Genomic DNA, 183,135 nt, shown 5'->3' on the forward strand with positions numbered 1-183,135 from the left:
CGTCGTAGAGCGGGCGCAGGTACGGGTCGATCTTCTGGGCCAGGTCGCCGGGCAGGAAGCCGAGTTTTTCACCGGCCTCCACCGCTGGGCGCACCAGCAGGATACGGCGTACTTGCTCGCGCTCGAGGGCGTCGACCGCACAGGCCACGGCCAGGTAGGTCTTGCCGGTACCGGCGGGGCCGATGCCGAAGTTGATGTCGTTGCCGAGGATTTCCTTGACGTAGCGCTGCTGATTCAAGCCGCGAGGGCGAATCATGCCTTTTTTGGTACGCAAGGCAACGCTGGCTTCGGCCACCGGGTTGTTGGCCAGGTCTTCCACGGCGGACTCCTGCAGGTACAGGTGCACCGTTTCCGGCGACAGTTCACTGCCCTTGGTCTCGCGATAGAGGCGACGCAGCAGGTTTTCTGCAGACGTGGTGTGTTGGGGGTCGCCAATAAGCTCGAACTGATTGCCGCGATTGCGGATCTCGATGCTCAGGCGTTGTTCGATCAGGCGCAGGTGCTCGTCGAACTGTCCGCACAGGTTGGCGAAACGGCGAGCCTCAAAGGGCTCGAGGAGAAAACGATGGGGTTCTGCTATGGGTGCGTTCAAGGTTGCTTTTAGCCGCCCTTTGGCTGTTTAAGTGAAAGAGAGGATAACGCCAGTGACGCGGGTACGAAAGCACTTACGTCATTGGAATGTTGCACGGTTCCAATGTGGGAGGGGGCTTGCCCCCGATAGCGGTGTGCCGGCAATCAATGAGTGCTCTGATTCGCCGCCATCGAGGGCAAGCCCCCTCCCACGCTTATTGCACCAGCGACCCACGCAACGAGTGCGGTTGCGCCGCATCGATGTGCACATCGGCAAATTGGCCGATCAGGGTTGGATTATCGCAACGGAAGTTGACGATTCGATTGTTCTCGGTGCGGCCCTGCAATTCGCCAGGGTCTTTTTTCGAGTAGTCGGTGACCAGGATGCGCTGGATCGAACCGACCATTTGTCGGCTGATCTCGAAACCCTGCTGGTTAAGGCGATGTTGCAGCGCGTTCAAGCGCTCTTTTTTCAGCGCTTCCGGCGTTTCGTCCAACAGGTCCGCCGCCGGGGTGCCTGGGCGCTGGCTGTAGACGAACGAGTAGGAGAAGTCGAAACCGACGTCTTCGATCAGCTTCATGGTCTGCTGGAAGTCTTTCTCGGTTTCGCCGGGGAAGCCGACGATAAAGTCTGAGCTGATGCAGATGCCTGGCACCGCTGCGCGCAATTTGCGCAGTTTGGATTTGTATTCCAGGGCGGTGTGGTTGCGCTTCATCGCCGAGAGGATGCGGTCCGAGCCCGACTGCACCGGCAAGTGCAGGTGCTTGACCAGTTCCGGCACTTCGGCATGGGCCTGGATCAGGCTGTCGGAGAATTCCAGCGGGTGCGAGGTGGTGTAGCGAATGCGTTCGATGCCATCCACCGCAGCGACCACGCGGATCAACTCCGCCAGGTCAGCCAGGCGCCCGTCGTGGGTCAGGCCGCGATAGCCGTTGACGTTCTGGCCCAGCAGGGTCACTTCGCGTACGCCGTTTTCGGCCAGGTGGATGATTTCTGCGAGCACGTCGTCAAACGGCCGGCTGACTTCTTCACCACGGGTGTAGGGCACTACACAGAAGGTGCAGTACTTGCTGCAGCCTTCCATCACCGACACGTAGGCGCTCGGCCCGTCGATGCGCGGCTCGGGCAGGTGGTCGAATTTTTCGATTTCCGGGAACGAGACGTCGACCTGGGGCAGCTTGGTGATGCGTGCGGCGTCGATCATTTCCGGCAGGCGGTGCAGGGTCTGTGGGCCGAAGACCACGTCGACATACGGCGCACGGTCGCGGATCGCGGCGCCTTCCTGGCTGGCCACGCAACCGCCGACGGCGATCACCATGTCGGGGTTGGCCAGTTTCAATTCGCGCCAGCGGCCCAGCTGCGAGTACACACGGTCCTGGGCTCGCTCACGGATCGAGCAGGTATTGAGCAGGATCACGTCGGCATCTTCGGCGCGGGCGGTGACTTCCAGGGCCTGGTGTTCACCCAGCAGGTCGACCATGCGCGAGCTGTCGTACTCGTTCATCTGGCAACCGTGGGTTTCGATATAAAGCTTCTTGGCCATGGGAATCGTCAACTGGTGGTAAAGAACCGCGCATTATAGGGGTCATGCCCATCGGTTCCTAGCGCTGTGCATCGGGTGCCATGCTATAGTTCGCGCCCTCTTTTATATCCCCCATGTGTTCCTCACCCACCATGACCAAACGTGAAGCTCCAATCTATAAGGTGATTTTCCTCAACCAGGGCCAGGTGTTCGAAATGTACGCCAAGCAGATCTATCAAAGTGATCTGTGGGGCTTCCTGGAAGTGGAAGAGTTCGTCTTTGGCGAGCGCACGCAGCTGGTCGTCGATCCGGGCGAGGAAAAACTCAAGGCCCAGTTCGAAGGTGTGGTGCGCAGTTTTGTGCCGATGCATTCGATTGTGCGCATCGACGAAGTCGAGCGCCTGGGCACGCCGAAAATCAGCGAAGCCCGGGGCGTGAGCAATGTCATGCCGTTTCCGATGCCGATGCCTGAAAAGTGAATTTCAACTATTTTGTAGGGCGTTTCTGATTTTGCTCTCTCGTGCATAGACATTTTGTTTGAAAAATAGCAGATTTTGTTTATGCAGAGAGGGCGTCATGAATATACCAATAATAAAGTGCCTCGACGTTTCCCCTGTTTCAGTGGCGTTTTAGTTTCGCTTGTTAATTAATGAGCCGTCAAAAAAGTTTGATTTTGAAGCGCGTGGGCATTAGCGCACTGTTGCACTGTTACGCCACGCTATTAGTTAACGCCGAGTTTCTTTTCACGCAGTCATCAACGGACTTATCTGTTCGGGAGTAGCCTTGTGCGCGATCCTCGTTATGACATTCTGTTTGAACCGGTACAAATAGGCCCGGTTCGCACCCGCAACCGTTTTTATCAAGTTCCCCACTGTAATGGCATGGGCCATGTGCATCCGTCGGCCATGGCCCGTATGCGCGGCGTAAAAGCCGAGGGAGGGTGGGGCGTGGTCTGTACCGAAGAATGTGAGATCAGCCCGCTGAGCGAGTTCTCTCCCTATATAGAGGCGCGTTTGTGGGATGAACGCGACATTCCGGCACTCGCTCGGATGTGTGAGGCGGTCCACGAGCACGGTTCACTGGCCGGCGTCGAGTTGGCGTTCAATGGTTACTCCGCGCCCAACCGCTACAGCCGTGAAATCCCCTGGGCGCCCTCCAATACGCCAGTGCGTGGTTATGACCCCGTGCAGGCGCGGGCCATGAGTCGTGCCGATATCCAGCAGTTACGCGCCATGCACCGCGCAGCCGCCCTGCGGGCGCGGGACGCGGGTTTTGACATCATTTATGTCTATGCCGGGCATGACCTGAGCGTGCCATTCCATTTCCTCACGCCGCGTAATAACCGGCGCACCGATGAGTACGGCGGCCTACTGGAAAACCGCGTGCGCCTGTTGCGCGAATTGATTGAAGACACCCGCGATGCGGTCGGTGATCGGTGCGCCGTGGCGGTGCGCCTGGCGGTGGATGAGCAGATGGCCGGCGGTCTGTGTCGCGAGGGCGAAGGTACTGAAATTTTCTCGATGCTGGCGAACTTGCCGGACCTGTGGGATGTAAATGTCGCCGATTGGGCCAACGACAGCGTCACCGCGCGCTTTGCCTCGGAAGGTTATCAAGAGGCCTTCCTGCTGGGGCTCAAGGCGTTGACTTGCAAGCCGGTAGTCGGCGTCGGGCGGTTCACCTCGCCGGACACTATGGTCTCCATGGTCCGCCGTGGCGTTCTCGACCTCATTGGCGCGGCCCGCCCTTCGATTGCCGATCCTTTCCTGCCAAAAAAGATTGAAGAGGGGCGCGCTGAAGAGATCCGTGAATGCATTGGCTGCAATGTGTGTGTCAGTGGCGATCACACCAGCACGCCTTTGCGTTGTACTCAGAATCCAACCATGGGCGAGGAGTGGCGGCGCGGCTGGCACCCCGAGTCGGTGAAGCGTACGTATGAGCCTGGGCGCGCCCTGGTGGTCGGCGCCGGCCCTGCAGGGCTTGAGTGCGCGCGGATACTGGGCGCGCGAGGGATGGACGTTGCGCTTGTAGACAGCCAGCGCACGCTGGGCGGACGCGTAGCCTTGGAGGCCCGGCTTCCGGGGCTGGCGAGTTGGGCGCGAGTCATCGACTATCGACAGGATGCCTTGAGCCGCCTGGCATCGGTCGAGATATATCGGGAAAGCCCATTGCAGGCCCAGGACATCCTCGACTTTGCTGCCGAACATGTGTTTATCGCCACCGGCTCTCGCTGGCGGCGGGACGGGCTGGGGCGCGCCCTGCGGTGCACCTTACCGGGTCTGGAGTGCCTGCCCGTGCTGACGCCGGACGATCTGATGGCGGGTGTACTGCCGCCTTCACCGGTGCTGCTGTTCGACGACGATCACTATTACATGGGCAGTGTATTGGCCGAGCACTTGGTGGCGCGGGGCGTGGACGTGGTATTCGTCACCCCGGCGGCGGATGCGGCGACGTGGACCCACAACACCCTGGAGCAGCATCGCATCCAGCGTCGGCTGCTGGAGTTGAATGTCACGATCATCCCGTCCCACACACTGGTCAGCGGTATGCCGGAAGGTGTGCTGGCCGGGTGTGTCTATACCGAGCGAACTCGCTTTATTCCAGCAGCGTCCCTGTTGTTGGTCACGTCCCGCGAACCCGAGCAGACGCTGTTTCACGCGTTGAATAACGCGCCCGAGCACCTGCGTGCGGCCGGCATCAGCACGCTGTCGTTGATCGGCGACTGCATGGCACCCGGCACGATAGCCGCTGCGGTCTATTCGGGGCATCGAATGGCACGAGAGTTCGATGCGCCTGCTGATTCTTTATTTGTACGTCGAGAAATTCCGTTGATTGAGGTGTAGCGGTTACTGCTGTTTCATTAATAACGAGGAATACAATAATGAAAAGAATAATCCTGATGTTATTTGCCCTGTTCTTTATAAACGCGCCACTCGTTGCCGACGAATATACGGTAATTCGTTTCGGTGTCGATCCCAACTATGCTCCGTTTGCCTATAAGGACCGGACGGGAACTTTGACTGGTTTCGAAGTTGATATAGGCAATGCTGTTTGCGCACATTTGAATATTCGCTGCCAGTGGGTCGAGAGCGACTTCGACGGAATGGTCCCGAGCCTGAACGCCGGCAAGATCGACGCGATCCTGGCTTCAATGACGGTCACCGAAGCACGGCAAAAGGTGATCGATTTTTCCTCAGAGGTGTTTTCCAGCCCTACTGCCATGGTATTCCGCCCCGGCACTGAGCTGGCCAAGGGTACGGCCGTGGGCTATTTGCAGGGCAGTACTCAAGAAACTTACGCCCGCCAAGTGCTCGTTAAACAGGGCATGAAGGTCGTGGCCTACGCCGATCAGGAGCAGGTCTACGCCGATCTGGTAGCGGGACGTTTGCAGGCTTCGCTGCAGGATGCCCAGCAGGCGCAAAGCGGATTTTTGCGCCTGCCCCAAGGCGCGGGGTTCGTGCTGGGGCCGTTGATTGAAAGCGAACTGATGCCCTCCCAAAGTGCTATCGGTATCGCCAAGGGCAACCACGTGTTGAAAGCCTTGCTAGACAACGGGTTGGCCGCCCTGCACGTCGATGGCACCTATGCCCGGCTGCAAGAACAGTACTTTCCGGGTGTGGATATGTTCAGCGGTCAATGATCGGCGAGGACCCAACCATGCTACCGACCTTCACGCAATTCGCTGCAACCTTGGACGATTTCGCGCCGCTGTTGTTGCACGGTGTCTGGATCACACTGCAACTGGCGTTGTTATCACTGCTGTTGGGGCTGGTATTCGGCCTGGTGGGTGCAGGCGCCAAGCTGTCCGGGTGCAGGGCTTGGCGCTTCTGCGCACAGCTCTACACCACCCTGATCCGTGGGGTGCCGGACCTGCTTTTGATGTTGTTGATTTTCTACGGGGCACAAACCGGCTTGAGTCGTCTGACGCAGGAACTGGGCTGGGCCTACATCGAAATCGACCCTTTCAGCGCAGGAGTGCTCACCTTGGGGTTTATCTACGGCGCCTATTTCACCGAAACCTTTCGCGGCGCCTTGCTGGCCGTGCCTCGCGGTCAGTTCCAAGCCGCCAAGGCCTTGGGCATGACTTTCAGCCAAGCTTTCGTGCACGTGATATTCCCGCAAATGATGCGGTTCGCCCTGCCAGGGCTGGGCAATAACTGGATGGTTTTGCTCAAGGCCACTGCGCTGGTATCGATCATCGGCCTGGCGGATTTGATCAAGGTGGCCCAGGTAGCGGGCAAGAGCAGCCAACAGGTGTTGGCCTTTTTGCTGATGGCGGCATCGGTCTACCTGTTGCTCAGCAGCGTTTCAAGCCTCGCGTTGCGCTGGTTGGCGCGTCGCTACTGCGGCGGTGTGCAGGAGTCATCACGATGATCGAGTTGATCCAGGAGTACTGGCGGCCGTTGCTCTATTCCGACGGTCAACAACTGACAGGCCTGGCCATGACCCTGTGGCTGACCAGTGCCTCGCTGTGTTTCGGCCTGCTGCTTGCACTGCCACTGTCCATTGCCAGGGCGTCCTCCCGGCGCCGGTGGCGTTGGCCGGTGCAAAGCTTCACCTATCTGTTTCGCGGCACGCCGCTGTATATCCAGTTGCTCATCTTCTACACCGGTATCTACAGCATTGCTGCGGTTCGTGAGCAACCACTGCTGGATGGGTTTTTCCGCGAGGCACTGAACTGCACGCTGTTGGCGTTCGCCCTGAATACCGCGGCCTACACCACGGAAATACTGGCGGGTGAGATTCGAGCGATGCCGCGCGGTGAAATCGAGGCTGCGCGGTCCTTGGGGTTCGATGGTTGGAAGCTGTATGTCCACTTGATCATGCCTTCGGCCCTGCGCCGCGCATTGCCCTACTACAGCAATGAAGTGATTTTCATGCTGCATTCCACCACGTTGGCGTTTACGGCCACCGTGCCGGACATCCTCAAAGTGGCCCGGGATGCCAACGCTGCCACCTTCCTGACCTTCCAATCCTTCGGCCTCGCCGCAGTCCTTTACCTGTGCATCACCTTTGCCTTGGTCGGTCTGTTTCGCCTGGCAGAACGGCGTTGGCTGCGCTTTCTTGATCCAGGCCGATAGGAGGCCGATATGCAGGCTCACATACACGAGTTACTGGCGGCTGTGCCGGGTACGGCACGACAGATCCATAGCTTTCATTACGGTCCAGACAATGCGCCTGGCAAGGTCTACCTCCAGGCCTCGCTGCATGCCGATGAGTTGCCGGGGATGCTGGTCCTATGGCATCTGAAGCAACGGTTGGCGCAGCTGGAGGCGGCCGGATTGTTGCGTTGGTCGGTTGTGCTGGTGCCGTTGGCCAATCCGCTGGGGTTGGAACAGGTGCTGATGGACGTGCCTCAGGGGCGCTTCGATAACGATAGCCGGGAGAACTTCAACCGTTTCTTCCTTGATGTGAGCCAGCAGGTCGGTGATTGCGTGCAAGACCTGTTGACCGATGATCCTGCCAACAATCTGCAACTGATCCGTTCCAGCCTGCGGCAAACGCTTGCCTGCCAAGTACCGGCGACGCAGTTGCAATCGATGCGCTTGGTCCTGCAAAGGCTGGCCTGTGACGCTGATATCGTACTGGACCTGCATTGTGATTTCGAAGCCGTGCAGCACTTGTACCTGTCACCGGATTTCTGGTCACAGGTGGAGCCCTTGGCTCGCTACCTGGGCGCCAGGGCATGCTTTCTCACCAAGGAGGCAGGAGGGCAGTCGTTCGATGAGTGCTTTACGTTGTTCTGGGCGCAGATGCAGGCGCGGTTTACCGGGCGCTTTACAGCGCCGGGGTTCGCGGTGACGGTGGAATTGCGAGGTGTTGCCGATGTGGACCACGGGCTGGCGCGGCAGGATTGCCAGGCACTGATTAACTACCTGATTCAGCGCGGAGCCATTGATGGCCATGCGCCGCCCCCGCCGCCATTACTCCACGCGCCGACGCCGTTGGCCGGGGTAGAGCCCGTGATCAGTCCGGTGGGAGGTTTGATTGTGTTTTGCGCGCAGGTGGGCGATTCCCTGGAGGCGGGGCAAGTCCTGGCCGAAATCATTGATCCGATCACCGACCACGTAACTCCGGTCATTTGTACGCGCGGGGGGCTTTTGTATGTTCGGTCACTACGGCGAATGGCTACCGCTGGTATGACGATTGCTCATGTCGCAGGCCCGAAGGCATATCGACAGGGTTATCTGTTATCGCCTTGATCAGGGCAGGGGTGAGAAGGGCGAGCGCCCATCGGCACTCTGCAGCTCCAGCAGGTAGTTGCGGAAAATCTGCCCCAGGACCTGGGTGGCCACTTCCAATTCATCGCGTTGCATGTGCTCGGCGACTTCGTCGGCGGTGTCCAGCGCGTCTTCGGCGCCGTTGACCGCGGCCATTTTCAGCACGATATAGGCCTGGACGTTATTGGCCGGCACGCCTTCGCCTTTGAAGAACATGGTACCCAATTGGAATTGCGCCTGGGCGTGGCCTTGCAACGAGGCTTTCTCGAAGTAGCTCAAGGCTTTGTTGAGGTCACGGGCCGGGTTTTTGCTGTCGTGGTAGTACTCGCCCAACTCGTATTGCGCCTGCGCATCCCCGCCGTCGGCCTGTTTCTGACACGCGCTCAGGGCTTCGGCCTGGCTGTCTGGCTGGGTATTGAGGGTGCAACGACCCATCGCTGGAATTAACAACGAGTTGCCGCCTGCCTGGGCATGTGCCAGCAGCGGCTGAAGGAGCAACAGGCAGCCCAGTACCAGGGCGCGGCCGGTGCGTTTCATGGGAATCGACTTACCTCTGACGGGGCGCGCGGATCCTCTCGGGATCCAATAAGCGCGCATTATGAAATAAGCAGGCCTCTGCTTACAAAGTCTTTACTCGTTTTTCTGCTGCTTGGGCAAGTTATCTGCCGGATTGCAGGTAAATTCTCGGAAAAATAAGGAAATGCCTGTCAGCAAAGTAGCAAACCTGACGCCGCCTACAGCAACGCCAGATTTTTTCAGCGGCTATTTCAGTGCGGCAAACGCGCGCTCGGCGGCATCCAGGGTCAGTTTCAGCTCGGCATCGCCATGGGCGATCGAGGTAAAACCGGCTTCGAAGGCACTCGGCGCCAGGTACACGCCGCCCTCCAGCATCAGGTGGAAGAAGCGCTTGAACAGGTCGGCATCGCTGCCCATCACATCATCAAAGGTGACGATGTCATCGGCGCCGCTGAAGTACAGGCCAAACATGCCGCCCGCTTGCGTGGTCACGAACGGGATACCGGCGGCATCGGCGCGCTGTTGCAGGCCGTCCAGCAGGCGGGTGGTGTAGTCGGTCAGCTCGGCGTGGAAGCCCGGGCGGCTGATCAGGCGCAGGGTGGTCAGGCCGGCCGCCATGGCCAGCGGGTTACCCGAGAGTGTGCCGGCCTGGTACACCGGGCCCAGCGGCGCGATGTGCTGCATGATTTCGCGTTTGCCGCCGAAGCAGCCCACGGGCATGCCGCCACCGATGATCTTGCCGAACGTGCTCAGGTCCGGTGTGACGCCGTAGTGCGCCTGGGCACCGCCGAGGGCAACGCGGAAGCCGGTCATCACTTCGTCGAAAATCAGCACCACGCCGTGCTTGTCGCACTGTTCGCGCAGGCCTTGCAGAAAGCCAGGGGCGGGCGGCACGCAGTTCATGTTGCCGGCCACCGGCTCGACGATGATGCACGCCACGTCCTGGCCGACTTCACTGAGCATCTGCTCGACGGCACCGATGTCGTTGAACGGCAGGGTCAGGGTGTGTTTGGCGAACGCTGCCGGTACGCCGGCCGAGCTGGGTACGCCTTGGGTCAGCGCGCCGGAACCGGCTTTGACCAGCAGGCTGTCGGAATGGCCGTGGTAGCAGCCTTCGAACTTGATGATGCTGTCGCGGCCGGTGAAACCACGGGCCAGGCGGATCGCGCTCATGGTGGCTTCGGTGCCGGAGCTGACCATGCGCACCATCTCCATCGACGGCACGATGCTGCAGACCAGATCGGCCATCTCGGTTTCCATGGCGGTCGGCGCGCCGTAGGACAAGCCGTGTTCCAGTTGCTTGCGCACGGCGTCCAGCACGTCCGGGTGGCTATGGCCGAGGATCATCGGCCCCCAGGAACCGACGTAATCCACGTAGCGCTTGTCATCTTCGTCGGTGACGTAGGCGCCTTCGGCATGCTTGAAAAACAACGGCGTGCCGCCCACGCTCTTGAACGCACGCACGGGGGAGTTCACACCGCCGGGGATGTGTTTCTGGGCATTGGCAAACAGGGTTTCGGAACGAGACATGGTGAGGGCTCTCTGAATTCAGGATTTGATGAGTTCGTTGAAGGCGCGGGCGCGGCGCGTGACTTCCTGGGTGCTTTCGGCACCGAACAGGCCGTGGACCACGGCCAGCAGGTCGGCACCATGAGCCACCAGCGGTCCGGCGTTCTCCAGGGTGATGCCGCCGATCACGCAGATCGGCACATGCAGGCGCTTGCGGGCCTCGGCGAGCATTTCAACGGTGGCGGCCGGAGCGCCCGGCTTGGTGTTGGAATTGAAGAAGCGGCCGAAGGCGACATAACTGGCGCCTTCTTTTGCCGCCTGTTCGGCCAGTTCGATCTGGCCGTGGCAGGTGGCGCCGATGATCGCCTTGGAACCGAGCAGCGCACGGGCCGGCGTCAGTGGGCCGTCGGTCTGGCCCAGGTGCACGCCGACGCCCAGGCGCGCTGCCAAGTCAAAGTCATCATTGATAATAAGCTGGGTCTTGTAGCGCGAGCACAGCTCCCGCAGTTTTTCGGCTTCGCGCAGGCGCCGGGCTTCGTCGCTGCTTTTGTCGCGGTACTGCAGCAGGGTCACGCCACCGTCCAATGCCGCTTCGACGTAGGCGAGGAACTTGCCGGCCAACAGTTGGCTGTCGGTAATGGCGTAAAGGCCACGTAGTTTCATCGGGCAGGCCTCTTGCTTTTAAGAGCAGAAAGTTACGAACAGAAATCCAGCGGCAGACGGCGCGGTACAAACTGGCCCTGGCCGAGTTGTTCAGCGTCACGCAGGGTGCGCCAAGTGTAGTTAAGTGCCGACTGCACCGCACTCACCAGCCCTTCGCCTTGGGCGATCCGTCCGGCCAGGGCGCTGGCCAGGGTGCAGCCCGAACCGTGATAGCTGCCGGGCAGGCGCTGGCAGGTAAAGGTCTGGCGCGTGCCATCACGGCTGTAGAGGCGGTTGTGCACTTCGTGCTCATCGCCATGGCCGCCGGTGATCAACAGATGCTTGATAAACGGCAACAGCTTCTCGGCACATTCGTCGGCGGTGCCCTCGGGCAGCTCGGCGAGGATACGGGCTTCAGGCAGGTTCGGCGTGGCGATCAGCGACAGCGGCAGCAGCCGCTCGCGCATGGCGTAGCCGACTTCGTCCTTGCCCAGGCTGCCGCCGCCGCCGGCACGCAGCACCGGGTCGCACACGACCGGCAGGTGCGGGTGCGCCTGCAGCAGTTCGACCACGGTGTCGACCATTGCGGTAGAGCCGAGCATGCCCAGCTTGACCGCCGCCACTTCGGAGTCGTCGAGTACGGCATTGGCCTGGGCCAGTACCCACTCACGGTCGAGCACGCGGAAATCGCTGACATTGACGGTGTTCTGCACAGTCAGGGCAGTGACGGCCGGAGCCGCGTGGCAGCCTTGGGCGAGCAGGGCTTCGATATCTGCCTGCAAGCCGGCGCCACCACTGGGATCATGGCCGGAGAGACAGAGGACAACGGGGCGAGAGCTGTAGATATTCATGGTGCGCGAGCTTACCACCAAACGCTTTTGGCGGGGCCTTCGGGCGATGGTTGAATTTTGTCCAAAGAATGACGATTTTTTGGCGCTTTTCTTCTCGCAAAAAGCGCTGAAAGCCTTGTTCTAGAGCGTTAAGGAAAATTATTTCAATGGTGTCCAATGGCCTTTGGTGGCTATGCTAAAGTGGATCCAAACAACTTACTGTACCGCCGGTGTACGTCTTCTCAAAAGGATGGGGGGCTTTTGACATAACCGGACAGGCCACGCTGGGGCTCTATGCGCTATTTGCTGATCTTATTGTTGTGCGGGCTGCCGATGCTCGCCAGCGCCATCGAGTTCAATCAGGACACCCGAAGCCTGCCGCTGGGCCGAGCCATGCAAGTGCTCGAAGACCCGACCGATGCCCTCACCATCGCCGAAGTAAGCTCTCCCGCCTACGCTGCTCAATTCAAGCACCATGACAAAGCCACCCTCAACGCCGGCTATTCGCGCTCGGTGTTCTGGCTCAAGGTCGACCTGCATTACATGGCCAAGGACCCCCGTGCCCCCCGCACCTGGTTCCTGGAGTTGGCTTATCCACCGCTCAATCATCTGGACCTGTACCAGAACGATGGCACCGGCAATTATCGGCTGGCCAGCCGCACCGGCAGTGCGCTGCCTTTTTCCAGTCGTGACGTCAGCCAGAGCAACTATCTGTTCAAGCTCAACTTTGTGCCCAACCAGCAACAGACGCTCTACCTGCGCCTGCAAAGTGAAGGCTCGATCCAGGCGCCGCTGACGCTCTGGTCCGGCACCGCTTACCTGGAGCAACAACCGCTGCGCCTGTCTGTGCTTGGCGTGATCTACGGCGTATTGCTGGGGATGCTGGTCTACAACCTGTTCATCTACCTGAGCGTGCGCGACACCAGCTACCTGTATTACATCCTCTATATCGCCTCGTTTGGCCTGTACCAACTGTCGGTCAATGGCGTGGCCGTGCAGTACTTTTGGCCGAACAACCCGTGGTGGGCGAATGCAGCGGTACCGTTGCTGATCGGTTCGGCGGCGCTGTTCGGCAGCCTGTTCGCCCGTAGCTTCCTGCATACCGCGCAGCACAGCCGCTGGCTCAACCGGGTCTTGCTGACACTGGCGGTATGCGGCGGCGTAGTGATGGCGCTGGCGCTGCTGACCAGCTACGCCCTGGCCTTGCGCCTGGCGACCGGTTTGGCGCTGGTATTCACCGTCACCATCTTCGTCGCCGCCATCAAGGCCTGGTACTGCGGCCAGCGGGTGGCGCGGTATTTCATCATCGCCTGGTCGGCGTTCCTGTTGGGTGGGGTGGTGAATACGCTGATGGTGCTGGGCTACTTGCCCAATGTGTTCCTCACCATGTACGCCAGCCAGATCGGCTCAGCGATTGAAGTGGCGCTGTTATCCCTGGCCCTCGCCGACCGCATCAACGCCATGCGTGAACAACAGGCGCAGATCCTGTTCGATGCCAGCCAGAAGCTCGAAGTGCTCAACCAGCAACTGGCCCGCAGCAACCGTCTTAAGGATGAATTCCTCGCAACCCTGACCCATGAACTGCGCACGCCCATGAACGGTGTGATCGGCTCCCTTGAGCTGATGCAAACGGTACCGTTGGACGACGACCTGACGCAGTACCAGCAAACTGCCGCCGGTTCGGCACGGGACATGATGCGCATGGTCGATGGCATCCTCACACTTACCGAATTGCAGGCCGGCCGCCTGAGTTCCCAGCCTCGGGTGTTCAGCCTGCGCGGCGTGCTCGACACCCTGCGCCAGCAATTCAACGCCAGCGCCCAAGGCAAAGGCCTGGCATTTTCCATCGATGTGGCCGAGGAGCTGCCGGACCGCGTGGTGGGTGACGTCGACAAACTGATCCAGTGCCTGGATTGCTTGCTGGACAACGCTTTCAAGTTCACCCGCGAAGGCTCCGTGCGCCTGCGAGTGGTGGGTGTACCTCACAGTGATGGCGGCGTACGCCTGAGCTTTATTGTTACCGACACCGGTATTGGCTTCGCCTTCCTCGACGAGGCGACCTTGTACCAGCGCTTTTTCCAGCTCGATGGCTCCATGACCCGCGAATACGGCGGCCTGGGTATCGGCCTGGCCATCTGCCGGCAATTGATCGAGCTGTTGGGCGGACGCCTTACCCATCATTCCGAGCCGCACAAGGGCAGCCGCTTCCAGCTGGACGTGAAAGTCAGCCCGGTGCCGCCCGAGGCAAAACCGGCGTCCGACCGGCAACGCGCGCCCCAGGATTGCGCGGTATTGCTGGTGGATGACCACAGCGTCGGCCAGTTGGTGGTGCGCGGCATGTTGCTTAAGTTGGGCTACCGGGTGAAAACCGTGGAGAGCGGTCCGGCGGCGTTGGCGGCCTTGCAGGGGCAAAACTTCGACGCCGTCTTGTTGGATATACCTGAAGGCGGTTTCTCGTTGTGCTGTCAGATTCGTGCACTGCCGGGCTGTGGTGAATTGCCGGTGATCGCCTTGAGTACGTCGCTGAATACGTCTGAGCGCGAGCGCTGCCATGGCATCGGCATCACCGACCGCCTGGCCAAGCCGGTGCGCTTCGAGGCGTTGCAGGCGGTACTGGAACGCCACTTGTTGAGCGCGCTAGAGGGCGAAGGCGCCGGGCATTCGGCGCGTATGCCACTTTTTTAACCCGGATGACGGTGCTTAACTGAAAAAACCGGCCTCAATCGATCTGCGCCTTCATGGGTAGGTGTGCATTCGACAGGGCCTTTTTCCAGGAGGCCCGTCATGAACCTGCATCAGTTCGCCGAAACCCACGACGTCACCAACCAGCCGCCCTCCCTGGACGGCACCAACCTGTACCGCATCGACGTGCCCCTGCAAGACTGGTCGCGGCGCTTTGGCGCCGGCTGGGCGCAGGCGCGCATCGATGCATACGGAGCGTTGGCCGGCGGGCCGCTGATGACGGCCGGGTTCCTGGCCAACCAGAACAAACCGCTGTTCAGCAGCCATGACCGGTATGGGCATCGTATCGATCTGGTGGAGTTTCACCCGGCCTACCATGAGCTGATGCGCACGGCAGTCGAGCATGGCCTGCCGTCGCTGCCGTGGGCCCATCCACAGTCTGGCGCCCATGTGGCGCGCGCAGCCATGACCTACCTGCACAGCCAGGCGGAGGCCGGCACCGGCTGCCCACTGACCATGACCTTCGCCTGTGTCCCGGCCCTGCGCTTGCAACCCGACCTGGCGCAGACCTGGCTGCCGAAAATCCTCAGCACCCAATACGACCCGCGCAATGTCGGCATTGCCCACAAGGCCGGTGTAACCATCGGCATGGCGATGACCGAGAAACAGGGCGGCACCGACGTGCGCGCCAACACCACCCGCGCCTATCCAGTGGGCGCGGGCGGGCCCGGGCAAGCCTATGAGCTGGTGGGCCACAAGTGGTTCTGCTCGGCGCCGATGTGCGATGCCTTCCTGACCCTGGCCCAGACCGACAAAGGCCTGACCTGTTTCCTGCTACCCCGGCACCGCCCGGATGACACCCGCAACGAGTTCTACATCCAGCGCCTGAAAAACAAATTGGGTAACTGCTCCAACGCCTCCAGTGAAGTGGAGTTTCGCGGCGCCCTGGCCTGGATGATCGGCGAAGAGGGGCGTGGCGTGCCGACCATCATCGAGATGGTTGCCATGACGCGTTTCGATTGCATGGTCGGCTCCAGCGCCTTGATGCGCCAGGCGCTGACCCAGGCCAGTCATCATTGCGCCCATCGTCTGGTCGGTGGCCGCGTACTCAGCGAGCAACCTTTGATGCAAAACGTGCTGGCCGACCTGGCCCTGGAAAGCGAAGCCGCGCTGGCCTTGAGCATGCGCATGGGCTGCGCCCTGGACAATCTGGGCGATGAGCGCGAAGCCAAGTTCGCTCGGCTGGTGACGGCGGTGGGCAAGTATTGGATCTGCAAGCGCGCCCCGGCGATGATCAACGAAGCCGCCGAATGCATGGGCGGCGCGGGCTACGTGGAGGACAGCATCCTGCCGCGCTTGTACCGTGAGGCACCGGTGAATTCGACGTGGGAAGGTTCCGGCAATGTGCAATGCCTGGATGTGCTGCGCGCACTGTCCAAGGAGCCCGGCGTGCTGGAAGCGCTGTTTGTCGAACTCGGTGACGGGCATGGTGATAAGCAACTGGCGCGGCATATCGAACACCTGAAGTCGGCGTTCATGGACACCCAGGACATCCAGTACCGCGCTCGGCAGTTGACCGAGGACATCGCCGTGGCGCTGCAGGCCAAGTTGCTGCTGGAAGCCGGTGATGGGGCGGTCAGCGATGGTTTTATTGCCAGCCGTTTGGGCCAGTCGTCTGGCCGCGTCTACGGCACCTTGCCGCGTGGCGTCGATGTCGGGGCCATCGTCGCGCGCTCAAGCCCCAATGTATCTGAATAAACACGGTCCAAATGTGGGAGGGGGCTTGCTCCCGATGGCTGAGTGTCAGTCAGCCTATCTATAAACTGACCCACCGCTATCGGGAGCAAGCCCCCTCCCACAGGGATTGCAGCCATCTTGCGAGGGCACTCCAATTCAAGGTTTGCGTCTGACAGGGATACAGGCAAGATAAAGGCCTGCAAGTCAGAACACAGGATGCTTACCGTGACCGAAGCTTTTGTTGTCGTTCAAACCGCCGAAGAAGCCGTGGATCGGCTGGCGGCCCTGCATGAGCGGGCTACCGGCGCGCTCAATCAAGCCCTCAAGCAGTACCTCAAGGACCGCGTCGAACCCGACGCCGAACAACGCGCGCTGTTTCGCTATCCGGAACTGCGCCTGACTTACCACTGCCACGGTGAAGTCCCACAGACTACCCGGGCGTATGCCAAGGTCCAGTTACCGGGGACCTACAGCGTTACCGTTACTCATCCGGCGGCGTTTCGTAAGTATTTGCTGGAACAACTGGTGCCGCTGATGCACGACTTTACCGTGACGGTGGAAGTGGGCGTCAGCCAGCAGAACATTCCGTACCCGTACGTGGTGGAGCAGGGCGACGAACTGGCCGGCTCCGGTGTGACCGCCGCGACCTTGGCGCGCGTGTTCCCCAGCACCGACCTGTCGGCCGCCACCGACGGCATCGCCGATGGCCTGTACGACTGGGAAAACACCGATCCGCTGCCCCTGGCGCTATTCGATGCAGCGCGCGTGGACTTTTCCCTGCGTCGGCTGGTGCATTACACCGGCAGCGACTGGCGCCATGTGCAGCCGTGGATCCTGCTGACCAACTATCACCGCTATGTCGACCAGTTCATCCTGCATGGCCTGGAACAATTGCGCAGCGACCCGCGTTTTATCCGCATGGTGCTGCCGGGCAATGTGATCATCGACAAGAGCATGGACCACGGTGAAGCGTCGGCGATTGCCGCGGGCGTGGTGTGGCACCGCTACCAAATGCCGGCCTATCACCTGCAGGCCAGCGATGGCCACGGTGTGACCCTGGTGAACATCGGTGTCGGCCCGTCCAACGCCAAGAACATCACCGATCACCTGGCGGTGCTGCGTCCACACTGCTGGCTGATGATTGGCCACTGTGGCGGCCTGCGCCAATCCCAGACCATCGGCGACTACGTACTGGCCCACGCCTATATGCGCCGCGACGGGATTCTCGACCGCGTGGTACCGCCGAACATCCCGATCCCGGCCCTGGCTGAAGTGCAGATGGCCTTGCAGCAGGCGGCGGCGAATGTCACCGGTGAGAAAGGCGAAGAGCTGAAAAAACGCCTGCGTACCGGCACCGTGCTGACCTACGACGACCGCAACTGGGAGCTGCGCTGGGCCCAGGAACGGCCGTTGATCAACCTGTCCCGCGCCGTGGCGGTGGACATGGAAAGCGGCACCATCGCCGCCCAGGGCTATCGCTTGCGCGTACCGTACGGCACGTTGTTGTGTGTGTCGGACAAGCCGCTGCACAGCGAGATCAAGCTGCCGGGGTCGGCCAACGCGTTCTACGAACGTGCGGTCAGCCAGCACTTGAAGATCGGCATCGAGGCGGTCGACCTGTTGCGCACCGAACTCAACTCGTTGCACTCGCGCAAGCTGCGCAGCTTCGACGAGCCGCCGTTCCGCTAAGCGGTTGGGATGGTCATTTAGCGGTCAGGCCACTAGCATTGTCGGTCCTGACCGTTAGATGTTCCTTTGCCATGTCCCGTCCCACCCGTCCCGATTCGCGCCGCCCCGGTGTGAAACCTCCGTATTCTGCTGCGCGCCGTGTTGCCAAGGCGCCGCCGGCCGAGCCGAAGTTGATCCTGTTCAATAAACCTTTCGATGTGCTGACCCAGTTCAGCGACGAGGGCGGGCGGGCGACGCTCAAGGACTTTATCGACATCCCCGGCATTTACCCGGCCGGTCGCCTGGACCGTGACAGCGAAGGCCTGTTGCTGCTGACCAACGATGGCCAGTTGCAGGCGCGTATTGCCGACCCCAAGCACAAGCTGGCGAAAACCTACTGGGTGCAGGTGGAAGGCGAACCCACCGAAGCATTGCTGCAACGCCTGCGCGATGGGGTAGAACTCAACGATGGCAAAACCTTGCCCGCCGAGGCCCGGCGTTTGGATGAGCCCGAGTTATGGCCGCGCAACCCGCCGGTGCGCTTTCGCAAAAACCTACCGACGTACTGGCTTGAACTGGTGATTCGAGAGGGACGTAACCGCCAGGTGCGGCGCATGACCGCCGCCGTGGGCCTGCCGACCTTGCGTCTGGTGCGGGTGCGCATTGGCGATTGGACAATCGACGGCCTGGACCAAGGCCAATGGAAGGAAGTACCCGCGCGTTTATAAAGCGCCGGACTCGATGAGGCCGATCACCACGCTCTTGATGATGAACGCGGCCACGCCCAGGCCCAGCACGAAAAACAGGATGAACGAACCAAAGCGCCCGGCCTTGGATTTCTTCGCCAGGTCCCAGACGATAAAGCCCATGAAAATGATCAGGATAGTGACCAGGCCGGTCATCATCCATTCTTCGAACAGGGCGGGGTCGATGTTGTTCATGGGCTCTTCCAACGGGGCAGGCGGCAAGTATACGGCAGCGTCACAGGTGCAACATTGACCTGGATCGAAGTGCGTTCCAAATGTGGGAGGGGGCTTGCTCCCGATGGCGGTGTGTCAGTCAGCTAATCTGTGGCTGACACACCGTCATCGGGAGCAAGCCCCCTCCCACAGTTGACCTTCACCGATCTTAAGTGCGCAGGTGGGTCAGTGGCAGCTCGGTGCTGTTCAATACCTGGTTCAGCACAAAGCTCGAGCGCACGCTGGTCACGCCTTCGATCCGAGTGAGGTGGCCCAGCAGCAGTTTCTGATAGTGGTCCATGTCCGGCACCACCACTTTCAACTGATAGTCCGCATCCATCCCGGTGACCAGGCTGCATTCCAGCACCTGGGGCAGGGTGCGGATGGCCGCTTCGAAGTTCTCGAAACGCTCGGGGGTGTGGCGGTCCATGCCGATCAGCACATAGGCGGTGAGGCTCAGGCCGAGCATCTTGCGGTCGAGCAGGGCGACCTGGCGCGAGATGTAGCCGTCGTCTTCCAACTGCTTGACCCGGCGCGAGCAGGGCGAAGGCGACAGGCCGATGCGCTCGGCCAACTCCTGGTTGGAGATCCTCGCGTCGCGCTGCAATTCCGCCAAAATACTCAGGTCGTATCGGTCAAGCTTGCTCATCGGGTTGGCCTTTGTCGTAACTATTGCGGTGAATTATCCATGAAGGGTTAAAAATTGCGCAAGCACTGTTTATTGACGCAATCTTCGCAATCATCTGTCGGGCGCGGGCCTGTATCTTTATCAACAGAATCACCGCCTGGACAATAGTCCACAGCAGCTCGCCCAATCAGGCGCGCTGCGGCCGCCACCCCAGCAGGGTTGAGCCGGCCTCCAGGCTGCACACTGTCCACAAGGCGGCGTGAGGTGAGCCAACGTCAAAAGCGTTGAGCATGGACGAAGTTCTCAAGGGGTGGCCGACGGGTCACCCCTTTTCTTTTGCCTTAAGAAAATTGTTCTTGTGACTGATAACCTGTCTCAGAACCGGGCGAGGCTTTTCCAGTCTCATCTATGAGGCCGGACCTTCCAGGCCCTATCCGCAGTGAGGAATAGCATGAAGCGCATCTGGCGTATGGCAGGTGTAGGTTTGCTGATGGTCACCGTCGGCACGCAAGTGATGGCCGAAGACCCACGCCCTGAAGGGGGCGGCCAGCATGAAAGAGGGCCGGAGGGCGGTCGGCAAGGTCAAGGTAACGAACAACCGCGCCCGCAAAATAACCAACCGCGCCCGCAGCCCCAGAACAATCAACCACGGCCGGAAAACAATCAGCCGCGTCCACAGAACCCGCATTTTGATCGCGCCGAGCAACAACACGGTGGCGGTCAGTGGCAAGGTCGCCCGCAAGGTGCCGAACAGCCTCGGCCAGCCCCGCAGCCTGCGAATAACCTGCCGATCCAGGGTCGCCCCGATACCGTGCGTCAGACCCAGGAACCGCGTCAGGGTTACTACCGTGACATTCCTCGACGCAACGACGACAACCGGAATTGGGAGGCCGGTGGCCCAGGTTCGCGGCCGGGCTACAACGGGCATCCCAACGACAACCGCTGGCCAGGTCGCCCCGATGGGCATGGCAACGGCTGGGGCCCCGGCCCGCAGTATCGGCCCGGTTATACCGTCGACCGCTTCCCCGACCGCAATTACCGCGTGCCGTACCGTGGCCAGGATTACTTCTTCTCCGGCGGCTACTGGTACCGCCCCCAAGGCCCGCGCTATGTGGTCGTGGCGCCGCCGTATGGTATCCGCGTGCATTACCTGCCCGACTATGCGCGCGAAGTGTGGGTAGGTGGCTCGCTGTTGTTCCTGGCCGCCGGCGCCTACTACGCCTACGAACAAAGCACCCAGCAATACGTGGTGGTGCAACCGCCGACGCAAGTGCCGGCGCCGCAGCCAGCACCGCAAGGCAATGGCTATGACGTGGTGGCCTATCCCACCAACGGGCAGTCACCGGCGCAAGTGCAGCAGGACGGTTACGACTGTTATCGCTGGGCGGTGCAACAAAGCGGCTTCGACCCGCAGGCGGTCACCTACGCCCCTGACCCGGCGGTGGTGCAAACCTACCGCCAGGCCCAGGGCAACTGCCTGAGCAGTCGCGGGTATCAGGTGCAGTACTAGGCCTTGGCGCCCGTGACCACTTCTCGCGGGTCGGCGTGCACCAGCACTTCGGCGCGCGGGTAGGCTGCGTGAATGGCATCGGCGGCCTGGTCGCTGATGCCGTGGGCCACTGACAACGTCAACTCCCCCGGCAACTCCAGGTGCAACTGCACAAACCAGTGGTTGCCCGAGATGCGCGTGCGCAAGTCATGGGCACCCAGCACCCCCGGCACGCCTCGCGCCAGTTCCAGCATGTGCTGGCTGACGTCCGGCGGCAGTTCCTCGTCCATCAACACCGCAAAGCTTTCCTTGGCGATGTGGATCGCGCTCCACAAAATGTAGGCAGCGATGCCCAGGCCGAACCAGGCGTCGACCTGATGAAAGCCCATGCCCGCCAGCACCAGCGCCACCAGGATGCTGCCGTTGAGCAGCAAGTCTGAGCGATAGTGCAACGAGTCCGCCCGCACGGCATTGGAGCCGGTTTCGCGCACAACCCGGTGTTGCAGCATCAGCAGCGCCACGGTCAGCACCAGGGAAAACACGATCACCCCAATGCTCAGCCACGGCGCGCCGACCGGTTCCGGATGCTGCATACGCTCGTACGCCTGTAAGGCGATCAACACCGCGCTGCCACCAATGAACAACGCCTGGGCCATGCCCGCCAGCGACTCTGCCTTGCCATGGCCGTAACGGTGATCGTCATCGGCCGGGCGCAGGGCGTAATGCACTGCCAGCAGGTTCAGCAGCGAGGTCACGCCATCGAGCAGTGAGTCGGTCAACCCGGCGAGCATGCTCACCGAGCCGCTGAGCCACCAGGCGATGGCCTTTGTAACGATCAGCGCACAGGCCACGCCCACCGAGGCGCGGGTGGCCAGGCGTAACAGGCGGGCGTGTTCGGGACTGCTGGTCATAAACGTTCCTTAGCCGGCGGGTTGCAGGCCCAGGGACGCCAGTTGTTGCACGCTGCCCTTGAACTGGATCATGCGCGGGTCGTCCAGCGGCAGGGTGCGGCCGGTTTCCTTCTGGATGATGCTTTGCAGCTTGGCGTTGTCGACCTTGCCGTCGGCGCCGATGGCTTCGTGGAGTTTTTCCGGGGCGACCTGGGCAGTCTTGCCGGGTTCGAAATAGATCGCGCCCGTGGCGAAGTCGACGCCGAACGCGATCAAGCCAGGGATCACGTAGAACAACAGGCCTACGGCATCGAGCACGGCAATGGTCGGGTCGATCTTGCCGTCGATCTGGCCACGGCGGTCCGGGTAGAAAATCGAACCGCAGGCCGTCAGTTGGCTCAGCAGGGTGATGGCGAGGACACCGCCGATGACACGGGAAGCGATACGCATGGAGACTCTCCTGAACACGGTTGATACGGGACTATATAGCACTGCCATTGAGACCAGCGTCGGCATCCGGCAGTTCGCCGTTATACTCGCCGCTCTGCTTTGGAGCCAGTATGAATTCGTTGCCGATCGATGATGTTTTACCCGCCCTGCGTGACGCCTTGGCGAATCGCCATGAAGCCGTGCTGGAAGCGCCGCCCGGCGCCGGTAAAACCACCCGCGTACCCTTGGCCTTGTTGAATGAGCCTTGGCTGGCCGGGCAGACCATCCTGATGCTCGAACCCCGGCGTTTGGCCGCTCGCGCCGCCGCGGAACGCTTGGCCAGCGAACTGGGGGAGAAAGTCGGTGAGACCGTCGGCTATCGCATCCGCCTCGACAGCAAAGTCGGGCCCACTACGCGTATCGAAGTGGTCACCGAAGGCATCCTCACCCGCCGCCTGCAGGACGACCCGGCACTGGACGGTGTGGGCCTGCTGATCTTCGACGAATTCCACGAGCGCAGCCTCGACGCCGACCTGGCACTGGCCCTGAGCCTGAACGGCCGCGATGTGTTTCGCGACGAGCAACCGCTGAAAATCCTGCTGATGTCCGCCACCCTCGAAGGCGAGCGCCTGGCCCGCCTATTGGACGACGCGCCGATCCTGCGCAGCGAGGGGCGCATGTTCCCGGTGCAGATGCGCTGGGGGCGGCCGTACCAGCCGGGTGAATTCATCGAGCCGCGCGTGGTGCAAACCATTCTGGAAGCCCTGCACGATGAAACCGGCAGCGTGCTGGTGTTCCTGCCGGGCCAGGCGGAAATTCGCCGGGTCAACCAGCAACTGGCCGACGCCCTGGGGAATAGCCCTGACGTGTTGCTCTGCCCGCTGCATGGCGAACTGGACCTCAACGCCCAGCGCGCAGCCATCGATCCTGCCCCTGCCGGTAAACGCAAAGTGGTGCTCGCCACCAACATTGCCGAGACCAGCCTGACCATCAACGGCGTGCGCGTGGTAATCGATGCCGGGTTGGCGCGGGTGCCGCGTTTCGACCCCGGCAGCGGCATGACCCGCCTCGACACCCAGCGCATCTCCCGCGCCAGCGCCACCCAGCGCGCGGGCCGGGCCGGGCGATTGGAGCCGGGGGTGTGTTACCGGTTGTGGTCCGAAGACCAGCATGAAGGGCTGGCCGCGTATGGCAGTGCGGAAATCCTTGCGGCCGACCTGGCAGGGTTGGCCTTGCAGCTGGCGCGCTGGGGCGTCACGCCCACGCAGCTCGTGTGGCTCGACGTACCACCGACCGCTGCGTATGCCCAGGCCCAGGACTTGCTGGTGCGCCTCGGGGCTTTGAATGAAGAAAGACTCACGGCTCATGGCCAGAAGATGGCCGAGTTGCCGGCCCATCCACGCATCGCCCATTTACTGCTGCGCGGCCAGGACCTGGGGCTTGCGGCCACCGCCTGTGATGTCGCTGCACTGTTGGGCGAGCGCGATATTTTGCGCGGTGGCGGCGCGGATCTGCACAGCCGCCTGGCGCTGATGTCCGGCGAAGAGCGTGCGCGCGGTACTCAAGGTGGCGTGCAGCGCGCCAAGCAACTGGCGCGGCAATACCGTGGCTATTTGAGAGGCCAGGCGACCCGGCCGGTAGCCGACCCCGACCACCCGCGCTGGCTCGGTGCGTTGCTGGCGCTGGCCTACCCGGACCGTGTCGCCCAGCAACGCCGCCCCGGTGGTGCCGAATACCGTTTGGCCAACGGCCGCGCCGCGCTGTTCGCCGAGGCCGACAGCCTGATGAAACAACCTTGGCTGGTGATCGCCGACCTCGGCAGCCGCCAGGGCCAGCGCGAAGAACGCATCTACCTCGCGGCAGATTTTGACCCGACGCTGTTCGACACGGTCCTCGCCGAGCAAGTGCGCAACGTCGACCAACTGGACTGGGACGAGCGCGAAGGCGTGCTGCGCGCCGAACGCCAGCGCAAAGTCGGCGAACTGGTGCTCAGCCGCGAACCGCTCACTGGTCTCGACGAATCCGCACGCAGCCAGGCGCTGGTCAACCTGGTGCGGCGCAAAGGTCTGGAGCTGCTGCCCTGGACCCCTGAACTGCGCCAATGGCAATCCCGCGTCCTGCTGCTGCGCCAGTTGGACGCCGGCAAAAGCAGCGAATGGCCCGATGTCAGCGACAGCGCCTTGCTCGCCGGCCTGGAGCACTGGCTGATGCCCTACCTGGGCAAAGTCTCGCGCCTGAGCCATTTCGCCAACCTGGATATTTCCAGCTACCTGCACAACCTGTTGCCCTGGCCGCTGCCCCAACGCCTGGACGAGCTGGCGCCGCAGCATGTGAAAGTGCCGTCTGGCTCATCGGTGCGTTTGGACTACAGCGAACATCCGCCGATCCTGGCGGTGCGCTTGCAGGAACTGTTCGGCCTGGCCGACACCCCGCGCATTGCCGGCGGGCGCCAGGTGGTGAAGTTGCACCTATTGTCGCCGGCGCGGCGGCCGGTGCAGGTGACGCAGGATCTGGCGAACTTCTGGCGCAGTACCTATGCCGAAGTGAAGAAGGATCTGAAGGGCAGGTATCCCAAGCATTACTGGCCGGATGATCCGCTGATAGCCGAGCCGACCGCGCGGATCAAACCCCGAAAGTCGTAACGCTAAGGATCCAAATGTGGGAGGGAGCAAGTCGAATCGTCGCACCGCCCCTCCCACATTAATCTTGTTGTGTGGGTTATTGCGCGGCGGGCAGCAGGAACCGTGCAATCACCGGCAAATGGTTGGAAATACGCAACGTATCCTCCTGCCTAACCTTGGCCTCCACCCGCTTGATTCGCGGGCTGTAGAACAGGTAATCCAGGGTGCGATCCGGGCCATCGATGCTCGGATCGTTGGGGAAATGCGTCAGCCATTTCTCACGATCAATCCCGCTGGATTGGCTGTTGCTCGGGATCATCGGGTACTTGTCCCACAGTAAGTGCAGCTCACTGTCCGGCGAATACTGCCCACGCTTACCCGCATCCAAACGCAGGAATTGCCCCAGTGGCAGCAGGTTGAAATCACCGCCGATCAGCCAGGGCGTGCCACGGCCTTCGAATTTATCCAGCAGCTTCACTGTCGTTTGCACCTGCTCCTGCACCGCACTGCGCCCAGGTGCATCACCGTCCAGGCGGGTGTTGAGCACGGCCAGTTGGCCGCCATCGCTCAGTGGCAGGTAGGTCAGCAGCAAGGCCGGCTTGGGTTGGAACTGGCGGCTGATGATATTGGCCTCGGGCGCCGGCAATTGCAGGCGCTCGGCGTGTTCGATCTGATAGCGGCTCAGGGTCGCCAGCTTGCGGCCCACGCTGCCGAAGATATGCCGGTCGGGTACGAAGTCGGCTTTCCAGTCGAACGCCTGGGCGCTGCACGGGTAGAGGTCGACCAGGCGCTCCTGCAAAAGCGCTAGCTGGTCCTGGTAGTGGGAAGGCTTGGCGTTTTCGTCGAGTTCCTGCAACAGCAGGATGTCGGGCTGTTCGTCACGAATCACCCGCGCCACTTCGTCGAGGCTGACGGCCATGTCTTCGACGGTAGGTCGTTCGTCCGGGCCGCTGCCGTCGGCGGTGTCGTACCAGAACACGTAGTTCTTGCCCGCCAGGTATTGCACGTTCCAGGTCATGACCTTGAGTGCCTGCCCTGGCAACAGGGTCGGCGCACGGGGCGCGACGCAACTGACGGGCAGGGTTTCCTTGGCGGCGGGGCGCCAGGTGAGGCTGTAGATCAGGGCCGTCAGCAGGCCCGCAACGATCAGCAGGCCCAGCAGGGTGATGCGCAATAAACGGGTCATCGGCTCGGCTTATAGCGTTTCAGGAGTGGCGTGGAGCATATCACCGCGCGTCGGCATCGCCACCGATCAGCATGAATAAACGGAACAGGACTACGCTGGTAAACAGTTGCAGGAAGCTGTGGGCGCTGTCCATCAGCAGCCCCAGCAACGGCGCGGGGTTGGGATAGGCCGCGACGCTGGCGCCTTTGAGCAACCACAGCGGTGTCATCACACACAACAGGCACACCAGGATTCGCCAGAAATGCCCACGGGTCAGGCGCAGACTTTCCTTCATCGCCTCCAGCGCCGACATGCCGCGCAGCACCAACAGGTACTCGGCGAACGCCAGCACCACCATCAGCCACAGGCCCGGCAGGAAATACAGCGACAGGCCCAGCAAAATCAGCAAGGTACTCATGGCGGTCAGCAGGGCGAAGCGCGGCCACAGGGTCAGGGCCATGGCCCAGATGTCCTTGGTGCGCGGCGATTCGCCACGGGTGCGGGCGTCGAGAAACAGGATCAAGGCACCGGTGTACAGCGGGTACACCAGCAAGCCCACCACCACGCTGTAGCCGGGGAACGCATCCGCGCCGAGCGTGTGGTCGAGCAGCTGTTGCAGCAGGGCCTCGAGGATCACCAATGGCAGGCACAGCTGGACGATTGCGCCCAGGTTGCCTCGGGTAAAACGGAAGGAGTCGCGCAATACGTCTAACGGATTCATCGGGGTCATCGCAGGCCTGAAAGCAAGGGCAACACTTTAACCGATCATGGCCAGCGGTAAGCAAACGTAAACCTTGAGTAAAGACCATTGAAACAACTCGTAACACCCCCATAACTAGAACGCACCTGGCCTGATCACAGGCAGGACCACGATTTTTACCGGCAATCTAACGAGGTCGCCATGAACAGCGAAGAGCAAACCCTGATCGATGGACTGTTTTCACGGTTGCAACAAGCCGAAACGGACTCAGCCCCCCGCGACGCCCAGGCAGAAGCGCGGATCAAGGAGCACATGACTCGCCAACCGGCCGCCGGGTACTACATGACCCAGTCGATCCTGGTGCAGGAACACGCGCTCAAGAGTCTCGACGCGCAGAACAAGCAACAGGCGCAGCAGATCCAGCAATTGCAGGATGAGTTGCAGCGGGCCAAGTCCGCACAAGCGGCCCCGGCGAGCAGCGGTGGTTTCCTGTCGAGCATCTTTGGCGGCGGTTCCCGTGACCCGCAACCGGCCCAGAGCGCTCCGGCCTCGTCGGGCGGTGGCTGGCGTGAACCGGCGCGGCCGTCCTTTGGCCAGCCAGCGCCGCAACAGAACTATCAACAGCCACAACAACCTGCCGCCGCCCCCATTGGCAGCGGGTTCCTCGGTGGCGCGATGAAAACCGCCGCGGGCGTGGCCGGTGGTGTGTTGCTGGCCGAAGGCATCAGCAGCCTGTTCAGCCACAACTCGCAACAGCCGCAGGTTGTGGAAGAAATCATCCGTGAAGAGCCGGCGCCCGCCAGTGACAACGGCAACTGGGGCAACGATGACCAGAAGTTCGCCGGCAATGACAGCTGGGGCAGCGACAACGCCTCGGACAGCTTTGCCGATAGCGACTATTCCGACGATTCTTCCTCCTTCGGCGACGACGATTCCTTCGTCTGACACTCCCGGTCCGGGGCGCTGAGCCGCCCCGGTCTGATTTTTCCCGGAAACGTTCTCGCGGCTGGCATACTGGCACCCTTTCCGGGCCCTGGCGCCTGGCTGTCATGAGGAAGTGCGGTGAAGAAAATTGCAGTGTTCGCCGATGTACAAAACCTCTACTACACCGTCCGCCAGGCCTATGGCTGCCATTTCAACTATGCCGCCCTGTGGGCTGATATCAGTTCGCGTGGGCAGATCGTCGAGGCCTATGCGTATGCCATCGACCGCGGTGACAGCAAGCAGCAGCAGTTCCAGCAGATCCTGCGCAACCTTGGGTTCACGGTAAAGCTCAAGCCGTATATCCAGCGCAGCGACGGCTCGGCCAAGGGCGACTGGGACGTGGGCATCACCATCGACATCATGGACGCCGCCGACCACGTCGACGAAATTGTGCTGGCCTCGGGTGACGGCGACTTCGACATGCTGCTCGACCGCATCATCCACAAGCACGGCGTCGAAGCCGTTGCCTACGGCGTACCGGGGCTGACGGCCAACTCACTGATACGTGCCGCCAGCCGCTACGTGCCGATCGAAGGCGCGTTGCTGCTCAAATAAGCACGGCGGCTTAATAAATAAAGGGTTAGACGGAGTTGGAACAGGTTTGGAACGTATAGCGGTCATCGACTTTGAAACCACCGGCATCACCCCGAGCAGCCATTGCCGGGCCACGGAAATCGCGGTGGTTATCCTCGAACGCGGCCAGATCGTGGACCGCTACCAGAGCCTGATGAACGCAGGCGTGCGCGTGCCGGGCTTTATCGAGCAACTCACCGGCATCAGCAACGCCATGCTGCGCAGCGCCCCGCCGGCCGAGCGGGTGATGAACGAAGTCAATGAATTCGTCGGCACCACGCCGCTGATGGCGCACAACGCCGCGTTCGACCAGAAATTCTGGGATTTCGAACTCGGCCTGATCCGCCGCACCCGCCTGCAAAAATTCGCCTGCTCCCTGCTGCTGGCCCGCCGCCTGATGCCGGCTGCGCCCAACCACAAGCTCGGCACCCTCAACACCTACGCCCAACTGCCCCACACCGGCCAGGCTCACCGAGCGCTGGCGGATGCGGAAATGGCCGCCAACCTCACGGCGCACCTGGCCCAGGAACTGCGGCGTACCCATGGCTTGCGCGAACTGTCCCACGACCTGCTGTGCACCCTGCAGAAGGTGCCGGCGGCGAAGATCAATGAGCATCTGAAGAAACATCGCGGGTTCTGATAGAACAACGCCGTTCAGAAAAATGTGGGAGGGGGCTTGCTCCCGATTGCAGTGTGTCAGCCAGTACATCTGGTGACTGACACTCAGCTATCGGGAGCAAGTCGAATCGTCGCACCGCCCCTCCCACATTGGTTATCTGTCGTTCATCGAGGCTGCACACACTCCAACGCCCGATCCATCACCCTCTGCTGCACATCCATCCCCTCACCCGACGTGTGCGCAGTGCCCACCGCGCAGCTCAGCAAATCCGCCGCATTTGCTGGCGATTAAAAACCGCCCTCTGGTATCTGTTCAGTTATTCGGGGCGAAGAAAAGGACGCTGACTAAATGAGAGCCGAGATCAGCGAAAAGGTGATTCAGCTATTCGTCGATATCATCGGTTTCATCGACCGAAGCCAGGTCACGGAGCAAACGGACTTCATCCATGACTTCAAGCAGATAGTCGATTTGATCGTTGAACGCTCAAGTTTGCAGTGCGGCCACTGACGCCATCGGGAGCAAGCCCCCTCCCACAGTTTGATGTGTGAATACATTCAAAATGTGGGAGGGGGCTTGCTCCCGATGGCGGTAGATCAGCCACCATTTTTGCCATTGGTTTCCAACTGCCCCAACGGCACCCGCCGCTCTATCGCGCTCGACAAAATAATCGAGGTCTTGCTGAACCCGAACTTCGCCAGCCGATTGATCAGACTCTCCAACTCCGGCATCGAGCCCACCGCCGCTTGCATGATCACGCACGGATCGCCCGTGACCCGGTGGCATTCGGTCAGTTCGGGGATTTCGGCCAAGGCGTCATAGACCTTCTGGCTGCCGTGGTTGGTCAGCCGCAGTTCAATCACGCACTGAATCGGCAAGCCCACCTTCGAAAAATCCACCTTGGCCTGGTACCCGGTGATCACCCCGCTGGCTTCCAGCTTGGCCACGCGTTCGGCCACGGCGGGGGCGGAGAGGTTTACCGTGCGGGCCAGTTGCGCGTAGGAGGCGCGGCCGTCTTCGAGCAGGGCGCTGAGGAGCATGCGGTCGTATTTGTCCATATAAGGCTCCAGTTGCGCGTGGCTTTCGAAAGCACGGGTTATAGCCCTGATAACCATGCTTTGAAAAGTGTATGGGCGGTTTAAACAGGTTTTGTAACTTATGTTTAACAACCTGCCTTTTTAGAATAAGCCTCTCTTATATCTGCCTTAGAGCTGCCCAATGCCTGGCCCACGTCGCTTTCCTTTACCGTTGATCGCCGCCTTTTTTGCGCTGTATGTCATCTGGGGGTCTACCTACCTGGTGATTCGCATCGGCGTTGAATACTGGCCGCCGCTGATGCTGGGCGGGATTCGTTTTTTGCTGGCCGGTGCGGCGATGTATGGCTTTTTGCGTTGGCGCGGGGCGCCGGCGCCGACCTGGGAGCAGTGGAAGGCCGCTGCCAAGATCGGCATTTTGCTGCTGACCTTCGGTAATGGCGCAGTGAGTGTGGCCGAGCACACCGGGGTGTCGTCCGGCGTGGCGGCGCTGGCGGTGGCGACCGTGCCGTTGTTCACCTTGCTGTGTGGTTATTTCTGGGGCGCGCGCAATACCCGGCTGGAATGGGCCGGGGTGATTCTGGGCATGATCGGTATCGCCATGCTCAACATGGGCAGCACATTGCAGTCGAGCCCCATGGGCGCGGCCTTATTGCTGTTTGCGGCGGCGTCGTGGGCATTTGGTTCGGTGTGGAGTCGGCGCCTGCCGTTGCCGCCGGGCGCCATGGCCAGTGCTGCAGAAATGCTGGTGGCCGGGGTGACGCTGTTGATCGCCAGCGTGCTCACCGGTGAACACCTGAAGGCCGTGCCGCCGTTGGAAGGCTGGCTGGCTTTGGCATACCTGGCTGTGTTCGGCTCTATCATCGCCTTCAACGCCTATATGTACCTGCTCAAGCACGTACGCCCGGCGGCCGCGACCAGCTATGCCTACGTCAACCCAGCTGTTGCAGTGTTACTGGGGATTGTGTTCATCGGCGAGACCATCGGTTTGGAAGAGGCCCTGGCCATGCTGGTGATTATCAGCGCCGTGCTGTTGATCAGCCTGCCCCAGTGGCGAAAGCCCAAGCCGGAAATAAGGTAAACTGCGGCGCAATTGCGACTTGCGCTGAATTTTTCCTACGGTAAACACATGACTTTCGCCACACTTGGCCTGATCGAACCCTTGCTGCGCGCCCTTGAGACGCTTGGCTACCAGACCCCGACGCCGGTGCAGGCGCAAGCCATTCCGGCGGTGCTGGCCGGTCGCGACCTGATGGCCGCGGCTCAGACCGGTACCGGTAAAACCGCCGGTTTTGCCGTGCCATTGTTGCAACTGCTGACCATGGAAGGGCCGAAAGTCGCCGCCAACTCGGCGCGCGCGCTGATCTTGTGCCCGACCCGCGAGCTGGCCGAGCAGGTTCACGCCAGCGTTGCCGAATACGCCCAAAACCTGCCGCTCACCACCTACGCGGTGTACGGCGGCGTGAGCATCAACCCGCAGATGATGAAGCTGCGCAAGGGTGTCGACATACTGGTCGCTACGCCGGGCCGCCTGATCGACCTGTTCCGCCAGAACGCGCTGAAACTCAACCAGCTGCAAACCCTGGTGCTGGATGAAGCCGACCGCATGCTCGACCTGGGCTTCTCCGAAGAACTGGCGAACATCTACCGCATGCTGCCGAAAAAGCGCCAGACCCTGCTGTTCTCCGCGACCTTCTCCGATGACATCCGCCAGCTGGCCGGGCAGATGCTCAACGACCCGCTGACCATCGAAGTCAGCCCGCGCAACGTCGCCGCCAACACCGTCAAGCAATGGGTGGTGCCGGTGGACAAGAAGCGCAAGGCGGAGCTGTTTGTGCACCTGATGCGCAAAGGCCGCTGGAAGCAGGTGCTGGTGTTCGCCAAGACCCGTAACGGCGTGGATGCGCTGGTGGATAAGTTGCAGGGCCTGGGCATCAATGCCGATGGCATTCATGGCGACAAACCGCAAGCCACGCGCCAACGTGCGCTGGACCGTTTCAAATCGAGCGAAGTGCAGATCCTGGTCGCCACCGACGTCGCTGCCCGCGGCCTGGACATTGAAGACTTGCCGCTGGTGGTCAACTTCGACCTGCCGATCGTGGCCGAGGACTACATCCACCGCATCGGCCGGACCGGTCGCGCGGGCAACACCGGTGAGGCGATTTCCCTGGTGTGCGCCGATGAAGTCAACATGCTCTCGGCCATCGAGATGCTGACCCGCCAGACCTTGACCCGCAAGATGGAACAGGACTTCGAGCCGGAGCACCGCGTGCCGGATACCGATGCCAGCGGTCAGGTGGTGAAGAAGCCGAAAAAACCGAAGAAGCCTAAGGCGTCCGGTGGCGGCGGTGGTAAGCGCAACCTCGGCAAGTGGGTGGACAGTGGTGACGTGGCGCCGTCGGAGCCTTCGATCAAGCCGGTGCGTAAGGTGCCTGTTTTTAATACTGGGCCGCGTAAGAAGAAGTAAGTTTTGAGGTGCTGCTAAGGGCCTCATCGGGGGCAAGTCGAATCGTCGCACCGCCCCTCCCACAGTTTGAATGTATTCACAGATCAAAAATGTGGGAGGGGCGGTGCGACGATTCGACTTGCCCCCGATGGCGGCTTTGAATTCACCGCAGATCTCAGCGGTTGAGCCACTCCAACATCCCCCGCCCAGCCGCTCTGCCACTGGCAAAACACCCCGTCAGCAAATACCCGCCGGTCGGCGCTTCCCAATCCAGCATCTCCCCCGCACAAAACACCCCAGGCAATTGCTTGAGCATCAAGCGCTCATCCAACGCTTCAAACGGCACGCCGCCTGCGGTGCTGATGGCTTCATCCATCGGACGTGTCTTCACCAACGTCAACGGAAGCGCCTTGATATCCACTGCCAATTTCGCCGGATCGATGAAGTGTTCGGCGGGCGCCAACTCGCGCAACAGCGCCGCCTTGACCCCATCGAGGCCCAATTGACTGTGCAAATGTTTGCTCATCGAGCGTGAGCCACGCGGCTTGGCCAGTGCCACCTGAACCTTGTCCAACGGTTTGCTGGGCAGCAAGTCGATATGCACCGTGGCCGAACCGTCGCGATTGATGGCCTCACGAATCGGCGCCGACAGCGCGTAGATCAAACTGCCCTCGATACCGGTGGCGGTGATCACGCATTCGCCGAGTCGCGGCTTGTCATTCCCCAGGCCGATGGCGACGTTTTTCAGCGGCGCGCCGGCGAATTTGCTGACCATCAATTCGCTCCAGGCCGACACCTCGAAGCCGCAGTTGCTGGGTTGCAATGCAACGTAAGGCACGCCTTTATCCTCCAGCAGCTTGAGCCACGCGCCGTCGGAGCCCAGCCGCGACCAACTGCCACCGCCGAGGGCCAGGAGGAGCGCATCGCTACGGACGGTTTTCTCGCCTTCAGGGCTGTGGATAAGTAGATCACCGTCGGCGCTCCACCCCAACCAACGGTGTCGGGTGTGGATAACCACACCCTGATCGCGCAGGCGCTTGAGCCAGGCGCGCAGCAGCGGGGCGGCTTTCATATCCGTAGGAAACACGCGGCCGGAGGTGCCGATAAAGGTCTGGATACCCAGGCCATGAATCCACTCGCACAACGCCTCGGCACCAAACCCCCGCAGCAACGGTGCGATGTTCGGTGCGCGCTCGGCGTAGCGCGACAGGAACGCCGGGTACGTTTCGGAGTGGGTGATGTTCATGCCGCCCACGCCAGCCAGCAGGAATTTGCGCCCCACCGATGGCATGCCGTCGTACAAGTCAACCTGCACCCCGGCCAGGCTCAAGACTTCGGCGGCCATCAGCCCGGCTGGGCCGCCGCCGATGATGGTGACGTGTCGTGAGGAAATGTCGGGCATGGGCAGGGCTACGATCGCGGAAAATAAGCCGAGCATTCTACCCGAGGAGCGCGGCGCTGCCTGATCAAAAAACGTACAGCTTCCTACAGGCTTTACGGATACAGGCTCTCAGACGCTTACGCTCAAGTTATCCACAGGCCGTTCCACAGGCATTGTGGGTAACGCCCACCTTTCAATGACAACCTGATGACGTCCACACCCGCTGGGCGCTGTGGTGCAGGATGCCGTGGCGGCGTGCCAGGGCGGGGCGATCCTTGCTGTAGCCGCCGCCAATCACGCCCATCACCGGAATGTCGCGGCCCAGGCAATGGCGCATCACGCTTTCATCGCGAGCGGCTACGCCTGCGTCTGTCAGCTTGAGGTAACCGAGGGCGTCATCCTTGTGTACATCGACGCCGGCGTCGTACAGCACCAGGTCCGGCTGGTAGAGCGGCAGCAGGTAGTTGAGGGCATCGTCCACCACCTGGAGGTAGTCGGCATCGCCCATGCCCATGGGCAGCGGGATGTCCCAATCGCTCTGGGCCTTGCGGGCGGGGAAGTTCTTTTCGCAGTGCAGGGACACGGTGATTGCATCCGGCGTGTCGTGGAGGATGCGCGCGGTGCCATCGCCCTGGTGCACGTCGCAGTCGAAGATCAGCACGCGGTTGACCCGGCCGCTATCCAGCAGGTAACGGCTGATCACTGCCAGGTCATTGAAGATGCAAAAGCCCGCTGGGTAGTCGTAGTGGGCGTGGTGGGTGCCGCCCGCGAGGTGGCAGGCCAGGCCGTGTTCCAGGGCTTGCTCCGCCGCCAGGATCGAGCCACCGACCGCACGCACGGTACGCCGGGCCAGGGCTTCGCTCCAGGGCAGGCCAAGGCGCCGTTGGTCTTCGCGGGACAACTCGCCGCTCATGTAGCGTTCGATATACCCAGGTTCATGGGCGAGGGCCAGAATCTCCGGCGGGCACAACGGCGGGCGCAGCAATTGGCTGTCTTCGGTCAGGCCGCTGGCTACCAGGTGGTCACGCAGCAGGCGGAACTTGTCCATGGGGAACCGGTGGTCTGCCGGGAACTCGGGGCTGTAGTCATCGTGGTAGATCAATGGCAAAGGCATGGGATTTTCTGACGGGGATCTGCGAAGGATCTTAACAGCGCTGTACACTCACGCACATGGCAAGGGGAGGGGACCCATGGAGGCGATATTGCAATTGGAAAGCGCGCGCCTGGTTATGCGCCAGTGGCGCGATGCCGACCTGACGGAATTTGCGCGCATGTGCGCCGACCCGCAGGTGATGCGCTATTTCCCGGCCAAATTGAGCCACCTGGAAAGTGCTGCCTTGATAGGCCGGATTCGCGGCCACTTCGCCGAATACGGTTTTGGCCTGTGGGCCTTGCAACGCAAGGACACCGGTGAGTTTATCGGCCTGACCGGGTTGCAGAACGTCAGCTTCGAAGCGGGCTTTACCCCGGCGGTGGAAATCGGCTGGCGCCTGGCCCGTGAGCATTGGGGCCTGGGTTATGCCAGTGAGGCGGCCTGGACCGCGCTGCGCTGTGGTTTCGACCGTTTGCAGTTGGACGAAATTGTCGCCTTCACCACTCAAGCCAATCTGCCATCACAAAAAGTCATGCAGGCCATCGGTATGCATTACGATCCCCAGGCAGATTTTGAACACCCCAAGGTTGCAGCCGATGACCCGCTGCGGCCCCACGTTTTGTACCGCATCACCCGCGCCCAATGGTTGGACACGCTGCACGGATAAGCAGCCCGGAATGCCCTATCGATTGTTGTAGGAGTTGCTCTATGAGCCAAGTATTGGAAGATCTGGTGGACTTGCTGACCCTGGAACCGATCGAGGAAAACCTCTTTCGCGGCCGCAGCCAGGACCTGGGTTTTCGCCAACTGTTCGGTGGCCAGGTGCTCGGCCAGTCGCTGTCGGCCGCGAGCCAGACCGTCGAAGAAGCGCGCCACGTGCATTCCCTGCACGGTTATTTCCTGCGCCCCGGCGATGCGAAGTTGCCGGTGGTGTATTCGGTCGACCGCGTACGCGATGGCGGCAGTTTCAGCACGCGCCGCGTGACGGCGATCCAGAAGGGCCACCCGATTTTCACCTGCAGCGCGTCGTTCCAGTACGACGAGGCCGGCTTCGAGCACCAGACCACCATGCCTGTGGTGGTCGGCCCGGAAAACCTGCCGTCGGAGCTGGAACTGACCCAGCAGCGCGCGCACCTGATCCCCGAGCATATGCGCGACAAGCTGCTGTGCCCCAAGCCGATCGAAGTACGCCCGGTCACCGAAAAAGACCCGTTCAACCCGCAGCCGTCCGACCCGGTCAAATACGTGTGGTTTCGGGCCGATGGTGCCCTGGCGGATACGCCGGCACTGCACAAATACCTGCTGGCCTACGCCTCCGACTTCGGCCTGCTGACCACCTCGTTGCTGCCCCACGGCAAGACCGTGTGGCAGAAAGACATGCAGGTCGCCAGCCTCGACCACGCGCTGTGGTTCCACGCCGACCTGCGTGCCGATGACTGGTTGCTGTATGCCATGGACAGCCCATGGGCCGGCAATTCCCGTGGGTTCTCCCGCGGTAGCGTGTACAACCGCGCCGGGCAACTGGTGGCGTCGGTGACCCAGGAAGGCTTGATTCGCCATCGCAAGGATTGGGCATGAGCCTGACGGACGTTAGGCACTGGGTGTTCGACATGGACGGCACCCTGACGGTAGCGGTGCATGACTTTGCGGCGATTCGCGTGGCCCTGGATATTCCCCCCGAGGACGACATCCTCACCCACCTCGCCGCCTTGCCGGCGGACATCGCAGCGGCCAAGCACGCCTGGCTGCTCGAACATGAGCGCGAGCTGGCGCTGGGTTCGGTCGCGGCGGACGGTGCGGTGGAGCTGGTGCGCGAGCTGGCCGGGCGCGGTTATCGCCTGGGTATCCTGACCCGCAACGCGCGGGAGTTGGCGCATATCACCCTGGAGGCGATTGGCCTGGCGGACTGCTTTGCCGTGGACGATGTGCTGGGTCGCGACGATGCGCCGCCTAAGCCCGATCCGGGTGGGTTGTTGAAATTGGCGGCAGCGTGGGATGTATCGCCGAGCGAGATGGTGATGGTCGGCGATTACCGTTTTGACCTGGACTGCGGCCGGGCGGCGGGGACCAGGACGGTGTTGGTCAATTTGCCGGAGAACCCGTGGCCGGAGCTGGCGGATTGGCATGCTGCAGATTGTGCTGCATTGCGCCGGATGATCTAACCCAAGCAATAGAGATCAAATGTGGGAGGAAGCTTGCCCCCTCCCACATGTTGAGACTGTTTCTTCAGGTATTACTGAGTGAACAGTACCTTCTGCCCTTCGGGCGAAGTAAACATCCCATCCCCGTCATGCCCCACCCCCGGCACTTCCACCAGCGTCTGGCTCAACTGCGGATGGCGCTGCTTGAGGTAGTCAAAGTAGTTGTGCCCGCGAATCAGCCGATACGCGCCCTGGGTCTCGGCTTCGCAGCTTTTATCCAGTGCCGGGTGGTTCGGGTCGGTGTCCTGCTGGCCCAGCAGGTAAGTGATGGGGCGTGATACGTAGGCTTGCTCCAGCTGCTCGGCGTTTTGGCCCTTGGCGTAGGCCGGTAGGTGCTGCATGCCGTACTTCCAGTCGTTGAAGCCTGGGCAGCTGGCGGTCTCGAACCTTACCGGCCGCTGTGGGCTGAAGTAGGCATAGGACGAGGGGTTGGCCACCACATAACGCAGGCGGATGCCCTCGGTTTGCAGGGTAGGGTGGGCGTGGCCGGTGAGGGCGAAGCGCTGCACCACCTGGCCACCGCCGGAGTGACCGGCGACCACGATTTCCTTGAGCTCCGGGAACAGCGTGCGGTTGCCCAGGTGCTTGATGAGCTGGTCGAGGGCGCCAAAAGAGCTGATCTGGCCCGGGCCGGTCGAGGTTTCGCCGGCCATCCAGTCATTGCCCTTCCAGCGCAGCACTTGGCTGTCCAGATGGTTGCGCTGCATGTCGGACCCGTTCAGAAACTGCGGCGCGATCACCAGGGTGGTGGCGGCAACCCCGGCGTGTTCGGCGGCATCGATTCCGCTTTTCAGATAGGTCTGCGCATTACGCAGGCGCCCGTGCACGATGATCAAGGCGCGGGTGACGTTGGGCAGTGGCTGGCGCCAGTCCTGGCTCACGCCGAGGCTGAGGTCACCAGCGTCGAGGTGAAAACGATCGGGACTGACCACCTTGACGCCATGCTCGGCGGCCCAGGCGGATGATGAGATGAGCAACAGGCCCAACAGCAGTCCCAATCGTTGATTCATTTATAGGCTCTTGGCAGCGAACGTGTCGCATTGAGTGATCTGGCCCTGGGCGAAGCCGGTCTTGAACCAGCGCACCCGCTGTGCCGAGGTGCCGTGGGTAAACGAGTCCGGCACCACGCGCCCCTGGCCCTGTTGCTGCAAGCGGTCATCGCCGATGGCGTTGGCCGCATTCAGCGCTTCTTCAATATCGCCAGGCTCCAGCCAGTTCAGGCGCTTTTGCGCACGGTTGGCCCACACACCGGCGAAGCAGTCGGCTTGCAGCTCCTGGCGCACCAGCAGGCCACCGTCGCCTTGCATCTGCCGGCCTTGCTGGCGTGCGGCCTGGATCTTCGACGAAATGCCCAGCAATGTTTGGACGTGGTGCCCGACTTCGTGGGCGATCACGTAGGCCTGGGCGAAATCGCCAGCCGCCTGGAAGCGTTGCGACATTTCCCGGAAGAAATCCAGGTCCAGATAAACCTGCTGATCCGCCGGGCAATAGAACGGGCCGCTGGCCGAGGTGGCGCCACCACAGGCGGAATTGACCCGGCCACGGAACAGAATCAGTTTGGGGTTCTTGTAGGCCAGGCCGTTTTCCTGGAACACCTGGCCCCAGGTGTCTTCGGTATCGCCCAGCACAGCTCGTACGAAGTCGGCTTGCTCATCGTTGGCCGGCGGCGCCTGGCGAGACTGCGTGCTCACCGAGGGCGCCTGCTCCATCTGGCCGGTCAACTGGCCGAGGATCTGCAACGGGTCCTGGCCGGTCAGCCAGCCGATGCCGACGATCAGCACAATTGCGGTCAGGCTCAGGCCCTTGCCGCCACCAAAACGCATCCCGCCACCGCCGCCGCCACTGTCATCGCGGGCATCCACCACGTTGTCGCTGCGTCGGCCTTTTTTCCATAGCATGGGGCAATCCTCTGTGTGCTAACCGTGATTGAGTATGGTCGGTATTAACGGCAATAGCCTTCGCCGGTGGCGACGATCAGGCAGTCTTTTTTATCCGCCAGCCATTTCAGCCCGGTCGCTTCGCCATCGCCGGCGCGCAGCAATTGCGGGCCGTCCGGGCGGGTGAAGGCGATGCCGTCTTCGGCCGCTTCACCCTTGAAAGTGCCCGAGTCGTCGGCGTCGAGGCCGTATTGCATGGTGAGGACGTAGTGGCCACGGCCGATGCTGTCGTCCTTGGCGATGGTCAGATGCAGGCCTTCGACGCCGATCCATTTGCCGACCCATTTATCGGTGGGCGGGGTTTCGGGTACCAGGGTGGCCTGCACGGAAGGCGGTGCGGGTTTGGGCGCTTGCTTGGCCTCCTGGTCGCAGGCGGTCAGCAGGGCAAGGGCAGAAAGAACAAAGAGGATTTTTTTCATAGCGGCGAGGCCTTGGTTAAAAAGTATGCAATGCGGGGGCTAAGGTGCTGCGTTGGACTCGAATGCGGTGATTTAGTGCGCTGTTCGCCCGGTGTTTGGTTATGCTCTTGGGGCAGACTCCAGCCCGGCTGCTAGATTACCGGGTTGAGCGCTACTTCGTTCAGTGCTCAGCGTTTCGCTCGCCACGCAAGAGAATTCCATGACTGTCAGCACCCCCCTTTCCGGCGTCAACCATCCCTTCAAAGGCATTTTGCTGATTGTGTTGGCGACATTCCTGTTCTCCAGCCACGATGCCTTGTCCAAATACCTGGCCGGGTTCTACCCGATCGTGATGGTGGTGTGGGTGCGCTACGTGGTGCACACCTTGCTGATGGCCGGGATTTTCCTGCCGCAATCGGGGCTACGCGTGCTGCGCAGTAAACGCCCGGGAATGCAGGTGGTGCGGGCCTTGTGCCTGTTGGGCACCAGCCTGTTTTTCACCACGGCGTTGCATTACATCCCGTTGGCGGAAGCCACGGCGGTGAACTTCCTCGCCCCGATCCTGGTGACGGCACTGTCGGTGCCGCTGCTTGGCGAGCACGTGACACGCGGCCAATGGCTGGCGGTGATCTGCGGCTTTGTCGGCGTGCTGGTGATCATTCACCCAGGCGGTGAGTTGTTTACGCCTGCGGTGTTACTGCCGCTGTGCTCGGCGCTGTTCTTCTGCTTCTACCAACTGCTCACGCGCATCCTCAGCCAATACGACACGCCCACCACCAGCAACTTCTTCGCCGGGCTGTGCAATACCTTGGTGATGAGTGCGATGGTGCCGTTCTTCTGGCAGGTTCCCACGCTGTGGCATGGCGTGTTGATGCTGGCGCTGGGCACCTGTGGGATGACCGCACACTTGATGCTGACCCAGGCGTTCCGCTTCGCGGCACCGGCCTTGCTGGCGCCGTTCGGCTATTGCCAGATCGTCTTCGCGGGGTTGTTGGGTTGGCTGGTGTTCAGTCATACCCCCGATATGACCACGGTGGTCGGTATCGGGGTGATCTGCATGAGCGGGTTGGCCGCTGCCTGGCAGCAGCGGCGTCGGTAAATCAGGCGTCGACGGTAGGAATCTTGCGCGGCGCCATGAAGTACATCCAGGTCAGCGCAATGAAGTACATCGCCGGGATCAGGGTGAACAACACGGTGTAGTTGTTGTTGGTGACGGTAAGGATGTGGCCGACGATCTGGGTCATAAACATGCCGCCGATGGCTGCGCACATGCCGCCGAAACCGAACACCGTGCTCATCATGTGCTTGGGTGTGTAGTCCATCACCAGGCTCCAGATGTTGGCGGTCCAGGCCTGGTGCGCGCCGATGGCCAGGGAGATGGCAAATACCGCGACCCACAGTTGGCTGGAGCCGGCCGCCATGATCACGCCGACGATGCAGCAGGCAAACAGCAGCATCGACAGCAACCGCGCCTTGATTGAGTTCATCCCACGGCCGATCAGGAACGACGACAGAATCCCCCCACCCACACTGCCGAAGTCGGCGGTCAGATAGATGATGATCAGCGGGATACCCATCTGCGTCACGTTGATGCCCAGGTTGTACTGCTGGTTCAGGAACGGCGGCAGCCAATACAGGTAGAACCAGAACACTGGTGCGGTGAGTGCATAGGCGATGGCAAAGGCCCAGGTGCCGCGCATGCGCAGGATGCGGCTGAACGGTACGCCAGGTTGTTCCGGCTCGACTTCCCGCTGCACGTAGTCCAGTTCGGATTGTTTGACGCTCGGGTGGTCTTCCGGGTTGTAGTACTTCAAACCCCAGAACACCAGCCAGATCGCGCCCAGCGACGCCATGCACAGGAACGCAGCCTGCCAGCCCCACACATGCAGGATCAGCGGCAGCAGCATCGGCGTCATCATTGCGCCGACGTTGGTACCGGCGTTGAAGATACCGGTGGCCACCGCACGCTCGCCAGCGGGGAACCACAGGCGCGTGGTCTTCACGCAGGCCGGGTAGTTGGCGGCTTCGGTCAGCCCGAGGATAAAGCGGCAGACCATAAAGCCGACGGCCGAAGTGGCCAGGCCATGGGCACCGGTGGCCAGGCTCCACAGCAGTACCGCGCAGAAGAACACGCGTTTGACGCCCACGCGGTCGATCAGCCGGCCTTGCAGCACAAAACCGATGGCGTAGCCGACCTGGAACCAGAAGTTGATGTTGGCGTAGTCCATCGCCGTCCAGCTCATTTCCTTGGCCAGGATCGGTTGCATCACGCCCAGTGCGGCGCGGTCGATGTAGTTGAGGGTGGTGGCAAAGAACACCAGGGCCAGCATGCCCCAGCGGGTTTTACCCACGGCAAGGGCGCCGCGGATCTTGTCGCCGATGCCGGCGTGCGGGGTGCCCGGGCGCGCGGCCAGGGCGGAGTTTTGCGAAGGCATGTGGTTGTACCCGTTTTTTGAAATTTTTATGAGGTGTTGTGGGTCTTCTTTTGGGTGTCGCTGCGTGATTGATGGTGCGCAGTGGCTAAAAAATCGTCAATTCGCCAAAGAGGCTTAGTGTTCGATAATCGCACCAAAAACTAACCGGTTCGTACATTTTAATTGCTGCGGGTAGTCTGGGGGCGAATAATTTGCCACAAACAACAATTGCCGGGAGTCTTCCATGCAACGTTCCATCGCCACCGTGTCCTTGAGCGGTACCCTGCCGGAAAAGCTCGAAGCCATTGCCGCCGCCGGGTTCGATGGGGTCGAGATCTTCGAAAACGACTTGTTGTATTACGACGGCAGCCCCCGGGAAGTCAGGCAGATGTGTGCTGACCTGGGCATCGCCATCACCTTGTTCCAACCCTTTCGCGACTTTGAAGGCTGCCGCCGCGATCGTCTTGCGCGCAACCTGGAGCGCGCCGAGCGCAAGTTCGACCTGATGCAGGAACTGGGCACCGACCTGGTGCTGGTGTGCAGTAACGCCTCGGCCGATTGCGTCGGGGATGAACGCATCCTGCTGGACGACCTCAGCCTGTTGGCCGAACACGCGGGCCGTCGCGGCCTGCGCATTGGCTATGAAGCGTTGGCCTGGGGCAAGCATGTGAACACCTGGCAGCAGGTGTGGAACCTGGTGCGCCAGGTCGATCACCCGAGCCTTGGGGTGTTGCTCGACAGCTTCCACACGCTTTCGCTCAAGGGCGACCCGAGTGCCATCGCGCAGATCCCCGGCGACAAGATCTTCTTTGTGCAAATGGCCGACGCGCCGATCCTGGCCATGGATGTGCTGGAGTGGAGCCGGCATTTTCGCTGCTTCCCCGGCCAAGGCGAATTCGACCTGGCGGGGTTCCTCGCGCCGATCATCAAGAGCGGCTACACCGGGCCGTTGTCCCTGGAAATTTTCAACGATGGCTTCCGCGCCGCGCCGACCCGCGCGAATGCGGCAGATGGCCTGCGTTCCTTGCTGTACCTGGAAGAGAAAACCCGCGAGCGCTTGCAACAGGAGGCGCCCGCGCAACCTGTCGAGATTCTGTTTGATACTCCCGCAGCCAGCGAGTACGACGGTATCGAGTTCCTCGAATTCGCCGTGGATGAAAACCTCGGCGCCAAGCTTACCCATTGGCTGGAGCGCCTCGGTTTCGTCAAGGCCGGCCAGCACCGCTCCAAGAGCGTGAGCCTGTTGCGCCAGGGCGATATCAACCTGATCCTCAACTGCGAACCCTATTCCTTCGCGCATAACTTTTTCGAGGCCCATGGGCCGTCGTTGTGCGCCACGGCGATTCGGGTCAAGGACAGCGCCAAGGCGCTGGAACGGGCGGTGGCCTACAAGGGCCAGCCCTATCGCGGCCTGGTCGGGCCCAACGAGCTGGAACTGGCGGCGGTGCGCGCGCCGGACGGCAGCCTGATTTACCTGGTGGATCAGAGTGAGGGGGGGATCTACGACACCGATTTCAATCTGCAGCCGGCCAATGCTGCGGGCGGTGGTTTGCTGCGCATCGACCATATGGCCATGGCCTTGCCGGCCGACAGCCTCGACAGTTGGGTGCTGTTCTACAAGAGCCTGCTGGATTTCGAAGCCGATGACGAAGTGGTGCTGCCCGACCCCTACGGCCTGGTGAAAAGCCGTGCGCTGCGCAGCCGTTGCAGCTCGATTCGCTTGCCGCTGAATATTTCGGAGAACCGCAACACCGCGATTTCCCACGCGTTGTCGAGCTATCGCGGCTCGGGTGTGCATCACATTGCCTTCGATTGCGCGGATATTTTTGCCGAAGTACGTCGCGCCAAGGAGGCCGGGGTGCCGCTGCTGGATATCCCGCTCAACTACTACGATGACCTGGCAGCACGCTTTGATTTCGATGACGAGTTCCTCAGCGAACTGGCGTACTACAACGTGTTGTACGACCGTGACGCCCAGGGCGGTGAGTTGTTTCATGTGTACACCGAGCCCTTCGAAGGACGGTTTTTCTTCGAGATCATCCAACGCAAAAACGGCTACGCCGGCTACGGCGCGGCCAACGTGGCGGTGCGCCTGGCGGCGATGGCCAAATCCCGCAGCGGCGCGGTGCGCCAGGCGCGTTTATAACGGTGGGCCAAGTGCTTCCTTCGTAGGACGCCTCGGCCCATAATCGCGGCCTGCACAATAAAAATGGCCGTGAGCGCACCATGACCTCAAGTCCCGAACTCCCCGCGGTGTCAGACGCACCGCGCAAGAGTCGTAAGAACAACCCGGAAAAGACCCGGGAGAACATTCTCCAGGAAGCCATCGTCGAGTTTGTTCAGCAGGGCCTGTCCGGCGCTCGCGTGGATGCCATCGCCGAGCGCATCCACACCTCCAAACGCATGATCTATTACTACTTCGGCAGCAAGGAGCAGTTGTACGTCGAGGTGCTGGAGAAGCTCTACGGCGATATTCGCAACACCGAAACGCGCATGAACCTCACTGCCCTGGAACCGCGTGAGGCGATCCGGCGGCTGGTGGAGTTCACCTTCGACCACCATGATCAGAACGTTGATTTCGTGCGTATCGTCAGCATCGAAAATATCCACAATGCCGAGTACGTGAAACGCACCGAAACGATCAAGGCGATGAACAGCAAAATCCTCGAGGGGCTGGGAGTGACGTTGCGCCGGGGCGCCGAGATGGGGCTGTTCCGCGAAGGGCTGGAACCGTTGGACGTGCACTTGCTGATCAACTCATTCAGCTTTTACCGGGTGTCCAACCGCCATACGTTCAGTGAGATCTTTCAGATCGACCTGTCGGATGAGGCGGTTAAACAGCGGCATCGCGAGATGATTTGCGAATCGGTGTTGCGCTACCTGCAGGCCTGAATACACCGCCTAACCCAATGTGGGAGGAGGCAAGCCCCCTCGCACATTTCAGGTATTCATGCTCTTGAAGTGCGCGAGCATTCGCTGCGCATCCGGCACTTCACCACTGAACAATTCAAACGCCTTCACCGCCTGGAACACCGCCATGTTGCCGCCATCCAGGGTGCGGCAGCCCAAGGCGCGGGCATCGCGCAGCAGTTCGGTTTCCAGTGGGAAATACACAATTTCAGCCACCCACAGTTCGGCTCTCAGCAGGGCTGCTGGCACCGGTGTGCCGGGCAGTTTGGCCATGCCCATCGGCGTGGTGTTGACCAGGCCATCGGCCTCGGCCATGGCGTTTTCAAGGTGGGTGCCGACTTGGGCGCGGCCGGCGCCGAAACGCTGGGCGAGGTTATCCACAAGGTCGCGGGCGCGGCTGGCGTCCACGTCGAAAATACTCAAGTGTTCGACACCTTCGGCCAATAGCGCATGCGCCACTGCGGCACCGGCGCCACCCGCGCCCATCTGCACCACGCGTTGGCGCGGCACATCGTTGAGGTTGCGGCGAAAACCCTCGGCAAACCCCAGGCAGTCGGTGTTATGGCCGATACGCTTGCCGTCCTTGAAGACCACGGTGTTGACCGCTCCGATGCCTCGGGCCTCGTCGGACAAATCATCGAGCAGCGGCAGGATTGCCTGCTTGCACGGGTAGGTAATGTTCAATCCGGTGAAGTGCATCAACTCGGCAGCGTCCAGCAGGTCGGGCAGGGCGTTGATGTCCAGGTGCAGGGGCTCAAGGTCAATGAGGCGATACAGGTAACGCAAGCCTTGGGCGTCTCCTTCCTGCTCATGCAGGGCAGGGGTGCGGGAAGCCTGGATGCCGGCGCCGATCAGCCCGGCGAGGATGCGCGGTTTCATCGGGCCGACCCCTTCAACAACTGGCTGAAATGTTCCAGGGCCAGGTGGTAGCCATGGCTGCCAAAACCCGCGAGCACGGCCTTAGCGATGGGCGACACAAACGAGTGATGCCGAAACGCCTCGCGCGCATGCACATTGGATAAGTGCACCTCGATCACCGGCACTTCACTGGCTACCAAGGCGTCGCGAATCGCCACCGAGGTGTGCGTCCAGGCGGCCGGGTTAATCACGATACCGGCGCAGCGGGCGCGGGCGCCGTGGATCCAGTCCAGCAGCTCGCCTTCGTGGTTGGTCTGGCGGAATTCGATTTTCAGCCCCAGTTGTTCGGCGCTGCGGCCGCACAGGGCGGCGACGTCGGCCAGGGTTTCATGGCCGTAGGTCGCGGGTTCGCGGGTGCCGAGCAGGTTGAGGTTGGGGCCGTTGAGCACCAGCACGATGGGCGGCATAAAGGGTCTCTCCACAGTTCTTGTTCGTTGTGGGGATAAAATGTACTGGTTGGTTAATTTGGTCAATTGATGGCAACGGATGTGTTCGATTATCGAACTCTTAATCGCACAGTGTTCAGGTACGAATCAGATTACATATCAATTGAAAATCATTCTCGACAACGCTTAAGATGCCCGCCTGTTTCCTTTACATTCCAGGGAGTCGGTTTGTCGGACGTGGATCTCAAAGGCCTGTTTCTGAAGCATGCCGATACCCTGCGTGGGTATCTGGCGCGCAAGGTACGGGACCCGCAGTTGGCCGCCGACCTGGTACAGGAGAGCTTCCTGCGCCTGGCGGAAAAACCGGCCGGCGAGCGTATCGACAACTCCCAGGGCTATCTCTATCGAACGGCGAGCAATCTGCTGATCGACCATATTCGCCAGGAAGCGCGGCGCAAGACCGATTCCGTGCCCCATGAGGCGCTGGCCGAGATTGAAGATGAAGTGGCCGGGTTGGAGGCTCAGGCAATGGCGCAGCAACAGCGACAGGCATTGAAGCAGGCGTTGGCGGAGCTGCCGGAACGCACCCAGCAGATCTTCCGTCTGAACCGTATAGAGGGCATGACCCACGCCCAGGTTGCCCGGCATTTGGACATTTCCGACAGTTCCGTGCAAAAGCACCTGGCCAAGGCGCTGGCGTATGTGATGCAGCGCTTGCAGGATGGCGAGGTGGGGCCATCCGACGAATGAATTACGGAAAAACCTCAGGTCAGACGTCACAGCGTCATATAACGAAAAATTCGAGATTCACACGTGAATAGCCAGGGTCAGCAACAGCACAGCATTACCGAGGAGGCCGCCGAGTGGGCGGTGCGCCTGCACGCCGGTGCCCTGACCGACCAGGAGCAGGCCGAGCTGTGCCAGTGGATCGCCTGCGACAGCCGCCACGAAGCGGCGCTGCGCTTTGCCGAACAGACCTGGGCGGCGTTGGGCGAGGTGCACAAGGACGAGAGCGTTCACCGCCAGCGCCCCGCGACTGCAGCGCTGCCCATGCGCCGCTCCCCGCGGCGCAGGCCCTGGCAACGTGCGGCGGCGGTCGCGTTGGTCGTGGTGGTGGCCGGCGTCGGCTGGCTGCGTGGGCCGGACGCCTGGCTGCACATGCAGGCCGACTATGTCACCCAAAAAGGCGAGGTGCGCACCGTGCACTTGGCCGATGGCAGCACGGTGGAGCTGGATTCCGCCAGTGCCATCCGCCTGGATTACGACGGCGTGCAGCGGCGTATCAGCCTGATCCAGGGCTCGGCGATTTTTGATGTGGCGCCGATGGTGGGTCAGGAGACCCGTCCGTTCGTGGTGCAGAGCGCCGGCGGGCAGACGCGGGCGTTGGGCACGCGGTTTGTGGTGGCGCGCGAGGCCGAACGCCGGGCATGGGTGGGCGTGTTGCAGCACAGCGTTGAAGTTTCTTTGCACGCCTCGCCGAAAAAAGGCCCGAGCGATCGGGTGCTCCAAGAGGGCCAGGCTGCACGTTACAACGCCCAGGAGGGTGTGGTGCCCCTGGATCAGTTCGATGTAGACCGTGCCACCAGCTGGCGACGTGGCGTGCTGATCTTTGATCGCCAGCCCCTGGCCAAGGTCATTGAGCAGCTCAATCGCTACCGCCCGGGGCGGGTGGTGTTGACCCATGCCGACCTGGGCGAGCGCGAAGTCAGCGGCGTCTTCCGTCTCGATATGCTCGACAGCGCCCTCGGTACTCTCACCCAGGAACTTCAAGTGCAACGCTTGGACCTGGCAGGCCTCAGCCTGATCTATTGATGATCCGGTGGGAGGCCCGCTCCCACCCGCTTAACTCCCCCCAGCGCAAAAACTTTTTAAAAAGTCTTACTGACTTCCTGCGCCTCGTACGTCTTGCTAGGTGAGAAGCATTCGCATAAACAAAAATACGATCAGCGCAGGGAAACCAGAAATGTCAGTACTCACCAAGGGGCGTATCACCGGTAGCCGGTTAGCCCTGGCCATCCACTTGGGCCTGTTCGCCGCAGCCGCTCCCGTGTATGCAGCGCAGCCTCAGGTGGGCGCTGCCCAGCCGGCGGTGCTGGCGTTCGATGTGCCGGCGCAATCCTTGGGCAGTGCCGTATTGGCCTTTGCCGATCAGGCCGGTTTGCAGGTGCTGTTCGACAGCCCACGCCTGCAAGGCTTGAGCAGCACGGCGCTCAAAGGCAGCTTCAGCGTGCAGGAAGGGCTTGGCCGTTTGCTCGGTGCCACGCCGGTGGAATATCGCTTTACCGGCGAGCGCCAGGTCACCCTCAACCGTGTCAGCGACGACCACGACGGCGCCATGACCGTGGGCACCACCACCATCACCGGCAACACCAACGGCCAGGCCAGTGACTGGGTGTACCAGACCCCAAAGTCCGTGGCGGTGATCAGCCGGGACATGATCGATAAACGTCCGCCCCGTCACGCCGCCGACATGCTCGAAGAAACCGCCGGCGTCTACACCGCCGTCAACCAGCGCGACCCTGGCCTGTCGGTGAATATTCGCGGTGTGCAGGACTATGGCCGCGTGAACATGAACATCGACGGCATGCGCCAGAACTTCAACGTCAACGGCCACCAGCAGCGCAACGGCACGATGCTGATCGACCCGGAGTTCATCTCCAGCATCGAGATCGACAAAGGCAGCCAGTCGGGGCAGGGCGGAGCGGCCGTGCTGGGTGGCATTGCGTCGTTCAAGACCCTGGATGCCAGTGAGTTCCTCAAGGACGGCAAGGACTACGGCGGCCGCCTTCGCGCCGGCAGCGGCATCGGTGAGCTGGGTAACGGCACCGACTTCAACGGCAGCGGCGTGTTCGCCTTTGGTGATGAGCGCGGCGATGTATTGCTGGGCTACAGCGAGCGGCATTTCGGTAACTACCGCGCCGGCAGGCACAACGACGACAACCTGGGCACCAACCTGCGCGCCAGATCATCTGCCCCTGCGGCCTTCGACGACTGGTTGAACAGCGAAGTCGGCGACACCGGCAGCGTGACCCGCTCACAGATCGTCAAGTTCGGCCTGAACCTGCCCAACGACCAACGCGTGCAGTTGAGCTACCTGGAAACCGACACCGACAGTAACGATGCCTGGGGCTATATCTCCGACGACCTTCAGAGCACCTACTACGTACGCACCAGCAAAAACAATCTCAACGCCAAAAACGTCGCGCTGGACTACAGCTACAGCCCGGACAACCCGCTGATCGATCTCAAGGCCAAGCTCTATTACGTCACCACCCAGATGGATCGCGGCAACGCCCCCAACCTGTCGTCGCCAGGTACCGGTAACTACGTCGGCGCCTACACCGATCACTTCCAGACCGACACCTGGGGCCTGCAGGGTGACAACACCTCGCGGTTTGATTTCGGCGAACGGGGGCATGTCACTTGGAACTACGGGGTGGAGTTGTATCAGGACGAGTTCAAGCCCCGGACCAACAAAGTTGAAGCCACCAACAACCTGGGCTTGTTGCCTTACGCAGAGGGCAGTACGCCAGGGGGCAAACGCACCATCGCCAGCCTGTTCAATAACGCGCAGTACGAATATGGCGGCTGGCTAACCCTGGATGCGGGCTTGCGTTATGACCGCTATCGGCTTGAAGGCGAAACCGGCATGACCCTGTACCGGCGTGATCGTTTCTACAGCAGCCTCGTCGGCGCCAGGCGTGTCTCGGAAGTGATCGAGGTCGACCGTGAAGAGGGCCAGTTTTCCCCCACCTTCGGTCTTGCGGTAAAACCGGGCGTGGACTGGCTGCAACTCTATACCCGTTGGGGCAAGGGCTGGCGGCCACCGGCGGTGACCGAAACCTTCATGACCGGCCGCCCCCACGGTGGTGGTTCGGGAGAGCGCGTGTTTCCCAACCCGTACCTCAAGCCTGAAGAATCACGGGATTGGGAAGTGGGCATGAATGTCTTCAAGGAGGGGTTGTTCTTCAGTGATGACCGCCTCGGCATGAAGGTGGCTTACTTCGATACCCGGATTGAAAACTTCTCTTTCCTCAACACCAGCGTCAGCTTGCCGGAAACCCAGGTGGGTGGATTTCTCGGGACCATGGCTTACGTCAATAACACCAACCCGACGCGTTTTCGCGGGGTCGAATACCAGCTCAATTACGACATGGGGCGCGCGTACGCCAACCTCAGCTACACCCACATGATCGGCAGCAATGAGTTCTGCTCGAAGAACTATTACATGGGCGGCGCCAAGACCACCGGGCCAAGGACCACTCGCCTGGAGCGTTTCACCCTGCCGGATGGGCGCATCAGCATACGGCCGGTCACCACCTATGAAGTATTGGATGACGACGTCGCCAACAACAAGGAAAGCTGCGGGCGAATCATGGGTAACGCCACGTATATGCCTGCCGATCGCGGCTCGCTGACCCTGGGCACGCGCTTCCTGGAAAAACGCCTGGATACGGGTGTGCGTGTGCGCTACAGCTCGGGCAACGGCGAAAACCTCGATCAGCAGGGCTACGAGCTGATGGATCAGGCGATGTGGCCCAAGTACACGCTCTATGACCTGTACGCCAGTTACTGGATGACCGATCAACTGAACATTGCACTGGCGTTGGAAAACGCCACCGATGAAGCCTATTTCGTCGCCATGGGCGACGCCAACAACCTCAGCCTGGCGCGCGGGCGAACCCTGAGCGGCATGCTGGAATACAAATTCTGATCAGTGTGCCCAGGCAGCTGATCAACGGTTTTGCCCATGGGTGGGCAAAAAAGGCGCGCCGCACCGGCGTGCTCATCAACAACGTTGTTTAACGAGGTTTAGCGATGACTATTTCTGTTAGCTACGATTCGGGCCTGGGTTCTCTGTCGGTATCGGACTACCTGAGTTCCTGGGCAGTGGGGTTCAACACGGCAGGTCACGGCACCAGTAACACGGGCGGCTTCAGCAACGGCACCCTCAGCGGCGACCAGTATTCGACCCACGGCGCCAACAACTCCGAGTACGCGTTCATCGCCGACAGCGACACCAGCAATGGCCTGCACTATGTGTTCAACCCATCGTTGCCCGCCAGCAGCAACCTGAACCACTACCTGTGGGGCGACCTGGATAATGTGCAACTGGGCACTGGCCTGGGCGGCGGCAATGGCAGCGACTTCAGCCTGAGCGACTTCAAGGTCGCGTTCAACGGCCTCGACCTGAGCGCCGCCGAGGGTGCCGGCCGGGCTGGCAACGAAGTACAGAGCGTGATCTACGGTTTGATGCAGGGCAATACCGCCGCGCTGGAAACCGTGCTCAACAACCTGCTCGACGACTTTGGTCTGTCCACTGCCAGCACGTTCGACGAAGTGTCGGCGGGCCTGGCGGCACACGCCAGCGCAGTGTCCACCGACGTTGCTCTGGTGGGCGTGCAGGACGTGGCACAGGACTGGGCACTCGCTGCCTGAACCTGCTGCGGCATGAAAAAAGCGAATGGAAGATCGCTCTCCCATTCGCTGCATTACACCGCCTTCGCCCAAGCCTTCTAACTCTTCCGGCGACGGCGGTGCCGAATTCTGCGCAGCGTCGTATCGCCTGTCAACGCGGCGACGCTGCACGCTCAACCCCACGAGAATTCCCAGATGCGCCACGCCGGTAACGAAACCCTGGCCGCCCTCACGGCCTATAAAGGTGGCTTCTTCAACATCGGCCTGTTCTCGGCGGTGATCAACCTGCTGATGCTGGCCCCGGCGTTGTACATGCTGCAGGTGTACGACCGCGTGCTGGCCTCGGGTAATCAGATGACCCTGCTCATGCTGACGTTGATGATCCTCGGGCTGTTCGGCCTGATGGGCGCGTTGGAGTGGGTGCGCAGCCAGGTGGTCATCCGCCTCGGCACACAGATGGACATGCGCCTCAACCAGCGGGTCTACGACGCCGCATTCGAAGCGCAACTCAAGGGCGGCACCCAGGCGGCGGGCCAGGCGTTGCATGACCTGACCACCTTGCGCCAGTTCGCCACCGGCCAGGCGCTGTTCGCGTTTTTCGATGCGCCGTGGTTTCCGGTGTACCTGCTGGTGATCTTCCTGTTCCACCCCTGGCTTGGCCTGCTGGCGCTGGGCGGCGCAGTGATGCTGATCGCGTTGGCGTGGATCAACCACCACGTCAGCCAGGCGCCGATGGCCCAGGCCAGCCAACTGTCCATCCACGCCAGCCAGCAGGCCACGGCCAACCTGCGCAATGCCGACAGCATCGAAGCGATGGGCATGCTCGCCACCTTGCGCGGGCGTTGGTTCAACCAGCACCAGGCGTTCCTCGCCGAGCAAAACCTGGCCAGTGAAAAGACTGCCGCCGTCACCGCTTGGTCCAAGGGCGTGCGCCTGGCATTGCAATCGCTGGTACTCGGCCTGGGCGCGTTGCTGGCGGTGCAGGGCGATATCACGCCGGGGATGATGATTGCCGGCTCGATCCTGATGGGGCGGGTGCTGAGCCCCATCGACCAACTGATCGGCGTCTGGAAACAATGGGGCTCGGCGCGCCTGGCGTACGAGCGCTTGTCGCAGTTGCTGGCGGCCAACCCGGCGCGACCGCCGCGCATGAGCCTGCCGGTGCCCAAGGGCCAGTTGAGCGTCGAGCAAATCAGCGCCTGCGCCCCCGGCAGCCGGCGGCCGGCGCTGGTGAACCTGGCGTTCAACCTGCCAGCGGGTGAAGTGCTCGGCGTGATCGGCCCGTCAGGTTGCGGCAAATCCACCCTGGCGCGGGTGCTGGTGGGTGCCTGGGCACCGCTGGCCGGCAAGGTGCGGCTGGACGGCGCCGACCAGGCCCAGTGGGACAAACAGCAACTCGGCCCGCACATCGGCTACCTGCCTCAGGACATTCAACTGTTCGCCGGCAGCATCGCCGACAACATCGCGCGGTTTGCCGAGCTGGAGGCCGACAAAGTCCTCGCTGCCGCGCAAATGGCCGGCGTGCATGAACTGATTCTGCAACTGCCCCAAGGCTACGACACGCAATTGGGGGAGGGCGGTGCGGGGTTGTCCGGCGGGCAAAAGCAACGCGTCGCCCTGGCCCGTGCGCTGTACGGCCTGCCGGCGTTGATCGTGCTGGACGAGCCCAACGCCAACCTCGACGAAGTGGGTGAGCAGGCCCTGCTTCAGGCCATCACCCAGCTTAAGCAGCAGCGCCGCACGGTGATCCTGATTACCCACAAAGCCAATGTGCTGAGCCTGACCGACCAGTTGCTGATCCTCAAGGACGGCCAGTTGCAGGCCTTTGGTCCTACGGCTCGGGTGTTGGAAGCACGGCAGAAAGCCGCAGCGCCCAAGCCGGTGTCGACCCTGAGCATGAGCTACCGCCTCGGTGAAGGAAAACAGGCATGAGCATGAGTAAACCGGTGCTGGTCAGCGACCGCCCTCACACGGTGTTGGCGCTGGATGACAAACAATATTCGCGCTTGGGCTGGTGGCTGGTGCTCGGTGGCTTTGCCGGATTTATCGGCTGGGCCGCGTTGGCGCCGCTGGACAAAGGCGTGGCGGTGTCGGGCAAGGTCATGGTCTCTGGCCATCGCAAGACCGTGCAGCATCCTGCCGGTGGCATCGTCGAGCGCATCGAGGTGCGTGACGGTGATGTGGTCAACGCTGGCCAGGTGCTGCTGCGCTTGAAGGAAACGCCCTTGCGCGGGCAGATGCAGTCGCTGCGCAGCCAGTACCTGGCGTCTCTCGCCAGTGAGGCGCGCTTGAGTGCGGAAAGCGAAGGTTTGCCCGCCATTGCATTCGGCCCTGAATTGCTGAATGAACCTGAGGCAGCCAACACCCTGAATCTGCAACGGCAACTGTTCACCAGCCGCGCCCAGGCGCTGGCCACCGAGCAACAAGGCCTGCGCGAAACCATCGCCGGGGCCGAGGCGCAGTTGCGTGGCACGCGGGATTCCCAAGCGAGCAAGGTGCAGCAACGCGCGGCGTTGAATGAGCAACTGCAAGGCCTGCGCGAGTTGGCGCGCGACGGCTATATCCCGCGCAATCGCCTGCTCGACAGCGAGCGCCTGTACGCCCAGGTCGACGGCGCGATTGCCGAAGACTACGGGCGCATCGGCCAGTTGCAGCGCCAGGTTTTGGAGCTGCGCCTGCGCATCCGCCAGCTCGGCGAAGACTTCCAGAAAGACCTACGCGGCCAGTTGGCCGAAACCCGCACCCGCAGCGACGACCTGCGCAACCGGCTGGCGTCGGCCGAGTTCGAACTGGCCAACAGCCTGGTGCGTGCGCCGGCTTCGGGGGTGGTGGTGGGGTTGGACGTGTACACCGAAGGCGGGGTGATCAAGCCCGGCCAGGCGCTGATGGACATCGTGCCCCAGGGCGAACCGCTGTGGGTGGAAGCACGGGTGCCGGTGCAAATGATCGACAAGGTGCACCCAGGTTTGCCGGTAGAACTGCTGTTCTCGGCCTTCAACCAGGCCACCACCCCACGGGTGGCCGGTGAGGTGACGCTGGTCTCCGCCGACCGCCAGGTCGATGAGCGCACCGACGAACCTTATTACACCGTGCGCGCCCAGGTCAGTGCGGCGGGCATGCAACAACTGGACGGCATGCAGATTCGCCCCGGCATGCCGGTGGAAACCTTCGTCAAGACCGGTGAACGTTCGATGCTCAACTACCTGTTCAAACCCTTGCTGGATCGCACCCACATGGCCCTGGTGGAAGAATGAAGGCGCTGTTTTTTACCCTGTGCCTGAGCGTTACACCGGCGGCGCATGCCTTGGGTTTGCTCGACGCCTACGACCTTGCCCTACGCAATGACCCGACCTTTCAGGCAGCCATCCAGGAACGTGAAGCCGGCGAAGAGAACCGCGTGATCGGCCATGCAGCGTTATTGCCGAACCTGTCCTGGAGCTATAACAACTCGCGCAACGCATCCGAAGTTACCCAAAGCACCGCCGTCGGCAATGTCACCAGCGACCGTGACTACCGCAGCTATGCCTCGACCCTGACCTTGCAGCAACCGTTGCTGGATTACGAAGCCTACGCGCGCTTTCGCCAAGGCACCGCCCAGGCGCTGATGGCCGATGAACGTTTTCGCAGCAAGAGCCAGGAGTTGGCCGTGCGCGTGCTCAGCGCCTACAGCCAGGCGCTGCTGGCCCAGGAGCGCATCGAGTTGAGCCGCGCGCAGAAGCGTGCGTTTGCCGAACGCCTGCAACTCAATGATCGTTTGCTCAAAGGCGGCGAAGGCACACGCACCGATGTGCTGGAAACCCAGGCGCGCTTGAGCCTGGCCCAGGCGGAGGAAATCGAGGCGGTGGACGCCCAGGACAGCGCCTTGCGCGAGCTGGAAGCGATTGTCGGCCAACCGTTGCAGGTCGAAGAGCTGGCACCCCTGGCCCGCCAATTTGACATCCCACCCCTGGAGCCCAACCGCTTCGAGACGTGGCGTGAATTGGCCATGGCCAACAACCCCGAACTCAAGTCCCAGCACCACGCGCTGGACGTGGCCTCTTACGAAGTGGAGCGCAAACGCGCCGGGCACATGCCCAAGGTCAGCCTGTACGCCAGCAGCCGTCAGACCAGCTCCGATTCGGAAAGCAGCTACAACCAGAAGTACGACACCAACAGCGTCGGTATCCAGGTCAGCCTGCCGTTGTTTGCCGGCGGCTCGGTGTCGGCCTCCACGCGCCAGGCGGCCAATCAACTGTCCCAGGCCCAATACGAGCTGGACGCACACACCTCGGCGATGCTGGTGGAGCTGCGCAAGCAGTTCAACCTCAACACCAGTGGTGCGGCGAAAGTGCGTGCCTACGAGATGGCCGTCAGCTCCGCCACCGCGCTGGTCACTGCGACCAAAAAAAGCGTCAGCGGCGGTGAGCGGGTCAACCTCGACGTGCTCGACGCTGAGCAACAACTGTTCACCGCCCGCCGCGACCTGGCGAATGCGCGGCATGCGTATCTGCTGGCCAGGATTCAGTTGAAGTATTACGCGGGGTTGCTGAGTGAGCAGGACTTGCGGGCGTTGGCGGGGTATTTCCAGCCGTCGGCATGAGTGGTTACAACCCGGCATTCGCCGGGTTTTTTGTCGTTACTAATCTGTGAAACAGCTTCGAGACCATGGAGCCGGTTGTCGGGTGGCAGGGGGAAATTGTTACCTGGCGGAAAATAACCTAACGGATGGGTTACGATGAGAGTAGGTGCTTACAAGGGGTATGTCATCTCGGTGTTTATCAGGGACGAGCATTGCCCGCCTCATGTACATGTCAGGGGCAAGGGGTGGGATGCGCGGTTTCGTTTCAGTTTTTTGGATGGGGACGTTGAGTTGTGGGATGTAGAGCCTGAACGGAGGCGGCCACCCACTGCGGTTCTGAAGGAAATACGCGAGGTAATCATGCAGCGACATTATCTGGCACGGGCGCGCAGGATTTGGTGGGAAAAACTGCAAACGGTTTGCCTGGAGAACCATTCATGGAACTGGGACACCAGTGAATTGGTTCCAGGGTTAGTCATTCGACGTGGTGTCTACGTCATCGCAAGCGCCTGGCACGACGCTGTAGCGCAACGGACTATTTTGAATCTGGTAAGAGCGCCAGATTGCGTGGGATTAATTTATGAAAATCGTAAAAGCCAAAGTCATACCTTATGTACCTCTCACTGACGCCGACGTCGACAAGGCAATCGCCCGTGGCCGCAGGCTAAAGCGCCTGTACGCCAACGCCAGCAATGTGCGTTACGAAAACGATTGCATCTCCATCGGCTTCAGCGACGGCAGCCGCGTCATGTTGCCGGTGGCCGGCCTGCCGGAGTTCGAAGGGTTTTCAGAGGAAGATTTCCAGCAGTTGGAAGTCAGTTTCGGTGGCAAGGCCATTAGTTGTGAGGCTCAGGACTTGGATGTTTCGATCACGGGCCTGATCGCCACAAGCCAGCCGCTGATGGACCTGGCCACCAGCCTGGTAGCCTCACGCAACGGTCGCAAGAGCAGCGCCGCCAAATCCGCCGCCGCCCGCGCCAATGGCAAGAAGGGCGGCCGGCCACGCAAGAAGGAATCTGAGGACGTTGAATTACCGCCGGGTCAATAACACCCCGGATTCCATATGGTGCGTCCACGGGAACTGGTCAAACATCGCACACTGGGTAATGCGGTGGGTGTCATGCAGTTGCGCAATGTTCGCCGCCAGCGTCTCCGGGTTGCAGGAGATGTACAGGATGTTGTCGAAGCGCCGGGTCAGTTCGCAGGTGTCCGGGTCCATGCCGGCGCGGGGCGGGTCGACGAACACGCTACCGAATTCGTAGCTCTTCAGGTCGATGCCGTGCAGGCGGCGGAACGGGCGCACTTCATTCAGCGCTTCGGTGAGCTCTTCGGCGGAGAGGCGCACCAGGGTGACGTTATCCACCGCGTTTTCATCGAGGTTGCTCAGGGCCGCATTCACCGAGGTCTTGCTGATCTCGGTAGCCAGCACTTTACGCACACGGGTGGCCAGCGGCAGGGTGAAGTTGCCGTTGCCGCAATACAGCTCCAGCAAGTCATCCGGGCGATCGCCCAAGGCTTCGTATGCCCAGTTGAGCATCTTCTGGTTCACCGTGCCGTTGGGCTGGGTGAACGCGCCTTCGGGTTGGCGGTAGCTGAAGGTGCGGCCGCCGACGTCGAGTTTTTCCACCACGTAATCGTGGCCGATCACATCACGCTTGCCCTTGGAGCGGCCGATGATGCTGACATTCAAATCAGCCGCCAGCTTATTCGCCGCGGTGTGCCAGTGTTCGTCCAGCGGGCGGTGATAACACAGGGTGATCATCGCGTCGCCGGCCAGGGTGGTGAGGAACTCCACCTGGAACAGCTTGTGGCTCAGGGCGGCGCTGGCTTGCCAGGCGGCCTTGAGCTGGGGCATCAACTGGTTGATGCGAGTGCTGGCGATGGGGAATTCTTCGATCAGGATCGGCGTGCGCTTGTCGTCCTGGGAAAACATCGCGTAGTGGCGTTCACCGTCTTCGCGCCACAGGCGGAACTCCGCCCGCAGGCGGAAGTTCTGCAGCGGCGACTCGAAAACCTGCGGCTCGGGTGCGTCGAACGGTGCCAGCAGGTCACGCAAGCGCGTGACCTTGTCTTGCAGTTGAGCGGTGTAGCGTGCGGCGTCAAAAGTCATGCGTTGAACCAGCCCAGCTTGATCACAAACAGAATCGACAGAATCACCAGTGCCGGATTGAGCTCACGGTAGCGGCCCGAAAGCAGCTTGATGGCGGTCCAGGCGATGAAACCGAAGGCAATGCCGTTGGCGATGGAGTATGTGAAGGGCATCGCCAGGGCGGTGATCACCACTGGCGCTGCAACGGTAATGTCATCCCAGTCGATTTCGGCCAGGCCTGAGGTCATCAATACAGCGACGAACAGCAGCGCCGGCGCGGTAGCAAAGGCCGGTACGCTGGCGGCCAGCGGCGAGAAGAACAGCGCCAGCAGGAACAGGATTGCGACCACGATGGCGGTCAAGCCGGTACGGCCACCGGCGCTCACGCCCGCAGCGGATTCGATGTAGCTGGTGGTGGTCGACGTACCCAGCAGCGAACCGGCCATGGCGGCGGTACTGTCGGCGATCAGCGCACGGCCCATTTTCGGCATGTGGCCGTCCTTGCCCATCAGCCCGGCGCGCTTGGCCACGCCGATCAGGGTGCCGGAGTTGTCGAACAGGTCAACGAACAGGAAGGCGAAGATCACGCTGACCAGGCCGATGTCCAGCGCGCCCTTGATATCCAGCTGCAGGAAGGTAGGGGCCAGGGACGGTGGCATCGACATCACGCCACCGAACTCGGTGACACCCAGCAGGATGGAGACGATGGTCACCGCCAGGATGCCGATCAGCACCGCACCACGTACGGCCAGGGCTTCCAGCGCAACGATCAGCATGAAACCGAGGATGGCCAGGATAGGCGCTGGTTTGGTCAGGTCGCCCATGCCCACCAGGGTGTTCGGGTTGCCGACCACGATCCCGGCGTTATGCAGGGCGATCAGCGCCAGGAACAGGCCGATACCGGCGGCAATCGCCGAACGCAGGGGCAGGGGAATGCTGTTGATGATCCACTCACGGATACGGAAGATCGACAGCAGGAAGAACAGCACCGCCGAAATGAACACCGCCCCCAGCGCAACCTGCCAGGTGTGGCCCATGTGCAGAACCACGGTGTAGGTAAAGAAGGCGTTGAGGCCCATGCCCGGCGCCAGTGCGATCGGGTAGTTGGCGATCAGGCCCATTACGGTCGAACCGATGGCCGCCGCCAGGCAGGTCGCGACAAACACTGCGCCTTTGTCCATGCCGGTCTCGCCGAGGATGCTCGGGTTCACGAACAGGATGTAGGCCATGGCCAGGAATGTCGTGATGCCCGCGAGGATTTCGGTGCGCACGTTGGTGTTGTGTGCCTTGAGTTGAAACAGCTTTTCCAGCATGCCTGCTCCCTGTGACGCTATGTTGCGTCGTTATTTGTTGACCTCTAAGTCAAAGCACAAACTGCGCCAAGCGCCTGTGGTTCCAGAGAGGATCGGAAAAAGCGGCGCATCATACCAGCAGCCGAGGCTGTGTGGCGCATGGCCTTGAGGCATACTGCTGTGACGTTCAGTACCGGGTCTTCGACAGCATGAAAAAAGCCAACGCGTGGAGTCTAGCCTTGATCCCTTGTCTCGGCCTGTGGTTGGGCGCGGCACCGGTGTGGGGCGCGACTGCACCGCCCTTGAGCGAGGTGCGCGTGTTCAAGGTCGAATCGGCGCGCTGCACGGAAACCATCCCGGAACGCGCGCAAAGCACCCAGATGTGCACGCACCGTGGGCCCACCAAAGTGTCGGTGATGGAAGTCGGCCTGGGCAACAACCCGATGGGCCGCTTCAATGGTGCCGAACTGAACGGGCAGCGTACGCCCGTGTGCCAGGTCGGTAGCATCAGCGAGGCCTGCAGCGGGGCGGGCACGCTGATGGGCTACATCTATGTATTTGACCTGAATGTCGAAGCCCAGGGCTGGTTCGAATACAGCAACTCGTCGATCAACGGCCCGCGAAACACCTTGAAGACGCTGCTCAATATCCGCTGATCAATCAGCTTGAACGCTCAAAATTCCGGGAAGTCGTACCCCTGAGACGGCGATTTTCCTGAACGCCGCGGATGTACACCAACCCGTGAGGTGTTTATGAGCGCGACCCCTAATGGCGCGGCGGCCCAGCCGTTCGTCGCCCACTCCATACGCTTGACCCTCAATGGTCAGGACCGCCAACTGGATGTATTGCCCTGGACCACGTTGCTGGACCTGCTGCGCGAGCAACTGGACCTGGTCGGCAGCAAAAAAGGTTGCGACCACGGCCAATGCGGTGCGTGCACGGTATTGCGCGACGGCAAACGCATCAACGCCTGCCTGACCCTGGCGGTGATGTGCGACGGCGCCGAATTGACCACCATCGAAGGCCTGGCCGGCGGCGACCAACTGCACCCGATGCAGCAAGCCTTCATCAAGCACGACGCCTTCCAGTGCGGCTACTGCACGCCCGGGCAGATTTGCTCCGCCGTCGGCCTGGCCAATGAAGGCCGCGCCCACGATACCGCGCAGATCCAGGAACTGATGAGCGGCAACCTGTGCCGCTGCGGTGCCTACAGCAACATCCGCGATGCCATCGAAGAGGCCTTGCCTGCCTGCCGTACTCAAGGAGGCGAGCAATGAATCCCTTCCAGTACAGCAAACCGGCGGATGTCCACGAAGCCGTGCACCTGAGCAGCGCCGCGTCGCGCTTTATTGCCGGCGGCACCAACCTGCTGGATTTGATGAAAGAAAACATCAGCCGCCCCGAGCACCTGATCGACATCACCGGCCTGCCGCTGAATGAGATTGAACAAACCGCCGAGGGCGGCCTGCGGATCGGCGCGCTGGTGAGCAATGCCGACCTGGCCTGGCACCCGCTGATCGAACAGCGTTACCCGTTGCTGTCCCAGGCGATCCTTGCCGGTGCTTCGCCGCAACTGCGCAATATGGCCAGTACGGGTGGCAACCTGTTGCAGCGCACCCGTTGCTACTACTTCTATGACGCCACCGTGCCCTGCAACAAGCGTGAGCCCGGCAGCGGCTGCCCGGCGCGCACCGGCTTGAACCGCATCCACGCAATCCTCGGCGCCAGCGAGCAATGCGTGGCCACTCACCCGTCGGACATGTGCGTGGCCCTGGCGGCGCTGGAGGCGCGGGTGCATGTGGAGGGGCGTGGCGGTGCGCGGGTTATCGAGTTTGCCGACTTCCACCGCTTGCCCGGTGATGCGCCGCAACGCGACAACCAACTGGCCGACGATGAGCTGATCACCGCCATCGAATTACCCGCCGACCACCTGGCGCGTCACAGCCACTACCTGAAAATCCGCGACCGTGCGTCTTACGCGTTTGCGTTGGTGTCTGTCGCCGCCGCTCTCGAATTGGAGGGCGACCGAATCGTCGACGCGCGCCTGGCCCTTGGCGGCGTGGCCCATAAACCCTGGCGTGACCGCGCGGTGGAAGCCTCGCTGATCGGCCAGGTGGTCAGCCGCGAGACCTTCAGCAACGCCGCCGACGCCCTGTTGCAAGACGCCGAGCCGCTGAAGCACAACGGCTTCAAGATCAAGCTGGCGCGCCGCGCAATTATCCGCGCCCTGAGCGACGCCGCCGTCGCAGGAGAACGCCCATGACCGCTATTGGCAAACCCCTGGACCGTGTCGACGGTCTGCTCAAGGTCACCGGCCAGGCGCGTTATGCCGGTGAATTCCCCGAGGACGGCCTGCTCCACGGCAGTGTGGTGTCCAGCACCATCGCCAAGGGCCGTGTGCTGGCTATCGACGCGGCCAGGGCACTGGCTCTGCCGGGCGTGGTGGCGGTTATCCATCACCTCAACCGGCCGAAAATCGCCAGTTACGACGATGCCTTCCAGGATGATGATGCGGCGGACGGTTCGCCGTTTCGCCCGTTGTATAACGACCGTGTGCTGTACAGCGGGCAGCCCCTGGCCCTGGTGATCGCGGATAACCTGGAGCTGGCGCGACATGCGGGCTCGCTGGTAGAAATCGAATACGCGCGTGAAGACTTCGAGACTGACCTGCTCGCCCAACAGGAACAGGCCCATGCCTCACCGCAGACGCCACCCGCGCCGCGCGGCAACTTCCAGGCCGAGTGGGCCGCTGCCGCTGTCAGTCTCGACCTGCACTACAGCACGCCCATCGAACACCACAACCCCATGGAACCCCACGCCAGCACCGTGCTGTATCAGCCGGACGGCACCCTGCATATTCATGACAAGACCCAAGGCCCGCAGAACTGCCAGGCGTATGTGCAAAAAGTCTTCGGACTGGATAAAAGCCAGGTGCGGATTTTTGCTGCATTCGTCGGCGGTGCCTTCGGCTCAGGTTTGCGTCCGCAGTATCAATTGCCCTTGGCAGTGATGGCGTCCCTGGCGCTCAAGCGCTCGGTGCGCGTCACCCTGACCCGCCAGCAGATGTTCACCTTCGGCTACCGCCCGCGCACGTTGCAGCGTTTGCAGATGGGCGCCGCCGCCAATGGTCGCCTGCTGGCGTTGGGGCATACGGCGATTGGCCAGACCTCGCGCTTCGAAGATTTCAGTGAGCACGTGGTGGAGTGGAGCGGCATGCTCTATCACTGCGACAACGTGCAACTGACTTACAAACTGGTGCCGCTGGATGTGTTCACGCCCCTGGACATGCGCGCGCCCGGCGCTGCGTTGGGTGTGATCGGCCTGGAGTGCGCCATGGATGAACTGGCCAGCGCCTTGGGGATGGACCCGGTACAGCTGCGGCTGGTCAACTACGCCGAGCGCAACCAGAACGAAGACAAACCCTGGTCGAGCAAGGCTCTGCGCGAGTGTTACAGCGAAGGTGCCGAGCGCTTCGGCTGGAACCAGCGCAACCCGGAACCGCGCAGCATGCGCGACGGCCGCCAGTTGATCGGCTGGGGCATGGCCGGTGGCGTGTGGGAAGCCATGCAGATGAAGGCCAGCGCCAAGGCGCGCATCGACGCTGAGGGCAAGCTGACCGTCAGCAGCGCCACCACCGACATCGGCACCGGCACCTACACGGTGATGACCCAGATCGCGGCGCAGGCCAGTGGCGTGGCGGTGGAGGACGTGGTGTTTCTGCTCGGCGACTCTTCACTGCCCACCGCGCCGCTGCAAGGCGGCTCGTTCACCGTGTCGTCCGTCGGCACCGCCGTGCAGCAAGCCTGCGAAGCGTTGAGCGCCAAGCTGCTGACCATCGCCCGGCAAACTTACCCGGTGTTCAAGGAGGCCGAGTCCGTGCGCTTTGAAGACGGCCAACTGCACACCGGTGACGTGAGTGTGTCATTGGCTCAACTGGTCAAGGACAGCGGCGAAGAGACCTTGGAAGTCCAGGTCGACAGCGAACCGGACAAGAAACGCGAGGGGTACGCCACCGCCACCCATTCGGCGGTGTTCGTCGAAGTGCGGGTTGATGAAGACCTGGGCACGATCAAGGTCAGCCGGGTGGTCAGTGCCATCGCGGCGGGGCGGGTGGTCAACCCGAAGATGGCGCGCAGCCAGATCCTCGGCGGGGTGGTGTGGGGTATCGGCATGGCGCTGCACGAAGAGACTCAGATCGACCATCAATTGGGACGCTACATGAACCACAGCCTGGCTGAATACCACATCCCGGTAAATGCCGATATCGGTGAGATAGACGTGGTGTTTGTCGAAGAACACGACGAGATCGTTAACGCCCTTGGGTCCAAAGGCGTGGGGGAAATCGGGATTGTCGGGGTGGCGGCGGCGGTGGCGAATGCGATTTACCATGCCACCGGCAAGCGGGTGCGGGAGTTTCCGATCACCCTTGATAAGGTGCTCTGACGCGGTCCAGCAAACACTGAAAATCCAAATGTGGGAGGGGGCTTGCTCCCGATGGCGGAGTTTCAGTCCAAGCATAAGTTGGCTGATCCACCGCTATCGGGAGCAAGCCCCCTCCCACATTGACCTTATTGCCACATTGAATCATGCAGCGGGCTTGATGCTTTCTTCCATCGGCACATGCATACGATCCCGATTCGCCAGGGTCGGGAACAGTTTGATCCACACCCCGGTCACCACCAGCGTGCCGATCCCGCCCATCACCACGGCTGGCACTGTGCCAAACCAATGGGCCGTGATGCCCGACTCGAACTCGCCCAATTGGTTGGACGCGCCGATAAACAGGCCATTGACCGCACTCACCCGGCCGCGCATTTCATCCGGGGTTTCCAACTGCACAAAGGATGCGCGGATGACCATGCTGATCATGTCCGCCGCGCCCAGTACCACCAGCACCGCCAGGGAAAACCAGAACGAGGTGGACAGGCCGAAGGCAATGGTCGCCACGCCGAATACGCCGACGGCGGTGAACATCACCCGGCCGACCTTCCGATCTACCGAAAAACGCGCCAGCCACAGTGACATCAACAACGCACCCACCGCCGGTGCCGAACGCAACAGGCCCAGGCCCCAGGCGCCGGTCAGCAGGATGTCCTTGGCGAACACCGGCAGCAACGCGGTGGCGCCGCCCAGCAGCACGGCGAACAGGTCGAGGGAAATCGCCCCGAGGATGTCCGGGCGGCTGCGGATAAAACGAATCCCCGCCAGCAGCGAATCCAGGGTGGCCTTGCCTTTATTGAGCGGGGTGTGGCGGGCGGGCAGGTTGAGGGTCAGCACGCAGGCGATGAGGTACAGCGCTACTGTGGGGCCATACACCCAGACGCTGCCGAAGGCGTAAAGCAAACCGCCCAGCGCCGGGGCAACGATGGTCGCCAGTTGCTGGGCCGACTGCGACGAGGCCACGGCCCGCGGAAACAGCGCGCTGGGTACGATGCTCGGCAACAGGGCCTGGGTGGTGGGCATTTCAAACGAGCGCGCCGCGCCGAGCAGGAACGCCAGGATAAAGATCATCTCGCGGGTCACGTTGCCGGTCAGACCGCCGATGGCCAGGGAGAGGGCAATCAGCGCCTGCACGGTCTGGCAGATGGCCGCGACTTTGCGTCGCTCATAGCGGTCGGCCACATGCCCGGTGTGCAGCATGAACAGCACGCGCGGCACGAACTCCACCAAGCCGACCAACCCCAAGTCCAGCACGTTGCCAGTGAGCTGGTAAAGGTTCCAGCCGATGGCCACGGTAAGCATCTGGAAGCCGCTGGCGGTGAAAATCCGTGCCAGCCAGAACGCGATGAAAGGGCGGTGGTGACGTAACAGCAACGCGGGTTCACTGGGCATCGGGAATTCTGGTCAAGGCCGGAGGAAGGGCCGAGATTATCATCAAGTTGTAACAGATGGTTGCAAGAACTGCGCTGAGGCAGTCTGTCACGCGGCAAAAGACCACACGGACCAACCGCGAAAATGGGACTACTCTTTTGACTGTGATTGATCCAGATCAAAGTCATTTCAGAATTTGTTCTGGTGGCCGCAAGGCCCGATTCCCTACGTGGTTGGTTAAAAAAAGAAACGAATTGAAATTCGCCAGACTCCATATCCGTGGGGGCAGTGGGTGCAGGCTCCCGCCAGCAGCCGGTATTACCTGACAGAGGAAGACTTATGTTCGGTTTGGAGGCGCTAGATCTCGCCCGAATTCAGTTCGCGTTCACCATCTCATTCCACATCCTGTTCCCGGCGATCACCATCGGCCTGGCCAGTTACCTCGCGGTGCTGGAAGGCTTGTGGCTCAAGACCCATAACGACACCTACCGTGACCTCTACCATTTCTGGTCGAAGATCTTTGCCGTCAACTTCGGCATGGGCGTGGTCTCCGGTCTGGTCATGGCCTACCAGTTCGGTACCAACTGGAGCCGCTTCTCGGACTTCGCCGGCGCCGTCACCGGGCCTCTTCTGACCTACGAAGTGCTCACGGCCTTCTTCCTCGAAGCCGGTTTCCTCGGTGTGATGCTGTTCGGTTGGAACAAGGTGGGGCGCAAGCTGCACTTCTTCTCCACCGTGATGGTGGCCGTCGGTACGTTGATCTCGACCTTCTGGATCCTGGCGTCCAACAGCTGGATGCAGACACCGCAGGGCTTTGAAATCATCGACGGCCGCGTGATTCCTACCGACTGGCTGGCGGTGATCTTCAACCCGTCGTTCCCCTACCGGCTGGCGCATATGGCTACGGCGGCGTTCGTGGCGACCGCGTTCTTCGTCGGTTCCTCGGCGGCCTGGCACTTGCTGCGCGGCAAGGACAACCCGGCGATCCGCAAGATGTTGTCGATGGCGATGTGGATGGCCCTGATCGTGGCGCCTATCCAGGCAGTGATCGGTGACTTCCATGGCCTCAACACCCTCAAGCACCAGCCGGCAAAAATCGCCGCCATCGAAGGCCACTGGGAAAACAAAGGCAATGAGCCTACCCCGCTGATCCTGTTTGGCTGGCCGGACATGAAAGCCGAAAAAACCAAATACGCGGTGGAGATTCCGTACCTGGGCAGCCTGATCCTGACCCACTCCCTGGATAAACAGGTGCCGGCGCTCAAGGAGTTCCCACCGGAAGACCGGCCGAATTCGACCATCGTGTTCTGGTCGTTCCGGGTCATGGTCGGCTTGGGTTTCCTGATGATCTTCACCGGTCTGTTCAGCCTCTGGCTGCGCCGGGGCGACAAGATGTACACGTCCAAACCGTTCCTGTACCTGGCGCTGTGGATGGGGCCGTCTGGCCTGATCGCGATTCTTGCCGGTTGGTTCACCACCGAAATCGGCCGCCAGCCGTGGGTGGTCTACGGGTTGATGCGCACGGCGGATGCTTCTTCCGGGCATAGCCTGGCGCAGATGACGATCACCCTGGTGTTGTTCGTGGTGGTGTACTTCGCGCTGTTTGGTGCGGGCCTGGGCTACATGATGCGCCTGGTGCGCAAAGGCCCGGTGACCCACGAAAGCACGGAGCCGACCCACGGTGGCCCTGGCCAGAAACGCACACCGGCCCGTCCTTTGTCCGCCGCCGATGATGGCAGCGATGACGACCACGCCCACATCCAGCACAAGGGGAATTGAGATGGGTATTGATCTTCCGCTGATCTGGGCCGTGATCATCATCTTCGGCATCATGATGTACGTGGTCATGGACGGCTTCGACCTCGGCATCGGCATTCTCTTCCCGTTTATCCCGGGCAAGACCGACCGTGACGTGATGATGAACACCGTGGCCCCGGTCTGGGACGGTAACGAAACCTGGCTGGTACTCGGTGGCGCGGCGTTGTTCGGCGCGTTCCCGCTGGCCTATTCGGTGGTGCTCTCTGCGTTGTACCTGCCGTTGATTTTGATGCTGATCGGGCTGATTTTTCGCGGCGTGGCTTTCGAGTTCCGCTTCAAGGCCAAGGACCACAAGCGTCACCTGTGGGACAAGGCGTTTATCGGCGGCTCGCTGGCGGCCACGTTCTTCCAGGGTGTAGCGCTGGGCGCGTTTATCGACGGGATCCCGGTGGTCAATCGCCAGTTTGCCGGCGGCTCGCTGGACTGGCTCACACCGTTCACGATGTTCTGCGGCGTGGCGCTGATCGTGGCCTATGCGTTGCTGGGCTGCACCTGGCTGATCATGAAAACCGAAGGCCCGTTGCAGGAGAAGATGCACAACCTGGCGCGGCCGTTGGCTTTCGTGGTGTTGGCCGTGATCGGCATCGTGAGTATCTGGACCCCGCTGTCGCACCCGGAAATCGCCTCGCGCTGGTTCACCCTGCCGAATCTGTTCTGGTTCCTGCCGGTACCGATCCTGGTGCTGGTGACCATGTACGGGTTGATCCGCGCCGTGGCGCGTAATGCCCACTACACGCCGTTCCTGCTGACGCTGGTGCTGATCTTCCTCGGCTACAGCGGCCTGGGGATCAGCCTGTGGCCGAACATCATCCCGCCATCCGTGTCGATCTGGGATGCCGCTGCGCCGCCCCAGAGCCAAGGCTTCATGCTGGTGGGCACCTTGTTCATCATCCCGTTCATCCTGGGCTACACCTTCTGGAGCTACTACGTGTTCCGCGGCAAGGTCACCCACGAAGACGGCTATCACTAGGAGGGTCGTTGCATGTCCGGCAAACCTACGTTGCACGAGATTGAACAGGCCGAGAAACAGCCGTTGTGGCGGCGCCTGGGGTGGCTGGCGATGATCTGGACCGGCAGTGTGCTGGCCCTGTTCGTCGTGGCCAGCCTGATGCGCATGTTCATGAATGCGGCCGGCCTGACCACCCACTGACATCCCGATCCGGGCTTCGCGCTCGGTTTTCAGCCCTGCTCTTCTTTTGGAAGGGCAGGGCTTTTTTTATTTGCGCGCTTTGAGAATCACAAACTTTGGCGTGGCGGCCACTTGCTCTACGCCACGGAACAAGCGCGCCAACTTGCTGTGATAACCCAGGTGACGGTTGCCGACGATATACAGGGCGCCGCCGACCACCAACGCCTCCCGCGCCTGCTGGAACATACGCCAGGCGAGGAAGTCGCCGACCACCTGCTGCTGGTGGAACGGCGGGTTGCACAGCACAACGTCGAGGGAGTCTGGTTCCTGACCGGCCAGGCCATCGCCAGCGCGTACGGTGACGGCGCGGTCACCGAGGGCGGCTTGCCAGTTCTCCAGCGCCGATTGCACGGCCATATAGGACTCGTCCACCAGAGTGTATTGCGCCTCGGGGTTTTGCAGGGCGCTGGCAATCGCCAGTACACCGTTGCCACAACCCAGGTCCGCCACGCGGGCACTGCCCAGGTTGTTGGGCAGGTGCGGCAGGAAGGCGCGGGTGCCGATGTCCAGGCCTTCACGGCAGAACACGTTGGCATGGTTGAGCAGTTCGATAGCCGGCGCGTCCAGGGTGTAGCGCGTCGGGTAGGGCGAGACAGCGATGGGCCGGTCGGCCTGGGTGGCGATCAGCAACCGGGCTTTCTTGACGGCCAGGGAGGCGTGCATCGGCCCGATATAGCGCTCAAGCATTTCCCCGGCCGCCCTTGGCAGGTGCTTGATCATCGCCCCTGCGATCACCTCGGCACCCGGCGCCAGTTGGCCTTGCAGGCGGATCAGTTGTTCTTCCAGCAATGCCAGGGTTTTGGGTACACGGATCAGCACCCGGTCGAACGGCCCTGTGGGCACTTGGCTGGCGGGGATGAACGGCACGGCGTCAAAGGCCTTGCCATTGCGCACCAGGTTTTTATCCAGGCCCAGGGCGGCCAGGAACGAGTCGCCGCTGGAGGTCACCTGCGCCCGGCCTTCGAGACTGGCAGCCAGGGCGCCGAAGCTGTCATTGAGCACCAGCACGCGAGTCGCAGCGCTCGGTTGCTGTTCAGCCAGATAGCTGAGCAGGTACTCGTCGGCGGCGTCGAAGGCTTGCAGCGGATCGTTATGCTGCTCTGGCTGGCGGATCAGATCGAGCTGGGCGAAGGGGCTGTCGAGCAGGGGCATGGCGAGGGAGGCTCTGGGTCATCGATGGGTGTTCGGCAGTCGGCTGCAGAACCGTCTGAGTGAACAGCGGGCGGCGCCCCGTGGGGACAGCCCAGCACTCAGAATGGGTCGTAAATGTTACTTTTTTTCCTGAGGGATTACATGCGGTGTTTCAACGCGGCTTAAAACAACCCCGCTTTCGAGGCGCAGAGCACAGCGGCGATCTTGTTGTTGACCCCCAGCTTTTTGAAGCAACTGCAGATATGAAAGCCCACCGTACGTTCGGACAGGCACAGAATGGTGGCTATGTCCGCAGCGGTCTTGCCCATGGCTGACCACTTGAGGATTTCGGTTTCGCGCGGGGTTAATTTGCTGGCAGGGTTAATGCTGGGCTTGCGTGCGTAAGTCTGCGCCACTACCGCGTGCATCGCATGGCACAGCCACAGGACCTGGCCGGCTTTTTCGTACAGCTCCTGCGGGGTCACTTCACCCGTGCTACGGCCAAGGGTCAGCATGCTGAACACACCCTGGAAATCATGCACAGCTTGGGTCCATCCCAAATGCACACCAAAGGATTTGGCTAAAGACCACAAGTTTGGTGAGTCTTTAAAGGTTTTTTCCTCCCAGACAAGGGGGAGTACACAACGTTTGCAATGTTCCACCACGGGATCAACTTCAAAGAAGTGGGCCTGGTTATACAGTTTGTTCCACTCATCGGGATAGTTGTTGAGGTGAATAGGTTTCGTTTGGTTGTTAGGCAGTTGAGAACTCATCGTAAAAGAACAGTATTGGAAGCCAAGTGCGTAGGTGTGGTTCACAGCCGTCTCGAAAAGAGTAGTTGCCTCGCTCTCGCCCTCCAGCTTGGGAAGTCGGGTGTTGCGCCAGTTGACCATTGGTAACTCTCCATGGGTTTCCGCATGACATGGGATACGTCCCGAACTCCCACTGCACGCAAACCAGTGTAGGACATGAGCTACATCGCGAGATGAAATTTTCGCTCTTGCAGGGCGGCGTTTAAGAAGTTTTCTCTACGGTCGCGGCGGGCTTTGCTAAGGGGCTTAGTTGTTTTTTTCGATTTTTTAGTCAGTTGAAGCACTTGTGGCAGACACAACTTAGCGTGTGCTTGTGGTGCTGATAGGGGCGCTAATAGCAAATTTATTAGTGCTGATATTAAGTTGCTACTATTTTGTGCCTGCACCATGCCATTACCCGGCATGGGTGTTTCCGGGCGCGACTTTGAGGGACACTAGGGCACCTGTAGAACGGAGTCCCCCATGACGGCCAGTGCTGAGAAATTTACCCGCCAGACCTTGCTCGATGTGCAATCCCTGACCCCCAGCCTGTTTACGCTGCGAACCACCCGTGACCCAGGGTTCCGTTTCACCGCCGGGCAATTCGTGCGCCTGGGGGTCACCAAGGCGGATGGCAGCACGGTGTGGCGTGCCTATTCCGTGGTGTCCTCGCCATTTGATGAATACTTGGACTTCTTCTCGATTGTTGTCCCAGGCGGCGAATTCACCAGTGAACTCAGCCGACTGCGGGTAGGCGATACCTTAATGGTGGAGCGCCAGGCTACCGGGTACCTGACCCTGAATCGTTTCGTCGATGGTCGTGACTTGTGGATGTTGGGTACGGGGACCGGGGTGGCGCCGTTTTTGTCGATCCTGCAGGACTTTGAAGTCTGGGAGAAATTCGAGCGCATCATCCTGGTATACAGCGCGCGGGAAGCCCAGGAGTTGGCCTATCAGTCGCTGATCAAAGAGCTGGGTGAACGAGAGTACCTGGCCGAATACGCGCATAAATTCACCTACATCCCGCTCGTCACCCGTGAACAGCACCTAGGTGCGCTGAATGGGCGCATTACCACGCTGATCGAGAATGGCGAATTGGAGCGTGCTGCCGGCGTCGAGCTGACTCCGGAACATTCCCGTGTGCTGATTTGCGGTAACCCGCAGATGGTGGATGACACTCGCCAGTTGCTCAAGCAGCGCGACATGCAACTGAGCCTTAGCCGCCGGCCGGGGCAGGTGGCGGTGGAAAACTACTGGTAATAAAAAGGCGCCTCAAGCAGGCGCCTTTTTTCCAAGCCGGTACAGGTTAAAGCGGCTTGTCGTTCTGTGCCTTGAGCAGGTCGCGAATCTCACCCAGCAGCACTTCTTCCTTGCTCGGTGTCGGTGGCAGGCTAGGTGCAACGGCTTCTTCGCGCTTGAGGCGGTTGATGGCCTTGACGCCCATGAAGATCGCAAACGCGACGATCACAAAGTCGATCACGCTCTGGATGAACTTGCCGTACGCCAGGACGACGGCGGGCACATCGCCTTGGGCCGCCTTGAGCGTTATCGCCAGGTCACCAAAGTCCACGCCACCGATCAACAGACCAATGGGCGGCATCACTACGTCGCCTACAAACGAAGAAACAATTTTGCCGAAGGCGGCGCCGATGATGATACCGACGGCCATGTCGACCACATTACCTTTGACCGCGAAGGCCTTGAACTCACTGATCACGCCCATAGGTTATTCCTTGTTACAAATGAGAAGGGTGCCGCTTAGTGTAAGTCAGCGGTAGCGGGCTTGCCCGACACAACCGTTAACACTGTTAGTTTTTATCGACACATTAAAACGCAAATAGTTTGCAAAGTGCCACCAATCGCGCGCGAAATACCCGCTGTTTCAGTGGCTTACCACATTATTTTCTTTATCGCCCTGGTGGGGTTTTTCTATTTATCTTCTGACTCGTGGGTCACTAGCCTCTGGCAAGCACAACTGAATGTGCACTAAAAAACCAGAGGAAACCTTGATGAAGAATCCAATCAATCGCGGCCCGGTATTGGCGCGTCATGTGCTGGTACTGGCGACCGCCAGCCTGCTTTCCCTCTCCGTGCAAGCCGCCAACCTGACCCGTGATAACGGCGCCGCGGTGGGCGATAACCAGAACTCGCAAACCGCTGGCGCCAACGGCCCGGTGCTGCTGCAGGACGTGCAACTGATCCAGAAGCTGCAGCGCTTCGACCGTGAACGCATCCCCGAGCGCGTCGTGCATGCCCGTGGCACCGGCGCCCATGGCACCTTCACCGTCACCGATAACCTCAGCGACCTGACCAAGGCCAAGGTCTTCGCTGCTGGCGAAACGACCCCGGTGTTCGTGCGCTTCTCGGCCGTGGTGCACGGTAACCACTCCCCGGAAACCCTGCGTGACCCGCGCGGCTTCGCCACCAAGTTCTATACCGCCGATGGCAACTGGGACCTGGTGGGCAATAACTTCCCGACGTTCTTTATCCGCGATGCCATCAAGTTCCCCGACATGGTCCACGCCTTCAAGCCGGACCCGCGCACTAACCTGGACGATGACTCCCGTCGCTTCGACTTCTTCTCCCATGTTCCCGAGGCCACTCGCACACTCACCGAGTTGTATTCCGACTCCGGTACTCCGGCCAGTTATCGGGAAATGGACGGCAATGGTGTACATGCCTACAAGTTGATCAACGCCAAGGGTGAAGTGCACTACGTCAAGTTCCACTGGAAGAGCCTGCAAGGCATCAAGAATCTCGACCCCAAGCAAGTTACCGAAGTGCAGGGGCGTGACTACAGCCATATGACTAACGACCTGGTCACCCATATCAACAAGGGCGACTTCCCCAAGTGGGACCTGTATGTGCAGGTACTCAAGCCGGAAGACCTGGCCAAGTTTGATTTCGACCCGCTGGACGCCACCAAGATCTGGCCGAATGTGCCCGAGCGTAAAGTCGGGCAGATGGTGCTGAACCGCAACCCGGCGAATGTCTTCCAGGAAACCGAGCAAGTGGCCATGGCCCCGGCCAACCTGGTGCCGGGCATCGAACCGTCGGAAGACCGCCTGCTGCAAGGGCGGGTGTTCTCGTATGCCGACACGCAGATGTATCGACTGGGCGCCAATGCCCTGCAGTTGCCGATCAACGCCCCACGGGTCACCGTCAACAACGGTAACCAGGACGGCGCGCTGAACTTCGGCAAGACCACCAGCGGCGTGAACTACCAGCCAAGCCGCCTGGAAAACCGTGAAGAGCCGCAAACTGCGCGCTACAGCCAGACGGCGCTGTCGGGCAGCACCCAGCAGGCGAAGATCCAGCGTGAGCAGAACTTCAAGCAGGCCGGCGATCTGTATCGCTCCTACAGCAAGAAAGAGCGTCAGGACTTGATCGACAACTTCGGCGGCTCCCTGGCCACTACCGATGACGAGAGCAAGCACATCATCCTGTCGTTCCTCTACAAGGCCGATCCGGAATACGGCACCGGCGTGGCCAAGGTCGCCAAGGGTGACCTGGCGCGCGTGAAGGCGCTGGCCGAAAAACTCACTGACTGACGTTGGTTTCGGTCGACGCCCACGCGGGCGTCGACCTCTGGCAGGAGAGAACCCATGCGTATTTCGATCGGCCTACTGATGGCTATGCTGGCCTTTGTCGCCCATGCCGAGTCGCCCGACCCGGTCGCGCTCAAGGCGCAGCTCCAGGATTATTACTTCGACGCCGCCCGCCGTGGTGACCTCGACATGCTCAACACCTTTATCGACGCCGGCTTCCCCCTCAACACCCAGGACGACAAGGGCTACACGGCGTTGATTCTCGCCGCCTACCATGGTGAAAGCGCCTACGTGGAGCGTTTGCTCGCCGCCGGTGCCGACGCCTGTGTGCAGGACAAGCGCGGTAACACCGCGTTGATGGGCGCGATCTTCAAGGGAGAACTGAAAATTGCCCAGCGCCTGCTGGCGACCGACTGCAACCCCGACCAACGTAACGGTGCCGGTCAGACGGCGGCCATGTACGCCGGCCTGTTCAAGCGCATCGAGTTGCTCGACGAACTCAAGGCCAAGGGCGCCGATCTCAACGCCGAAGACCCGGTCGGCAACAGTGCTTCACGACTGGCCAGCGGTGAAATCCGGACCCCGGCGTCGCGCTGAGCTATCATCGCGGTTTTTCCGTTGGAGGTTTTCAAATGGCAAAGGCCAAGCGCATGTACGGCTGCACGGAGTGCGGCGCGACCTTTCCCAAGTGGGCCGGCCAATGCACCGAGTGTGGTGCGTGGAATACCCTGACTGAAACCATGATCGAAAGCGGCGGCGCCTCGGCCCCCACCGGCCGCGCCGGCTGGACCGGGCAACAGGCGCAAATCAAGACCCTGGCCGAGGTCAGCGTTGAAGAGATCCCGCGTTTCTCGACGGCTTCCGGTGAGCTGGATCGGGTTCTGGGTGGCGGCCTGGTGGATGGTTCGGTGGTGTTGATCGGCGGCGACCCCGGCATCGGCAAATCGACGATCCTGCTGCAAACCCTGTGCAGCATCGCCAGCCGCATGCCGGCGCTGTACGTCACCGGCGAAGAATCCCAGCAACAGGTGGCCATGCGTGCCCGCCGCCTCGGTTTGCCCCAGGATCAACTGCGGGTCATGACTGAAACCTGCATCGAAAGCATCATCGCCACGGCCCGGATCGAAAAACCCAAGGTCATGGTGATCGACTCGATCCAGACGATTTTCACCGAGCAACTGCAATCGGCGCCGGGCGGCGTGTCCCAGGTGCGCGAGAGTGCGGCGTTGCTGGTGCGCTACGCCAAGCAGAGCGGCACGGCGATCTTCCTGGTCGGCCACGTCACCAAAGAGGGCGCGCTGGCCGGGCCACGGGTGTTGGAGCATATGGTCGACACCGTGCTGTATTTCGAAGGCGAGTCCGATGGCCGTTTGCGCTTGCTGCGGGCGGTGAAGAACCGCTTCGGCGCGGTGAACGAACTGGGTGTGTTCGCCATGACTGACCGGGGGCTGAAAGAAGTCTCTAACCCCTCGGCGATTTTCCTGACCCGTGCCCAGGAAGAAGTCCCAGGCAGCGTGGTTATGGCAACGTGGGAAGGCACCCGGCCGATGCTGGTGGAAGTCCAGGCGCTGGTGGATGACAGCCATCTGGCCAACCCTCGTCGCGTCACGTTGGGCCTGGATCAAAACCGCCTGGCGATGCTGTTGGCGGTGTTGCACCGTCACGGTGGCATCCCCACCCACGACCAGGACGTGTTCCTCAACGTGGTCGGCGGGGTCAAGGTGCTGGAAACCGCGTCCGACCTGGCGTTGATGGCGGCGGTGATGTCCAGCTTGCGTAACCGGCCATTGCCCCACGACCTGCTGGTGTTCGGTGAGGTGGGCCTGTCCGGCGAAGTGCGCCCGGTGCCGAGCGGTCAGGAACGCTTGAAGGAAGCGGCCAAACACGGCTTCAAACGCGCGATTGTGCCCAAGGGCAATGCGCCGAAGGAAATGCCGCCAGGATTGCAGGTGATTGGGGTCACGCGCCTGGAACAGGCATTGGATGCCTTGTTCGAGTAATCACCAACGCCGCAAAACCAATGTGGGTGGTTAGATCTCCAACAGCGCCGACAACTCCCGGTGCAGTTCTTCTTCATCTCCAAGGTTCAGTTCGATAAGCCGCCTTAGGTGGCTGATCGAGTCCAGGTCGATGTCTGTGCACACAAACCCCAGTTGACCATCTGCTTCGTGGGTCAGCCGTGCTTGCATCTTTATATGCGCCTTGGGATCCAGGCGTATGTCGACCGCGAACGGCAGCGCCTTATTTCCCTTCCAGTCTTCAGGCCGTTGCGCCAACAGGCCCTTGAGCGACAAATCCACCAATTGCACTGGCCATTCGTTGCCGTTTTGCCGAAGTTCGGTCTTGGCATCAAAGGCGATCCGGCGAAAACGGCGGCGATCAGACGCTTGCTCGGTCATGGTGAAACCCTCTGTGGATAAAAGGATTGTAGCCCTGCGCCATCATTGGGCGGTTTTTTCTGTTTTTTTTCCGCTGCAAGGCTCTAGACCAACGTAGGGGGGTGGCCTTTAAGGCCAGTAGCGCTAAACTCCGGATGGCTGTCCTTTCTGTCCACCCTGGCTGGAATATAAAAATGAAAAATAATAATAGCCTGCTACGCCACTTACCCTGGCTGGTGCTGGCAATCGTAGGAGCGTGCGCCCTGGGCGTAGTGGCCTTGCGCCGAGGCGAGGCGATCAACGCCTTGTGGATTGTGGTCGCTGCCGTGGCCATCTATCTGGTCGCTTATCGCTACTACAGCCTGTTCATCGCTAATAATGTGATGCAACTCGATCCACGACGGGCCACCCCCGCAGTGGTCAACAATGACGGTCTGGACTATGTGCCGACCAACAAACACATCCTTTTCGGTCACCACTTTGCGGCAATTGCCGGTGCAGGCCCCTTGGTCGGCCCGGTACTGGCGGCGCAAATGGGCTACCTGCCCGGCACACTCTGGCTGATTGCCGGCGTGGTACTGGCCGGTGCGGTGCAGGATTTCATGGTCCTGTTCCTGTCCACGCGTCGTAATGGCCGTTCCCTGGGGGACATGGTTCGCGAAGAGATGGGTCGTATCCCAGGGACCATCGCGCTGTTCGGCTGCTTCCTGATCATGATCATCATCCTTGCGGTGCTGGCGCTGATCGTGGTCAAGGCCCTGGCCGAGAGCCCATGGGGCATCTTCACGGTGATGGCGACCATCCCGATCGCGATGTTCATGGGCATCTACATGCGCTACATCCGCCCGGGCCGCATTGGTGAAATTTCGATCATCGGCGTGCTGTTGCTGCTCGGTTCGATCTGGCTGGGCGGGCAGATTGCCGCTGATCCGGTCTGGGCCAAGGCCTTCACGTTCACCGGGATCCAGATCACCTGGATGCTGATCGGCTACGGTTTCGTGGCCGCGGTACTGCCGGTGTGGCTGATCCTCGCGCCACGTGACTACCTCTCTACCTTCTTGAAAATCGGCACCATCATCGCCCTGGCGATTGGCATCCTGGTCACCATGCCTGACCTGAAAATGCCGGCGTTGACCCAGTTCATCGATGGTACCGGTCCGGTATGGAAGGGCGGCCTGTTCCCGTTCCTGTTCATCACCATTGCCTGTGGCGCGGTCTCTGGCTTCCACGCGCTGATTTCCTCGGGCACCACGCCCAAGCTGCTGGCCAGTGAAAGCCACGCCCGTTACATCGGTTACGGCGGCATGCTGATGGAGTCCTTCGTGGCGATCATGGCGATGGTTGCCGCTTCGGTGATCGAGCCAGGCGTGTACTTCGCCATGAACAGCCCGGCGGCAATCGTCGGCACCGACGTGGTGACCGTGGCACAAACCGTCAGCAGCTGGGGTTTTGCAATTACCCCCGAGGCGCTGTCGGCCGTGGCCCATGACATCGGTGAAACCACCATCCTCGCGCGTGCCGGTGGTGCGCCGACGTTGGCGGTGGGTATCGCGCAGATCCTGCACAGTGTGCTGCCGGGTGAAAACACCATGGCGTTCTGGTACCACTTTGCGATCCTGTTCGAAGCGCTGTTTATCCTGACTGCCGTCGACGCGGGCACCCGTGCCGGTCGCTTCATGCTTCAGGATTTGCTGGGCTCCTTCGTACCGGCGCTCAAGCGCACCGAGTCCTGGACCGCCAACCTGATCGCGACCGCCGGTTGCGTCGCCATGTGGGGTTACCTGCTGTACCAGGGCGTGATCGACCCGCTGGGCGGCATCAACACCTTGTGGCCGCTGTTCGGTATCTCCAACCAGATGCTGGCCGGTATCGCGCTGATGCTCGCCACCGTTGTGCTGATCAAAATGAAACGCCAACGCTACATCTGGGTGACCATGCTGCCGGCGGTATGGCTGCTGATCTGCACCACCACCGCAGGCTTCATCAAGCTGTTCGACGCCAACCCGGCGATCGGCTTCCTGTCGCTGGCGAAGAAGTACAGTGATGCCCTGGCGAACGGCCAGATCCTGGCCCCGGCCAAGAGCGTGGACCAGATGCAGCACGTGATCTGGAACGCTTACACCAACGCAACGCTGACTGTGCTGTTCCTGTTCGTGGTGTTCAGCATCCTGTTCTATGCGCTCAAGGTTGGCGTCGCCGCCTGGGGCAACAAAGAGCGTACGGATAAAGAAGCCCCGTTCCAGGCAGTACCGGACGCATAACCGAGGATTGCAAGCATGTTCAATGACATCAGTCGCCTCGGTAAATACCTCGGTCAGGCCGCGCGCCTGATGGTCGGCATGCCCGACTACGACACGTACGTCGAGCATATGCAAACCAAGCACCCGGACAAGCCGATGATGGACTACAAGGCGTTCTTCCGGGAACGCCAGGAAGCCCGTTACGGCGGCAAGGGTGGGCCCAAGTGCTGCTGACCCGTTAGTTCGGGCTGGCGGTGATCCACTGTGGGAGGGGGCTTGCCCCCGATAGCGGTGTCTCAGTGACACATAAGTGCCTGACACACTGCTATCGGGGGCAAGCCCCCTCCCACATTTGTTTTGTGTTTCTTCAGTTAATAAGGAGAACTGTTTTTGTCCTCTCCCATTCCCGTCACCGTCCTCAGTGGCTTCCTCGGCGCCGGCAAGACCACCTTGCTGCGCCACCTGCTCAAAGCCGAGCACGGCCTTAAAATCGCCGTGATCGAAAACGAATTCAGCGATGCCGGTATCGACACCCAGTTGTTGGGCGAAGAACCGGTGCAAGTCATGACCCTGTCCAACGGCTGCGTGTGCTGCACCATCCACACCGACCTGACCAAGGCCCTCTATCTGCTGCTCGAGCGCCTGGACAGCGGCGAGATCGCCTTCGACCGCCTGGTGATCGAGTGCACCGGCCTGGCCGACCCGGCGCCGGTGGCCCAGACCTTTTTCATCGATGAAGAACTGCGCGAGCGCTACATCCTCGACGGCATCATTACCCTGGTGGACGCGGCCCACGCCGAGCACCACCTGACCCAGACCATCGCCCAGGCGCAGATCGGTTTTGCCGACCGGCTGCTGGTGAGCAAGCGTGACCTGGTGGACGACGCGACCTTCGACGCCCTCAGCGAACGCCTCACACGCATCAACCGCCGCGCGCCGATTCGTGTGGTCGAGCACGGCAAGATTGATTTGGCCGAACTGCTCGATGTGCGTGGTTTCAACCTTAATGCCGGCATGAGCTTGCGCCCGGTGAGCAAGGCGCCGTCCATCGACCGTATATCCAGCCTGGTGTTGCGCACCGACCAGCCGCTGGATATCGACCGCCTCAGTGAGTTCATGAACGAACTGCTGGAGGATCATGGCAAGCAACTGCTGCGCTACAAAGGCGTGCTCAACATCGCCGGCGAAGACCGCCGCATGGTGTTCCAGGGCGTGCTCAAGCTCTATGGTTTCGACTGGGATACTGAGTGGGCCGAGGGTGAAGCGCGGGAGAGTGTGATCGTGTTTATTGCCGATGAGTTGCCGGAGGACAAAATCCGCGAAGGCTTTGCCAAAGTCTACCAACCCTGACGTGTGATGCAGTCAACTGTGGGAGGCGGCTTGCTCCCGATGGCGGTGGGTCAGTAAACCTATATGTGACTGACACAGTGCTATCGGGGGCAAGCTCCTCCCACACTTGGGCGCATTTCAAACTGGACAATTGGCATAAAAAAGCCCGGCTCAAGAGCCGGGCTTCTTAGTCAAGCAACTGCAATCAAGCGCCGTATACCGGCAGTTTTTTGCAGATGGCCTTGACCTTCTCACGTACCGCGTCGATCACGGCTTCGTTGTTCAGGTCTGCCAGGATGTCGCAGATCCAGCCGGCCAGTTCCTTGCACTCTTCTTCCTTGAAGCCACGAGTGGTCACAGCCGGGGTGCCGAAGCGCAGGCCCGAGGTGACGAACGGCGAACGTGGGTCGTTCGGCACGGAGTTTTTGTTCACGGTGATGAACGCTTTGCCCAGGGCAGCGTCAGCATCTTTACCGGAAATGTCCTGCTTGATCAGCGACAGCAGGAACAGGTGGTTTTCAGTACCGCCGGACACCACGTCGAAGCCGCGTTCGATGAACACGCTGGCCATGGTCTGGGCGTTTTTCACCACTTGTTGCTGGTAGGTCTTGAACTCAGGTTGCAGGGCTTCCTTGAAGCAGATCGCTTTAGCGGCGATCACGTGCTCCAGTGGGCCACCCTGGGCGCCCGGGAATACGGCGGAGTTCAGCTTTTTCTCGATCTCGGCGTTAGCGCGCGCCAGGATCAGGCCGCCACGTGGACCGCGCAGGGTCTTGTGGGTGGTGGTGGTGACCACGTCGGCGAAAGGTACCGGGTTCGGGTAGACGCCAGCGGCGACCAGACCGGCTACGTGAGCCATGTCGACGAACAGGTAGGCGCCAACCTTGTCGGCGATGGCGCGAAAGCGTGGGAAGTCCAGGATCTGCGAGTAGGCAGAGAAACCGGCCACGATCATTTTTGGCTTGTGCTCGATCGCCAGGCGCTCGACTTCGTCGTAGTCGATCAGGCCGTTGGCATCGATGCCGTATTGAACGGCGTTGTACAGCTTGCCGGAGGAGGAAACGCTGGCGCCGTGAGTCAGGTGACCGCCATGGGCCAGGCTCATGCCCAGGATGGTGTCGCCGCCTTGCAGCAGGGCCAGGTACACGGCGCTGTTGGCTTGGGAGCCGGCGTGTGGCTGGACGTTGGCGTAATCGGCGCCGAACAGTTCTTTTGCACGGTCGATGGCCAGTTGCTCAACCACGTCGACGTACTCGCAGCCACCGTAGTAGCGCTTGCCTGGGTAGCCTTCGGCGTACTTGTTGGTCAGAACCGAACCTTGAGCCTCCATCACCGCAGGGCTGGTGTAGTTTTCCGAAGCGATCAGCTCAATGTGCTCTTCCTGGCGCACGGCTTCTTGCTCCATGGCGGCGAAGAGATCGGCGTCGTACTTGGCAATAGTCAAATCACGGCTGAACATGGCGGTCCTCAAGGATCGGGGGCAGAAAAGGAGGGCATTCTAACCCAATGGGTTTTAGATGGCATATGAAAGGACATCATGTCGCGGACAAGTGGGGCTCATCTCGGGATGGGTGGTGACTGTGCCGGCCTCATCGGGGGCAAGCCCCCGATGAGGCCAGTGGCTTCACCACAAAATCTCAGTCGAACATGAAGAGGGCATCATTGCTGAACTGCGCCTCGAACCGATGTGCCGGCATCGGCCGTCCAAACAGATAACCCTGCACTTCATCGCAACCATGCTCGCGCAGGAAGTCCAGCTGCTCATGGGTTTCCACACCTTCGGCGATCACCGCCAGGTTGAGGCTGTGGGCCATGGCGATAATGGCGCGGGCGATTTGCGCATCCTGCTCGCCGGATGGCAGGCCATCGACGAAGGTGCGGTCGATTTTCAGCACGTCGATGGGGAATTGCTTGAGGTAGTTGAGTGACGAATAACCCGTGCCGAAGTCGTCCACCGCAATGCTCAGGCCCAGGTTTTTCAGGCTGTCGAGGATATGCATGGCTTCGTTGACTTCGCGCATCAGGATACTTTCGGTCAGCTCCAGCTCCAGGCACGCCGGTGGCAGGCCAGTGTCCTTGAGGATGGTGGCGATGCGCGTGCCCAGCTGGCCGTCGGAGAACTGCCGCGCGGAGATGTTCACCGAGACTTTCGGCACCCGCACCTTGTTATGGTGCCAGGTCTTGAGCTGGCGACAGGCTTCGCTGATCACCCAGTCGCCTACGTCCACCACCAGGCCCAACTCTTCGAGCACCGGAATAAAGTCCCCCGGCGGCACCAGTCCACGGCGTGGATGGCGCCAGCGCAGCAGCGCTTCGGCGCCGGTCAGGCGTTTGCCGTCGCCGCTGAACTGCGGCTGGTAATAAAGCACGAATTCGTCCTGCTCCAGCGCGTGGCGCAGGTCGCTTTCCAGCTCCAGGCGTTCCAGGGCGCTGGCGTTCATGTCGGCCTGGTAGAACTGGAAGTTGTTCTTGCCACGTTCCTTGGCGTGATACATCGCCGTGTCGGCGTTCTTCATCAGCTGGCTCAGCTCGTTGCCGTCCTGCGGGCTGAGAGCAATGCCGATACTGGCGGTCACAAAGAACTCGCGGCCCTCCAGCACAAACGGCTTCACCAGGCTGGCCAAAATCTGTTCGGCCACATGTATCGCGCGGTTCAGCGCCATTTCGCGGCTGACCCGCGGTTGCAGCAGCAAGGTGAACTCGTCGCCGCCCATGCGCGCCACGGTATCGTCTTCGGCGACGCAACCGAGCAGGCGGGTGGCCATTTCCTTGAGCATGCGGTCGCCGGCGGCGTGGCCCAGGGAGTCGTTGATCGGCTTGAAACGGTCGAGGTCGAGGAACATCAGCACCACCCACGACTTCTGCCGTTCGGCCGACTGCAACGCGGTGTGCAGGCGGTCCTGGAACAAGGTGCGGTTGGGCAGGTGGGTCAGGGCGTCGTAATAGGCCAGGCGGTGGATGCGCTGTTCGCTGGCCTTGCGTTCGCTGATATCGCTGAAGAAGCACACATAACTGGCCAGGTCGCCTTCATCGTCGAACACCGCCGTAATGCCGACCCAGGCCGGGTAATGCTCGCCGTTACGGCGCTTGAGCCACACTTCGCCTTCCCAGGTGCTGTGCTGGTGCAGTTGCTTGAGCACGTAGCGCAGGTGGGCTTCCTGTTGTTCGTCGACGGTGAGCATGTTCGGCAACTGGTCGAGTACATCACTCACCGCATAACCGCTGACCCGGCTGAACGCCTCGTTGGCCTGCACGATATAGCCGGCGGGGTCGGTGATCAGGATTGCCGACGTGGAGTGCTCGAATACGGTGGCGGCCATGCGCAGGTCTTTTTCGGCACGGCGTTGCTGGCTGATGTCGCGGCCCACGCCAAGGATGCCCTCGAAGGCGCCGTGCTCATCCCACACCAGCACCAGGCGCAGCTCGATCGGCACCTTGCGGCCATCGGCGCGCAGGCAGTCGAACAGGAACAATTGGGTCTGCACTTGATCGCGCAGCCTATTCAGCGCCTCGGGATCGCCCAGTGCGCGGCTGACCTGTTCCACCAGGCTATAGATGCCGGTCAGTTGCTGCGGGTTGGCGATGATCGACTGCCAGCCGTTCTTGAATACCCAGTCCACGTCGTAACCCAGCACGGCGTTGACCGACGGGCTGACGTAGTTCAGGGCCAGTTGGCTGTCGGTGGAGCAGATCACGTCGCTGATGCTTTCGGCCAGCATGCGGTAGCGCTGTTCGCTGTCGCGCAGGGACTCGCTGGCTTCGATCTGGTCGGTGATGTCCTTGGCCACACCGATGATGCGCGTGACTTGCGCCGTCTTGTCCCGCGCCAGGGCCTGCTCGCGAATATCAAAGCGCCGCCATTGGTTATTGCGATGGCGAAAGCGCAACTGGCAGTGCAGCTGCGTCGTGTATCCGACCTGGCGTTGCTGTTGGCGCAGATCGTGGTAATGCTCGGCGTCTTCGGGGTGCAGCAGGATTTCCCAGAAATACTCGCCCATTTGATGAAGTTCGGCCTTGGTATAGCCGAGGGTGTGGCCCAGATGGTGGTTGCTGAAGATCATGCGCTGGCTGATCACATCCTGCACATACAGGTGGTCGGGCACGGTACGGACCACGTCCGACCAGAAGCTTTCACGTTCCACCAGCGACAGTTCGATCAGCTTGCGGCTGGTGATGTCGCTGATGCTGAGGATCACCGCCTTGAAGTCGTCCTGCTGTTCCGGCAGGCGCATCACCATCCAAAGGTACTGTTCGTTGCCGGCCACATCCTTGAGCTGGATTTCCAACTCAAGCTGACTCTGTTGGGTCAGGACCGCTTCGAGTATCTGATGACCGATGGACGTGGTGTTGCGCGGGCAATCATCGATCAGCCGCTCCCACGCTTCCTCGCAGGAGCACACTCTGAGCAGGCTCACCGCCACCTGGTTGATCTCGGTGATGCGCAGTTCGGTGAGCAACTGCCGGCATTCCTCGGGGGAAGTTTGCAGCCAGGCGTGCAGTTGCTCGCGGGTCTGCAAGTGCACCTTGCCAAAGAATGCATTCAGGCCCGACAAGTCAAGTACGCACAGCGCGACGCCGGTGCCTTCGAAAATATCCTGATACCGCCGCCGGCCTTCATGCACCTGGCGCTGGCGGCGACGCATATTCAGCAGCACGATCACGGGGATCAACGAGAAGGCCAGGCCCAGCAGGCATTTACCGATAAACGCCGGCAGCAATTGTTCCAGCACGGCTGCACGGTCGAACATCCCGCGCAACTGCCAGTCGCTTTTGCTCAAGGGCGTGACCAGCACGCTTTTATTCAGGTCATCCGGGGTCAGGGCGTCGCCCCATTGCGCCGGCATGCCACTGTCACGGCTGACCACACGGTGGTTCAGGCGGTTCTCGATGGCCCACATGGGGCGCTGGCCCTGGCTGTCCTGGCGGGTCAGGTTGACCAGGTAGTTGGGTGCCAGGCGCAGCGCCCAGTACATCTTTGAGCCACCGCTGGGCTGGTGCAGCAGCAGATAGATGAGGGTGCCGTCGTCGTTATTGCTCAGGTAGTAGGGTTGGCCGTGGCTGCGCTGCACCAGCTCTTCCAGCCAGGCGCTGTCCTGGCTGTCATTGGCGCTGTCGCTGATCATCGCGCCGCTGGGCGCGAGCAGGGCGATACTGCGCAGTTCCGGCAGCGAGCGCTGCAACGTGCGCGTCAGGGCCTGTTGCTGTTCGATGTCGCGCGGCGGTTCGACCATCGGTAGCAGGTTCAGGGCAATTTTTGCGCTCAGGGCCATGTTCAGGCTGATCTGTTCAGCCAGGTCGGCGCTGTAGTCGATGGTGTATTGCTGCTGGTTTTTCTGGTTTTGCTGCAGTTGGTCCAGCAGTTGCCAGAACAATAACGCGAGCAGCAGGAGGACAAGCGTCGCCAATGCGCCTTTGAGGGTGCCGTGCAGGGGCATTCCCGGCGCTACATGAGCGGCGCGCAAGGGAGTTGGCGGCGTGACTTTGGACAAGCTGTGATCCTGCGGTTTGGCTGGACTGGCGCGCGACGTGCACTATAAGCCGGACGCCCGAAGGGCGGCTAGCATGCCTTGACTTGTGGCAAAGTGCCAGCCCTGCTTGGCTGGACTGACCAAGCGCATTGAGGTAGCTTTGCCGGTTACGCGGTGGCGTTCCAGCCCCAGATCTTCAGGCTTTTCCGCTCGCTGGCATTGATGATAGTCAACTGCCCGCGCGGCGCATGGCCTGGCACGGGCTTCGCCCGCTTAATTCATCAGTCACAGACGCTAGGTTCACCATGGCTCAATACGTCTTCACCATGCATCGGCTGGGAAAAGTTGTTCCGCCGAAGCGGGAAATCCTGAAAAATATTTCGCTGTCCTTTTTCCCCGGCGCCAAGATCGGCGTGCTCGGCCTCAACGGCTCTGGTAAGTCCACACTGCTGAAAATCATGGCTGGCGTCGATACCGAGTTCGAAGGCGAAGCCCGCCCGATGCCGGAACTGAACATCGGCTACCTGCCACAGGAGCCGATCCTGGACCCGACCAAGACCGTGCGTGAAGTGGTTGAGGAAGCCGTCAGCGTGATCAAGGACGCCCAGGCCCGCCTGGACGAGGTCTACGCCGCCTACGCCGAGCCGGATGCCGACTTCGACAAGCTGGCCGCCGAACAGGCCAAGCTTGAAGCGATCCTGCAGGCCGGCGACGGTCACAACCTGGAGCGCCAGCTGGAAGTCGCCGCCGATGCGCTGCGCCTGCCGGCCTGGGACGCCAAGGTCGAATTCCTCTCCGGTGGTGAAAAACGTCGTGTGGCCCTGTGCCGCCTGCTGTTGTCGGCTCCCGACATGCTGCTGCTCGACGAACCGACCAACCACTTGGACGCCGACTCCGTCGCCTGGCTGGAGCACTTCCTGCACGATTTCCCGGGCACCGTGGTTGCGATCACGCACGACCGCTACTTCCTGGACAACGTTGCCGGCTGGATCCTCGAGCTCGACCGCGGCGCCGGTATCCCTTACGAGGGCAACTACTCCGGTTGGCTGGAAGCCAAGTCCGACCGTCTGGCCGCCGAATCCAAGCAGCAATCGGCCCACGAAAAAGCCATGAAGGAAGAACTGGAGTGGGTGCGCAAAGGCGCCAAGGCCCGCCAGTCCAAATCCAAGGCACGTCTGCAACGCTTCGAAGAAATGCAGTCGCAGGAATTCCAGAAGCGCAGCGAAACCAACGAGATCTACATCCCGGCCGGTCCGCGCCTGGGTGACAAGGTCATCGAGTTTAAGAACGTTTCCAAGGGCTATGGCGACCGTGTGCTGATCGACAACCTGTCGTTCTCCATGCCAAAAGGCGCGATCGTCGGCGTTATCGGCGGTAACGGTGCGGGTAAATCCACCCTGTTCCGCATGCTGATGGGCAAGGAAACCCCGGACTCGGGCACCATCGAAGTCGGCGAAACCGTGCAGTTGGCCTGCGTGGACCAGAGCCGTGAAGACCTGGATGGCAGCAAGACGGTATTCCAGCAGATCTCCGACGGTTCCGACCAGATCCGCATCGGCAACTATGAAATCCCGTCGCGCACCTACGTCGGTCGTTTCAATTTCAAGGGCGGCGACCAGCAGAAGTTCGTCAAGGACCTGTCCGGTGGTGAGCGCGGTCGCTTGCACCTGGCCCTGACCCTGAAAGAGGGCGGCAACGTCCTGCTGCTCGACGAACCGTCCAACGACCTCGACGTTGAAACCCTGCGTTCCCTGGAAGAAGCCCTGCTGGACTTCCCGGGCGCCGCCATTGTGATCTCTCACGATCGGTGGTTCCTTGACCGCGTCGCGACCCACATCCTGGCGTACGAAGACGACTCCCAAGCCGTGTTCTTCGAAGGCAACTACACCGAGTACGAAGCCGACCGTAAAAAGCGTTTGGGCGAAGCTGCTGCTCAGCCGCACCGTGTACGGCACAAAAAACTGGCCTGATCCGGCTGGTTTGAAAAAAGCGGGGCCCTCGGGCTCCGCTTTTTTTTGCGCATTTTTCCCAACCCACACCGATCAAATGTGGGAGGGGGCTTGCTCCCGATGGCTATTTCCTTGCTGGTGCATCACCTGCCTTGGCAATCCCCTTTTAAGTGCGATAAATCCCTGTTTCTTGGGTTTATTTATATCTAATGCACCATTTAAATTCACAAAAGCGACATTTTGCCCTGTCGCGGTGCGACATGAATTGATAAAGTCCGGCTCAATCTCATTTAAAAACAATCAATTTGCCGAGACTTTTCATGATCGAATCCGTCGAATCCTTCCTCGCCCGCCTGAAAAAACGCGACCCTGACCAGCCGGAATTCCACCAGGCCGTAGAAGAAGTCCTGCGCAGCCTGTGGCCGTTTCTTGAAGCCAATCCCCACTACCTGACATCGGGCATCCTGGAGCGCATCTGCGAGCCGGAGCGGGCGATTACCTTTCGGGTGTCGTGGGTGGATGATCATGGCAAGGTCCAGGTCAACCGTGGCTTCCGTATCCAGATGAACAGCGCCATCGGCCCTTACAAGGGCGGTCTGCGTTTTCACCCGTCGGTAAACCTGGGGGTGCTGAAGTTTCTTGCCTTCGAGCAGACCTTCAAGAATTCCCTGACCTCGCTGCCCATGGGCGGCGGTAAAGGCGGCTCGGACTTTGATCCAAAAGGTAAGAGTGACGCCGAAGTCATGCGCTTCTGCCAGGCGTTCATGAGCGAACTGTACCGCCATATCGGCGCAGACGTGGACGTACCGGCCGGCGACATCGGCGTGGGCGCCCGCGAGATTGGCTTCCTGTTCGGCCAGTACAAGCGCCTGAGTAACCAATTCACCTCGGTGTTGACCGGCAAGGGCATGACCTACGGCGGCAGCCTGATCCGCCCGGAAGCCACCGGATTCGGGTGTGTGTACTTCGCCGAAGAGATGCTAAAGCGCGACGGTCAACGGGTAGAAGGCAAGCGCGTGGCGGTCTCTGGCTCCGGCAACGTGGCCCAATACGCGGCGCGCAAGGTCATGGACCTGGGCGGCAAGGTGATCTCCTTGTCCGATTCCGAAGGCACGCTGTACGCCGAAAGCGGCTTGACCGAGGAGCAATGGTCGGCGCTGCTGGAATTGAAAAACGTGCAGCGTGGGCGCATCAGCGAACTGGCCGCGCGTTACGGCCTGGAGTTCCGCGCCGGTAAAACCCCTTGGGAACTGGCCTGCGATATTGCCCTGCCATGCGCTACCCAGAACGAACTCGACGCCGAAGCCGCCCGCACGCTGCTGCGCAACGGCTGCATCTGTGTGGCCGAAGGCGCCAACATGCCGACGACGCTTGAGGCTGTGGATATTTTTATCGAGGCGGGCATTCTGTTCGCGCCGGGCAAGGCATCGAATGCCGGCGGCGTCGCCGTGAGCGGCCTGGAGATGTCGCAGAACGCCATGCGCCTGTTGTGGACCGCCGGTGAAGTGGACAGCAAGCTGCACAACATCATGCAGTCGATCCACCATGCCTGCGTGCACTACGGCGAAGAGAACGGTCGGATCAACTACGTGAAGGGCGCGAACATTGCGGGCTTCGTGAAAGTTGCCGACGCGATGCTGGCGCAAGGCATCGTCTAAGCCTCGGCTTCGATGCGCAGCACTTCGATCAACTGATCGCCGACGGGGCGCTTCCACAGCACCTCGTCACCCACCTGGGCTCCCAGCAAGGCACGGCCCAGGGGCGAACCCCAGTTGATCAGGCCGGCGCCGGCATCGGCCTGGTCTTCGCCGACCAATTGGATGCGCTGCTGCTCGTCATGCTCATTGGCGAAGGTCACCCAACTGCCGATCTGCACCTTGTCGGTGGACGTAGCGGGCGCAACCACCTGGGCGCTCTGCACGCGCTGGTTGAAGTAGCGCAAATCCCGCTCGAGGTCGGCCTGGCGCTGTTTGTCGGCCTGTTCGCCCTTGGCGGATTCGGCGCTGTGCTCGGCCTGTAGTTGCGTAACCTTGGCCTGCAATTGCGCCAACCCCTGCGCGGTCAGGCGATTGGGCTGCTCACTGACCTGACGCTCCACCGGTTGATCGGCCTGGGCGGCGGCGTTGTCCTCATTTACAAAAGCTCGGCTCATGACGTTCTCCCTCTATGGAGCTTGGGCCATGTTCGCCGCGCTTTAGTTTCGATGGATGTCTGAAAGCGACCTATTGCGAGCGATAGGCCCGCGCAGCATCTCGGTTCTTCTCCTGCTGCCAGGCGCGCTCGCGGTCGTCCCAGTGGTCGTTCTTGTAGTCGCGCAACTCCTCGTTCTCGCGCATGGCCTTGCACTGGCGAAAACCATCCTCCCAGCCTGCGGCGTATTCCCGGTCTTTCAGGTAGCGGGGAACGTTCTTGCGAAACTCCCCAGTGATCACGCCAGCGGCCTGGCGACCGCTGCTGCAGCCATCATCAAAGCCATCGGCAAAGGCCGGTGGATAGCCCTTGGCCAACAAATCCTGGTGGGTTGATTGGCAACCCGCCAGCCACGCCACCGCACACAGCATTACTGCATACCGCCACATTGCTTGCTCCCTCGCCGTTTCACGGCTGATGGGGGAAGTCTAGATAGGGATTTGTCGGGGAGGCGTGAAAGGCGTGTGAGAAAGGTGTGGAGCGCGAGGAGATCGAGCGGTGGGCGCCGAAACCGTTGGCGCCCTCACCACAAGGGCCTATGTTGCCTGGTTGGTCGTCAGAGCCGCATGTTCCGCCAATTCCTGCTGGATAAACGCCGCAATCATCGCGCGATAGACCTGCTCGGTCACCTCGAGGTTGGCGCCTACGGCTTCCGATAAACCCCGCACCTTGGCAATCACCTGCTCAACCCGCTGTGGGGCCTTGACGCCATCGGTGTCTTTTTTGAAGCGTGCCGCCTGGGAGACGTAGCGGCCGCGTTCGGCCAGCAGGGTGACGATTTGCTGGTCGAGGCGGTCGATGTTGTTTCGAACTTCTTCAAGGGTGGTGCAGGTAACGGCCATGTCGAATGAACTCCTGATTGTGCGGGCAATGCTGACAAAAGGTGTTAGTCAGTAGTGATACCACTTCACCTCAAGCATCACTTCATTCACCGGCGTCGACAAGTGGCTGTACTCGCGCTGTGCACTCAGGCGCAGGCCCAGGTTGCGGGACAGTTCCCACTGCTGGTTCAGGCTGAGGCTGCGCCGCACTTCACCATTGGTGAAGAAATCCCCTTTTGCTTCCAGGCTCAAATTGCCCAGCGGGTTTTTCCACAACACGCCGGTATTGAACCCGGCAGCGGGGGAGATGGCTTCGTTGAAGTCATTGTTGTGTTCCACGCGCACGGTGCCGAGGGCGAAGCCGAGCATGTCGTCGCTCAGTTGCCAGGTGCCGCCGGCGCCGCCGTTGACATGGGCGACCAAGGTTTCGTCGTCGTGTTTACCGGGTACGCGCTCCAGGCCGCCGGTGACTTGCCAGGACCACGGCTGCAGCAAGGCGTTGCGCGGGGTCAGGGAGCGGATGGTGGCCAGGTCCAGTTGCTGCAGTTGCCAGTGGTTACCTTCGTACTGGCGCAGTTTCATCTGCAGGATTTCGATCTGCGCGCCGAGGGGGAAGCCTTCGGCGTTGTCGTTGAGGTCGTGGTAGGCCATGCGCAGGCCATATTCGCCGAAAGCCTTGTCGCCGCGTGTGCCGATGCCGGCTTGCCAGGTACGTGACTCATGGCCGTTTTCGGGCAGACCGGGGGGCGTGATCTTCAGGTCGGGCGCGGGGTTCTGGTTGATCGCGCGCAGCAGCTCGAAGCTGCGTTGGGAGCGTGCGGTGTCGCGTTCCAGGCCGTTGGCGCGGTAGCGACCCAGGCGGTAGGCGGCGTCGATGATCAGGGCCTGGCGGTCGCGAGGCAACGCCTTGAAGGCAGGCGCCTGCAATTGCTGCTGGTCGTCGCTGACCTTCAGCACCCACTGTTGCTCATCGCTGTCCAGCGGCTTGGCGCGCTCCAGCAGCTCGCGCTCACGGGAAGGCCGGTAGTCGATCTTCTCGACCAGACCGGCCTCTTTCACTGCCTTGACCGTGTCGGTGGGGATGGCGGTAAGCGGGAATTGTTCGGTCAGGCGCAGGCCGGGGCGGGCCACTTGCAACAGTTCCAACAGGCGATAGGAGCAGTTTTCATCGAAGAAGAAGTAGTCGAACTGGATCTGCTTGAGCTCCCACACGTGCTCGACCATGCGCTCGGTCTCGACCTGGGTGAGGTTGAGGCGGTATTCCCACAGGTCACGGTTTTCGAGGCTGCGGTATTCCGAGAGTTTTTCCTGGTAGGGCACCAGGGCGAACAGGCCGGGGTAGCCGCCCATCAGGCCTTTCCAGGCATACAGGATGCTGTTGTCCGAGCCTTCGATATAGGCGCCGAAGTTGATCGCGTAGCTGAGCAGCGCGGTCTTGTTGCTCTGCACGTCGGCCTGGTCGATACGCAGCAGGGTATGGCCGAACATCGAGGACGGGCTGTTGAGGTAGGCCGCCGGGAAGATCATGACCGCGCTATGGGGCGCGACGTCCTTGAACCACTGCTTGAATTCCTTGCAGTCCACAGCGGGCAGGTCAGTAAGGTGCAACTGATCCTTGAGCCAGCGGGTACGTGCGGGATAAACGCATTGGGCGTGTTTTTCACCCAGGCTGGCCGGAGCGTAAAGCGCGTCGACGGTGGCCTTGAGTTCTGCATCCGGGTGGTGGGCGCCATCGGCTGCGAGGAAGAATTTCTTTTCACTGACATAACTGCGCCAGCCACTGATTTTGCCGGCTTCGTAATGGCCTAAAGAGAGCCAGAACGGATCATTGGCCAATTGCTGCAAACGTTGATCATCAAGGTGCGGTGCCGCGTACAGCGGGGCGCAGGCGAGGAGTGCCATCCAGGCAAAGCGTTTGAGCATAGGGGCAACTTAAGTCGGAAATTAGAGAGACCCAAAGGGAGGCGGGTCCAAAAATAAAACCCGCGCCTGGGGAGGCGCGGGCAGGTCGAGCTTAAGCCTGGGTAGCGTATTTCGCCAGACGGGCATCGCCTTTCAGTACAGCCAGGGTGTTGTTGTGCACGTCTTCAGCGGTCACATCGGCCTTGCTGAAGATTTGCTGGAAGTGCTCGTGAGCCACAGCCGCGAAGTGCTCGCGATCTTCCGGAGCAACGCCCAGTACCACGGCGTAGGTGGTCAGTGCTTCACCATTGCCCTTGGCCATGTCTTCGGACAGCTCGTTCATCATGCCATTCATGGCAATCCAGGACTTGCCGCCGTAGGTCAGCGCGCTGTTGGTGCTGCAGCCGTTGGTGCCCGAGGTCATGCCGAAGGTGGCGTTACCCGAGGTACCGTTGGTGGTGGAAGCCAGGAAGTGCGCCGGAGTACCGCGCTGGCCTTCGAACAACATGTTGCCCCAACCGCAGTTCGGGCCGCCTGGTGCTTCAGCCATTGCATTGAGGGAGACGACGGTGAAGAGAGTACCGAGAAGGATCCGTTTCATAGCTTTGTTCTCTTTGTGTGCAAACCAATGGACAAGGGTTCAGGCACTTCATAGCGCCCCTGGGATCGGTTATTAGTCCAACCCGCGCAGTTTGGAGTTTAGGCACGTTCCAAGGGTTCCGTGTGTTTTTATAAAACAATCAGCAATGTCGCGTTTTTTTGTAGGGTATGTTCCGTGTCTATGCTTTCCCTACGGCTCGCCTTGCCAGAGCGCGCAACGGAGAGCCAGAATGCCGTCATCTGCCCCGCCTGATGTAAGGAAGCCCGATGCCTGATCCTGTTGCTGCCAGCTTGCGTCTAGCGCCCGAAGCGCTGACTCGCCCTTTCTCCGCTGAACAGTTCAGCTTCTCGACCACCAATGATCTGGAGCCCTTTCGCGGTGTGCTTGGCCAGGAACGCGCGGTTGAAGCGTTGCAGTTCGGTGTGGCCATGCCACGCCCCGGTTACAACGTATTTGTCATGGGCGAGCCGGGCACCGGCCGCTTTTCGTTCGTCAAACGCTACCTGAAAGCCGAGGGCAAGCGCCTGCAGACCCCGGCGGACTGGGTTTATGTGAACAATTTTGACGAGCCTCGCGAACCCCGCGCCCTGGAATTGCCAGGCGGCGGTGCGGCGGCGTTCATTGCCGATATCAATGGCCTGGTCGACAACCTCGTCGCGACCTTCCCGGCGGTGTTCGAACACCCGACGTATCAACAGCGCAAAAGTGCCATCGACCGCGCCTTCAACCAGCGCTATGACAAGGCCCTGGACGTGATCGAACGCCTGGCCCTGGAAAAGGACGTGGCGCTGTACCGCGACAGCTCAAATATCGCCTTCACCCCGATGCTCGACGGCAAGGCCCTGGATGAGGCCGAGTTCTCGCAGCTGCCGGAAGTGGATCGCGAGCGTTTCCACACGGATATTTCCGAGCTGGAAGAACGCCTCAACGAGGAGTTGGCCAGCCTCCCTCAGTGGAAGCGCGAGTCCAACAACCAACTGCGTCAGTTCAACGAAGAAACCATCACCCTGGCCCTGCAACCTTTGCTCGCACCGCTGTCGGAAAAGTACGCGGAAAACGCCGGTGTCTGCGGTTACCTGCAGGCCATGCAGGTGTACCTGCTGAAAACCGTGGTGGAGCAACTGGTGGACGACGCCAAGACCGACGCCCAGGCCCGCAAGCTGCTCGAAGAGCAATACTGCCCGAGCCTGGTGGTGGGCCATGCGGTCAACGGTGGCGCGCCGGTGGTGTTTGAACCGCACCCAACCTACGACAACCTGTTCGGCCGTATCGAATACAGCACCGACCAGGGCGCGCTGTACACCACCTATCGCCAGTTACGCCCGGGGGCGTTGCACCGTGCCAACGGCGGCTTTTTGATTCTTGAAGCCGAGAAGATGCTCAGCGAGCCGTTTGTATGGGACGCCCTCAAGCGTTCCCTGCAGTCACGCAAGCTGAAGATGGAATCGCCCCTGGGCGAACTGGGCCGCCTGGCCACCGTGACCCTTAACCCGCAGATGATCCCGCTGCAGGTCAAGGTCATCATCATCGGTTCGCGCCAGTTGTATTACGCGCTGCAGGACGCCGATCCGGACTTCCAGGAGATGTTCCGGGTGCTGGTGGATTTCGACGAAGACATCCCGATGGTGGACGAGAGCCTGGAGCAGTTCGCCCAGTTGCTCAAAACCCGCACTTCGGAAGAAGGCATGGCGCCGCTGACCTCTGACGCGGTGGCGCGCCTGGCCACCTACAGCGCACGGCTGGCAGAGCACCAGGGCCGTTTGTCGGCGCGTATCGGGGATTTGTTCCAGCTGGTGAGTGAGGCGGATTTTATCCGTCACCTGGCAGGCGATGAAATGACCGATGCTGGCCATATCGAGCGTGCACTGAAGGCCAAGGCCACGCGTACCGGGCGTGTGTCGGCGCGGATTCTCGACGACATGCTCGCCGGGGTAATCCTGATCGACACCGCCGGCGCGGCGGTCGGCAAGTGCAACGGGCTGACGGTGCTGGAGGTCGGTGATTCGGCGTTCGGTGTGCCGGCACGGATTTCCGCCACGGTGTACCCGGGCGGCAGCGGCATTGTCGACATCGAGCGTGAAGTTAACCTCGGGCAGCCGATTCACTCCAAGGGCGTGATGATCCTCACCGGTTACCTGGGCAGCCGCTATGCCCAGGAGTTCCCGCTGGCGATCTCGGCGAGTATCGCGCTGGAACAGTCCTACGGTTACGTGGACGGTGACAGCGCGTCCCTGGGCGAGGCGTGCACCTTGATCTCGGCCTTATCGAAGACGCCACTCAAGCAGTGTTTTGCCATCACCGGTTCGATCAACCAGTTTGGTGAAGTGCAGGCCGTGGGCGGGGTCAACGAGAAGATCGAAGGTTTCTTCCGCCTGTGCGAAGCCCGCGGTTTGACCGGTGAGCAAGGGGCGATCATTCCCCAGGCCAACGTTGCCACATTGATGCTGGATGAGAAGGTGTTGCAGGCCGTGCGCGCCGGGCAATTCCATATCTATGCGGTGCGTCAGGCGGATGAGGCGTTGAGCCTGCTGGTGGGCGAGGATGCCGGTGAGCCGGACGCCGAGGGCCAGTTCCCGGAGGGCACCGTCAATGCCCGCGTGGTCGAGCGCTTGCGCGCGATTGCCGAGATGATCAGCGAGGAAGACCTGAAGGAAGCGGAGAAGGAGCTGGCGCAGCAGGCGCTGGCCGAAGCCAAGCCCACCTGAGTTCTGAGGCCAGCCGGATCAAACATGTGGGAGGGGGCTTGCTCCCGATTGCGATAGGACAGTCATGTAGATGTCGACTGACACACTGCATCGGGAGCAAGCCCCCTCCCACATTTGGATCTGGTTGCGTCACTAAATTGACTTCCTTCTGGGGGACTAATGTCCGTTGGTCCCTACAGCCTTGGTTTGTCGTGTTTTTCTTCTATTCTGAGCGTAGGGATATCCACAGGAGTCGCTGGATAGAAACAGCCTCGCCATAGGTTGAGGTTGAACACCGATCTACCGAGGGTCGCCGCCATGCCGCGCAACCTTTGCCTTACCCGCCAGTGCTTCGGCCTGGTTACCCGAATCGAATGTTCCGTTCGCCCTCTCGCGGGGGATAACGGGATGTGGACCTTGTTGTTTGCCGCTGGAATGACCGGCGAACAACCTTCCACGATCAAATCCCAGGGTCCGTTTCATGGGCCCTTCGTGGCAGAAACCATGCTGCAATCGATCGTCGAAAGCCTGACCCTGCACGGCTATGAGCTGGCGGGTGACCCGCAGATCTGGTGCCTGCACATGCAGGCCCATCTCCGCCAGCTCAATGGCAGCCATGAGCAACTGGCGCTGTAGGCGCGTTTATTTGCTCTCGGGCTTGTCCAATTTGACCTCAAAGCCGTATTGCACGGTACTGAGGTCGGTGCGCTGGTAGCTTTCCAGTGCCGTCGGCTGGCCGTAGAAATAATGCACGTCAAACAAGGCCGTGCCGTATTCCTCGGCGCGGTGGCTGACGCCGAGGATTTCCTTGAGGTAGTTGCCGCTGGCGTCCTTGGCGTAGAAGCGCCAGCTGTCGGCAGGGAATTCCTTTTGGTCGACGATCAGTGCGTTGTCCTTGAGCGACAACCCCTTAGGCAGCTTGGCCGCATCGATGTCGCCTTTCTCGATAGTCGCCAGGAACAACGGGATCGAACCCACGACAAACGCCGGGTTTTCCGGGAACAGGTTGAGGTCGTAGGTGAGAGTGCCGCGGGCCGGGTTCAATTCATACGCCTCGGTCGGCAGTTCAATAGGCTCGCCGCGTTCACCTTTCTCGTCGGCAGTGAAGAACGTCACCGGTGATTCGCTGCTGTTGCGCTCGCTGCCCACCAGGTCGTCATTGAAGGTGAATGGGTGGTCGAACACGATATGGGCGGCGCTGGCATCTTCGACGGACTGGCTGATGGTGACGCTGTTCTTCAGTTGTTCCTCGCTCAACGATGCATCCTTGAGCCAGCTGGCGGCGCCGTCGTCATACACGGTGACCGGCATGGGCAAGGCTTGTACGGTCTTTTCCAGGCTGTTCTTGTCGAAGCGCAGGACCGGCAGGTCGAGGTCCTTGCGGGTGACCGTGGCCGTGGAGAAATCCAGCACGTTGATCTGCAGGGTGTCGATCAGGCCATTGAAATAGACCTTGGCGTAATGGCTGCTCTGCTTGTGTTCGAAGGCTTTCTGCTCATCGACCAGTTGCTTTTCAAATGCGTCGGACCAGGCCTTCTGTTTTTGCATCTCGGCCAATTGCTTCTGGTAGAACTCGACTTGCGCGCTGCTTTCGTTGATCGAACCCGAGCGTGTGAGGAATTGCCCGGTGCTGTCCCGCGCCTGTACCAGCAAGGGGTTAGGCGATTGGTCACCCACCTCGGGTGCCAGCGGTTGGCTGTTGGTCAGTTCGATTTCGGCGTAGTTCTTTTCCAGGAGCAGCAGGTTGACGGTGATATTGCCTTCGGTGCGTTTGTGGCCCACGTCCTTTTTCGACAAATCGAAAGTCAGCGCTTTGCCCGGTGCGATCACTTCTACCGTGCCCTTGAGGCGGACGGGTTGCGGCTGGCTTTTGTTTTCCGTCTCGATGCCATCGATGAACGGATAGGTGACCGTCAGGTCATCCGGGTTGGTCAGGTTGGAGCTGCTGGGGCTCAACTGGATGCCGGGATCAGTTTCCGACCATTCCGGCTGGAACGGCACGACCTTGTTGTTGCTCAAGGTGACGGATTGCCATTCCAGGCCGTGGGGGAAGGGGAACTGGTCTGGCACATTGAAGTTGAACGGGAAGACCGGCTGCAGGTCGGTCAGGTAGTCCGAATGTGAGGCTTTGCGCAGTACGAACAAGCCATTGATGTAGGTGTCCACCAGCCCTTGCGGCGTGGGGTAGTGCTTGAGCAGGGCGAGGGTGTCTTCGCCGTATTCGGCTTCTATGGGCTTGGTGGCCAGCTTGACCCGCGCCCGTTCCAGCAGCAGCAGCGAGCCGCCGAGGTCGGCAATGGCGTCGCGCAGTTTCGGATCCTGGATGCTGTCGAGGGACTGTTCGAACTTTGCGGTTTTCTCTTCGAGGGTGGCCTGTTTCTGCTCATCGCTTGGGGAACAGCCGCCGGCCAGTAACAATGCGGCGCATAGGCCAACGCTGGCCAAAGGGGATCGCACATCCATCATCTGAGTTTTTTCCTGTCCGACGTCATCGAGCCGAGTTATTGGGCTCGACACTAGCAGAAAAATTCTCTTACAGATGCCGCCCAGGTCAGTTTTCTCGTGGTTACAGGTGTCTTATAGCGGCTGGTATACTCGCCGCCATTTCTAGCCATGCTGTGTGAGATCCAATGGAACGCTTTATCGAAAATGCTATGTACGCCTCGCGCTGGCTGCTGGCGCCGATCTATTTCGGCCTGTCCCTCGGGTTGCTGGCGCTGGCGCTGAAATTCTTCCAGGAAGTGATTCACCTGCTGCCGAGCGTGTTCTCGATGGCCGAGTCCGAGTTGATCCTGGTGCTGCTGTCGTTGATCGACATGGCCCTGGTCGGCGGCTTGCTGGTGATGGTGATGATTTCCGGCTACGAGAACTTCGTCTCGCAGCTGGATATCGATGAAAACAAGGAAAAGCTCAACTGGCTGGGCACCATGGACTCTTCGTCGCTGAAGATGAAAGTGGCGGCCTCCATCGTGGCGATTTCCTCCATCCACTTGCTGCGCATCTTCATGGACGCCAAGAACGTCGATCCGCAACACCTGATGTGGTACGTGATCATTCACATGACCTTCGTGATCTCGGCGTTCGCCATGGGTTACCTGGACAAGGTCACCAAACACTGATGCCCGCGCCGGCCTTACTGCTCGATGAAGTAGTAGGGCTGGCGGTTGATTGCCATCTCCTTGATCACCGTGACCTTGGCGGTCAAGTCGTTGGTATGGTCCAGCAGCGCAACGTTGCCGGGCTTGGCCGCGAGGTAGCGGTGCAGGTCGGGTTCCGTCTGCAGGATCTTCAGGTACCCCTTCATGTAGAACACGCCGGCCCCCGCGATCCGCTCGTTGGGCTGGAACAGCGCGACTTCCTTGCCTTGCGCCTGCAGCGCCTGGACCTGACTGATCACCGGTACGAATGACTGGCGCGCATCAGCTTTTGGCGCGAACCAGAATGCGGTCACCAGATAGCAGGCGATCAGCAGGCTGAAGACACCGCCGATCACGTGCCGGTGGTAGCGGTACAACGCCGGCTTGTGATCCTTGAGCCATTCCAGCAACACCCGGGCATATTCTGCGGCCAGTACGGCGGCGGCCGGTGTCAGGGTCATCAGATAAACCGTGCGCTTGCTTGAGGCCAGCGTCAGCAGGGTGAATTGCGCCACCAGCCATACGCTGAAAAACAGGCGATAGCGGTTGCGCACCAGGCTTCTACGGAAATGCCACAGGCCCAGGTACACCAGGATGTTCCACGGCAGGAAGGCCTCGGGCAGCTTGGCGATGTAGTAGTAGAACGGTTCGTAGTGCCCGGCCTCCACAAACGAGCCGCTGAAGCGCCCGACGCTGTTGGTCCACAGCACTTCGCCCACGGCCTGCATTCCGCCGCGTTGGAACAGGAAGCCCAGCCAGATCATCAGCGGCACCAATGCCAGCAGGGTGAACAGCGCCGGCTTGAGCCAGTCGGCGATGCGCAGGCGCTTGTCCATCAGGCTGGTGCTGGCCAGGTACACAAATATCACGATGCCCGGCATCGCCAGGCCCAGTACGCCTTTGCTCAAGGTGGCGATCGCCATCCCGGCGGTAAACAGCGCCCAGGCCCAGGTCGTGGAGCCTTGGCGCTCGGACTCAGGCCGCATCGCCTGGTAGAACGCCAGCAGCGCGGTGGTCACGCCGAGGCTCAGCAGTGAGTCTTCCCCCACGCCGCGCACATTGCTCCAGTAGCTGGCCATGGTCGCCAGGATCAGCGCCGCGCTGAAGGCCAATGTTTTCGGGCGCCCGAACCGGCGCAGCATTCCATAGAACAGCATCACGCTGAACAGACCGGCAAATGCCGAGGCCAGGCGTACCGCCCCAGGCGTGCCACCGAACAGGCGAATCGCTCCGGCGTCCAGCCACAGGCTCAGGGGCGGTTTTTCCAGGAAGGGTTCACGAAACAGTTGCGGCACGACCCAATCATTGTCCAGGTGCATGGCCATGGCGATCCCCGCGACGCGGGCTTCGGTGGAGCCTTGCAGTTCGTGGTTTCCCAGGGCAAAGAAGAACAGCAGACCAGCAAGCAGGAGCAGCAGGGGAGCGGGGCGCGTCATGAGTTGTGGCTACCGGGGCAGGGGACCGCTCGGGGGAACGGCCCGCAATCGGCGAGTATAGGGAGGCGATTCTTAATATTTGATGAACGAAGAGTGGATTTAAGGGGCTGGGCCAGGGGTAACGTCCCCTGGCTTCGCGTGAGGCATTACGAGGCTTTGACTTTGAACCGGCTCAGGCCCTGTTGCATGGAGTTGGCCCGTTCCGACAGGTTCTTGGCCGCCTCCGCGCATTGCTGGGAGTTGACCTGATTCTGCTGGGTGACTTCGTCGATCTGCTCCAGGCCGATACTCGCCTGTTGCAGGCCGGAAGCCTGCTCACTGGAGGCTTGGTAGATCAACGACACCAGGCTGGACACCGTGCTGGTGCCGGTGACGATATTTCGCAACGAGTCGGCTGTGCGGCCGGCGATGATCATGCCGCGCTGGGTCTTGGTCGAAGAGTCGGCAATCAGCGCGGCAGTTTGCTGGGCGGCTTCGGCGCTACGGGCGGCGAGGCTCCTGACTTCATCGGCGACCACCGCAAAACCGCGACCCAGTTCGCCGGCGCGTGCCGCCTCGATGGCCGCGTTCAACGCCAGCAGGTTGGTTTGAGCGGCGATGTTGTCGATGGTGGTAATAATGGCAGTGATGTCTTTGCCCGAGTTGTCGATCTCCGCCATGGCCGCGATCAATTCGCTCATCAGCTTGTCGCTTTCTCCCGCATCGGCGCGCGAAGCCTGGGATTGCTCGTCGGCTTTTTTCGCATTGGCGGCGTTGTCGGTGGTCTGCGCCGCCATCTGGGTCATCACCGCACTGATTTCGGTGATGGACGAAGCGGAATTGGACGCGCCGTCGGACAGCGACTGGCTTAACTCGGTGACCTGTGCGGAACTGCCGGTGATTTGCGTGGCGCTGGCCTGTACCTGGGAAATTAAGTTGTTCAGGTTGCCGACCATTTTTTCCAGCGACTTGCCCAGGGTGTCATTGGGCGAGGACAGGCGTACTTCCAGATCCAAGTCCCCCTCGGAAATACGCTCGGCCACGCGCACCTGGCGTTGCAGGCTTTCCGACATATCGTTCAAGGCAAAGGACAATTGGCCCACTTCATCTTCAGATTTTTGCACCAGCCGGCGCGAGAAATCACCCAGGCTGATGTTGGCGGCCAGGGCGGCGGCTTCACGAATCGGGCCGACGATTTTCGCCGTGGCAAACCACAGCGCCAGCAATGCCAGCAGGGAGATGCCCACGCCGACCGAGACCTGCCAGATGCTGCTCTTGACGCCGCGTGACTGCAGTTCCTGCTCCAGGGCCAGGGCCTGGCTCATGACCACCGCCTTGGGCAGGTGGATCACGATCGCCCAGGGCTTGCCGGTGCGCCCCAGGTTGATCGGCATCTGCACTTCGATTTCCTGGGAGTCCGGGTTGAACCGGCTGTCTCCCTTACCCTTCTGTACATTGCTCAACACGTTCTCCCAAGAGCCGGGCAACAACGCTTTCAGTGACTGGCCAATGAGTTCCGGGCGTTTACTGTCGGCCACCACCAACCCCTGATGGCTCAGGATCGCCACGGAGCCTTTGCCGCCATACAGGTCGGCGGACATTTGCTCGCTGAGCTTCTGGATAAACGAGATGTCGAAGTCAGCACCGACCACGCCGTAGAACTTGCCATTGGCGGTGATAGGTACCGATAGCGTGGTCAGCCACACATTTTTGCCTTGCACCACATAGGGAAGCGGGTCGAGGACGCTTTCTTTCTGGGTGTCCCGAGGGCCGGAGTACCAGCCGCCCTTCAACACGCCATTGGGGTGGCGGGCATCGGAGTCATACTCAACCAGCGGTTGCACGGCGATATTGCCATCCGAGCTGCGTGTCCAGTAGGGGGTGAAGCGGCCCGTCAACGGGTTGTTACCGCCCTCATTGATACGAAAGGCTTGATCCTGGCCGTCCAGCGCATCCGGCTCCCAGCATGAATATGTGCCGTTGAAGTCGGGGTTGTCCTTGAGCACGCTGAGCAGCATCGTATTGATCTGCTCACGGCCCAGGGTCAGCGGGCTCTGGGCACTTTTACTCGCTCCCAGCGTGTTGGCCATTGTGCGTGCCGAATCCAAGGCGTTCTGAAGTTTTGCCTGGATGGCATTGGCACGCGACTCGGCCAGGTTTTGCACTTCGCGGATGGTGGCACTTTCAATCAGGGTTGAAACTTCCGTGCCGACATAGGCTTGATTGGCGGTTGAGGAATAAAGGCCATATAAGACCAGGCTCGCACACGAGATAAACAGGCAGAGCCCGGCGGTGAAGCAAATTCGAGTCTGCAATGAGTTGAATTTCATGATGTTTCCTGCCCATGCTAAATAGTCGCCAACATCATCGAATGTCGACATTTCGGTACTTTCTTTGCGCAAGGCATAGTGTTTTATCATTGGCTGCTTAGGCATAGACATGCGGTACAGCGCTGGGGATTGCTTAATGCTCTTTGGGCATCTCTTCATCGAGCCATAAACGTTCGGTGTTTTTAAAGCCGTAACGCTGGGTCGGTACTCGCGCGACAATCCGGTCGGGTTGTGCGGGATCACTCAGGTCTATTATTTTCTGTGTGACATAGAGATTTAGAACGGGCAGGAAGAACACTTTTATTTTTGGCGTCAATAAAGAGTCGGGATGTTGTTCTATCACGACGCCGATACTGCCACTTTTCAATTGAACGATAGAGCCGACCGGGTAAATACCCACGGACTTTAAAAACGCGCTGAATACCTCGTCATCAAAATGCCCGTCCCATGTGGACATTTTCTGGATGGCGATGGCCGGGTCCCAGCCCTGGTTGTAGGAGCGGTCCGAGGTGATTGCGTCGTAGACATCGCACACCGCCGCCATCCGGGCCACCAGGCTGATCTGGTCCCCCGCCAACTGATGGGGGTAGCCGGTGCCGTCGACTTTTTCGTGGTGATGCAGGCACACATCCACGACCATTTCGCACATCTGCGAGGCCGCCAGCAGGGTTTTTTCACCTTCCAATGGATGGGTGCGCACCAGCTGCAATTCGTCACTGCTCAGCCGGCCGGGCTTGTTGAGGATGGCGCCCGGTATGGCCATTTTGCCGATGTCGTGCAGCAGCCCGGCCATCCCGACGCGCCGAATCACTGCGGTGGACAGCCCCAATTGATTACCCAAGGCAATCATCAACGCACACACGGCGACCGAATGCATGTAGGTGTAGTCGTCGATGCTTTTCAGGCGTGCCAGGCTGATAAAGGCATCGGGATGGCGGGCGATCGAGCTCGAAATGTCGTCCACCAGTGCACTGATGTGTTCAAGCTCCAGGGCCCGGCCCATGCGGACATGGCCGAACATTTCGACAACGGCGGTCTTGGCGCGGCTACAGATTTCCTGTGCGGCGACCAACTCGTCTTGCATGGATGTTTGGATGACTGGGTTAGCTGGCGCAGCCGCCGTGGCAGGCGCGGCCGGCTGAGCACCGCAGCCCAAGGCGCACGGCGCCTCAGACTTTGCGCCGCCCCGCCAAAATGGCTTTTCCTCGCCGTCAGGCGCCTCAAGGTTGAGCTCATTGCACTTCAACATGGTATGCCCTCTGTTGATGTTTTTGTTATGTGTTTCCCATCAGCCTCCTTGGCTTGAATCTTGTTGTTTTGCGCTTCAGATAGGGCTCGCAGCCTTGATACGCGCGACTACGCGGCCTGCCAGGTCATCCGGGCGAAACTTCGCCAGGAAGTCATCGGCCCCGACTTTCTTGACCATGGCCTGGTTGAAACCGCCCGACAGGGAGGTGTGCAGCACGATATGCAACTTGGCCATGCGCGGGTCGCTGCGGATTTCGGCGGTCAGGGTATAACCGTCCATTTCCGGCATTTCGATGTCTGAAATCATCATCAGGAACTCCTCGTCCGGGTTGCGCCCCTCGTCGAGCATGGCCCGAAGGTAATCCAGCGCCTGGCGGCCATCGTTCAAGGCGACCACCTCGACGCCTACCGTCTCCAGGCAGCGGGTCACCTGTTTACGCGCCACCATCGAGTCATCCACGGTCAGCACACGCAGGTGCCTGGCCTGCTGGGTGACCGCGTCATCCACCACGCCAATGGATATTTCTTCGGATGATGGCGAGATTTCCGTCAGCACCTTTTCCACGTCGATGATTTCGACCAGACGATCATCGGCACGTGTAACGGCCGTCAGGTAATTGTTGTCACCGCTGCCCTTGGGGGGCGGATGAATGTCTTCCCAGTTCAAATTGACGATGTGCTCAACCGCATAGACCAAGAAACCCTGAACGCGGTTGTTGTACTCCGTAAGTATAATAAAGGCGCTTTCTTTATCCGTGATGCCGGGCAGTCCTGTTGCCATCGCGAGGTCTAGAATAGGGATGCAAGCGCCGCGGATATTGGCAACGCCACAAATGTTGTTATTAGACTTTGGTAGTAGAGATAACTTAGGGCAGCGGATAACTTCCCTGACTTTAAAGACGTTGATGCCATACAGCTGGTGGTCATTGAACCGGAATAGCAATAACTCGAGCCTGTTCTGGCCTACCAGTTGTGTACGGCTGTTAACGGATGCCATTACACCTGCCATACACACCCCTTGATTTTGGTTGGAATAGCGTTGATGTCGTAATGACATTAGCATATGTAGGGGAATGTAAAATATATGTGAAATAAAAATAATCGAGAGGTTTATCGTTAAAGCAATAGCGACGCGGATGATTAGCTATTCAGGCGGATGTTTGAAATTAGTTAGTTGGCTAACTTGCTGGTTTGAGTGTTGATAATGATTAAGATTGGAAACCCGTTTGCGGGGGCTTGAAGCACTCGACACGATCGGCCTCGCTGAACGTCAACGACCTGCTCGACAAGAAATACTTCGATGCCATCAAAAGGCCGAGACGCGGAATGCGCCTCGGCCTTTTTGGTTACTGGAATGTTTGCGCGTCTTGGGTGAGTACCAGCACTCGCTCGACCAACAGTTCACCCAGCACGATCAATTGTTGGGCGCCCAGTAACTTGTGACGGTTGGCGCCTTCGAGTTCGAAGGCCAGGTCGGTGGTCATGGCGTTGAGTGAGGCGAGGGTTTCGCTGGCCTGGATCAGCAGGGTTTCGGGGGAGATGTCCTGGGCAAGGGTGAAGAGGGTAGCAGAAGGGGGGTTGGGGGTGATTTTTGTCATGGCTGAAACTCCTTGATTGATGGAGTCGCCAGACATCGCTGCTAAACGAAAAGGGTGGCGACTGAGCGCGGGTTAGCAGACCAGGAATCAAGGAACCCGGCGCACCCGAAAGTGCCCCACGCACAGCCGCCATAACGCGAACCAGCCGACGCGAGAAGCATCGTTGGAACGGAGGGTGGCTTTGCCGGCCTTGATATTAACCGAGCTGCTAAACCCGGTCGCTGATTTTGCAGCGACTGGGGGAGGCTATCCGCGTCAGTCACAGCGCGCCAGTTCATCAAGCGCGCGACATCTTGCGGGAAAATTCCGAAGGCCCGTCCTGCGGTGCCGCCAGCCCCGAGTTGAAAGTGACGACTTCCGAGTTCGCCTAACTTGAGTGCTGTCTTTCTACTGCAACGCCGGTTGTCATGCAGCGCACGTCGTAACTGATAAGGCGGGCGTGCATTGAAGTTCACATGCCCTGGGGTTTTGTGACCCGGCATAATGATTGGAAGACGAACCTGATTGGAGTGCGTCCCTCACTGGAGATAAACCCGGCTTTGGCTTGAGAAGCACAGGCAAGCAGGCGGTTTGGCGACGCTCGCGAACGCTGTCGCCAGTCGGTTAACCTTCAACGTATCTGGACGATGTTTCGGCCTTCGGCTCGCCGAGTATGATGTGTCCGTGGATATCTAACGTAGAAGGTGTCGAACCCACCCGCGCAGCGCCGGCAACGCGAGTGGCTTCACCATGACTCAGCAGTGAACAGGGATGGACATTATCGATGGTCAGCTCAGCCTTGCGGATAGGGTGTGCAGTCAGTGTGCTGTGTATGGCCTCGTTCACGATGGTGACGTCCGAGTTCGCCCCCATTGGTTTGTTGTCGCAGATATCATCCGACCTGGGTCAACCCCCGTCTACCGTCGGGCTGACGGTGACGTTGTACGCATGGATCGGCGCTGCCAGCGGCTTGTTATCCAACTGGCTGAACCGCTGGATTCCGCGCAAGACGCTGCTGATCGCGTTGATGCTGATACTGGCCGTATCCAACGGCCTGGCGGCGTTATCCCCCGAATTTTCGACGTTGCTCGGCGCCCGCGCCGTCGGCGCATTGGCCCATGGTGTGTTCTGGGCAATCGTGGCTGCCACTGCCGCGCATATTGTGCCGCTGCATCGCATGGGGCTAGCCACCTCGATCGTGTTGGGCGGCATAACGATCGCCACGGTCATGGGCGTTCCGTTGATCAATCTGGTGGGCCAATACGATGGCTGGCGCACGGCCTTTGTGTGCCTGGCCTTGATGTGTGTTGCCAGCGCCGGTGCGATAGCACTGGTGCTTCCCAGCATGCAGATTCATTCGCTTGCCAGGGGTGTCGGGTTCGCAGCGGTGCTGCGGCGTAAGGATCTGTTGATCACTTACGTCATTACCGGCCTGACAGCGGCTGCGCATTTTGGTGCCTACACTTTCGTCGAACCGTTTATTGGCCAGGTACCTGGGATTACGGCGTACTTGATTGCTGTCTTGCTGTTCGCCTTCGGGGCCGCAGGTTTCCTCGGCAATCTGCTTAGTGCGCTCTTTATTGATCGCTACTTGAGCGCTTTCATTCTGATAGCGTTGATTGCGATGGCATTGGCCTTCGTGACCCTGGGCATTTACGGTCCTCTTCTGGGCATCGCGCCGGTGGTTATCTTGCTGGTGATCTGGGGGGTGGCCATTTCCGCTTTGTTTACTGGCCTGCAGACCTGGGTGTTGAGGATTGCCGGTGATCACACGGTACCGGCCACGGCAATCCATACCGCTGTACTGAATAGCGCGATCGGGCTGGGTGTGATTATCGGTGGAGGTGCGTTGAATGTGGCCGGATTCAAGGGGGCGATGCTATCGGCCAGCGTGGTTATTGTGCCCGCCATCGTCCTGATGGTTGCCGCAGGCGTTCGCGCTCGGACAGAACCAGTCTTCTCGTGAAGCAGGAGGGGGGGGGATTTCGTTGGCTAATATCTGCATTGATAAGGCTTAGGCGGGCAGATTGCATCATCAAAACGGCCACCAGCCTGCAAGTGGCCACCGGCGTGTGGTTAGGGATCATCCGGGCTATTAAGACCCTGACTGGAATATCACTGGGAGTACCAAATCGCCTGGAACACTAAAAGCCTCGAAAGCCCTCAATGGCCCCGAAACCCTTGTATTTACTGAATTTCAGGCACAAAAAAAGACGTCCGTGGACGTCTTTAGATGTAAAGTTGGTGGAGCCGGGGGGATTTGAACCCCCGTCCGCCAGTACTCCGCTGTCGGTACTACATGCGTAGCCGTTTCTATTAAGTTAACCCTCAGCGACCCGAAGGGCAGGGTGCTTTGGGCGAGTTGTGTAAGTTTTAGCCGCTTCGTCCACAACGTACTGCACGGCGATTCTGTTCTATATGACAATCACTTTGGGTTTACAGACATCCCCTGGTGATTGCTGGACCCGAAGGTACCAGAAGCTCAGGTCTAAGGCTGCTTACGCAGCGATAGCGAATTCCTGGCCGTAGTTTTCGTCATTGGCAACTATAAGTAGTTGCAACAGTGGATTTACGAGTTCTGTTACCAACTCGGCATGCACCTAAAGTTTCGCGACCGGCGTCGAATCCTAAACGGCCCCGTGCTTGTAACTCGTTGTTTCATAGTGAGTGACAAGCCTGTGCAGTGTACGCCAAACGGTCACGGAAGGCCAACCCGAAGGTTGGCCCTATCGTTTATTGGCTGCCTTTGTCGATGTTCTGCAGGTCTTGCAAGGCCTTTGAGGTGATCTCGATGCACTTCTTGTCGTCACCGGCGGCGTGGGCGGCCTTGGCCTGGGAGACGGCTGTGTCTATTTCACCGCTTTTGCCACTGGTGTCGGTGGCGAGCAGCGCTTTACCGTTGTTGATTTTGTCCAGGTTGATCTTGCACAGATCGGGCTCGCCCGCTGCGAAAACAGGGGAGGCCAGCATCGCAGCGGTAATGAACAAGCCAGCAAGAGCGGAACGCTTCATAGGGTATCTCCTTGCGCAAAAGGGCTCGACGCTGCTGGCGTTCAAGGGCTGCCAGCGACATCACTGATGGGCCTCGTTCGTCGAGGCCTATGCAGATGACTACGCCAGCGCGCAGGGGTTCTGTTTTTTTGCGGGGTTAATGGGCGCGGGCCTGGGTCACGCGATCCACGAGGTACACCAATCCGTGATAATCGATGCCGCCATGCTGGCTTAGGCCTATTTCGCAGGTGCGGCTGGTGGAGATGCCCTCGCTGCAATATTGCACCGCATCCTTGAGGGAGCGCAGCGAGTGGGCGTTGAGTTCCGGCGTGGTGAAACCTTTGTCGCCGGCAAATCCGCAGCAGTGAATGCCTTCCGGGATCACCACGGTTTTGGCACAGCGGCGGGCCAGGTCGATCAGGGCCTGGCTTTCTCCCAGGTGTTGGGTGCTGCAGGTGACGTGTACGGCGATCGGCGCTTCTTGCGGTGTGAAATCGAGACGGTCCATCAGGTGCGTGCGGATGAAACGTACTGGGTCGTAGAGGTCCAGGCGCGTTTCGCCAAGGTCTTGCACCAGGCGCAGGGTGCAGGGGCTGGTGTCGCAATAAATCGGGTCCAGGCCGCCGCGGCTGGCATGGAGCAGGGCACCGATCAATTCCTGGCGTTTGTGTTCTGCCTGTTCGGCGTAGCCTTTGGAAGCGAAGGGCTGGCCGCAGCACAGGTTGTCCTGATTGTCGGGAAACACGACCTGGTAACCGGCTTTTTCCAGCAGTGTCTGGGTTTTTTCGTACAGCGACATCTGCTCTTTATCACCGGCCGCCGGGCCCATGGCGCGTGAGACGCAGGCCGCCAGGTAGACCACCCGTGGCCGCTCATCCGTCACTACCGGGCTGAAGCGAATGGCTTTTTCCGGTTGTGGCATGGCGTTGCTCCACTGCGGGATCTGCCCCTTGGAGAGCTTGGTCACGGTGGCCGACAGCTTCGCCAGGCGAGGTGCCCCCAGCAGCATGCGTGCGCCATTGGCTACATGCAGGGTAAAGCGCGCACCTTGCAGTGCCGTGGCGAAATGGGTGGCCAGCCATTCGGCGGTTTTCGTACGGTCGGCGTCACGGCTTCGCAGTTTTTTCACCAAGTCGCCGGTATTGATTCCTACTGGGCAGCGCTGGGCGCATAGGCCGGTAGCGGCACACGTGTCGATGCCCTGATAGTGGTAGGCCGCTTCCAATTCGGAGGTGTCGACGCCGGCGCGTTTTTTCGCCTGTATATCTCGCCAGATTACGATGCGCTGGCGAGGGCTCAACGTCAGGCCTTTCGATGGGCATACCGGTTCACAGAAGCCGCACTCAATGCACTTATCCACAAGCTCGTCGGCTGCAGGCAGCGGCTTGAGGTGCTTGAGGTGAATCTGCGGGTCTTCGCTGAGCACCACGTCCGGGTTGAGAATGCCGTTGGGATCGAGCAGGCGTTTGAGTTGCCACATCAGTTGATAGGCGTCGCTGCCCCATTCCAGCTCGACGAAGGGTGCCATATTGCGGCCGGTGCCGTGCTCGGCCTTCAGCGAGCCGCCGAACTCCACGGCCACCAATTGCGCGACGTCATCCATGAACGCTTGATAGCGTGTGACTTCTTCCGCGCTGTTGAAGCCTTGGGTGAACACAAAGTGCAGATTACCTTCCAGGGCATGTCCGAACAGGATGGCTTCGTCGTAGTGATGTTTGTCGAACAGTTCGATCAAGCGGTTCACGCCAATGGCCAGTTGCTCGACCGGGAAGGTGACGTCTTCGATGATCACCGTGGTGCCGGTTTTGCGTACAGCACCAACGGCGGGGAAGGTGTCCTTGCGGATTGCCCACAGGCGGGCGTTTTCCACCGGGTCTTCGGTGAAGTCGACCTGTTTCTCCACCGGGAAACCGGTCAGCGACGCCATGATCAGCGCCAATTGTTCATGCAGCAATGACGAAGATGCGGCGCGGGATTCAATCAGCAGGGCGCAGGCATTTTCTGATAAGTGCTGTACGAATGCGGGCATGCCCGGTTTGTCCTGCACCGAGCGCATGCTGCGTCGGTCCAGCAGCTCTACGGCCGACACCGGTTGGGTTTTCAGTACGGTGACTGCGTTGCAGCAGGTCTCCACATCCGGAAACACAATCAGCGCCGACGCCTTGTTTGGGTGGTCGATCACGGTGTCGTAGGTGACTGCGCTGATAAACCCGAGGGTACCCTCGGAGCCCACCAATAGATGGCTGAGGATATCCAGCGGATCATCAAAATCCACCAAGGCGTTGAGTGACAGGCCGGTGGTATTTTTCAGACGATATTTGTGGCGTATTTTTGCTGCCAATTCGGCGTTTGCCCGCGTCTCACGACCCAGTGTCGCCAGGCGCTCAAGCAGTGCGCCGTGCTGTTCACGAAACGCCGTAACGCTGGTCGAGTCTTCTGTATCGAGGCGACTGCCATCGGCCAGGACCAGACGAATCCCGGCCAGGGTGTGGTAGGTGTTCTGTGCCGTACCGCAGCACATGCCACTGGCGTTGTTGGCTACGATACCGCCGATTTTGCAGGCGTTGATCGACGCCGGGTCTGGGCCGATCTTGCGCCCGAATGGCGCCAGCCAGGTGTTAGCCTGTGCGCCGATTACGCCGGGTTGCAGGCGGATCTGAGTGCCTTGCCCGCGAATCTCGCGGCCGTTCCAATTGTCCCCCAGCACGATCAGCACCGAGTCGCTTATCGCTTGTCCGGACAGGCTGGTGCCGGCCGCGCGGAAGGTCACCGGCACGCGGTCGCGTTGGGCCGTTTTCAGCAGCGCCACCACTTCGTCTTCTGACTCCACGCGGATCACCAGCTGTGGAACCAGTCGGTAAAAGCTGGCATCGGTGCCGAATGCGAGGGTGGACAGTGGATCGTCGAAACGCCGATCTTTTGGGATCAACTGTGCGACGTCAGCAAGGAAAGCGGCAGGCAGACTCATTGGTCCTCCAGGATCAGCACCCCCCTGGGCGCCGTATTGACACGATTGCGCAAAGCCGACGCCGAGGTTACAACCCGGCGTCGGTTATGACCCTATTGCTACGGCTTTAGTGCACCAGCATGCCGGTAAACCAGTAGGCCTGGGCCAGGGTGATCAGCCCGACTATCGTGGCGAAGAACAGGCTGTGCTTGAGGGTGAAGCGGAACAGGTCGGATTCTTTGCCCACCAGTCCGGTAGCGGCGCAGGCCACGGCGATCGATTGCGGCGAGATCATTTTGCCGGTCACGCCACCGCTGGTGTTTGCAGCGACCAGAAGCGTGTCGTTGACGCCGATCTGGTGCGCTGTGGTGGCTTGCAACGAACTGAACAGGGCGTTGGAGGATGTGTCGGAGCCTGTCAGGAAAACCCCCAGCCAGCCGAGGAAAGGCGAGAAGAATGGGAAGGCTGCGCCGGTGCCGGCCAATACCAGCGCCATGGTCGAAGACATGCCGGAGTAATTGGTGACAAAGGCGAATGCCAGCACCATGCCGATAGACAGGATCGGCCAACGCAACTCGTAGAACGTCTCTTTTAAGGTGGTAAGACCAATCTTGGCGTTGATTTTCAGTACCAGCATCGAGATCAGTGCGGAGAAGAAAATCGCGGTACCAGTCGCTGAGATCGGGTCCAGCTTGAATATCGCCGGAATCGCAGTCGGGTTGGTCACGATGGGTGCAACCTTGATCACCATTTGATCCAGGTGGGGGATCGCGAAGTTGAATACCCAGCTGTACATCGAGCCGCCTGCGGCGAACATCGCCTTGAACGGTTTGAGGGTCCAGATGGTGACCAGTACGGTGAGGATCAGGAACGGTGACCAGGCCTTGAAAATCTGCCCCAGGCTGTAAGGTGAGGCGACGGTGCTGCGCGGCAGGCCGAAGCCGCCGGCGCTGGCGGTAATCGCTACGTCGGAAGTGGCGCCGGCAATCTGCGCGCCCGCGGTGCGTTTGGGTTGCCAGATTTTCAGGAACAGAGTCAGAGAGATCAGGCTGGCCAGGGCCGAGGTGATGTCCGGCAGTTCCGGGCCGATGAAGTTGGACGTGAAGTACTGCGTAATGGCAAAGCTCAGGCCCGCGACCAGCGCCGCCGGCCAGGTTTCGCGAACACCACGCAGGCCATCCATCATGAATACCAGCCAGAACGGCACGAACAGCGAGAGCAGCGGCAGCTGGCGACCGGTCATGGCGCCGATCTTGAAAGCATCGATTCCGGTCACTTGCCCTGCCACGATGATTGGAATTCCCAGGGCCCCGAAGGCGACGGGCGCGGTATTGGCAATCAGGCACAGGCCGGCTGCGTACAATGGGTTGAAGCCCAGGCCTACCAGTAGTGCGGCGGTAATTGCCACGGGCGCGCCGAAACCGGCGGCACCTTCCAGGAATGCGCCGAAGCAGAAACCGATCAACAGCACCTGCAGGCGCTGGTCATCGGTGATCGACAGGACAGAGCTGCGGATGATCTCGAACTGGCCGCTCTTGACGGTGAGTTTGTAGAGAAACACCGCCGCGACAATGATCCAGGCAATAGGCCACAGGCCATAGGCAAAACCGTAACCGGCAGCGGCCAGCGCCATGTCCACTGGCATCTGGAAGGCAAAGATCGCCACCAGTATCGATAACGCCAGGGTGATGCTGCCGGCCACGTGGCCTTTGAGGCGAAACACGGCCAGCGCCAGGAAGAAGAACACGATCGGAATAACGGCGGCCAATGCGGACAGGCCGAGGCTGCCGAGCGGGCTGTAGAGCTGTTGCCAGGTTTGCATATGGGGTGGCCCCTAATTGTTGTTGGTCAGGCACTTCATAGTCGATTTGGATAATTGGTAATACCAATTTACAATCGCTGATGGCTAGGTTAAAAGCCTTCTGAAGATGTGTCAATTTGCCGCTCGCGAAACTTTGGTCGTAGGTCGGTGGGCGAGATGATCTGGCTGGGTGAGTCGAAGCGGTTCTGATAGGTGCTGGAAGGGCGGCGATAGGCCAGAATAGAGGGCCCGGCGAGTGGTCGGGATGATGGAGAGCGAGTTATGGGGTTTGATCAGGTGCGTCAGCGCCGTTTGTCTGACGATATTGTCGAGCAGCTTGAGGGGATGATCCTTGAGGGCACGCTGAAGTCGGGTGAACGCTTGCCGGCCGAGCGCGCTTTGGCTGAGCAGTTTGGTGTGTCGCGTCCTTCATTGCGGGAGGCGATTCAGAAACTCGCGGCCAAGGGCTTGTTGGTGAGCCGTCAGGGTGGGGGCAATTATGTTGCCGAGTCACTGGGCTCGACGTTCAGCGACCCGCTGTTGCACCTGTTGGAAAACAATCCCGAGGCCCAGCGTGACCTGCTGGAGTTTCGTCAGACCCTTGAAGCGTCCTGTGCTTATTACGCAGCATTGCGAGCTACTGAGGTCGACCGTGAGCGGCTGACCGCTGCATTCGACGCGCTACAGGATTGCTATACCCGCGTAGATGAAGTGAGTCGAGTCGAGGAGGGTGCTGCGGATGCGAGGTTCCATCTGGCTATTGCGGAGGCCAGTCATAACGCGGTGTTGTTGCACACCATTCGCGGTTTGTTCGACCTGCTCAAGCGTAACGTGGTGACCAACATTGGTGGCATGTATCAGCAGCGTACAGAGACCCGTGACATGCTGATCAGCCAGCACCGGGAACTGTACCTGGCGATTATTGAGGGGCGGGCCGAGCAGGCGAGAGACGTCTCGACACGTCACCTGGAGTACGTGCAGGAAGTGTTGGAGGAAGTGCGTCAGGAGGTTCAGCGCGTGGCGCGTGCGGAACGGCGCAAGGGGATGTAGCCGGGGGGAAGTCCCGAGGCTACATAGTTACAAGGATTATTCTTCCTTGCCCTTGTTGCGCACGGCGCGGTGCAGTTCGCGGTTGGAATCGCGTTCGCGCTCTGTATCACGCTTATCGTATTCCTTCTTGCCCTTGCCCAGTGCGATCTCGCACTTGACCAGATGCTTGCTCCAATACCAGGACAGGCAGATACAGGCGTAGCCTTTCTGTTGTACGGCTGCGGCGAGCTTTTCCAGTTCGCGGGCATTGAGCAATAGTTTGCGCGTGCGCACCGGGTCGGCAATCACGTGGGTGCTCGCGGTTGTCAACGGGGTGATATGACTGCCGAGCAGCCATGCCTCGCCATCCTTGAGCAATACGTAGCTGTCGACCAGTTGCAACTTGCTGGCACGCAGACTCTTTACTTCCCAGCCGGCCAGGACCAGACCAGCCTCGAACCGATGTTCGATGAAGTAATCGTGTCGCGCTTTTTTATTTTGCGCGATGGTCCCTGTGGGGTGTTTCTTTTGTTTAGCCATAGGGGCGGCATTATAGGGAGTTGCGAGCGTGTCGGCTACGGTCAACCTGCGTGCTTGAGCGTGTTGGTCGAATCCCGGACAATACGGGCAGTTCTTTGGTTTTTTTCTTTCGCGGATCCGACTGTTCTTTCGCGATGTTTGCCGCTCAGCTGTGGAAATCACGCACACATGACGACGCATATTCAACGTTCGGCCCTGCTGCCCTATCCGGCGCAGGCGCTCTATGATCTGGTCAACGACGTGGCGCGTTACCCGGAATTCCTGCCTTGGTGTTCAACTGCCGAGGTGCTGGAAAGCAGTGATGAGCATATGGTTGCCAGTGTCGGGGTGGCGAAAGGCGGACTCAGTCAGCACTTCGTTACGCGTAATGTACTGGTGCCGGGCAAGTCCATTGAGATGAATCTGCAGGAAGGGCCGTTTACCCAGCTGCATGGTGTGTGGGTGTTCAAGGCGCTTACCGACAAGGCGTGCAAGATCAGCCTGGACCTGTCGTTTGATTACGCTGGGCCGATTGTGCGGGCGACATTGGGGCCGTTGTTCAATCAGGCGGCCAATACCCTGGTGGATGCATTCTGCCAGCGAGCCAAGCAGCTGCATGGTTGAGATTGAGGTGGTATATGCCGCCGAGGATCGCCAGGTTTTGCTGGCGTTGACGGTGGCTTCGGGAACCAGTTTGCGCGCGGCAGTGCAGTTGTCAGGGATGGCTGTGCAGTTTCCTGAGCTGGATCTGGCTGATTGCCCTTTGGGGGTATTCGGTAGGGTCGTCACGGATGCTGAGGTGCGTCCCGTACAATCGGGCGATCGCATTGAAATCTATCGGCCCTTGCTTGTGGATCCTAAAGAAGTGCGCAGACTGCGTGCGGCCAAGGCGGCGTTGGCAAAGCGGCAGAATCCATAGGCTGGCTGAACGACAGGACAGGTAACAAAAAGCCCGGCATGCCGGGCTTTTTATATGCGCCACAATGTTACTGCGGGCTGGTGTCCAGAGGCTGGGGCGTCGGGACAGGGACCGTTTCGACCCCGTCGACGTCTTTCTGGATCTTGTCGAGCAAGGAGCCTGGCTTGGCTGGTACTTCGGACTTCGGCTTCTCGCTTTCCTGCACAGGTGCAGTCACATTCGCGCCGTTATCGTTGCCGAGCAGTGCTTGATCGCGGCTTACGCCTGGCATGAAATCACCCGACAGGCTGACAAGCTGGTCATTGCCATTGAAAATGACGCTGACGCGCTCCTGTTGGCGTTCACCGCCACCAGGTTGCAGGCTATAGAGATAATCCCAGCGATCGGCGTGAAAAGTGTCGGTCAGCAGGGGATTGCCCATAATAAACCGTACTTGCCGTCGGGTCATTCCCGGGCGTAACTGGTCTATCATGTCCTGCGTGACGACATTGCCCTGCTGGATGTCGATTTTGTAAACCCCGGGGAATGAACAACCGGCGAGTGCGAGCAGTCCCACAAGGGTGAAACTGGTTAGCAAGAGCTTGGTGTTTTGCATCGGTGGGCGACTTCCACTATCTTGGCTGGGACAACGTAAACGCCGATCATACCCGTATTAAGAGAAGCTGCGAAGCAGCATCCGCGAGAAAGCTAACCATGGTTGAAAATAGCGAACTACGCAAAGCCGGTCTTAAAGTGACTCTGCCACGAGTCAAGATTCTACAAATGCTCGATTCTGCTGAGCAGCGCCACATGAGTGCCGAGGATGTTTACAAGGCGCTGATGGAGTCTAACGAGGACGTCGGCCTGGCCACGGTTTACCGTGTACTGACCCAGTTTGAAGCCGCAGGGCTGGTGGTTCGTCATAATTTCGACGGCGGTCATGCAGTGTTCGAATTGGCTGACGGTGGTCATCACGATCACATGGTTGACCTGGATACCAATGAGGTTATCGAGTTCACCAGCCCTGCAATCGAAAAGCTCCAGCACGAAATTGCTGAGGAGCATGGATTCGATTTGGTCGACCACAATCTCGTGTTGTACATCCGTAAGAAAAAGTAAAAACGACGCAGAATTGCTCTGCGAAACGATCGAAGGCGACCCTAGGGTCGCCTTCGTGCTTTCTATAATAGGGAAAAGTTCGGCTCAAGCCTTAGCGGCTACGACCATTTTCTTCGCGTGTGCCAAAGACTCTTTGGTCAAGTCGATCCCTCCGAGCATCCGTGCCACTTCTTCTACGCGCTCCGACTTGTTCAGTTTGGATACCGCAGTGTGTGTCGCATCGCTGTTTCTCACCTTGTGCACAAACAAGTGTTGATGCCCTTGAGCCGCCACTTGTGGCAAGTGAGTGACGGTCAGCACCTGGCCGCGATCCCCCAGGCGGCGCAGTAACTGACCAACAATTTCCGCAGTGGGGCCACCGATACCTACGTCTACTTCATCGAACACCAGTGTCGGTACCCGTGAGGTTTGCGCGGTAATCACTTGGATCGCCAGGCTGATTCGCGATAGCTCACCACCAGACGCCACTTTTGCCAGAGCCTTGAGCGGTTGCCCAGGGTTGGCGCTGACCAGTAGCTCTACCTGCTCCAGGCCGTAGGGTTGCAGCTCATTGCTGGCGTTGGTGCGCAACTCGATGCTAAAGCGCCCGCCCGGCATGCCCAGGCGCTGAATTTCCTGCTCGACGGCGCCAGCCAGGCTGGTGGCGGCCTGTTGGCGCAGATCGCTCAGTTCGCGGGCCTTCTCCTGATAGTGGCGGGCAAAAGAGCTGAACTCTTCGCCCAGTCGCTCAATGGATTCGTCATTTGCGTTCAGGGTCTCGATTTCATCCAGCAGTTTTTGCTGCATGGTTGCCACTTCGGTGGGCTGGATTCGATGTTTGCGCGCCAGGGTATAGATGGTGTCCAGGCGCTCTTCTATCTCCTGAAGGCGCGCCGGGTCGGCGTCGAAATGATCAAGAAAGCGATTGAGTTCGCCTACGGCTTCCTCTACCTGGATTTGCGCACTGGTCAGTAGGGTGGTGGCTTCACTCAGTGGGCCTGAGGCGCTGTTAACACTGGATAGTCGGTTGAGGCTGGCCGTGAGCGCATTGAGCACATTGCCGGAATCGCTCTCGCTGCATTGCTCCACCACCTGGCGGCAGATACCCAGTAGGGTTTCGGCGTTGGTGAGGTTCTTGTGTTCCTGTTCCAGTTGTTCCAGCTCGGTTTCGCCAAGACCCAGGCTTTCCAGCTCTTCAAGCTGATAGCTGAGCAATTGGTGGCGGGCGCGTTGCTCGTCGCCGGAATTGGACAGTCGCTCCAGCTCCTGCCGGGTCTGGCGCCAGCGCTGGGCAGCCAGTTGTACCTGCCGGGCAAGGTCAGTGGCGCCAGCGTATTCGTCGAGCAGGCGGCGATGGGTGTCGGTTTTGAGCAGGGACTGGTGTTCATGCTGGCTATGGATATCAATCAGCAACTCACCCAGGGCTTTCAGGTCGCCAAGGGGGCAGGGCGTTCCATTGATATAGCCGCGTGAGCGCCCTTCGGCGGTGATGACTCGGCGCAGGATGCACGGGCCGTCATTATTAAGGTCGCGCTCGGCTAGCCAGGCCTCGGCTTCGGGGATGTCTGCGAGGTCGAAGGTGGCCAGAATGTCGGCCTTGTCTGCGCCGGGGCGCACCACGCCACTGTCGGCACGGTCGCCCAGGGTCAGGCCCAGGGCGTCGAGCATGATCGACTTGCCGGCGCCGGTTTCGCCTGTGATTACGCTCATCCCGCGATCCAGTTCGAGATCCAGATGTTCAACGATGGCGTAGTTGTGTACAGACAGGTGCACGAGCATGACGGCCGCTCCCAGGCTTTAGGTCTGGTTATTTATACAGTGTTTTGTTCTGGGCTGACAATCCTGATGCTTAGCTCAATTTGCTCGGTTACTCAGGTTTTTTAGTGCAAAGGAGAATGTTCGGGCCAGAAGTTGATCTGGGGCACGCCAAAGGCTTTTGGTAGCGCCTGCGCCCTTGAACCTGGAAATTGTGGCCCCATATACCGGAACAGAAGCGCGAGTTGAGTTCGCGCATGATTTTGAAAGGAGAAATCTATGGCTGACGAACAGACGCAGGATACGCAAACTCCAGACGCCAATTCGGCTGTCGGTGATGAACTGGCAACTCGTGTGCAAGTGCTCGAAGAGCAGTTGGCCGCTGCGCAGGATCAGTCTTTGCGTGTTGCCGCCGATCTGCAGAACGTCCGCCGCCGTGCCGAGCAGGACGTAGAAAAAGCTCACAAGTTCGGGCTGGAAAAGTTCGCGGGCGACCTGCTGCCAATTATTGACAGTTTGGAGCGTGGCCTTGAGTTGTCCAACCCGGATGACGAAAACATCCGCCCGATGCGCGAAGGGATCGAACTGACCCTGAAAATGTTTCAGGACACCCTGAAGCGTTATCAGCTCGAAGCCATTGATCCGCAAGGCGGCGAACCGTTCAGCGCTGAGCATCACCAGGCCATGGCCATGCAAGAAAGCCACGACCTCGAACCCAACAGTGTGTTGAAAGTGTTCCAGAAGGGCTATCAGCTCAACGGCCGCCTGTTGCGCCCGGCAATGGTGGTAGTGAGCAAGGCTCCTGCACCCGTTGCACCTTCTATTGATGAGCAGGCTTGAAATCCGCCGCAAGGCCCCCATTTATAAGTCAAGCGTTTAAGTGCTACCGCAGTTAGCCACCACTGCTGCGGCAACCAAATTCAAGTTTCGGGAGAGTAAATCATGGGCAAAATTATCGGTATTGACCTGGGGACCACCAACTCCTGCGTCTCCGTTCTGGAAAACGGCGTTGCAAAAGTAATCGAAAACGCCGAGGGCGCGCGTACTACGCCGTCGATCATCGCTTACGCCAACGATGGTGAAATCCTCGTTGGTCAGTCGGCCAAGCGCCAGGCTGTGACCAACCCACATAACACTCTGTACGCGGTGAAGCGCCTGATCGGCCGCAAGTTCGACGAAGAAGTCGTACAGAAAGACATCAAGATGGTCCCTTACAAGATCGCCAAGGCTGACAACGGTGACGCCTGGGTTGAAGTAAATGGCCAGAAAATGTCGCCACCGCAAATCTCGGCTGAAATCTTGAAGAAGATGAAGAAGACTGCCGAAGATTACCTGGGTGAGACAGTGACTGAGGCGGTGATCACCGTTCCGGCCTACTTCAACGACAGCCAGCGCCAGGCGACCAAAGACGCCGGCCGCATCGCGGGCCTGGACGTAAAACGTATCATCAACGAACCGACTGCAGCTGCTCTGGCTTACGGTATGGACAAGGCTAAAGGCGATCACACCGTGATCGTTTATGACCTGGGTGGCGGTACGTTCGACGTTTCCGTGATCGAGATCGCCGAAGTGGACGGCGAGCATCAGTTCGAAGTGTTGGCCACCAACGGCGACACCTTCCTGGGTGGCGAGGACTTTGACATTCGTCTGATCGACTACCTCGTTGACGAATTCAAGAAAGAAAGCGGCATGAACCTCAAGGGTGACCCGCTGGCGATGCAGCGCCTGAAAGAAGCTGCTGAAAAAGCCAAGATCGAGCTGTCTTCCGCTCAGTCGACCGACGTTAACCTGCCGTACATCACTGCAGACGCTACCGGTCCTAAGCACTTGAACGTGAAGATCTCTCGCGCCAAGTTGGAAGCGCTGGTTGAAGATCTGGTTCAACGCACTATTGAGCCATGCCGTATTGCGCTGAAAGACTCCGGTATCGACGTTGGTGCGATCAACGACGTGATCCTGGTGGGCGGTCAGACCCGTATGCCGCTGGTTCAGAAGTTGGTTACCGAGTTCTTCGGCAAAGAAGCACGTAAAGACGTGAACCCGGACGAAGCTGTTGCCATGGGTGCTGCCATCCAGGGCGCGGTATTGGCCGGTGACGTGAAAGACGTGTTGCTGCTGGACGTAAGCCCGCTGACCCTGGGTATCGAAACCATGGGTGGCGTGATGACTGCGCTGATCGAGAAAAACACCACGATTCCTACCAAGAAATCCCAGGTGTTCTCGACTGCTGATGACAATCAGGGCGCTGTGACCATTCACGTGCTGCAAGGTGAGCGTAAGCAGGCTGCTCAGAACAAGTCCCTGGGCAAGTTCGACCTGGCTGAGATTCCACCAGCACCACGTGGCGTGCCACAAATCGAAGTGACCTTCGACATCGACGCCAACGGCATTCTGCACGTAGGCGCGAAAGACAAGGCTACCGGCAAAGAGCAGAAGATCACCATCAAGGCCAACTCCGGTCTTTCTGATGAAGAAATTCAACAGATGATCCGTGATGCTGAAACCAATGCTGAAGCTGACAAGAAGTTCGAAGAGTTGGCAGGTGCCCGTAACCAGGGTGACGCACTGGTTCACTCGACGCGCAAAATGATCGCTGATGCTGGCGAGAAAGTGACCGCTGAAGAGAAGGCTGCCATCGAAGCTGCTGTGGTTGCCCTGGAAGCCGCTGTTAAAGGCGACGACAAGGCTGATATTGAAGCCAAGGTTGAAGAATTGTCGAAAGTTTCCGCGCCAGTGGCTCAGAAAATGTATGCCGAACAGGCTCAGCCTGCCGATGGCGCTGCGCAGAAAGCAGAGCCTGAAGCTAAAGACGATGTTGTCGATGCCGAGTTCGAAGAAGTTACAGACAAGAAGTAAGTTGGTCGCCCGGTTGACCGCTATCAAGCGGTGACTGGTAGGATGTCGCCGCGCGGGAGCTTGCTCCCGCGTTGGCGTGTCTGGGGTATGCGAATTTTTACAGCATGCGACAGCGTTCGGATGTTGGCGGTGTGATCGGGGATGCTCCTGCTTTCCGAGCAATAAATACCGCGTTTTTGGCCGGATCCCTGGCTAAAAAGTAGTAATGACCAGGATCGTTGAATTGACGTGAGTTGGGTCCGGGCCTGTATTGGGGCTCAACGAGTTTAGCCAGGCTCAGGAGGGTCTGGCTGAACGTCCTTAAGAGTGCAAAGACTTATGGCAAAGCGTGACTATTACGAAGTGTTGGGTGTGGAGCGCGGCTCCAGCGAGGCGGATCTGAAAAAGGCTTACCGTCGCCTGGCAATGAAGCACCACCCGGACCGTAATCCGGATAGCAAAGAATCCGAGGACATGTTCAAAGAGGCCAATGAGGCCTACGAATGCCTGTCTGATCCCAACAAGCGTGCGGCCTACGATCAGTATGGCCACGCCGGTGTCGACCCTAGCATGGGTGGCGGCGGTGCCGGTTTTGGCGGTCAGAACTTCTCCGATATTTTCGGTGATGTATTCAGTGACTTCTTTGGTGGTGGCCGGGGTGGTCAGCGCGGTGGTGCCCAGCGTGGCAGCGACTTGCGTTACACCCTGGAGCTGAACCTGGAAGAAGCTGTACGCGGCACCAGCGTCAATATTCGCGTGCCGACGCTGGTTAACTGTAAGCCGTGTGATGGTTCGGGTGCCAAGAAAGGTTCCTCGCCGATTACCTGCCCGACATGCGGCGGTATCGGCCAGGTCCGTATGCAGCAGGGTTTCTTCTCTGTGCAGCAGACCTGCCCGCGTTGCCATGGGCAGGGCAAGATCATTTCCGATCCGTGCGACTCTTGCCACGGCGAAGGCCGCGTCGAAGAGTACAAGACCCTGGCGGTGAAGGTGCCGGCGGGCGTGGACACCGGAGACCGTATTCGTCTGTCGGGTGAGGGTGAGGCCGGTGCTCAGGGTGGTCCGACGGGCGACCTTTACGTGGTGATCAATGTGCGCGAACACTCGATCTTCCAGCGCGACGGCAAGCACCTGTTCTGTGAAGTGCCGATCAGTTTTGTCGATGCAGCCCTGGGTGGCGAATTGGAGATTCCGACCCTGGACGGTCGGGTCAAGCTCAAGATTCCTGAAGGTACGCAGACCGGTAAGCAGTTCCGTATCCGTGGCAAGGGCGTAGCTCCGGTGCGCGGTGGCGGTGCTGGCGACTTGATGTGTCGTGTGGCCGTGGAGACTCCAGTCAATCTGGGTCGCCGTCAGCGTGAGTTGCTTGAGGAATTCCGCAGTTCGCTGGAGGGCGATGACACGCATTCGCCGAAAACCACTGGCTTTTTCGAAGGCGTGAAGCGCTTCTTCGGCGACCTGTAAGGAAGTGAGTATGCGACGTATAGCCGTAATGGGCGCTGCCGGGCGCATGGGCAAGACGTTGGTCGAGGCGGTGCAGCAGCGCTCCCCGGCCTCTGGGCTGACCGCGGCGATTGTTCGTCCCGGTAGCACGTTGATCGGTGCGGATGCGGGTGAGTTGGCTTCGCTGGGGCGTATCGGTGTCTCATTGTCAGGTAGCCTGGAGCAGGTGGCTGACGAATTCGATGTGCTGATCGACTTCACCCTGCCGGAGGTGATGCTGAAAAACCTCGCGTTCTGCCGCAAGGCGGGTAAGGCGATGGTGATCGGTACCACGGGTTTGACTGCTCAGCAGAAGCAGTTGTTGGATGAGGCGGGTAAGGATATCCCCGTCGTCTTCGCCGCCAACTTCAGTGTCGGCGTGAACCTGTCGCTCAAGTTGCTGGACATGGCGGCGCGGGTGTTGGGGGATGAGGCGGATATCGAGATTATCGAGACGCATCACCGTCACAAGATCGATGCGCCGTCGGGTACTGCGCTGCGCATGGGGGAGGCTATTGCCGATGCGCTGGGGCGGGACCTGTCCAAGGTGGCGGTTTACGGTCGCGAAGGGCATACCGGAGCGCGTGCGCGTGAAACCATTGGTTTTGCGACCGTCCGCGGTGGTGATGTTGTAGGCGACCACACGGTATTGTTTGCTACCGAGGGTGAGCGCCTGGAAATCACTCACAAGGCTTCCAGTCGCATGACATTCGCCAAGGGCGCGGTGCGCGCTGCGCTTTGGTTGGAAGGTCGCGAGCCCGGTCTGTACGACATGCGCGATGTGTTGGATCTGCACTAATCAGTAGCTAAAACGGGGCCCCAGGATTATCCTAAGGCCCCGTTTTTACCCGCTAAGCGACGTCCTGTCGCATTCTCCTGCCTTTAAGGCTCATTAGCGGTGGACCAAAAAAGCCTTTTTCTGTAAGCTACAGCTTTAGTGTGTCCACTAAAAGCGCGCAGAATAATTCAGTGAAGAAGCGGGGTGACGTGTCCATACGTCACTCCGCTTTTTTACAACCTGCGATCGCCCTTTCAGGCTTTATTTACGGGAGGTCTTCTTGACTAAGCCAGCCATACTCGCCCTTGCTGATGGCAGCATTTTTCGCGGCGAAGCCATTGGAGCCGACGGTCAAACCGTTGGAGAGGTGGTGTTTAACACCGCCATGACAGGCTATCAGGAAATCCTTACCGATCCTTCCTACGCCCAACAGATCGTTACCCTGACCTATCCGCATATCGGCAACACCGGTACTACGCCGGAAGACGTTGAGTCTGATCGTGTCTGGTCGGCGGGTCTGGTCATTCGTGATCTACCACTGGTTGCGAGCAACTGGCGTAACACGATGTCGCTGTCCGATTACCTGAAAGCCAACAACGTTGTGGCGATCGCCGGTATCGATACGCGCCGCCTGACTCGCATCCTGCGTGAAAAGGGCTCGCAGAACGGCTGCATCATGGTCGGTGACAATATTTCCGAAGCAGCAGCGATTGCAGCAGCGCAAGGCTTCCCTGGCCTGAAAGGCATGGACCTGGCGAAAGTCGTCAGCACCAAGGAACAGTACGAGTGGCGCTCCACCGTCTGGGACTTGAAGACCGACAGCCACGAAACTATCGAAGTGGCTGACCTGCCGTATCACGTGGTCGCATACGACTACGGCGTCAAGTACAACATCCTGCGTATGCTGGTCGAGCGTGGGTGCCGCGTGACCGTGGTGCCGGCGCAAACCCCAGCCAGCGACGTGCTTGCCCTGCAACCGGACGGTGTATTCCTTTCCAACGGCCCGGGTGACCCGGAGCCTTGCGACTACGCCATCCAGGCCATCAAGGAAGTGCTGGAGACCGAGATTCCGGTGTTCGGTATTTGCCTTGGTCACCAGTTGCTGGCGCTGGCCTCCGGCGCCAAGACCCTGAAAATGGGTCATGGCCATCACGGCGCCAACCACCCTGTGCAAGACCTGGACACTGGCGTTGTGATGATCACCAGCCAGAACCACGGTTTTGCGGTGGATGAAGCGACCTTGCCGAGCAATGTCCGCGCGATTCACAAGTCGTTGTTCGACGGTTCCCTGCAGGGCATCGAGCGCACTGACAAGAGCGCGTTCAGCTTCCAGGGCCATCCTGAAGCAAGCCCGGGCCCGAACGACGTAGCGCCGCTGTTCGACCGTTTCATCAATGAGATGGCCAAGCGACGCTGACTGAGCTGCCTGCGGGCGGCCCCTACCTTGGCGGCCCCCGCAGGCTCTTCGAAGATTGTTCAAGACGGCTTGCCGACTGACCTGCGGATTTGAGTGACAAACCCATGCCAAAACGTACAGACATAAAAAGCATCCTGATTCTCGGCGCTGGCCCGATCGTGATCGGCCAGGCCTGCGAATTCGACTACTCCGGCGCCCAGGCCTGTAAAGCCCTGCGCGAAGAGGGTTACCGCGTCATCCTGGTGAACTCCAACCCGGCTACCATCATGACCGATCCGGACATGGCCGACGCCACCTACATCGAGCCGATCAAGTGGCAGACTGTTGCCAAGATCATCGAGAAAGAGCGTCCAGACGCACTGCTGCCGACCATGGGCGGCCAGACTGCGCTGAACTGCGCCTTGGACCTGGAGCGCGAAGGCGTCCTGGAAAAGTTCGGTGTAGAGATGATCGGCGCCAACGCTGACACCATCGACAAGGCTGAAGACCGTTCGCGCTTCGACAAGGCGATGAAGTCCATCGGCCTTGACTGCCCGCGCTCGGGTATCGCCCACAGTATGGAGGAGGCCAACGCAGTTCTCGAAAAGCTGGGCTTCCCGTGCATTATCCGTCCGTCCTTCACCATGGGCGGCACCGGTGGTGGCATTGCTTACAACCGTGAAGAGTTCGAAGAAATCTGCGCGCGTGGCCTGGATCTGTCGCCGACCAAAGAGCTGCTGATCGACGAATCCCTGATCGGCTGGAAAGAGTATGAGATGGAGGTTGTCCGCGACAAAAAGGACAACTGCATCATCGTCTGCTCCATCGAAAACTTCGACCCGATGGGCGTGCACACCGGCGACTCGATCACCGTTGCTCCGGCGCAGACCCTGACGGACAAGGAATACCAGATCATGCGTAACGCCTCGTTGGCGGTATTGCGTGAGATCGGCGTTGAAACCGGTGGTTCCAACGTTCAGTTCGGCATCTGCCCGGACACAGGCCGCATGGTCGTGATCGAGATGAACCCGCGTGTATCGCGTTCTTCGGCGCTGGCATCGAAAGCTACCGGCTTCCCGATTGCGCGTATCGCTGCCAAGCTGGCTATCGGCTACACCTTGGACGAACTGCAAAACGAAATCACGGGCGGCGCGACGCCGGCGTCTTTCGAGCCGTCTATCGACTACGTTGTCACCAAGCTGCCGCGTTTTGCTTTCGAGAAATTCCCGAAAGCCGACGCGCGTCTGACCACTCAGATGAAGTCCGTGGGTGAGGTCATGGCCATTGGCCGGACTTTCCAGGAGTCCCTGCAGAAAGCCCTGCGTGGCCTGGAAGTGGGGGTTTGCGGCCTGGACGAGAAGCTTGACCTGAGCAATCCGGAAAGCATGAGCATCCTCAAGCGAGAGCTGACCGTGCCGGGCGCCGAGCGCATCTGGTACGTGGCCGATGCTTTCCGTGCCGGCATGACCGTCGAAGACATCTTCGGCATGAACATGATCGATCCGTGGTTCCTGGTGCAGATCGAAGATCTGATCAAGGAAGAAGAGAAGGTCAAGACCCTCGGTCTGTCGTCTATCGACCGCGACCTGATGTTCCGCCTCAAGCGTAAAGGCTTCTCCGACCAGCGTCTGGCCAAGCTGCTGGGTGTGACCGAGAAGAACCTGCGCACGCATCGTCACAAACTGGATATTTTCCCGGTCTACAAGCGCGTTGACACCTGTGCTGCCGAGTTCGCCACCGACACTGCGTACCTGTACTCCACCTACGAGGAAGAGTGCGAAGCTGCGCCGTCGGGCCGCGACAAGATTATCATCCTGGGCGGTGGTCCGAACCGTATCGGCCAGGGCATCGAATTCGACTATTGCTGCGTACACGCCGCCCTTGCGCTTCGCGAAGACGGGTACGAGACCATCATGGTCAACTGCAACCCGGAAACTGTTTCCACTGACTACGACACTTCCGACCGTCTGTACTTCGAGCCGGTAACGCTGGAAGACGTGCTGGAAATCTGCCGCGTCGAGAAGCCAAAAGGCGTGATCGTCCAGTATGGCGGCCAAACCCCGCTGAAACTGGCGCGTGCCCTGGAAGCCGCTGGCGTACCAATTATCGGCACCAGCCCTGACGCCATCGACCGTGCCGAAGACCGTGAGCGTTTCCAGCAAATGGTTGAACGCCTGAACCTGCGTCAGCCGCCAAACGCTACCGTGCGCAGCGAAGACGAAGCCATCCGCGCCGCCAGCAAGATCGGCTACCCGCTGGTGGTGCGTCCGTCCTACGTGCTGGGCGGCCGGGCGATGGAAATCGTCTACGAAGAAGAAGAGCTCAAGCGTTACCTGCGTGATGCAGTAAAAGTGTCCAACGACAGCCCGGTGCTGCTGGACCACTTCCTCAACTGCGCCATCGAAATGGATGTGGATGCGGTTTGCGACGGTACCGACGTGGTCATCGGCGCGATCATGCAGCACATCGAACAGGCGGGCGTTCACTCCGGTGACTCCGCATGCTCGCTGCCGCCTTACTCGTTGCCTGCACATATCCAGGACGAGATGCGCGAACAGGTCAAGAAAATGGCCTTGGAGTTGGGTGTTGTCGGCCTGATGAACGTGCAGTTGGCGCTGCAAGGCGAAGACATCTACGTCATTGAAGTCAACCCACGTGCTTCGCGTACCGTGCCGTTCGTTTCCAAGTGCATCGGCGTGTCCCTGGCCATGATCGCTGCGCGTGTGATGGCGGGTAAGACTCTGAAGGAAATTGGCTTCACCAAGGAAATCATTCCGAACTTCTACAGTGTGAAAGAGGCAGTGTTCCCATTTGCCAAATTCCCTGGTGTGGACCCGATCCTGGGCCCAGAGATGAAGTCCACCGGTGAAGTGATGGGCGTGGGCGATACCTTCGGTGAAGCCTTCGCCAAGGCCCAGATGGGCGCCAGCGAAGTGCTGCCGACCGGCGGTACTGCGTTTATCAGCGTGCGTGATGATGATAAGCCGCTGGTTGCAGGCGTGGCCCGTGATCTGATCAACTTGGGCTTTGAAATCGTGGCAACTGCCGGGACCGCCAAGCTGATCGAAGCGGCCGGCTTGAAAGTGCGCCGCGTGAACAAGGTGACGGAAGGCCGTCCGCATGTGGTCGACATGATCAAGAATGACGAAGTCACGCTGATTATCAACACCACCGAAGGTCGCCAGTCGATCGCGGATTCCTACTCCATTCGCCGTAATGCCTTGCAGCACAAGATCTACTGCACCACCACTATTGCTGCTGGCGAAGCTATCTGCGAAGCGCTCAAGTTCGGTCCGGAAAAGACCGTGCGTCGCTTGCAGGATCTACACGCAGGATTGAAGGCATGATCAAATACCCAATGACCGTCCAAGGCGCCAAGGCCCTGGAAGAGGAGCACGCCCATCTGACCAAGGTCGTACGTCCAAAGCTGAGCCAGGACATCGGTACGGCCCGCGAGCTGGGTGACTTGAAGGAAAACGCCGAATACCACGCTGCTCGTGAGCAGCAGGGTATGGTCGAGGCGCGGATCCGTGATATCGAAGGCCGTATGCAGAATGCGGTGATCATCGACGTCACGACTATTCCGCACACTGGCAAGGTGATTTTCGGTACCACCGTGGAGATCGCCAACGTTGAGACTGACGAGAGCGTGGTCTACCACATCGTGGGAGAGGACGAGGCTGACTTCAAACTCGGCAAAATCTCCGTCGGCTCACCACTGGCCCGTGCCTTGATCGCCAAGGAGGAGGGTGATGTGGTGTCTGTCAAAACGCCCGGCGGTGTGATCGAGTACGAGATTGTTGAAGTTCGTCACGTCTGAAAGGCGGCGCCCGCTTCGTGCGGGCGCCATGCTTTGGCAGCTTGCCCAGATGCTTTGGGTGGGTGGTGTGTGGCTATTGCATATTGGTGTATTGCCGGCGCTGGGCCTGATTGGCCTGGCCCCGTTGCTGATCGATGAGATCGATGGATTATTGAGTGCGCTGCTGGTGGGATTCGCGGCGGCGTGCGTAGCGCTTCAGGCGTTGGTGCTGGTCAAGGCTGAAGGCTTGGAGAGTTTGTGGCGGGATATTCGCGGCCAACTGCTGTTGATGGCGCTGTATGCATGTGCAATGTATTGCATTGTGCATGTCTGGCTGCCGGAAGCGTTGCGCTGGCAGCTATTCAGCTATCTTGTGCTAGGGTTCTCCGGCCTGGTGCTGGTTATACAGCCTGCTCCAGGATGGAGTGGCGGGGCGCGCGAAGCACGCCCGTGACCCTTTGTGTTACTTGAAGCGGTGTACGTTCGACAGTTGCTTGTTGACGCTGAAGTTCTTGCGATACAGCAGTGCCATCTTGCCGATGACCTGAACCAGGTCTGCTTTGCCAACCTTGCACAGTTCTGCAATGGCGGCCAGGCGCGCTTCGCGGTCAAGGATGTTGACCTTGATCTTGATCAGTTCGTGATCGCCCAGTGCGCGTTCAAGTTCGGCTAACACACCTTCAGTCAAACCGTTGTCAGCCACAATCAGAACTGGTTTCAGATGGTGGCCAATGGATTTGTACTGTTTCTTCTGCTCTTGAGTGAGCGGCATAATCTGACCCCTGCGTCTGATCTTGTAAAAAGCGGCGGCCAGTTTACCCGAGCGAGTCCGGGACCGCCCAGTTAATCACGACCCGTTTTATTTTCGAGGTGGCCCGTGGCCCGTTCCAAAACTAGCCTTAAGTGGCTGCAAGAGCATTTCAACGATCCTTACGTCAAAAAGGCGCAAAAGGATGGCTATCGTTCCCGGGCCAGCTACAAGCTGTTGGAGATCCAGGACAAGGACAAGCTGATTCGCCCAGGCATGAGCGTTATCGATCTTGGCGCGGCCCCTGGTGGTTGGTCCCAGGTGACCAGTCGTCTGATTGGTGGTCAAGGTCGCCTGATCGCTTCCGACATCCTGGAGATGGACAGCATCCCGGACGTGACCTTTGTTCATGGCGATTTTACCCAGGACACGGTGCTCGCCCAGATCCTTGAGGCTGTGGGAAATTCGCAGGTAGACCTTGTGATTTCCGACATGGCCCCCAATATGAGTGGATTACCGGCCGTTGATATGCCCCGGGCCATGTTCCTTTGCGAGTTGGCGCTGGATTTGGCGGGTCGGGTGTTGCGTCCCGGTGGCGATTTCCTGGTGAAGGTGTTCCAGGGAGAGGGTTTCGACGAGTACCACAAGAACATCCGCAAGTTGTTCGACAAGGTGCAGACGCGTAAACCTGACTCTTCCCGGGACAGGTCCAGAGAGCAATATCTGCTGTGCCGCGGCTTCCGCGGTGTCGAAGGCGCGGAGAGTGAAGAGCGTTTTTGAGGAATTCGAGGAGGGCGATAGGTTTTTTTATATCGCTTTCGTCACGAAGCTTTACGAATATTGTGTAGTCAAAGTTTCACAAAGGGTTACAGACGGCGCCTGCCAGAGTTGTAGGTAATGTAGTAAGTTAGGCCGGTGAATATCATGCGAAGCGCGCGCCAGTAGCGGAGCTTGCTTCAGAGGGTAGTTAATTGAACGATATGGCAAAGAATCTGATCCTGTGGTTGATCATCGCGGCTGTCCTCGTGACGGTGATGAACAACTTCTCCAGCCCTAACGAGCCGCAGACCCTCAACTATTCCGACTTCATCCAGCAAGTTAAGGATGGCAAGGTCGAGCGCGTAGCGGTTGATGGCTACGTGATCACCGGCAAACGCAACGATGGCGACAGCTTCAAGACCATTCGTCCGGCAATCCAGGACAACGGCCTGATCGGTGACCTGGTGGATAACCACGTGGTTGTCGAAGGCAAGCAGCCTGAGCAGCAGAGCATTTGGACTCAACTCTTGGTGGCAAGCTTCCCGATCCTCGTGATCATTGCCGTGTTCATGTTCTTCATGCGCCAGATGCAGGGCGGTGCGGGAGGCAAGGGCGGACCGATGAGCTTCGGCAAGAGCAAGGCGCGCCTGCTCTCTGAAGACCAGGTGAAGACCACCCTGGCTGACGTAGCGGGTTGCGATGAAGCCAAGGAAGAAGTCGGCGAGTTGGTTGAGTTCTTGCGCGATCCAGGCAAATTCCAGCGCCTGGGTGGCCGTATTCCTCGCGGCGTGCTGATGGTCGGCCCTCCAGGTACCGGTAAAACCTTGCTGGCCAAGGCGATTGCCGGCGAAGCCAAGGTACCGTTCTTCACCATTTCCGGTTCTGACTTCGTCGAAATGTTCGTCGGTGTCGGTGCGAGCCGAGTTCGCGATATGTTCGAACAGGCCAAGAAGCATGCGCCATGCATCATCTTCATCGATGAAATCGACGCCGTTGGTCGCCATCGTGGTGCTGGCATGGGCGGTGGTCATGATGAGCGTGAGCAGACCCTTAACCAGTTGCTGGTCGAGATGGATGGTTTCGAAATGAATGACGGCATCATCGTCATCGCGGCGACCAACCGTCCGGACGTGCTCGATCCTGCGTTGTTGCGTCCAGGCCGTTTTGACCGTCAGGTCGTGGTTGGCTTGCCGGACATCCGTGGGCGCGAACAAATCCTGAAAGTGCACATGCGCAAAGTGCCGATGGGCGACGACGTTGCACCGGCTGTGATTGCCCGTGGTACCCCGGGGTTCTCGGGTGCTGATTTGGCTAACCTGGTGAACGAGGCTTCGCTGTTTGCAGCCCGTACCGGCAAGCGCATCGTTGAAATGAAAGAGTTCGAGCTGGCGAAAGACAAGATCATGATGGGCGCTGAGCGCAAATCCATGGTCATGTCCGAAAAAGAGAAGCAGAACACTGCGTATCACGAAGCGGGTCACGCCATCGTGGGGCGCGTCGTGCCTGAGCACGACCCGGTCTACAAAGTGTCGATCATTCCTCGTGGTCGTGCGTTGGGTGTCACCATGTTCCTGCCGGAAGAGGATCGTTACAGCCTCTCCAAGCGTGCGCTGATCAGCCAGATCTGCTCGCTGTACGGTGGTCGAATCGCTGAAGAGATGACCTTGGGCTTCGACGGTGTGACCACTGGGGCTTCCAACGACATCATGCGCGCCAGCCAAATTGCGCGAAACATGGTGACCAAGTGGGGCTTATCGGAAAAACTCGGTCCTTTGATGTACGCCGAGGAAGAAGGTGAAGTATTCCTGGGGCGTGGCGGCGGTGGTCAAAACGCCAGTTTCTCCGGTGAGACAGCCAAGCTGATCGACTCTGAAGTGCGCAGTATCATTGACCAGTGCTACGGTACGGCCAAGCAGATTCTGACCGATAATCGCGACAAGCTGGATGCAATGGCTGATGCGCTGATGAAGTACGAGACCATCGATGCGGACCAGATCGACGATATTATGGCCGGTCGAACGCCTCGTGAGCCACGCGATTGGGAAGGCGGCTCGGGCACCTCTGGCACTCCGCCAGTGGTTCAGAACGAACGTCCTGAAACCCCAATCGGTGGCCCGGCAGCTGACCATTAAGGTTTGAAATGACTTTTGCTTCGTCCTCCCCCCGGTTGCCTTGCGGCAACCGGGTTCTTGATTTGGCCCATACACATGTTATGGGCATTCTTAATGTAACCCCTGACTCCTTTTCCGATGGTGGCCGCTTCAGCCAGCTTGATGCTGCATTGCGTCACGCAGAAGCCATGGTGGCGGCCGGTGCGACCTTGATTGATGTAGGCGGTGAATCGACGCGGCCTGGTGCTCGTGTTGTTTCCCCTCTGGAGGAGTTGGAGCGCGTGGCGCCGATTGTCGAGCGCATCGCTCGAGAGTTGGATGTGATCATTTCGGTGGATACCTCTACCCCGGCCGTAATGCGTGAGACTGCGCGATTGGGGGCCGGCTTGATCAATGATGTGCGCTCCCTGCGGCGCGACGGCGCTCTGGATGCAGCTGCAGCTACCGGTTTGCCGGTGTGTTTGATGCATATGCTGGGTGAGCCCGGCAATATGCAGGACAGCCCGCACTATGATGACTTGGTTGGTGAGGTGAGTGGTTTTCTCTCCGAGCGGGTTGCCCAATGCGCTGCGGTAGGTATTGCGCCGGAAAGGATCATCCTTGATCCGGGGTTTGGTTTCGCCAAGACCCTGCAACACAATTTGAGTTTGTTCAAACACATGGAGTCCTTGCATGCCCTTGGTCGGCCCCTGTTGGTCGGTGTTTCGCGCAAGAGCATGATAGGGCTGGCATTGAATCGCCCGGTGGGTGAGCGGTTGTACGGCGGTCTTGCACTGGCGGCGCTTGCGGTGACCAAGGGTGCGCGCATCTTGCGTGTGCATGACGTTGCTGAGACCCTGGATGTGGTGCGCATGATTGCAGCTGTGGAATCAGCCGAATAAGAATGATGGAGCACTTATGACTAAAAAATACTTTGGCACCGACGGTATCCGTGGTCGGGTCGGCGAGTTTCCGATTACTCCTGATTTCATGCTCAAGCTTGGATGGGCGGCGGGTATGGCGTTCCGCAGCATGGGGGCGTGCCGCATCCTGGTGGGCAAGGACACCCGAATTTCGGGGTACATGTTTGAATCAGCGCTTGAGGCCGGCTTATCCGCCGCAGGCGCCGATGTGATGTTGCTGGGGCCAATGCCGACGCCCGCTATTGCATACCTGACGCGTACCTTTCACGCTGAGGCCGGTATTGTGATCAGTGCTTCGCACAATCCACATGACGACAACGGCATCAAGTTCTTCTCCGGTCAGGGCACCAAGTTGCCGGATGAGATTGAGCTGATGATCGAAGAGCTGTTGGATGCGCCGATGACCGTGGTCGAGTCCAGTAAGCTGGGCAAGGTGTCGCGCATCAATGACGCATCCGGTCGTTATATCGAGTTCTGCAAGAGCAGTGTGCCAACCAGTACCAATTTTGCCGGCCTGAAGATTGTCGTCGACTGCGCCCATGGTGCGACCTACAAAGTCGCGCCAAGCGTATTCAAGGAGCTGGGCGCAGACGTGACAGTGCTTTCGGCTCAGCCCAACGGATTGAACATCAACGAAAACTGCGGCTCCACCCATATGGAGCAGTTGCAAGCAGCTGTCCTGGCAGAGCATGCCGACCTCGGGATTGCCTTCGACGGTGACGGCGACCGCGTGCTGATGGTTGACCACACGGGTGCCGTGGTCGATGGCGATGATCTGTTGTTCATCATTGCCCGGGACCTGCATGAACGTAACAAGCTGCAAGGCGGTGTCGTCGGTACGCTGATGAGCAACCTTGGGCTTGAGCTGGCGTTGGCAGACCTGGGTATTCCTTTTGTTCGCGCCAATGTCGGTGACCGGTATGTGATCGCCGAACTGCTGGAGCGTAACTGGCAGGTAGGTGGTGAGAACTCCGGGCACGTGGTGTGCTTCCAGCACACTACCACCGGTGACGCGATTATTGCGGCGTTGCAGGTGCTATTGGCTTTACGTCGCCGCGAAGAGAGCCTGGCTCAGGCGCGTCAGGCTTTGCGCAAATGCCCGCAAGTATTGCTTAACGTGCGTTTCGCAGGCGGGGAAAACCCGATCGAGCACCCTGCTGTCAAAGAGGCTTGCGAACGCGCGACCCTGGCAATGGCTGGTCGTGGACGGGTATTGCTGCGCAAGTCTGGCACAGAGCCTTTGGTGCGCGTTATGGTCGAAGGTGACGACGAAATACAGGTTCGCGGCCATGCCGAGGACCTGGCAAAACTGGTAACTGAAGTTTGCGCCTGAATTCGGCTTGCCAGTGATGATGTGGTTGGGTAACATCTGCGCCCACTTTGACCGACGAGGTACAGCATGCGTCGCACTATGGTAGCTGGTAACTGGAAGATGCACGGTACCCGCGCCAGTGTCGCTGAGCTGATCAATGGCCTTCGTCACTTGGCCTTGCCTAGCGGTGCTGATATCGCGGTGTTCCCGCCTTGCTTGCATATCACCCAAGTGGTTGATGGCTTGAAAGGTAAGTCGATTCAGGTCGGCGCGCAGAATTCTGCGGTGGAAGCCATGCAAGGTGCGTTGACCGGTGAGATTGCACCGAGTCAGCTGGTTGATGCGGGTTGTTCCTATGTGCTTGTCGGGCACTCCGAGCGCCGTCAGATGATGGGCGAGCGTGATGGGACGCTCAATCGCAAGTTCGCAGCGGCACAGGCTTGTGGCTTGATTCCGGTGTTGTGTATTGGGGAGACCCTTGAGCAGCGTGAATCGGGCAAGACTCTTGAGGTTGTCTCGCGTCAGCTTGGCAGCATCATCGAGGAGCTGGGTGTTGGTGCGTTCGCAAAGGCGGTAATTGCTTACGAGCCGGTCTGGGCCATTGGTACCGGGCTGACTGCTACACCGCAACAGGCGCAGGATGTGCACGCAGCCATCCGCGCTCAGTTAGCGGCAGAGAATTCTGACGTCGCACAAGGTGTGCGGCTTCTATACGGCGGCAGCGTGAAGGCGGCCAATGCGGTCGAACTGTTCGGCATGCCGGATATCGATGGGGGGCTCATTGGTGGAGCTTCCCTGAATGCAGATGAGTTCGGTGCGATTTGTCGCGCCGCGGGAAACTGAAAAAATGCTGGAAACAGTCGTAGTCGTTTTTCATCTGTTGGCTGCCTTGGGCGTAGTTGCCCTGGTTTTGTTGCAACAGGGTAAAGGTGCGGATGCTGGTGCGTCTTTCGGTGCAGGTGCTTCAAATACTGTGTTCGGAAGCCAAGGTACCTCTACCTTTCTTAGTAAGTTTACTGCTATACTTGCCGCCGGTTTCTTCATAACCAGCTTAGGGTTAGGTTACTTTGCTAAAGAGAAAGCTCATGCGCTGACTCAAGTAGGTTTGCCAAACCCAGCGGTGTTGGAAGTGCCAAAAGCAAAACCGGCTTCTGATGATGTCCCGGTGCTTCAAGAGCAAAAGTCGGCTACTCCAGCGACTGACGTACCTCCAGCTCAAGAGCAGAAGTAAGAAGGGTTGTAAGTGCTGTATTGCCGAGGTGGTGGAATTGGTAGACACGCAACCTTGAGGTGGTTGTGCCCATAGGGTGTAGGGGTTCGAGTCCCCTTCTCGGTACCAATTATCAGGAGAGCCCGCTGTTGCGGGCTTTCTTGTAGGTGGAAGGTTACATTGACCCTGTAAGGGATCGGTCGTATACTTCCGCCCCAGCTTTGTCGCGGGGTGGAGCAGTCTGGTAGCTCGTCGGGCTCATAACCCGAAGGTCGTCGGTTCAAATCCGGCCCCCGCAACCAGTTTTAGCGGAGCCCCTTTTAAGGGGCTTTTTGTTAGCTGGACACTTTCAACGCCGCTGTTCGACGGCGTTTCAAGGATGGGCGTTTCGCCCATTTTTTTATTTTGCACAGCATGCACATACATGCACGAGGGGGTTCAGGTGTCGAGCAAGCTAGAAGAGTTGCAGGCCTTGTTGGCCCCGGTGGTCGTGGCCCTAGGCTATGAATGCTGGGGTATTGAGTTTTCGGCTCAAGGTCGCCACTCAATGTTGCGCGTTTATATCGATAAAGAGGGCGGTGTGCTGGTGGACGATTGTGCCATTGTCAGCCGTCAGATCAGCGGTGTTCTGGATGTTGAAGATCCTATCTCCGTTGAATACACCCTCGAAGTTTCCTCGCCAGGCATGGAACGCCCACTGTTCACTATTGATCAGTTTGCAAAATTTGCCGGTGAACAAGTGAAGATCAAGCTGCGATCCCCGTTCGAAGGGCGTCGCAACTTTCAGGGCCTTCTGCGCGGTGTAGAAGAACAGGATGTAGTGGTGCAGGTAGAAGACCATGAGTTCCTGTTGCCGATCGATATGATCGACAAGGCCAACATTATTCCCAGTTTTGACTGAGACGCGGATCCCGCGGATCCAATGGCTTGCGAAAGGCGAGGCGTACGATGAGCAAAGAAGTACTGCTGGTTGTTGAGTCGGTATCCAATGAAAAGGGTGTACCGGCAAACGTGATTTTTGAAGCGCTGGAGCTGGCCCTGGCCACTGCTACCAAAAAGCGTTTTGAAGACGAAGTTGATCTGCGTGTGGAAATCAACCGCCACACTGGTGCCTATGAAACTTTCCGTCGCTGGACGGTCGTTGAAGAAGCCGATCTTGATGATCCGGCCATCGAAACCTGGCCGAGCAAGGTTGCTGAAACGCACCCAGGCGCCCAGGTCGGTGATGTCGTCGAAGAAAAGATCGAATCCATCGAGTTCGGCCGTATCGCTGCACAGACCGCCAAGCAGGTCATCGTGCAGAAGGTTCGTGAAGCCGAGCGCGCTCAAGTCGTTGACGCCTATCGCGAGCGCCTGGGTGAAATCATCTCCGGCACCGTGAAAAAAGTTACCCGCGACAATGTGATCGTCGACCTGGGCAATAACGCCGAAGCGTTGCTGGCCCGCGAAGACATCATCTCTCGCGAAACCTTCCGTGTCGGCGTGCGTTTGCGTGCGCTGCTCAAGGAAATCCGCACCGAGAACCGTGGCCCTCAGTTGATCCTGTCGCGTACTGCGCCGGAAATGCTGATTGAGCTGTTCCGTATCGAGGTGCCGGAAATTGCCGAAGGCCTGATCGAAGTCATGGCTGCGTCCCGCGACCCGGGTTCACGTGCCAAGATCGCGGTCCGCTCCAAGGACAAACGCATCGACCCGCAAGGCGCTTGCATCGGTATGCGCGGTTCGCGCGTTCAGGCAGTGTCGGGCGAATTGGGCGGTGAGCGTGTGGACATCGTCCTATGGGACGATAACCCGGCGCAGTTCGTGATCAATGCCATGTCGCCGGCTGAAGTGGCGGCAATTATCGTTGACGAAGATGCCCATGCAATGGACATCGCCGTTGGCGCAGACAATCTGGCTCAGGCCATTGGTCGTGGTGGTCAGAACGTGCGTCTGGCCAGCCAGTTGACCGGCTGGACCCTGAACGTGATGACCGAATCGGACATCCAGGCTAAGCAGCAAGCTGAAACCGGTGACATCCTGCGCAACTTCATCGACGAGTTGGAAGTCGACGAAGACCTGGCGCAGGTGCTGGTAGATGAAGGCTTTACCAGCCTGGAAGAGATTGCCTACGTACCGTTGGAAGAAATGCTCAACATCGACGGCTTTGACGAAGACACCGTCAACGAGCTTCGCGCTCGGGCCAAGGATCGTTTGTTGACTAAAGCCATCGCTACTGAGGAAAAGCTGGCAGACGCCCATCCGGCCGAAGACCTGCTCTCGCTTGAGGGTATGGACAAGGATTTGGCGATGGAACTGGCGGTGCGCGGCGTAATTACCCGCGAAGACCTGGCCGAGCAGTCTATTGACGATCTGCTCGACATCGACGGCATTGACGATGATCGTGCCGGCAAGTTGATCATGGCCGCCCGAGCCCATTGGTTCGAGTAATTAGGCGCGGCCTGAGGAGAGAAGTGCATGACGCAAGTCACGGTGAAACAACTGGCCGATGAGGTCAAAACACCGGTAGAGCGCCTGTTGCAGCAGATGCGTGAGGCAGGTCTGCCGCACACCGCCGCCGATGAAGGTGTGAGCGATAGTGAGAAGCAGTCTTTGCTGACTCACTTGAAGAGCAGCCACAAGGCGAAAGTGGAAGAACCGCGCAAGATTACATTGCAGCGCAAAACCACCAGCACCCTGCGTGTTGCGGGTAGCAAGAGCATCAGCGTTGAAGTACGTAAGAAGAAAGTCTTCGTACAGCGCAGCCCGGAAGAAATTGAAGCCGAGCGCAAACGCGAACTGGAAGAACGTCGCGCAGTAGAAAATGCTGCACGTCAGAAGGCTGAAGAAGAAGCCAAGCGTCGCGCTGAAGAAGAAGCGCGTCGCCAGCCTGCTGCTGCGCAAACTGCTTCCACTGAAGCAGTCGCCGCGCCTAGCGCTCCTGTAGAGGCTGTGCGTGAGGCTGCTCCGGCTGCCGCAGCACCAGCGCCTGCAGCTGATGCCCGCAAGCGTGACGAACCTCGTCGTCCGGATAAACCACGTGCCGACGATAACAATCGTCGCGGTGGTGGTGGCGATGGCGAGCGTAAAAACGCTCCGCATCGTGCTTCGGTCAAAGAGAAAGCGCCTGCTCCACGCGTTGCCCCACGTACTACCGACGAAGAAAGCGATAGCTTCCGTCGTGGTGGTCGTGGCAAGGCCAAGCTGAAGAAACGCAACGCCCACGGTTTCCAGAGCCCAACCGGCCCTGTCGTGCGTGATGTGCAGATCGGCGAGACCATCACTGTTGGCGACCTTGCCAACCAGATGTCGGTCAAGGCAGCTGAAATCATCAAGTTCATGTTCAAACTGGGTACTCCAGCGACCATCAACCAGGTGCTTGATCAGGAAACTGCTCAACTGGTAGCCGAAGAACTGGGCCACAAAGTGACCCTGGTCAGCGACACCGCCCTGGAAGATTCCCTGGCAGAGTCCCTGAAGTTTGAAGGTGAGACGTTCTCCCGTGCGCCAGTCGTGACCGTAATGGGCCACGTTGACCATGGTAAGACTTCGCTGCTCGACTACATCCGTCGTGCCAAGGTAGCTGCTGGCGAAGCCGGTGGTATCACCCAGCACATCGGTGCGTACCACGTTGAAACCGAGCGCGGCATGGTCACCTTCCTCGACACCCCTGGTCACGCCGCGTTTACCGCAATGCGTGCCCGTGGTGCCAAGGCGACTGACATTGTGATCCTGGTTGTTGCAGCGGACGACGGCGTGATGCCGCAGACCATTGAAGCTGTCCAGCACGCTAAAGCCGCTGGTGTTCCTCTGGTTGTTGCCGTGAACAAGATCGACAAGCCGGGCGCCGATCTCGATCGCATCCGTAGCGAACTGTCGGTTCATGGCGTGACGTCTGAAGAGTGGGGCGGTGATACGCCGTTCGTTTCGGTTTCGGCGAAAGTCGGTACTGGCGTGGACGAACTGCTCGAAGCTGTCCTGCTGCAAGCTGAAGTACTTGAGCTGAAAGCAACCCCGTCGGCCCCAGGTCGTGGTGTTGTGGTTGAGTCGCGTCTCGACAAAGGTCGTGGCCCGGTTGCAACCGTACTGGTTCAAGACGGTACTCTGCGTCAAGGCGATATGGTACTGGTCGGTTCGAACTATGGCCGTGTACGTGCCATGCTCGACGAGAACGGCAAGCCAATCAAGGAAGCCGGTCCTTCCATCCCTGTCGAGATCCTCGGCCTGGACGGTACTCCGGACGCCGGCGACGAGATGAGCGTGCTGTCTGACGAGAAGAAAGCCCGTGAAGTGGCTCTGTTCCGTCAAGGCAAGTTCCGCGAAGTCAAACTGGCTCGCGCTCACGCCGGCAAGCTGGAAAACATCTTCGAGAACATGGGCCAGGCAGAGAAGAAGACGCTTAATATCGTCCTCAAATCTGACGTTCGTGGTTCCCTCGAAGCGTTGAACGGCGCCTTGAATGGCCTGGGTAACGACGAAGTGCAAGTGCGTGTTGTGGGTGGCGGTGTCGGTGGTATCACCGAATCCGACGCCAACCTGGCACTGGCTTCCAACGCTGTACTGTTTGGCTTCAACGTGCGTGCCGATGCTGGCGCTCGCAAGATTGTCGAGCAGGAAGGCCTGGACATGCGTTACTACAACGTCATCTACGACATCATCGAAGACGTCAAGAAAGCCCTCACCGGCATGCTTGGCAGCGACGTCCGGGAGAACATCCTGGGTATCGCCGAAGTACGTGACGTGTTCCGCTCGCCGAAATTTGGTGCGATCGCCGGTTGCATGGTTATCGAAGGTACCGTGTACCGTAACCGTCCAATCCGTGTACTGCGTGAAGACATCGTTATCTTCGAAGGCGAGCTGGAATCCCTGCGCCGCTTCAAGGATGACGCTTCCGAAGTGCGTGCCGGCATGGAATGCGGTATCGGCGTCAAGAGCTACAACGACGTCAAGGCTGGCGACAAGATCGAAGTCTACGAGAAGGTTCAGGTTGCTCGCAGCCTCTAACTCGCGCACTTCCGGAGCCACGCTGTGTGTGGGCATGCAAATGCCCCGCAACGCGTACGGACTCTAAACGCAACGCCCGGTCTGGCTTTTGTCAGGCCGGGCGTTTGCCGCTTTCAGACCCCATGGGTTTCCACCGTGTGGCAGTAACAGGTAACAAGACATGGCAAAAGAATACAGCCGTACCCAGCGTATCGGCGATCAGATGCAGCGCGAGCTGGCCCAACTGATCCGTCGCGAAGTTAAAGACCCGCGCGTTGGCCTGGTCACCATCACTGCCGTTGAAGTGAGTCGTGACGTGGGTCATGCGAAGATCTTCATCACCGTGATGGGGCAGGACAACAGCGAAGAAATCGCGCAAAGCATCAAGGTGCTCAACTCGGCCGCAGGTTTCCTGCGCATGCAGTTGGCCCGTGAAATGAAGTTGCGCAGCGTGCCCCAGTTGCACTTCCACTACGACGAAAGCGTCGTGCGTGGCGCGCACCTGTCGGCACTGATCGAGCGCGCCGTGGCTGAAGACAGCCAGCACCCATCCACACCTGAAGACGCCAAGGAGTAAGCGGTGGCTCAGGTCAAACGTATCCGTCGCAACGTCAGCGGCATCATTCTGCTCGACAAGCCCATTGGCTTTACCTCCAATGCCGCGTTGCAGAAGGTTCGCTGGTTGCTCAATGCCGAGAAGGCCGGACATACCGGCAGCCTCGATCCCCTGGCCACCGGCGTACTGCCGTTGTGCTTTGGCGAGGCCACCAAGTTCTCGCAATACCTGCTCGACTCCGACAAGGGTTACGAAACCCTGATGCAACTGGGCAAGACCACCACCACGGCAGACGCCGAAGGTGATGTTTTGCAGGTTCGCGACGTGACCGTTGGTCGTGCTGATATCGAAGCTGCTTTACCTGCTTTTCGTGGGCAAATCAGTCAGATACCGCCGATGTACTCAGCTCTCAAGCGTGATGGGCAACCCCTTTACAAGTTGGCACGTGCGGGCGAAGTAGTGGAGCGCGAACCGCGTTCTGTTACTATTGCGCGCTTGGAATTGCTCGCCTGTGAAGGTGACACCGCACGTCTGGCCGTGGACTGCAGCAAAGGCACCTATATCCGTACCCTGGTGGAAGATATTGGTGAACAGCTCGGTTGCGGCGCGTATGTTGCAGAGCTGCGACGCACCCAGGCAGGACCTTTCAGCCTGGCCCAGACGGTCACGCTGGAAGAGTTGGAAGCGGTACACGCTGAAGGCGGCAACGAAGCGGTTGATCGCTTCCTGATGCCATCGGACAGCGGTTTGCTGGATTGGCCATTGCTGCACTTTTCGGAGCACAGCGCGTTCTACTGGCTTAACGGTCAGCCGGTACGCGCCCCGGATGCCCCGAAGTTCGGCATGGTGCGGGTACAGGATCATAACGGTCGCTTTATCGGTATCGGTGAAGTGAGCGAAGACGGGCGCATCGCGCCACGTCGACTGATTCGGTCAGAATGACCGAACGAGTGTGGCTGTTAACAGGCACGGTCAACACTCATTTTTAGATACAGGGATTTGTCCCTGGCCTGTTGAGACTGCCCTTTGGGTGGTTTCCTGAAAAAAGGATTGCCTCATGGCTCTCGACGTTCAAGAAAAAGCACAAATCGTAGCTGACTATCAGCAAGCTGTTGGTGACACTGGTTCGCCAGAAGTGCAAGTTGCACTGCTGACCCACAACATCAACAAGCTGCAAGGTCACTTCAAGGCCAACGGTAAAGATCACCACTCCCGTCGTGGTCTGATCCGCATGGTAAACCAGCGCCGTAAGCTGCTGGACTACCTGAAAGGCAAGGATCTGGGTCGTTATCAGGCTCTGATCGGTCGCCTGGGTCTGCGTCGCTAATCAGCGATTGCGCTAGAGGTTGGTTGTCTGCCGTGTGTCAGTGGGATTCCCACTGGCCCATGGTAGGCTCCCAGCCTCAAGTTTTATCTGGATACACGTTTTACCCCTGGACAAGGGTTGGGCCGATTCCCGACATTGCCCAAGAATTTCGCAAGAAGACAAGTTCCCCAAGAGCCACAAAGAAGGTAGGACACCGTGAACCCGGTTATCAAAAAATTCCAGTTCGGTCAGTCGACCGTTACCCTCGAGACAGGCCGTATCGCCCGTCAAGCCTCCGGCGCAGTGCTGGTTACCGTTGACGACGACGTTACCGTATTGGTGACCGTTGTTGGCGCCAAGCACGCCGACCCAAGCAAAGGCTTCTTCCCTCTTTCTGTCCACTACCAGGAAAAGACTTACGCTGCCGGTAAGATCCCTGGCGGTTTCTTCAAGCGTGAAGGTCGTCCTTCCGAGAAAGAAACCCTGACTTCCCGACTGATCGACCGTCCGATCCGTCCGCTGTTCCCAGAAGGCTTCATGAACGAAGTGCAGGTTGTCTGCACCGTCGTTTCCACCAGCAAGAAGACCGATCCGGACGTCGCTGCGATGATCGGTACCTCGGCTGCCCTGGCCATCTCCGGTATTCCTTTCGATGGCCCGATCGGCGCAGCCCGCGTTGCTTTCCACGAAAGCACCGGTTACCTGCTGAACCCGACTTACGAGCAACTGAAAGCGTCGAGCCTGGACATGGTCGTTGCCGGTACTTCGGAAGCCGTGTTGATGGTTGAATCGGAAGCCAAAGAGCTGACCGAAGACCAGATGCTGGGCGCCGTACTGTTTGCTCACGACGAGTTCCAGGTTGTGATCAACGCTGTTAAAGAATTGGCTGCCGAAGCTGCCAAGCCTACATGGGCCTGGGCTCCGCAAGCTGAAGCCACCGAACTGCTGGGCGCCATCCGTTCCGAGTTCGGCACAGCGATCTCCGACGCCTACACCATCACCGTCAAGGCCGATCGTTACGCTCGCCTGGGTGAGCTGAAGGATCAGGTTGTTGCCAAGCTTTCCGGCGAAGAAGGCCAGCCTTCTTCCAGCGAAGTCAAAGCAGCCTTCGGTGAGATCGAATACCGCACCGTTCGCGAAAACATCGTTAACGGCAAGCCACGTATCGACGGCCGCGACACTCGCACCGTACGCCCGCTGAACATCGAAGTCGGCGTTCTGCCGAAGACTCACGGTTCGGCACTGTTCACCCGTGGCGAAACCCAAGCCCTGGTCGTCGCGACCCTGGGTACTGCCCGTGACGCACAGTTGCTGGATACCCTGGAAGGCGAGAAAAAAGACCCGTTCATGCTGCACTACAACTTCCCTCCGTTCTCGGTGGGCGAGTGTGGTCGCATGGGTGGTGCCGGTCGTCGCGAAATCGGTCACGGCCGTCTGGCCCGTCGCTCGGTCCAGGCCATGCTGCCTGCTGCTGACGTGTTCCCGTACACCATCCGTGTTGTGTCGGAAATCACCGAGTCCAACGGTTCCAGCTCCATGGCTTCGGTCTGCGGTGCTTCCCTGGCTCTGATGGACGCTGGTGTGCCGATGAAGGCACCGGTGGCCGGTATCGCCATGGGCCTGGTTAAAGAAGGCGAGAAGTTCGCCATCCTGACCGACATCCTGGGTGACGAAGACCACCTGGGCGACATGGACTTCAAAGTAGCCGGTACCGCCAAAGGTGTTACCGCGCTGCAGATGGACATCAAGATCAAGGGCATCACCGAAGAGATCATGGAAATCGCCCTGGGCCAAGCCCTGGAAGCGCGCCTGAACATCCTCGGTCAGATGAACCAGATCATTGGTCAGTCCCGTACCGAACTGTCGGAAAATGCTCCGACCATGATCGCGATGAAAATCGACACCGACAAAATCCGTGATGTTATCGGTAAAGGCGGCGCGACCATTCGTGCGATCTGTGAAGAGACCAAGGCTTCGATCGACATCGAAGACGACGGCTCGATCAAGATCTTCGGCGAAACCAAGGAAGCTGCAGAAGCTGCACGTCAGCGCGTCCTGGGCATCACCGCTGAAGCCGAGATCGGCAAGATCTACGTCGGTAAGGTTGAGCGCATCGTCGACTTCGGCGCATTCGTCAACATCCTGCCAGGCAAAGACGGGTTGGTTCACATCTCCATGCTGAGCGACGCTCGCGTTGAGAAAGTGACCGACATTCTGAAAGAAGGCCAGGAAGTGGAAGTGCTGGTATTGGACGTGGACAACCGCGGCCGTATCAAGCTGTCCATCAAGGACGTAGCAGCAGCCAAGGCTTCGGGCGTTTAATTACCCCAGGCTTCACGCTGAAAAAGAGGACTCTTCGGAGTCCTTTTTTTATGCCTGAAGGAAAATGTCGAAAAATCAGACGCTTAGTAAATCCAAGAAACCGCAACTTGCACGCAGGCACGATCGCCTTCATGCAAATTGCACGATTCCGAAATTAGGGGATTTTTATAAGTGCATGATTTTTAAGGATTTAATATGCGTTCGAGACTTGGCACACTGCCTGCAATAACCCTGTTAACGCTGCAGCATCAAGGTTCACACACTGCAGACTTTCAATAAAACAGGAGTTACTCGTATGAAGAAGTTCGCTCTCGCTACTGCCACCGCTCTGACCCTGGCCATGGGTGCTAACGTGGCCTTTGCTCAGACTTCCCAAGCTCCAATGACCCTGGCGGCTGGTGAGGCCACCAAGGCGAAAGAAAGCGTTTCGGATACTTGGATCACCACCAAAGTTAAATCCGATCTGCTGACTGAAAAAGGCATTCCTGGGTCGGACATCAAGGTTGAGACCAACAAAGGTGTGGTTTCCCTGTCTTCGACCGCAGCCATTTCGGACTCGCAGAAAGAAACTGCCGTAGCGATCACCAAGAAAATCAAAGGTGTAACCGCAGTTTCTGCTGACGGCCTGCTGGCTGGCGGCGCTACCAAGGCAGACAACATCGACAAGACCAAAGGCGCAGCGGCTGACGCCAAAGGCGCAACCTCCGATACCTGGATCACCACCAAAGTCAAAGCTGACCTGGTAACCGAGAAAGGCATTCCTGGTACCGACATCAAAGTCGAAACCAACAAGGGTGTAGTTTCCCTGTCCTCTTCGGTCGCTGTGACTGAGGCACAGAAAACGACCGCGGTGAACATCACCAAGAAAATCAAAGGCGTTAAAGCTGTATCGGCCGATGGCCTGAAAGCAGAGTAACGCTCAAGAACTCGTCTGAACTAGCGGCGGCGGCGAGTGAGTTAGATATCCACTCAATGCACCTCTAATTTTCATGCGACCGACCACACGGATGTGGTCATTACAGGCTCCGGCACTTCTGTGTCGGGGCCTGTTCTATTTGGGGCGGGAAATCAGTGCGGTAGCGGCTTGGCGTTGACGCCTACTCGGCGTCCAGATGCATCTGCGTTATCACCCGACCATCTTTCTCTGCCTGGCCCAGTTGCGCGTCAATGAAGTAAACCCGGTCGTCCTCCAGCTGCGCTTTATCTACCAAGTAGTCCTTGATGGTGCTTGCACGGTCCTGGCCCAACTGGCGCAGCAGCACGTCACTGCCACTCCAGAACCTGATGACGCCCTCTTTCAACTTGGCAGAGCGCTCACTGCTGCTCAGGTCCTTCCATTCTGCGGGAGGCTGCTGTTTCAAGCGGGTACGGTAAATACCTTCGAGCAAGGGTGCTTTTTCGCTCTCAGGGACTTCCAGCAAGGACGCCTGGGCCGGGACTTTCTCGCCACGGCGCTGCAGCATTTTGTAGTAGTTGTATTGGTATTCCCGCTCCAGCCGCTGGGCCGCCAGGAATGGGCCGTCGCTGCTAGCTGCGGCCGTGCCTTCGATTTCCAGGCGTAGAGTAGGGCGTTCTTTCAGCGCCTTGGCCAAGGTGTTCAGGGCGCCTTCGGCGTCTTTGTTCAACTCGCTGGAGCCCGCCGCGAACGACACGCTGCCCAGGTCCTCCGCTCCGCCTCCGGTGACCAACCCGCCAATAAACTTGAACGGCGCAGTGGCCGCTCGTACCACCAGATTGCGCAGGGTTTGCCACACAATTGGCATCACGCTGAATTGCGGGTTATTCAGGTCGCCGGATACGGGCAGTTCGATGGAGATCTTGCCATCGCTGTCCTTGAGCAAGGCGATTGCCAGACGAATCGGCAAGTCCACGGCATCGGCGCTGTCGACTTTTTCGCCCAGTTGCAATTGCTCGACCACCACTTTGTTCTCAGCCTTCAACTGGCCCTTGGTGATCACGTAGTGCAGGTCAAGGTTGAGGCGGCCCTTGCGGATGCGGAAGCCGGCGAACTTGCCCGAGTAAGGCGTCAGCGTGGTCAACTCGACACGTTTGAAGCTGGTGGCGATGTCCAACGCCGCCATCGGGTCAAACGGGTTCACGCTGCCTTTGATGGTGACCGGTGCATAACGGTCCACCTTGCCCTTGATGTCAACGCTCGCCGGCTTGGCCTGGCGACTGTCGATGGTGCCGATCTGCCCATTGAGCTGTTGGATCGCAGTGGCGAAGTTGGGGGTGAGGCTGAAGTCGGCGAAGTTGGCCGAACCGTCGTTGATCGCAATCTGCCCGATATGGATACCCAGCGGCTTGTCTTTACTCGGGGCAGGTTTGGCTGACGATTTGGCGCCACTGTCGGTTGGCTGCGGGATCAGCAAGTCGTCGACGTTGGTGGTGCGATCATCGTTGATCATGAACCGCGCATACGGTTGCAGAAGGTTGACCTTGTTGATCGTCAGGCTGTCGCCGTGTTGGTAGTTCACACCCTCCAGCACCAGCCGCTGCCATTTGAGGAAATCGCGGGTCTTGAGGGTGTCCAGGGTGTGCAACTGGTCGACCTGCGCGCGGCCGGTGACCTGCAGCGCCAGGGGATCGGTGCTTTTCAGGTTCACGTCGAGGTCGCTGCCAAGCATGCCACTACGCAGTTCCAGACGGATAAACGGGCTGATATAGGACTGTGCGACTCGCAGGTCGATGTCCCTGGTATTGACCTTCAACCTGGCGCTGACCGGGTTGAGGTTGACCGTGCCGGTCGCCTGGATCTTGCCCTGCTTGCCCAGGCCGGTGTCGACCTTCAGGGTAAAGGGGCTCTGGTTGAGGCTGTCGAAGTTCTGCACGTCGATGTTCAACGGGCCCAGCTCCAGCGCTACCGCTGGTTTGGCCTGACGGTCGGCCAAGTGCACTTGGTAGTTGCGCAGTTGTACATCCTTGAGCAGCACTTGCCAGGGCTTACTTGGGGCGACGGGTGCAGACTTTGGCGAGTCGGCCGTGGCTGGTGCAGTGGCAGGCTCCGGCGCCTTGGCCGGTTTGCTCGGCTGGCTGGCGAACAGTTTTTGCCAGTCCAGTTGCCCATCCGCTTCGCGAGCCGCCCAGGTCTCGAGTTTATTGCTGCGGATCTTGCCGACCACCACCTGCTGTTTGGCCAGGTCCACCGTGGTCTCGCTGACGTCCAAGCGCTCCAAGCGCACCAACGGCCGGCCATCCGGGGCCTTGATAGCGAACGGTGCGATGCTGGCGGCGGTGTTGGTCAGGTTCAGCTCGGTCTCTTTGGCCAGGCTGAACCTGTACTCGGTACTGAAGTTGAGCACGCCGTCTTCCAGCACCAGGGGTAAGGCGTCACGCACGTAAGGCCACCAGGCTTTCATCTTGCCACCGGTGACCTTCAGCGTACCTTCGGAGGTGATCGGCACCAGGCTGAAGTTGCCTTTCCAGTCGATCTGCCCACCTTCAGGGCCGGCGGCCACCAAGGTCATGTCCGCATTGTCTTCCGGCAGGGTGCTGAGGTTCTTCAGCTCGAAGTCGAGCGTGTCGTAGAGGAATTCGATAGGTTCGCTGGGGCGCAAGTCTTGAAAATGCACGTAACCGCCGGCCAGCTTGATGCTGTCGACGCGCAGCGGGAACGGTTTGGCGTCGGGGTTAGCAGGGGTAGGCTCGCTCGGTGGCAGCTTGAACAACTGCGCCAGATTCAGCTGGCCTGATTTGTCGAACAACAACTCGGTCTTGGGCTTGTCCAGTTGCACATCAGCCAGGTGCAGGGCGCGGGTCCACAGGCTATCGACCTGCAGGTTGGCGTAAAGCCGTTCGAAACCTACCTGTTCCTTACCGGGCTCGCCGATCTTCAAGCCCCACACCGTTACTTCCAGGCTGAACGGGTTAAGTTCGATCCGTTCGATGCGCGCTGGCACTGTGGCGTAATTGGCCAACTGTTGGTTGGCAATGCGAAGGGCGATGCCAGGCAAAATCAGAAAGCCCAGCAAGCTGTACAACGCGAGGGCAGTCAACAAGGCGCCAGCGGCGCGAATCAATCCTTTGGGCATGGGGCGGCGCCATCTATGTCAAACAGGAGTGCCTTGGAGTATGGCACGGGTTTTCGGTTCCGAAGAACTGGGCCTTTAGGATGCTTCTTACAGTTGAAGTATCAGAGTCTTCAGCGGTGGCTGGTGGTCCTGTGAGGGAAAGTCCGCGCCTGGCGTCATGATTTTCCAGTCCCGCACCGGACGCCCAGCCTTTTGCGCACAACGCAAAACCTGTTCACGCCAATCCTCCAGGCTGACTTTTGCCAGGTTGTTGCAGCAGATCAGCACACCATTGTCGGCTGTAGCGAGCAGTGCAGGCTTGAGCAGGCTCTGGTAGTCACGCAGCAGGTCGACCGTACCGAAGGCACTCTTGGCCCAGGCAGGCGGGTCGAGCAACACCAGGTCATATTGACGCTGCTCCAGGCGCGGGTAGCTCGGCAGTTTCTGCCCGCGACGTTGGGTGATCGGCAGCCCGGCCAGTTGGCGAATCGCCGGGAAGTAATCCGATTGCACGAACTCCATGGTGGGAAGCTGTGGATTGAGTCGACCGTTTTCACGTCCCACCGCCAGGTTGCCCTCGGCGAAGTCCAGGTTGCATACCTCGCGCGCACCACCGGCAGCGGCGCTCAGGCCCACCCCACAGGTGTAGGCAAACAGGTTCAATACGCTTTTGCCGGCGCTGTGGTCTTTGACCCATCCGCGCGTATTGCGCAGGTCAAGGAACAGCAGCGGGTCCTGGCCAGCGTGGCGCCCACGTACACGGTAATTGAGGCCCCATTCGTGGCCCACCAGGTCTTCCAGCGCGGCAGGTTCTGCGCGGTATACCGAATCTTCGCGATCGACACGCGAGTTGCCGCGGGAGCGGTCGTTGTATACCAGCAGCAACTCGAGGCCCATGTACTGGTTGATCACTTGGTGCAGGTCCAGCAGGTCGGCGGTCTCCAGCGACTGATGGAAGCTTTGCACCAGTAACTGTGGGCCATAGCGGTCGATGGTCAGGCCGCCGGCGCCTTCCTGGCTGCCATGGAACAGCCGATAGCAGTCGGTGCCCTGGGCGTGCAGCTCGTTGATCAGGTCTTGGCGATGATCGAGGGCGGCGCGCAGCGCCTGATTCAAGGGAAACATGGAGCGCGCCTTGCTTAGGTAAATGGGGGAAATAAAGGCGCGGAGTTTAACAGCTATGGCGCGTTGCCTACATCAACCCCATCCGCCGGTGTGCACGCTGCACCGAACCATTGCGCATCGCCCAGCGCAACAACGGCGCGCTGCGCTTGACCCCGGCGCGGATCATCTGGCGTTGCAGCGGGCTCTGGTGCTGATCGAGCAGTGTGCTGGCCCAGTCCGGCAGCAGGTCGATCCCGGCTTGCATCATCAAGGCGCCAAATGGCTTGGCCAGCGTGCTGGGGGAGGGAGCGTTCAGCAACAGGCGCAGCACTTCGCGGCTGCGCTCGTCGCACAGCAATTGCGGGCGGATATTCTCAAGGTAATCGGAAGTTTCGTGCCGTGAATGCGGCACATGCTGCGCGCCCAGCCGTTCTGCGACGACGGCGATCTCGCTGTAGTAACGGTCCTGATCACGGCCAGAGAGGTGCGGGTTGCGATAGCGCAAGTGGGCAGCAAGAAAGTTGCTCACCTCCGCCACATGCACCCAGGTCAGCAGCTCTGGATCGCTGGCCGCGTAAGGCCTCCCGTCCGGGGTATGGCCAACCACCTGCAGGTGAATGGTGCGCACTTTTTCGATCAGCCAGTCGGCGTCTTTGCGCGAGCCGAACGTGGTGCCGGAAATGAACTGTGAGGTCCGCCGCAAACGCCCAAGCATGTCCTGGCGAAAATTCGAATGGTCCCACACGCCAGCCAGGGCCAATGGGTGCAAGGCTTGCAGCATCAAAGCGCTGATGCCGCCGATGAGCATGCTGCTGAAGTCGCCATGGACTTGCCAGCTGACCGAGTCCGGCCCGAACAGGCCTGGATCGCCCTTGGGGTTTTCCAGGTCCAGTTGGCCCAGTGACAAGCCGGTGAGGCTCATCAACTGGGTTTCGATACGGCTGCGGATAAATTCCATGGCGACTCGGGTTTTCCTATCGGTTCAGGCGTTTGTCGATCAGGCCGTCGACGACGCTGGGGTCGGCCAGGGTCGAGGTATCACCCAGGCTATCCAGTTCATTGCAAGCGATCTTGCGCAAAATCCGGCGCATGATCTTACCGGATCGGGTTTTCGGCAAGGCCGGTGCCCATTGGATCAGTTCGGGCTTGGCAAAGCTGCCTATTTCCTTGCTGACCAGTTCCAGCAGGTGTTTTTTCAGCGCATCGCTGGGTTCGACGCCATTCATGGGGGTGACGAAGGCATAGATGCCCTGGCCCTTGACGTCGTGGGGGTAACCCACCACGGCGGCCTCGGCCACCTGGTCATGCAGTACCAGCGCACTTTCTACCTCGGCGGTGCCGATACGGTGGCCGGACACGTTGATCACATCGTCGATACGCCCGGTAATCCAGTAGTCGCCGTCCTCATCGCGACGCGCGCCGTCACCGGTGAAATAGTAGCCGGGGTAGGGTTTGAAATAGGTGTCGACCATACGCTGCGGATCGCCGTAGACGCTGCGAATCTGCCCCGGCCAACTGGCCTTGATCGCCAGTACGCCGCTGCCGGCACCACTGATGACCTTGCCTTGTTCATCCAACAGCACGGGCTGTACGCCAAACATCGGCTGGGTGGCGCAACCTGGTTTGATGCGCTGGGCGCTGACCAGCGGGCTGAGCATGATGCCGCCGGTCTCGGTCTGCCACCAGGTATCGACTATAGGGCAACGCTGTTCGCCCACCGCGTTGAAGTACCAGTCCCAGGCTTCCGGGTTGATCGGCTCACCGACGCTGCCCAGCAGGCGCAGGCTGGCGCGGGAAGTTGTCTCCAGCGGGCCGTGGCCCTCGCGCATCAATGCACGCAAGGCGGTGGGGGCGGTATAGAAGATATTCACCTGATGTTTATCGATGACCTGCCAGAAGCGCGAACTGTCCGGGTAGCTCGGCACACCTTCGAACATCAGCGAGGTGGCGCCATTGGCCAGCGGCCCGTACACGATGTAACTATGACCGGTGACCCAACCCACATCGGCGGTGCACCAGAACACCTCACCGTCGCGGTAATCGAGTACGTACTTGAAGGTCATTGCCGCCTGGAGCAGGTAGCCGCCCGTGGTGTGCAGCACGCCCTTGGGGTTACCGGTGCTGCCGGAGGTGTAGAGGATAAACAGCGGGTCTTCCGCGTCCATCGGTTCGGGAGGGCAATCCTCGCTAGCCGCATCCAGAGCCTGTTGATACTTGAGGTCGCGGCCTTCGCTCCAGTTCACTTGGGCGCCGGTGCGTTGTACGACCAGTACCGAGCTAACGTTGGGGCAACTCGCCAGGGCCTTGTCGACATTCTGTTTCAACGCCACCGGCTTACCACCGCGCACGCCTTCATCGGCAGTGATCACGGTGCGGCAGTCGGCGTCCAGAATGCGGTCGCGCAGGGCGTCCGGTGAGAACCCGCCAAATACCACCGAGTGCACCGCGCCAATCCGTGTGCAAGCCAGCATGGCGTAGGCCGCTTCCGGGATCATCGGCATGTAGATACACACCCGGTCGCCTTTTTTCACACCGCGGCTTTTCAGCACATTGGCCAGGCGGCAGACATTTTGGTGCAGTTGGCGGTAGGTGATTTTGGAAGATTTTGCAGGATCATCACCTTCCCAGATGAAGGCCGGCTGATCGGCGCGTTGCGCCAGGTGACGGTCGATGCAGTTGTAGCTGACGTTTAACTGGCCACCGGCAAACCATTGGGCGGTACCGCTCTTGATGTCTGACTGCTGGACGGTGTGCCACGGTGTTATCCAGTCGAGAAAGCCCTTGGCCTGTTCGGCCCAGAACGTGTCCGGCTGCTCGACGGATTGGCGATAGAGGCGCTGGTAGTCCTCTTGACTGAGTTGCGCAGCCCGGCGGACGGCATCGGCGGTGGGAAACGTGCTGATATCGAACATGAGCGATCCTTATTCTTGTTTTTGCGACAAGTCATAAAGATGCACCCTGTATGGAGAGGGTTCAAGGCCAACGTCCAAACGGACGTTGGCCTTGCGGTACTGCATCAGCCGCGGTGACGACCGCGGAAGTAATTGATCAGGCCTTGGGTCGAAGCGTCTTCGGCCAAGGTTTCTTCGGCGCCGGTGAGGCGATTGTAAACGCCCTTGCCCAGCTCCTTGCCCAGCTCCACGCCCCATTGGTCGAAGGCGTTGATGCCCCAGATCACGCTTTGCACGAACACTTTATGTTCATACATGGCAACCAGGGCGCCCAAGCGACGCGGGCTGATGCGTTCAACCACGAGCGTGTTGCTCGGACGGTTGCCCGGGATCACCTTGTGCGGTGCCAGCTTCTGCACTTCGTCTTCCGGGATGCCCTTGTCGCGCAGCTCGGCTTCGGCTTCGCTGCGGGTCTTGCCGAGCATCAGTGCCTGGCTTTGGGACAGGCAGTTGGCGTACAGCCATTGATGGTGGTCGGACACCGGGTTGAAGCTGACGATCGGCACGATGAAGTCGGCCGGGATCAGTTGGGTACCTTGGTGCAGCAACTGGTGATAAGCATGTTGGCCGTTGCAGCCGACGCCACCCCAGATCACTGGGCCGGTGTCTGTGGACACCGGTTTGCCGTCCTGGCGCACGCTTTTGCCGTTGGATTCCATGTCCAGCTGCTGCAAGTGCTTGGTGATGTTACGCAGGTAGTGGTCGTACGGCAGGATCGCATGGCTCTGCGCACCCCAGAAGTTGCCGTACCACACGCCCAGCAGGCCCAGCAGCACCGGCATGTTCTGTTCGAACGGTGCGTTCTGGAAATGCTGGTCCATGGTGTAGGCACCGGACAGCAGTTCCTTGAAGTTGGACATGCCGATGGCCAGGGCGATTGGCAGGCCGATGGCAGACCACAACGAATAACGGCCACCTACCCAGTCCCACATCGGGAAGATGTTTTCTTCGCGGATACCGAAGGCCACGGCGGCCGCGTTGTTGCTCGACACGGCGATAAAGTGGCGGTACAGCTCGGCTTCCGAGCCACCCTGAGCCAGGTACCAGGCGCGGGCGGCCTGGGCGTTTTTCAGGGTTTCCAGGGTGTTGAAGGATTTCGACGAGACGATAAACAGCGTGGTCTCGGCGCGCAGCTTCATGGTCAGTTCGTGGAACTCACTGCCATCGATATTCGCCAGGTAGTGGCAGCGCACGCCTTTATGGGCGTAGGACAGCAGCGCTTCAGAGACCAGCTCCGGGCCGAGGAACGAGCCACCGATGCCGATGTTCACCACGTCGGTGATCGGCTTCTCGGTGTAGCCACGCCACAGGCCGTCGTGGATGCGGCCGACCAGATCGGTGATCTGGTTCAGCACTTTATGCACGTCCGGCATGATGTTCACGCCGTTGACCGACAGCTTGTCGCCCACAGGGCGGCGCAGAGCGGTGTGCAGGGCAGGGCGGCCTTCGGAAGAGTTGACCGGTTCGCCGGCGTACAGTGCGTCGATCGCGCCTTTAAGGTTGACTTCCTTGGCAAGGCCCACCAGCAGGTCGCGGGTTTCGCTGGTGATCAGGTTTTTCGAGTAATCGAGGAAAAGTCCGCAGCTGCTCAAGGTGAATTGGGAAAAGCGCTGGGGATCGGCATTGAACGCTTCGCGCATGCTGAAATCCTGCATGGCTTGGCGATGTTGATTGAGCGCTTGCCAGGCGGGCAGAGCGGTAACGTCATGAGGGGTGCGGTAGTACGCCATCGCTGCGGGTTTCCTTTTATTACGGGGACTGCCTTTAGGACACTTCAAAGCCCGGAACATCCAGTCTTATCTCAAGGATTGGGTTCCAGACAGCGCTAACCATAGCGCAGGGCGATTACATTAAACCTAGCGTGTCGATATGTCTTGGCTTTGTCTGCGCTGTGGCCGGTACTTTTTTATACCGGCACAGCGATCAGGGCAATCGGCGGGGTGTTCAGAGGGGGCAGTCGAGGTTCAGGTGCAGGTTGTCGATCAGGCGGGTCGTGCCTAGAAAGGCTGCCACCAGAATCACGATATCCCGATCCTCCGCCGTAGCGGTCCGCAGGTGCACGCCCTGGCGCACTTCGAGGTAATCCAGGCGCAACCCGGCCGCCTCTATCTGCTGCACCTGTTCGGCACGCAGTCTGGCGAAGTCGTGATCACCGCTTTTGATGGCTGCGGCAATCTGGCTGAGGCTGCGGTACAGCACCGGTGCGATCGCACGTTCTTCTTCGCTGAGAAAACCGTTACGCGAGGACAATGCCAGGCCATCATCGGCGCGCACGGTGGGCTCGCCAATGATCTGGATCGGCATGTTCAGGTCATGGACCATGGCGCGAATCACGGCCAGTTGCTGGTAGTCCTTCTGGCCAAATACAGCCATGTCCGGCTGGACCATGTTGAACAATTTGCTGACCACCGTCGCCACACCTTCGAAATGCCCGGGACGGCTGGCGCCGCACAAACCTTCGGACAACTGCGGGACGCTGACGCGGGTCTGGCCGGTCATGCCGCCGGGGTACATCTCCTCGACGGTCGGCGCGAACAGCAGGTTGCAGCCGGCCTGCAAGAGCTTTTCCTGGTCGGCGGCCAAGGTGCGAGGGTACTTGTCCAGGTCTTCGCCGGCGCCAAATTGCAGCGGGTTGACGAAAATACTCGCAACGACAAAGTCCGCCTGTTGCACAGCCTTGCTGACCAGGCTGGCATGGCCGCTGTGCAGATTGCCCATGGTGGGCACGAAGCCGATGCGTTTGCCTGCCTTGCGGGCGTGGGCGACGGCGGCTCTGAGTTCGCGTACGGTTTTTACGGTGTTCATGCAGAGAATCCGTGTTCGGCGCCTGGGAAGGTCACGCCTTTGACTTCGGCGACGTAGGCACTCAAGGCGGCGTGGATGCTGTCCTGCCCAGTCATGAAGTTCTTCACGAACTTTGGCACGCGGCCGGTAATCGACAGGCCGAGCATGTCGTGCAGTACCAGCACCTGGCCGTCGGTGGCCGAGCCCGCACCAATGCCGATCACCGGCACCTTAACGGCCTGGGTGATTTCTGCTGCGAGTTCGCTGGGCACGCATTCGAGCAGGATCATCGCAACGCCCGCCTGTTCCAGGGCGATGGCATCGGCACGCATCTGGCGCGCCTGGGCTTCATTGCGGCCTTGTACCTTGTACCCGCCGAGGATGTTCACGGACTGTGGCGTAAGGCCCATATGTGCACAGACTGGCACGCCGCGTTCAGCCAGCAGGCGAATCGACTCGGCGAGCCATACGGCGCCCTCGACTTTGACCATGTGCGCACCGGCACGCATCAGTTTGCCGGCGTTCAGGAAGGTCTGCTCGACGGTGGCGTAATCCATGAAAGGCAGGTCGGCGATGATAAATGCGCCGTCGTTGCCGCGCTTGACGCTGGCGGTGTGGTAGGCCAGTTCATCGGTGGTGACGGGCAGGGTGCTGTCATTCCCTTGAAGGACCATGCCCAGTGAATCGCCCACCAGCAACACTTCAACCCCGGCCTGGCAACTGGCGTGGGCGAAGGTGGCGTCATAGCAGGTCAGCATGGTGATTTTTTCACCTTTGAGCTTGAGGCTCTGCAAGGTGGTCAGGGTAATGTCTGGCATGAAAAGGGTCCTCGTTCAGGCGCTTGGAAACAGCGAGTTACGCGCGTGAGTCTTCGTTTATTCAGGCGCACTGTCTTGAGAGCAGTGCTTATAAGGCCTGGATTGCGCCCTTCAGCGCCGGGTTGGCGGCAGCGGGACGCCTATAGTCGTGAGGAGGACACGGGAAGTCAATTGGATGTGTTACCGCATTGTTACGATGGCGGTGTTACCGCTGTTACTGACGCGATTCAGCAACAGGGAGCCGTTCCAGGCCGACAAACGGGCAGGCTTCAAGCAGGGCGCTGAGGCGTTTGCCATCCGGCAACTGCAATGCGGCAGGCGCCAGCTCGGCCAGTGGATACAGCACAAACGCACGCAGGTGCATCTGGTAGTGAGGCACCTTCAGGCGCGGCTCGTCGATCAGGCGATCGCCAAACAGCAGAATGTCCAGGTCAAGGGTGCGAGGGCCCCAACGTTCCAGGCGCTCGCGGCCTTGGTCGTTTTCGATGGCTTGCAGCGCATCCAGCAACTCAAGTGGCGCAAGGCTGCTGTCCAGGGCGGCAACCGCATTGGTGTAGCGCGGTTGGCCCGGGAGCAGGGAATCACTTTGGTAAAAGGCGGACACACCCGCGACGCAGGTGTCTGGCAATTGCGCCAGCGCTTCGATAGCGCTGCGCAATTGCTGGTCCGGGGCCGCCAGGTTGCTCCCCATGCCGATGTAGATGCGTTCCACGTTTATTCGCCCGCAGCGCCAGAGGCATCCGCCGCACTGCGTTTGCGCTTGGTGCCGCTGCGACGACGCTTTTTCGGACCAGCCCCTTCGCCGTCACCCTTGCTGCCGAGGTCGCGAATCATGTCGCGGCGTTGGCTGTCATTGGCATCCTGATAGTCGGTCCACCATTCGCCCAGGCCGTCGGTCTGCTCACCGGCGCTTTCGCGCAGCAGCAGGAAGTCGTAACCGGCGCGGAAGCGTGGGTTGTCCAGCAGCAGGTCGGCGCGCTTGCCGCTGCGGCGGGGCAGGCGTTCCTGCATGTCCCAGATCTCGCGGATCGGCAGGGTGAAACGTTTCGGGATAGCGATGCGCTGGCACTGTTCGGCGATCAGCTCGTGAGCGGCTTCCTGCATGGCCGGGATAGGCGGCATGCCACGGTCCTGCAGGCGCAGTACGCGTTTGGGCAGGGCCGGCCACAACAGGGCGGCAAACAGGAATGCCGGTGTTACCGGTTTGTTCTGCTTGATGCGCAGGTCGGTGTTGATCAGCGCTTCGCTGATCAACGTGTGGGTATAGGTTGGGTTGTGTTCCAGTGCTTCGGCACTGGCCGGGAACAGTGGGTCGAACAACTGCAGGTCGACCAGCATTTCGAACGTGTCGGCGGCGTAGCCCGAGAGGAACAGCTTGAGCACTTCTTCGAACAGACGCGCGGATGGGATTTCCCGCAGCATCGGTGCCAGCTCGCGTATCGGTGCGGCGGTGTGTTTCTCGATACCGAAGTTGAGCTTGGCGGCGAAGCGCACGGCTCGCAGCATGCGCACCGGATCTTCCTGATAGCGCTGCGTCGGGTCGCCGATCAGGCGGATCAGGTTATTGCGGATGTCGTGTACGCCATTGGCGTAATCGAGGATGCGTTCGCTGACCGGATCGTAATAGAGGGCATTGATGGTGAAGTCGCGGCGCTGCGCGTCCTCTTCCAGGGTGCCGTAGACGTTGTCGCGCAGGATGCGCCCGCTCTCGTTGCGGGAAGACTGATTGGTGTCTTCCTCTTCATCGTTTTGCGGATGGCCGGCACGGAAGGTCGCGACCTCGATGATTTCGCGACCAAAGTGGATGTGCACCAGCTTGAAGCGGCGGCCGATGATTCGCGCATTGCGAAACTCGGCACGCACTTGCTCAGGCGTGGCGCTGGTGGCGACGTCGAAATCCTTGGGCGTGATATTGAGCAGCATGTCGCGTACACAACCACCTACCAGGTAGGCCTGGTAACCGGCGTTCTGCAACCGTTCGACGATATTCACCGCATAACGGCTGAATTGAGCGCGCTGCAACGAATGCTGGCTGCTGTTGAGCACTTCAGGCGTGCTGCGTTTGTGTTGCGTACGACGCAAGGGAGAACGGAATGACTGGAACAACTTCTTCAGCATGGGATGCACTGTTTGAAGGAATGTTCGGCCATAACGAAGAATGACCGCATGATGGGCGGGGATTCTAGCATTTAGTCAGGGGATGGTGTAGGAACAAGCTTCGGCGTTGCACCATAAGCCTTAAATCGTCAAATCCTGGAAACTACAAGGGGAGCCGAAGCTCCCCCAGAAGTAGTTGCATGCTCTATTTTTATTATTGGTTTCGGGCTTCTTGTTTTTGTTGATCGCCCTCGCCATGAAGCTTCACCTTCATGACACTCCCAATCGGGAGTTAAGAGCAAACGGATTGCTTTGGTCGCTGTGTTGCTGATCTACGATCCAACCAGTTCAGGCTCTGCCTTAGGGCAGTTTTTGTTGTTCTCGGCCTGGTTGCGGGGCAAGCCCCAAATGCAACGCCTCTCCAAAAGAATCAGTTAGCTGCGCCTCCGCCGTGTTGTTTTTGTTATGCGTGAGTCGATTCGTTTTATTTTTATTGTCTTGTACAAAGCTTGTTATTGTTTTTGTACTAAGCATATAGCAGGGTGCGTGCCAACTTTTGCTCCGCCCAGTAAAACCGGGGGGTTGAGGTGGTTTTGGGTTTTTGACGGGCGAAAAAAAGCCGGGGCTTCGTTACCGTAAGCCCCGGCTTTTGTTACGCGAAATATCCGCGGTAACAGTTTTTTCACATCTGAGGGTGTTACCTCTGGGGGCCCGCCCTCAGCTTTCGCTGGCAACCCCGGTCTTGCGCCGTGGAATGCCCAGGCGCTGGCGGCGTTCCCACAGGCACTTACGGCTCACGCCCAGCTTGCGGGCCAGCTCGGTCTCGGTCATGTGGTCCTGATGCTCAAGGACGAAATGCTGGAAGTAGTCTTCCAGTGACAAATCTTCCGTCGGCTCATGGCTGGTATTGCTACCGCCGCCCGGTGTCGGGGCCAGGCCGATGAAGTCGTCATCCTCCAAGTCGCTGAGTTCGATATCGATACCCAGCAGTTCGGCAGAAATTTCCGGGCTCTCCGACAGGATCACCGCACGTTCGACCGCATTCTCCAGTTCTCGCACGTTACCCGGCCACGAGTAATGCCGAATCGCCTGCTCGGCGTCGGGCGCGAACGTCAGGTCGGTACGGTTGATACGTGCACTCTGGCGCAGCAGGAATGCGTTGGCGATCTCATTCACGTCGGCGCCGCGCTCACGCAGGGCCGGCAGCTTGAGGGCAATTACGTGCAGGCGGTAATACAAGTCTTCACGGAACTGGCCGATCTTGGCCAGGCTCTTGAGGTCGCGGTGGGTTGCCGCGATCAAGCGCACGTCGACCTTCTGCGATTGGACTGAACCCACACGGCGAATTTCGCCTTCCTGGAGCACGCGCAGCAATCGTGCCTGTGCTTCGAGTGGGAGTTCGCCGATCTCATCAAGAAACAGCGTACCGCCGTCCGCCGCTTCCACCAGGCCCGCACGCCCGGCACTGGCGCCGGTAAACGCGCCTTTTTCGTGGCCGAACAATTCGGACTCAATCAGGGATTCGGGGATCGCTGCGCAGTTCACCGAAATCATCGGTGCCTTGGCGCGCTTGGACAAATTGTGCAGGGCGCGGGCCACCAGTTCTTTACCGGTGCCTGACTCGCCCTGGATCAATACATTGGAGTCGGTCGGCGCGACTTTACGGATCTTGCTGTACAAATCCTGCATTGGCGGGCAGGAGCCGATGATGCCGATCTCGCCGTTACTGTTGTCGACACCCGGTTTGTCGGCGCCGTTGGTCGCTTTGCCGGCGGGACGTTGTTCGGCCTGCACGCTGATGGCTGACTGGCGATCACGCAGGATGCGGGCCACGGCCTGGAGCATTTCATCGTGGTCGAAAGGCTTGGCGATGTAGTCCACCGCGCCCATCTTCATGGAGTCCACCGCCGAGCGCAGGCTGGCGTAGCTGGTCATGATCAGCACCGGAGTGCCCTGGCCAAGCTTGATCAACTCGGTGCCCGGCGCGCCAGGCAGGCGCAGGTCGCTGACAATCAGGTCGAACGTGGGGATGCTGAAACGCTCTTGTGCTTCCTGCACCGAGCCGGCTTCGCTGACCTGGTACTGATTACGTTCAAGCAGGCGACGCAAGGCAGAGCGGATAATGGTTTCGTCTTCGACGATCAAAATGTGCGGCATTGATTCAATTCTCTCGACGGTCTCAGTTCACAGCGGACGTCGCTTCGACATGACGCGGCAGGGTCACCCGAATACGGGTGCCGCGTTGGCTTTCGGTGTCAGCCGGGCTGTCGATGGTGATTTGTCCATAATGCTCTTCAACGATGGAATAGACCAGTGCAAGGCCCAGACCGGTGCCTTCACCTGGGTCCTTGGTGGTGAAAAAGGGTTCGAACAATCGGTCCATGATGTTCTGTGGGATGCCGCTGCCTTCATCTTCGACGATCAGATCGACGGTATGCTCGAAAGCCTCGGTCTTGACGCGTACTGCGCCACCGGCCGGGGTTGCATCGCGGGCGTTGGACAGCAGGTTGATCAGCACTTGGGCCAGGCGTTGTGAGTCGCCGTCGACCCAATGGTCGGGGTCGCACAAGTTGAAGAACTGTACTTCGAAATTGCGCCGGTTCAAGGCGAGCAGCCCAATGGCATCCTGGGCCACTTCGGCCAGGCACACGGCCTCATCCAGATTCTGATGGCCGCCGGCATGGGCAAAGCTCATCAGCGATTGCACGATGCGCGAGACGCGCTTGGTCTGTTCGAGGATCTGCCCGCTGATTTCGATGATTTCGCCGTCCTCCTCCCGCTCTTCCCGCAGGTTCTGCGCAAGGCACGCGATACCGGTGATCGGGTTGCCGATTTCGTGGGCCACGCCCGCTGCAAGGCGACCAATGCTGGCCAGGCGCTCGGAGTGCACCAGCTTGTCTTCGAGCATCTGGGTTTCAGTCAGGTCTTCGACCAGCAGCACCAGGCCGCTGTTACCGGGTGCCAGCGGTTCATCGATCGCGGCTTTGTGCAGGTTGAGCCAGCGCGTCTGGCCGTCGAGGGCCAGGTGTTGCTTGTGCAAATGCTCGTCGGGCAAATTGATAAAACCTTGGAGCAGTTCTTTCCACGGATCGCCCAGGGTATTCAGGCGCGAGCCCACCACCCGTTGCGCGGCGATGCCGGTGAGTTCTTCCATGGCCTTGTTCCACATCAGGATTTCCTGATCCTTGGCCAGGGAACACACGCCCATCGGCAGTTCCTGCAGGGTCTGGCGATGGTAACGGCGCAGGGCGTCGAGTTCGGCCGCCAGGCCGGTGAGGCGTGAGTGGTAATCCTCCAGCCGGCTTTCGATGAAATGGATGTCCTCGGTGACGTAGTTTTCGCCGCCGGCCTTGTACGGCAGGAAGGTTTCCACCATGTCCTGGGACACGCTGGGGCCCATCAGGCCGGACAGGTTGGCTTCGATGCGGTCGCGCAGGCGGCGCAGAGCGTAGGGGCGGCGCTCGTCGAAGGGCAGGTACAGATCGCGCAGCGCCTGCTCGACTTCCTTCTGAGCCGCCTTGGCGCCGAGGGGCTTGGCCAGTTGTGTGGCGAATTCCTGGGGTGAGGCCGCGTGCAGTTCGCGGCGTTGCGGTCGACGCACGTTATCCACCGCGCACGCCTCGGCGGCGCTGGTCTCTTCCGCGCTGGCATTGGTGAACAGTGAGATCAGGGTGAACATCAGAACGTTGGCGGCCAGCGAGGCAATCGCGGCCATGTGCCAACTGGTGTCGTCCAGCACATAGATCATGTTCAGCAGCGGAATATAGAAACCCTGCAGGTTGCCGACCAACGGCAGCAGCATCGTGACGATCCATACCAGGATCCCGGCCAGCAGCCCGGCGATAAACCCGCGGCGATTGGCGGTCGGCCAGTACAGCACCGACAACACTCCCGGCAGGAATTGCAAGGTGGCGACAAAGGCGACGATGCCCAGGTTGGCCAGGTCTTGCCCGGCGCCGAGCAGCAGGTAGAACCCGTAGCCGGCGGTGATGATCGCGACGATCAATGCGCGTCGCGTCCATTTCAGCCAGCGGTAGATATTGCCTTCGGCGGGCGGCTGGTACAGCGGTAGCACCAGGTGATTGAGGGCCATGCCCGAAAGGGCCAGCGTCGTGACGATAATCAGCCCGCTGGCAGCAGATAAGCCGCCGACGTAAGCCAGCAGCGCCAACGCTGGGCTATTGGCGGCGATACCGATACCCAGGGTGAAATACTCGGGATTGGTGGTAGCCCCCAGTTTCAGGCCGGCCCACAGGATCAGCGGCACCGCGAGGCTCATCAGCAGCAGGAACAACGGCAAGCCCCAACTGGCGCTGACCAGCGAGCGCGGGTTGAGGTTCTCGGTGAAGGTCATGTGGTACATGTGCGGCATTACGATCGCCGAGGCGAAGAACACCAGCAACAGCGTGCGCCATGGGCCTTCCTGCAACGGGGTGTGCAGGGCGGCGAGGGCGGTCTGGTTTTGCAGCAGCCACAGTTCCAGCTGTTGCGGGCCGTCGAACACGCCATAGAGCGCGTAGAGGCCAACGCCGCCGATGGCGATCAGCTTGATCACCGACTCGAACGCAATCGCAAATACCAGCCCTTCGTGTTTCTCGCGGGTGGCGATATGGCGTGACCCGAAGAAGATCGTGAACAGTGAGATCAGCGCGCAGAAGGCCAGGGCGACGCGGTGTTGCACGGGCTCGCGGGTCAGGATGCTGATGGAGTCGGCCACTGCCTGGATTTGCAGGGCCAGCAGGGGCAGCACGCCGATCAGCATGAAAATGGTGGTCAGTGCGCCGGCCCAGGTGCTGCGAAAGCGAAAGGCAAACAGGTCGGCCAGGGACGACAGTTGGTAGGTGCGGGTGATTTTCAGGATCGGATACAGCAATACCGGCGCCAGCAGAAAGGCGCCGGACACGCCAAGGTAGCTGGAGAGGAAGCCATAACCATACTGGTAGGCCAGGCCCACCGTGCCATAAAACGCCCAGGCACTGGCGTAGACGCCCAAGGACAAGGTGTAGGTCAACGGATGGCGAATGATCGCCCGCGGAATCATTCCGCGCTCACTGATCCAGGCAACGCCGAACAGTGCAGCCAGGTAGGCAGCGCTGATCAGCAGCATCTGGGTGAGGCTAAAGCTCATCGGCATCTTTTTGGCTCTGCAGGATGAAGGTCACGACGATCAGGATCAGCCACAGCAGATAGGGGCGATACCAGGCGCCCGTGGCGTCGATCCACCAATCCATGATGGCGGGGGAAAACAGGTAGATCCCGACGACCAGCAGCAGGACCAATCGATAGATGTACATGTTGGCCTCTGATTAAAAAACTGCGGCGATGGTAACGGATGGCTGGCAGGCTGCAAGCGCCTTCAGCTTAATTGCGCTTCGGCCAGCGTCAGTGCGTGCGGGATCTTGCTGGCCTCCCAGTGCACAATGCCCCAATCCAGCAACTCCCGTGGGCTGGCGTGAAGCAGTTCGTCTCCAGGCTGCTGGCCAAGGGCGCGCAGGGCTCTCAATAGCAACGGCGTGGCCTGGTCGGGACTCAGCGGCGGGGATCGATAGGATTTGCCCAGCTTGTTACCGTCCGGCTGGACGATCAACGGTACGTGCAGATAGCGCGGTTGGCGCAGGCCCAGCAACTCTTGCAGGTACAACTGGCGTGGCGTGGAGTCGAGCAGGTCGGCGCCGCGCACGATATCGGTAACCCCTTGCCAGGCATCGTCGAGCACCACGGCCAGTTGGTAGGCGTAGAGGCCATCGCGGCGACGGATGACGAAGTCGCCGACATCACGGCCCAAGTGTTGCCGGAATTCTCCTTGTACACGGTCAGTAAAGTGGTACTCCAACTCGGGGACACGCAGGCGGATGGCGGCATCCTGCTGGTCGTGGCCGGCATTTCGGCACAGGCCAGGGTAAATCCCGTCGTAGGGCTCCAGTTGTTTACGTGAACAGGTGCAGGCGTAGGCCAGGCCGTGGTTGAACATATCGTTCAGTACTTTGGCGTAGGCGTCATGCCGCTCGCTTTGTCGGACCAGTTCGCCATCCCACTCAAAACCGTAGCTCTCCAGGGCATGCAGGATTGCCGCCTGGGCGCCGGGCTCTTCGCGGGGAGGGTCAAGGTCTTCCATGCGCATCAGCCAGCGGCCATGGTTGGCGCGGGCGTCGAGGTAGGAGGCGAGGGCGGCGACCAGGGAACCGAAGTGCAGATGGCCGCTGGGCGTGGGGGCGAAACGCCCGATATAGGTAGAGGCAGTCATGGGCCGGATACTACTGGAAAATCGGCAAATCCCAGAAACAAAAATGGGGCGTTTGCACGCCCCATTCGTTCAGCTCGGCAGGATTACTTGCCGACCTGTTTTTCCTTGATTTCAGCCAAGGTCTTGCAGTCTACGCAGAGGTCCGCGGTTGGGCGGGCTTCCAGGCGACGGATGCCAATCTCGACACCGCAGGATTCGCACCAGCCGTATTCTTCGTCTTCGATCAGTTGCAGCGTCTTGTCGATTTTCTTGATCAGTTTGCGCTCGCGATCACGGGCGCGCAGTTCGAGGGCGAATTCCTCTTCCTGGCTGGCACGGTCTGCCGGGTCAGGGAAGTTGGCGGCTTCATCCTTCATATGGTCAACCGTGCGGTCGACTTCCTGCATCAAGTCCTGCTTCCACTGCTTCAGGATTTTGGAGAAGTGCTCGCGCATGGGCTTGCCCATGTATTCCTCACCCTTCGATTCAACGTAGGGTTGGAAGCCGCTGATGCTCTGTTGCTTTGCTTGGGTGGACATGAATAGACCGCCTCTCACTCTTCTAATCCATTGCGCAGGATTGCAACGTCACCGACACCTGCCGGCCCTGCGGCTGCAAGCGGGCGAACTTACCAGATAGATTCAGGGCGCGCCACTCCCGGTTGTCGAGGCCCGTCACGCAGGGGTTGCAAACTGCAGCAGCCCGCTGTGGCTGGGTATGCATCGTCTCGAATGTTGATTTTAGTCGTTTTGCAAGCGCTCGCCGGGTTCATCTTGGACGGCCAGGCAGGCAATAGAGCATGTTTTACCGCGAGGGTTCGGTAGAATCCTGATTTTGTCCTCACCGTTAAGGAAGGCTAATGGCTCAGCCCTACAGTGCGCGCAGTCGCGCCATCGAACCTTTTCATGTCATGGCGTTGCTGGCGCGAGCCAATGAGCTGCAAGCATCAGGCCATGATGTGATCCACCTGGAGATCGGGGAGCCTGATTTCACCACCGCCGAGCCGATCATCCAGGCCGGCCAGGCGGCGTTGGCCAATGGCAAGACCCGTTATACCGCTGCCCGTGGCCTGCCGGAATTGCGTGAAGCCATCAGTGGTTTCTACCAGCAGCGCTACGGTTTGAACGTGGACCCCGAGCGTATTCTGATAACGCCTGGTGGCTCTGGCGCCTTGTTGTTGGCCAGCAGCCTGCTGGTGGATCCAGGCAAGCATTGGCTGCTGGCAGACCCAGGTTACCCGTGTAACCGGCACTTCCTGCGACTGGTGGAAGGCGCCGCGCAACTGGTGCCGGTAGGCCCTGAGGTGCGTTATCAACTGACCGCTGACCTGGTGGCCAAACACTGGGATCAGGACAGCGTGGGCGCATTGGTTGCCTCCCCGGCGAATCCCACCGGCACGATCCTTACGCGCGATGAATTAGCCGGGCTTTCCGATGCAATCAAGGTGCGTAACGGCCATCTGGTGGTGGACGAGATCTATCACGGCCTGACCTACGGCACTGACGCCGCCAGCGTGCTGGAGGTCGACGATGAGGCCTTCGTCCTGAATAGTTTTTCGAAGTATTTCGGCATGACCGGCTGGCGCTTGGGTTGGCTGGTCGCGCCGCCCGCTGCAGTCGGCGAACTCGAGAAGTTGGCGCAAAACCTCTATATCAGCGCGCCCAGCATGGCCCAGTATGCAGCGCTCGCCTGCTTTACCCCGCAAACCCTGAGCATTCTGGAGGAGCGACGTGCCGAATTTGGCCGTCGTCGCGACTTCCTGTTGCCCGCCTTGCGCGAGTTGGGTTTCGGGATTGCCGTAGAGCCGGAAGGGGCGTTCTATTTGTATGCCGATATCAGTGCGTTCGGCGGAGATGCCTTCGCGTTTTGTCGTCATTTCCTTGAAACCGAGCATGTCGCATTTACACCCGGTCTGGATTTTGGTCGCTATCAAGCAGGCCATCATGTGCGCTTTGCCTACACGCAAAACCTTGAGCGACTCCAGGAGGCGGTGGAACGAATCCAGCGTGGCCTAAGGAGCTGGCAAGGCTGATGCGCTTTCATCCTCCCCTCGAGGAAGGCCGACTGATTCGCCGCTATAAGCGCTTTCTCACCGATATCGAAACCGTTACCGGCGAGTTGTTGACTATTCACTGCCCAAACACCGGTTCGATGCTCAACTGCATGGTGGAAGGCGGGCAGGTCTGGTTCAGTCGTTCCAATGACCCCAAGCGCAAGTTGCCCGGCACCTGGGAAATTGCCGAAACGCCCCAGGGCCGCTTGGCGTGCGTTAACACGGCACGCGCCAATCAGTTGGTCGAGGAGGCTTTACGCGCTGGCGTGATCACGGAACTCAACGGTTTCACCGCGTTGAAGCGTGAGGTGCCCTACGGCCAGGAAAAAAGCCGTATCGACTTTCGCCTGGAATATCCGGACGGCGCGGCTTATGTGGAAGTCAAAAGCGTCACGCTGGGGTTTGATGGCACGAGGGTTGCCGCCTTCCCCGATGCCGTGACCCAGCGTGGCGCCAAGCACCTGCGAGAGCTGGCGCATCTGGCGCGTGAAGGGGTGCGGGCAGTGCAGTTGTATTGCGTCAACCTCTCCGGGATTGACGCAGTGCGCCCGGCGCTGGAAATCGATGCCGCCTATGGTGCGGCCTTGCGCGAGGCTAAAGCTGCCGGGGTGGAAGTGTTGGCGTATGGGGTGCGCGTGACGTCCCAGGAGATTTGCGTGGATCGTCGGTTAGACGTGCTGCTTGACTAGAGATCCACCCACAGGCCCTGCTCGTCCTCGCGACCGTGCAGGGCCTTGAGGCTTTTACCTGCGCATGGGCCGGCAATGCACTCGCCGCTTTCGATCAGGAACAGCGCGCCGTGGGTGGCGCATTGGATCAGGCTGGCGCTGTCGTCAAGGAACTGGTCGGGTTGCCATTCCAGTGGGATGCCGCGGTGTGGGCAGCGGTTGATATAGAAGTAGGCGATGCCGTCCCGGCGTACCGCCAGCAGCGGCGTGCCATCAATCGTAAAACCGAGGCTGCTGTTGGGCGCGAGCGTGTCCGAGGGGCAGAGAAACTTCATTTCAATCCTTAAGTGCCTTGACGTTCAAATGCAAACAATTATCAAATGCCGGCTTCGCCCGTTAGCTGACTGGGTGCTCAGTTCGATGCCCGGCAGGGGTTATCTGTCACATCGACGGGTGCTCGAAAGGCCCTGCCCTTGGAAGGAAACCCTGTTATGCGCCTGAGTACCAGCGCTATTGCGCTTGTTGTCGGACTGCTGGTCAACCCTGGGGCGCAAGCCTCTGAACTGCCACAACGCTGGGTGAGTGCCGGTGGGGCGCTGTCGGAATGGGTCACGGCGTTGGGCGGTGAGCCGAAGTTGGTTGGCGTGGACACCACCAGCCAGCATCCTGAATCGCTCAAGGCGTTACCCAGTATCGGCTATCAGCGGCAATTGTCGGCCGAAGGCATTCTCAGCCTTCGTCCACAGGTGCTGGTGGGTACTGAAGAGATGGGGCCGCCGCCGGTGCTGGCGCAGATTCGCAGTGCAGGTGTCCAGGTCGAAATGTTCTCGGCGCAGCCGGATTTGCCGACCTTGAAGGGTAATCTTCAGCACTTGGGTAAGTTGCTGGGAGATGAGGCTAAGGCCAGTGAATTGTTTACCGGATATGAACAGGCGCTTGATCAGCAGAAAAGCTGGGTGGCCAAGGCACGGGCCTCGCAGAAGGCACCTGGCGTGTTGCTGCTGATCGGCCATGCTGGCGGCAAGCCGCTGATTGCCGGTAAGGGCACGGCGGGCGATTGGGTGTTGCAGCAGGCCGGCGGGCGTAACCTGGCCACACACAGCGGTTACAAGCCGTTTTCGGTGGAGTCGTTGGCGGGGTTGAGCCCGGATGTGCTGGTATTTGCCGACCGCGCCCTGACGGGGGACGCGGCGCGCGCGGCGTTGTTCAAGGAGAATCCGATCCTGGCTTCGACGCCGGCGGCCAAGCGTGGCCGCGTTTTCGAGCTTGACCCGACCCTGTTGGTTGGTGGGCTCGGGCCGCGTCTGCCGCAAAGTCTTGTGAAGCTCTCGGCCGGCTTTTATCCGTCACAGACTAAACCCGGCCCATGACCACTTTGGTTAAACCGAAAACGCTGTTCATCGGCCTGGCGCTGTTATGTCTGTTGGCGACCTGGCTCTCGTTGGCACTGGGGCCGGTGAGCTTGCCGCTGCTGGATACGCTCAAGGCGGCATTGCGCTTGATGGGCGTGCCGATAGAGGCGCAAGGCCTGGAACAGGCTGAGTTGATCCTGGGGCAGATTCGTTTGCCGCGTACGTTGCTCGGTTTGGCGGTTGGCGGCGTATTGGCATTGTCGGGCGTGGCCATGCAAGGGTTGTTTCGTAACCCGTTGGCCGATCCGGGGTTGGTCGGGGTTTCCAGCGGGGCGGCACTGGGGGCGGCAATCGCCATTGTCGGGGGGGCGTTTTTCGGTGGGTTACCGGATGCCTTCGGGCCTTATCTGCTGTCGCTATGCGCGTTTCTGGGCGGGCTGGGCGTGACCGCACTGGTCTATCGACTGGGACGGCGTAACGGTCAGACCAATGTGGCTACGATGCTGCTCGCCGGTATCGCACTTACTGCGCTGGCAAGCTCGGCGGTGGGCCTGTTCACCTACCTGGCGGACGACGCCACCCTGCGTACCCTGACGTTCTGGAACCTTGGCAGTCTCAACGGCGCGAGCTATTCGCGGTTATGGCCTTTATTGCTGGTCAGTGTCGGTGTGGCGCTCTGGCTACCGCGCCGGGCCAAGGCGCTGAATGCGCTGTTGCTCGGCGAATCGGAGGCCAGTCACCTGGGTATTGATGTTGAAGGGCTCAAGCGCGAGTTGGTGTTCTGTACTGCATTAGGGGTAGGCGCTGCGGTGGCTGCGGCGGGCATGATCGGTTTTGTCGGGCTGGTGGTGCCGCATCTGGTCAGGTTGCTGGCCGGGCCAGATCACCGCGTGCTGTTGCCGGCTTCGATATTGGCGGGCGCGAGTTTGTTGCTGTTTGCCGATTTGGTCGCGCGACTGGCCCTGGCGCCGGCTGAACTGCCGATTGGTATCGTGACTGCATTTATTGGTGCGCCATTTTTTCTTTACCTGTTGTTGCGGGGGCGTGCCTGATGCTGCGTGTTGAAGACCTGCAGATCCGGCGTGGCCACAAGGTCGTGCTGGCGGATGTCACTCTGGATCTGCTACCGGGTGAAGTGCTCGGTGTGCTGGGCCCCAATGGCGCGGGTAAGAGTACGTTGCTGGGGGCGTTGTGCGGTGAGTTACACCCCGATCAGGGCAGGGTGTGGCTGGGTCAGCAGGCGTTGAAAGACTGGAGCGGACCGCAGCGCGCGCAGCGGCTGGCGGTGTTGCCACAAACCTCGACCCTGGACTTCGCGTTCCGTGTCGAAGAGGTGGTCGGCATGGGCCGTTTGCCCCATCAGACGGGGCGTGTGCGCGATGATGAAATTATCCACGCAGCCTTGCAGGCGGCGGATGTCGCACACTTGAATGGTCGCAGTTACTTGGCTCTTTCGGGCGGCGAGCGTCAACGTGTGCACTTGGCGCGGGTGCTCGCGCAACTATGGCCGGGTGAGGCGGGGCAGACATTACTGCTGGATGAGCCGACATCGATGCTGGATCCCCTGCATCAACACATGACCCTGCAAGCGATTCGCACCTTTGCCGATCGTGGTGCGGCGGTGCTGGTGATCCTCCATGACCTCAACCTGGCAGCGCGCTACTGTGATCGCATTTTGCTGTTGGAGCAGGGGCGTCCCCACGCGCTGGATACACCGGCGCAGGTGCTGCGGCCCGAGCCACTTAAAGCCGTATTTGGCTTGGAAGTATTGGTACAGCCGCACCCGGAGCGTGGACATCCGTTAATCATTGCACGCTGAGGCGTGCTTTTTCACAGGCAAAAAAAGACCCGGCAAAAGCCGGGTCAAATAACCGTGATTAGCCTGATGAGGAGATAATCTGAGAGTCCGAACCAATGGTCTTTCAGTTATCGGCTGATCTCGCGACCAGTTGTGATAATCATAACGATTCTCATTTGAGAGTCAACAATTGTTTTTGAATGATCTTCTGTTTTTCTCAAACGTCCGTTTGAAGTGTGCATAACCATTGAGTTTTGCAGGACGATCTAGTTCTTCTGACGCGCTGAAATAGCATCCAGCTGGCGGTTCAACGCTTCCTTACGCTCGACCGGGATGTCGTTCCAGTGCACGTCCATCAGTGCCCCTTCGATCGCATAAAGCAAAACTTTTGATGCGCGGAACCCACGAGTCCTTACGGCTCGATAGGCATCGACCGCTCCCAGGCGACGCAAGTCGGATGCACTGTGGATGCCCACCGCATGCAGCCACTGCGCTGACGTCTTGCCAAGGTTTTTCAGGTGTTGCAGCTCATCGTTCATCAAGCCTCCTTGCGACGGCCGAATGGTGCGGTGGGTATCGTAACCAGGCAAGCCTGAACAGGAGTGTAGCGCTCAGTAGGAAAAGCGTGGTTCTTTGGTCCGAAACGGCCCAAAAGCTTATAAGAATGGCGCGGGAATTTTGACGGCGGGCAGGAGGGAAGTGCCCGCTACGCATTGCGCGTAGTCGGGCTTGAGTTGAGTGTTACTTGGTGCGGTAGCGCAGGCGCGTGCCGAAATTGACCGACATGAGAATCTCATCGGCAGTCAATTCAGGCGGGAAGTAGGTGCCCGAAATCTGCGCATGGGCGAGGCTGGCGCCTTCCAGGGAGCAGTTGCGCAAATCCAGGCCGCGCAAGTCGGTGGAGCGGAAATACGCGTCGGTGAAATCTACACCGGCCGCGTTCAGGTCGCGCAAGTCCAGACCACGGAAGTCGCCGCCGCGCATGTCGATAATGCCGTCTGCTGGGCGTGCCTGATTGAAACCACGAATATCGTCTTTATGCAGGAGTGCGTAGAGCGGTGTATCTAGAAGCTTGGGCTGACTCATGAAAACGACTCCTGTTGGATTTATGACGCCATTATAGTGCCACTATTTCTTGGGCGTGCGTCCAAGTAGACGACACGACCAAGAAATTTTTCTTACAGGCCTGGCAGGCGCTGGCGAATTTGTGCGACTAGCGCATCGAGGGTTCCGCTTTGATTGGTCTCGACGCGTTTACTCAGTAACAGTTCTTCGGCGGTCAGTGGGTCACGGTTGGCCTGCTGTTCTTCTATAACGACCAGCGTAGCGTCGGACGGATCGTTTTTGTCGGCCTGACGTTGCGCCAACCAACTGGTGATAACGGCTTGTGGCGCGTTGCAGTCCAGGATCAGGAACGGCGCGCCCGTGGCTTCGGCCACCTTGGCTGCTGCGTCGCGTTGTTCGCGTTTGAGGAAGGTGGCATCCAGTACTACGGGGAAGCCGGCACGCAGCACGGTATCCGCGATGTCATTCAAGCGAGCGTAGGTCCTGGCGCTGGCGTCGGACGCATAGATGCCGGCCTGTGGCGTGTTTTCGACCTGCTGCTCGCCGAACATGCGCTTGCGCTCCACGTCCGAGCGCAGGCGTACAGCGCCCAATGCTTCCACCAGGCGCATGGCAACGTGGCTTTTGCCGACTGCCGAGACACCGTGGGTAATTGCCAGGAAGCGCGATGGAATGGTGCTGTAGCTTTCCGCCAGGTTGGCGTAGTTGCGGTATTGGCGCAGGGTCGTGGCGCGTTGCACCGGGCTTGCCTCGCTCGGCATGCTGAACAGCGCCACCTTGGCACGTACCAGGGCGCGGTAGGCTTTATAGAAGTTCAGCACTTCAAGGCCCTGATAGTCACCGGTCAGCTCCAGGTACTGGCTGATAAAGCGGCGGGCCAGGGACTTGAGGCCTCGGTCTTCCAGGTCCATGGCCAGGAAAGCGGTGTCGGCGTACACATCGGTGAAGCGAAACGGCTCGTTGAACTCAATGCAGTCGAAGATCACTACCTTGCCGTCAATCAAAGTGGCGTTACCGAGGTGGATGTCACCGTGGCACTCGCGGGTGAAACCGTCGAGCTTGCGCTGTGCCAGCAGCGGTTTCAGGCGCTCGAAACTGCTTTCGGCCCAGGCTTGCAGGGCTTCCAGTTGAATCAGGTCGGCCTTGTCGCTGAGGAATGGACGGATCTGGTCGAAGTTCTGCCGTACCGGCGCCATCACTTCATCGGGGGTGCCAGCTGCGTGGTCTTGCGGCACTTTTGGTGCGGTGAGGTGAAAGTGCGCGATCTGCGTGGCCATTTCATCGATGTGCGTGGCGGTCAGTTCGCCATTGGCTTGCAGGGTGCTGAGCAGTTGGCTTTGCGGGAACTGACGCATCTTCAGTGCGTATTCGATCACCGGGCCGTCGCCACCCAATTGCGGGGCGTCGGCAGTGCCGGTAATCGGCAACACTTCCAGATACAGATCCGTTGTCAGACGTTGGTTGAGGCGCAGTTCTTCGTTGCAGAAGTGCCCGCGTTTTTCCAGGTCGGTGAAGTCCAGAAACCCGAAGTTCATCGGTTTTTTCAATTTATAGGCGTAGGGGCCAGTCAAGATGACCCATGAAATATGCGTTTCGATGACCTGGAACGCTTCAACCGGATGAGGGTACAAAGCCGGGTTTTGCAGGGCTGCGATCAGTGACTGGCTCACGGGCGATCCTTCAGAGTCGGGGGGGAATCATGGCGCGCATTATGGCTGGTACGGGCGGTCATGCAAACCGCTGTCCGGCTCATGTTGATCATCAATAAAGTGCGTATAATCCGCCGCCATGACTCGATCCCGATCTCCCCGTTCCCGTAAAAAACCTCCTTCCCGCGGCCTGCGCCCGTGGCTTGGCTGGGCGCTCAAGCTCGGCCTGGTAGGGCTTGTGGTGCTCGCCGGCTTTGCGGTGTACCTCGACGCTGTGGTCCAGGAGAAATTCTCCGGCAAGCGCTGGACTATCCCGGCCAAGGTGTATGCACGCCCGCTGGAATTGTTCACCGGCCAGAAGCTGAGCAAGGATGACTTCCTCACCGAACTCGACGCCCTGGGCTATCGACGCGAACCCGTGAGCAATGGCCCGGGAGCTGCGGCGGTCAGCGGGAATACCGTCGACCTCAATACTCGCGGTTTTCAGTTCTATGAAGGCCTGGAAAAAGCCCAGCCGGTGCGTGTGCGCTTCTCCGGCGACTATGTAGCCGAGCTGTCGTCCCTCAACGGCTCGAAGTTGCCGGTGGTACGCCTTGAACCGCTGATGATCGGCGGGATTTACCCGAAGAATCTTGAAGATCGCATCCTGATCAAGCTTGATCAGGTACCGCCGTATCTACTGGAAACGTTGGTGGCTGTGGAGGACCGCGACTTTTATAGTCACTGGGGCGTTTCGCCGAAGTCGATTGCCCGTGCCGTCTGGGTGAATATTTCCGGCGGCAAGATGACCCAGGGCGGCAGTACGCTGACCCAGCAGTTGGTGAAGAACTTCTACCTGACCAACGAGCGCAGCCTGACCCGCAAGCTCACCGAAGCTATGATGGCGATGCTGCTTGAGCTGCACTACAGCAAGCAGGAAATCCTTGAGGCGTACCTCAACGAGGTATTCGTCGGCCAGGATGGGCAACGCGCCGTGCACGGTTTCGGTTTGGCCAGCCAGTTCTTCTTCGGCCAACCGCTGTCCGAGTTGAAGTTGCATCAAGTCGCCTTGTTGGTAGGCATGGTCAAGGGGCCTTCCTATTACAACCCGCGTCGCAATCCGGAGCGTGCGCTGGAGCGCCGTAACCTGGTGCTCGATGTGCTTGAACAGCAAGGCGTTGCCACGGCGGAGCAAGTTGCCGCGGCGAAGAAAATGCCTCTGGGTGTGACAACCCGCGGGAAGTTGGCGGACAGTTCGTTCCCAGGCTTTATCGATCTGGTAAAGCGCCAATTGCGTGAAGACTACCGCGACGAAGACTTGACCGAAGAAGGCCTTCGGATCTTCACCAGCTTCGACCCGATTCTGCAGATGAAGGCAGAAGCATCGGTCAACGACACCTTCAAGCGCCTGACGGGCCGTAAGGGCGCCGATGAAGTAGAAGCCGCAATGGTGGTGACCAACCCGGAAACCGGTGAAGTCCAGGCCATGATCGGCAGTCGCCAGGCCAGCTTTGCCGGTTTCAATCGCGCACTGGATGCCGTGCGGCCGATCGGCTCGCTGGTCAAGCCGGCGGTCTACCTGACGGCGCTGGAAAAGCCGAGCAAATACACCCTCACCAGTTGGCTGTCGGATGACCCGCTGTCGGTCAAAGGGGGCGACGGCCAGGTTTGGACGCCGCAGAACTTTGATCGCCGCTCCCACGGCACGGTGTTCCTGTATCAGGGCTTGGCGCACTCCTACAACATTTCCACGTCTCGGCTCGGCTTGGAGGTTGGCGTGCCGAATGTCCTCAAGACACTGGCTCGTCTGGGTATCACCCGCGAATTCCCGGCCTTTCCATCGATCCTGCTCGGCGCTGGCGCCATGACGCCGATCGAAGTGGCGACGATGTACCAGACCCTCGCCAACGGTGGCTTCAATACGCCGATGCGCGGGATCCGCAGTGTACTGACAGCCGAGGGTGAGCCGCTCAAGCGCTATCCGTTCCAGATTCAGCAGCGTTTCGATGCGGGCTCCATCTATCTGATCCAGAACGCCATGCAGCGCGTGATGCGTGAAGGTACCGGTAGCTCGGTCTATAAGGTTTTGCCTTCCAACCTGACACTGGCGGGTAAGACCGGTACCAGTAACGACTCGCGTGACAGCTGGTTCGCAGGTTTCGGCCAGGATGTGCTCGCAGTGGTGTGGCTGGGTCGTGACGACAACGGCAAGACGCCGTTCACCGGTGCCACCGGCGCATTGCAGGTCTGGACCAGTTTCATGCGCAAGGCCGACCCGCTGCCGTTGAACATGCCGCAGCCGGATAACATCGTGCAGGCCTGGATTGATCCGCATACCGGCCAGGGCTCCGATGCCAACTGTCCGGGCGCGGTGCAGATGCCGTATATTCGCGGCAGCGAACCACCACCCGGTGCTGCGTGCGGTGGCGGTGCCCCTGCAGATGCGGAATCGGTGATGGATTGGGTCAAGGGCTGGATGAATTAAGCAAAGAGGGTTTCAAGTGAACAAGTGGTGGATTCCAGCTATTACAGCTCTGGCTTTGCTCGGCGGTTGCTCCAGCGTGCAGCGCGGCTCTATTCCGGTTGTGGATTCGAGCACAGCTGTCTCCAATAATGACCGGATCTCGGCCAATGGCGGTTTCCGCCAAACCGTGACCAACCGTCCGGCCCAGGCCAGGCCTCAGGCCGTGCCACAGGACTCGGGTGTGGTAGTGATGGTGCCGGGCGGCGGTGCTGCTACCGCGGCGCCAATCAGTGCCGAGCCTTGGACGCCTGGGCCAAGCACCTCCGGGCCGATCGATTCCGCGCCAATGCAGACCGCGCCGATCAACCAGGGCACCTACAACATGCCGTCGACGCCGAGTGGCATTCCATCGTCCTCCAGCGCTGGCGGCTTGTCAGCCGACGAACAATTGGATGGTCCGGTGCTGGCGTTGCTGACCACTGCCCAGCAACAGCAGGCGGGTGGTGACTTGAATGGTGCGTCCTCCAGCCTTGAGCGTGCGCAACGTGTTGCTCCGCGCGAGCCGCAAGTGCTGTATCGCCTTGCCCAGGTACGCATGGCCCAGGGCGATGCGCCGCAGGCCGAACAATTCGCTCGTCGTGGTCTCACGCTGGCCAGCGGTCGTCCCGACCTGCAAGCCAGCTTGTGGGCTTTGATCGGCGATGCGCGTGCCGCACAAGGTGACGCTGCCGGCGCTGCCCAGGCTCGGCAAAAAGCCAAGGTCAACCTCTGATGGATGCACGGTTTCCCGCGATTGCCGAACAGTTATTGCTGATTGAGCGCGAATTACGCGTGCAGGGCTGGTGGGATGAAGTGTCCCCCAGCGCCGAGGCGCTCGGCAGCGTCGAGCCGTTTGCGGTAGACACACTGGACTTCCACCAGTGGTTGCAATGGATCTTCCTGGTGCGCATGAAACAGATCCTCGAACAGGACCTGCCGCTGCCGAATGCTTCAGGCATTCTCGAAATGGCCGAGATGGTTTATGCCGATCGGCCGCGAGAGAGCCTGGGCTTGCGTAATGCGCTGAAAAAGTTCGATCAACTGATCGTCGACGCTCGTTAATTGCCTGGCTGCCGGTTTTTCCGGCAGTCTTGCGCACATTTCTACCGCTTGACGACATTCAGGCGAGTTTTATCCCTCCTCAAAGCCCTTTCTTCTACGTTCTCATGCGCTTAGTTGGAAAAAAGCGCAATTATTGCTTGACTTGAGAGGCCTGAAACAGAAGAATCCAAAGTCCGCTGTATCGGGACTGCCAGAAGCAGGCCCGCTCAGCAGATCATGAGGCGCACATCCGCGCCGACCTGTTACACCCGCAACGCGTTACCTCGCGCTGGGTGGGAAAAGCCCGCAACACTTGGGACGATCCCAATACTTGCTCAGTCAGTGCTGACGTAGTCGGCGACCACCGTCGCTCATGCTCTGTTGAGAAGTAAACCTATTAAGACCCGTCGGTTTTTAACGGACGGTATTCTGGCGTTTTAGAGGTGAACAACGTGGAGCTTTTATCTGGCGGTGAGATGCTCGTCCGCTTTTTGCGTGACGAAGGCGTCGACTATATCTACGGGTACCCAGGTGGTGCTCTGCTGCATGTTTACGACGCGCTGTTCAAGGAACCAGCTGTTACCCACATCCTGGTTCGCCACGAACAAGCCGCGACCCATATGGCTGACGGTTATGCCCGTGCCACCGGTAAAGCCGGTGTGGTACTGGTAACGTCCGGCCCAGGCGCAACCAATGCCATTACTGGCATCGCGACTGCTTATATGGACTCCATCCCGATGGTGATCATTTCCGGCCAGGTGCCAAGCACCATGGTGGGGACCGATGCGTTCCAGGAAACCGACATGATCGGTATCTCCAGGCCGATCGTGAAACACAGCTTCATGATCAAGCATGCGTCGGAAATCCCGGACGTCATGAAAAAGGCCTTCTACCTCGCACAGTCCGGTCGCCCGGGTCCTGTCGTGGTCGATATCCCGAAAGACATGACCAACCCGGCTGAGAAATTCGAATACGTTTTCCCGAAGAAAGCCAAGCTGCGCTCTTACAGCCCGGCCGTTCGCGGGCACTCGGGGCAAATCCGCAAGGCGGCAGAGATGCTCCTGGCGGCCAAGCGTCCAGTGCTGTACTCGGGGGGTGGCGTGATCCTGGGTGGCGGTTCTGCACCGCTGACCGAGCTGGCCAAACTGCTCAACCTGCCGGTAACCAACACCCTGATGGGCCTTGGCGCCTTCCCGGGTACGGACCGTCAGTTCGTGGGTATGCTGGGCATGCATGGCAGCTACACCGCCAACCTGACCATGCACCACGCCGACGTGATCCTGGCAGTGGGCGCACGTTTTGATGATCGCGTGATCAATGGCGCGAGCAAATTCTGCCCTAATGCCAAGATCATCCATATCGACATCGACCCGGCGTCCATCTCCAAGACCATCAAGGCCGACGTGCCGATCGTAGGTCCTGTGGAAAGTGTATTGACCGAGATGGTCGCTGCGCTCAAGGACATCGGCGAAACGCCGAACAAGGAATCCGTTGCCAGTTGGTGGAAGCAGATCGACGAATGGCGCGGTGATCGCGGCCTGTTCCCTTACGACAAGGGCGATGGCAGCATCATCAAGCCACAAACCGTGATCGAAACCCTCTGCGAAGTGACCAAGGGCGACGCCTTTGTGACCTCCGATGTCGGCCAGCACCAGATGTTTGCCGCGCAGTACTACAAGTTCGACAAGCCTAACCGCTGGATCAACTCCGGTGGCCTGGGCACGATGGGCTTTGGTTTCCCAGCAGCCATGGGTGTGAAACTGAGTTTCCCGGACTCTGACGTTGCGTGCGTCACCGGGGAAGGCAGCATTCAGATGAACATCCAGGAACTGTCGACGTGCCTGCAGTACGGCCTTCCTGTGAAGATTGTCTGCTTGAACAACGGCGTGCTGGGCATGGTTCGTCAGTGGCAGGACATGAGCTACGGTAGCCGTCACTCCCATTCCTACATGGAATCGTTGCCGGATTTCATCAAGTTGGTTGAAGCCTATGGCCACGTTGGCATTCGCATCACCGATCTGAAAGATCTGAAGCCGAAGATGGAAGAAGCGTTCGCCATGAAGGACCGCCTGGTGTTCCTCGATATTCAGGTCGATACCAGCGAGCACGTCTACCCGATGCAGATCAAAGACGGCTCTATGCGCGATATGTGGCTGAACAAGACGGAGCGTACTTAATCATGCGGCACATTATCTCCCTGCTTCTGGAGAACGAACCCGGCGCTCTGTCTCGTGTTGTCGGCCTGTTTTCGCAACGCAACTACAACATCGAAAGCCTGACCGTGGCGCCGACCGAAGACCCGACTTTGTCGCGCCTGACGTTGACCACCGTGGGCCACGATGAGGTGATCGAGCAGATCACCAAGAACCTCAACAAGCTGATCGAAGTAGTCAAGCTGGTCGACCTGTCGGAGAGTGCCCACATCGAGCGCGAGCTGATGTTGGTTAAAGTCAAGGCCACGGGTGCCCAGCGTGCCGAGATCAAGCGCACTACCGATATTTATCGCGGGCAGATCGTCGATGTGAGCGCCAGCGTTTATACCGTTCAGCTGACCGGTACGAGCGACAAACTGGACAGCTTCATCCAGTCGATCGGGACGGCCTCGATTCTGGAAACGGTACGCAGTGGTGTCACCGGGATTGCCCGTGGCGACAAAGTACTCAGCATCTAACCCAAATTAGCGAATGGCCTTACGGCCTGGATATATAGAGGAACCTCATGAAAGTTTACTACGATAAAGATTGTGACCTGTCGATCATCCAGGGCAAGAAAGTCGCCATCATCGGCTACGGCTCCCAGGGGCACGCGCAAGCTTGCAACCTGAAAGACTCTGGCGTTGACGTAACTGTTGGCCTGCGTAAAGGCTCAGCCACCGTTGCCAAGGCTGAAGCCCACGGCCTGAAAGTGACTGACGTTGCTTCCGCTGTTGCTGCTGCCGACCTGGTCATGATCCTGACCCCTGACGAGTTCCAGTCCGCGCTGTACAAGAACGAAATCGAGCCGAACATCAAGAAGGGAGCCACCCTGGCGTTCTCCCACGGCTTCGCGATCCACTACAACCAGGTTGTGCCGCGCGCTGACCTCGACGTGATCATGATCGCGCCGAAAGCACCGGGCCACACCGTACGTTCGGAGTTCGTCAAAGGCGGCGGTATCCCTGACCTGATCGCGATCTACCAGGATGCTTCGGGCAACGCCAAGAACGTTGCGCTGTCTTACGCTGCTGGCGTAGGTGGCGGTCGTACCGGCATCATCGAAACCACCTTCAAGGACGAGACCGAAACCGACCTGTTCGGCGAGCAAGCCGTTCTGTGCGGCGGTACCGTTGAGCTGGTTAAAGCCGGTTTCGAAACCCTGGTTGAAGCTGGCTACGCGCCGGAAATGGCCTACTTCGAATGCCTGCACGAACTGAAACTGATCGTTGACCTCATGTACGAAGGCGGTATCGCCAACATGAACTACTCGATCTCCAACAACGCCGAATACGGCGAGTACGTGACTGGCCCGGAAGTGATCAACGCCGAGTCCCGCCAGGCTATGCGCAACGCCCTGAAACGTATTCAGGATGGCGAATACGCCAAAATGTTCATCAGCGAAGGTGCTACCGGCTACCCTTCGATGACCGCCAAGCGTCGTAATAACGCCGCTCACGGTATCGAAGTCATCGGTGAGCAACTGCGCTCCATGATGCCGTGGATCGGTGCCAACAAGATCGTCGACAAAGCCAAAAACTAAGTCGTACGTATCAACAGAAAACGCGGCTTAGGCCGCGTTTTTTCGTTTGGGGAGCGGGTTCTGGTATAAAGCTGCATCGTTTGCGGGCGAACAGTCGCCGCAAGTATTGGTCGAATTTTTTTCACACCGTTGCAAGGTAAAGTCCATGAGCGAACGTCCCGAAGAGCCAAACCAGGCTTCTGACGCCGAAAGCCTGCTGCCGATCGATGAGCATGTCGAAGAAGGGCATGACGCTGAAGGCCGCAAGGTCCGGCATCGTGGCATCTATTTGCTGCCCAATCTGTTCACTACGGCAAACTTGTTTGCCGGGTTCTATTCCATCATCAACTCAATGAGTGCCCAAAGCGCCCTGGCGGCCGGTGATGCGGCGAGCGCCAGCAAGTATTTCGGCTTTGCTGCCATCGCAATTTTCGTGGCCATGGTGCTGGATGGCCTTGATGGTCGTGTGGCGCGCATGACCAACACCCAAAGCGCTTTCGGTGCCGAGTATGACTCGCTGTCGGACATGGTTGCCTTTGGTGTTGCGCCTGCACTGCTGGCCTTCGCCTGGGCGCTCGGTGATATGGGTAAGGTTGGCTGGATGGTCGCCTTCATCTATGTCGCGGGTGCAGCGTTGCGTCTGGCTCGCTTCAATACCCAGGTGGGTACTGCTGATAAACGTTACTTCATTGGCCTGGCCAGCCCGGCAGCGGCGGGGGTGGTGGCGGGTATCGTCTGGGCGTTCAGCGACTACGGCATCCAGGGTTCGAAAATGTCGTTCCTGGTGGCGTTGATGGTTGCTGCGGCCGGTATGCTGATGGTGAGCAATATCAAGTACAACAGCTTCAAGGAGCTTGATCTCAAAGGGCGTGTACCTTTCGTGGCGATCCTGGCAGTGGTACTGGTGTTTGCGGTGGTCTTCAGTGACCCTCCTCGGATTCTGCTATTGGCTTTCCTGGTCTACGCCGCTTCGGGGCCGATTCAGTACTTGCTGCATATGCGTCGGGACAAAACGTTGCCTTAATGTAATTTCCCCCATACTCCGCAGTCTATTGGTGCATCAGTTCTCCAATGCTGCGGAGTTGCCATGTTAATCAAATTGCCCAAAGCGTCCGATTGCCAAGAATCGGATGTCACGCCTGAATCCTTCTACCTTTCTCGCCGTAGCTTGCTCGGTGGTGCGCTTGCCGGCATTGCTGCCAGCAGCCTGCCGCGTTGGGCCAGTGCAGAAGAGGCAGCGCGTTATCCCGATGTTGAGTCTGGCAAGGCGCCCAATTGGTTTGCCGAAAAATTGCCGGAAACGAAATGGCAGGCGGTGACGGTCAAGGATGAGTCCATCACCCCGTTCAAGGACGCAACCCACTACAACAACTTCTATGAGTTCGGTACAGACAAGGGCGATCCTGCGAAAAATGCAGGCTCACTCAAGACCGAGCCTTGGAGTGTGGTGATTGATGGTGAGGTCGCAAAGCCGGGGCGTTATGCCCTTGAAGACTTCATGAAGCCCTATCAGCTAGAAGAGCGGATCTACCGTTTGCGCTGTGTCGAGGCGTGGTCGATGGTCATTCCGTGGATGGGTTTTCCGATCTCTGCCTTGCTCAAGCAGGTTGAGCCTACCTCCAAGGCTAAATACATCCGCTTTGAAACCCTCCAGGATGCCAAGAGTATGCCTGGGCAGCGTTCGAGTTTTGGCTTGATCGACTGGCCTTATGTAGAAGGGCTGCGTCTGGATGAGGCGATGAACCCTTTGGCGATTCTTGCCGTTGGCATGTATGGGCGCGAGTTGCCCAATCAGAACGGTGCACCCTTACGTCTGGTCGTGCCTTGGAAGTACGGTTTCAAGAGCGTGAAATCCATCGTGCGTATAAGCCTTGTAAGCGAGCAGCCCAAAACCACTTGGCAGAGTATCGCGGCGGATGAATATGGCTTCTATGCGAATGTGAACCCTACGGTGGATCATCCCCGCTGGACCCAGGCGCGGGAGCGTCGTCTGCCAAGTGGCCTGTTCAGTCCCAATGTGCGTGAGACGCAGATGTTCAATGGATACTCGGATGAGGTTGCCTCTTTATATACAGGCCTTGATCTGCGGAAGAACTACTGATGCGCTACCCCATCTGGCGCGTTGTCGTTTTTATAGCTGCGGCAGTGTGGCCGTTGTTATGGCTATATGAGGCGTGGAGTTTTGCCTTGGGGCCGGATCCGGGCAAGGTGCTGGTTGACCGGCTTGGCTTGGGCGCTTTGATCCTCTTGCTGATTACCCTCGGCATGACGCCGTTGCAGAAACTGAGCGGTTGGGCGGGGTGGATCGCGGTGCGCCGGCAGCTTGGATTGTGGTGCTTTGTTTATGTAGTGCTGCATTTAGCGGCTTACTGTGTGTTTGTCCTGGGACTGGATTGGTCGCAATTGGGTGTGGAGCTGCGTAAGCGGCCCTACATTATTGTGGGGGCGCTAGGGTTCTTGTCTTTGTTGGTGTTGGCGGTCACGTCTAATCGCTATAGCCAGCGCCGACTGGGTAGTCGTTGGAAGAAGCTGCATCGCATGGTGTATGTAATTCTTGGGCTTGGTTTGCTGCATATGTTGTGGATCGTGCGGGCTGATCTGAAGGAATGGGCTATCTATGCTTCTATAGGTGCGCTGCTTCTGGTGTTGCGTGTACCGCCAGTAGCGCGCCGAATCCCCCGACTTATTACTAAAAAAGCGCCCTCTGCAACAAAAGCGTAATTAACGCTTGACCGCAGATCCTAGAAGTCTATAATTCGCCCCACTTCCGGCGCAGTCGAAACGTAAAACTCCTTGGTAAACAAAGAGTTATGCAGGATTAGACGGCGA

Annotated in this window: 159 protein-coding genes, 2 tRNA genes and 1 other RNA gene (1 of these 162 cut by a window edge); 95 read left to right on the forward strand and 67 right to left on the reverse strand. The window is 59.8% G+C overall.

The features are described from left to right. Together M2397_RS25845 and miaB are read right to left on the reverse strand one after the other, a co-directional pair. A protein-coding gene (locus tag M2397_RS25845) for a PhoH family protein (protein WP_131700106.1) crosses the window boundary here: on the reverse strand, nt 1–592 show its 5' portion. The gene continues 413 nt to the left of window position 1, outside the view; the window shows 592 of its 1,005 coding nt (coding positions 1–592); the start codon lies at nt 590–592; its stop codon lies beyond the left edge, outside the window. 193 nt (nt 593–785) lie between these two features. Next, entirely contained in the window at nt 786–2,114 is a 1,329-nt protein-coding gene (miaB, locus tag M2397_RS25850) for a tRNA (N6-isopentenyl adenosine(37)-C2)-methylthiotransferase MiaB (RefSeq protein WP_053138071.1), read from the reverse strand. A gap of 131 nt (nt 2,115–2,245) precedes the next feature. Here miaB and M2397_RS25855 point away from each other — a divergent pair, with 131 nt between their 5' ends. The 6 genes from M2397_RS25855 (at nt 2,246) to M2397_RS25880 (ending at nt 8,293) form a co-directional block, all read left to right on the forward strand. Further along, nucleotides 2,246–2,572: a DUF1820 family protein gene (locus tag M2397_RS25855; RefSeq protein ID WP_003236992.1), complete on the forward strand. Its 327-nt coding sequence runs from the start codon at nt 2,246–2,248 to the stop codon at nt 2,570–2,572. Nucleotides 2,573–2,878: 306 nt separating this feature from the next. Further along, nucleotides 2,879–4,933 (forward strand): FAD-dependent oxidoreductase, encoded by a 2,055-nt coding sequence (locus M2397_RS25860; RefSeq protein WP_259244717.1) that lies wholly within the window; start codon nt 2,879–2,881, stop codon nt 4,931–4,933. A 38-nt stretch (nt 4,934–4,971) separates the two neighbouring features. After that, the gene (locus tag M2397_RS25865; RefSeq protein WP_259244718.1) at nt 4,972–5,730 is read left to right on the forward strand and encodes a transporter substrate-binding domain-containing protein; all 759 of its coding nucleotides are present in this window, start codon (nt 4,972–4,974) and stop codon (nt 5,728–5,730) included. Nucleotides 5,731–5,747: 17 nt separating this feature from the next. Next, the gene (locus tag M2397_RS25870) at nt 5,748–6,464 is read left to right on the forward strand and encodes an ABC transporter permease (RefSeq protein ID WP_145336720.1); all 717 of its coding nucleotides are present in this window, start codon (nt 5,748–5,750) and stop codon (nt 6,462–6,464) included. Further along, nucleotides 6,461–7,171, forward strand: coding sequence for an ABC transporter permease (locus tag M2397_RS25875; protein ID WP_145336718.1), 711 nt, complete (start codon nt 6,461–6,463; stop codon nt 7,169–7,171). Before M2397_RS25870 ends, M2397_RS25875 begins: the two co-directional genes overlap by 4 nt. A 9-nt stretch (nt 7,172–7,180) precedes the next feature. Further along, nucleotides 7,181–8,293: a succinylglutamate desuccinylase/aspartoacylase family protein gene (locus M2397_RS25880; protein ID WP_131700111.1), complete on the forward strand. Its 1,113-nt coding sequence runs from the start codon at nt 7,181–7,183 to the stop codon at nt 8,291–8,293. Here the strand turns inward: M2397_RS25880 and M2397_RS25885 are convergent, their stop codons facing one another. The 4 genes from M2397_RS25885 to M2397_RS25900 form a co-directional block, all read right to left on the reverse strand. Further along, entirely contained in the window at nt 8,294–8,848 is a 555-nt protein-coding gene (locus M2397_RS25885) for a tetratricopeptide repeat protein (protein ID WP_131700112.1), read from the reverse strand. A gap of 225 nt (nt 8,849–9,073) precedes the next feature. Further along, entirely contained in the window at nt 9,074–10,357 is a 1,284-nt protein-coding gene (gene hemL, locus M2397_RS25890; protein WP_131700113.1) for a glutamate-1-semialdehyde 2,1-aminomutase, read from the reverse strand. An 18-nt stretch (nt 10,358–10,375) separates the two neighbouring features. Next, nucleotides 10,376–10,999 carry a thiamine phosphate synthase gene (gene thiE / locus M2397_RS25895; protein WP_259244719.1) on the reverse strand — a complete coding sequence of 208 codons (624 nt, stop codon included), beginning with the start codon at nt 10,997–10,999 and terminating at the stop codon, nt 10,376–10,378. A 32-nt stretch (nt 11,000–11,031) separates the two neighbouring features. Next, nucleotides 11,032–11,829 (reverse strand): hydroxymethylpyrimidine/phosphomethylpyrimidine kinase, encoded by a 798-nt coding sequence (locus M2397_RS25900; protein WP_145336714.1) that lies wholly within the window; start codon nt 11,827–11,829, stop codon nt 11,032–11,034. Nucleotides 11,830–12,102: 273 nt separating this feature from the next. On the opposite strand from M2397_RS25900, the gene M2397_RS25905 reads away from it, so the two are divergent. The 4 genes from M2397_RS25905 (at nt 12,103) to M2397_RS25920 (ending at nt 18,623) form a co-directional block, all read left to right on the forward strand. Next, entirely contained in the window at nt 12,103–14,493 is a 2,391-nt protein-coding gene (locus M2397_RS25905; RefSeq protein ID WP_259244720.1) for a hybrid sensor histidine kinase/response regulator, read from the forward strand. Nucleotides 14,494–14,592: 99 nt separating this feature from the next. Continuing rightward, nucleotides 14,593–16,248 carry an acyl-CoA dehydrogenase family protein gene (locus M2397_RS25910; RefSeq protein ID WP_259244721.1) on the forward strand — a complete coding sequence of 552 codons (1,656 nt, stop codon included), beginning with the start codon at nt 14,593–14,595 and terminating at the stop codon, nt 16,246–16,248. A gap of 195 nt (nt 16,249–16,443) precedes the next feature. Next, nucleotides 16,444–17,916, forward strand: coding sequence for an AMP nucleosidase (amn, locus tag M2397_RS25915; protein ID WP_024077553.1), 1,473 nt, complete (start codon nt 16,444–16,446; stop codon nt 17,914–17,916). Nucleotides 17,917–17,987: 71 nt separating this feature from the next. Continuing rightward, nucleotides 17,988–18,623: a pseudouridine synthase gene (locus tag M2397_RS25920; RefSeq protein WP_131700118.1), complete on the forward strand. Its 636-nt coding sequence runs from the start codon at nt 17,988–17,990 to the stop codon at nt 18,621–18,623. Here M2397_RS25920 and M2397_RS25925 read toward each other — a convergent pair. Next, entirely contained in the window at nt 18,618–18,827 is a 210-nt protein-coding gene (locus M2397_RS25925) for a DUF2788 domain-containing protein (protein ID WP_025999909.1), read from the reverse strand. The genes M2397_RS25920 and M2397_RS25925 overlap by 6 nt on opposite strands. Nucleotides 18,828–19,023: 196 nt before the next feature. Further along, a complete protein-coding gene (locus M2397_RS25930) occupies nt 19,024–19,503 on the reverse strand; it encodes an Lrp/AsnC family transcriptional regulator (RefSeq protein WP_003176264.1) in 480 nt (159 codons plus the stop codon). A gap of 430 nt (nt 19,504–19,933) precedes the next feature. Between M2397_RS25930 and M2397_RS25935 the strand changes: the two genes are divergently transcribed. Then, a complete protein-coding gene (locus M2397_RS25935; RefSeq protein ID WP_259244722.1) occupies nt 19,934–20,992 on the forward strand; it encodes a DUF6515 family protein in 1,059 nt (352 codons plus the stop codon). Here M2397_RS25935 and M2397_RS25940 read toward each other — a convergent pair. Together M2397_RS25940 and M2397_RS25945 are read right to left on the reverse strand one after the other, a co-directional pair. Beyond that, entirely contained in the window at nt 20,989–21,882 is an 894-nt protein-coding gene (locus tag M2397_RS25940; RefSeq protein WP_131700120.1) for a cation diffusion facilitator family transporter, read from the reverse strand. The two genes, M2397_RS25935 and M2397_RS25940, sit on opposite strands and share 4 nt — an antisense overlap. A gap of 9 nt (nt 21,883–21,891) precedes the next feature. Continuing rightward, nucleotides 21,892–22,311 carry a polyribonucleotide nucleotidyltransferase gene (locus tag M2397_RS25945; protein WP_131700121.1) on the reverse strand — a complete coding sequence of 140 codons (420 nt, stop codon included), beginning with the start codon at nt 22,309–22,311 and terminating at the stop codon, nt 21,892–21,894. A 110-nt stretch (nt 22,312–22,421) separates the two neighbouring features. Here M2397_RS25945 and hrpB point away from each other — a divergent pair, with 110 nt between their 5' ends. Continuing rightward, a complete protein-coding gene (gene hrpB / locus M2397_RS25950; protein WP_259244723.1) occupies nt 22,422–24,932 on the forward strand; it encodes an ATP-dependent helicase HrpB in 2,511 nt (836 codons plus the stop codon). A gap of 76 nt (nt 24,933–25,008) precedes the next feature. Here hrpB and M2397_RS25955 read toward each other — a convergent pair whose 3' ends face one another. Both M2397_RS25955 and M2397_RS25960 read right to left on the reverse strand, forming a co-directional pair. Further along, a complete protein-coding gene (locus M2397_RS25955; protein WP_131700123.1) occupies nt 25,009–26,097 on the reverse strand; it encodes an endonuclease/exonuclease/phosphatase family protein in 1,089 nt (362 codons plus the stop codon). Between the two features lie 40 nt (nt 26,098–26,137). Then, a complete protein-coding gene (locus tag M2397_RS25960; RefSeq protein ID WP_092488567.1) occupies nt 26,138–26,797 on the reverse strand; it encodes a YciC family protein in 660 nt (219 codons plus the stop codon). Nucleotides 26,798–26,977: 180 nt separating this feature from the next. Here M2397_RS25960 and M2397_RS25965 point away from each other — a divergent pair, with 180 nt between their 5' ends. From M2397_RS25965 to M2397_RS25980, 4 genes are all read left to right on the forward strand, one after another. Further along, nucleotides 26,978–27,721, forward strand: coding sequence for a DUF2076 domain-containing protein (locus M2397_RS25965; RefSeq protein ID WP_131700124.1), 744 nt, complete (start codon nt 26,978–26,980; stop codon nt 27,719–27,721). Between the two features lie 117 nt (nt 27,722–27,838). Next, nucleotides 27,839–28,315, forward strand: coding sequence for an NYN domain-containing protein (locus M2397_RS25970; RefSeq protein ID WP_024077544.1), 477 nt, complete (start codon nt 27,839–27,841; stop codon nt 28,313–28,315). Between the two features lie 46 nt (nt 28,316–28,361). Further along, nucleotides 28,362–28,973: a PolC-type DNA polymerase III gene (locus M2397_RS25975; RefSeq protein WP_115487532.1), complete on the forward strand. Its 612-nt coding sequence runs from the start codon at nt 28,362–28,364 to the stop codon at nt 28,971–28,973. Between the two features lie 327 nt (nt 28,974–29,300). Next, nucleotides 29,301–29,459 (forward strand): hypothetical protein, encoded by a 159-nt coding sequence (locus tag M2397_RS25980; protein ID WP_259244724.1) that lies wholly within the window; start codon nt 29,301–29,303, stop codon nt 29,457–29,459. Between the two features lie 86 nt (nt 29,460–29,545). On the opposite strand, the gene M2397_RS25985 is transcribed toward M2397_RS25980, so the two are convergent. Beyond that, on the reverse strand, nt 29,546–30,007 hold the full coding sequence (locus M2397_RS25985; protein WP_131700125.1) for an Lrp/AsnC family transcriptional regulator: 462 nt from the start codon (nt 30,005–30,007) through the stop codon (nt 29,546–29,548). Between the two features lie 160 nt (nt 30,008–30,167). On the opposite strand from M2397_RS25985, the gene yedA reads away from it, so the two are divergent. Continuing rightward, nucleotides 30,168–31,064, forward strand: coding sequence for a drug/metabolite exporter YedA (gene yedA, locus M2397_RS25990; protein WP_131700126.1), 897 nt, complete (start codon nt 30,168–30,170; stop codon nt 31,062–31,064). Between the two features lie 48 nt (nt 31,065–31,112). Further along, nucleotides 31,113–32,450: a DEAD/DEAH box helicase gene (locus M2397_RS25995; protein ID WP_131700127.1), complete on the forward strand. Its 1,338-nt coding sequence runs from the start codon at nt 31,113–31,115 to the stop codon at nt 32,448–32,450. A gap of 154 nt (nt 32,451–32,604) precedes the next feature. Here the strand turns inward: M2397_RS25995 and M2397_RS26000 are convergent, their stop codons facing one another. Next, nucleotides 32,605–33,831 (reverse strand): TIGR03862 family flavoprotein, encoded by a 1,227-nt coding sequence (locus M2397_RS26000; protein WP_259244725.1) that lies wholly within the window; start codon nt 33,829–33,831, stop codon nt 32,605–32,607. Nucleotides 33,832–34,003: 172 nt separating this feature from the next. Beyond that, a complete protein-coding gene (locus M2397_RS26005; RefSeq protein WP_145336665.1) occupies nt 34,004–34,924 on the reverse strand; it encodes a histone deacetylase in 921 nt (306 codons plus the stop codon). 76 nt (nt 34,925–35,000) lie between these two features. Between M2397_RS26005 and M2397_RS26010 the strand changes: the two genes are divergently transcribed. The 3 genes from M2397_RS26010 to M2397_RS26020 are packed head-to-tail and all read left to right on the forward strand — an operon-like array spanning nt 35,001 to nt 37,065. Further along, the gene (locus M2397_RS26010; RefSeq protein WP_184746319.1) at nt 35,001–35,570 is read left to right on the forward strand and encodes a GNAT family N-acetyltransferase; all 570 of its coding nucleotides are present in this window, start codon (nt 35,001–35,003) and stop codon (nt 35,568–35,570) included. A gap of 41 nt (nt 35,571–35,611) precedes the next feature. After that, nucleotides 35,612–36,481, forward strand: a complete 870-nt coding sequence (tesB, locus tag M2397_RS26015; protein ID WP_027605282.1) for an acyl-CoA thioesterase II — start codon at nt 35,612–35,614, stop codon at nt 36,479–36,481. Beyond that, a complete protein-coding gene (locus M2397_RS26020; RefSeq protein ID WP_145336661.1) occupies nt 36,478–37,065 on the forward strand; it encodes an HAD family hydrolase in 588 nt (195 codons plus the stop codon). Before tesB ends, M2397_RS26020 begins: the two co-directional genes overlap by 4 nt. Nucleotides 37,066–37,136: 71 nt before the next feature. Here M2397_RS26020 and M2397_RS26025 read toward each other — a convergent pair whose 3' ends face one another. The 3 genes from M2397_RS26025 to M2397_RS26035 are packed head-to-tail and all read right to left on the reverse strand — an operon-like array spanning nt 37,137 to nt 39,460. After that, nucleotides 37,137–38,114, reverse strand: coding sequence for an alpha/beta fold hydrolase (locus tag M2397_RS26025; RefSeq protein WP_131700132.1), 978 nt, complete (start codon nt 38,112–38,114; stop codon nt 37,137–37,139). Next, nucleotides 38,115–39,002 carry a neutral zinc metallopeptidase gene (locus tag M2397_RS26030; RefSeq protein WP_131700133.1) on the reverse strand — a complete coding sequence of 296 codons (888 nt, stop codon included), beginning with the start codon at nt 39,000–39,002 and terminating at the stop codon, nt 38,115–38,117. Nucleotides 39,003–39,046: 44 nt separating this feature from the next. Continuing rightward, complete coding sequence (locus tag M2397_RS26035) at nt 39,047–39,460, reverse strand: membrane lipoprotein lipid attachment site-containing protein (protein ID WP_145336657.1); 414 nt, start codon at nt 39,458–39,460, stop codon at nt 39,047–39,049. 199 nt (nt 39,461–39,659) lie between these two features. On the opposite strand from M2397_RS26035, the gene M2397_RS26040 reads away from it, so the two are divergent. Beyond that, nucleotides 39,660–40,538, forward strand: coding sequence for a DMT family transporter (locus M2397_RS26040; protein WP_167656565.1), 879 nt, complete (start codon nt 39,660–39,662; stop codon nt 40,536–40,538). Nucleotide 40,539: 1 nt separating this feature from the next. On the opposite strand, the gene M2397_RS26045 is transcribed toward M2397_RS26040, so the two are convergent. Then, on the reverse strand, nt 40,540–41,874 hold the full coding sequence (locus M2397_RS26045) for an MFS transporter (protein WP_131700135.1): 1,335 nt from the start codon (nt 41,872–41,874) through the stop codon (nt 40,540–40,542). Nucleotides 41,875–42,097: 223 nt separating this feature from the next. Here M2397_RS26045 and quiC point away from each other — a divergent pair, with 223 nt between their 5' ends. After that, the gene (quiC, locus tag M2397_RS26050; protein ID WP_259244726.1) at nt 42,098–43,999 is read left to right on the forward strand and encodes a 3-dehydroshikimate dehydratase QuiC; all 1,902 of its coding nucleotides are present in this window, start codon (nt 42,098–42,100) and stop codon (nt 43,997–43,999) included. Between the two features lie 80 nt (nt 44,000–44,079). Then, nucleotides 44,080–44,745 (forward strand): TetR/AcrR family transcriptional regulator, encoded by a 666-nt coding sequence (locus M2397_RS26055; RefSeq protein ID WP_027605289.1) that lies wholly within the window; start codon nt 44,080–44,082, stop codon nt 44,743–44,745. A gap of 48 nt (nt 44,746–44,793) precedes the next feature. Here the strand turns inward: M2397_RS26055 and M2397_RS26060 are convergent, their stop codons facing one another. Together M2397_RS26060 and aroQ are read right to left on the reverse strand one after the other, a co-directional pair. After that, on the reverse strand, nt 44,794–45,642 hold the full coding sequence (locus M2397_RS26060; RefSeq protein ID WP_259244727.1) for a shikimate dehydrogenase: 849 nt from the start codon (nt 45,640–45,642) through the stop codon (nt 44,794–44,796). After that, on the reverse strand, nt 45,639–46,088 hold the full coding sequence (gene aroQ, locus M2397_RS26065; protein ID WP_010206717.1) for a type II 3-dehydroquinate dehydratase: 450 nt from the start codon (nt 46,086–46,088) through the stop codon (nt 45,639–45,641). The genes M2397_RS26060 and aroQ overlap by 4 nt, the downstream gene beginning before the upstream one ends. Before the next feature lie 207 nt (nt 46,089–46,295). On the opposite strand from aroQ, the gene M2397_RS26070 reads away from it, so the two are divergent. The 9 genes from M2397_RS26070 to M2397_RS26110 all read left to right on the forward strand — a co-directional run bounded on the left by M2397_RS26070 (nt 46,296) and on the right by M2397_RS26110 (nt 57,091). Then, entirely contained in the window at nt 46,296–46,817 is a 522-nt protein-coding gene (locus tag M2397_RS26070) for an RNA polymerase sigma factor (RefSeq protein ID WP_131700139.1), read from the forward strand. A 63-nt stretch (nt 46,818–46,880) separates the two neighbouring features. Further along, nucleotides 46,881–47,879, forward strand: a complete 999-nt coding sequence (locus M2397_RS26075; RefSeq protein WP_131700140.1) for a FecR family protein — start codon at nt 46,881–46,883, stop codon at nt 47,877–47,879. Nucleotides 47,880–48,030: 151 nt separating this feature from the next. Further along, a complete protein-coding gene (locus tag M2397_RS26080; RefSeq protein ID WP_259244728.1) occupies nt 48,031–50,781 on the forward strand; it encodes a TonB-dependent receptor in 2,751 nt (916 codons plus the stop codon). A gap of 104 nt (nt 50,782–50,885) precedes the next feature. Then, nucleotides 50,886–51,506 carry a heme acquisition protein HasA gene (locus tag M2397_RS26085; protein ID WP_065938324.1) on the forward strand — a complete coding sequence of 207 codons (621 nt, stop codon included), beginning with the start codon at nt 50,886–50,888 and terminating at the stop codon, nt 51,504–51,506. Between the two features lie 174 nt (nt 51,507–51,680). Continuing rightward, nucleotides 51,681–53,417, forward strand: coding sequence for a type I secretion system permease/ATPase (locus M2397_RS26090; protein WP_259244729.1), 1,737 nt, complete (start codon nt 51,681–51,683; stop codon nt 53,415–53,417). Next, nucleotides 53,414–54,739, forward strand: a complete 1,326-nt coding sequence (locus M2397_RS26095) for an HlyD family type I secretion periplasmic adaptor subunit (protein WP_259244730.1) — start codon at nt 53,414–53,416, stop codon at nt 54,737–54,739. Before M2397_RS26090 ends, M2397_RS26095 begins: the two co-directional genes overlap by 4 nt. Next, nucleotides 54,736–56,064: a TolC family outer membrane protein gene (locus tag M2397_RS26100; protein ID WP_259244731.1), complete on the forward strand. Its 1,329-nt coding sequence runs from the start codon at nt 54,736–54,738 to the stop codon at nt 56,062–56,064. Before M2397_RS26095 ends, M2397_RS26100 begins: the two co-directional genes overlap by 4 nt. A 135-nt stretch (nt 56,065–56,199) precedes the next feature. Beyond that, nucleotides 56,200–56,670, forward strand: a complete 471-nt coding sequence (locus M2397_RS26105) for a DUF4160 domain-containing protein (RefSeq protein ID WP_259244732.1) — start codon at nt 56,200–56,202, stop codon at nt 56,668–56,670. After that, nucleotides 56,624–57,091: a DUF2442 domain-containing protein gene (locus M2397_RS26110; RefSeq protein WP_259244733.1), complete on the forward strand. Its 468-nt coding sequence runs from the start codon at nt 56,624–56,626 to the stop codon at nt 57,089–57,091. Before M2397_RS26105 ends, M2397_RS26110 begins: the two co-directional genes overlap by 47 nt. On the opposite strand, the gene trmA is transcribed toward M2397_RS26110, so the two are convergent. After that, the gene (trmA, locus tag M2397_RS26115; RefSeq protein WP_131700147.1) at nt 57,074–58,153 is read right to left on the reverse strand and encodes a tRNA (uridine(54)-C5)-methyltransferase TrmA; all 1,080 of its coding nucleotides are present in this window, start codon (nt 58,151–58,153) and stop codon (nt 57,074–57,076) included. The two genes, M2397_RS26110 and trmA, sit on opposite strands and share 18 nt — an antisense overlap. Further along, entirely contained in the window at nt 58,150–59,445 is a 1,296-nt protein-coding gene (locus M2397_RS26120; RefSeq protein WP_131700148.1) for an NCS2 family permease, read from the reverse strand. The genes trmA and M2397_RS26120 overlap by 4 nt, the downstream gene beginning before the upstream one ends. Nucleotides 59,446–59,633: 188 nt before the next feature. Between M2397_RS26120 and M2397_RS26125 the strand changes: the two genes are divergently transcribed. The 4 genes from M2397_RS26125 to M2397_RS26140 all read left to right on the forward strand — a co-directional run bounded on the left by M2397_RS26125 (nt 59,634) and on the right by M2397_RS26140 (nt 63,867). Next, complete coding sequence (locus M2397_RS26125; protein ID WP_131700149.1) at nt 59,634–60,080, forward strand: DUF4879 domain-containing protein; 447 nt, start codon at nt 59,634–59,636, stop codon at nt 60,078–60,080. Between the two features lie 96 nt (nt 60,081–60,176). Beyond that, complete coding sequence (locus M2397_RS26130) at nt 60,177–60,701, forward strand: (2Fe-2S)-binding protein (protein ID WP_131700150.1); 525 nt, start codon at nt 60,177–60,179, stop codon at nt 60,699–60,701. Beyond that, a complete protein-coding gene (locus M2397_RS26135) occupies nt 60,698–61,687 on the forward strand; it encodes a xanthine dehydrogenase family protein subunit M (protein WP_259244734.1) in 990 nt (329 codons plus the stop codon). The genes M2397_RS26130 and M2397_RS26135 overlap by 4 nt, the downstream gene beginning before the upstream one ends. Further along, nucleotides 61,684–63,867 (forward strand): xanthine dehydrogenase family protein molybdopterin-binding subunit, encoded by a 2,184-nt coding sequence (locus tag M2397_RS26140; protein WP_145336631.1) that lies wholly within the window; start codon nt 61,684–61,686, stop codon nt 63,865–63,867. The genes M2397_RS26135 and M2397_RS26140 overlap by 4 nt, the downstream gene beginning before the upstream one ends. A gap of 141 nt (nt 63,868–64,008) precedes the next feature. On the opposite strand, the gene M2397_RS26145 is transcribed toward M2397_RS26140, so the two are convergent. Continuing rightward, nucleotides 64,009–65,256 (reverse strand): MFS transporter, encoded by a 1,248-nt coding sequence (locus M2397_RS26145; protein WP_167656577.1) that lies wholly within the window; start codon nt 65,254–65,256, stop codon nt 64,009–64,011. A 318-nt stretch (nt 65,257–65,574) separates the two neighbouring features. Here M2397_RS26145 and M2397_RS26150 point away from each other — a divergent pair, with 318 nt between their 5' ends. Genes M2397_RS26150 through M2397_RS26160 form a run of 3 tightly spaced genes read left to right on the forward strand, consistent with a single transcriptional unit; the run spans nt 65,575 to nt 68,203 of the window. Further along, complete coding sequence (locus M2397_RS26150; protein ID WP_131700154.1) at nt 65,575–67,014, forward strand: cytochrome ubiquinol oxidase subunit I; 1,440 nt, start codon at nt 65,575–65,577, stop codon at nt 67,012–67,014. A 1-nt stretch (nt 67,015) separates the two neighbouring features. Further along, nucleotides 67,016–68,023 (forward strand): cytochrome d ubiquinol oxidase subunit II, encoded by a 1,008-nt coding sequence (gene cydB / locus M2397_RS26155; protein WP_131700155.1) that lies wholly within the window; start codon nt 67,016–67,018, stop codon nt 68,021–68,023. 12 nt (nt 68,024–68,035) lie between these two features. Beyond that, entirely contained in the window at nt 68,036–68,203 is a 168-nt protein-coding gene (locus M2397_RS26160; RefSeq protein WP_010562540.1) for a DUF2474 domain-containing protein, read from the forward strand. 66 nt (nt 68,204–68,269) lie between these two features. Here M2397_RS26160 and M2397_RS26165 read toward each other — a convergent pair whose 3' ends face one another. Then, nucleotides 68,270–69,394, reverse strand: a complete 1,125-nt coding sequence (locus tag M2397_RS26165; RefSeq protein ID WP_131700156.1) for a methyltransferase — start codon at nt 69,392–69,394, stop codon at nt 68,270–68,272. Between the two features lie 161 nt (nt 69,395–69,555). Then, nucleotides 69,556–70,266 carry a LuxR family transcriptional regulator gene (locus M2397_RS26170; protein WP_145336629.1) on the reverse strand — a complete coding sequence of 237 codons (711 nt, stop codon included), beginning with the start codon at nt 70,264–70,266 and terminating at the stop codon, nt 69,556–69,558. A gap of 381 nt (nt 70,267–70,647) precedes the next feature. On the opposite strand from M2397_RS26170, the gene M2397_RS26175 reads away from it, so the two are divergent. After that, on the forward strand, nt 70,648–71,424 hold the full coding sequence (locus M2397_RS26175) for a ferredoxin--NADP reductase (protein WP_259244735.1): 777 nt from the start codon (nt 70,648–70,650) through the stop codon (nt 71,422–71,424). A gap of 46 nt (nt 71,425–71,470) precedes the next feature. On the opposite strand, the gene mscL is transcribed toward M2397_RS26175, so the two are convergent. After that, on the reverse strand, nt 71,471–71,887 hold the full coding sequence (gene mscL / locus M2397_RS26180) for a large-conductance mechanosensitive channel protein MscL (RefSeq protein ID WP_053137928.1): 417 nt from the start codon (nt 71,885–71,887) through the stop codon (nt 71,471–71,473). Nucleotides 71,888–72,173: 286 nt separating this feature from the next. On the opposite strand from mscL, the gene katB reads away from it, so the two are divergent. From katB to radA, 3 genes are read left to right on the forward strand one after another with little or no spacing between them, the layout of a single operon-like run. After that, nucleotides 72,174–73,715, forward strand: coding sequence for a catalase KatB (gene katB, locus M2397_RS26185; protein ID WP_145336627.1), 1,542 nt, complete (start codon nt 72,174–72,176; stop codon nt 73,713–73,715). 54 nt (nt 73,716–73,769) lie between these two features. Next, nucleotides 73,770–74,309 carry an ankyrin repeat domain-containing protein gene (locus M2397_RS26190; protein WP_150054039.1) on the forward strand — a complete coding sequence of 180 codons (540 nt, stop codon included), beginning with the start codon at nt 73,770–73,772 and terminating at the stop codon, nt 74,307–74,309. Between the two features lie 35 nt (nt 74,310–74,344). Next, entirely contained in the window at nt 74,345–75,712 is a 1,368-nt protein-coding gene (gene radA, locus M2397_RS26195; RefSeq protein ID WP_024077502.1) for a DNA repair protein RadA, read from the forward strand. A gap of 30 nt (nt 75,713–75,742) precedes the next feature. Here radA and M2397_RS26200 read toward each other — a convergent pair whose 3' ends face one another. Further along, complete coding sequence (locus M2397_RS26200) at nt 75,743–76,111, reverse strand: PilZ domain-containing protein (protein ID WP_131699341.1); 369 nt, start codon at nt 76,109–76,111, stop codon at nt 75,743–75,745. Nucleotides 76,112–76,284: 173 nt separating this feature from the next. Between M2397_RS26200 and M2397_RS26205 the strand changes: the two genes are divergently transcribed. The 3 genes from M2397_RS26205 to yjiA all read left to right on the forward strand — a co-directional run bounded on the left by M2397_RS26205 (nt 76,285) and on the right by yjiA (nt 79,680). After that, nucleotides 76,285–78,351, forward strand: a complete 2,067-nt coding sequence (locus tag M2397_RS26205) for a carbon starvation CstA family protein (protein ID WP_053137912.1) — start codon at nt 76,285–76,287, stop codon at nt 78,349–78,351. A 15-nt stretch (nt 78,352–78,366) separates the two neighbouring features. Continuing rightward, on the forward strand, nt 78,367–78,564 hold the full coding sequence (locus M2397_RS26210; protein ID WP_003176208.1) for a YbdD/YjiX family protein: 198 nt from the start codon (nt 78,367–78,369) through the stop codon (nt 78,562–78,564). A gap of 156 nt (nt 78,565–78,720) precedes the next feature. Beyond that, nucleotides 78,721–79,680 carry a GTPase gene (gene yjiA / locus M2397_RS26215; protein WP_259244736.1) on the forward strand — a complete coding sequence of 320 codons (960 nt, stop codon included), beginning with the start codon at nt 78,721–78,723 and terminating at the stop codon, nt 79,678–79,680. A gap of 184 nt (nt 79,681–79,864) precedes the next feature. On the opposite strand, the gene glyA is transcribed toward yjiA, so the two are convergent. Both glyA and M2397_RS26225 read right to left on the reverse strand, forming a co-directional pair. After that, the gene (glyA, locus tag M2397_RS26220; protein WP_259244737.1) at nt 79,865–81,118 is read right to left on the reverse strand and encodes a serine hydroxymethyltransferase; all 1,254 of its coding nucleotides are present in this window, start codon (nt 81,116–81,118) and stop codon (nt 79,865–79,867) included. Nucleotides 81,119–81,296: 178 nt separating this feature from the next. Next, nucleotides 81,297–85,148 carry an EAL domain-containing protein gene (locus M2397_RS26225; protein ID WP_310521949.1) on the reverse strand — a complete coding sequence of 1,284 codons (3,852 nt, stop codon included), beginning with the start codon at nt 85,146–85,148 and terminating at the stop codon, nt 81,297–81,299. Nucleotides 85,149–85,432: 284 nt separating this feature from the next. On the opposite strand from M2397_RS26225, the gene ettA reads away from it, so the two are divergent. Further along, on the forward strand, nt 85,433–87,097 hold the full coding sequence (gene ettA, locus M2397_RS26230) for an energy-dependent translational throttle protein EttA (protein WP_090399649.1): 1,665 nt from the start codon (nt 85,433–85,435) through the stop codon (nt 87,095–87,097). A gap of 299 nt (nt 87,098–87,396) precedes the next feature. Next, nucleotides 87,397–88,734: an NADP-specific glutamate dehydrogenase gene (gene gdhA, locus M2397_RS26235; protein ID WP_167656448.1), complete on the forward strand. Its 1,338-nt coding sequence runs from the start codon at nt 87,397–87,399 to the stop codon at nt 88,732–88,734. Here the strand turns inward: gdhA and M2397_RS26240 are convergent. The 5 genes from M2397_RS26240 to M2397_RS26260 all read right to left on the reverse strand — a co-directional run bounded on the left by M2397_RS26240 (nt 88,731) and on the right by M2397_RS26260 (nt 92,590). Continuing rightward, on the reverse strand, nt 88,731–89,228 hold the full coding sequence (locus tag M2397_RS26240; protein ID WP_131699346.1) for a GreA/GreB family elongation factor: 498 nt from the start codon (nt 89,226–89,228) through the stop codon (nt 88,731–88,733). The two genes, gdhA and M2397_RS26240, sit on opposite strands and share 4 nt — an antisense overlap. A gap of 70 nt (nt 89,229–89,298) precedes the next feature. Beyond that, complete coding sequence (locus tag M2397_RS26245) at nt 89,299–89,655, reverse strand: hypothetical protein (protein ID WP_259244738.1); 357 nt, start codon at nt 89,653–89,655, stop codon at nt 89,299–89,301. Nucleotides 89,656–89,802: 147 nt separating this feature from the next. Continuing rightward, on the reverse strand, nt 89,803–90,108 hold the full coding sequence (locus M2397_RS26250; RefSeq protein ID WP_259244739.1) for a chorismate mutase: 306 nt from the start codon (nt 90,106–90,108) through the stop codon (nt 89,803–89,805). A gap of 48 nt (nt 90,109–90,156) precedes the next feature. Then, entirely contained in the window at nt 90,157–92,010 is a 1,854-nt protein-coding gene (locus M2397_RS26255) for a DUF4105 domain-containing protein (protein WP_145336617.1), read from the reverse strand. Between the two features lie 91 nt (nt 92,011–92,101). Continuing rightward, nucleotides 92,102–92,590, reverse strand: coding sequence for a DUF3015 domain-containing protein (locus M2397_RS26260; RefSeq protein WP_027605327.1), 489 nt, complete (start codon nt 92,588–92,590; stop codon nt 92,102–92,104). A 266-nt stretch (nt 92,591–92,856) separates the two neighbouring features. On the opposite strand from M2397_RS26260, the gene M2397_RS26265 reads away from it, so the two are divergent. Together M2397_RS26265 and M2397_RS26270 are read left to right on the forward strand one after the other, a co-directional pair. After that, on the forward strand, nt 92,857–95,295 hold the full coding sequence (locus M2397_RS26265; RefSeq protein WP_065938302.1) for a Lon protease family protein: 2,439 nt from the start codon (nt 92,857–92,859) through the stop codon (nt 95,293–95,295). 297 nt (nt 95,296–95,592) lie between these two features. Beyond that, nucleotides 95,593–95,910 (forward strand): hypothetical protein, encoded by a 318-nt coding sequence (locus M2397_RS26270; RefSeq protein ID WP_131699350.1) that lies wholly within the window; start codon nt 95,593–95,595, stop codon nt 95,908–95,910. Between the two features lie 6 nt (nt 95,911–95,916). On the opposite strand, the gene M2397_RS26275 is transcribed toward M2397_RS26270, so the two are convergent. Further along, nucleotides 95,917–97,740: a hypothetical protein gene (locus M2397_RS26275; protein ID WP_131699351.1), complete on the reverse strand. Its 1,824-nt coding sequence runs from the start codon at nt 97,738–97,740 to the stop codon at nt 95,917–95,919. A gap of 164 nt (nt 97,741–97,904) precedes the next feature. Between M2397_RS26275 and M2397_RS26280 the strand changes: the two genes are divergently transcribed. After that, nucleotides 97,905–98,393 carry a TIGR00645 family protein gene (locus M2397_RS26280; RefSeq protein ID WP_017253710.1) on the forward strand — a complete coding sequence of 163 codons (489 nt, stop codon included), beginning with the start codon at nt 97,905–97,907 and terminating at the stop codon, nt 98,391–98,393. 14 nt (nt 98,394–98,407) lie between these two features. On the opposite strand, the gene M2397_RS26285 is transcribed toward M2397_RS26280, so the two are convergent. From M2397_RS26285 to M2397_RS26305, 5 genes are all read right to left on the reverse strand, one after another. Then, nucleotides 98,408–99,847 (reverse strand): glycosyltransferase family 39 protein, encoded by a 1,440-nt coding sequence (locus tag M2397_RS26285; protein ID WP_131699352.1) that lies wholly within the window; start codon nt 99,845–99,847, stop codon nt 98,408–98,410. Nucleotides 99,848–99,993: 146 nt separating this feature from the next. Then, nucleotides 99,994–102,156 (reverse strand): methyl-accepting chemotaxis protein, encoded by a 2,163-nt coding sequence (locus M2397_RS26290; RefSeq protein ID WP_145336611.1) that lies wholly within the window; start codon nt 102,154–102,156, stop codon nt 99,994–99,996. Between the two features lie 133 nt (nt 102,157–102,289). After that, complete coding sequence (locus M2397_RS26295; RefSeq protein WP_259244740.1) at nt 102,290–103,405, reverse strand: HD-GYP domain-containing protein; 1,116 nt, start codon at nt 103,403–103,405, stop codon at nt 102,290–102,292. 75 nt (nt 103,406–103,480) lie between these two features. Further along, nucleotides 103,481–104,413, reverse strand: a complete 933-nt coding sequence (locus M2397_RS26300; protein WP_145336607.1) for a chemotaxis protein CheV — start codon at nt 104,411–104,413, stop codon at nt 103,481–103,483. A 337-nt stretch (nt 104,414–104,750) separates the two neighbouring features. After that, nucleotides 104,751–105,002: a DUF6124 family protein gene (locus tag M2397_RS26305; RefSeq protein WP_167656453.1), complete on the reverse strand. Its 252-nt coding sequence runs from the start codon at nt 105,000–105,002 to the stop codon at nt 104,751–104,753. A gap of 811 nt (nt 105,003–105,813) precedes the next feature. On the opposite strand from M2397_RS26305, the gene M2397_RS26310 reads away from it, so the two are divergent. Next, nucleotides 105,814–106,947 carry an MFS transporter gene (locus M2397_RS26310; protein WP_259244741.1) on the forward strand — a complete coding sequence of 378 codons (1,134 nt, stop codon included), beginning with the start codon at nt 105,814–105,816 and terminating at the stop codon, nt 106,945–106,947. A 276-nt stretch (nt 106,948–107,223) separates the two neighbouring features. On the opposite strand, the gene ssrA is transcribed toward M2397_RS26310, so the two are convergent. The 4 genes from ssrA to M2397_RS26330 form a co-directional block, all read right to left on the reverse strand. Next, nucleotides 107,224–107,620: a transfer-messenger RNA gene (gene ssrA, locus M2397_RS26315) on the reverse strand. A gap of 94 nt (nt 107,621–107,714) precedes the next feature. Further along, the gene (locus tag M2397_RS26320; protein WP_131699389.1) at nt 107,715–107,993 is read right to left on the reverse strand and encodes a hypothetical protein; all 279 of its coding nucleotides are present in this window, start codon (nt 107,991–107,993) and stop codon (nt 107,715–107,717) included. Between the two features lie 136 nt (nt 107,994–108,129). Then, complete coding sequence (locus tag M2397_RS26325) at nt 108,130–110,940, reverse strand: FAD-binding and (Fe-S)-binding domain-containing protein (protein ID WP_259244742.1); 2,811 nt, start codon at nt 110,938–110,940, stop codon at nt 108,130–108,132. 106 nt (nt 110,941–111,046) lie between these two features. Then, a complete protein-coding gene (locus M2397_RS26330; protein ID WP_131699391.1) occupies nt 111,047–112,741 on the reverse strand; it encodes a lactate permease LctP family transporter in 1,695 nt (564 codons plus the stop codon). Between the two features lie 261 nt (nt 112,742–113,002). Between M2397_RS26330 and M2397_RS26335 the strand changes: the two genes are divergently transcribed. Further along, nucleotides 113,003–113,770 carry an FCD domain-containing protein gene (locus M2397_RS26335; protein ID WP_131699392.1) on the forward strand — a complete coding sequence of 256 codons (768 nt, stop codon included), beginning with the start codon at nt 113,003–113,005 and terminating at the stop codon, nt 113,768–113,770. A 36-nt stretch (nt 113,771–113,806) separates the two neighbouring features. Here M2397_RS26335 and smpB read toward each other — a convergent pair whose 3' ends face one another. Continuing rightward, nucleotides 113,807–114,289 (reverse strand): SsrA-binding protein SmpB, encoded by a 483-nt coding sequence (gene smpB, locus M2397_RS26340; RefSeq protein ID WP_003176160.1) that lies wholly within the window; start codon nt 114,287–114,289, stop codon nt 113,807–113,809. Nucleotides 114,290–114,457: 168 nt separating this feature from the next. Here smpB and M2397_RS26345 point away from each other — a divergent pair, with 168 nt between their 5' ends. Then, on the forward strand, nt 114,458–114,892 hold the full coding sequence (locus M2397_RS26345) for a type II toxin-antitoxin system RatA family toxin (protein WP_005791512.1): 435 nt from the start codon (nt 114,458–114,460) through the stop codon (nt 114,890–114,892). Next, entirely contained in the window at nt 114,885–115,187 is a 303-nt protein-coding gene (locus M2397_RS26350) for an RnfH family protein (RefSeq protein WP_259244743.1), read from the forward strand. Before M2397_RS26345 ends, M2397_RS26350 begins: the two co-directional genes overlap by 8 nt. A gap of 67 nt (nt 115,188–115,254) precedes the next feature. Here M2397_RS26350 and M2397_RS26355 read toward each other — a convergent pair whose 3' ends face one another. Further along, on the reverse strand, nt 115,255–115,782 hold the full coding sequence (locus M2397_RS26355) for an outer membrane protein assembly factor BamE (protein ID WP_131699394.1): 528 nt from the start codon (nt 115,780–115,782) through the stop codon (nt 115,255–115,257). Nucleotides 115,783–115,880: 98 nt separating this feature from the next. Between M2397_RS26355 and fur the strand changes: the two genes are divergently transcribed. After that, on the forward strand, nt 115,881–116,285 hold the full coding sequence (gene fur / locus M2397_RS26360) for a ferric iron uptake transcriptional regulator (protein ID WP_010562662.1): 405 nt from the start codon (nt 115,881–115,883) through the stop codon (nt 116,283–116,285). Nucleotides 116,286–116,369: 84 nt separating this feature from the next. On the opposite strand, the gene recN is transcribed toward fur, so the two are convergent. Continuing rightward, entirely contained in the window at nt 116,370–118,043 is a 1,674-nt protein-coding gene (gene recN, locus M2397_RS26365; RefSeq protein WP_259244744.1) for a DNA repair protein RecN, read from the reverse strand. A gap of 255 nt (nt 118,044–118,298) precedes the next feature. On the opposite strand from recN, the gene grpE reads away from it, so the two are divergent. From grpE to M2397_RS26405, 8 genes are all read left to right on the forward strand, one after another. Then, nucleotides 118,299–118,859, forward strand: a complete 561-nt coding sequence (grpE, locus tag M2397_RS26370; protein WP_053137824.1) for a nucleotide exchange factor GrpE — start codon at nt 118,299–118,301, stop codon at nt 118,857–118,859. Between the two features lie 102 nt (nt 118,860–118,961). Then, nucleotides 118,962–120,875 carry a molecular chaperone DnaK gene (gene dnaK / locus M2397_RS26375; RefSeq protein WP_131699396.1) on the forward strand — a complete coding sequence of 638 codons (1,914 nt, stop codon included), beginning with the start codon at nt 118,962–118,964 and terminating at the stop codon, nt 120,873–120,875. A 318-nt stretch (nt 120,876–121,193) separates the two neighbouring features. Continuing rightward, complete coding sequence (gene dnaJ / locus M2397_RS26380; protein ID WP_145336563.1) at nt 121,194–122,318, forward strand: molecular chaperone DnaJ; 1,125 nt, start codon at nt 121,194–121,196, stop codon at nt 122,316–122,318. Between the two features lie 10 nt (nt 122,319–122,328). Continuing rightward, complete coding sequence (dapB, locus tag M2397_RS26385) at nt 122,329–123,135, forward strand: 4-hydroxy-tetrahydrodipicolinate reductase (protein ID WP_259244746.1); 807 nt, start codon at nt 122,329–122,331, stop codon at nt 123,133–123,135. Between the two features lie 259 nt (nt 123,136–123,394). Beyond that, nucleotides 123,395–124,531: a glutamine-hydrolyzing carbamoyl-phosphate synthase small subunit gene (carA, locus tag M2397_RS26390; protein ID WP_131699399.1), complete on the forward strand. Its 1,137-nt coding sequence runs from the start codon at nt 123,395–123,397 to the stop codon at nt 124,529–124,531. Between the two features lie 104 nt (nt 124,532–124,635). Next, nucleotides 124,636–127,857, forward strand: a complete 3,222-nt coding sequence (gene carB, locus M2397_RS26395; protein ID WP_259244747.1) for a carbamoyl-phosphate synthase large subunit — start codon at nt 124,636–124,638, stop codon at nt 127,855–127,857. Further along, nucleotides 127,854–128,330, forward strand: a complete 477-nt coding sequence (gene greA, locus M2397_RS26400; RefSeq protein WP_090399746.1) for a transcription elongation factor GreA — start codon at nt 127,854–127,856, stop codon at nt 128,328–128,330. Before carB ends, greA begins: the two co-directional genes overlap by 4 nt. A gap of 28 nt (nt 128,331–128,358) precedes the next feature. Next, a complete protein-coding gene (locus tag M2397_RS26405) occupies nt 128,359–128,763 on the forward strand; it encodes an MFS transporter (RefSeq protein ID WP_131699401.1) in 405 nt (134 codons plus the stop codon). Between the two features lie 9 nt (nt 128,764–128,772). Here the strand turns inward: M2397_RS26405 and M2397_RS26410 are convergent, their stop codons facing one another. Further along, nucleotides 128,773–129,081, reverse strand: a complete 309-nt coding sequence (locus M2397_RS26410) for a YhbY family RNA-binding protein (protein ID WP_017139256.1) — start codon at nt 129,079–129,081, stop codon at nt 128,773–128,775. A 105-nt stretch (nt 129,082–129,186) separates the two neighbouring features. Here M2397_RS26410 and rlmE point away from each other — a divergent pair, with 105 nt between their 5' ends. The 16 genes from rlmE to M2397_RS26490 all read left to right on the forward strand — a co-directional run bounded on the left by rlmE (nt 129,187) and on the right by M2397_RS26490 (nt 145,413). Continuing rightward, a complete protein-coding gene (gene rlmE, locus M2397_RS26415; RefSeq protein ID WP_105523285.1) occupies nt 129,187–129,837 on the forward strand; it encodes a 23S rRNA (uridine(2552)-2'-O)-methyltransferase RlmE in 651 nt (216 codons plus the stop codon). A gap of 200 nt (nt 129,838–130,037) precedes the next feature. Beyond that, on the forward strand, nt 130,038–131,948 hold the full coding sequence (ftsH, locus tag M2397_RS26420) for an ATP-dependent zinc metalloprotease FtsH (protein WP_010562674.1): 1,911 nt from the start codon (nt 130,038–130,040) through the stop codon (nt 131,946–131,948). A gap of 8 nt (nt 131,949–131,956) precedes the next feature. After that, a complete protein-coding gene (gene folP, locus M2397_RS26425) occupies nt 131,957–132,808 on the forward strand; it encodes a dihydropteroate synthase (RefSeq protein ID WP_131699403.1) in 852 nt (283 codons plus the stop codon). A gap of 16 nt (nt 132,809–132,824) precedes the next feature. After that, on the forward strand, nt 132,825–134,162 hold the full coding sequence (gene glmM, locus M2397_RS26430) for a phosphoglucosamine mutase (RefSeq protein WP_053137798.1): 1,338 nt from the start codon (nt 132,825–132,827) through the stop codon (nt 134,160–134,162). Between the two features lie 66 nt (nt 134,163–134,228). Beyond that, nucleotides 134,229–134,984 carry a triose-phosphate isomerase gene (tpiA, locus tag M2397_RS26435; RefSeq protein WP_145336557.1) on the forward strand — a complete coding sequence of 252 codons (756 nt, stop codon included), beginning with the start codon at nt 134,229–134,231 and terminating at the stop codon, nt 134,982–134,984. Nucleotides 134,985–134,988: 4 nt separating this feature from the next. Further along, complete coding sequence (secG, locus tag M2397_RS26440; protein ID WP_145336813.1) at nt 134,989–135,372, forward strand: preprotein translocase subunit SecG; 384 nt, start codon at nt 134,989–134,991, stop codon at nt 135,370–135,372. Between the two features lie 22 nt (nt 135,373–135,394). After that, a tRNA-Leu gene (locus tag M2397_RS26445) sits at nt 135,395–135,480 on the forward strand. 96 nt (nt 135,481–135,576) lie between these two features. Further along, a tRNA-Met gene (locus tag M2397_RS26450) sits at nt 135,577–135,653 on the forward strand. 140 nt (nt 135,654–135,793) lie between these two features. Next, nucleotides 135,794–136,252, forward strand: coding sequence for a ribosome maturation factor RimP (rimP, locus tag M2397_RS26455; RefSeq protein WP_003235029.1), 459 nt, complete (start codon nt 135,794–135,796; stop codon nt 136,250–136,252). A gap of 47 nt (nt 136,253–136,299) precedes the next feature. Beyond that, complete coding sequence (gene nusA / locus M2397_RS26460) at nt 136,300–137,781, forward strand: transcription termination factor NusA (RefSeq protein WP_003212187.1); 1,482 nt, start codon at nt 136,300–136,302, stop codon at nt 137,779–137,781. 27 nt (nt 137,782–137,808) lie between these two features. After that, entirely contained in the window at nt 137,809–140,334 is a 2,526-nt protein-coding gene (gene infB, locus M2397_RS26465) for a translation initiation factor IF-2 (RefSeq protein WP_145336555.1), read from the forward strand. A 160-nt stretch (nt 140,335–140,494) separates the two neighbouring features. Then, nucleotides 140,495–140,890: a 30S ribosome-binding factor RbfA gene (rbfA, locus tag M2397_RS26470; protein WP_003176137.1), complete on the forward strand. Its 396-nt coding sequence runs from the start codon at nt 140,495–140,497 to the stop codon at nt 140,888–140,890. A 3-nt stretch (nt 140,891–140,893) separates the two neighbouring features. Next, nucleotides 140,894–141,811 (forward strand): tRNA pseudouridine(55) synthase TruB, encoded by a 918-nt coding sequence (truB, locus tag M2397_RS26475; RefSeq protein WP_027605370.1) that lies wholly within the window; start codon nt 140,894–140,896, stop codon nt 141,809–141,811. Between the two features lie 115 nt (nt 141,812–141,926). Further along, the gene (gene rpsO, locus M2397_RS26480; protein ID WP_003176135.1) at nt 141,927–142,196 is read left to right on the forward strand and encodes a 30S ribosomal protein S15; all 270 of its coding nucleotides are present in this window, start codon (nt 141,927–141,929) and stop codon (nt 142,194–142,196) included. 195 nt (nt 142,197–142,391) lie between these two features. Then, nucleotides 142,392–144,497, forward strand: coding sequence for a polyribonucleotide nucleotidyltransferase (pnp, locus tag M2397_RS26485; protein WP_027605371.1), 2,106 nt, complete (start codon nt 142,392–142,394; stop codon nt 144,495–144,497). A gap of 295 nt (nt 144,498–144,792) precedes the next feature. Further along, nucleotides 144,793–145,413: a BON domain-containing protein gene (locus M2397_RS26490; RefSeq protein WP_131699407.1), complete on the forward strand. Its 621-nt coding sequence runs from the start codon at nt 144,793–144,795 to the stop codon at nt 145,411–145,413. A gap of 181 nt (nt 145,414–145,594) precedes the next feature. On the opposite strand, the gene M2397_RS26495 is transcribed toward M2397_RS26490, so the two are convergent. The 14 genes from M2397_RS26495 to dksA all read right to left on the reverse strand — a co-directional run bounded on the left by M2397_RS26495 (nt 145,595) and on the right by dksA (nt 165,023). Then, complete coding sequence (locus M2397_RS26495; RefSeq protein ID WP_131699408.1) at nt 145,595–148,528, reverse strand: DUF748 domain-containing protein; 2,934 nt, start codon at nt 148,526–148,528, stop codon at nt 145,595–145,597. 87 nt (nt 148,529–148,615) lie between these two features. Next, nucleotides 148,616–149,632 (reverse strand): class I SAM-dependent rRNA methyltransferase, encoded by a 1,017-nt coding sequence (locus M2397_RS26500; RefSeq protein ID WP_131699409.1) that lies wholly within the window; start codon nt 149,630–149,632, stop codon nt 148,616–148,618. Between the two features lie 67 nt (nt 149,633–149,699). Beyond that, nucleotides 149,700–150,569, reverse strand: coding sequence for an oxygenase MpaB family protein (locus M2397_RS26505; protein WP_259244749.1), 870 nt, complete (start codon nt 150,567–150,569; stop codon nt 149,700–149,702). A gap of 16 nt (nt 150,570–150,585) precedes the next feature. Then, nucleotides 150,586–152,523: an acetate--CoA ligase gene (acs, locus tag M2397_RS26510; RefSeq protein ID WP_259244750.1), complete on the reverse strand. Its 1,938-nt coding sequence runs from the start codon at nt 152,521–152,523 to the stop codon at nt 150,586–150,588. Between the two features lie 104 nt (nt 152,524–152,627). Then, complete coding sequence (gene pgi / locus M2397_RS26515; protein WP_090399768.1) at nt 152,628–154,292, reverse strand: glucose-6-phosphate isomerase; 1,665 nt, start codon at nt 154,290–154,292, stop codon at nt 152,628–152,630. A 214-nt stretch (nt 154,293–154,506) separates the two neighbouring features. Next, nucleotides 154,507–155,367 (reverse strand): pantoate--beta-alanine ligase, encoded by an 861-nt coding sequence (panC, locus tag M2397_RS26520; RefSeq protein ID WP_145336549.1) that lies wholly within the window; start codon nt 155,365–155,367, stop codon nt 154,507–154,509. Beyond that, nucleotides 155,364–156,164, reverse strand: coding sequence for a 3-methyl-2-oxobutanoate hydroxymethyltransferase (panB, locus tag M2397_RS26525; RefSeq protein ID WP_145336547.1), 801 nt, complete (start codon nt 156,162–156,164; stop codon nt 155,364–155,366). Before panB ends, panC begins: the two co-directional genes overlap by 4 nt. Nucleotides 156,165–156,378: 214 nt before the next feature. After that, a complete protein-coding gene (folK, locus tag M2397_RS26530; protein WP_131699414.1) occupies nt 156,379–156,876 on the reverse strand; it encodes a 2-amino-4-hydroxy-6-hydroxymethyldihydropteridine diphosphokinase in 498 nt (165 codons plus the stop codon). A 2-nt stretch (nt 156,877–156,878) separates the two neighbouring features. Continuing rightward, the gene (locus tag M2397_RS26535) at nt 156,879–158,282 is read right to left on the reverse strand and encodes a polynucleotide adenylyltransferase PcnB (RefSeq protein WP_131699415.1); all 1,404 of its coding nucleotides are present in this window, start codon (nt 158,280–158,282) and stop codon (nt 156,879–156,881) included. A gap of 696 nt (nt 158,283–158,978) precedes the next feature. Further along, nucleotides 158,979–160,418 (reverse strand): sigma-54 dependent transcriptional regulator, encoded by a 1,440-nt coding sequence (locus tag M2397_RS26540; protein ID WP_131699416.1) that lies wholly within the window; start codon nt 160,416–160,418, stop codon nt 158,979–158,981. A 22-nt stretch (nt 160,419–160,440) separates the two neighbouring features. Beyond that, the gene (locus M2397_RS26545; RefSeq protein WP_167656473.1) at nt 160,441–163,395 is read right to left on the reverse strand and encodes a sensor histidine kinase; all 2,955 of its coding nucleotides are present in this window, start codon (nt 163,393–163,395) and stop codon (nt 160,441–160,443) included. Further along, nucleotides 163,379–163,555, reverse strand: coding sequence for a hypothetical protein (locus tag M2397_RS26550; protein WP_003176118.1), 177 nt, complete (start codon nt 163,553–163,555; stop codon nt 163,379–163,381). Before M2397_RS26550 ends, M2397_RS26545 begins: the two co-directional genes overlap by 17 nt. Nucleotides 163,556–163,617: 62 nt before the next feature. After that, nucleotides 163,618–164,505, reverse strand: a complete 888-nt coding sequence (gene gluQRS, locus M2397_RS26555) for a tRNA glutamyl-Q(34) synthetase GluQRS (protein WP_131699418.1) — start codon at nt 164,503–164,505, stop codon at nt 163,618–163,620. 83 nt (nt 164,506–164,588) lie between these two features. Next, the gene (dksA, locus tag M2397_RS26560; protein WP_005791430.1) at nt 164,589–165,023 is read right to left on the reverse strand and encodes an RNA polymerase-binding protein DksA; all 435 of its coding nucleotides are present in this window, start codon (nt 165,021–165,023) and stop codon (nt 164,589–164,591) included. Between the two features lie 320 nt (nt 165,024–165,343). Here dksA and M2397_RS26565 point away from each other — a divergent pair, with 320 nt between their 5' ends. Both M2397_RS26565 and sfsA read left to right on the forward strand, forming a co-directional pair. Beyond that, nucleotides 165,344–166,516: a pyridoxal phosphate-dependent aminotransferase gene (locus tag M2397_RS26565; RefSeq protein WP_131699419.1), complete on the forward strand. Its 1,173-nt coding sequence runs from the start codon at nt 165,344–165,346 to the stop codon at nt 166,514–166,516. Further along, nucleotides 166,516–167,226, forward strand: coding sequence for a DNA/RNA nuclease SfsA (sfsA, locus tag M2397_RS26570; RefSeq protein ID WP_259244751.1), 711 nt, complete (start codon nt 166,516–166,518; stop codon nt 167,224–167,226). The genes M2397_RS26565 and sfsA overlap by 1 nt, the downstream gene beginning before the upstream one ends. Here sfsA and M2397_RS26575 read toward each other — a convergent pair. Further along, nucleotides 167,223–167,540 carry a Rieske (2Fe-2S) protein gene (locus M2397_RS26575; RefSeq protein WP_131699421.1) on the reverse strand — a complete coding sequence of 106 codons (318 nt, stop codon included), beginning with the start codon at nt 167,538–167,540 and terminating at the stop codon, nt 167,223–167,225. The genes sfsA and M2397_RS26575 overlap by 4 nt on opposite strands. A 156-nt stretch (nt 167,541–167,696) precedes the next feature. Here M2397_RS26575 and M2397_RS26580 point away from each other — a divergent pair, with 156 nt between their 5' ends. The 3 genes from M2397_RS26580 to M2397_RS26590 are packed head-to-tail and all read left to right on the forward strand — an operon-like array spanning nt 167,697 to nt 170,376. Beyond that, nucleotides 167,697–168,575, forward strand: coding sequence for a hemin ABC transporter substrate-binding protein (locus M2397_RS26580; protein ID WP_259244752.1), 879 nt, complete (start codon nt 167,697–167,699; stop codon nt 168,573–168,575). A 50-nt stretch (nt 168,576–168,625) separates the two neighbouring features. Further along, on the forward strand, nt 168,626–169,609 hold the full coding sequence (locus M2397_RS26585; protein ID WP_167656483.1) for an iron ABC transporter permease: 984 nt from the start codon (nt 168,626–168,628) through the stop codon (nt 169,607–169,609). Further along, nucleotides 169,609–170,376: a heme ABC transporter ATP-binding protein gene (locus M2397_RS26590; protein WP_259244753.1), complete on the forward strand. Its 768-nt coding sequence runs from the start codon at nt 169,609–169,611 to the stop codon at nt 170,374–170,376. The genes M2397_RS26585 and M2397_RS26590 overlap by 1 nt, the downstream gene beginning before the upstream one ends. 245 nt (nt 170,377–170,621) lie before the next feature. On the opposite strand, the gene M2397_RS26595 is transcribed toward M2397_RS26590, so the two are convergent. The 3 genes from M2397_RS26595 to M2397_RS26605 form a co-directional block, all read right to left on the reverse strand. Further along, entirely contained in the window at nt 170,622–170,894 is a 273-nt protein-coding gene (locus tag M2397_RS26595; protein WP_105698742.1) for a TfoX/Sxy family protein, read from the reverse strand. Nucleotides 170,895–171,096: 202 nt separating this feature from the next. Further along, nucleotides 171,097–171,441, reverse strand: coding sequence for a pentapeptide repeat-containing protein (locus tag M2397_RS26600; RefSeq protein ID WP_131699425.1), 345 nt, complete (start codon nt 171,439–171,441; stop codon nt 171,097–171,099). Nucleotides 171,442–171,533: 92 nt separating this feature from the next. After that, the gene (locus M2397_RS26605; protein WP_145336538.1) at nt 171,534–173,090 is read right to left on the reverse strand and encodes a bifunctional aminoglycoside phosphotransferase/ATP-binding protein; all 1,557 of its coding nucleotides are present in this window, start codon (nt 173,088–173,090) and stop codon (nt 171,534–171,536) included. 118 nt (nt 173,091–173,208) lie between these two features. Between M2397_RS26605 and mrcB the strand changes: the two genes are divergently transcribed. The 9 genes from mrcB (at nt 173,209) to msrQ (ending at nt 183,027) form a co-directional block, all read left to right on the forward strand. After that, nucleotides 173,209–175,533 carry a penicillin-binding protein 1B gene (gene mrcB, locus M2397_RS26610; RefSeq protein ID WP_131699427.1) on the forward strand — a complete coding sequence of 775 codons (2,325 nt, stop codon included), beginning with the start codon at nt 173,209–173,211 and terminating at the stop codon, nt 175,531–175,533. Between the two features lie 16 nt (nt 175,534–175,549). Beyond that, complete coding sequence (locus M2397_RS26615; RefSeq protein WP_131699428.1) at nt 175,550–176,284, forward strand: M48 family metallopeptidase; 735 nt, start codon at nt 175,550–175,552, stop codon at nt 176,282–176,284. Beyond that, nucleotides 176,284–176,613 (forward strand): YqcC family protein, encoded by a 330-nt coding sequence (locus tag M2397_RS26620; RefSeq protein WP_131699429.1) that lies wholly within the window; start codon nt 176,284–176,286, stop codon nt 176,611–176,613. Before M2397_RS26615 ends, M2397_RS26620 begins: the two co-directional genes overlap by 1 nt. A 431-nt stretch (nt 176,614–177,044) precedes the next feature. Then, complete coding sequence (locus tag M2397_RS26625; RefSeq protein WP_065925350.1) at nt 177,045–178,769, forward strand: acetolactate synthase 3 large subunit; 1,725 nt, start codon at nt 177,045–177,047, stop codon at nt 178,767–178,769. Between the two features lie 2 nt (nt 178,770–178,771). Further along, nucleotides 178,772–179,263 (forward strand): acetolactate synthase small subunit, encoded by a 492-nt coding sequence (ilvN, locus tag M2397_RS26630; RefSeq protein ID WP_003176102.1) that lies wholly within the window; start codon nt 178,772–178,774, stop codon nt 179,261–179,263. Nucleotides 179,264–179,310: 47 nt separating this feature from the next. Continuing rightward, the gene (gene ilvC / locus M2397_RS26635; RefSeq protein ID WP_003176099.1) at nt 179,311–180,327 is read left to right on the forward strand and encodes a ketol-acid reductoisomerase; all 1,017 of its coding nucleotides are present in this window, start codon (nt 179,311–179,313) and stop codon (nt 180,325–180,327) included. A gap of 145 nt (nt 180,328–180,472) precedes the next feature. Continuing rightward, entirely contained in the window at nt 180,473–181,330 is an 858-nt protein-coding gene (gene pssA, locus M2397_RS26640; RefSeq protein WP_053137711.1) for a CDP-diacylglycerol--serine O-phosphatidyltransferase, read from the forward strand. 63 nt (nt 181,331–181,393) lie between these two features. Beyond that, a complete protein-coding gene (gene msrP / locus M2397_RS26645) occupies nt 181,394–182,407 on the forward strand; it encodes a protein-methionine-sulfoxide reductase catalytic subunit MsrP (protein WP_131699430.1) in 1,014 nt (337 codons plus the stop codon). Next, the gene (msrQ, locus tag M2397_RS26650; protein ID WP_131699431.1) at nt 182,407–183,027 is read left to right on the forward strand and encodes a protein-methionine-sulfoxide reductase heme-binding subunit MsrQ; all 621 of its coding nucleotides are present in this window, start codon (nt 182,407–182,409) and stop codon (nt 183,025–183,027) included. Before msrP ends, msrQ begins: the two co-directional genes overlap by 1 nt. Nucleotides 183,028–183,135: the final 108 nt, after the last annotated feature.

Source organism: Pseudomonas sp. BIGb0381 (assembly GCF_024809815.1).
Taxonomy (GTDB): domain Bacteria; phylum Pseudomonadota; class Gammaproteobacteria; order Pseudomonadales; family Pseudomonadaceae; genus Aquipseudomonas.

Coding starts and splice junctions, on each gene's coding strand:
- greA (WP_090399746.1), top strand. CDS start 127,854: ATGATCAAATACCCAATGACCGTCCAAGGCGCCAAGGCCCTGGAAGAG.
- M2397_RS25930 (WP_003176264.1), bottom strand. CDS start 19,503: ATGAGCAAGCTTGACCGATACGACCTGAGTATTTTGGCGGAATTGCAG.
- M2397_RS26175 (WP_259244735.1), top strand. CDS start 70,648: ATGACGGCCAGTGCTGAGAAATTTACCCGCCAGACCTTGCTCGATGTG.
- ftsH (WP_010562674.1), top strand. CDS start 130,038: ATGGCAAAGAATCTGATCCTGTGGTTGATCATCGCGGCTGTCCTCGTG.
- M2397_RS25900 (WP_145336714.1), bottom strand. CDS start 11,829: ATGAATATCTACAGCTCTCGCCCCGTTGTCCTCTGTCTCTCCGGCCAT.
- M2397_RS26245 (WP_259244738.1), bottom strand. CDS start 89,655: ATGTGGCGGTATGCAGTAATGCTGTGTGCGGTGGCGTGGCTGGCGGGT.
- ilvC (WP_003176099.1), top strand. CDS start 179,311: ATGAAAGTTTACTACGATAAAGATTGTGACCTGTCGATCATCCAGGGC.
- M2397_RS26275 (WP_131699351.1), bottom strand. CDS start 97,740: ATGATGGATGTGCGATCCCCTTTGGCCAGCGTTGGCCTATGCGCCGCA.
- M2397_RS26285 (WP_131699352.1), bottom strand. CDS start 99,847: ATGACGCGCCCCGCTCCCCTGCTGCTCCTGCTTGCTGGTCTGCTGTTC.
- quiC (WP_259244726.1), top strand. CDS start 42,098: ATGCAACGTTCCATCGCCACCGTGTCCTTGAGCGGTACCCTGCCGGAA.
- M2397_RS26060 (WP_259244727.1), bottom strand. CDS start 45,642: ATGAAACCGCGCATCCTCGCCGGGCTGATCGGCGCCGGCATCCAGGCT.
- thiE (WP_259244719.1), bottom strand. CDS start 10,999: ATGAAACTACGTGGCCTTTACGCCATTACCGACAGCCAACTGTTGGCC.
- M2397_RS26210 (WP_003176208.1), top strand. CDS start 78,367: ATGTTCAATGACATCAGTCGCCTCGGTAAATACCTCGGTCAGGCCGCG.
- M2397_RS25880 (WP_131700111.1), top strand. CDS start 7,181: ATGCAGGCTCACATACACGAGTTACTGGCGGCTGTGCCGGGTACGGCA.
- M2397_RS26205 (WP_053137912.1), top strand. CDS start 76,285: ATGAAAAATAATAATAGCCTGCTACGCCACTTACCCTGGCTGGTGCTG.
- M2397_RS25870 (WP_145336720.1), top strand. CDS start 5,748: ATGCTACCGACCTTCACGCAATTCGCTGCAACCTTGGACGATTTCGCG.
- rpsO (WP_003176135.1), top strand. CDS start 141,927: ATGGCTCTCGACGTTCAAGAAAAAGCACAAATCGTAGCTGACTATCAG.
- dksA (WP_005791430.1), bottom strand. CDS start 165,023: ATGTCCACCCAAGCAAAGCAACAGAGCATCAGCGGCTTCCAACCCTAC.
- M2397_RS26010 (WP_184746319.1), top strand. CDS start 35,001: ATGGAGGCGATATTGCAATTGGAAAGCGCGCGCCTGGTTATGCGCCAG.
- M2397_RS26565 (WP_131699419.1), top strand. CDS start 165,344: ATGGCTCAGCCCTACAGTGCGCGCAGTCGCGCCATCGAACCTTTTCAT.
- M2397_RS26590 (WP_259244753.1), top strand. CDS start 169,609: ATGCTGCGTGTTGAAGACCTGCAGATCCGGCGTGGCCACAAGGTCGTG.
- M2397_RS26020 (WP_145336661.1), top strand. CDS start 36,478: ATGAGCCTGACGGACGTTAGGCACTGGGTGTTCGACATGGACGGCACC.
- M2397_RS26270 (WP_131699350.1), top strand. CDS start 95,593: ATGCCGCGCAACCTTTGCCTTACCCGCCAGTGCTTCGGCCTGGTTACC.
- M2397_RS26355 (WP_131699394.1), bottom strand. CDS start 115,782: ATGCAAAACACCAAGCTCTTGCTAACCAGTTTCACCCTTGTGGGACTG.
- M2397_RS26325 (WP_259244742.1), bottom strand. CDS start 110,940: ATGAGTCTGCCTGCCGCTTTCCTTGCTGACGTCGCACAGTTGATCCCA.
- M2397_RS26200 (WP_131699341.1), bottom strand. CDS start 76,111: ATGACCGAGCAAGCGTCTGATCGCCGCCGTTTTCGCCGGATCGCCTTT.
- pgi (WP_090399768.1), bottom strand. CDS start 154,292: ATGGCGTACTACCGCACCCCTCATGACGTTACCGCTCTGCCCGCCTGG.
- M2397_RS26410 (WP_017139256.1), bottom strand. CDS start 129,081: ATGCCGCTCACTCAAGAGCAGAAGAAACAGTACAAATCCATTGGCCAC.
- dnaJ (WP_145336563.1), top strand. CDS start 121,194: ATGGCAAAGCGTGACTATTACGAAGTGTTGGGTGTGGAGCGCGGCTCC.
- hrpB (WP_259244723.1), top strand. CDS start 22,422: ATGAATTCGTTGCCGATCGATGATGTTTTACCCGCCCTGCGTGACGCC.
- M2397_RS26170 (WP_145336629.1), bottom strand. CDS start 70,266: ATGGTCAACTGGCGCAACACCCGACTTCCCAAGCTGGAGGGCGAGAGC.
- M2397_RS26240 (WP_131699346.1), bottom strand. CDS start 89,228: ATGAGCCGAGCTTTTGTAAATGAGGACAACGCCGCCGCCCAGGCCGAT.
- acs (WP_259244750.1), bottom strand. CDS start 152,523: ATGTTCGATATCAGCACGTTTCCCACCGCCGATGCCGTCCGCCGGGCT.
- aroQ (WP_010206717.1), bottom strand. CDS start 46,088: ATGCCGCCCATCGTGCTGGTGCTCAACGGCCCCAACCTCAACCTGCTC.
- M2397_RS25855 (WP_003236992.1), top strand. CDS start 2,246: ATGACCAAACGTGAAGCTCCAATCTATAAGGTGATTTTCCTCAACCAG.
- M2397_RS26140 (WP_145336631.1), top strand. CDS start 61,684: ATGACCGCTATTGGCAAACCCCTGGACCGTGTCGACGGTCTGCTCAAG.
- M2397_RS26575 (WP_131699421.1), bottom strand. CDS start 167,540: ATGAAGTTTCTCTGCCCCTCGGACACGCTCGCGCCCAACAGCAGCCTC.
- M2397_RS26100 (WP_259244731.1), top strand. CDS start 54,736: ATGAAGGCGCTGTTTTTTACCCTGTGCCTGAGCGTTACACCGGCGGCG.
- dapB (WP_259244746.1), top strand. CDS start 122,329: ATGCGACGTATAGCCGTAATGGGCGCTGCCGGGCGCATGGGCAAGACG.
- tesB (WP_027605282.1), top strand. CDS start 35,612: ATGAGCCAAGTATTGGAAGATCTGGTGGACTTGCTGACCCTGGAACCG.
- panB (WP_145336547.1), bottom strand. CDS start 156,164: ATGCCAGACATTACCCTGACCACCTTGCAGAGCCTCAAGCTCAAAGGT.
- recN (WP_259244744.1), bottom strand. CDS start 118,043: ATGCTCGTGCACCTGTCTGTACACAACTACGCCATCGTTGAACATCTG.
- tpiA (WP_145336557.1), top strand. CDS start 134,229: ATGCGTCGCACTATGGTAGCTGGTAACTGGAAGATGCACGGTACCCGC.
- dnaK (WP_131699396.1), top strand. CDS start 118,962: ATGGGCAAAATTATCGGTATTGACCTGGGGACCACCAACTCCTGCGTC.
- M2397_RS26125 (WP_131700149.1), top strand. CDS start 59,634: ATGAAAAAAGCCAACGCGTGGAGTCTAGCCTTGATCCCTTGTCTCGGC.
- M2397_RS26320 (WP_131699389.1), bottom strand. CDS start 107,993: ATGAAGCGTTCCGCTCTTGCTGGCTTGTTCATTACCGCTGCGATGCTG.
- M2397_RS26005 (WP_145336665.1), bottom strand. CDS start 34,924: ATGCCTTTGCCATTGATCTACCACGATGACTACAGCCCCGAGTTCCCG.
- M2397_RS26490 (WP_131699407.1), top strand. CDS start 144,793: ATGAAGAAGTTCGCTCTCGCTACTGCCACCGCTCTGACCCTGGCCATG.
- M2397_RS25995 (WP_131700127.1), top strand. CDS start 31,113: ATGACTTTCGCCACACTTGGCCTGATCGAACCCTTGCTGCGCGCCCTT.
- nusA (WP_003212187.1), top strand. CDS start 136,300: ATGAGCAAAGAAGTACTGCTGGTTGTTGAGTCGGTATCCAATGAAAAG.
- pssA (WP_053137711.1), top strand. CDS start 180,473: ATGAGCGAACGTCCCGAAGAGCCAAACCAGGCTTCTGACGCCGAAAGC.
- M2397_RS25885 (WP_131700112.1), bottom strand. CDS start 8,848: ATGAAACGCACCGGCCGCGCCCTGGTACTGGGCTGCCTGTTGCTCCTT.
- mscL (WP_053137928.1), bottom strand. CDS start 71,887: ATGGGCGTGATCAGTGAGTTCAAGGCCTTCGCGGTCAAAGGTAATGTG.
- M2397_RS26350 (WP_259244743.1), top strand. CDS start 114,885: ATGGTTGAGATTGAGGTGGTATATGCCGCCGAGGATCGCCAGGTTTTG.
- M2397_RS26500 (WP_131699409.1), bottom strand. CDS start 149,632: ATGTTTCCCTTGAATCAGGCGCTGCGCGCCGCCCTCGATCATCGCCAA.
- M2397_RS26255 (WP_145336617.1), bottom strand. CDS start 92,010: ATGCTCAAACGCTTTGCCTGGATGGCACTCCTCGCCTGCGCCCCGCTG.
- carB (WP_259244747.1), top strand. CDS start 124,636: ATGCCAAAACGTACAGACATAAAAAGCATCCTGATTCTCGGCGCTGGC.
- M2397_RS25985 (WP_131700125.1), bottom strand. CDS start 30,007: ATGGACAAATACGACCGCATGCTCCTCAGCGCCCTGCTCGAAGACGGC.
- cydB (WP_131700155.1), top strand. CDS start 67,016: ATGGGTATTGATCTTCCGCTGATCTGGGCCGTGATCATCATCTTCGGC.
- M2397_RS25955 (WP_131700123.1), bottom strand. CDS start 26,097: ATGACCCGTTTATTGCGCATCACCCTGCTGGGCCTGCTGATCGTTGCG.
- msrP (WP_131699430.1), top strand. CDS start 181,394: ATGTTAATCAAATTGCCCAAAGCGTCCGATTGCCAAGAATCGGATGTC.
- M2397_RS25945 (WP_131700121.1), bottom strand. CDS start 22,311: ATGCGTATCGCTTCCCGTGTCATCGGCGGTGTCCTCGCCATCACCCTG.
- hemL (WP_131700113.1), bottom strand. CDS start 10,357: ATGTCTCGTTCCGAAACCCTGTTTGCCAATGCCCAGAAACACATCCCC.
- glmM (WP_053137798.1), top strand. CDS start 132,825: ATGACTAAAAAATACTTTGGCACCGACGGTATCCGTGGTCGGGTCGGC.
- M2397_RS26310 (WP_259244741.1), top strand. CDS start 105,814: ATGGCCTCGTTCACGATGGTGACGTCCGAGTTCGCCCCCATTGGTTTG.
- glyA (WP_259244737.1), bottom strand. CDS start 81,118: ATGTTCAGCCGTGATTTGACTATTGCCAAGTACGACGCCGATCTCTTC.
- M2397_RS26105 (WP_259244732.1), top strand. CDS start 56,200: ATGAGAGTAGGTGCTTACAAGGGGTATGTCATCTCGGTGTTTATCAGG.
- M2397_RS26045 (WP_131700135.1), bottom strand. CDS start 41,874: ATGCCTTCGCAAAACTCCGCCCTGGCCGCGCGCCCGGGCACCCCGCAC.
- M2397_RS26190 (WP_150054039.1), top strand. CDS start 73,770: ATGCGTATTTCGATCGGCCTACTGATGGCTATGCTGGCCTTTGTCGCC.
- M2397_RS26110 (WP_259244733.1), top strand. CDS start 56,624: ATGAAAATCGTAAAAGCCAAAGTCATACCTTATGTACCTCTCACTGAC.
- M2397_RS26085 (WP_065938324.1), top strand. CDS start 50,886: ATGACTATTTCTGTTAGCTACGATTCGGGCCTGGGTTCTCTGTCGGTA.
- sfsA (WP_259244751.1), top strand. CDS start 166,516: ATGCGCTTTCATCCTCCCCTCGAGGAAGGCCGACTGATTCGCCGCTAT.
- M2397_RS26260 (WP_027605327.1), bottom strand. CDS start 92,590: ATGAAACGGATCCTTCTCGGTACTCTCTTCACCGTCGTCTCCCTCAAT.
- M2397_RS26165 (WP_131700156.1), bottom strand. CDS start 69,394: ATGCCCCTGCTCGACAGCCCCTTCGCCCAGCTCGATCTGATCCGCCAG.
- M2397_RS25875 (WP_145336718.1), top strand. CDS start 6,461: ATGATCGAGTTGATCCAGGAGTACTGGCGGCCGTTGCTCTATTCCGAC.
- msrQ (WP_131699431.1), top strand. CDS start 182,407: ATGCGCTACCCCATCTGGCGCGTTGTCGTTTTTATAGCTGCGGCAGTG.
- smpB (WP_003176160.1), bottom strand. CDS start 114,289: ATGGCTAAACAAAAGAAACACCCCACAGGGACCATCGCGCAAAATAAA.
- M2397_RS26265 (WP_065938302.1), top strand. CDS start 92,857: ATGCCTGATCCTGTTGCTGCCAGCTTGCGTCTAGCGCCCGAAGCGCTG.
- fur (WP_010562662.1), top strand. CDS start 115,881: ATGGTTGAAAATAGCGAACTACGCAAAGCCGGTCTTAAAGTGACTCTG.
- M2397_RS25920 (WP_131700118.1), top strand. CDS start 17,988: ATGTCCCGTCCCACCCGTCCCGATTCGCGCCGCCCCGGTGTGAAACCT.
- M2397_RS26550 (WP_003176118.1), bottom strand. CDS start 163,555: ATGTACATCTATCGATTGGTCCTGCTGCTGGTCGTCGGGATCTACCTG.
- M2397_RS25965 (WP_131700124.1), top strand. CDS start 26,978: ATGAACAGCGAAGAGCAAACCCTGATCGATGGACTGTTTTCACGGTTG.
- rbfA (WP_003176137.1), top strand. CDS start 140,495: ATGGCAAAAGAATACAGCCGTACCCAGCGTATCGGCGATCAGATGCAG.
- M2397_RS26035 (WP_145336657.1), bottom strand. CDS start 39,460: ATGAAAAAAATCCTCTTTGTTCTTTCTGCCCTTGCCCTGCTGACCGCC.
- yedA (WP_131700126.1), top strand. CDS start 30,168: ATGCCTGGCCCACGTCGCTTTCCTTTACCGTTGATCGCCGCCTTTTTT.
- M2397_RS26025 (WP_131700132.1), bottom strand. CDS start 38,114: ATGAATCAACGATTGGGACTGCTGTTGGGCCTGTTGCTCATCTCATCA.
- gluQRS (WP_131699418.1), bottom strand. CDS start 164,505: ATGACTGCCTCTACCTATATCGGGCGTTTCGCCCCCACGCCCAGCGGC.
- M2397_RS26160 (WP_010562540.1), top strand. CDS start 68,036: ATGTCCGGCAAACCTACGTTGCACGAGATTGAACAGGCCGAGAAACAG.
- M2397_RS26130 (WP_131700150.1), top strand. CDS start 60,177: ATGAGCGCGACCCCTAATGGCGCGGCGGCCCAGCCGTTCGTCGCCCAC.
- M2397_RS26600 (WP_131699425.1), bottom strand. CDS start 171,441: ATGAGTCAGCCCAAGCTTCTAGATACACCGCTCTACGCACTCCTGCAT.
- M2397_RS26135 (WP_259244734.1), top strand. CDS start 60,698: ATGAATCCCTTCCAGTACAGCAAACCGGCGGATGTCCACGAAGCCGTG.
- folP (WP_131699403.1), top strand. CDS start 131,957: ATGACTTTTGCTTCGTCCTCCCCCCGGTTGCCTTGCGGCAACCGGGTT.
- M2397_RS26335 (WP_131699392.1), top strand. CDS start 113,003: ATGGGGTTTGATCAGGTGCGTCAGCGCCGTTTGTCTGACGATATTGTC.
- M2397_RS26150 (WP_131700154.1), top strand. CDS start 65,575: ATGTTCGGTTTGGAGGCGCTAGATCTCGCCCGAATTCAGTTCGCGTTC.
- M2397_RS25910 (WP_259244721.1), top strand. CDS start 14,593: ATGAACCTGCATCAGTTCGCCGAAACCCACGACGTCACCAACCAGCCG.
- amn (WP_024077553.1), top strand. CDS start 16,444: ATGCTTACCGTGACCGAAGCTTTTGTTGTCGTTCAAACCGCCGAAGAA.
- M2397_RS25980 (WP_259244724.1), top strand. CDS start 29,301: ATGAGAGCCGAGATCAGCGAAAAGGTGATTCAGCTATTCGTCGATATC.
- M2397_RS25865 (WP_259244718.1), top strand. CDS start 4,972: ATGAAAAGAATAATCCTGATGTTATTTGCCCTGTTCTTTATAAACGCG.
- M2397_RS26540 (WP_131699416.1), bottom strand. CDS start 160,418: ATGCCGCACATTTTGATCGTCGAAGACGAAACCATTATCCGCTCTGCC.
- M2397_RS26250 (WP_259244739.1), bottom strand. CDS start 90,108: ATGGCCGTTACCTGCACCACCCTTGAAGAAGTTCGAAACAACATCGAC.
- M2397_RS26505 (WP_259244749.1), bottom strand. CDS start 150,569: ATGGAATTTATCCGCAGCCGTATCGAAACCCAGTTGATGAGCCTCACC.
- secG (WP_145336813.1), top strand. CDS start 134,989: ATGCTGGAAACAGTCGTAGTCGTTTTTCATCTGTTGGCTGCCTTGGGC.
- M2397_RS26280 (WP_017253710.1), top strand. CDS start 97,905: ATGGAACGCTTTATCGAAAATGCTATGTACGCCTCGCGCTGGCTGCTG.
- M2397_RS25905 (WP_259244720.1), top strand. CDS start 12,103: ATGCGCTATTTGCTGATCTTATTGTTGTGCGGGCTGCCGATGCTCGCC.
- M2397_RS26080 (WP_259244728.1), top strand. CDS start 48,031: ATGTCAGTACTCACCAAGGGGCGTATCACCGGTAGCCGGTTAGCCCTG.
- panC (WP_145336549.1), bottom strand. CDS start 155,367: ATGAACACCGTAAAAACCGTACGCGAACTCAGAGCCGCCGTCGCCCAC.
- trmA (WP_131700147.1), bottom strand. CDS start 58,153: ATGACTTTTGACGCCGCACGCTACACCGCTCAACTGCAAGACAAGGTC.
- gdhA (WP_167656448.1), top strand. CDS start 87,397: ATGATCGAATCCGTCGAATCCTTCCTCGCCCGCCTGAAAAAACGCGAC.
- M2397_RS26030 (WP_131700133.1), bottom strand. CDS start 39,002: ATGCTATGGAAAAAAGGCCGACGCAGCGACAACGTGGTGGATGCCCGC.
- M2397_RS26055 (WP_027605289.1), top strand. CDS start 44,080: ATGACCTCAAGTCCCGAACTCCCCGCGGTGTCAGACGCACCGCGCAAG.
- M2397_RS26405 (WP_131699401.1), top strand. CDS start 128,359: ATGCTTTGGCAGCTTGCCCAGATGCTTTGGGTGGGTGGTGTGTGGCTA.
- ilvN (WP_003176102.1), top strand. CDS start 178,772: ATGCGGCACATTATCTCCCTGCTTCTGGAGAACGAACCCGGCGCTCTG.
- M2397_RS26545 (WP_167656473.1), bottom strand. CDS start 163,395: ATGCCGATGAGCTTTAGCCTCACCCAGATGCTGCTGATCAGCGCTGCC.
- katB (WP_145336627.1), top strand. CDS start 72,174: ATGAAGAATCCAATCAATCGCGGCCCGGTATTGGCGCGTCATGTGCTG.
- M2397_RS26495 (WP_131699408.1), bottom strand. CDS start 148,528: ATGCCCAAAGGATTGATTCGCGCCGCTGGCGCCTTGTTGACTGCCCTC.
- M2397_RS26595 (WP_105698742.1), bottom strand. CDS start 170,894: ATGAACGATGAGCTGCAACACCTGAAAAACCTTGGCAAGACGTCAGCG.
- miaB (WP_053138071.1), bottom strand. CDS start 2,114: ATGGCCAAGAAGCTTTATATCGAAACCCACGGTTGCCAGATGAACGAG.
- M2397_RS26535 (WP_131699415.1), bottom strand. CDS start 158,282: ATGCTGAAGAAGTTGTTCCAGTCATTCCGTTCTCCCTTGCGTCGTACG.
- M2397_RS26040 (WP_167656565.1), top strand. CDS start 39,660: ATGACTGTCAGCACCCCCCTTTCCGGCGTCAACCATCCCTTCAAAGGC.
- M2397_RS26000 (WP_259244725.1), bottom strand. CDS start 33,831: ATGCCCGACATTTCCTCACGACACGTCACCATCATCGGCGGCGGCCCA.
- grpE (WP_053137824.1), top strand. CDS start 118,299: ATGGCTGACGAACAGACGCAGGATACGCAAACTCCAGACGCCAATTCG.
- M2397_RS26305 (WP_167656453.1), bottom strand. CDS start 105,002: ATGACAAAAATCACCCCCAACCCCCCTTCTGCTACCCTCTTCACCCTT.
- M2397_RS26295 (WP_259244740.1), bottom strand. CDS start 103,405: ATGTTGAAGTGCAATGAGCTCAACCTTGAGGCGCCTGACGGCGAGGAA.
- radA (WP_024077502.1), top strand. CDS start 74,345: ATGGCAAAGGCCAAGCGCATGTACGGCTGCACGGAGTGCGGCGCGACC.
- M2397_RS26300 (WP_145336607.1), bottom strand. CDS start 104,413: ATGGCAGGTGTAATGGCATCCGTTAACAGCCGTACACAACTGGTAGGC.
- mrcB (WP_131699427.1), top strand. CDS start 173,209: ATGACTCGATCCCGATCTCCCCGTTCCCGTAAAAAACCTCCTTCCCGC.
- M2397_RS25940 (WP_131700120.1), bottom strand. CDS start 21,882: ATGACCAGCAGTCCCGAACACGCCCGCCTGTTACGCCTGGCCACCCGC.
- M2397_RS26145 (WP_167656577.1), bottom strand. CDS start 65,256: ATGCCCAGTGAACCCGCGTTGCTGTTACGTCACCACCGCCCTTTCATC.
- M2397_RS26290 (WP_145336611.1), bottom strand. CDS start 102,156: ATGAAATTCAACTCATTGCAGACTCGAATTTGCTTCACCGCCGGGCTC.
- M2397_RS26120 (WP_131700148.1), bottom strand. CDS start 59,445: ATGCTGGAAAAGCTGTTTCAACTCAAGGCACACAACACCAACGTGCGC.
- ettA (WP_090399649.1), top strand. CDS start 85,433: ATGGCTCAATACGTCTTCACCATGCATCGGCTGGGAAAAGTTGTTCCG.
- M2397_RS26330 (WP_131699391.1), bottom strand. CDS start 112,741: ATGCAAACCTGGCAACAGCTCTACAGCCCGCTCGGCAGCCTCGGCCTG.
- M2397_RS26090 (WP_259244729.1), top strand. CDS start 51,681: ATGCGCCACGCCGGTAACGAAACCCTGGCCGCCCTCACGGCCTATAAA.
- infB (WP_145336555.1), top strand. CDS start 137,809: ATGACGCAAGTCACGGTGAAACAACTGGCCGATGAGGTCAAAACACCG.
- M2397_RS26580 (WP_259244752.1), top strand. CDS start 167,697: ATGCGCCTGAGTACCAGCGCTATTGCGCTTGTTGTCGGACTGCTGGTC.
- M2397_RS26095 (WP_259244730.1), top strand. CDS start 53,414: ATGAGCATGAGTAAACCGGTGCTGGTCAGCGACCGCCCTCACACGGTG.
- M2397_RS25960 (WP_092488567.1), bottom strand. CDS start 26,797: ATGAATCCGTTAGACGTATTGCGCGACTCCTTCCGTTTTACCCGAGGC.
- M2397_RS26345 (WP_005791512.1), top strand. CDS start 114,458: ATGACGACGCATATTCAACGTTCGGCCCTGCTGCCCTATCCGGCGCAG.
- M2397_RS26620 (WP_131699429.1), top strand. CDS start 176,284: ATGGATGCACGGTTTCCCGCGATTGCCGAACAGTTATTGCTGATTGAG.
- M2397_RS25935 (WP_259244722.1), top strand. CDS start 19,934: ATGAAGCGCATCTGGCGTATGGCAGGTGTAGGTTTGCTGATGGTCACC.